This window comes from Streptomyces uncialis, from assembly GCF_001905345.1.
Taxonomy (GTDB): Bacteria; Actinomycetota; Actinomycetes; order Streptomycetales; family Streptomycetaceae; genus Streptomyces; species Streptomyces uncialis.
In genome coordinates this window covers 1-230,686 of the sequence record NZ_LFBV01000008.1, presented here as the reverse complement: position 1 = coordinate 230,686, position 230,686 = coordinate 1, and the positions used below count along the sequence as shown (strand labels likewise).

General features: G+C 71.4%; 201 protein-coding genes, 1 tRNA gene and 3 pseudogenes (1 of these 205 cut by a window edge). 145 read left to right on the top strand and 60 right to left on the bottom strand.

The genetic code is table 11. The features are described from left to right. On the bottom strand, window positions 1-473 hold the 5' portion of the coding sequence (locus AB852_RS27535) for a DUF998 domain-containing protein (protein WP_073792912.1). Its footprint begins 238 nt before the window's first position; the window shows 473 of its 711 coding nt (coding positions 1-473); its start codon is at window positions 471-473; its stop codon lies off the left edge, out of view. A gap of 200 nt (window positions 474-673) precedes the next feature. Here AB852_RS27535 and AB852_RS27530 point away from each other — a divergent pair, with 200 nt between their 5' ends. After that, window positions 674-997 carry a YciI family protein gene (locus AB852_RS27530; protein WP_073792911.1) on the top strand — a complete coding sequence of 108 codons (324 nt, stop codon included), beginning with the start codon at window positions 674-676 and terminating at the stop codon, window positions 995-997. A 13-nt stretch (window positions 998-1,010) separates the two neighbouring features. After that, complete coding sequence (locus tag AB852_RS27520) at window positions 1,011-3,239, top strand: DUF6596 domain-containing protein (protein WP_245876947.1); 2,229 nt, start codon at window positions 1,011-1,013, stop codon at window positions 3,237-3,239. A 12-nt stretch (window positions 3,240-3,251) separates the two neighbouring features. On the opposite strand, the gene AB852_RS27515 is transcribed toward AB852_RS27520, so the two are convergent. Beyond that, window positions 3,252-3,884, bottom strand: a complete 633-nt coding sequence (locus AB852_RS27515; protein WP_073792910.1) for an NAD(P)-dependent oxidoreductase — start codon at window positions 3,882-3,884, stop codon at window positions 3,252-3,254. Window positions 3,885-3,971: 87 nt separating this feature from the next. On the opposite strand from AB852_RS27515, the gene AB852_RS27510 reads away from it, so the two are divergent. Then, a complete protein-coding gene (locus AB852_RS27510; RefSeq protein ID WP_073792909.1) occupies window positions 3,972-4,601 on the top strand; it encodes a TetR/AcrR family transcriptional regulator in 630 nt (209 codons plus the stop codon). Window positions 4,602-5,144: 543 nt separating this feature from the next. Here AB852_RS27510 and AB852_RS27505 read toward each other — a convergent pair. Together AB852_RS27505 and AB852_RS27500 are read right to left on the bottom strand one after the other, a co-directional pair. Further along, a complete protein-coding gene (locus AB852_RS27505; protein WP_073792908.1) occupies window positions 5,145-6,164 on the bottom strand; it encodes an adenosine deaminase in 1,020 nt (339 codons plus the stop codon). A 139-nt stretch (window positions 6,165-6,303) separates the two neighbouring features. Further along, window positions 6,304-7,530, bottom strand: coding sequence for a pyridoxal phosphate-dependent aminotransferase (locus AB852_RS27500; protein ID WP_073793080.1), 1,227 nt, complete (start codon window positions 7,528-7,530; stop codon window positions 6,304-6,306). A 225-nt stretch (window positions 7,531-7,755) separates the two neighbouring features. On the opposite strand from AB852_RS27500, the gene AB852_RS27495 reads away from it, so the two are divergent. From AB852_RS27495 to tuf, 15 genes are all read left to right on the top strand, one after another. Further along, a tRNA-Trp gene (locus AB852_RS27495) sits at window positions 7,756-7,828 on the top strand. Between the two features lie 112 nt (window positions 7,829-7,940). Continuing rightward, window positions 7,941-8,228: a preprotein translocase subunit SecE gene (secE, locus tag AB852_RS27490; RefSeq protein WP_073792907.1), complete on the top strand. Its 288-nt coding sequence runs from the start codon at window positions 7,941-7,943 to the stop codon at window positions 8,226-8,228. Window positions 8,229-8,318: 90 nt separating this feature from the next. Beyond that, complete coding sequence (gene nusG, locus AB852_RS27485) at window positions 8,319-9,275, top strand: transcription termination/antitermination protein NusG (RefSeq protein ID WP_073792906.1); 957 nt, start codon at window positions 8,319-8,321, stop codon at window positions 9,273-9,275. A 202-nt stretch (window positions 9,276-9,477) separates the two neighbouring features. Continuing rightward, window positions 9,478-9,912, top strand: coding sequence for a 50S ribosomal protein L11 (gene rplK / locus AB852_RS27480; RefSeq protein ID WP_073792905.1), 435 nt, complete (start codon window positions 9,478-9,480; stop codon window positions 9,910-9,912). 157 nt (window positions 9,913-10,069) lie between these two features. Continuing rightward, window positions 10,070-10,798, top strand: a complete 729-nt coding sequence (gene rplA, locus AB852_RS27475) for a 50S ribosomal protein L1 (protein ID WP_073792904.1) — start codon at window positions 10,070-10,072, stop codon at window positions 10,796-10,798. A gap of 165 nt (window positions 10,799-10,963) precedes the next feature. Further along, complete coding sequence (locus tag AB852_RS27470; protein ID WP_073792903.1) at window positions 10,964-11,839, top strand: SCO4651 family lipoprotein; 876 nt, start codon at window positions 10,964-10,966, stop codon at window positions 11,837-11,839. A gap of 101 nt (window positions 11,840-11,940) precedes the next feature. Continuing rightward, window positions 11,941-12,849, top strand: coding sequence for an SCO4651 family lipoprotein (locus tag AB852_RS27465; RefSeq protein ID WP_073792902.1), 909 nt, complete (start codon window positions 11,941-11,943; stop codon window positions 12,847-12,849). 790 nt (window positions 12,850-13,639) lie between these two features. Beyond that, entirely contained in the window at window positions 13,640-14,170 is a 531-nt protein-coding gene (gene rplJ / locus AB852_RS27460) for a 50S ribosomal protein L10 (protein ID WP_073792901.1), read from the top strand. Window positions 14,171-14,299: 129 nt separating this feature from the next. Further along, window positions 14,300-14,680 (top strand): 50S ribosomal protein L7/L12, encoded by a 381-nt coding sequence (rplL, locus tag AB852_RS27455; protein ID WP_073792900.1) that lies wholly within the window; start codon window positions 14,300-14,302, stop codon window positions 14,678-14,680. A 619-nt stretch (window positions 14,681-15,299) separates the two neighbouring features. Further along, window positions 15,300-18,785, top strand: coding sequence for a DNA-directed RNA polymerase subunit beta (rpoB, locus tag AB852_RS27445; protein ID WP_073792899.1), 3,486 nt, complete (start codon window positions 15,300-15,302; stop codon window positions 18,783-18,785). Between the two features lie 96 nt (window positions 18,786-18,881). Further along, the gene (locus AB852_RS27440) at window positions 18,882-22,793 is read left to right on the top strand and encodes a DNA-directed RNA polymerase subunit beta' (protein WP_073792898.1); all 3,912 of its coding nucleotides are present in this window, start codon (window positions 18,882-18,884) and stop codon (window positions 22,791-22,793) included. Between the two features lie 506 nt (window positions 22,794-23,299). After that, the gene (gene rpsL, locus AB852_RS27435) at window positions 23,300-23,671 is read left to right on the top strand and encodes a 30S ribosomal protein S12 (RefSeq protein WP_007823146.1); all 372 of its coding nucleotides are present in this window, start codon (window positions 23,300-23,302) and stop codon (window positions 23,669-23,671) included. A gap of 2 nt (window positions 23,672-23,673) precedes the next feature. Continuing rightward, window positions 23,674-24,144 (top strand): 30S ribosomal protein S7, encoded by a 471-nt coding sequence (rpsG, locus tag AB852_RS27430; RefSeq protein ID WP_073792897.1) that lies wholly within the window; start codon window positions 23,674-23,676, stop codon window positions 24,142-24,144. Window positions 24,145-24,183: 39 nt separating this feature from the next. Next, window positions 24,184-26,304 carry an elongation factor G gene (gene fusA, locus AB852_RS27425; RefSeq protein WP_073792896.1) on the top strand — a complete coding sequence of 707 codons (2,121 nt, stop codon included), beginning with the start codon at window positions 24,184-24,186 and terminating at the stop codon, window positions 26,302-26,304. 151 nt (window positions 26,305-26,455) lie between these two features. Then, window positions 26,456-27,649, top strand: coding sequence for an elongation factor Tu (gene tuf / locus AB852_RS27420; RefSeq protein ID WP_073792895.1), 1,194 nt, complete (start codon window positions 26,456-26,458; stop codon window positions 27,647-27,649). Between the two features lie 538 nt (window positions 27,650-28,187). On the opposite strand, the gene AB852_RS27415 is transcribed toward tuf, so the two are convergent. The 6 genes from AB852_RS27415 to AB852_RS27390 form a co-directional block, all read right to left on the bottom strand. Then, window positions 28,188-28,778, bottom strand: a complete 591-nt coding sequence (locus AB852_RS27415; protein ID WP_073792894.1) for a Uma2 family endonuclease — start codon at window positions 28,776-28,778, stop codon at window positions 28,188-28,190. A 124-nt stretch (window positions 28,779-28,902) separates the two neighbouring features. Beyond that, window positions 28,903-29,235: a hypothetical protein gene (locus AB852_RS27410; RefSeq protein WP_073792893.1), complete on the bottom strand. Its 333-nt coding sequence runs from the start codon at window positions 29,233-29,235 to the stop codon at window positions 28,903-28,905. After that, window positions 29,193-29,957: a helix-turn-helix domain-containing protein gene (locus AB852_RS39950; RefSeq protein ID WP_178391129.1), complete on the bottom strand. Its 765-nt coding sequence runs from the start codon at window positions 29,955-29,957 to the stop codon at window positions 29,193-29,195. The genes AB852_RS27410 and AB852_RS39950 overlap by 43 nt, the downstream gene beginning before the upstream one ends. A 451-nt stretch (window positions 29,958-30,408) precedes the next feature. Then, window positions 30,409-31,479, bottom strand: a complete 1,071-nt coding sequence (locus AB852_RS41040; protein WP_245876946.1) for a hypothetical protein — start codon at window positions 31,477-31,479, stop codon at window positions 30,409-30,411. 121 nt (window positions 31,480-31,600) lie between these two features. After that, a complete protein-coding gene (locus AB852_RS27395; protein WP_342748502.1) occupies window positions 31,601-31,951 on the bottom strand; it encodes an ATP-binding protein in 351 nt (116 codons plus the stop codon). Window positions 31,952-32,186: 235 nt separating this feature from the next. Beyond that, window positions 32,187-33,569: an MFS transporter gene (locus AB852_RS27390; protein WP_079184962.1), complete on the bottom strand. Its 1,383-nt coding sequence runs from the start codon at window positions 33,567-33,569 to the stop codon at window positions 32,187-32,189. Between the two features lie 129 nt (window positions 33,570-33,698). Between AB852_RS27390 and AB852_RS27385 the strand changes: the two genes are divergently transcribed. After that, the gene (locus AB852_RS27385) at window positions 33,699-34,262 is read left to right on the top strand and encodes a CGNR zinc finger domain-containing protein (RefSeq protein ID WP_073792890.1); all 564 of its coding nucleotides are present in this window, start codon (window positions 33,699-33,701) and stop codon (window positions 34,260-34,262) included. A gap of 134 nt (window positions 34,263-34,396) precedes the next feature. Here AB852_RS27385 and AB852_RS27380 read toward each other — a convergent pair whose 3' ends face one another. Genes AB852_RS27380 through AB852_RS27370 form a run of 3 tightly spaced genes read right to left on the bottom strand, consistent with a single transcriptional unit; the run spans window position 34,397 to window position 36,883 of the window. Continuing rightward, on the bottom strand, window positions 34,397-35,074 hold the full coding sequence (locus AB852_RS27380; RefSeq protein WP_245876945.1) for a hypothetical protein: 678 nt from the start codon (window positions 35,072-35,074) through the stop codon (window positions 34,397-34,399). Continuing rightward, window positions 35,056-36,384 (bottom strand): histidine--tRNA ligase, encoded by a 1,329-nt coding sequence (hisS, locus tag AB852_RS27375; protein ID WP_073792888.1) that lies wholly within the window; start codon window positions 36,382-36,384, stop codon window positions 35,056-35,058. Before hisS ends, AB852_RS27380 begins: the two co-directional genes overlap by 19 nt. 4 nt (window positions 36,385-36,388) lie before the next feature. Beyond that, window positions 36,389-36,883, bottom strand: a complete 495-nt coding sequence (locus tag AB852_RS27370; protein WP_178391128.1) for a recombinase family protein — start codon at window positions 36,881-36,883, stop codon at window positions 36,389-36,391. Window positions 36,884-37,111: 228 nt separating this feature from the next. On the opposite strand from AB852_RS27370, the gene AB852_RS41035 reads away from it, so the two are divergent. The 41 genes from AB852_RS41035 to truA all read left to right on the top strand — a co-directional run bounded on the left by AB852_RS41035 (window position 37,112) and on the right by truA (window position 62,146). Beyond that, window positions 37,112-37,366, top strand: a complete 255-nt coding sequence (locus tag AB852_RS41035; protein ID WP_073792886.1) for a hypothetical protein — start codon at window positions 37,112-37,114, stop codon at window positions 37,364-37,366. Then, complete coding sequence (locus AB852_RS27360) at window positions 37,338-37,853, top strand: DUF6879 family protein (protein WP_073792885.1); 516 nt, start codon at window positions 37,338-37,340, stop codon at window positions 37,851-37,853. Before AB852_RS41035 ends, AB852_RS27360 begins: the two co-directional genes overlap by 29 nt. Window positions 37,854-37,871: 18 nt before the next feature. Continuing rightward, on the top strand, window positions 37,872-38,726 hold the full coding sequence (locus AB852_RS27355; RefSeq protein WP_073792884.1) for a helix-turn-helix domain-containing protein: 855 nt from the start codon (window positions 37,872-37,874) through the stop codon (window positions 38,724-38,726). Window positions 38,727-38,916: 190 nt separating this feature from the next. Then, window positions 38,917-39,786, top strand: coding sequence for a helix-turn-helix domain-containing protein (locus AB852_RS27350; RefSeq protein WP_073792883.1), 870 nt, complete (start codon window positions 38,917-38,919; stop codon window positions 39,784-39,786). Further along, window positions 39,783-39,992: a DUF397 domain-containing protein gene (locus AB852_RS27345; RefSeq protein WP_073792882.1), complete on the top strand. Its 210-nt coding sequence runs from the start codon at window positions 39,783-39,785 to the stop codon at window positions 39,990-39,992. The genes AB852_RS27350 and AB852_RS27345 overlap by 4 nt, the downstream gene beginning before the upstream one ends. Next, window positions 39,989-40,198, top strand: a complete 210-nt coding sequence (locus tag AB852_RS27340) for a DUF397 domain-containing protein (RefSeq protein WP_073792881.1) — start codon at window positions 39,989-39,991, stop codon at window positions 40,196-40,198. The genes AB852_RS27345 and AB852_RS27340 overlap by 4 nt, the downstream gene beginning before the upstream one ends. 12 nt (window positions 40,199-40,210) lie before the next feature. Next, window positions 40,211-40,468 carry a DUF397 domain-containing protein gene (locus tag AB852_RS27335; protein ID WP_245876944.1) on the top strand — a complete coding sequence of 86 codons (258 nt, stop codon included), beginning with the start codon at window positions 40,211-40,213 and terminating at the stop codon, window positions 40,466-40,468. 264 nt (window positions 40,469-40,732) lie between these two features. After that, a complete protein-coding gene (locus AB852_RS27330; RefSeq protein WP_073792880.1) occupies window positions 40,733-41,191 on the top strand; it encodes a hypothetical protein in 459 nt (152 codons plus the stop codon). 7 nt (window positions 41,192-41,198) lie between these two features. Then, on the top strand, window positions 41,199-42,986 hold the full coding sequence (locus AB852_RS27325; RefSeq protein WP_073792879.1) for an alpha/beta hydrolase: 1,788 nt from the start codon (window positions 41,199-41,201) through the stop codon (window positions 42,984-42,986). Then, window positions 42,976-43,740, top strand: coding sequence for a hypothetical protein (locus tag AB852_RS41030; protein WP_245876943.1), 765 nt, complete (start codon window positions 42,976-42,978; stop codon window positions 43,738-43,740). The genes AB852_RS27325 and AB852_RS41030 overlap by 11 nt, the downstream gene beginning before the upstream one ends. Before the next feature lie 499 nt (window positions 43,741-44,239). Next, a complete protein-coding gene (rpsJ, locus tag AB852_RS27315) occupies window positions 44,240-44,548 on the top strand; it encodes a 30S ribosomal protein S10 (RefSeq protein ID WP_003948644.1) in 309 nt (102 codons plus the stop codon). 17 nt (window positions 44,549-44,565) lie between these two features. After that, window positions 44,566-45,210 carry a 50S ribosomal protein L3 gene (gene rplC, locus AB852_RS27310; RefSeq protein WP_073792878.1) on the top strand — a complete coding sequence of 215 codons (645 nt, stop codon included), beginning with the start codon at window positions 44,566-44,568 and terminating at the stop codon, window positions 45,208-45,210. A 7-nt stretch (window positions 45,211-45,217) separates the two neighbouring features. Continuing rightward, window positions 45,218-45,874: a 50S ribosomal protein L4 gene (gene rplD / locus AB852_RS27305; RefSeq protein WP_073792877.1), complete on the top strand. Its 657-nt coding sequence runs from the start codon at window positions 45,218-45,220 to the stop codon at window positions 45,872-45,874. Continuing rightward, entirely contained in the window at window positions 45,874-46,290 is a 417-nt protein-coding gene (gene rplW, locus AB852_RS27300) for a 50S ribosomal protein L23 (protein WP_073792876.1), read from the top strand. Before rplD ends, rplW begins: the two co-directional genes overlap by 1 nt. A 38-nt stretch (window positions 46,291-46,328) precedes the next feature. Further along, window positions 46,329-47,165 carry a 50S ribosomal protein L2 gene (rplB, locus tag AB852_RS27295; RefSeq protein ID WP_073792875.1) on the top strand — a complete coding sequence of 279 codons (837 nt, stop codon included), beginning with the start codon at window positions 46,329-46,331 and terminating at the stop codon, window positions 47,163-47,165. A gap of 14 nt (window positions 47,166-47,179) precedes the next feature. Next, window positions 47,180-47,461, top strand: coding sequence for a 30S ribosomal protein S19 (rpsS, locus tag AB852_RS27290; RefSeq protein WP_003948639.1), 282 nt, complete (start codon window positions 47,180-47,182; stop codon window positions 47,459-47,461). A 52-nt stretch (window positions 47,462-47,513) separates the two neighbouring features. Next, window positions 47,514-47,861, top strand: coding sequence for a 50S ribosomal protein L22 (gene rplV / locus AB852_RS27285; protein WP_073792874.1), 348 nt, complete (start codon window positions 47,514-47,516; stop codon window positions 47,859-47,861). Beyond that, complete coding sequence (gene rpsC / locus AB852_RS27280) at window positions 47,861-48,706, top strand: 30S ribosomal protein S3 (RefSeq protein WP_073792873.1); 846 nt, start codon at window positions 47,861-47,863, stop codon at window positions 48,704-48,706. Before rplV ends, rpsC begins: the two co-directional genes overlap by 1 nt. Before the next feature lie 3 nt (window positions 48,707-48,709). Further along, window positions 48,710-49,129: a 50S ribosomal protein L16 gene (rplP, locus tag AB852_RS27275; protein WP_033319640.1), complete on the top strand. Its 420-nt coding sequence runs from the start codon at window positions 48,710-48,712 to the stop codon at window positions 49,127-49,129. Next, a complete protein-coding gene (rpmC, locus tag AB852_RS27270; RefSeq protein WP_073792872.1) occupies window positions 49,129-49,353 on the top strand; it encodes a 50S ribosomal protein L29 in 225 nt (74 codons plus the stop codon). Before rplP ends, rpmC begins: the two co-directional genes overlap by 1 nt. Continuing rightward, window positions 49,353-49,637, top strand: a complete 285-nt coding sequence (gene rpsQ, locus AB852_RS27265; protein ID WP_073792871.1) for a 30S ribosomal protein S17 — start codon at window positions 49,353-49,355, stop codon at window positions 49,635-49,637. Before rpmC ends, rpsQ begins: the two co-directional genes overlap by 1 nt. A 106-nt stretch (window positions 49,638-49,743) precedes the next feature. Then, entirely contained in the window at window positions 49,744-50,112 is a 369-nt protein-coding gene (rplN, locus tag AB852_RS27260; RefSeq protein WP_003998823.1) for a 50S ribosomal protein L14, read from the top strand. 2 nt (window positions 50,113-50,114) lie between these two features. Next, window positions 50,115-50,438, top strand: a complete 324-nt coding sequence (gene rplX / locus AB852_RS27255) for a 50S ribosomal protein L24 (RefSeq protein ID WP_073792870.1) — start codon at window positions 50,115-50,117, stop codon at window positions 50,436-50,438. Beyond that, on the top strand, window positions 50,438-50,995 hold the full coding sequence (rplE, locus tag AB852_RS27250) for a 50S ribosomal protein L5 (protein ID WP_073792869.1): 558 nt from the start codon (window positions 50,438-50,440) through the stop codon (window positions 50,993-50,995). Before rplX ends, rplE begins: the two co-directional genes overlap by 1 nt. A 5-nt stretch (window positions 50,996-51,000) precedes the next feature. Continuing rightward, window positions 51,001-51,186: a type Z 30S ribosomal protein S14 gene (locus AB852_RS27245; RefSeq protein ID WP_003956452.1), complete on the top strand. Its 186-nt coding sequence runs from the start codon at window positions 51,001-51,003 to the stop codon at window positions 51,184-51,186. A 236-nt stretch (window positions 51,187-51,422) separates the two neighbouring features. Further along, window positions 51,423-51,821 (top strand): 30S ribosomal protein S8, encoded by a 399-nt coding sequence (gene rpsH / locus AB852_RS27235; RefSeq protein WP_073792868.1) that lies wholly within the window; start codon window positions 51,423-51,425, stop codon window positions 51,819-51,821. A gap of 21 nt (window positions 51,822-51,842) precedes the next feature. Next, entirely contained in the window at window positions 51,843-52,382 is a 540-nt protein-coding gene (rplF, locus tag AB852_RS27230) for a 50S ribosomal protein L6 (RefSeq protein ID WP_073792867.1), read from the top strand. 3 nt (window positions 52,383-52,385) lie between these two features. Next, complete coding sequence (rplR, locus tag AB852_RS27225) at window positions 52,386-52,769, top strand: 50S ribosomal protein L18 (RefSeq protein WP_073792866.1); 384 nt, start codon at window positions 52,386-52,388, stop codon at window positions 52,767-52,769. Between the two features lie 41 nt (window positions 52,770-52,810). Further along, on the top strand, window positions 52,811-53,416 hold the full coding sequence (rpsE, locus tag AB852_RS27220; RefSeq protein ID WP_055564834.1) for a 30S ribosomal protein S5: 606 nt from the start codon (window positions 52,811-52,813) through the stop codon (window positions 53,414-53,416). Continuing rightward, window positions 53,416-53,598, top strand: coding sequence for a 50S ribosomal protein L30 (gene rpmD, locus AB852_RS27215; protein ID WP_073792865.1), 183 nt, complete (start codon window positions 53,416-53,418; stop codon window positions 53,596-53,598). Before rpsE ends, rpmD begins: the two co-directional genes overlap by 1 nt. A gap of 1 nt (window position 53,599) precedes the next feature. Then, window positions 53,600-54,055, top strand: a complete 456-nt coding sequence (rplO, locus tag AB852_RS27210) for a 50S ribosomal protein L15 (protein WP_073792864.1) — start codon at window positions 53,600-53,602, stop codon at window positions 54,053-54,055. Between the two features lie 187 nt (window positions 54,056-54,242). Continuing rightward, window positions 54,243-55,556: a preprotein translocase subunit SecY gene (gene secY / locus AB852_RS27205; RefSeq protein ID WP_073792863.1), complete on the top strand. Its 1,314-nt coding sequence runs from the start codon at window positions 54,243-54,245 to the stop codon at window positions 55,554-55,556. After that, the gene (locus AB852_RS27200) at window positions 55,556-56,215 is read left to right on the top strand and encodes an adenylate kinase (protein ID WP_073792862.1); all 660 of its coding nucleotides are present in this window, start codon (window positions 55,556-55,558) and stop codon (window positions 56,213-56,215) included. Before secY ends, AB852_RS27200 begins: the two co-directional genes overlap by 1 nt. Before the next feature lie 629 nt (window positions 56,216-56,844). After that, window positions 56,845-57,681 (top strand): type I methionyl aminopeptidase, encoded by an 837-nt coding sequence (gene map, locus AB852_RS27195; RefSeq protein WP_073792861.1) that lies wholly within the window; start codon window positions 56,845-56,847, stop codon window positions 57,679-57,681. A gap of 215 nt (window positions 57,682-57,896) precedes the next feature. Beyond that, window positions 57,897-58,118 carry a translation initiation factor IF-1 gene (infA, locus tag AB852_RS27190; protein WP_003948620.1) on the top strand — a complete coding sequence of 74 codons (222 nt, stop codon included), beginning with the start codon at window positions 57,897-57,899 and terminating at the stop codon, window positions 58,116-58,118. A 78-nt stretch (window positions 58,119-58,196) separates the two neighbouring features. After that, a complete protein-coding gene (rpmJ, locus tag AB852_RS27185) occupies window positions 58,197-58,310 on the top strand; it encodes a 50S ribosomal protein L36 (RefSeq protein ID WP_003974245.1) in 114 nt (37 codons plus the stop codon). Between the two features lie 192 nt (window positions 58,311-58,502). Continuing rightward, window positions 58,503-58,883, top strand: coding sequence for a 30S ribosomal protein S13 (rpsM, locus tag AB852_RS27180; protein WP_073792860.1), 381 nt, complete (start codon window positions 58,503-58,505; stop codon window positions 58,881-58,883). Window positions 58,884-58,947: 64 nt separating this feature from the next. Then, window positions 58,948-59,352 (top strand): 30S ribosomal protein S11, encoded by a 405-nt coding sequence (gene rpsK, locus AB852_RS27175; RefSeq protein WP_003948617.1) that lies wholly within the window; start codon window positions 58,948-58,950, stop codon window positions 59,350-59,352. Window positions 59,353-59,501: 149 nt separating this feature from the next. Beyond that, window positions 59,502-60,524 carry a DNA-directed RNA polymerase subunit alpha gene (locus AB852_RS27170; protein WP_073792859.1) on the top strand — a complete coding sequence of 341 codons (1,023 nt, stop codon included), beginning with the start codon at window positions 59,502-59,504 and terminating at the stop codon, window positions 60,522-60,524. A gap of 155 nt (window positions 60,525-60,679) precedes the next feature. Then, window positions 60,680-61,192, top strand: a complete 513-nt coding sequence (gene rplQ / locus AB852_RS27165) for a 50S ribosomal protein L17 (protein WP_073792858.1) — start codon at window positions 60,680-60,682, stop codon at window positions 61,190-61,192. A gap of 96 nt (window positions 61,193-61,288) precedes the next feature. Further along, the gene (gene truA, locus AB852_RS27160) at window positions 61,289-62,146 is read left to right on the top strand and encodes a tRNA pseudouridine(38-40) synthase TruA (RefSeq protein ID WP_073792857.1); all 858 of its coding nucleotides are present in this window, start codon (window positions 61,289-61,291) and stop codon (window positions 62,144-62,146) included. Window positions 62,147-62,204: 58 nt separating this feature from the next. Here the strand turns inward: truA and AB852_RS27155 are convergent, their stop codons facing one another. Next, entirely contained in the window at window positions 62,205-63,146 is a 942-nt protein-coding gene (locus AB852_RS27155; RefSeq protein WP_073793075.1) for a hypothetical protein, read from the bottom strand. A gap of 496 nt (window positions 63,147-63,642) precedes the next feature. Between AB852_RS27155 and rplM the strand changes: the two genes are divergently transcribed. The 3 genes from rplM (at window position 63,643) to glmM (ending at window position 66,299) form a co-directional block, all read left to right on the top strand. Then, the gene (gene rplM / locus AB852_RS27150) at window positions 63,643-64,086 is read left to right on the top strand and encodes a 50S ribosomal protein L13 (RefSeq protein ID WP_073792856.1); all 444 of its coding nucleotides are present in this window, start codon (window positions 63,643-63,645) and stop codon (window positions 64,084-64,086) included. Between the two features lie 41 nt (window positions 64,087-64,127). After that, entirely contained in the window at window positions 64,128-64,655 is a 528-nt protein-coding gene (gene rpsI, locus AB852_RS27145; protein WP_073792855.1) for a 30S ribosomal protein S9, read from the top strand. A gap of 285 nt (window positions 64,656-64,940) precedes the next feature. Continuing rightward, window positions 64,941-66,299, top strand: a complete 1,359-nt coding sequence (gene glmM / locus AB852_RS27140) for a phosphoglucosamine mutase (RefSeq protein ID WP_073792854.1) — start codon at window positions 64,941-64,943, stop codon at window positions 66,297-66,299. Window positions 66,300-66,899: 600 nt separating this feature from the next. Here the strand turns inward: glmM and AB852_RS27135 are convergent. Beyond that, window positions 66,900-67,856 carry a DUF389 domain-containing protein gene (locus tag AB852_RS27135; RefSeq protein ID WP_073792853.1) on the bottom strand — a complete coding sequence of 319 codons (957 nt, stop codon included), beginning with the start codon at window positions 67,854-67,856 and terminating at the stop codon, window positions 66,900-66,902. Window positions 67,857-67,893: 37 nt separating this feature from the next. Beyond that, window positions 67,894-68,880, bottom strand: a complete 987-nt coding sequence (gene coaA / locus AB852_RS27130; protein WP_073792852.1) for a type I pantothenate kinase — start codon at window positions 68,878-68,880, stop codon at window positions 67,894-67,896. Between the two features lie 253 nt (window positions 68,881-69,133). Between coaA and glmS the strand changes: the two genes are divergently transcribed. Beyond that, complete coding sequence (gene glmS, locus AB852_RS27125) at window positions 69,134-70,981, top strand: glutamine--fructose-6-phosphate transaminase (isomerizing) (protein WP_073792851.1); 1,848 nt, start codon at window positions 69,134-69,136, stop codon at window positions 70,979-70,981. 58 nt (window positions 70,982-71,039) lie between these two features. Continuing rightward, the gene (locus AB852_RS27120) at window positions 71,040-71,408 is read left to right on the top strand and encodes a holo-ACP synthase (RefSeq protein ID WP_073792850.1); all 369 of its coding nucleotides are present in this window, start codon (window positions 71,040-71,042) and stop codon (window positions 71,406-71,408) included. A 57-nt stretch (window positions 71,409-71,465) separates the two neighbouring features. On the opposite strand, the gene AB852_RS27115 is transcribed toward AB852_RS27120, so the two are convergent. Next, window positions 71,466-73,727, bottom strand: a complete 2,262-nt coding sequence (locus tag AB852_RS27115; protein WP_178391127.1) for an endoglucanase — start codon at window positions 73,725-73,727, stop codon at window positions 71,466-71,468. A 265-nt stretch (window positions 73,728-73,992) separates the two neighbouring features. Here AB852_RS27115 and AB852_RS27110 point away from each other — a divergent pair, with 265 nt between their 5' ends. From AB852_RS27110 to AB852_RS27090, 5 genes are all read left to right on the top strand, one after another. Next, entirely contained in the window at window positions 73,993-75,435 is a 1,443-nt protein-coding gene (locus AB852_RS27110) for an NAD(P)H-hydrate dehydratase (RefSeq protein WP_073792848.1), read from the top strand. A gap of 1,083 nt (window positions 75,436-76,518) precedes the next feature. Continuing rightward, window positions 76,519-77,739: an alanine racemase gene (gene alr / locus AB852_RS27105; protein ID WP_079184960.1), complete on the top strand. Its 1,221-nt coding sequence runs from the start codon at window positions 76,519-76,521 to the stop codon at window positions 77,737-77,739. Next, window positions 77,736-78,980, top strand: a complete 1,245-nt coding sequence (locus tag AB852_RS27100) for an alpha/beta fold hydrolase (protein ID WP_073792847.1) — start codon at window positions 77,736-77,738, stop codon at window positions 78,978-78,980. Before alr ends, AB852_RS27100 begins: the two co-directional genes overlap by 4 nt. Beyond that, window positions 78,943-79,494, top strand: coding sequence for a tRNA (adenosine(37)-N6)-threonylcarbamoyltransferase complex ATPase subunit type 1 TsaE (gene tsaE, locus AB852_RS27095; RefSeq protein ID WP_073792846.1), 552 nt, complete (start codon window positions 78,943-78,945; stop codon window positions 79,492-79,494). The genes AB852_RS27100 and tsaE overlap by 38 nt, the downstream gene beginning before the upstream one ends. A 120-nt stretch (window positions 79,495-79,614) precedes the next feature. After that, window positions 79,615-79,794, top strand: coding sequence for a hypothetical protein (locus tag AB852_RS27090; protein ID WP_073792845.1), 180 nt, complete (start codon window positions 79,615-79,617; stop codon window positions 79,792-79,794). 568 nt (window positions 79,795-80,362) lie between these two features. Here AB852_RS27090 and AB852_RS27085 read toward each other — a convergent pair. Next, complete coding sequence (locus AB852_RS27085; RefSeq protein ID WP_073792844.1) at window positions 80,363-80,905, bottom strand: hypothetical protein; 543 nt, start codon at window positions 80,903-80,905, stop codon at window positions 80,363-80,365. Window positions 80,906-81,055: 150 nt separating this feature from the next. On the opposite strand from AB852_RS27085, the gene tsaB reads away from it, so the two are divergent. The 4 genes from tsaB to AB852_RS27065 are packed head-to-tail and all read left to right on the top strand — an operon-like array spanning window position 81,056 to window position 83,811. Further along, the gene (gene tsaB, locus AB852_RS27080; protein ID WP_073792843.1) at window positions 81,056-81,709 is read left to right on the top strand and encodes a tRNA (adenosine(37)-N6)-threonylcarbamoyltransferase complex dimerization subunit type 1 TsaB; all 654 of its coding nucleotides are present in this window, start codon (window positions 81,056-81,058) and stop codon (window positions 81,707-81,709) included. Window positions 81,710-81,726: 17 nt separating this feature from the next. Then, a complete protein-coding gene (rimI, locus tag AB852_RS27075; protein ID WP_079184986.1) occupies window positions 81,727-82,380 on the top strand; it encodes a ribosomal protein S18-alanine N-acetyltransferase in 654 nt (217 codons plus the stop codon). After that, window positions 82,373-83,539 carry a tRNA (adenosine(37)-N6)-threonylcarbamoyltransferase complex transferase subunit TsaD gene (gene tsaD / locus AB852_RS27070; RefSeq protein WP_073792841.1) on the top strand — a complete coding sequence of 389 codons (1,167 nt, stop codon included), beginning with the start codon at window positions 82,373-82,375 and terminating at the stop codon, window positions 83,537-83,539. The genes rimI and tsaD overlap by 8 nt, the downstream gene beginning before the upstream one ends. Beyond that, entirely contained in the window at window positions 83,536-83,811 is a 276-nt protein-coding gene (locus tag AB852_RS27065) for a hypothetical protein (RefSeq protein ID WP_073792840.1), read from the top strand. The genes tsaD and AB852_RS27065 overlap by 4 nt, the downstream gene beginning before the upstream one ends. Here AB852_RS27065 and AB852_RS27060 read toward each other — a convergent pair whose 3' ends face one another. Beyond that, complete coding sequence (locus AB852_RS27060) at window positions 83,812-84,591, bottom strand: TetR/AcrR family transcriptional regulator (protein ID WP_245876942.1); 780 nt, start codon at window positions 84,589-84,591, stop codon at window positions 83,812-83,814. It lies immediately after the preceding gene. Between the two features lie 86 nt (window positions 84,592-84,677). Between AB852_RS27060 and AB852_RS27055 the strand changes: the two genes are divergently transcribed. Next, entirely contained in the window at window positions 84,678-86,171 is a 1,494-nt protein-coding gene (locus AB852_RS27055) for an MFS transporter (RefSeq protein ID WP_073792838.1), read from the top strand. 575 nt (window positions 86,172-86,746) lie between these two features. Here the strand turns inward: AB852_RS27055 and AB852_RS27050 are convergent. Beyond that, window positions 86,747-87,964: a THUMP-like domain-containing protein gene (locus tag AB852_RS27050; protein ID WP_073792837.1), complete on the bottom strand. Its 1,218-nt coding sequence runs from the start codon at window positions 87,962-87,964 to the stop codon at window positions 86,747-86,749. 82 nt (window positions 87,965-88,046) lie between these two features. Here AB852_RS27050 and AB852_RS27045 point away from each other — a divergent pair, with 82 nt between their 5' ends. From AB852_RS27045 to groL, 4 genes are all read left to right on the top strand, one after another. Beyond that, window positions 88,047-89,018 (top strand): polysaccharide deacetylase family protein, encoded by a 972-nt coding sequence (locus tag AB852_RS27045; RefSeq protein ID WP_079184959.1) that lies wholly within the window; start codon window positions 88,047-88,049, stop codon window positions 89,016-89,018. Then, window positions 89,015-89,845 carry a polysaccharide deacetylase family protein gene (locus tag AB852_RS27040; protein ID WP_079184958.1) on the top strand — a complete coding sequence of 277 codons (831 nt, stop codon included), beginning with the start codon at window positions 89,015-89,017 and terminating at the stop codon, window positions 89,843-89,845. The genes AB852_RS27045 and AB852_RS27040 overlap by 4 nt, the downstream gene beginning before the upstream one ends. A 1,118-nt stretch (window positions 89,846-90,963) precedes the next feature. Then, window positions 90,964-91,272 (top strand): co-chaperone GroES, encoded by a 309-nt coding sequence (gene groES, locus AB852_RS27035; RefSeq protein WP_073792836.1) that lies wholly within the window; start codon window positions 90,964-90,966, stop codon window positions 91,270-91,272. 135 nt (window positions 91,273-91,407) lie between these two features. Further along, entirely contained in the window at window positions 91,408-93,033 is a 1,626-nt protein-coding gene (gene groL / locus AB852_RS27030) for a chaperonin GroEL (RefSeq protein WP_073792835.1), read from the top strand. A 609-nt stretch (window positions 93,034-93,642) separates the two neighbouring features. On the opposite strand, the gene AB852_RS27025 is transcribed toward groL, so the two are convergent. Together AB852_RS27025 and AB852_RS27020 are read right to left on the bottom strand one after the other, a co-directional pair. Further along, a complete protein-coding gene (locus tag AB852_RS27025; protein WP_073792834.1) occupies window positions 93,643-94,416 on the bottom strand; it encodes an SDR family NAD(P)-dependent oxidoreductase in 774 nt (257 codons plus the stop codon). Window positions 94,417-94,425: 9 nt separating this feature from the next. After that, the gene (locus tag AB852_RS27020) at window positions 94,426-95,949 is read right to left on the bottom strand and encodes a multicopper oxidase family protein (protein ID WP_073792833.1); all 1,524 of its coding nucleotides are present in this window, start codon (window positions 95,947-95,949) and stop codon (window positions 94,426-94,428) included. Window positions 95,950-96,245: 296 nt separating this feature from the next. Between AB852_RS27020 and AB852_RS27015 the strand changes: the two genes are divergently transcribed. Further along, complete coding sequence (locus AB852_RS27015; RefSeq protein WP_073792832.1) at window positions 96,246-97,157, top strand: LysR family transcriptional regulator; 912 nt, start codon at window positions 96,246-96,248, stop codon at window positions 97,155-97,157. Window positions 97,158-97,202: 45 nt separating this feature from the next. On the opposite strand, the gene AB852_RS27010 is transcribed toward AB852_RS27015, so the two are convergent. Then, entirely contained in the window at window positions 97,203-97,538 is a 336-nt protein-coding gene (locus AB852_RS27010) for a WhiB family transcriptional regulator (RefSeq protein WP_073792831.1), read from the bottom strand. A gap of 393 nt (window positions 97,539-97,931) precedes the next feature. Here AB852_RS27010 and AB852_RS27005 point away from each other — a divergent pair, with 393 nt between their 5' ends. The 4 genes from AB852_RS27005 to AB852_RS26990 all read left to right on the top strand — a co-directional run bounded on the left by AB852_RS27005 (window position 97,932) and on the right by AB852_RS26990 (window position 102,473). Then, window positions 97,932-98,543, top strand: a complete 612-nt coding sequence (locus AB852_RS27005) for a response regulator transcription factor (protein WP_003948568.1) — start codon at window positions 97,932-97,934, stop codon at window positions 98,541-98,543. 300 nt (window positions 98,544-98,843) lie between these two features. Beyond that, on the top strand, window positions 98,844-99,419 hold the full coding sequence (locus tag AB852_RS27000; protein WP_073792830.1) for a sigma-70 family RNA polymerase sigma factor: 576 nt from the start codon (window positions 98,844-98,846) through the stop codon (window positions 99,417-99,419). Between the two features lie 282 nt (window positions 99,420-99,701). Further along, a complete protein-coding gene (gene guaB, locus AB852_RS26995) occupies window positions 99,702-101,210 on the top strand; it encodes an IMP dehydrogenase (protein ID WP_073792829.1) in 1,509 nt (502 codons plus the stop codon). Between the two features lie 138 nt (window positions 101,211-101,348). Beyond that, complete coding sequence (locus tag AB852_RS26990) at window positions 101,349-102,473, top strand: GuaB3 family IMP dehydrogenase-related protein (RefSeq protein ID WP_073792828.1); 1,125 nt, start codon at window positions 101,349-101,351, stop codon at window positions 102,471-102,473. A gap of 315 nt (window positions 102,474-102,788) precedes the next feature. Here AB852_RS26990 and AB852_RS26985 read toward each other — a convergent pair whose 3' ends face one another. Further along, window positions 102,789-104,051, bottom strand: coding sequence for a nucleotide sugar dehydrogenase (locus AB852_RS26985; protein WP_073792827.1), 1,263 nt, complete (start codon window positions 104,049-104,051; stop codon window positions 102,789-102,791). A 329-nt stretch (window positions 104,052-104,380) separates the two neighbouring features. Between AB852_RS26985 and AB852_RS26980 the strand changes: the two genes are divergently transcribed. Then, a complete protein-coding gene (locus AB852_RS26980; protein ID WP_073792826.1) occupies window positions 104,381-106,093 on the top strand; it encodes a glycerol-3-phosphate dehydrogenase/oxidase in 1,713 nt (570 codons plus the stop codon). Window positions 106,094-106,149: 56 nt separating this feature from the next. On the opposite strand, the gene AB852_RS26975 is transcribed toward AB852_RS26980, so the two are convergent. After that, window positions 106,150-107,076, bottom strand: coding sequence for a serine hydrolase domain-containing protein (locus tag AB852_RS26975; protein ID WP_245876941.1), 927 nt, complete (start codon window positions 107,074-107,076; stop codon window positions 106,150-106,152). Window positions 107,077-108,483: 1,407 nt separating this feature from the next. Between AB852_RS26975 and AB852_RS26970 the strand changes: the two genes are divergently transcribed. The 6 genes from AB852_RS26970 (at window position 108,484) to AB852_RS26945 (ending at window position 122,106) form a co-directional block, all read left to right on the top strand. Beyond that, window positions 108,484-110,538, top strand: coding sequence for a serine/threonine-protein kinase (locus AB852_RS26970; RefSeq protein WP_107499375.1), 2,055 nt, complete (start codon window positions 108,484-108,486; stop codon window positions 110,536-110,538). Window positions 110,539-110,840: 302 nt separating this feature from the next. Beyond that, on the top strand, window positions 110,841-113,681 hold the full coding sequence (locus AB852_RS26965; RefSeq protein WP_073792825.1) for a protein kinase domain-containing protein: 2,841 nt from the start codon (window positions 110,841-110,843) through the stop codon (window positions 113,679-113,681). A 269-nt stretch (window positions 113,682-113,950) separates the two neighbouring features. After that, entirely contained in the window at window positions 113,951-115,813 is a 1,863-nt protein-coding gene (locus AB852_RS26960; RefSeq protein WP_073792824.1) for a serine/threonine-protein kinase, read from the top strand. A gap of 40 nt (window positions 115,814-115,853) precedes the next feature. After that, window positions 115,854-117,758 (top strand): serine/threonine-protein kinase, encoded by a 1,905-nt coding sequence (locus AB852_RS26955; RefSeq protein ID WP_073792823.1) that lies wholly within the window; start codon window positions 115,854-115,856, stop codon window positions 117,756-117,758. 884 nt (window positions 117,759-118,642) lie between these two features. Then, window positions 118,643-120,265, top strand: a complete 1,623-nt coding sequence (locus tag AB852_RS26950; protein WP_073792822.1) for a succinic semialdehyde dehydrogenase — start codon at window positions 118,643-118,645, stop codon at window positions 120,263-120,265. 38 nt (window positions 120,266-120,303) lie between these two features. Then, window positions 120,304-122,106, top strand: coding sequence for a GMC family oxidoreductase (locus tag AB852_RS26945; protein ID WP_073792821.1), 1,803 nt, complete (start codon window positions 120,304-120,306; stop codon window positions 122,104-122,106). A gap of 73 nt (window positions 122,107-122,179) precedes the next feature. Here the strand turns inward: AB852_RS26945 and AB852_RS26940 are convergent, their stop codons facing one another. Together AB852_RS26940 and AB852_RS26935 are read right to left on the bottom strand one after the other, a co-directional pair. After that, on the bottom strand, window positions 122,180-123,355 hold the full coding sequence (locus tag AB852_RS26940) for a hypothetical protein (protein WP_073792820.1): 1,176 nt from the start codon (window positions 123,353-123,355) through the stop codon (window positions 122,180-122,182). Window positions 123,356-123,943: 588 nt separating this feature from the next. Then, window positions 123,944-124,279: a chorismate mutase gene (locus AB852_RS26935; RefSeq protein WP_073792819.1), complete on the bottom strand. Its 336-nt coding sequence runs from the start codon at window positions 124,277-124,279 to the stop codon at window positions 123,944-123,946. Window positions 124,280-124,718: 439 nt separating this feature from the next. Here AB852_RS26935 and guaA point away from each other — a divergent pair, with 439 nt between their 5' ends. Beyond that, a complete protein-coding gene (gene guaA / locus AB852_RS26930; RefSeq protein ID WP_073792818.1) occupies window positions 124,719-126,302 on the top strand; it encodes a glutamine-hydrolyzing GMP synthase in 1,584 nt (527 codons plus the stop codon). Between the two features lie 95 nt (window positions 126,303-126,397). Here the strand turns inward: guaA and AB852_RS26925 are convergent, their stop codons facing one another. Then, window positions 126,398-126,529, bottom strand: coding sequence for a DUF397 domain-containing protein (locus AB852_RS26925; protein ID WP_245876940.1), 132 nt, complete (start codon window positions 126,527-126,529; stop codon window positions 126,398-126,400). 4 nt (window positions 126,530-126,533) lie between these two features. After that, window positions 126,534-127,448 (bottom strand): helix-turn-helix domain-containing protein, encoded by a 915-nt coding sequence (locus tag AB852_RS26920; RefSeq protein WP_073792816.1) that lies wholly within the window; start codon window positions 127,446-127,448, stop codon window positions 126,534-126,536. 202 nt (window positions 127,449-127,650) lie between these two features. Between AB852_RS26920 and AB852_RS26915 the strand changes: the two genes are divergently transcribed. Together AB852_RS26915 and AB852_RS41415 are read left to right on the top strand one after the other, a co-directional pair. Then, the gene (locus AB852_RS26915) at window positions 127,651-127,947 is read left to right on the top strand and encodes a hypothetical protein (RefSeq protein ID WP_073792815.1); all 297 of its coding nucleotides are present in this window, start codon (window positions 127,651-127,653) and stop codon (window positions 127,945-127,947) included. Further along, window positions 127,944-128,075, top strand: a complete 132-nt coding sequence (locus AB852_RS41415) for a hypothetical protein (RefSeq protein WP_281257839.1) — start codon at window positions 127,944-127,946, stop codon at window positions 128,073-128,075. The genes AB852_RS26915 and AB852_RS41415 overlap by 4 nt, the downstream gene beginning before the upstream one ends. A 56-nt stretch (window positions 128,076-128,131) precedes the next feature. Here AB852_RS41415 and AB852_RS26910 read toward each other — a convergent pair whose 3' ends face one another. Continuing rightward, complete coding sequence (locus AB852_RS26910) at window positions 128,132-128,623, bottom strand: pyridoxamine 5'-phosphate oxidase family protein (RefSeq protein WP_073792814.1); 492 nt, start codon at window positions 128,621-128,623, stop codon at window positions 128,132-128,134. Between the two features lie 493 nt (window positions 128,624-129,116). Between AB852_RS26910 and AB852_RS26905 the strand changes: the two genes are divergently transcribed. Further along, window positions 129,117-130,388: a hypothetical protein gene (locus AB852_RS26905; RefSeq protein ID WP_073793070.1), complete on the top strand. Its 1,272-nt coding sequence runs from the start codon at window positions 129,117-129,119 to the stop codon at window positions 130,386-130,388. A 1,135-nt stretch (window positions 130,389-131,523) separates the two neighbouring features. Here AB852_RS26905 and AB852_RS26895 read toward each other — a convergent pair. Then, the gene (locus tag AB852_RS26895) at window positions 131,524-132,876 is read right to left on the bottom strand and encodes a PspC domain-containing protein (RefSeq protein WP_073792812.1); all 1,353 of its coding nucleotides are present in this window, start codon (window positions 132,874-132,876) and stop codon (window positions 131,524-131,526) included. Window positions 132,877-133,044: 168 nt separating this feature from the next. On the opposite strand from AB852_RS26895, the gene AB852_RS26890 reads away from it, so the two are divergent. Both AB852_RS26890 and AB852_RS26885 read left to right on the top strand, forming a co-directional pair. Beyond that, window positions 133,045-134,346, top strand: a complete 1,302-nt coding sequence (locus AB852_RS26890) for an ATP-binding protein (protein WP_073792811.1) — start codon at window positions 133,045-133,047, stop codon at window positions 134,344-134,346. Continuing rightward, window positions 134,343-135,074, top strand: coding sequence for a LuxR C-terminal-related transcriptional regulator (locus tag AB852_RS26885; RefSeq protein WP_073792810.1), 732 nt, complete (start codon window positions 134,343-134,345; stop codon window positions 135,072-135,074). The genes AB852_RS26890 and AB852_RS26885 overlap by 4 nt, the downstream gene beginning before the upstream one ends. A gap of 21 nt (window positions 135,075-135,095) precedes the next feature. On the opposite strand, the gene AB852_RS26880 is transcribed toward AB852_RS26885, so the two are convergent. Beyond that, window positions 135,096-136,154, bottom strand: coding sequence for a C40 family peptidase (locus AB852_RS26880; protein WP_073792809.1), 1,059 nt, complete (start codon window positions 136,152-136,154; stop codon window positions 135,096-135,098). 293 nt (window positions 136,155-136,447) lie between these two features. On the opposite strand from AB852_RS26880, the gene AB852_RS26875 reads away from it, so the two are divergent. Both AB852_RS26875 and AB852_RS26870 read left to right on the top strand, forming a co-directional pair. Next, window positions 136,448-136,801 carry a hypothetical protein gene (locus tag AB852_RS26875; protein WP_073792808.1) on the top strand — a complete coding sequence of 118 codons (354 nt, stop codon included), beginning with the start codon at window positions 136,448-136,450 and terminating at the stop codon, window positions 136,799-136,801. Between the two features lie 630 nt (window positions 136,802-137,431). Beyond that, complete coding sequence (locus tag AB852_RS26870) at window positions 137,432-140,056, top strand: ATP-dependent DNA helicase (protein ID WP_073792807.1); 2,625 nt, start codon at window positions 137,432-137,434, stop codon at window positions 140,054-140,056. A 139-nt stretch (window positions 140,057-140,195) separates the two neighbouring features. Here AB852_RS26870 and AB852_RS26865 read toward each other — a convergent pair whose 3' ends face one another. Continuing rightward, entirely contained in the window at window positions 140,196-141,881 is a 1,686-nt protein-coding gene (locus AB852_RS26865; protein WP_425444190.1) for a M23 family metallopeptidase, read from the bottom strand. Window positions 141,882-142,312: 431 nt separating this feature from the next. Beyond that, window positions 142,313-143,389 (bottom strand): esterase/lipase family protein, encoded by a 1,077-nt coding sequence (locus AB852_RS26860; RefSeq protein WP_245876956.1) that lies wholly within the window; start codon window positions 143,387-143,389, stop codon window positions 142,313-142,315. Window positions 143,390-143,862: 473 nt separating this feature from the next. On the opposite strand from AB852_RS26860, the gene icmB reads away from it, so the two are divergent. Further along, window positions 143,863-144,297: a coenzyme B12-dependent isobutyryl CoA mutase small subunit gene (gene icmB / locus AB852_RS26855; protein ID WP_073792804.1), complete on the top strand. Its 435-nt coding sequence runs from the start codon at window positions 143,863-143,865 to the stop codon at window positions 144,295-144,297. 576 nt (window positions 144,298-144,873) lie between these two features. Here the strand turns inward: icmB and AB852_RS26850 are convergent. Both AB852_RS26850 and AB852_RS26845 read right to left on the bottom strand, forming a co-directional pair. Continuing rightward, window positions 144,874-146,454 carry a DUF5691 domain-containing protein gene (locus AB852_RS26850; RefSeq protein WP_073792803.1) on the bottom strand — a complete coding sequence of 527 codons (1,581 nt, stop codon included), beginning with the start codon at window positions 146,452-146,454 and terminating at the stop codon, window positions 144,874-144,876. A 531-nt stretch (window positions 146,455-146,985) separates the two neighbouring features. After that, window positions 146,986-148,344, bottom strand: a complete 1,359-nt coding sequence (locus AB852_RS26845) for a hypothetical protein (protein WP_073792802.1) — start codon at window positions 148,342-148,344, stop codon at window positions 146,986-146,988. Window positions 148,345-148,489: 145 nt separating this feature from the next. Here AB852_RS26845 and AB852_RS26840 point away from each other — a divergent pair, with 145 nt between their 5' ends. The 5 genes from AB852_RS26840 to sucD all read left to right on the top strand — a co-directional run bounded on the left by AB852_RS26840 (window position 148,490) and on the right by sucD (window position 156,283). Next, a complete protein-coding gene (locus AB852_RS26840) occupies window positions 148,490-149,626 on the top strand; it encodes an ATP-binding protein (RefSeq protein ID WP_073793069.1) in 1,137 nt (378 codons plus the stop codon). Next, on the top strand, window positions 149,623-152,007 hold the full coding sequence (locus AB852_RS26835) for a DUF5682 family protein (protein ID WP_073792801.1): 2,385 nt from the start codon (window positions 149,623-149,625) through the stop codon (window positions 152,005-152,007). Before AB852_RS26840 ends, AB852_RS26835 begins: the two co-directional genes overlap by 4 nt. Beyond that, window positions 152,004-153,173 carry a VWA domain-containing protein gene (locus AB852_RS26830; protein ID WP_073792800.1) on the top strand — a complete coding sequence of 390 codons (1,170 nt, stop codon included), beginning with the start codon at window positions 152,004-152,006 and terminating at the stop codon, window positions 153,171-153,173. Before AB852_RS26835 ends, AB852_RS26830 begins: the two co-directional genes overlap by 4 nt. 1,027 nt (window positions 153,174-154,200) lie before the next feature. Continuing rightward, complete coding sequence (gene sucC / locus AB852_RS26825) at window positions 154,201-155,379, top strand: ADP-forming succinate--CoA ligase subunit beta (RefSeq protein WP_073792799.1); 1,179 nt, start codon at window positions 154,201-154,203, stop codon at window positions 155,377-155,379. Between the two features lie 22 nt (window positions 155,380-155,401). After that, window positions 155,402-156,283 carry a succinate--CoA ligase subunit alpha gene (gene sucD, locus AB852_RS26820; RefSeq protein WP_073792798.1) on the top strand — a complete coding sequence of 294 codons (882 nt, stop codon included), beginning with the start codon at window positions 155,402-155,404 and terminating at the stop codon, window positions 156,281-156,283. A gap of 86 nt (window positions 156,284-156,369) precedes the next feature. On the opposite strand, the gene AB852_RS26815 is transcribed toward sucD, so the two are convergent. Further along, window positions 156,370-157,701, bottom strand: coding sequence for a helix-turn-helix domain-containing protein (locus tag AB852_RS26815; protein ID WP_073793068.1), 1,332 nt, complete (start codon window positions 157,699-157,701; stop codon window positions 156,370-156,372). Window positions 157,702-157,845: 144 nt separating this feature from the next. On the opposite strand from AB852_RS26815, the gene AB852_RS26810 reads away from it, so the two are divergent. Then, complete coding sequence (locus tag AB852_RS26810) at window positions 157,846-159,147, top strand: cell division protein PerM (RefSeq protein WP_143201289.1); 1,302 nt, start codon at window positions 157,846-157,848, stop codon at window positions 159,145-159,147. Window positions 159,148-160,046: 899 nt separating this feature from the next. Here AB852_RS26810 and AB852_RS26805 read toward each other — a convergent pair. Next, a complete protein-coding gene (locus AB852_RS26805) occupies window positions 160,047-160,970 on the bottom strand; it encodes a hypothetical protein (RefSeq protein ID WP_073793067.1) in 924 nt (307 codons plus the stop codon). A 634-nt stretch (window positions 160,971-161,604) separates the two neighbouring features. Between AB852_RS26805 and purN the strand changes: the two genes are divergently transcribed. Continuing rightward, window positions 161,605-162,222 (top strand): phosphoribosylglycinamide formyltransferase, encoded by a 618-nt coding sequence (gene purN, locus AB852_RS26800; protein ID WP_073792796.1) that lies wholly within the window; start codon window positions 161,605-161,607, stop codon window positions 162,220-162,222. Beyond that, entirely contained in the window at window positions 162,219-163,799 is a 1,581-nt protein-coding gene (gene purH / locus AB852_RS26795; RefSeq protein ID WP_073792795.1) for a bifunctional phosphoribosylaminoimidazolecarboxamide formyltransferase/IMP cyclohydrolase, read from the top strand. The genes purN and purH overlap by 4 nt, the downstream gene beginning before the upstream one ends. Window positions 163,800-163,896: 97 nt before the next feature. Here the strand turns inward: purH and AB852_RS26790 are convergent, their stop codons facing one another. Then, window positions 163,897-164,550 carry a hypothetical protein gene (locus AB852_RS26790; protein ID WP_073792794.1) on the bottom strand — a complete coding sequence of 218 codons (654 nt, stop codon included), beginning with the start codon at window positions 164,548-164,550 and terminating at the stop codon, window positions 163,897-163,899. Between the two features lie 275 nt (window positions 164,551-164,825). Here AB852_RS26790 and AB852_RS26785 point away from each other — a divergent pair, with 275 nt between their 5' ends. The 5 genes and pseudogenes from AB852_RS26785 (at window position 164,826) to AB852_RS26765 (ending at window position 172,175) form a co-directional block, all read left to right on the top strand. Beyond that, complete coding sequence (locus AB852_RS26785; protein ID WP_073792793.1) at window positions 164,826-165,689, top strand: bifunctional methylenetetrahydrofolate dehydrogenase/methenyltetrahydrofolate cyclohydrolase; 864 nt, start codon at window positions 164,826-164,828, stop codon at window positions 165,687-165,689. Next, window positions 165,679-166,407: a DUF3017 domain-containing protein gene (locus AB852_RS38070; RefSeq protein WP_245876938.1), complete on the top strand. Its 729-nt coding sequence runs from the start codon at window positions 165,679-165,681 to the stop codon at window positions 166,405-166,407. Before AB852_RS26785 ends, AB852_RS38070 begins: the two co-directional genes overlap by 11 nt. A gap of 337 nt (window positions 166,408-166,744) precedes the next feature. Then, window positions 166,745-167,965 (top strand): NADP-dependent isocitrate dehydrogenase, encoded by a 1,221-nt coding sequence (locus AB852_RS26775; protein WP_073792792.1) that lies wholly within the window; start codon window positions 166,745-166,747, stop codon window positions 167,963-167,965. Window positions 167,966-168,535: 570 nt separating this feature from the next. Then, window positions 168,536-169,732: an XRE family transcriptional regulator gene (locus AB852_RS26770; RefSeq protein WP_073792791.1), complete on the top strand. Its 1,197-nt coding sequence runs from the start codon at window positions 168,536-168,538 to the stop codon at window positions 169,730-169,732. A gap of 1,451 nt (window positions 169,733-171,183) precedes the next feature. Next, window positions 171,184-172,175: pseudogene (locus AB852_RS26765) on the top strand (malate dehydrogenase). Window positions 172,176-172,249: 74 nt separating this feature from the next. Here AB852_RS26765 and AB852_RS26760 read toward each other — a convergent pair. Then, window positions 172,250-172,864, bottom strand: a complete 615-nt coding sequence (locus AB852_RS26760) for a DUF5753 domain-containing protein (RefSeq protein WP_073792790.1) — start codon at window positions 172,862-172,864, stop codon at window positions 172,250-172,252. Between the two features lie 234 nt (window positions 172,865-173,098). On the opposite strand from AB852_RS26760, the gene AB852_RS39325 reads away from it, so the two are divergent. The 7 genes and pseudogenes from AB852_RS39325 to AB852_RS39945 all read left to right on the top strand — a co-directional run bounded on the left by AB852_RS39325 (window position 173,099) and on the right by AB852_RS39945 (window position 175,974). Further along, window positions 173,099-173,290: a hypothetical protein gene (locus AB852_RS39325; RefSeq protein ID WP_143201288.1), complete on the top strand. Its 192-nt coding sequence runs from the start codon at window positions 173,099-173,101 to the stop codon at window positions 173,288-173,290. 93 nt (window positions 173,291-173,383) lie between these two features. After that, window positions 173,384-173,608 carry a hypothetical protein gene (locus AB852_RS41025; RefSeq protein ID WP_073792788.1) on the top strand — a complete coding sequence of 75 codons (225 nt, stop codon included), beginning with the start codon at window positions 173,384-173,386 and terminating at the stop codon, window positions 173,606-173,608. Beyond that, entirely contained in the window at window positions 173,601-173,921 is a 321-nt protein-coding gene (locus AB852_RS26745) for a hypothetical protein (RefSeq protein ID WP_245876937.1), read from the top strand. Before AB852_RS41025 ends, AB852_RS26745 begins: the two co-directional genes overlap by 8 nt. A 43-nt stretch (window positions 173,922-173,964) precedes the next feature. Next, on the top strand, window positions 173,965-175,107 hold the full coding sequence (gene tgmC / locus AB852_RS26740; protein ID WP_073792786.1) for an ATP-grasp peptide maturase system methyltransferase: 1,143 nt from the start codon (window positions 173,965-173,967) through the stop codon (window positions 175,105-175,107). Window positions 175,108-175,114: 7 nt separating this feature from the next. After that, window positions 175,115-175,342, top strand: a pseudogene (locus tag AB852_RS26735) (hypothetical protein); the annotation flags it as partial. 103 nt (window positions 175,343-175,445) lie between these two features. Continuing rightward, window positions 175,446-175,670, top strand: a complete 225-nt coding sequence (locus AB852_RS41020; RefSeq protein WP_073792785.1) for a hypothetical protein — start codon at window positions 175,446-175,448, stop codon at window positions 175,668-175,670. Beyond that, on the top strand, window positions 175,663-175,974 hold the full coding sequence (locus AB852_RS39945) for a hypothetical protein (RefSeq protein ID WP_178391126.1): 312 nt from the start codon (window positions 175,663-175,665) through the stop codon (window positions 175,972-175,974). Before AB852_RS41020 ends, AB852_RS39945 begins: the two co-directional genes overlap by 8 nt. Before the next feature lie 82 nt (window positions 175,975-176,056). On the opposite strand, the gene AB852_RS26720 is transcribed toward AB852_RS39945, so the two are convergent. From AB852_RS26720 to AB852_RS26710, 3 genes are read right to left on the bottom strand one after another with little or no spacing between them, the layout of a single operon-like run. Further along, on the bottom strand, window positions 176,057-176,257 hold the full coding sequence (locus tag AB852_RS26720; protein ID WP_073792784.1) for a DUF397 domain-containing protein: 201 nt from the start codon (window positions 176,255-176,257) through the stop codon (window positions 176,057-176,059). A gap of 34 nt (window positions 176,258-176,291) precedes the next feature. Next, entirely contained in the window at window positions 176,292-176,504 is a 213-nt protein-coding gene (locus tag AB852_RS26715; RefSeq protein WP_073792783.1) for a DUF397 domain-containing protein, read from the bottom strand. Continuing rightward, entirely contained in the window at window positions 176,501-177,343 is an 843-nt protein-coding gene (locus AB852_RS26710; RefSeq protein ID WP_073792782.1) for a helix-turn-helix domain-containing protein, read from the bottom strand. The genes AB852_RS26715 and AB852_RS26710 overlap by 4 nt, the downstream gene beginning before the upstream one ends. Before the next feature lie 911 nt (window positions 177,344-178,254). Here AB852_RS26710 and AB852_RS26700 point away from each other — a divergent pair. From AB852_RS26700 to AB852_RS26690, 3 genes are read left to right on the top strand one after another with little or no spacing between them, the layout of a single operon-like run. Further along, entirely contained in the window at window positions 178,255-179,478 is a 1,224-nt protein-coding gene (locus AB852_RS26700; RefSeq protein ID WP_245876936.1) for a tyrosine-type recombinase/integrase, read from the top strand. Further along, complete coding sequence (locus AB852_RS41015) at window positions 179,475-182,072, top strand: tyrosine-type recombinase/integrase (RefSeq protein WP_245876935.1); 2,598 nt, start codon at window positions 179,475-179,477, stop codon at window positions 182,070-182,072. Before AB852_RS26700 ends, AB852_RS41015 begins: the two co-directional genes overlap by 4 nt. Continuing rightward, window positions 182,069-182,650 carry a DUF6262 family protein gene (locus AB852_RS26690; protein ID WP_073792779.1) on the top strand — a complete coding sequence of 194 codons (582 nt, stop codon included), beginning with the start codon at window positions 182,069-182,071 and terminating at the stop codon, window positions 182,648-182,650. Before AB852_RS41015 ends, AB852_RS26690 begins: the two co-directional genes overlap by 4 nt. A 123-nt stretch (window positions 182,651-182,773) precedes the next feature. Here the strand turns inward: AB852_RS26690 and AB852_RS41010 are convergent. From AB852_RS41010 to AB852_RS26675, 3 genes and pseudogenes are all read right to left on the bottom strand, one after another. Further along, window positions 182,774-183,066 (bottom strand): annotated as a pseudogene (locus tag AB852_RS41010) (ATP-grasp peptide maturase system methyltransferase); the annotation flags it as partial. Between the two features lie 26 nt (window positions 183,067-183,092). Further along, the gene (locus tag AB852_RS26680) at window positions 183,093-185,402 is read right to left on the bottom strand and encodes an FtsX-like permease family protein (protein WP_073792778.1); all 2,310 of its coding nucleotides are present in this window, start codon (window positions 185,400-185,402) and stop codon (window positions 183,093-183,095) included. Further along, the gene (locus AB852_RS26675) at window positions 185,399-186,109 is read right to left on the bottom strand and encodes an ABC transporter ATP-binding protein (protein WP_073792777.1); all 711 of its coding nucleotides are present in this window, start codon (window positions 186,107-186,109) and stop codon (window positions 185,399-185,401) included. Before AB852_RS26675 ends, AB852_RS26680 begins: the two co-directional genes overlap by 4 nt. Window positions 186,110-186,265: 156 nt before the next feature. On the opposite strand from AB852_RS26675, the gene AB852_RS26670 reads away from it, so the two are divergent. From AB852_RS26670 to AB852_RS26650, 5 genes are all read left to right on the top strand, one after another. Beyond that, window positions 186,266-187,087 carry a sensor histidine kinase gene (locus AB852_RS26670; protein ID WP_073792776.1) on the top strand — a complete coding sequence of 274 codons (822 nt, stop codon included), beginning with the start codon at window positions 186,266-186,268 and terminating at the stop codon, window positions 187,085-187,087. Beyond that, on the top strand, window positions 187,084-187,803 hold the full coding sequence (locus tag AB852_RS26665) for a response regulator (protein WP_073792775.1): 720 nt from the start codon (window positions 187,084-187,086) through the stop codon (window positions 187,801-187,803). The genes AB852_RS26670 and AB852_RS26665 overlap by 4 nt, the downstream gene beginning before the upstream one ends. A 362-nt stretch (window positions 187,804-188,165) precedes the next feature. Further along, window positions 188,166-188,459, top strand: coding sequence for a DUF6087 family protein (locus AB852_RS26660; protein WP_073792774.1), 294 nt, complete (start codon window positions 188,166-188,168; stop codon window positions 188,457-188,459). 224 nt (window positions 188,460-188,683) lie between these two features. Then, window positions 188,684-188,932, top strand: a complete 249-nt coding sequence (locus AB852_RS26655) for a radical SAM protein (protein WP_245876934.1) — start codon at window positions 188,684-188,686, stop codon at window positions 188,930-188,932. A 2-nt stretch (window positions 188,933-188,934) separates the two neighbouring features. Next, window positions 188,935-190,080: a methyltransferase domain-containing protein gene (locus tag AB852_RS26650; RefSeq protein WP_073792773.1), complete on the top strand. Its 1,146-nt coding sequence runs from the start codon at window positions 188,935-188,937 to the stop codon at window positions 190,078-190,080. 80 nt (window positions 190,081-190,160) lie between these two features. On the opposite strand, the gene AB852_RS26645 is transcribed toward AB852_RS26650, so the two are convergent. Further along, complete coding sequence (locus tag AB852_RS26645; protein ID WP_073792772.1) at window positions 190,161-190,430, bottom strand: GntR family transcriptional regulator; 270 nt, start codon at window positions 190,428-190,430, stop codon at window positions 190,161-190,163. Window positions 190,431-190,588: 158 nt separating this feature from the next. Between AB852_RS26645 and AB852_RS39320 the strand changes: the two genes are divergently transcribed. Beyond that, window positions 190,589-190,954, top strand: a complete 366-nt coding sequence (locus AB852_RS39320) for a hypothetical protein (protein ID WP_073792771.1) — start codon at window positions 190,589-190,591, stop codon at window positions 190,952-190,954. A 200-nt stretch (window positions 190,955-191,154) separates the two neighbouring features. Here AB852_RS39320 and AB852_RS26635 read toward each other — a convergent pair whose 3' ends face one another. The 3 genes from AB852_RS26635 to AB852_RS26625 form a co-directional block, all read right to left on the bottom strand. Further along, window positions 191,155-191,568, bottom strand: a complete 414-nt coding sequence (locus AB852_RS26635) for a DUF1428 domain-containing protein (RefSeq protein ID WP_073792770.1) — start codon at window positions 191,566-191,568, stop codon at window positions 191,155-191,157. Between the two features lie 199 nt (window positions 191,569-191,767). Next, window positions 191,768-192,148, bottom strand: coding sequence for a VOC family protein (locus AB852_RS26630; protein ID WP_073792769.1), 381 nt, complete (start codon window positions 192,146-192,148; stop codon window positions 191,768-191,770). A gap of 62 nt (window positions 192,149-192,210) precedes the next feature. Then, the gene (locus AB852_RS26625; protein ID WP_073792768.1) at window positions 192,211-192,777 is read right to left on the bottom strand and encodes an acyl-CoA thioesterase; all 567 of its coding nucleotides are present in this window, start codon (window positions 192,775-192,777) and stop codon (window positions 192,211-192,213) included. A 177-nt stretch (window positions 192,778-192,954) separates the two neighbouring features. Here AB852_RS26625 and AB852_RS26620 point away from each other — a divergent pair, with 177 nt between their 5' ends. Next, window positions 192,955-194,286, top strand: a complete 1,332-nt coding sequence (locus AB852_RS26620; protein ID WP_073792767.1) for an LCP family protein — start codon at window positions 192,955-192,957, stop codon at window positions 194,284-194,286. A 114-nt stretch (window positions 194,287-194,400) separates the two neighbouring features. Here AB852_RS26620 and AB852_RS26615 read toward each other — a convergent pair whose 3' ends face one another. Then, on the bottom strand, window positions 194,401-195,879 hold the full coding sequence (locus AB852_RS26615; protein WP_073792766.1) for an LCP family protein: 1,479 nt from the start codon (window positions 195,877-195,879) through the stop codon (window positions 194,401-194,403). Window positions 195,880-196,053: 174 nt separating this feature from the next. On the opposite strand from AB852_RS26615, the gene AB852_RS26610 reads away from it, so the two are divergent. Beyond that, a complete protein-coding gene (locus AB852_RS26610) occupies window positions 196,054-197,073 on the top strand; it encodes a glycosyltransferase family 2 protein (RefSeq protein ID WP_073792765.1) in 1,020 nt (339 codons plus the stop codon). Between the two features lie 507 nt (window positions 197,074-197,580). On the opposite strand, the gene AB852_RS26605 is transcribed toward AB852_RS26610, so the two are convergent. The 3 genes from AB852_RS26605 to AB852_RS26595 all read right to left on the bottom strand — a co-directional run bounded on the left by AB852_RS26605 (window position 197,581) and on the right by AB852_RS26595 (window position 202,731). Next, window positions 197,581-199,464: an LCP family protein gene (locus AB852_RS26605; protein WP_245876933.1), complete on the bottom strand. Its 1,884-nt coding sequence runs from the start codon at window positions 199,462-199,464 to the stop codon at window positions 197,581-197,583. 70 nt (window positions 199,465-199,534) lie between these two features. Next, window positions 199,535-201,364 carry an LCP family glycopolymer transferase gene (locus AB852_RS26600; RefSeq protein WP_073792764.1) on the bottom strand — a complete coding sequence of 610 codons (1,830 nt, stop codon included), beginning with the start codon at window positions 201,362-201,364 and terminating at the stop codon, window positions 199,535-199,537. Window positions 201,365-201,975: 611 nt separating this feature from the next. Next, window positions 201,976-202,731 (bottom strand): TIGR03089 family protein, encoded by a 756-nt coding sequence (locus tag AB852_RS26595; protein WP_073792763.1) that lies wholly within the window; start codon window positions 202,729-202,731, stop codon window positions 201,976-201,978. Between the two features lie 169 nt (window positions 202,732-202,900). Here AB852_RS26595 and AB852_RS26590 point away from each other — a divergent pair, with 169 nt between their 5' ends. Both AB852_RS26590 and manB read left to right on the top strand, forming a co-directional pair. Then, complete coding sequence (locus AB852_RS26590) at window positions 202,901-204,286, top strand: peptidoglycan recognition protein family protein (protein WP_073792762.1); 1,386 nt, start codon at window positions 202,901-202,903, stop codon at window positions 204,284-204,286. Between the two features lie 109 nt (window positions 204,287-204,395). Next, window positions 204,396-205,478: a mannose-1-phosphate guanylyltransferase gene (gene manB, locus AB852_RS26585; RefSeq protein WP_073792761.1), complete on the top strand. Its 1,083-nt coding sequence runs from the start codon at window positions 204,396-204,398 to the stop codon at window positions 205,476-205,478. A gap of 1,010 nt (window positions 205,479-206,488) precedes the next feature. Here manB and AB852_RS26580 read toward each other — a convergent pair. The 4 genes from AB852_RS26580 to AB852_RS26565 all read right to left on the bottom strand — a co-directional run bounded on the left by AB852_RS26580 (window position 206,489) and on the right by AB852_RS26565 (window position 210,469). Then, a complete protein-coding gene (locus tag AB852_RS26580) occupies window positions 206,489-207,520 on the bottom strand; it encodes a DNA-3-methyladenine glycosylase family protein (RefSeq protein WP_073792760.1) in 1,032 nt (343 codons plus the stop codon). An 87-nt stretch (window positions 207,521-207,607) separates the two neighbouring features. Next, window positions 207,608-208,933 (bottom strand): coenzyme F420-0:L-glutamate ligase, encoded by a 1,326-nt coding sequence (locus tag AB852_RS26575; protein ID WP_073792759.1) that lies wholly within the window; start codon window positions 208,931-208,933, stop codon window positions 207,608-207,610. Then, complete coding sequence (gene cofD / locus AB852_RS26570) at window positions 208,930-209,913, bottom strand: 2-phospho-L-lactate transferase (protein WP_073792758.1); 984 nt, start codon at window positions 209,911-209,913, stop codon at window positions 208,930-208,932. The genes AB852_RS26575 and cofD overlap by 4 nt, the downstream gene beginning before the upstream one ends. Window positions 209,914-209,971: 58 nt before the next feature. Beyond that, window positions 209,972-210,469: a cysteine dioxygenase gene (locus tag AB852_RS26565; protein WP_073792757.1), complete on the bottom strand. Its 498-nt coding sequence runs from the start codon at window positions 210,467-210,469 to the stop codon at window positions 209,972-209,974. Window positions 210,470-211,159: 690 nt separating this feature from the next. On the opposite strand from AB852_RS26565, the gene AB852_RS26560 reads away from it, so the two are divergent. The 3 genes from AB852_RS26560 (at window position 211,160) to AB852_RS26550 (ending at window position 217,216) form a co-directional block, all read left to right on the top strand. Continuing rightward, complete coding sequence (locus AB852_RS26560) at window positions 211,160-211,450, top strand: WhiB family transcriptional regulator (RefSeq protein ID WP_073792756.1); 291 nt, start codon at window positions 211,160-211,162, stop codon at window positions 211,448-211,450. Between the two features lie 448 nt (window positions 211,451-211,898). After that, window positions 211,899-215,735: a glycosyltransferase family 2 protein gene (locus AB852_RS26555; protein WP_079184951.1), complete on the top strand. Its 3,837-nt coding sequence runs from the start codon at window positions 211,899-211,901 to the stop codon at window positions 215,733-215,735. Further along, a complete protein-coding gene (locus AB852_RS26550; RefSeq protein WP_073792755.1) occupies window positions 215,732-217,216 on the top strand; it encodes a DUF5719 family protein in 1,485 nt (494 codons plus the stop codon). Before AB852_RS26555 ends, AB852_RS26550 begins: the two co-directional genes overlap by 4 nt. A 125-nt stretch (window positions 217,217-217,341) precedes the next feature. Here the strand turns inward: AB852_RS26550 and AB852_RS26545 are convergent, their stop codons facing one another. Beyond that, window positions 217,342-217,791, bottom strand: a complete 450-nt coding sequence (locus AB852_RS26545; RefSeq protein WP_073792754.1) for a metallopeptidase family protein — start codon at window positions 217,789-217,791, stop codon at window positions 217,342-217,344. 375 nt (window positions 217,792-218,166) lie between these two features. Between AB852_RS26545 and AB852_RS26540 the strand changes: the two genes are divergently transcribed. The 8 genes from AB852_RS26540 (at window position 218,167) to AB852_RS26505 (ending at window position 228,039) form a co-directional block, all read left to right on the top strand. After that, window positions 218,167-218,598 carry a DUF3499 domain-containing protein gene (locus tag AB852_RS26540; RefSeq protein ID WP_073792753.1) on the top strand — a complete coding sequence of 144 codons (432 nt, stop codon included), beginning with the start codon at window positions 218,167-218,169 and terminating at the stop codon, window positions 218,596-218,598. 704 nt (window positions 218,599-219,302) lie between these two features. Further along, on the top strand, window positions 219,303-220,673 hold the full coding sequence (locus tag AB852_RS26535) for a phosphomannomutase/phosphoglucomutase (RefSeq protein WP_073792752.1): 1,371 nt from the start codon (window positions 219,303-219,305) through the stop codon (window positions 220,671-220,673). Window positions 220,674-220,992: 319 nt separating this feature from the next. Further along, the gene (locus tag AB852_RS26530) at window positions 220,993-221,163 is read left to right on the top strand and encodes a Trm112 family protein (protein ID WP_073792751.1); all 171 of its coding nucleotides are present in this window, start codon (window positions 220,993-220,995) and stop codon (window positions 221,161-221,163) included. Window positions 221,164-221,767: 604 nt separating this feature from the next. Continuing rightward, complete coding sequence (locus AB852_RS26525) at window positions 221,768-222,910, top strand: SIS domain-containing protein (protein ID WP_073792750.1); 1,143 nt, start codon at window positions 221,768-221,770, stop codon at window positions 222,908-222,910. Between the two features lie 118 nt (window positions 222,911-223,028). After that, a complete protein-coding gene (manA, locus tag AB852_RS26520) occupies window positions 223,029-224,273 on the top strand; it encodes a mannose-6-phosphate isomerase, class I (protein WP_073792749.1) in 1,245 nt (414 codons plus the stop codon). A gap of 252 nt (window positions 224,274-224,525) precedes the next feature. Beyond that, the gene (locus AB852_RS26515; protein ID WP_073792748.1) at window positions 224,526-225,506 is read left to right on the top strand and encodes a cation diffusion facilitator family transporter; all 981 of its coding nucleotides are present in this window, start codon (window positions 224,526-224,528) and stop codon (window positions 225,504-225,506) included. Window positions 225,507-225,779: 273 nt separating this feature from the next. Then, window positions 225,780-227,237, top strand: a complete 1,458-nt coding sequence (ahcY, locus tag AB852_RS26510; protein ID WP_073792747.1) for an adenosylhomocysteinase — start codon at window positions 225,780-225,782, stop codon at window positions 227,235-227,237. A gap of 187 nt (window positions 227,238-227,424) precedes the next feature. Further along, window positions 227,425-228,039 carry a hypothetical protein gene (locus AB852_RS26505; RefSeq protein ID WP_073792746.1) on the top strand — a complete coding sequence of 205 codons (615 nt, stop codon included), beginning with the start codon at window positions 227,425-227,427 and terminating at the stop codon, window positions 228,037-228,039. 84 nt (window positions 228,040-228,123) lie between these two features. On the opposite strand, the gene AB852_RS26500 is transcribed toward AB852_RS26505, so the two are convergent. Continuing rightward, window positions 228,124-229,221, bottom strand: a complete 1,098-nt coding sequence (locus AB852_RS26500) for an RDD family protein (RefSeq protein ID WP_073793064.1) — start codon at window positions 229,219-229,221, stop codon at window positions 228,124-228,126. 103 nt (window positions 229,222-229,324) lie between these two features. Between AB852_RS26500 and AB852_RS26495 the strand changes: the two genes are divergently transcribed. Then, window positions 229,325-230,332: a stage II sporulation protein M gene (locus tag AB852_RS26495; protein ID WP_073792745.1), complete on the top strand. Its 1,008-nt coding sequence runs from the start codon at window positions 229,325-229,327 to the stop codon at window positions 230,330-230,332. Window positions 230,333-230,686: the final 354 nt, after the last annotated feature.

Below are 230,686 nucleotides of genomic sequence, written 5' to 3'. Positions count from 1 at the left end.
GCGGCCATGTGCCCGATGCTCGCCCCGGACAGCGACGCGGGCGTTCCCTCCGGGGTGCCGGCCGGGAATCCGTCGGCCGGGTCCATGACGAACACACCCGCCGCGATCATGGCGATCCCGTTGACCAGCAGCAGCCGGGGCACCCATACCCCGCCGGGCGTTCCCCGCAGCGCCCGGCGCATCCCCAGCGCACCCGCCATGGCGAGCACTCCCACGACGACGAACGTCGTGATCTGGAGCCAGCCGAGCGAGCCGTTGCTCAGCACGCTCAGCGGATGACGGGTGATGTCGAAGCCGTCCCGGGTAGCGGCCTGGGTCAGGGCGGAGACCGCCCACAGCGGCGCGGACACCGCCCCCGCCACCAGCAGCCGCCGGGCGACGGAAGCACCGGCGTACCGGCGGGCCGGGGCGGACGGGCCGGACGCGGAGGAAACGGAGCCGGTGGAGGCGGAGGGGATGTGCGTGGCGGTCATGACGTGCCCTTCTCGGTTCTCGGACCCGGGCCGCCGGTCGGTGGACCGGGTTCCGGTGAGCCTGCCGTCGGGGTGGGCTCGCTGACACGTCGAACGCTAATGTGACAGGGAACGCCGCCATTCCCTGTCACATCGACGGAACGACGTGTGGGCAGAGCAACCGGAACAGACTCCGGGGCAAGCAGAGAAGAGAGATCCTCATGCGCTACCTGATGACCACCAAGGCGTCCTCCTCCGTCCCCGACGAGAAGCTGTTCCAGGAGATGGCGGCGTTCGTCGAGGAGCTCACCGCCTCCGGTGCCCTGCTGGCGACCGGCGGCCTCGCCCCCGAGGGCATCCGCCTCGTCTCGTCCGGCGACGAGATCACCGTGACGGACGGCCCCTTCACCGAGGCCAAGGAAGCGGTGGCCGGCTTCGCGCTGGTGGAGGTCCGCACCAAGGAGGAGGCCGTGGAGCTGGGCCGCCGCTTCCGCCGGATCGTCGGCGACGGCGAGAGCGTGATCCAGCAGGTCTTCGGCCAGTGACGGCCGCCCGCCGATGAACACGGACGACGGCGTCCCGTCCAATCCCGACCCGGCCGGCGCGGTCGACGCGGTCTGGAAGCTGGAGTCCGCGCGGATCATCGCCGGTCTGGCGCGGATGACCCGGGACATCGGCCTGGCCGAGGAACTCGCCCAGGACGCGCTCGTGTCGGCGCTCGAACAGTGGCCACGGTCAGGCGTCCCGGACAACCCGGGCGCCTGGCTGATGGCCGTCGCCAAACGCCGGGCCGTCGACCATCTCCGCCGCGAGCAGCGCGCCGCCCGCGGACAGGAACTCCTCGCCCACGACCAGCGGGAACAGCTCCGCACCGCCCGGTTCGAAGCCCCCGACCCGTACGACGAAACCAACCCGTACGACGCCTCCGACCCGTACGACGCCCCCGGCCCCGACCCCCGCAACGACCTCAGAGCCACCCCCGGGACCGACCCGGAGACCGACCAGGGAACCCACCCCGGAACAAGCCACGAAACGGGCCACGCAACAGGCCACGCAACAGGCCCGGAGACCGACGCCCGGGACGACGACAACGTCCTGCGGCTGATGTTCCTGTCCTGCCACCCCGTGCTGCCCACCGAGGAACGGGTCGCGCTCACCCTGCGTCTCCTCGGCGGGCTCACCGCCGAGGAGATCGGGCGGGCGTTCCTCGTCACCGGGACCGTGACCGCCCGCCGGATCGCGGACGCCAAACGCACCCTCGCCGAACGCCGGGTGCCCTTCGAACTGCCCCAGGGCGACGAACTCGCCGCCCGGCTCTCCTCCGTCCTGGAGGTGATCTACCTCATCTTCAACGAGGGCTACTCGGCCACCACCGGCGACGACCTGCTGCGCCCCGGCCTCACCCTCGAAGCACTCCGGCTCGCCCGGCTGCTCGCCGCCCTCGCACCCGACGAACCCGAGGCACACGGACTGGCCGCCCTCCTGGAGATCCAGGAGTCCCGGTCGGCCGCCCGTACCGGCCCCACCGGCGAACCGGTACCGCTCCACGAACAGCAGCGGGGCCGCTGGGACCCGCTGCTGATCCGCCGCGGCTTCGCGTCGATGCTCCGCGCCCGGGACCTCGGCCGCACCCCCGGCCCGTACGTCCTCCAGGCCGCGATCGCCGTCACCCACGCCCAGGCCCGGACCGCCGGGGACACCGACTGGGCCGGGATCGCCGCCCTGTACGAAGCGCTGGTCAGGCTGCTGCCGACACCCGTGGTGCGGCTCAACCGGGCCGTCGCCGTCGGCTTCGCCCGCGGACCGGAGGCCGGACTCGCCCTCGTCGACGAACTGGACGCCGACCCCCGGCTGAAGGACTACCACCTGCTGCCCGGCGTCCGCGGCGACCTGCTGTCCCGGCTCGGACGGCACACCGAGGCCCGGCGCGAGTTCGAACGGGCCGCCTCCCTCACCCGCAACACCGCCGAGCGGGCGTTCCTCCTGCGCCGCGCCGACGCCCTCGCCGCCGCCGTCTCCTGGACCGCCGCCCACCCCGGGCCCCCCGCACCGCCCGACCCGCGCGCACTCGGCCGGGCCGCCGAGGAGTTCCTGGCCCGCGACGACCTCGACCCCGCGACCGTCCGCTCCTACCACCAGACACTGCGCAGACTGCGGCTCGCGCTCGGCGACCGGCTGCCGCTCACCGAACTCACCGCCGAGCGGGCCGAACGCGTCTTCACCACCGCCTGGGGCGACGCGAGCCCGGCGACCTGGAACCGGCACCGCTCCGCCCTGCGCTCCTTCGCCGCCTGGACCGGTCTCGACGACGACCCCGCCGCGGGCCTGACCCGCCGCACCCCCACCGCGTCCCGCACCCCGTCGCTCGACCCGGCCGGACTCGAAGCCCTGTGGGCCCTTCCCGGGGTCCCGCCGCGCGAACGGCTCCTGTGGCGGCTGCTGCACGAATCCGGGGCCCCGGTGAAACGGGTGCTCGCCCTCGACGTCGAGCGGCTGGACCTGGACGACCGCCGCGCCCGCAGCGGCGACACCTGGGTGAGCTGGCGCGCGGGCACCGCCCTGCTGCTCCCCGCCCACCTCAAGGGCCGCACCCGGGGCCCGCTGTTCCTCACCGACCGCAGACCGGGCCCCGCCCGCCGCGCGGCCGGAGCGGACCTCGACCCCGTGACGGGCCTGGCCCGGCTCTCCTACGAACGCGCCGAACACCTCTTCAAGCGGACGACCAGGCCCCTCGACCCGGCGGGCACGGGCTGGACCCTCTCCCGGCTCAGAACCCGCCGGGACTGATCCCCGCCGCACTCAATCGGCGATCCCCACCGGCCGGCGGACCGTCTCCGGGTCGGTGATCGCCGCCAGCATGGCATGGGCCACGTCCGCGCGCCGGATCGCCCGCGCGGAGGGCGGATTCCCGCCGACCGCCCTGCGGTACGCACCCGTCACCGGGCCGTCCAGCAGCCGCGGGGGCCGTACGGCGGTCCAGTCGGCGCCGCTCGCCGCGAGCGCCTTCTCCATCTCCCGGAGATCGTCGTAGTTGGCCTTGAACACCCGGTCCACCACCGCCTTCATCATCCGGTCGAGCCGCGGCTCACCGGGCGGGGGAGTGCCCAGCGGGGTGGCGCTCACCACGAGCAGCCGCCGTACGCCCTCGTCCGCCATCGCGGCGAGGACCGCCGCGGTCAGCGGTGCGGTGATCCCCGCGTCCTTGCGGGTGCGCGGGCCGAGCGCGGAGAGCACGGCGTCCTGCCCCGCGACGGCCGACCGCACTTCACCGGGGACGGTGAGATCGGCGCGGACGACCCGGAGGGCGTCGCCCGTCACCGTCAGCCGTGCCGGGTCCCGTACCACCGCGGTGACCTCGTGGCCCGCCGCCAGTCCCTGCCCCACCAGTTCCCGGCCGACGCCGCCGGTCGCCCCGAACACCGTGATGCGCATGACACCCTCCTAGGGGGTAAGTGTTCACTCACCCCCTAGGGTGGGTAAGCATTCACTCACCCGTCAAGTCCGGTCCGGGAGGTCCCGATGTCCGCAGCCGCAGATACCCCCGCCCGGCCCCCGGCCAGGACCCGCATCCTCGACGCGGCACACGAGCTGATGCTGGGTGTCGGGATGGCCCGGACCACCACCAAGGAGATCGCCCGGGCGGCGGACTGCTCGGAGGCGGCGCTGTACAAGCACTTCACGGGCAAGGAAGACCTCTTCGTGGCCGTCCTCGCGGAGCGGCTGCCCCGGCTCGGACCGCTGATGGCGGAGCTGGCGCGGGAGCCGGGCGTGGGCAGCGTCGAGGACAACCTCACCGGGATCGTGCGGACCGCCGCGCTGTTCTACGAGCAGAGCTTCCCGATCGCGGCGTCGCTGTACGCGGAGACCCACCTGAAGCGGCGGCACGAGAGCGCGTTGCGGGAGGTCGGGGCGGGGCCGCATCTCCCGATCGACGGGCTCGCCGCGTATCTGCTGGCCGAGCAGCGGGGTGGGCGGGTGCGGGCCGACGCGGACCCGTACACCGCGGCGGCGCTGCTGATGGGGGCGTGCTGTCAGCGGGCCTTCGCGTACGACGCGACGGAGTCCGGGGCCTCACCCCAGTCGCTCGACACCTTCGCCCGAACCGCCGCCCGCACCGTCCTCACCGGACTCGCCCCCACACCCGGCTAGCCCGAGGTCTGTCCGGCTGGACGCACTTGTTCCCGCACAGGTCGTCCATGGGGTGCGCAGTTCCCCGCGCCCCTTTGGGGCGCCTTCCGCCGGTCTTCGGGTCGGTGCCGGTCGGGATTCTCCGTCCTCGCTCCAACGCGCTCGGTACGACGTTCCCTTGCCGGACTGAAGAGCATCGGAGTCTGCGGGCAGAGATTCCCGCCCACCCCCTCCCGCAGCCGAGCGAGTCCGCGAGGAGAGGGGTGAAAGACAACCTCAGGGGGCGCCCCCGAAGGGGCGCGGGGAACTGCGCACCCACGCCCGGCCCGCACGGGAACACGTACGTCCAGGTGTGGAACCTCAGGGGCGCGGGGAACTGCGCAAAAACGAGGGCCGACCCGCACCCGGAGAGCGACCGCAAGGGGGCAGCATCCAGGGGCGCGGGGAACTGCGCACCCACGGACGACCCGCACCGGGACAAGTGCGGTCAGGTGGGGAGACCCCGGGGTACGCGGGGAGTACGGGAACCGGAACCGGGGGGCGCAGCCGGGGCTCCACCGGGGCTCAGGACGTGAGCCAGGTGTCGATGTCCGCGAGGAGGGACTCCTTCGTACCCGGCGGCGCGGCGGACGCCCGTACGGACTGCCGTGCCAGCTCCGCCAGCTCCGGATCGGAGAACCCGTGCACGTCCCGCGCGATCACGTACTGCTCGTTCAGCCGCGCCCCGAACAGCAGCGGATCGTCCGCCCCGAGCGCCAACGGCACCCCCGCGTCGAACAGCTTCCGCAGGGGCACGTCCTCCTGCTTGTCGTAGACGCCCAGCGCGACGTTCGACGTCGGACACACCTCGCACGTCACCTGCCGGTCCGCCAGCCGCTTCAGCAGCCGCGGGTCCTCCGCGGCCCGCACCCCGTGCCCGACCCGGTCCGCGTGCAGATCGTCCAGGCAGTCCCGTACCGACGCGGGTCCCGTCAGTTCACCGCCGTGCGGGGCCGACAGCAGCCCGCCGTCCCGCGCGATCGCGAACGCCCGGTCGAAGTCGCGGGCCATCCCGCGCCGCTCGTCGTTGGACAGCCCGAACCCGACGACCCCCCGGTCGGTGTACCGCACCGCGAGCCGCGCCAGGGTCCGCGCGTCCAGCGGATGCTTCATCCGGTTCGCCGCGACCAGTACCCGTATCCCCAGCCCGGTGTCCCGGGACGCCGTCTCCACCGCGTCCAGGATGATCTCCAGCGCGGGGATCAGCCCGCCGAGCCGCGGCGCGTACGAGGTCGGATCCACCTGGATCTCCAGCCACCCGGACCCGTCCCGGATGTCCTCCTCCGCGGCCTCGCGCACCAGCCGCTGGATGTCCTCCGGCTCCCGCAGACAGGACCGGGCCATGTCGTACAGCCGCTGGAAGCGGAACCAGCCGCGTTCGTCGGTGGCCCGCAGGTCCGGCGGCTCACCGCCGGTCAGCGCGGCGGGCAGATGCACCCCGTACTTGTCGGCCAGCTCCAGCAGCGTGCCGGGCCGCATCGAACCCGTGAAGTGCAGATGCAGATGCGCCTTCGGCAGTGCGCCGAGGTCTCGAACGTGCTCCATCCCAGGATCTTGCCGCACCCGGAGGGCGCCCGGTACCGGCTTTCCCCGTTCGGGTCCTTGCCCGAACGAAGAAGCGGGCCCCCACCAGGGTGGGAACCCGCCTCTGTGGCGTACCGCACGCGGCGGTCCGCAGGGTCGGTCAGTCCGTCGCCTCCGCGAGGAGCTTCTGGATACGGGCCACGCCCTCCGCGAGGTCCTCGTCGCCGAGCGCGTACGACAGCCGCAGATAGCCGGGCGTACCGAACGCCTCGCCGGGCACCACCGCGACCTCGACCTCGTCGAGGATCAGCGCGGCCAGCTCCACACTGCTGCTCGGCCGCTTGCCCCGGATCTCCTTGCCGAGCAGCGCCTTCACCGACGGGTACACGTAGAACGCGCCCTCCGGCTCGGGGCAGACGACACCGTCGATCTCGTTCAGCATCCGCACGATGGTCCGCCGGCGCCGGTCGAACGCCTCACGCATCGCGGACACGGCCTCCAGATCACCGGAGACGGCCGCCAGCGCGGCGGCCTGGGCGACGTTGGAGACATTGGACGTGGCGTGCGACTGGAGGTTGGTCGCGGCCTTGACGACGTCCTTCGGGCCGATCATCCAGCCGACCCGCCAGCCGGTCATGGCGTACGTCTTCGCCACCCCGTTGACGACGATGCACTTGTCCCGCAGCTCGGGCAGGACCGCCGGGAGCGAGGTGAAGGCGGTGTCGCCGTAGACCAGGTGCTCGTAGATCTCGTCGGTGAGCACCCACAGCCCGTGCTCGACGGCCCAGCGGCCGATCGCCTCGGTGTCCTCGGCGCTGTAGACGGCCCCGGTCGGGTTGGAGGGGGAGACGAACAGCAGCACCTTCGTCTTCTCGGTACGGGCGGCCTCCAGCTGCTCCACGCTCACGCGGTAGCCGCTGGTCTCGTCGGTGACGACGTCCACCGGGACACCGCCCGCGAGCCGGATCGACTCGGGGTACGTCGTCCAGTAGGGCGCCGGGACGATGACCTCGTCGCCCGGGTCGAGGATCGCGGCGAACGCCTCGTAGATGGCCTGCTTGCCGCCGTTGGTCACCAGGACCTGCGACGCCTCGACCTCGTAGCCGGAGTCGCGGAGCGTCTTCGCGGCGATGGCCGCCTTCAGCTCCGGCAGACCGCCTGCCGGGGTGTAGCGGTGGAACTTCGGGTTCTTGCACGCCTCGATGGCGGCTTGAACGATGTAGTCCGGGGTCGGGAAGTCGGGTTCACCGGCGCCGAAGCCGATCACCGGACGCCCGGCGGCCTTCAGTGCCTTGGCCTTGGCGTCCACGGCGAGAGTGGCGGATTCGGAGATCGCGCCGACTCGGGCGGAGACCCGGCGCTCGGTCGGAGAGGTTGCAGCGCTCATGGAGCCCATGCTTTCAGACCCGAAAGGAGCAGGACACACGGGTTTCACAGTGCGGTCACCGGGCACAGCCCCGGGATGAAGGCGCAGCCATCGCCCGTCCGGACGCGATCTGTTCGACGGCAGCCCCCGGAACACGTACACTCATTCCTCGTTGGCCATCAGCGGACGCGTCCGTCGCACCCACTCCGCGGAGTCGGGTGGATGCGGTACGTTGGGGCGAACCAAAGGGTCGTAGCTCAATTGGTAGAGCACTGGTCTCCAAAACCAGCGGTTGGGGGTTCAAGTCCCTCCGGCCCTGCAAGGCACACTTCCTCCTCCGGATGTGTGGATGCGATTGTACGTACCGCAATGCACCGTCGTGCGGCTCAACCGGGCGCGGCACGGCCGACCCGGGAATCAGGTGAGGACGAGTGACGGACGCCGTGGGCTCCATCGACATGCCTGATGCTCAGGACGAAGCTCCTGAATCCGAGAAGAAGAGCCGCAAGGGCGGCAAGCGCGGCAAGAAGGGCCCGTTCGGTCGGCTCGCGCTCTTCTACCGCCAGATCGTCGCGGAGCTGCGCAAGGTCGTCTGGCCCACGCGCTCCCAGCTGACGACGTACACGACCGTCGTGATCATCTTCGTGGTCATCATGATCGGCATCGTGACCGTGCTTGACTTGGGTCTCGACCGAGTCGCGAAGTACGTCTTCGGCTGATGCCGGAAGCACAGCCGCGAGTGAAGGACGCCGACGCCGGTGTCCTTTTCGCGTGTTCCACCCCTCTGTATCCAGGAAGAAGCAGCCACCGTGTCTGACCCGAACCTGAACGACGCCGTCGAGCCCGCTGAGGTCGATGCGGAGTCCATCGAGGACGAGCTCGACATCGTGGAGGCCGCGGACGCCGAGGACCCGGACCAGGCCGAGGCTGCCGACATCGCCGCGGGTGAGCCGGCCGAGGAAGCCGCGCTCCACGTCGAGGACGAGGACGTCGAGGACACGGACACCGACGAGGCCACCGCCGTCGCCGAAGAGGCCGACGCCGACACCGACGGTGACGACGCCGAGGCCACCGACGCGGACGAGGCCACCGGCGAGGACACGGACGGGACCGAGACCGAGGACGAGGCGGCCGAAGAGGCCGAGCCGGTCGACCCCGCCGCCGCGTTCCGCGAGGAACTGCGCACCCTCCCCGGCGAGTGGTACGTCATCCACACCTACGCGGGCTACGAGAAGCGCGTGAAGGCGAACCTGGAGCAGCGTGCCGTCTCGCTGAACGTCGAGGAGTTCATCTACCAGGCCGAAGTGCCCGAGGAAGAGATCGTCCAGATCAAGAACGGCGAGCGTAAGAACGTCCGCCAGAACAAGCTTCCCGGTTACGTCCTGGTCCGGATGGACCTCACCAACGAGTCCTGGGGTGTTGTCCGCAACACCCCCGGTGTCACCGGCTTCGTCGGCAACGCCTACGACCCGTACCCGCTGACCCTGGACGAGATCGTCAAGATGCTCGCCCCGGAGGCCGAGGCCAAGGCAGCCCGTGAGGCTGCCGACGCCGAGGGCCGTCCTGTGCCGCAGCGCAAGATCGAGGTCCAGGTGCTCGACTTCGAGGTCGGCGACTCGGTCACGGTCACCGATGGTCCGTTCGCGACCCTCCAGGCCACGATCAACGAGATCAACGCCGACTCCAAGAAGGTCAAGGGTCTGGTCGAGATCTTCGGCCGCGAGACCCCGGTCGAGCTGAGCTTCGACCAGATCCAGAAGAACTGAGCCGCCCGGGGCGCCCCAGCGGGCCCCCGGCGCCAGGATCTCCTGGAGCATCCGCTTCCGACCAGGTCGGAACGGTCCTCGTGACCGTTCTGACCTGTCGGTTTTTCACCGTACGGCCATACCCGTTATCGTTGTGCGGTATGCCTCCATCCGGATGACCGGCTGGGGCGCTCACACCTCTCACTAGGACCCGGAGAGAGCAATGCCTCCCAAGAAGAAGAAGGTCACGGGGCTTATCAAGCTCCAGATCCAGGCCGGCGCGGCCAACCCGGCTCCGCCGGTCGGCCCCGCGCTGGGCCAGCACGGCGTCAACATCATGGAGTTCTGCAAGGCCTACAACGCGGCGACCGAGTCGCAGCGTGGCTGGGTCATCCCGGTGGAGATCACGGTCTACGAGGACCGTTCCTTCACCTTCATCACCAAGACCCCGCCGGCCGCGCGGATGATCCTCAAGGCCGCCGGTGTCGAGAAGGGCTCCGGCGAGCCCCACAAGACCAAGGTCGCCAAGATCACCCAGGCGCAGGTCCGTGAGATCGCCACCACCAAGATGGCCGACCTCAACGCCAACGACCTGGACGCCGCCGCGAAGATCATCGCGGGTACCGCCCGGTCCATGGGTGTCACGGTCGAGGGCTGACCCCCTCCCGTACCCGCTCGTACCTCCCGTACGCGCGTGTACGACCCCGTACGACCTTCAGTGATGTGGCAGGGCCAGCGCTGGCCCGTACCACGACTCCATCCCCGTCCGGTGGCTGCTTTGCCGCCAGACGAAAATCTGCAAATCAGGAGCAGAAGTGAAGCGCAGCAAGTCTCTCCGCGCCGCTGACGCCAAGATCGACCGGGACAAGCTCTACGCCCCGCTCGAAGCCGTGCGTCTCGCCAAGGAGACCTCCACGAGCAAGTACGACGGCACCGTCGAGATCGCCTTCCGGCTGGGTGTCGACCCCCGCAAGGCCGACCAGATGGTCCGCGGCACCGTGAACCTCCCGCACGGCACCGGCAAGACCGCCCGGGTCCTGGTCTTCGCGACCGGTGACCGTGCCGAGGCCGCACGTGCCGCCGGCGCCGACATCGTCGGCTCCGACGAGCTCATCGACGAGATCTCCAAGGGCCAGCGCCTGAACGAGTTCGACGCCGTCGTCGCCACCCCGGACCTCATGGGCAAGGTCGGCCGCCTCGGCCGCGTCCTCGGCCCGCGTGGTCTGATGCCGAACCCGAAGACCGGCACGGTGACCCCGGACGTGGTCAAGGCCGTGAACGAGATCAAGGGCGGCAAGATCGAGTTCCGCGTCGACAAGCACTCCAACCTCCACTTCATCATCGGCAAGGTGTCCTTCGACGACACCAAGCTCGTGGAGAACTACGGCGCGGCCCTGGAGGAGATCCTCCGTCTCAAGCCGTCCGCCGCGAAGGGCCGCTACATCAAGAAGGCCGTCATCAGCACGACGGTCGGCCCCGGTGTGCCCGTCGACCCCAACCGCACCCGCAACCTCCTCACCGAGGAAGACCCCGCCGCCGTCTGAGCGAACGGGTCCACGCGCGCGTGACCTCACGGGCCCCGTGCCCTCCGGTTCCCCCGGAGGGCACGGGGCCCGTCCCGTTGCCCGCCGTTCCCCCCTCGGCTCGGCCTGACCTGCGCTAGCGTGCGGGCAGCGCCGCACACGGCGGGGGACGGGGGCTTGCGGGACATGGGCACAGCGCGTACGGGTGTCACCCGCCGGAGCACCCTGCTGTCCCTGTGCGCGCTCGTGCTCGGACCGCTCCTGCTCATCACCGGCTGCGGCTTCCTCGCCCTGACCGCCTGTGAGGCCCCAGGCGACCGCGACGACCCCCGGCCCCGGGCCACCGTCCCCGCCGAGGTGCTGCGCGCCCTGCGCACCGCCTCCACCGTCACCCGCCAGGCGGGCTCCGCACGGGTCACCGCCGTCATGACCATGGGTGACCGGGTCTCCACCCGGACCACCGGCACCCTCGGCTGGCGCGACGGCCTCAACGGCGCCCTGACCATCCGCTACACCGGTGGCACCCTCGTCGGGACGCTGCGCGGCCTGGACATCGGCACCACCGAGGCCCGGTTCGTCGACGGTGTGTACTACGCGCGGATGAGCGACGCGTTCGCCGCGGAGTCCGGCGGCCGGCACTGGGTCCGCCACCCCCACGACTCCTCGGCGAACTTCGCCCCCAACCAGTCCGTGGAACTCCTCCTCGCCGCCCCCGACACCCGCCGCACCGGCCGCGAGACGGTACGCGGCGTCCCCGCCACCCGGTACACCGGCACCCTGCGCCCCGCCGACCTGCCCACCCGGGGCCCCGCCGCCGACGAGTCCGCCGAACTGCGCGACCAGCTCCGGGCCGCCGGGGTCACCGAGGAACGCGTCGACGTATGGATCGACGGGGCCGGCCGCCTCGTCAAGCGCGCCGAACGCAGCGAGACCGCCGCCGGGACGCTGCACAGCACGGCGTATTACCGCCAGTTCGGCGTGCGCGTCGCCCCGGTGACCGCGCCCCCGCCCGCGGACACCGTCGATTACGCGGCGCTTTTGCCCTCCCGAGCCGGGCAATAGCCCTGTTTCCGGTGGTACGTCGTGGGCCGGGCGGTGCCGATGAGCTCCGGTAGGGTCGTTGATCCGCAGTGAGATCGTCATGTTTGTACAGGGGTGGGGCAATGCAGACCAACAAGAAGCCGCGGATCATCGGCGCGGTGCTCACGACGGCACTGCTGTGTACGACGGGGGTCGCGTGCAGCGGCGGCGACTCCGACGCGAAGAGTGACGGTTCGTCGGCGTCTCCGGCCAAGGCGCTGACCGCCGCCTTCAAGAAGACCACCGACGCCAAGTCCGCCAAGGTCGACATGACCATGAGAATGCCGTTCGCCAACGGCGGCGGCGACATGGACATGTCCGGCGTGGTCGGCTGGGAACCGTCCGTCATGGACGTCACCCTCACGGGCTCCTCGCTGGGCGACGAGCCGGGCACCCCGGACAAGTCGCGTACGGTCCAGCGCGACGGCGTCATGTACATGGACATGGGCTCCACCGCTGCCTCGGGGATGGAGGGCAAGCGCTGGCTGAAGATGGACACCAAGGCGGTCGCGGAGTACGCGGAGGAGACGAAGGACCCCACCCCGCGGACCATGCTGGACATCAGCCTGGAGAACACGAACCAGGACCCGGCCCAGCAGCTCGCGCTGCTCCTGGAGTCGCCCAACCTGAAGCACGTCGGTACGCAGAAGATCGACGGCGCCGAGGCCGAGCACTACAAGGGCAAGCTCACGGTCGCCGAGATGCTCAAGACGAACGACGCGCTCGCGGACCTCGACAAGGAGGAGCGGGACGAGCTCCTCAAGAACATGAAGAAGGCCGGGGTCAAGGGGTACGACATCGAGGCCTGGGTCAACGGTGACGACCTCCCGGTGCGGATGGACGTCAAGACCCAGGTCGAGCGGGGTGTCATCGACATCAGCACGAAGTACTCGGACTACGGCACGGAGGTGAAGGCCGAGGTGCCGAAGGCGTCCGAGACCCTCGACCTCCTTGAGACGATCAAGAAGCTCGACAAAGAAGACCCCGCGTAGCGCCTTCGCTTGCGCTTCTGGGTCTGTCCGGCTGGGCGTACTTCGGTCCTGTGCCGTCGTTCGTCGTTTTTGCGCAGTTCCCCGCGCCCCTTTGGGGCGCGTTCTGCTTGTTCTTCGGGTCGGTGCCGGTCGGGATTCTCCGTCCTCGATCCGACACGCTCGGTACGACGCTTCCTTGCCCGACTGAAGAGCATCGGAGTCTGCGAGCAGAGATTCCCGCCCACCCCCTTCGCTGAGTCCTGCGACTGCGCGAGGAAGGGGGTGCCCCTTCAGGGGCGCGGGGAACTGCGCAAAGACGAGGACCGGCCCGCGCCCGAAGAGCGACCGTAAGAGGGCAGCATCCAGGGGCGCGGGGAACTGCGCACCCACCGAGCGACCCGCACAGGGACGAGTACGCCCAGCCGGACGGACCTCGGAAGCGCAAGCGAAGGCGACCCGCGGGGAACTGCGCACCCACCGAGCGACCCGCACAGGGACGAGTACGCCCAGCCGGACGGACCTCGGAAGCGCAAGCGCAGGCGACCCGGTCGATTTGCTCGGCGGCCCCAGCCTCCCGTACTCTCGGCGAGAAGCCAAAGACCGCTGGTCGTTGCCGCGCGCTCGTCCGAGCCGCGGTGGCCGAAGGATTCCGCTGAACGAGCGGACGACCCGCGCAGGTGACCGAGGAACGTTCCCGGACCACGTCCGGTAGAGCCACGCCCCGTGCACCCGTGCCGGGGCGTTTCGTTTTCCCCAGTTTTCCTCCTTCGGGTCCGCGCGGTCCGAATCACCCGGAAGGAGGCCGAGACTCATGGCGAGGCCCGACAAGGCTGACGCGGTTGCCGAGCTGACGGACAAGTTCCGCAGCTCGAACGCCGCCGTGCTGACCGAGTACCGCGGTCTCACCGTGGCACAGCTCAAGCAGCTGCGCCGTTCGCTCGGTGAGAACGCCCAGTACGCCGTGGTGAAGAACACGCTGACCAAGATCGCGGCCAATGAGGCCGGGATCTCGACGCTGGACGACCTTTTCAACGGTCCGACAGCGGTCGCCTTCGTCACCGGTGACCCGGTGGAGTCGGCGAAGGGTCTTCGTGACTTCGCCAAGGACAACCCGAATCTCGTCATCAAGGGCGGAGTCCTTGACGGCAAGACGATGTCCGCCGACGAGTTCAAGAAGCTCGCGGACCTTGAGTCCCGCGAGGTTCTGCTCGCCAAGCTGGCGGGCGCAATGAAGGGCAAGCAGTCGCAGGCTGCCGCGCTCTTCCAGGCGCTCCCGTCGAAGTTCGTCCGCACCGCGGAAGCGCTTCGCGCCAAGAAGGCCGAGCAGGGCGGTGCCGAGTAATTCGGCTCGCACCTTGATCCCCGCGTGACGTGACCCCGGTCGCGTCAGCGGAGGTCGAAGCGGGCCCGACGTACGCCCGCCTGACATATACACCCGGCACCCGCCGAATTAGTGGAAGGATCGCCCGTCATGGCGAAGCTCAGCCAGGATGACCTGCTTGCCCAGTTCGAGGACATGACCCTCCTTGAGCTCTCCGCGTTCGTCTCCGCCTTCGAGGAGAAGTTCGACGTCACGGCCGCCGCCCCGGTCGCCGTCGCCGCCGGTGGCGCTGCCGCTGTCGCCGAGGCCCCCGAGGAGCAGGACGAGTTCGACGTCATCCTCACCGGTGCCGGCGAGAAGAAGATCCAGGTCATCAAGGTCGTGCGTGAGCTGACCTCGCTCGGCCTGAAGGAGGCCAAGGACCTCGTCGACGGCGCCCCGAAGCCCGTCCTGGAGAAGGTCGCCAAGGAGGCCGCCGAGAAGGCTGCCGAGTCCCTCAAGGGCGCCGGCGCCTCCGTCGAGGTCAAGTGACCCGAAGGGGAGCCTGTACGGCTTCCCGGCGAGCCGGGCGCCCTTGTGGCGCCCCTCGCACCCGTTCGCTGTAACGCGGACACCCTGAACGGCGATCACCCAAGTGGGTGGTCGCCGTTCGGCGTTCCGGGGGTCGCCCGAAGGGCTGCTTGCGGTCCGGGCGCTGACGAGTATGGTGATCTTCGTTGTGTCTCCGGCGGCCCCGGTGACGGCGCGCGACGACGGTGATCAGTGACGATCGCGGCACCCGGTTCGGGGGTGGGGGCCTTGACGAACCGCACGCAGCGCGCAATTCTCAGGACGCGTCGTCACAACGATCCGCGATCCGAGGCATGGATCGACGGCGAAGAGGGCAGTATCGATGTGCATTGAGGGCGTGACTGGCAGCAGGTGTTGAGAACACAGAGGGTGTCGCAGAACCCGAGCTGGACATCAGTGAGCCTTGTGGCTACACTGACCCTTTGCGCTGCCTGTTAGCTGCCTCCTGCCCGTCACCAGGGGCATGCCCATGCTTGAGCATCGAGTCGATACCCGGCCCTGACCTGGGTCTTCTGTCTCTGTGTCCAGGCGGGGGACCGGTACGCGCGTAGTGAGTCCGAGCCCTCGGAAGGACCCCCTCTTGGCCGCCTCGCGCACTGCCTCGACCGCGAATACGAACAACGGCGCCAGCACCGCCCCGCTGCGCATCTCCTTTGCAAAGATCAAGGAGCCCCTTGAGGTTCCGAACCTTCTTGCGCTGCAAACCGAGAGCTTTGACTGGCTGCTCGGCAACGACGCGTGGAAGGCTCGTGTCGAGGCGGCTCTGGAAAGCGGACAGGACGTCCCCAGGAAGTCAGGTCTGGAGGAGATCTTCGAGGAGATCTCCCCGATCGAGGACTTCTCCGGGTCGATGTCGCTGACCTTCCGCGACCACCGCTTCGAGCCTCCGAAGAACTCCATCGACGAGTGCAAGGAGCGCGACTTCACGTTCGCCGCGCCGCTCTTCGTCACCGCCGAGTTCACCAACAACGAGACCGGCGAGATCAAGTCCCAGACGGTCTTCATGGGCGATTTCCCGCTCATGACCAACAAGGGCACCTTCGTCATCAACGGCACCGAGCGTGTCGTCGTGTCGCAGCTCGTCCGTTCGCCCGGTGTCTACTTCGACTCCTCCATCGACAAGACGTCCGACAAGGACATCTTCTCCGCCAAGATCATCCCGTCCCGGGGTGCCTGGCTGGAGATGGAGATCGACAAGCGCGACATGGTCGGTGTCCGCATCGACCGCAAGCGCAAGCAGTCCGTCACCGTCCTTCTGAAGGCTCTCGGCTGGACCACCGAGCAGATCCTGGAGGAGTTCGGCGAGTACGAGTCCATGCGCGCCACCCTGGAGAAGGACCACACCCAGGGCCAGGACGACGCGCTGCTCGACATCTACCGCAAGCTGCGTCCGGGCGAGCCGCCCACCCGTGAGGCCGCCCAGACCCTTCTGGAGAACCTCTACTTCAACCCCAAGCGTTACGACCTCGCGAAGGTCGGCCGCTACAAGGTCAACAAGAAGCTCGGCGCGGACGAGCCGCTGGACGCCGGCGTGCTCACCAACGACGACGTCATCGCGACCATCAAGTACCTGGTCAAGCTGCACGCCGGCGAGACCGAGACGATCGGCGAGTCGGGCCGGTCCATCGTCGTCGAGACCGACGACATCGACCACTTCGGCAACCGTCGTCTGCGTAACGTGGGCGAGCTCATCCAGAACCAGGTCCGTACGGGTCTCGCCCGTATGGAGCGTGTCGTGCGTGAGCGCATGACCACCCAGGACGTCGAGGCGATCACGCCGCAGACCCTGATCAACATCCGGCCGGTCGTCGCCTCCATCAAGGAGTTCTTCGGCACCAGCCAGCTGTCGCAGTTCATGGACCAGAACAACCCGCTCTCGGGGCTCACCCACAAGCGCCGTCTGTCGGCGCTCGGCCCGGGTGGTCTCTCGCGTGAGCGGGCCGGCTTCGAGGTCCGTGACGTGCACCCCTCGCACTACGGCCGCATGTGCCCGATCGAGACCCCCGAAGGCCCGAACATCGGTCTGATCGGCTCGCTCGCCTCCTACGGCCGCGTCAACGCGTTCGGTTTCGTCGAGACCCCGTACCGCAAGGTCATCGACGGCCGGGTCAGCGACGACGTCGACTACCTGACCGCCGACGAGGAGGACCGCTTCGTCATCGCGCAGGCCAACGCCGTGCTGACCGACGACATGCTGTTCGCCGAGAACCGCGTCCTGGTCCGCCGCCGTGGCGGAGAGGTCGACTACGTGCCCGGCACGGACGTCGACTACATGGACGTCTCGCCGCGCCAGATGGTGTCCGTCGCGACCGCGATGATCCCCTTCCTGGAGCACGACGACGCCAACCGTGCCCTCATGGGCGCGAACATGATGCGTCAGGCCGTCCCGCTGATCAAGGCGGAGGCCCCGCTCGTCGGTACCGGCATGGAGTACCGCTGTGCCACCGACGCCGGCGACGTCATCAAGGCGGAGAAGGACGGTGTCATCCAGGAGGTCTCGGCCGACTACGTCACCGTCACCAACGACGACGGCACGTACACCACGTACCGCGTCGCCAAGTTCTCCCGCTCCAACCAGGGCACCTCCGTCAACCAGAAGGTGGTCGTCTCCGAGGGTGACCGCGTCATCGAGGGCCAGGTCCTCGCCGACGGTCCCGCCACGGAGAACGGCGAGATGGCGCTGGGCAAGAACCTGCTCGTCGCGTTCATGCCCTGGGAAGGTCACAACTACGAGGACGCGATCATCCTGTCGCAGCGCCTCGTGCAGGACGACGTCCTCTCCTCGATCCACATCGAGGAGCACGAGGTCGACGCCCGTGACACCAAGCTGGGCCCCGAGGAGATCACCCGGGACATCCCGAACGTCTCCGAAGAGGTCCTCGCCGACCTCGACGAGCGCGGCATCATCCGGATCGGTGCCGAGGTCGTCGCCGGCGACATCCTCGTCGGCAAGGTCACGCCCAAGGGCGAGACCGAGCTGACCCCCGAGGAGCGGCTGCTGCGCGCGATCTTCGGTGAGAAGGCCCGTGAGGTCCGTGACACCTCGCTGAAGGTGCCCCACGGCGAGATCGGCAAGGTCATCGGCGTCCGCGTCTTCGACCGTGAGGAAGGCGACGAGCTCCCGCCCGGCGTCAACCAGCTGGTCCGGGTCTACGTCGCCCAGAAGCGGAAGATCACGGACGGCGACAAGCTCGCCGGACGCCACGGCAACAAGGGCGTCATCTCCAAGATCCTCCCGATCGAGGACATGCCGTTCATGGAGGACGGCACCCCGGTCGACATCATCCTCAACCCGCTCGGTGTCCCGTCCCGGATGAACCCCGGACAGGTCCTGGAGATCCATCTCGGCTGGCTCGCCAGCCAGGGCTGGGACGTCTCCGGTCTCGCCGACGACTGGGCGCAGCGCCTCCAGGCCATCGAGGCCGACCAGGTCGCCCCGCGCACCAACGTCGCCACGCCCGTCTTCGACGGCGCCCGCGAGGACGAGCTGGCGGGTCTGCTGGAGCACACCATCCCGAACCGCGACGGCGACCGCATGGTCCAGCCCACCGGCAAGGCGAACCTGTACGACGGCCGCTCCGGCGAGCCGTTCCCGGAGCCGGTCTCGGTCGGCTACATGTACATCCTCAAGCTCCACCACCTGGTCGACGACAAGCTTCACGCCCGGTCGACCGGTCCGTACTCGATGATCACCCAGCAGCCGCTGGGTGGTAAGGCCCAGTTCGGTGGCCAGCGCTTCGGAGAGATGGAGGTGTGGGCGCTGGAGGCATACGGCGCCGCCTACGCCCTCCAGGAGCTGCTCACCATCAAGTCCGACGACGTGACCGGCCGCGTGAAGGTCTACGAGGCGATCGTCAAGGGCGAGAACATCCCCGAGCCCGGCATCCCCGAGTCCTTCAAGGTGCTCATCAAGGAGATGCAGTCCCTGTGCCTCAACGTGGAGGTGCTGTCCTCGGACGGTATGTCCATCGAGATGCGCGACACCGACGAGGACGTCTTCCGCGCAGCGGAAGAGCTCGGCATCGACCTGTCCCGGCGCGAGCCGAGCAGCGTCGAAGAGGTCTGACGGGTCCGGCCGGGATCACCTCCAGGTGATCCCGGCCGCAGCCCCGGACCCCGTACAGACCACGAGAGACACAACCCTGAGAGGGATTGACGCATAGTGCTCGACGTCAACTTCTTCGACGAGCTTCGGATCGGCCTGGCCACCGCTGACGACATTCGGCAGTGGAGCCACGGAGAGGTCAAGAAGCCCGAGACGATCAACTACCGCACGCTCAAGCCCGAGAAGGACGGACTCTTCTGCGAGAAGATCTTCGGTCCGACCCGGGACTGGGAGTGCTACTGCGGTAAGTACAAGCGTGTCCGCTTCAAGGGCATCATCTGTGAGCGCTGTGGCGTCGAGGTCACCCGCGCCAAGGTGCGACGTGAGCGGATGGGCCACATCGAGCTCGCCGCGCCCGTCACCCACATCTGGTACTTCAAGGGCGTTCCCTCACGCCTCGGCTACCTCCTGGACCTCGCGCCGAAGGACCTGGAGAAGGTCATCTACTTCGCCGCGTACATGATCACGTACGTGGACGACGAGCGCCGCACCCGGGACCTGCCCTCGCTGGAGGCGCATGTCTCCGTCGAGCGCCAGCAGATCGAGAACCGCCGCGACTCCGACCTCGAAGCCCGCGCCAAGAAGCTGGAAGGCGACCTGGGCGAGCTGGAGGCCGAGGGCGCCAAGGCCGATGTGCGCCGCAAGGTGCGCGAGGGTGCCGAGCGTGAGATGAAGCAGCTCCGCGACCGCGCCCAGCGCGAGATCGACCGCCTCGACGAGGTGTGGAGCCGCTTCAAGAACCTCAAGGTCCAGGACCTGGAGGGCGACGAGCTGCTCTACCGCGAGCTGCGTGACCGCTTCGGCACGTACTTCGACGGCTCGATGGGCGCCGCCGCGCTCCAGAAGCGCCTGGAGTCCTTCGACCTGGAGGAGGAGGCCGAGCGCCTCCGCGAGATCATCCGCACCGGCAAGGGCCAGAAGAAGACCCGTGCCCTCAAGCGGCTGAAGGTCGTCTCCGCGTTCCTCCAGACCAGCAACAGCCCCAAGGGCATGGTCCTGGACTGCGTCCCGGTCATCCCGCCGGACCTGCGTCCGATGGTGCAGCTGGACGGTGGCCGCTTCGCGACCTCCGACCTGAACGACCTGTACCGCCGTGTCATCAACCGGAACAACCGCCTGAAGCGGCTTCTCGACCTCGGCGCGCCCGAGATCATCGTGAACAACGAGAAGCGGATGCTCCAGGAGGCCGTCGACGCGCTGTTCGACAACGGCCGCCGCGGCCGTCCGGTCACCGGACCGGGCAACCGTCCGCTGAAGTCGCTGTCCGACATGCTCAAGGGCAAGCAGGGCCGATTCCGGCAGAACCTGCTCGGCAAGCGGGTCGACTACTCGGCGCGTTCCGTCATCGTCGTCGGCCCGCAGCTCAAGCTGCACCAGTGCGGTCTGCCCAAGGCCATGGCGCTGGAGCTCTTCAAGCCGTTCGTGATGAAGCGCTTGGTGGACCTGAACCACGCGCAGAACATCAAGTCGGCCAAGCGCATGGTCGAGCGTGGCCGCACCGTCGTGTACGACGTCCTCGAAGAGGTCATCGCCGAGCACCCGGTGCTGCTGAACCGCGCCCCGACCCTGCACCGTCTGGGTATCCAGGCGTTCGAGCCGCAGCTCGTCGAGGGCAAGGCCATCCAGATCCACCCGCTCGTCTGCACCGCGTTCAACGCGGACTTCGACGGTGACCAGATGGCCGTGCACCTTCCGCTGTCCGCGGAGGCGCAGGCCGAGGCCCGCATCCTGATGCTGTCCTCGAACAACATCCTGAAGCCCGCCGACGGCCGCCCGGTCACGATGCCGACCCAGGACATGGTCCTCGGTCTGTTCTTCCTGACCACCGACGGCGAGATGCGCAACGTCAAGGGCGAGGAGCGTTCCTTCGCGTCCGTGGCGGAGGCCATCATGGCCTTCGACGCCGGCGAGCTGTCGCTCCAGTCCCGGGTCGACATCCGCTTCCCGGTGGGCACCATCCCGCCGCGCGGCTGGACCCCGCCCGCCGACGAGGCCGGTCCTGACGGCTTCGGTGGCGAGTGGCAGCCCGGTGACACCTTCCGGCTGCGGACGACCCTGGGCCGCGCGCTCTTCAACGAGCTGCTGCCCGAGGACTACCCGTTCGTCGACTACGAGGTCGGCAAGAAGCAGCTCTCGGAGATCGTCAACGATCTCGCCGAGCGCTACCCCAAGGTCATCGTGGCGGCGACGCTCGACAACCTGAAGGCGTCCGGCTTCTACTGGGCCACCCGCTCCGGTGTCACCGTCGCCATCTCCGACGTGGTCGTTCCCGAGGCCAAGAAGGAGATCGTCAAGGGCTACGAGGCCCAGGACGAGAAGGTCCAGAAGCAGTACGAGCGCGGTCTGATCACCAAGGACGAGCGCACGCAGGAGCTCATCGCGATCTGGACCAAGGCGACCAACGAGGTCGCCGAGGCGATGAACGACAACTTCCCGAAGACGAACCCGATCTTCATGATGGTGAACTCGGGCGCGCGCGGAAACATGATGCAGATGCGTCAGATCGCCGGTATGCGTGGTCTGGTGTCGAACGCCAAGAACGAGACCATCCCGCGGCCCATCAAGGCGTCGTTCCGTGAGGGTCTGTCCGTGCTGGAGTACTTCATCTCCACGCACGGTGCCCGTAAGGGTCTGGCGGACACCGCCCTGCGTACCGCCGACTCGGGTTACCTCACCCGTCGTCTGGTCGACGTCTCGCAGGACGTCATCATCCGCGAGGAGGACTGCGGCACCGACCGCGGCCTGCGCCTCGGTATCGCCGAGCGCGGTGCGGACGGTGTGCTGCGCAAGACGGAGAACGTCGAGACCAGCGTGTACGCGCGCTGCCTCGCCGAGGACATCGTCGTCGACGGCAAGGTGCTCGCCCCGGCGGGTACCGACCTCGGTGACGTCCTCATCGACGAGGTCGTCCGCTACGGCATCGTGGAGGTCAAGACCCGTTCGGTCCTGACCTGCGAGTCCGCCGTCGGCACCTGCGCCATGTGCTACGGCCGCTCCCTGGCCACCGGCAAGCTGGTCGACATCGGTGAGGCGGTCGGCATCATCGCCGCCCAGTCCATCGGTGAGCCCGGCACCCAGCTGACGATGCGTACCTTCCACACCGGTGGTGTGGCCGGTGACGACATCACCCAGGGTCTGCCGCGAGTCGTCGAGCTCTTCGAGGCCCGTACGCCCAAGGGTGTCGCCCCGATCTCGGAGGCGGCCGGCCGCATCCGTATCGAGGAGACCGAGAAGACGAAGAAGATCGTCGTCACCCCGGACGACGGCAGCGAGGAGACGGCGTTCCCGATCTCCAAGCGGTCGCGCGTACTGGTCGGCGAGGGCGATCACGTCGAGGTGGGCCAGAAGCTCATCGTGGGTGCCACCAACCCGCACGACGTGCTGCGCATCCTCGGTCAGCGTGCCGTCCAGATCCACCTGGTCGGAGAGGTCCAGCGGGTGTACAACTCGCAGGGTGTGTCGATCCACGACAAGCACATCGAGATCATCATCCGGCAGATGCTGCGCCGGGTGACGATCATCGAGTCGGGCGACGCGGAGCTGCTGCCCGGCGAGCTGGTCGAGCGTTCGAAGTTCGAGACCGAGAACCGCCGTGTGGTCCAGGAGGGTGGTCACCCGGCGTCCGGGCGTCCGCAGCTCATGGGTATCACCAAGGCGTCGCTCGCGACCGAGTCGTGGCTGTCCGCGGCCTCCTTCCAGGAGACGACCAGGGTTCTGACGGACGCGGCGATCAACGCCAAGTCCGACTCCCTGATCGGCCTCAAGGAGAACGTCATCATCGGTAAGCTCATCCCGGCCGGTACGGGTCTGTCCCGCTACCGCAACATCCGGGTCGAGCCGACCGAGGAGGCGAAGGCCGCGATGTACTCGGCCGTCGGGTACGACGACATCGACTACTCGCCGTTCGGTACGGGGTCCGGCCAGGCCGTTCCCCTGGAGGACTACGACTACGGTCCGTACAACCAGTAGTCCGGCCCGCGTACGCGCTCACGTGTGCGCGTAGGTCGTCGGAGGGCGGTCACCCCCTGGGGTGGCCGCCCTTCCGCCTTTGCCGGGCCCTGGGTGCTTCCCCGGCGGCTGTACCTGTACCTGTGCGGGTGCGGGCCGCTCGTGGGTGCGCGGTTGCCCGTGCGCTTTCGGGGGCCTGTGGCCGTACTCGTTCGGGTGCGGCTGGGCGGGGGGCCCCGGAAGTGGACACAGGGTGGTGCCACGGGGACTCAGGGTGCGAGTACAAGGGGTCCGACCAATATCATTTTGACCGGGCTGTGTACGGTCGGTACGCTCAGACCTTGTGCCTGGGGTGTGCCCTGGCCCTTGTGCGTGTCCTCAACCGTACGAGGTGCCGTGAGCGGCCACCGCAATTCGTGCAGTTCCCGCCACAAGGGCGGGGGCCGCCGCATTCGACACACCCGACCGCGTGGGTCGGCGATGTTCCAGGTTAGCTCCATGATCGGCACACAGAAACCGGAGAAGTAGTGCCTACGATCCAGCAGCTGGTCCGAAAGGGCCGGCAGGACAAGGTCGAGAAGAACAAGACGCCCGCACTGGACGGTTCCCCCCAGCGCCGCGGCGTCTGCACGCGCGTGTTCACGACCACCCCGAAGAAGCCGAACTCGGCCCTGCGTAAGGTCGCGCGTGTGCGTCTGACCTCCGGCATCGAGGTCACGGCCTACATCCCGGGTGAGGGACACAACCTCCAGGAGCACTCCATCGTGCTCGTGCGCGGCGGCCGTGTGAAGGACCTGCCGGGTGTTCGCTACAAGATCATCCGCGGTTCCCTCGACACCCAGGGTGTCAAGAACCGCAAGCAGGCCCGCAGCCGCTACGGCGCCAAGAAGGAGAAGTAAGAATGCCTCGTAAGGGCCCCGCCCCGAAGCGCCCGGTCATCATCGACCCGGTCTACGGTTCTCCTCTGGTGACCTCCCTCATCAACAAGGTGCTGCTGAACGGCAAGCGCTCCACCGCCGAGCGCATCGTGTACGGCGCCATGGAGGGCCTGCGCGACAAGACCGGTAACGACCCGGTCATCACGCTCAAGCGCGCGCTGGAGAACATCAAGCCCACCCTTGAGGTCAAGTCCCGCCGTGTCGGTGGAGCGACCTACCAGGTTCCGATCGAGGTCAAGCCCGGCCGCGCCAACACCCTGGCGCTGCGCTGGCTCGTCGGTTACTCCCGCGCCCGTCGCGAGAAGACGATGACCGAGCGGCTGCTGAACGAGCTCCTCGACGCCTCCAACGGCCTCGGTGCCGCTGTGAAGAAGCGTGAGGACACTCACAAGATGGCCGAGTCCAACAAGGCCTTCGCTCACTACCGCTGGTAGTCACTACCCCATCGAGAGACCGAGAGAAGACTGAGCCTTATGGCTACCACTTCGCTTGACCTGGCCAAGGTGCGCAACATCGGCATCATGGCTCACATCGACGCGGGCAAGACGACGACCACCGAGCGGATCCTGTACTACACCGGCGTCTCGTACAAGATCGGTGAGGTCCACGACGGTGCTGCCACCATGGACTGGATGGAGCAGGAGCAGGAGCGTGGCATCACGATCACCTCTGCTGCCACCACCTGTCACTGGCCGCTTGAGGACGTCGATCACACCATCAACATCATCGACACCCCGGGTCACGTCGACTTCACCGTCGAGGTAGAGCGCTCGCTGCGCGTCCTCGACGGCGCTGTCACCGTGTTCGACGGTGTCGCCGGTGTCGAGCCCCAGTCCGAGACGGTTTGGCGTCAGGCGGACCGCTACGGCGTTCCGCGTATCTGCTTCGTCAACAAGCTGGACCGCACGGGTGCCGAGTTCCACCGCTGCGTCGACATGATCGTGGACCGCCTCGGTGCGGTTCCGATCGTCATGCAGCTCCCCATCGGCGCCGAGGCCGACTTCCAGGGCGTCGTGGACCTGGTCCGCATGAAGGCGCTCGTGTGGTCCGCCGAGACCGCGCTCGGCGAGGCGTACGACGTCGTGGACATCCCGGCCACGCACACCGAGACGGCCGACGAGTGGCGCGGCAAGCTGCTGGAGACCGTTTCCGAGAACGACGACGCCATGATGGAGCTGTACCTGGAGGGCACCGAGCCCACCGAGGAGCAGCTGTACGCGGCGATCCGCCGGATCACGATCGCCTCCGGCAAGGGTGACGGCGCGACCATCACCCCCGTGTTCTGCGGTACCGCGTTCAAGAACAAGGGCGTCCAGCCCCTGCTCGACGCCGTGGTGCGCTACCTCCCGTCCCCGCTCGACATCGAGGCCATCGAAGGCCACTCGGTGAACGACCCGGACGAGATCATCCGCCGCAAGCCGTCGGTCGACGAGCCGCTGGCCGCTCTCGCGTTCAAGATCGCGAGCGACCCGCACCTCGGCAAGCTGACGTTCGTCCGCGTGTACTCCGGGCGTCTGGAGTCGGGTTCTCAGGTGCAGAACTCGGTGAAGGGCCGCAAGGAGCGCATCGGCAAGATCTACCGGATGCACGCCAACAAGCGTGAGGAGATCGAGTCGGTGGGTGCCGGTGACATCGTCGCCGTCATGGGTCTGAAGCAGACCACCACCGGTGAGACCCTCGCCGACCCGGCGAACCCGGTCATCCTTGAGTCCATGGACTTCCCGGCCCCGGTGATCGAGGTCGCCATCGAGCCGAAGTCCAAGGGCGACCAGGAGAAGCTGGGTGTCGCCATCCAGCGCCTGGCCGAGGAGGACCCGTCCTTCCGCGTCAAGACCGACGAGGAGACGGGCCAGACCATCATCGCGGGTATGGGCGAGCTGCACCTCGACGTGCTGGTCGACCGTATGCGCCGTGAGTTCAAGGTCGAGGCCAACGTCGGCAAGCCGCAGGTGGCCTACCGCGAGACGCTCCGCAAGGGTGTCGAGCGGCTGGACTACACCCACAAGAAGCAGACCGGTGGTTCCGGTCAGTTCGCGAAGGTGCAGATCGCGCTGGAGCCGCTTGAGGGTGACGGCTACGAGTTCGTCAACAAGGTCACCGGTGGCCGTATCCCCCGGGAGTACATCCCCTCGGTGGACGCGGGCTGCCAGGAGGCCATGGAGTTCGGCGTGCTCGCCGGCTACCCCCTCACGGGTGTCCGGGTGCTCCTCCTCGACGGTTCCTACCACGAGGTCGACTCCTCCGAGATGGCCTTCAAGATCGCCGGTTCCATGGCCTTCAAGGAGGCCGCCCGCAAGGCCAGCCCGGCCCTGCTGGAGCCGATGATGAAGGTCGAGGTGACGACGCCCGAGGACTACATGGGTGACGTCATCGGTGACATCAACTCCCGTCGCGGTCAGATCCAGTCCATGGAAGACCGTCACGGTGCCAAGCTCGTCACGGGCCTGGTCCCGCTGTCGGAGATGTTCGGCTACGTCGGCGACCTCCGCAGCAAGACATCGGGTCGCGCGAGCTACTCGATGCAGTTCGACTCCTACGCCGAGGTTCCCCGGAACGTCGCCGAGGAGATCATCGCGAAGGCCAAGGGCGAGTAACTCAACCGAGTACACGCTTTAGGCTTGACTCCGGAGCCACCAGGGTGTCCGCCGCAGCCACGGCGGGCGCCCCCGGCCCCGGACTATCCAGCAAAGATCACCTGGCGCCGATGAAGTAAGGCGTACAGAACCACTCCCCAGGAGGACCCCAGTGGCGAAGGCGAAGTTCGAGCGGACTAAGCCGCACGTCAACATCGGCACCATCGGTCACATCGACCACGGTAAGACGACCCTCACGGCCGCCATTACCAAGGTGCTGCACGACGCGTACCCGGACCTGAACGAGGCCTCGGCCTTCGACCAGATCGACAAGGCTCCCGAGGAGCGCCAGCGCGGTATCACGATCTCCATCGCGCACGTCGAGTACCAGACGGAGACGCGCCACTACGCCCACGTCGACTGCCCCGGTCACGCGGACTACATCAAGAACATGATCACCGGTGCCGCGCAGATGGATGGCGCGATCCTCGTGGTCGCCGCCACCGACGGCCCGATGCCGCAGACCAAGGAGCACGTGCTCCTGGCCCGCCAGGTCGGCGTTCCGTACATCGTCGTCGCGCTGAACAAGGCCGACATGGTGGACGACGAGGAGATCCTTGAGCTCGTCGAGCTCGAGGTCCGCGAGCTGCTCTCCGAGTACGAGTTCCCGGGCGACGACCTTCCGGTCGTCAAGGTCTCGGCGCTCAAGGCCCTTGAGGGCGACAAGGAGTGGGGCCAGACCGTCCTCGACCTGATGAAGGCCGTCGACGATTTCATCCCGCAGCCCGAGCGTGACGTCGACAAGCCGTTCCTGATGCCGATCGAGGACGTCTTCACGATCACCGGTCGTGGCACGGTCGTCACCGGCCGTATCGAGCGTGGCGTCCTCAAGGTCAACGAGACCGTCGACATCGTCGGTATCAAGACCGAGAAGACCACCACCACGGTCACCGGCATCGAGATGTTCCGCAAGCTGCTCGATGAGGGCCAGGCCGGTGAGAACGTCGGTCTGCTTCTTCGTGGCATCAAGCGCGAGGACGTCGAGCGCGGCCAGGTCATCATCAAGCCGGGCTCGGTCACCCCGCACACCGAGTTCGAGGCGCAGGCGTACATCCTGTCGAAGGACGAGGGTGGCCGTCACACTCCGTTCTTCAACAACTACCGCCCGCAGTTCTACTTCCGTACGACTGACGTGACCGGCGTCGTGACCCTCCCCGAGGGCACGGAGATGGTCATGCCGGGTGACAACACCCAGATGACGGTGACGCTCATCCAGCCCGTCGCCATGGAAGAGGGCCTGAAGTTCGCCATCCGTGAGGGTGGCCGGACCGTCGGCGCCGGCCAGGTCGTCAAGATCAACAAGTGACCTGACACGCGCGCTGCGGCGCAACGTGGGACCCGTACGACCCAGGTGGTCGTACGGGTCCTTTGTTTTCCCGGGGGTCGGCGGGTCGCCTTCGCTTGCGCTTTTGAGGTCTGTCCGGGTGGGGGTACTTCGTTGCTGTGCCGTCGCTCGTCGTTTTTGCGCAGTTCCCCGCGCCCCTTTGAGGCGCGTTCTGTTTGTTCTTCGGGTCGGTGCCGGTCGGGATTCTCCGTCCTCGCTCCAACGCGCTCGGCCGAACGTCCTGTGACTGTTCCGGGGCGTCGGAGTCTGCGGGCAGAGATTCCCGCCCACCCCCTCCCGTAGCCGGGCGAGTGCACGGGGAGGGGGGCAACCCCGGCCCCGGTTGCTGACAGCCCGCAGTCCGACCCCGCCCGCAGACTGAGAACAGCCCCAGGTGGGCGCCCCTTCAGGGGCGCGGGGAACTGCGCATCCCACGAGCGACCCGCACAGGGGCGAGTGCGCTCAGCCGGACAGACCTCGGAGGCGCAAGCGAAGGCGGCCTGCACAGGGGCGAGTGGGCTCAGGTGGCGTAGAGCGGCAGGTTCTCGGTGGAGATGGTCCAGTCCGCGATCGTCACGTCCTCGCCGTACACGAAGTCCTTGCGGGTCGCGTAGCGCGGGCCCTCCGGGGTCGGGTGGATGTCCGTGAAGACGGCACCGGAGCCCGTACGGGGGTCGAACACCGCGTAGACGGGGACACCGAGCAACGGGTAGTCGCGCAGCTTGCCCACCCAGTCGTTGTCGGGGTTGGAACGGGAGACGACCTCGACGGCGGCGAGGAGGGTGCGGGGGTCGAACGCACCGTCCCCCTCCATATCGGCAAGCGCGATGACGATGACGTCAGGCTGGCGCATGACGCCTTCTGCGGTGTTCTCCACGTCGGATGTCCCGGTATGGGCCAGCAGTGAATCCGGCATCCTTCGTTCGAGACGCCTGCTGACCTGGGCCGCTGTCAGCTCGTGGGGTTTTCCCGGAGCCATCATGTCGTGGACGATTCCTTCCTTGGTGATCTCCAGCTTGCCGGGCACGCTTCCCTGCATCTGGTCGACAACGTCGCGCATCGCCTCGAAGCGAAGAGCGTCACGCTGTGCCTCGTCCGGTGCGACGGTCATGTCTCTTGCTCCTTGTCCGGGCGCGTGGAGGATCGTCGTTCCCATGCTAGGCGTCGACCGTGCCGGGAACGCGGTCCGTGGCGCAGGTCCGTTGTGCCGCACAGTCGCGCTGGCGTTCCCGGCATCAGCTCTCGTACGGCGGGGGCGGCTCGTCGGTGAGCAGATCGGCCTCGCTGGTGGCCGCGCGTGACTTGATGAGCCACCGGCTGAAGGTGTCGGCGCTCATGTCGGATGCGATTCGCGTCCGGGCCTCCGTCGATGTGACGACACCTCGTGCCTCCAGTACGGAGAAGACTGCGGCTGCCAGCCCTTGCTCGTGGCCCGCTCCGTGGATCTCCTTGTATCCGTCCGCGTAGCCCCTCAGGTAGGACTGCTCGACGATCGTTCCCCGGCCGGGGAAGTAGGTGCCCGCGTTCAGCAACGGGCATTCGGGGCGGGGTGCCGGGCGGTCAGCCACGTGGTCGTTCCTTTGTCCGGGTGTGGGGCGATTGTGAGGGCGGGGCGGCAGTCCCCGCAGTGGCCCGGGGTTCGGGAGCGGAAGGCTCGGTCGCAGGTGTCGCAGGTCTGGAGTGGGGGCGGGGGCGGCGGGCCTTGGCGCTGGGTGGGGAGGGGCGGGGGGAGAAGGGTGGTCAGGCGGTAGGCGAGGAACGCGGCGGGGCTGTGCAGGCGGTCCGGGGGGAGGCCCGTGGTCAGGGCCGCGCGGACCGCGTCCGGGTGCGTGCCGCGCTCCAGCCAGGCCGCTACGGCCGGGGCGAGCCGTCGTACGTCGCGTTCCGCGAGGGTCAGACGGGGGTCCGCGGTGCGCAGCGACGCGAGCAGGTCGGCCGCTCTGCTGTGCAGCTCCGGGGCATGGGCCGTGGGGGACGGGAACGGGGGCTGCGGTTTCTTCGGGGGCGGCGGTCCGGTGCTCCGGGGCGCGGTGCTCTGCGGGGTGGTGCTCTGCGGGGTGGCGTGCCGTGGTGCGGGGGGCGGGGCTTCGTGGTCCGGCTGGGTGCGGGACGTTGCCGGGTCCTCGTACGCGTACGTGAGGGTCACCCAGGTGCCGTTCGGGAGGTGCTTGCGTACCCGTTCGATGTAACCGTGCCTCTCCAGTTCCCGCAGGGCTCCCGCGATCCGGTCGCGGCCCTCCGGGAAGCGGCTGGCGAGGCTGCGGATGTCGACGGGGGTGCCGTCCGGCACGGAGAGGATGTACGCGGCGAGGCCGATCGCCGTGCAGGACAGGGCGCGGTGCCTGGTGAGGTGATGACCCAGGTGGGTGTGGTCCGGGTTCGAATTCGCGTTCCGGTGCGGGCCGGTTTCGTCGGCCGGGCGGGGGCCTGTGACCCGGATGACTCCGTGGGGGGTTTCCGGAACGCAGGATGGGCGGGGCGAGGGGGCGTTAAGCTTCGTGTCAGCCATGTGGGAAGGGTTAGCTTCTTTGCTTGGTGAGGCCCTCGTTCGGGATGCCAGTCCCGGCCGGGGGCCGATGCATGTACCGGTGCACATGCGGGAGTTGTCATGCGTTTGCGATGGCACTCTCTCCGAAAATCGGACCGGGAGCGAACTCTCCCTGAAGCAATCACCCGAACGGGCTAACGCTGCGGTGGTTGCTGTCCGGTGGGGTGAGGTGGGGTGGGGTATTCGCCTTCAACTACCGGGAACTACGGGGGGGGTTACCGCCTGTGGTTCCGAAGGTCGGGGACCCGGCCTCCGGTGCGGAACCCCCGGGGACCGGGCGGGTGCGGAGCCAGTACGAGCGGGCGGCGAGGGCCAGCGCCACCCCGTACACGGCGAACGCGGACAGGCCGACCCAGGCGACCAGCAGCGTGTCCTCCGGGGTGGGGAAGTCGCCCCGGCGCATCGTCACCACGTCCGCCGTCGCCAGGGCGCAGTACCCGAGTCCGAGCATCCCGTACGGCAGGAGCGTGGCCGCTCCGATCAGGGCCGGGGCCAGCGGGAGCGGGCGCGGGACGCGGCGGCCGCGCAGGAACGTCGTCCAGCGGGGGAAGACCTGGCCCCAGGGGCGGACCAGCCCCCACAGCAGGAACACTCCCAGGGCGGCGAGCAGCACGGTGGCGTCCAGGCCCCAGGACTCCAGGGTGAGCCAGAGGTCCGGGACGCCGTTGCGTTCGGAGGTGGCGCGCATCTCGGCGCCGGTCATTCCGGCGAAGGTGCCGCCGAGTGCCCAGTTGAGTTTCATCGCGATGTAGGGGAGGAAGGCCACCGTCCCCACGCAGGCGGTGAGTTGGAGCGGGCGTGGTGCGGCGGCGGGGGGCGGTGGGGTGGTCGTCCCGTCGGTCGGAGGCCGTCCGGCCCGTGCGGTGGCGGTGAGCAGGAGTACTCCGGCCGCCGCGAGCGCGTGGTTCGCGGCGGCGGGCCAACTGTCCACGCCCTGGCCGAACATCAGCGTGATCACGTCCATCAGCAGGCTGAACGCCGCGATCGCCGTGAGTCCGGCGAGTGCCCGGAGCGCGGCGCCCAGTGGTCGTCGGGGGCCGAGACGGGTGACGGCCGCGCAGGTCGCTGTCGCCAGGGCGCCCAGCGCGGCGACCGCCCAGCCCAGGGCCGGGGGGCCCGGGTCCGGCCCCAGTTGGAACAGCGGGGTCCCGCTCAGCGCACCGGCCAGCCCGAGGGCGGTGTACGCCACCGCCCAGCACAGCGCCGCCCGGCCGGCCCACTCCGTGGGGCGGGGCACTCTCTTCGTCCTCGCGACATCCGTCATGCTCCGAACGTCCCATCGACCGCGATCGCCGGGCGTCGCCCCGCGGTCCCGATCGCCTCCCCCGGTGGGGTGAGGGCGGGTACGGACCCAGGTATGAGTGGGGTGACTTGGGTGACCTCCCTCAGAGGTCCGCCAGGGGCACCTCCGCCCAGACGGTCTTCCCGGGTGGTGGTCCGGGTGTGACGCCCCAGCGTTCCGCCAGGGCCCCCACGAGCAGCAGTCCGCGTCCCGACTCGGCGTCCGCCGCCGGGAGCCCGGCGCCCGGCATCCGGTCACCGGCGCTGTCGCTCACCTCGATCCGGAGCGCCGTGTCCGTGACGCTGAGCGAGAGCCGGAAGCCCGTACGCCGGTCGCTGCCGTGGAGCGCGGCATTGGCGGCGAGTTCCGCGACGACGAGTGCCGCCGGGTCCAGGGGCAGCCCCCAGGCCCGCAGCCTGCATTCCGCGAGCAGCCGGGCGAGACGGGCGCCCACGCGGGTCGAGGACAGCTCGGTCTCGAACGTGCGGGTGGGGGTGTGGTGGGGGTGGGGGCGGTTGCGGGGGTGGGGAGTTCGGAGAGTTCTTGGTTCACATCACTCAATGTCGCCGTACGCGTTCGGCCTGTTGAGCGACTTGGGGACTACGTACGGTGACTGTCCGGGCTTTGTCCGGGGGTGTCCCGGCTGTCCGGGGCGGGCGGTATGGGGCAGCGAGGCGGTGGCGGTGGCGTCAGGCGGACTTGCGTAGTTCGTCGGTGGTGACGATCCGGAGGAACGGGGGGATGGTGGCGGCGACCGCGGCGGCGAAGACGAGGAAGGCGACCCGGGTCCCGAACGCTTCGGCGAGGACGCCGATCAGGCCCGCTCCTATCGGCATTCCGCCCCAGCCGATGAGCCGGGCGGCGCTGCTGTAGCGGCCCATGAGGGCGTCGGGCACGGTGTTCTGGGCGATGAGGCGTGAGTTGACCGTCCAGAGGGTGCCGCCCATCCCGCCGAGGAACGCCGCGGTGGCGACCGCCCAGACCTGGGTGGTGAGCACGGGGACGGCCATCATCGCCAGGGTTCCGAGCAGGTCGGCGAACATCGCCCAGCGGCGTCCGAGCAGCCGGTTGATCCGGGTGACGGCGAGTGTGCCCGCCAGCCCGCCGACGCCGAGCGCGCTGAGCACGATGCCGTACTGCCGCGCGTCCAGGCCCATCGTCTCCTTCGCGACCAGGGGCATCAGGGCCAGCCACGCGCCCCAGCTCGCGCCGAGGACGGTCAGGATGAGGGTCGTTGTGCGGAGCAGGCGGTGGTGCCAGAGGTAGCGGAGTCCTTCGGTGAACTCCCGGGCCCTGGGTGCTCTGCCGGTCCGCGGTGCTGTCCCGGTCCCGGTGCCTGTCTCGGTCCCCGTCCCCGTCCCCGTCTCGGTCCCGGTCCCCGTCCCGGGTTCCGTGGGCGCCTCGTCCTTGGTGGTGCGCACGGCGCGGAAGCGGCCGGTGAGCAGGAGCAGGAGGAGGGCCGCGGCGAGGTAGGCGACCCAGGTGGAGCCGAGCGCGATACCGGTTCCGGCGGTGAGGAGCAGTCCGCCGATCATCGGTCCGCAGAACTCGTTGGCGGCGGTCTCGACCCCGGCGATCCACGCGTTCGCGCGTTCCCGTTCCGCGCGCGGCACGAGTGCGGGGATCAGCGCGGTCTCCGAGGTCTGGGCGATCACTTCCGCGGTGCCGAGGACCGCGCCGACGGCCGCCAGCGTCCCGATGGTCGTGCTGTCGCTGGTCACGGTCTGTATCAGCCAGCCGATCGCCAGCAGCCGTATCCCGCCTGCGAGCCAGAGCAGCCGGCGGCGGTCCGCGCGGTCGGCGAGGACTCCGGCGGGCAGCGAGACGAGCAGCCAGGGCAGCGTCAGGGCCAGCGCGACCGCCGCGACCTGGCCGGGGGAGTCGGTGATCCCGGTCGCCAGTACCGGCAGCGCGATCTTGATGATCCCGTCCGCGAGGTTGGTGACCGCGGTGAGGGCGAGCAGGACGACGGTGTTCCGTGTGCCGGGTGCGCCGGGTGCGCCGCGCGGATCGGGTGGATCGGATGCGGGGGCGGTTTCGGTCTTTTTGACGGGCCGGGTCCGGGTGCTCATGTCATGTGCCCTAACCGCCTAAGTGGTTTGACTGGTTAATTGTGCGAAGCCTGCCAGCCGGGGTTTCACCAGTCAACCCGTTAGACGGTTACTCTTGGGGAGTCCGGTTCCCCCTCCTGAAGGTCACCCATGCTCGAAGCACCGTCTTCGGCCCAGCTGGTCGAAGCCTTCGTCAACACCGTCGATGTGGAGCTCGGCACCGACGACCTCGCCGTGCCCGACCAGCTCCCCGCCTGGCTGGCGGAGCGGGGACTGCTCCCGTCCGGCACCCCGGTCACCACCGAGGAACACCAGCTCGCCCTGCGGCTGCGGGACGGCATCCGCGAGAACCTCGGCGTCCACACCGGCGACACCCCCGACCCGGGCCTGCTCCGGGACGCCGACGAAGTCCTCCGCCGCCTCCCTCTGGTCGCCACCCTGCGCCCCGGCAGCCGGGCCACGCTGGAACCGGCACCCGGACTCACCCCGGTCCGCCACGCCCTGGCCGCCCTCGCCGTCGCCTGGACCGAGCTCACGGTCACCGGCGAGGCCGCACGCCTCAAGCGCTGCGCCGAACACACCTGCGCCTGGGTCTTCTGGGACTCCTCCAAGAACCGCAGCCGCCGCTGGTGCTCCATGCGCGTCTGCGGCAACCGCACCAAGGCCCGCCGCTACGCGACGAAGCGGACTTCGGCACCTGGAACGGCTGGCTGAGCCGCGGGTACCTGTGCGGGTCCGCCGCCGAACTCCCCGCCGGTACGGGAGAGGCCCCCGTTCCGGTGGGTCCGCCCCTGGACGGGGCGAGTGCCGGGACGGGGGCCTTGGCGGGCCCGCCGGATCAGCTCGGGTTACTCATCGAGGTACAGAAGCGCCGTGATCGTCTTCTTGCACACGTCGCAGTGCATCGGAGCTTCGATGCTGGCCAGGTCGCACTCGATGGACGTGATGCGGTCCACCACGCCGGTCGAGACTTCGCCTCGCCACGCCACATGCCATCGCTCGGTGTTCTCCTGGAGCCGTGAGACATAGATCCGCGTCATCTCGTAGAACGCGCGGACGCCGTGTTCCTTCATGTAGCCCCAGTTGAACTCAAGGCTCCGGAGCACGACAGGGAACGGATGGAGTGCCTGCGTACGACCCCAGGTCTCCAGTACGTCCTGCACGTTGAGCTTGGCGGCCCGCTCGTCCAGCACACCCCACATACCGGACTCGTCGTAGTCGCTGAGTACCTGGTCGAGGATGCCCGCGCAGCGGCGCAGGTTCGCCTTCTTCGCTGTGAAGACCCGGGCGACCTCGCGGCGTGGCCCGTCCGCAGGCTCCTTGCGGGCATTTGTGATGGCTCGGGTCAGTTCTGTGCTGATAGCTGCCTCATCACAGAGGGAGTCTCCGAAGCTGAGCCAGGGGTCCGGGAACCCCCGCTCAGAGGTGACCTCGAAAATGCGATCGCCTTGCGTTCCCATCCGCTCCTCCTCGGAACGAGCCGACAGCGGAATGGGTCCGCTGCGCGTCAACTGGATGGTGTGCACCGCCGCGAAAGCTCCGCAGCGCTCTGATCGAACGGGACCTGGACCTGTTCGCCGCTTTCCATGTCCCGCAGCGTGACCGTTCCGGCTTCGCGCTCTGCGGCGCCGTAGATCACGCAGAAGCGGGCTCCCTGCTCACCGGCCCACTTCATCTGTTTGGCGAACTTCCCGCTCGACCCCAGGTAGACGCCCGTGCGGACCCCGGTGCGGCGGATCTCGGCGGCGAGGCGGAAGCTGTCGGCCGCCTGTTCCTCGCCCATGATCGTGACGGCCACGTCGATCTGCGAGTAGGCGGCTTCGTCGGCCTGTGCGATCAGGGGCAGGATGCGTTCGATGCCCAGGGAGCCGCCGCACGCGGGGGAGTCCTTGCCGCCGAGTCGGCCGATGAGGCCGTCGTACCGGCCGCCGGACGCGATCGACCCGGGCGTGCCCGGTGCGACCACCTCGAAGATGATCCCGGTGTAGTAGTCGAGCCCGCGCACGAGGTTGGGGGCGAAACCGATGCGCTCGGCCGGGATCGCACCCTCGGTGAGCTCCAGCAACCGGTCCACCTCGTCCAGCCCGGCCTGCCCGCCTTCGCTTGCCTTCAGCCGGCCCCGGATACGTGCGACGGAGTCGGCTGCGGTGAGGTCGTCGACCAGGCCCCGCGCCATCTCCGGGGACAGGCCACGGCCTGTCACCAGCTCGGTGACGACCGCTTCGGGGGACAGCTTGTCGAGCTTGTCGAGCGTGATCAGTGCGCCGGGGCCGAGCTCGTCCGGAACCTCGTACGCCTCAAGCAGCCCGAACAGCACGTGGCGGGAGTTCACCAGGAAACGGAACTCGGGAACGCCGAGTGCTTCGAGGGCGTCGTGCAGTGCCAGCACGACCTCGGCGTCCGACAACGGCGACGACGAGCCGACGATGTCCAGGTCGCACTGGACGAACTCGCGGAACCTCCCCTTGCCCGGCCGGTCCGCCCGCCACACGGGAGCGATGGCGTACCGCTTGTACGGGGACGGGAGCTGACTGCCGTACGCCGCTGCCGCGCGGGCCAGGGGAACCGTGAGGTCGTAGCGGAGGGCGAGATCGGCCTCGCCGGTGGCCTCATGCTCGCCGCGCCGCAGGATCTTGAAGACGAGCTTGTCGCCCTCGTCGCCGTACTTGCCGGTCAGGACGTCCAGCCGCTCGAACGCCGGGGTCTGGAGCGGCTGGAAGCCGTAGCGGGAGAAGACGGTGCGGATGGTCGAGAACGCGTGCTCGCGCCGCTCGAACTCGGCGGCGAGGAAATCACGCGTCCCGGACGCGGGCTCGAACTGCTTCGGGGAGGCCATGTGGTCATGCTTCCGGAAGCGGGCGTCCGTCGGCAAAACGCCTGGGGCGGTCGTCGTGACGTGGAACGGCTGCAAGCGGGTCGCTCGGTCCGTGCCCGGCGCCGCGGCCAGATGCGTCGCGGTCTGTCTCGACCGTCACCAACCGCGCTCCGGCGATCATCAGCTCCCGGGCCAGGGCTTGCTGTGTCCGGGGCCGGGTCGCGAGGCGTTGCCAGGAGTGGACGAGGCACAGCAGCCGCACCTCGGGTGCCTCGTAGGCGCAGGCCGCGCGCAGCAGTCGCCCCCAGGCCGGTCGATTGTCGTCAGCAACGGCGTGGTCACCCACGTCCACGAACTCTGCCGCCACCGACCAGCCCTGCCCTTCGGCGTACACCCAGGCATCTTCCAGCCGTGCCCGGCACACCACCGAGGGGGGAGAACTGGTGCTGCGGTCGTAGAGGAACACGGTGGTGGTGGGCAGAGTGCTCCCGGCAACCTCGTCCGAGACGGTGTGCGTCATCGGATAAGCCCTGGGCCCTGCCGACCGGTGGCTCTGCGACGTCACATCAGCCCCGTCCCGCTCGGTCGAGTCGTCATGCAGAAACACTGGAGGATGTGGCTCCCGCGACTCCGCAACCTTGCACCGGTTTGCGCAGCAACTCCGCTGAAAGTAAGTGCTGTTGACACCCTCGGCGCAGGTCAGCAGACTCATGCAAGTCCAAGCAGGAGCCCAAGCCGGGAGGCTGGCATGTCCGTGGAGTTCATTGGAATCGACCCCCAAACCGACCGTGACCACTGCCCGACAGCGTGGGCTGACACAGAGGCGCAGGAGGTCCTGCTCCAAGGCTGGAAGCCCGATTCGGAGACACATGCCCGGTGCGAGGCGACCAGCCCGGCGAACGGGCCGGTGCCGCCCAGCGAAGCGATCATCCGAATTCCGGCCCGGATGATCCCCGTGATCAGGGAGGCATGTGATGCCGTCGAACGCGCCCAGCTTCGGTGAACTGCTCGGTGCGACCCAGCGGTCCGCCGTTCATCTGGAGATGCGTGACTCCTACGCGGCCACCGAGCGGTTCGAGGCGTGGCGACGTGGAGAGCGCATCGACTGGGCGAACCAGGCGTCGTGGTGGCACCCGTACGACCAGTTGATCGCCGACACGGTCGCCCGAGGTGTGACCGTCCGACGTGCCCGGATCGTCTCGGAGCCGGTGAGCGAGTACATCCGATGGGAGCACTACGTCACCCACGCCAACGTGACCGCTGGTGAGCAGGTCCGTTGGCTGCCTCGGAGGGCGGCGACCGGCCTCTCGCTGCCGGGGAACGACTTCTGGCTGTTCGACGGCGCCCTGCTGCGGGTTCACCACTTCTCGGGTGACGGGGCCGTGGTCGAGGACGAGATGATGGATGAGCCCGCCGTCGCACAGCTCTGTGCGACGGCATTCGAGAAGGTGTGGGAACTCGCGACTCCACACGAACAATTCAAGCTCTGACGGAGAACGGCCGGCTCGTTGCCCGAACACCCCTCGTCCAGCGTTCGGCAGGCTCGCGAAGCCCTGGCCGCGCGGCTGCGTGAATTACGGCTGGACGCCGGCATCTCGGGGCGCGAGCTGGCCGCACGGTGCGGCTGGCACGAGTCGAAGACGTCGCGAGTCGAGAACGCCCGAACTGCACCGTCGGACGCCGACATCCGGGCTTGGTGCGCCGCCTGCGGCACGCCCGAACACGGACCCGACCTTGTAGCGGCCAACCGCCAGTCCGCCGGGGCCCACGTCGAGTGGCGACGGCTCCAGCGCACCGGGCTGCGTCGTTTGCAGGAGTCCGGTGCGGCGCTGTACGGACAGACCGTCCTGTTCCGTGTCTACTGTTCCGATGTCGTCCCCGGCTTCTTCCAAACTCCCGGGTACGCCACGGCTCTCCTCTCCTCGATCGCCACGTTCCGGGGTACCCCGGACGACGTGAGCGAGGCGGTTGCTGCCCGCATGGAACGGAACCGGGTCATCAGGGAGGGCAACCACCGCCTCTCGATCGTGCTGGAGGAGTCGGTCCTGCGGCACCGGGTCGCTGACACCGAAACCATGGCCGCCCAGCTCGGCCATCTCCTGACCGTCATGGCTCTACCCAGCGTCGCTCTGGGCATCATCCCGTTCGATGCGGAGCGCACTGTCTGGCCGATGGCCACGTTCACCGTGTTCGACGATGAGCGTGTCCACGTGGACACGCTGGACGCCGCGCACACCCTGACCCAGCCGAGCCAAGCCGAACTCTACGTACGGGCCTTTGGTCGCTTGGCGGGAAGTGCGGTACGGGGAGCTGCTGCCCGTCGTGTCATCGGGAATGCCTTGACCTCCCTCGAACACCGATAGGTCGGCCGTCACCCGCTGCCGGTGCCCGGCGATGAGAATTGCTCGGAGGACAGCGCTTTCTCCGTTCACGCCACCTCGTGTCAGTGGTTGCGTTTAGCCTGTGCGTGACGTTGGCCGCACGCACGGTAACTGGCCTATTGATGTGCTGTGTTGGCTGAGAAGCGGGACCTGTACGGGCGGAGGTGCCTGGGTGGACAGCGGGACAACGGATGCGGCGGAAGCGGCGGGCGACGAGGACGGCTGGGAGGTCGACCCGGAGGACGAGATCGCGCCGGTCGTGGAGATGGCGGGCAACCAGATGAGGGCATGGCGCGAGGGTGCCGGGCTGCGAGCCGCTGACTTCGGTGCCCGGATCGGCTACGGCGAGGACCTGGTACGCAAGGTCGAACGCGGTGCTCGTATCCCCCGGCCCGAGTACCTGGACAAGGCGGATGCCGTTCTTGGAGCCGGTGGCAAGATCTCGGCCCTGAAGAAGGACCTCACGGAGGCTCGATACCCGAAGAAGATCCGCAAGCTCGCCAAGCTGGAGGCGCAAGCTGTCGAGCTTCTGTCCTACGGGAGTCATGGTCTGCACGGAACCTTGCAGACGGAGCAGTATGCGCGGGCTCTCATTGCTATGCGGCAGCCGGCGTATCCCCATGAGGAGGTGGAGCGGGGCGTGGCTGCGCGCTTGGCTCGGCATGCGATCTTCGGACGTTCCCCGGCGCCGACGCTGAGTTTTGTCTTGGAAGAGGTCACGCTCAAGCGGCCGCTCGGGGGCAGACTGGTACTGCGCCAGCAGCTCGAACGCTTGTTGGAAGTTGGCGAGTTGCGGAGCGTATCGATCCAGGTGATGCCGACCGGGACCGAGGAGCATGCAGGAGTCGATGGGAGTATCCAGGTCCTCAAATTTCCGGATGGTTCTGCTGTTGGCCGTTCGGAGGGTGCCTACAGCGGGCGCCCGGTGAGTGATCCGAAGCAGCTCAGAATCCTGGAATTGAGGTATGGCATGATCCGATCCCAGGCTCTCAAGCCTCGGGAGTCCATGGACTACATTCGCGACCTGCTGGGAGTGACATGAGCCGCCAGTCCGTCAACAGGATCTCGTCCGAGGTGACGTGGTTCAAGAGCAGCTACAGCGACAGCAGCGACGGGAGCGAATGCGTCGAGGTCGCTGCCGCCCCCGGGGCCGTTCTGGTTCGTGACTCGAAGAACATAGCCGGGCCCCGGCTGGGTTTCGCTCCCAATGCCTGGGCCGACTTCGTCTCGCACGCCTCCGAGTCATGAGCCGCAGGCGCGTCACCAGGCACGACGTCGAGCTGATGTGGTTCAAGAGCAGCTATAGCGACAGCAGCAACCCTAGTGACTGTGTCGAGGTCGCTGACTTGCCCGGGGGCGTACTGGTCCGGGACTCCAAGAACACTTCCGGCCCGCGCTTGGGCTTCGCGCCGACCACCTGGGCGGACTTCGTCTCGTACACCGCCGAAGGCTGATCGGGAGGGTTCGTGATCCACGGACAGGACGAGCCGGTGTGGTTCAAGTCCAGCTACAGCAGCAGTAGCGACGTCAACGACTGCGTCGAGGTGGGGCTGGACTGGTTCAAGAGCAGCTATAGCGACAGCAGCAACGGCGAGGACTGCATAGAGATCGCAGACACCCCCCACGCCGTACTCGTCCGGGACTCCAAGGACACCTCCGGCCCCCGCCTAGGGTTCACCCGCACCGCCTGGGCCGACTTCGTCCCGTACGCCGCGTCCCGCTGAACGTACCCGCGCCACCCGAACGGCCCCGTCCCCGACGGGGCCTTCCTCGTGCGCGCACCGCACCGCGCCACCCACCGCACCGCGCCACCCACCCCCGAACAAGCCCAGCGCAGCGGCCCCGCATGAGTACCCGTACTCAAGTGAACTAAGTAGCCCATGGGCACCGAGAGTTGACCTCACCGGTAAGGTCCGGGGGCAAGAACCGGCCATGGCGACGTGCTGTCCGAGGGCCGTGGTGCGTTGCCGTGGAGGGGGAGGGCTCGCGTGGCGTGGGACGAGTGGGACCGGATCAAGGCGGGGGTCGCCGAGCGGCAGTCCACGGGGACGCAGCTCAACGGGGTGCCCGTCGAACCCGGTGAGGGGCCCAGCGCCGTCACCGGGGGGCTGAAGTCCAGCAAGAAGGCGTGGATCGCGGCGGGCGACGGGGTCGGGTCGCTGCGGACCAGCGTCAGCACCGCGGTAGGCAAGCTGGAGGACGGGCAGAGCGGGCTGGGGGCGACCGACGGATGTCTCACCGCCGCCGTGCAGAAGGACGTGCACGCCTCGTGGAAGAAGTACGCCGAGGCCGTCGGGGAACGCTGCGCGAGCCTTCAGAAGATCATGGAGCAGGTCGGGCACGACCAGCTCACCACCGACCAGGGCGTGAAGTCCGAGGTCGACGCGCTGAAGCGGGCGCACGCCGACACCGAGGCCGTCGGCGGCGACCCGGCGAAGGGACGGTGACGGGGGAGTGGACCTCCAGACCCTGAAGACGCTGAAGCCCGCCGAGTACGAGGGTGCCGCCGACGGCTACCGGGCCCTCGCGGACATGGCACAGACCTCGAAGGACCACATCGCGAACACCGTCGCCGCCGGGATGCGCAAAGCCCTGGAAGGCGACGCCGCGAAGGCCGCGCAGGGCGAACTCCAGGAAGTCGAGCGGAACTTCCAGTACACGCAGAACCAGTGCGCGGTGATCAGCACCGCGCTGAACGGCTTCGCCTTCGACATGGCCGCCGCCAAGCAGAAGCTGGACGCCGCGCTCGCGGACGCCGGGGCCAACAAGCTCACCGTGAACCCGGACGGGTCCGTGACGTATCCGCCGGGGCCGGACAAGGTCGACGGGAAGACACCCGACGGGGGATCGACCGCAGGGTTCACCTCCCCGCAGGCGCAGGCCCTCGGGCGGCAGGCAGCGAACCTCAGCCGCAACCCGTACGCCGCCCTCGCCCAGGACATCGCCGACCGGATCTCCACCGCGCTCAAGGAGGCGACGGCCGCCGACCAGAAGTGGGCGCCCAAACTGCGCGCGCTCAAGGCCGACGACGATCTGACCGTGTCCGCGCGGGACTGGTCGGACACCGCCTCGGACGCCGGCGGGGTGCGGAGCGCGGCCGATCCGTATCTGGACACGCTGAAGGACCCGCCCAAGGGCGGTTCGCCGGAGGACAACGCGCGCTGGTGGAAGGGGCTGGACGACGAGCAGCGGGACGCCTACCTCGCGATGAACCCGGCGAGCGTGGGCGCGCTGGACGGGCTGCCCGCCGATGTCCGGGACGAGGCGAACCGTACGGTGCTCGCCCAGAAGCACGGGCAGTACCAGGTGGCGTTCGGCGCCATCCCGCCGCCACCGTCCGAGCGGTACACCTGGATCAACGGCGGACGGATGCCGGTCAAGGTGCAGACGGACGAGTACATGGCGTGGGAGAAGAAGTACGGCGACGAGTACGCGCAGCTCAAGCAGTCCATCAAGGGCATGGAGAGCATCGAGGACCGGTTCGCGTCGACCGGGGTGGGCGGACTGCCGGAGGCGTATCTGCTGGGCTTCAGCGCCGAGGAGAACGGCCGGGCGATCGTCGCCAACGGCAACCCCGACACGGCCGACCACACGGCGGTGTTCGTGCCGGGCACCACGTCCAACCTGGGGAGCATCGGCGGGGACATCGGCCGGATGACCAACCTCTGGCAGGACGCCAGCACCGCCGCCCAGGGCGGTTCCGTCTCCACCGTCACCTGGCTCGGGTACGACGCCCCGCAGGACATCGTCAAGGACGCCCCGTTCGGGCACTACGCCGATGACGGGGCACCCGCGTTCAATCAGTTCCTGGACGGCCTCGACGCCTCCCGGACCGCCGACGGACCCGGGCACACCACGGCGATCGGCCACTCGTACGGCACGACGCTGATCGGCTCGGCCGCCCGGCAGGGCGAGCTGAACGCCGACGACGTGGTCTTCGCGGGCAGCCCGGGGGTCCAGGTGGGCTCCGCCGAACGGATGGACGTGCCCGAGGGCCGGGTGTGGAACCAGGAGGCGCCCGGGGACGTGGTGCCGGACATCGGCCGTTACGGTCACGGCGGCAGCGAGTGGCGGCTCGGCGGCGGGGTATGGCTCATCCCCAGCGACGAGGCGTTCGGCGCCAATCAGATGACCACCGACACCGAGGGGCACAGCGACTACTGGAAATCCGGCACCACCAGCCTGTGGAACCAGGCCCAGGTCGTCGCCGGACAACACGGGAACGTGAAGCTTGAGGACTGACAGCCTCCGCCGGGCCGACACCACCCGCCGGGCCGCCAGCATCCGCCGGACCGACAGCCTCCGCCGGGCCGTCGGCGGCACGCGGCCCGGCGGCAGCCCCTGGACCGGCAGCACCCGCCGGCCCGGCAGTGCCGAGCCCGGCAGCGGCCCCCGGTCGGGCGGCACCCCACGGCCCGGCGGCACCCCACGGCCCGGCGGCACCCCGCGGCTCCGCCGGTCCCCGCGGGCGCGAGCACTCGCGCCCGCCCTCGCACTCGCACTCACCACGATCACTGGATGCGGCATGGACGACTCCGGAAAGACCGACGCCCCCGTCCCCTCCGCGGGGACCAGCGGCGTCGAGGACGCCACCCGCGACACCCGGAAGGTCTCCAGCGATCTGCTGGACCTCATCGGGGTGAAGGGCAAGGTCACCGAGCCGGGGCCCCGGGTCGGTGAGTGCGGGGACGGCCAGGACCGGGAGACCCATTTCCAGATGCGGCACCCCTGGAGCCTCACCCCCGCGTCGGGCAAGCAGCTCGACGGGGTCATGGAGCGGCTGCGGGAGCGGCTGCCCGAGCAGGGCTGGAAGATCGTCCAGTACGAGCGGGACACCAGCCGCAACAAGAACCTGAATCTGACCGCCGACCACGACGAGCGGAAGTTCAGCGTGAACGTGGTCCATCTGGCGAGGAACGAGCCGCCCGCGCTCTCCGTCACCGTGGTCTCCGGCTGCTACCGGGTGCCCGATGGGGAGAAGGTCGACCGGTTCTGACCGGAGCGGGCTTCCGGACGGCTCAGGGGCTGGTCAGGGGCCGTCCGTGCGGGTCCGGCGGTGACCCGGTGCGTCCTCGTGCGTAGCCGTCTGTGACCTGGGGTACCCTCTACGGCTCGATTGGCCAGGGCGAGGGCCCGTGTGGCAGACTATCCGGGTTGCTCGGTTGAGTATCGATGCTGCGCGCCTCCCGCCGGGAGGACCGGAAGCGAGTCCCACAGTACTCGTCGCCTTTATCTGCCTTTTCGGGCAGCGCTGGGGCGGACGTACGGGAATCTTTCGGGAAGTGTCAGTGAGGTGCCGGCCAGGCGCCCGGTGGGTGGTTTTCATCCCCGGCCCGCGGTCCGTGACCGCGTGTCTCTCGCAGGGACTCCCTTTTCCAGGGAGATTCATGTTGGTGAGACCGCGACACACCCGACCGCGTGGGTCGGAGAAGAGGACCGCTTCACAGCCCCCCGGGTTCCAGAGCGTTCACTAGAGACAGGACTACCAAGTAGCCATGGCGGGACAGAAGATCCGCATCCGGCTCAAGGCCTACGACCACGAGGTCATCGATTCCTCGGCGAAGAAGATCGTCGAGACGGTGACGCGTACTGGTGCGTCGGTCGCGGGCCCGGTGCCGCTGCCCACTGAGAAGAACGTGTACTGCGTCATCAAGTCGCCGCACAAGTACAAGGATTCTCGCGAGCACTTCGAGATGCGCACGCACAAGCGCCTGATCGACATCCTCGACCCGACGCCCAAGACCGTTGACTCTCTGATGCGACTCGACCTCCCGGCCGGTGTCGACATCGAGATCAAGCTCTGAGGGGTCGGTGTAACGAGATGACCAAGCAGATCAAGGGCATCCTGGGCGAGAAGCTCGGCATGACCCAGGTCTGGGACGAGAACAACCGTGTCGTCCCCGTGACCGTGGTCAAGGCCGGACCCTGCGTTGTCACCCAGGTCCGTAAGAATGACATCGACGGCTACGAGTCGGTCCAGATCGCCTTCGGCGAGATCGACCCTCGCAAGGTGAACAAGCCCCTCAAGGGCCACTTCTCCAAGGCCGACGTCACCCCTCGCCGCCACCTCGTCGAGATCCGTACCGCTGACGCCAGTGAGTACACCCTCGGCCAGGAAGTGACCGCCGAGACCTTCGAGGCCGGCATCAAGGTCGACGTGACCGGCAAGAGCAAGGGCAAGGGCTTCGCCGGTGTCATGAAGCGTCACAACTTCAAGGGCCTCGGCGCCGGACACGGCACCCAGCGCAAGCACCGCTCGCCCGGTTCCATCGGTGGCTGCGCCACCCCCGGCCGGGTCTTCAAGGGCCTGCGCATGGCCGGTCGCATGGGCAACGAGCGGGTCACCACCCAGAACCTGACCGTCCACGCCGTTGACGCGGAGAAGGGTCTGCTGCTCATCAAGGGCGCGGTCCCCGGTCCGAACGGCGGCCTCGTCCTGGTCCGCACAGCGGCCAAGGGGGCCTGAGGTAACGATGAGCACCATTGACATCCTTTCGCCCGCAGGCGACAAGGCCGGGTCCGTCGAACTCCCCGCGGAGATCTTCGACGCCAAGGTCAGCATTCCGCTGATCCACCAGGTCGTTGTCGCCCAGCTGGCCGCTGCCCGCCAGGGCACGCACAAGACCAAGCGACGCGGAGAGGTCCGCGGCGGTGGCCGCAAGCCCTACCGCCAGAAGGGCACCGGCCGCGCCCGTCAGGGCTCGACCCGCGCTCCGCAGTTCGTCGGCGGTGGCGTCGTCCACGGCCCGCAGCCGCGTGACTACTCCCAGCGGACCCCGAAGAAGATGAAGGCCGCCGCCCTGCGCGGTGCCCTCACCGACCGGGCCCGCAACAGCCGTATCCACGTCGTCACCGGCGTGCTTGAGGGCGACAACCCCTCCACGAAGGCCGCGAGGACCCTCTTCGGCAAGATCAGCGAGCGCAAGAACCTGCTCCTGATCGTCGAGCGGGCCGACGAGGCCGCGTGGCTGTCCGCCCGCAACCTGCCCCAGGTGCACATCCTGGAGCCGGGCCAGCTGAACACGTACGACGTGATCCGCTCCGAGGACGTGGTCTTCACGCAGGCCGCCTTCGAGTCCTTCGTGTCTGGCCCCACCACGGCCGATGAGACCGAAGGGAGCGACGCCTGATGGCCACGCGTCACCCGAGCATTGCCTCCAAGGCGGCCAAGGCCGCCAAGGCCGCGCGCCTCGCCAAGGCGAAGCGCCACGCCACGGAGGGCAAGAACACCGTCGAGACCCCGCTGAGCAAGTCCTTCACGGATCCCCGTGACGTGCTCCTCAAGCCGGTCGTCTCGGAGAAGAGCTACGCGCTTCTCGACGAGAACAAGTACACGTTCGTCGTGGACCCGCGTGCCAACAAGACCCAGATCAAGCAGGCCGTCCAGGCGGTCTTCGAGGTCAAGGTCACCGGGGTCAACACGATCAACCGCCAGGGCAAGCGCAAGCGCACCCGCACCGGTTTCGGCAAGCGCGCCGACACCAAGCGCGCCATCGTGACCCTCGCCGAGGGCGACCGTATCGACATCTTCGGCCAGGCCTCCTAACGGAGCGCCTTGGTCCGATATCGGACGAGGACTGAGAAATGGGTATCCGCAAGTACAAGCCGACGACTCCGGGCCGTCGTGGGTCCAGCGTCGCCGACTTCGTCGAGGTCACGCGGTCCACGCCGGAGAAGTCGCTGGTCCGCCCGCTGCACAGCAAGGGCGGCCGTAACAACGCCGGTCGTGTGACCGTTCGCCACCAGGGTGGCGGACACAAGCGCGCCTACCGAGTGATCGACTTCCGTCGGCACGACAAGGACGGCGTGCCGGCGAAGGTCGCGCACATCGAATACGACCCCAACCGCACCGCGCGCATCGCGCTGCTGCACTACGCGGACGGCGAGAAGCGTTACATCCTCGCCCCCCGCAACCTGTCGCAGGGCGACCGCGTCGAGAACGGTCCCGGGGCCGACATCAAGCCGGGCAACAACCTTGCCCTGCGTAACATCCCCGTCGGTACCACGATCCACGCGATCGAGCTCCGTCCGGGCGGCGGCGCCAAGTTCGCCCGCTCCGCCGGTGCCTCCGTGCAGCTGCTGGCGAAGGAGGGCGCGATGGCCCACCTTCGTATGCCTTCCGGTGAGATCCGCCTGGTCGACGTGCGCTGCCGCGCCACCGTCGGCGAGGTCGGCAACGCCGAGCAGTCCAACATCAACTGGGGCAAGGCCGGCCGTAAGCGCTGGCTTGGCGTCCGCCCGACCGTTCGCGGTGTGGCGATGAACCCGGTGGACCACCCGCACGGTGGTGGTGAGGGCAAGACCTCCGGTGGTCGCCACCCGGTCTCCCCGTGGGGTCAGAAGGAAGGCCGTACTCGTTCGCCCAAGAAGGCGTCGAACAAGTACATCGTCCGCCGCCGCAAGACGAACAAGAAGCGCTAGGAGCGGGTTTTCAGATGCCGCGCAGTCTCAAGAAGGGGCCCTTCGTCGACGACCACCTGATCAAGAAGGTGGACGTACAGAACGAAGCCGGCACCAAGAACGTCATCAAGACCTGGTCCCGTCGCTCGATGATCGTCCCGGCCATGCTCGGCCACACGATCGCGGTGCACAACGGCAAGACCCACATCCCGGTGTTCGTCACCGAGTCCATGGTCGGCCACAAGCTCGGCGAGTTCTCGCCGACGCGCACCTTCCGGGGTCACGTGAAGGACGACCGGAAGTCGAAGCGCCGCTAAGCGCGGGGTGCAACGACCTATGACGAACGTGTCAGACACTGAAGGGACAACCATGGAAGCCAGGGCCCAGGCGCGGTACATCCGCGTCACGCCCATGAAGGCCCGCCGCGTGGTGGACCTCATCCGTGGCATGGATGCCACGGAGGCTCAGGCGGTCCTGCGTTTCGCCCCGCAGGCCGCGAGCGTGCCGGTCGGCAAGGTGCTGGACAGCGCCATTGCCAACGCCGCGCACAACTACGACCACACGGACGCCACTTCGCTCGTCGTGAGCGAGGCGTACGTCGATGAGGGCCCGACCCTGAAGCGGTTCCGGCCGCGTGCCCAGGGCCGCGCCTACCGGATCCGTAAGCGGACCAGCCACATCACCGTGGTCGTCAGCAGCAAGGAAGGAACCCGGTAATGGGCCAGAAGGTTAACCCGCATGGGTTCCGGCTCGGTATCACCACGGACTTCAAGTCCCGCTGGTACGCCGACAAGCTGTACAAGGACTACGTCAAGGAAGACGTCGCCATCCGTCGGATGATGACGTCCGGCATGGAGCGCGCCGGTATCTCCAAGGTGGAGATCGAGCGCACCCGTGACCGTGTCCGCGTGGACATCCACACCGCGCGTCCGGGCATCGTGATCGGCCGCCGTGGCGCCGAGGCCGACCGCATCCGCGGTGACCTCGAGAAGCTCACGGGCAAGCAGGTCCAGCTCAACATCCTTGAGGTCAAGAACCCGGAGACGGACGCTCAGCTGGTGGCCCAGGCCGTCGCCGAGCAGCTGTCCTCCCGTGTCTCCTTCCGCCGCGCCATGCGTAAGAGCATGCAGTCGGCGATGAAGGCGGGCGCCAAGGGCATCAAGATCCAGTGCGGTGGCCGTCTCGGCGGCGCCGAGATGTCCCGCTCGGAGTTCTACCGCGAGGGCCGTGTGCCCCTGCACACGCTCCGTGCGAACGTCGACTACGGCTTCTTCGAGGCCAAGACGACCTTCGGCCGTATCGGTGTGAAGGTCTGGATCTACAAGGGCGACGTCAAGAACATCGCCGAGGTCCGCGCCGAGAACGCCGCCGCCCGTGCCGGCAACCGCCCGGCCCGTGGTGGCGCCGACCGCCCGGCCGGCCGTGGTGGCCGCGGTGGCGAGCGGGGCGGCCGTGGCCGTCGGCCGCAGCAGCAGTCCGGTGGGGCTGCCGAGGCTCCCAAGGCCGAGGCTCCCGCCGAGACCGCCGCTCCGGCCGCTGAGAGCACCGGAACGGAGGGCTGACCCATGCTGATCCCCCGTAGGGTCAAGCACCGCAAGCAGCACCACCCCAAGCGGCGTGGTCAGGCCAAGGGCGGCACCACGGTCGCGTTCGGTGAGTACGGCATCCAGGCCCTGACGCCTGCGTACGTCACGAACCGGCAGATCGAGGCCGCTCGTATCGCGATGACCCGTCACATCAAGCGTGGCGGCAAGGTCTGGATCAACATCTACCCGGACCGTCCGCTGACGAAGAAGCCCGCCGAGACCCGCATGGGTTCCGGTAAGGGTTCCCCCGAGTGGTGGGTCGCGAACGTTCACCCCGGTCGGGTGATGTTCGAGCTGTCCTACCCGAACGAGAAGATTGCGCGTGAGGCGCTTACCCGCGCTGCTCACAAGCTTCCGATGAAGTGCCGCATTGTCCGGCGCGAGGCAGGTGAAGCGTGATGTCGGTCGGTACCAAGGCGTCCGAGCTGCGCGAGCTGGGCAACGAGGAGCTCCTCAACAAGCTCCGCGAGGCCAAGGAAGAGCTGTTCAACCTCCGCTTCCAGGCGGCGACGGGCCAGCTGGAGAACCACGGTCGGCTCAAGGCCGTCCGCAAGGACATCGCCCGGATCTACACCCTCATGCGTGAGCGTGAGCTCGGCATCGAGACGGTGGAGAACGCCTGATGAGCGAGAAGAACGTGACTGAAGAGAACGCCGCACGCGGCTTCCGCAAGACCCGCGAGGGCCTTGTCGTCAGCGACAAGATGGACAAGACCGTCGTCGTCGCTGTCGAGGACCGCGTCAAGCACGCGCTGTACGGCAAGGTCATCCGCCGTACCAACAAGCTCAAGGCGCACGACGAGCAGAACGCCGCGGGCGTCGGCGACCGTGTCCTCCTCATGGAGACCCGGCCGCTGTCCGCCACGAAGCGCTGGCGCATCGTCGAAATTCTTGAGAAGGCCAAGTAATCGCTTGAAGGGGTAACCCTTCGAGTCCAGTTCCGCCAGGCTCGGCGAGCTCCGTGAATCGACTTACGGAGCTCGCCGGGAACCGGCAGACAAACAGGAGATAGACGTGATCCAGCAGGAGTCGCGACTGCGCGTCGCCGACAACACGGGGGCGAAGGAGATCCTTTGCATCCGTGTTCTCGGTGGCTCCGGTCGCCGCTACGCGGGCATCGGTGACGTCATCGTCGCCACCGTCAAGGACGCGATCCCCGGTGGCAACGTGAAGAAGGGTGACGTCGTCAAGGCCGTCATCGTTCGCACCGTCAAGGAGCGCCGCCGTCCCGACGGCTCGTACATCCGCTTCGACGAGAACGCCGCCGTCATTCTGAAGAACGACGGCGACCCTCGCGGCACCCGTATCTTCGGCCCGGTCGGCCGTGAGCTGCGCGAGAAGAAGTTCATGAAGATCATCTCCCTCGCGCCGGAGGTGCTGTAAGTATGAAGATCAAGAAGGGCGACCTGGTTCAGGTCATCACCGGTAAGGACAAGGGCAAGCAGGGCAAGGTCATCGCGGCCTTCCCCCGTGAGGACCGTGTTCTCGTCGAGGGTGTCAACCGGGTCAAGAAGCACACCAAGGCCGGTCCCACGGCCCGCGGTTCGCAGGCCGGTGGCATCGTGACCACCGAGGCCCCTGTCCACGTGAGCAATGTTCAGCTCGTGGTGGAGAAGGATGGCCAGAAGGTCGTCACCCGCGTCGGTTACCGCTTCGACGACGAGGGCAACAAGATCCGCGTTGCCAAGCGGACGGGTGAGGACATCTGATGACGACCACCACCATTCCGCGGCTCAAGACGAAGTACCGCGAGGAGATCATCGGCAAGCTGCGTGAGGAGTTCTCGCACGAGAACATCATGCAGGTGCCGGGCCTCGTCAAGATCGTGGTCAACATGGGTGTGGGCGACGCCGCCCGCGACTCCAAGCTGATCGAGGGTGCCATCAAGGACCTCACCACGATCACCGGCCAGAAGCCGGCCGTCACCAAGGCCCGCAAGTCCATCGCGCAGTTCAAGCTGCGTGAGGGCCAGCCCATCGGCGCGCACGTCACGCTGCGCGGCGACCGCATGTGGGAGTTCCTGGACCGCACCCTGTCGCTGGCGCTCCCGCGTATCCGCGACTTCCGCGGCCTGTCCCCCAAGCAGTTCGACGGCCGTGGCAACTACACCTTCGGTCTCACGGAGCAGGTCATGTTCCACGAGATCGACCAGGACAAGATCGACCGCGTCCGGGGTATGGACATCACCGTGGTCACCACGGCGACCAACGACGCTGAGGGCCGTGCGCTCCTTCGTCACCTCGGCTTCCCCTTCAAGGAGGCGTGAGCGAGATGGCGAAGAAGGCTCTCATTGCCAAGGCCGCCCGCAAGCCCAAGTTCGGTGTGCGCGCGTACACCCGCTGCCAGCGCTGTGGTCGTCCGCATTCCGTCTACCGCAAGTTCGGCCTGTGCCGCGTGTGCCTTCGTGAGATGGCCCACCGTGGCGAGCTGCCGGGTGTGACCAAGAGCTCCTGGTAGTTCCTCTCAGGAACCACCGGACGCTCTCGGTAGGCATGGGGCAGGCAGATGCCCCGCTCTCCATGGCTTAGGCTGGGAGGGTTGGGCGTCTGCCGCCCGTACGCATGCGGGTCCCAGTGGCCCGCTGACAACGCTTACTACGCCGTAGGTCCCCGCGCCGCACCCGTCCCGCCCCAGTGTGGGGAGAGGGATGGCGCATACAGGAAACCCCGGCGAGAGAGGCCGAAGGCCAATTCATGACCATGACTGATCCGATCGCAGACATGCTTACCCGTCTGCGGAACGCGAACTCGGCTTACCACGACGACGTGGCCATGCCGCACAGCAAGATCAAGTCGCACATCGCGGAGATCCTCCAGCAGGAGGGCTTCATCACGGGCTGGAAGGTCGAGGACGCCGAGGTCGGCAAGAGCCTCGTCCTGGAGCTGAAGTTCGGCCCCAACCGTGAGCGCTCCATCGCGGGCATCAAGCGGATCTCCAAGCCCGGTCTCCGGGTGTACGCGAAGTCCACCAACCTGCCGAAGGTGCTCGGCGGCCTGGGCGTGGCCATCATCTCCACGTCGCACGGGCTCCTCACCGGCCAGCAGGCAGGCAAGAAGGGCGTAGGTGGGGAAGTCCTCGCCTACGTCTGGTAGTCGGGAACGGAGGAATAGCTAATGTCGCGTATTGGCAAGCTCCCCATCACGGTTCCCGCCGGCGTGGACGTCACCATCGACGGCCGGACGGTCTCGGTTAAGGGTCCCAAGGGCTCCCTTTCCCACACCGTCGTCGCGCCGATCGACATCGCTAAGGGTGAGGACGGCGTTCTGAGCGTCACCCGCCCCAACGACGAGCGTCAGAACAAGGCCCTGCACGGCCTGTCCCGCACGCTGGTGGCGAACATGATCACCGGTGTGACCCAGGGTTACGTGAAGAAGCTCGAAATCAGCGGTGTCGGTTACCGCGTCCACGCGCGTGGCTCCAACCTGGAGTTCGCGCTGGGCTACAGCCACCCGATCATGGTCGAGGCGCCCGAGGGCATCACCTTCAAGGTGGAGTCCCCGACCCGTCTCTCGGTCGAGGGCATCGACAAGCAGAAGGTCGGCGAGGTCGCGGCCAACATCCGCAAGCTTCGCAAGCCCGACCCGTACAAGGCCAAGGGCGTCAAGTACGAGGGCGAAGTCATCCGCCGCAAGGTCGGAAAGGCGGGTAAGTAAGCCATGGCATACGGTACGAAGATCGCCAAGGGTGACGCGTACAAGCGCGCCGCCATCAAGCGCCGCCACATCCGGATCCGCAAGAAGGTCTCCGGTACGGCCGAGCGTCCGCGACTCGTCGTCACGCGTTCGAACCGGCACATCGTGGCCCAGGTCATCGATGACCTCAAGGGCCACACCCTGGCGTCGGCGTCGACCCTGGACACCACCATCCGTGGTGCCGAGGGCGACAAGTCGGCCCAGGCGAAGCAGGTCGGTTCCCTCGTCGCCGAGCGCGCCAAGGCCGCCGGTGTCGAGACCGTCGTGTTCGACCGCGGCGGCAACCAGTACGCCGGGCGCATCGCTGCCCTGGCCGACGCCGCCCGCGAGGCCGGGCTCAAGTTCTAGCCGGCCCTCGTAGCTAGCGGAAACAGAGAGAGGTAATTCCCATGGCTGGACCCCAGCGCCGCGGAGGCGGTGCCGGTGGCGGCGAGCGGCGGGACCGGAAGGGTCGTGACGGTGGCAACGCTGCTGCCGAGAAGACCGCGTACGTTGAGCGCGTCGTCGCGATCAACCGCGTCGCCAAGGTTGTGAAGGGTGGTCGTCGTTTCAGCTTCACCGCGCTGGTCGTGGTGGGCGACGGTGACGGCACCGTAGGTGTCGGTTACGGCAAGGCCAAGGAGGTGCCGGCCGCCATCGCCAAGGGTGTGGAGGAGGCCAAGAAGCACTTCTTCAAGGTCCCCCGTATCCAGGGCACCATCCCCCACCCGATCCAGGGCGAGAAGGCTGCGGGCGTCGTCCTGCTCAAGCCTGCTTCCCCGGGTACGGGTGTGATCGCCGGTGGTCCGGTGCGCGCCGTCCTGGAGTGCGCCGGCGTCCACGACATCCTGTCGAAGTCGCTCGGCTCCGACAACGCGATCAACATCGTGCACGCGACCGTGGCGGCCCTCAAGGGTCTCCAGCGTCCCGAGGAGATCGCGGCCCGCCGCGGTCTGCCCCTTGAGGATGTGGCCCCCGCGGCCCTGCTGCGTGCTCGTGCGGGAGCGGGTGCGTAATGGCTCGCCTCAAGATCACGCAGAAGAAGTCGTACATCGGCAGCAAGCAGAACCACCGTGACACCCTGCGTTCGCTCGGGCTCAAGCGCCTGAACGACGTGGTCGTCAAGGAGGACCGCCCCGAGTTCCGCGGAATGGTTCACACCGTCCGCCACCTCGTGACGGTCGAGGAGGTCGACTGACATGGCGGAGCAGAACCCGCTAAGGGTCCACAACCTCCGTCCCGCCCCCGGCGCCAAGACCGCGAAGACCCGTGTCGGTCGTGGTGAGGCGTCGAAGGGTAAGACGGCCGGTCGTGGTACGAAGGGCACCAAGGCCCGTTACCAGGTCCCGGAGCGCTTCGAGGGTGGCCAGATGCCCCTCCACATGCGTCTCCCGAAGCTCAAGGGCTTCAAGAACCCGTTCAGGACCGAGTACCAGGTCGTCAACCTGGACAAGCTCACCTCCCTCTACCCCGAGGGTGGTGAGGTCACCGTTGCCGACCTGGTCGCCAAGGGTGCCGTTCGCAAGAACAGCCTCGTCAAGGTCCTCGGCCAGGGCGAGATCACCGTGGCGCTGACGGTGACGGTTGACGCCGTCTCCGGCTCCGCCAAGGAGAAGATCGCCGCCGCCGGCGGTACCGTCACCGAGCTCGTCTGAGTCTCGGATGACCTGAACGATCCCACCGGGGATACTCCACAAAAGGGGTATCCCCGGTTGGTCGTTCCTAGGGGAGTGCGGTCGCCGGTAAGGTGGCAAGCGCTGTTGTCTGTCTGATCCTTAGCCATTCGTCGAACCTCAAGACCGTCACCTCTGACGCATGCGCGCGGGGGTCGCAGGAGGCACCGTGCTCAGCGCGTTCTCCCGGGCGTTCAAGACGCCCGACCTGCGCAAGAAGCTGCTCTTCACGCTCGGCATCATCGTGATCTACCGGATCGGCACACATGTCCCGATTCCCGGTGTGAATTATGAGAACGTCCAGTTCTGTGTTGATCAGGCCAAATCGACTTCGGGCCTCTTCGGGCTCGTCAATATGCTCAGCGGCGGCGCGCTGCTCCAGATCACGATCTTCGCGCTCGGCATCATGCCGTACATCACGGCGAGCATCATCCTTCAACTGCTGACCGTGGTCATCCCCCGGCTCGAAGCCCTGAAGAAGGAGGGCCAGTCCGGTACGGCGAAGATCACGCAGTACACCCGTTACCTGACGATCGCGCTCGCCATCCTCCAGGGCACGGGTCTGGTGGCCACCGCCCGCACCGGCACCCTGTTCCAGGGCTGTCAGCGGGCCAACGAGATCGTTCCTGATCCGTCGATCTTCGTGACCATCACCATGGTCATCGTCATGACGACCGGTACGGCCGTCGTCATGTGGCTCGGTGAGCTCATCACCGACCGCGGCATCGGCAACGGTATGTCGATCCTGATGTTCATCTCGATCGCCGCCACCTTCCCGGCCGCCCTGTGGACGATCAAGGAAGAGGGTTCGCTCGCGGACGGGTGGATCGAGTTCGGCACCGTCATCCTGGTCGGCCTCGTCATGGTCGGCCTGGTCGTCTTCGTCGAGCAGGCCCAGCGCCGTATCCCGGTGCAGTACGCGAAGCGGATGATCGGGCGCCGGTCCTACGGCGGTACCTCCACCTACATCCCGCTCAAGGTGAACCAGGCGGGTGTGATCCCCGTCATCTTCGCTTCGTCACTGCTGTACATCCCGGCACTCGTGGCACAGTTCGCCGGCGGGCAGTCGGAGTGGAAGACATGGATCGAACGGAACCTCACCACCGGTGACCACCCGATTTACATGGTCACCTACTTCCTGCTGATCGTCTTCTTCGCCTTCTTCTACGTGGCTATCTCGTTCAACCCCGAGGAAGTCGCGGACAACATGAAGAAGTATGGTGGCTTCATCCCGGGCATCCGGGCTGGCCGACCGACCGCTGAGTACTTGAGCTACGTACTCAACCGGATCACCTGGCCGGGTTCGCTGTACTTGGGGCTGATCGCTCTGGTGCCAACAATGGCGTTGGCAGGCTTCGGTGCAAACGCCAACTTCCCGTTCGGCGGCACCAGCATCCTCATCATCGTCGGCGTGGGCCTTGAGACGGTGAAGCAGATCGAGAGCCAGCTCCAGCAGCGCAATTACGAAGGGTTCCTCCGCTGATGCGAATCGTCCTCGTCGGGCCGCCCGGTGCGGGCAAGGGTACGCAGGCCGCGTTCCTTGCCAAGAACCTCTCGATCCCGCACATCTCCACGGGCGACCTCTTCCGTGCCAACATCAGTCAGGGCACGGAGCTCGGCAAGCAGGCCAAGGCGTTCATGGACGCGGGCAACCTGGTGCCGGACGAAGTAACCATCGGGATGGCCAAGGACCGTATGGAACAGCCGGACGCCGAGCGGGGATTCCTGCTCGACGGTTTCCCCCGGAACGTGTCCCAGGCCGTAGCACTCGACGAGACCCTGAAGGCCGAGTCCATGAAGCTGGACGCGGTCCTGGATCTTGAGGTCCCCGAGGACGAGGTGGTCAAGCGGATCGCCGGCCGCCGTATCTGCCGCAAGGACTCCAGCCACGTCTTCCACGTGACGTACAAGCGACCCGAGAAGGAAGGCGTCTGCGACGTCTGCGGCGGGGAGCTGTACCAGCGGGAGGACGACAGCGAGGCCACCGTGCGCAAGCGGCTGGAGGTCTATCACACGCAGACCGAGCCGATCATCGACTTCTACCGGGAGCAGGGGCTGGTCGTGACCATCTCCGCGCTCGGGAAGGTCGAGGATGTGACGGGGCGGGCGATGGAGGCTCTTCGGAGCCGCGAAGCGGCGTAGTACCTGTCGGTACCCGCCGCCTGTGTTCTGCCTGGGCCTCGGTCCGGTGCACCTGGTTTCCCCCAGTGTGCGTCCGGGCCGGGGCCCGGTTCCGTTTCGCCCCGCGGTTCGCCCTGTGCGGGGCGGCTCGCGTCCCCTGCGGAGTTCCCCGCGCCCCTTCGGGCCCGGTGGTGCCTTGTGTCGGTTTCTCCGCCGGGTGCGGGTCGCTCGTGGTTTTGCGCAGTTCCCCGCGCCCCTTGATCGTGCCTCTTGCTGTGGTCCGTCGGGTGCGGGCCCCTTCAGGGGCACGGGGAACTGCGCACCCCGTTGTACCCGCACGGGAGCGGGTGGGGTCAGGGGTTGCGACCTGGGTACTACGGGCTGCCCGCACGGGGACAAGTGCGCTCAGGGGTCGAGACCTAGGGGCGCGGGGAACTGCGCCCCCCGTCGTACCCGCACGGGGACGGGTGCGCTCAGGGGTCGAGACCTGGTTATTACGGCTGCCCGCACGGGGACGGGTGGGGTCAGGGTTGCGGCCTGGGGGCCGTGGGCTGTCCGCACGGGGGGCGTGGGAGCTGTGTGCGCGGGGCGTGTGGCGGGTCCGTATCGTTGGGGGGAGACCTCGAACCGTTCAGAAAGGCCCCTGCCGCATGGTGCAGATCAAGACCCCCGACCAGATCGCCAAGATGCGGGCGGCGGGACTGGTCGTCGCAGCCGTGCACGCGGCGACCCGCGCCGCCGCCGTCCCGGGGGCCTCCACCAAGGACCTGGACGACGTGGCCCGCAAGGTCATCGCCGAGCACGGCGCCAAGTCGAACTTCCTCGGCTACGGCGGCTTCCCCGCCACCATCTGCACATCCGTCAACGAGGTCGTCGTCCACGGCATCCCGAGCGAGGACGTCGTGCTGAAGGACGGCGACATCATCTCCGTGGACGCGGGCGCCATCGTCGACGGCTGGCACGGCGACGCCGCGTTCACCGCGTTCGTCGGCTCCGGTCACGCCCCGGAGCTGGTCGAGCTCTCCCGGGTGACCGAGGAGTCGATGTGGGCGGGCATCGCCGCGATGCGCAACGGCGCCCGGCTGGTCGACGTGTCCCGCGCCATCGAGACGTACATCCGGCGCCAGCCGCGCTCGGGCGGCGGCAAGTACGGGATCGTCCAGGACTACGGCGGGCACGGCATCGGCACCGAGATGCACATGGAGCCGCATCTGCTGAACTACGTCGAGCGCCGCCGGGGCAAGGGCCCGAAGCTGGTCCCCGGCTTCTGTCTCGCGATCGAGCCGATGGTCTCGCTGGGCACCCCGAAGACCAAGGTCCTGGAGGACGACTGGACCGTCATCACCACCGACGGCACCTGGTCCTCCCACTGGGAGCACTCCGTCGCGCTGACGGAGGAGGGTCCGCTGGTGCTCACGGCCCCCGACTGCGGCCGGGCCAAGCTCGCCGAGTACGGCGTCACGGCCGCTCCCGACCCGCTGGGCTGACCCGCGCGCGGGGCGCGAGCCGCGGGACCCGTCCCGCGCCTGTGGCGCCCCCACGTACCCGCGTGGCGCCGCTTAAGGATCTCCCGGACGGGGCATCATTCCCCGATTCGTCTTTCCTGGGGCGCTGACGTAGACTGACTCGTCGGCTCTCGTGTACCCGCATGTCCGCATGCTCGTACTGAGTCGATCAAGGTAGTCGATTCGAAGGGCGAAGCGTGGCCAAGAAGCAAGGTGCCATCGAGATCGAGGGCACTGTCGTCGAGTCTCTTCCGAACGCCATGTTCAAGGTCGAGCTCCAGAACGGCCACCAGGTCCTGGCACACATCAGCGGCAAGATGCGGATGCACTACATCCGTATTCTCCCTGACGACAGGGTCGTGGTGGAGCTGTCTCCGTACGACCTGACCCGTGGCCGGATCGTCTACCGCTACAAGTAGATCTTGCCCGCACCCCGGCTGCCGGACCGTAAAGGTCCTGGTTCGGGGTGATGGCACTGACCCGGAGAACCTCACCCCATGAAGGTCAAGCCGAGCGTCAAGAAGATCTGCGACAAGTGCAGGGTGATCCGCCGTCACGGCAGGGTCATGGTCATCTGCGACAACCCGCGCCACAAGCAGCGCCAGGGCTGAGCAAGACCGCACCTTCTGCACCCCCGCAGATCTCGCGCGACGCAGCACGATATGTACATACGCAGGGCACGGGCCGGTAACGGTCCGACACCCCCGGTCGGAGGCCGGGGACCCGTGTGCGCCACCCGGTGGGGTCGGCGGACGGGACGGGCCTTGCGGAAGACCTCCGAATACTCAAACTGGAGCCATTGAATGGCACGCGTTTCCGGTGTTGACATCCCGCGTGAAAAGCGTGTGGAGGTCGCCCTCACCTATGTGTTCGGCATCGGCCGGACCCTGTCGCAGCTGACGCTGGCCGAGACCGGTGTTAACCCGAACACCCGCGTTCGTGACCTCTCCGAGGAGGAGCTGGTCAAGATCCGCGAGTACGTGGACAACAACCTCAAGACCGAGGGTGACCTCCGTCGCGAGGTGCAGGCCGACATCCGCCGCAAGGTCGAGATCGGCTGCTACCAGGGTCTGCGCCACCGCCGTGGCCTGCCCGTCCACGGTCAGCGCACCAGCACCAACGCCCGCACCCGCAAGGGCCCGCGTCGCGCCATCGCCGGTAAGAAGAAGCCGGGCAAGAAGTAGTCCGCAGCGGACGCCAGTAAGCGGTCTTCGCTGTAGGACCGACCACCTCCCGTAGGAGATATAGATGCCCCCCAAGGGTCGTCAGGGCGCTGCCAAGAAGGTGCGCCGCAAGGAAAAGAAGAACGTCGCTCATGGCCACGCGCACATCAAGAGCACGTTCAACAACACCATCGTCTCGATCACGGACCCCACGGGCAACGTGATCTCCTGGGCCTCCGCCGGCCACGTCGGCTTCAAGGGCTCGCGCAAGTCGACCCCGTTCGCCGCGCAGATGGCCGCCGAGTCGGCCGCCCGCCGCGCGCAGGAGCACGGCATGCGCAAGGTGGACGTCTTCGTCAAGGGTCCCGGCTCCGGCCGTGAGACCGCGATCCGTTCGCTTCAGGCGACCGGTCTTGAGGTCGGCTCCATCCAGGACGTCACCCCGACTCCGCACAACGGCTGCCGTCCGCCCAAGCGGAGGCGTGTCTGACCTCAGGTGCGTTACGCATCTGTGGTCGATGTGGGACTTCGGGCGACATGCCACCCTTCGCTGGGGCGTGTCGCCCGTACCCTTGTCGTACGCAGTAACCGTCGGACGTCAAATAGCGGGCGTCCACGACAGAAGGATCTGATTTCCTCATGCTGATCGCTCAGCGTCCGTCGTTGACCGAAGAGGTCGTCGACGAGTTCCGTTCCCGGTTCGTGATCGAGCCGCTGGAGCCGGGCTTCGGTTACACCCTCGGCAACTCCCTGCGCCGTACGCTCCTGTCGTCGATCCCGGGTGCGGCGGTCACGTCGATCCGCGTCGACGGGGTCCTGCACGAGTTCACCACCGTGCCGGGTGTCAAGGAGGACGTGACCGACCAGATCCTCAACATCAAGCAGCTCGTCGTCTCCTCGGAGCACGACGAGCCCGTCGTGATGTACCTGCGCAAGCAGGGCCCGGGTCTGGTCACCGCCGCCGACATCGCGCCCCCGGCCGGTGTCGAGGTCCACAACCCCGACCTCGTCCTCGCCACGCTCAACGGCAAGGGCAAGCTGGAGATGGAGCTGACCGTCGAGCGCGGCCGCGGCTATGTCTCCGCCGTGCAGAACAAGCAGGTCGGCCAGGAGATCGGCCGTATCCCGGTCGACTCGATCTACTCGCCGGTCCTCAAGGTCACGTACAAGGTCGAGGCGACCCGCGTCGAGCAGCGCACCGACTTCGACAAGCTCATCGTCGACGTCGAGACCAAGCAGGCCATGCGTCCCCGTGACGCCATGGCGTCGGCCGGCAAGACCCTGGTCGAGCTGTTCGGTCTCGCGCGCGAGCTGAACATCGACGCCGAGGGCATCGACATGGGCCCGTCCCCGACGGACGCCGCCCTCGCCGCCGATCTCGCGCTGCCGATCGAGGAGCTGGAGCTCACGGTCCGGTCCTACAACTGCCTCAAGCGTGAGGGCATCCACTCCGTGGGTGAGCTCGTCGCGCGGTCCGAGGCGGACCTGCTGGACATCCGTAACTTCGGCGCCAAGTCCATCGACGAGGTCAAGGCGAAGCTGGCCGGTATGGGCCTCGCGCTCAAGGACAGCCCGCCCGGATTCGACCCGACCGCCGCCGCCGACGCCTTCGGCGCCGACGACGACGCGGACGCCGGGTTCGTGGAGACCGAGCAGTACTAGTCGCCGTCCGGCGGGGTGCCCGGTTCTCCGGGCGCCCCGCCGGTGCGTGACGCCGGGCCGATCCGTCGGCCCGACGGACTTCCGCGGGGCAGCCGCCCCACGGGAACTGTCACCGGTACCTGACACGGCCGGTGCAGCACACAAGGAGAAACACCATGCCGAAGCCCGCCAAGGGTGCCCGTCTGGGCGGCAGCGCCGCGCACGAGAAGCTGCTGCTGGCGAACCTCGCCAAGGCGCTGTTCGAGCACGGCCGTATCACGACCACCGAGGCCAAGGCCCGCCGTCTGCGGCCCTACGCCGAGCGTCTGGTCACCAAGGCGAAGAAGGGCGACCTTCACAACCGCCGTCAGGTGCTCCAGGTCATCACCGACAAGAGCATCGTGCACACGCTCTTCACGGAGATCGGCCCGCGCTACGAGAACCGCCCGGGTGGCTACACCCGTATCACCAAGATCGGCAACCGTCGGGGCGACAACGCGCCCATGGCGGTCATCGAGCTGGTGGAGGCCCTGACCGTGGCGCAGGAGGCCACCGGTGAGGCCGAGGCGGCCACCAAGCGTGCCGTCAAGGAGGACGCCCTGAAGAAGGACGCCCCCGAGACGAAGTCCGACGAGGCCGTCGAGGACGCCAAGCCCGCCGACGCCGAGGGCGAGTCCAAGGACGCCTGACGCTCGCGCGTGCGAGAAGCGGGTCCGCCCCCTGCGGGGCGGGCCCGCTTTCGGCTGTCATACGTCCGTGACTCTGTGAGCTGGGAGGATGAGGGTGTGAGCGACGAGGTGGAGCCCGGTTTCGTCCGGGTGCGGCTGGACCTGGGCTACGACGGTGCGGACTTCTCCGGCTGGGCCAAGCAGGCCGGGGGCCGGCGGACCGTGCAGGGCGAGATCGAGGACGCGCTGCGGACGGTGACCCGCTCGGGGGACCGCTCGTACGAGCTGACGGTCGCCGGACGGACCGACGCGGGGGTGCACGCGCGCGGCCAGGTCGCGCATGTGGACATCGCCGCCGGGGTGTGGGAGGAGCACCGCGAGAAGCTGCTGAAGCGGCTCGCGGGGCGGCTGCCGAAGGATGTCCGGGTATGGCGGGCCGAGGAGGCCCCCGCCGGGTTCAACGCCCGTTTCTCGGCGATCTGGCGGCGGTACGCGTACCGGGTGACCGACCACCCCGGGGGCGTCGATCCGCTGCTGCGCGGACACGTCCTCTGGCACGACTGGCCGCTCGACGTGGACGCGATGAACGAGGCCGCCCGAGGGCTCGTCGGGGAGCACGACTTCGCCGCGTACTGCAAGCGGCGTGAGGGGGCCACCACCATCCGCACCCTCCAGGAACTCTTCCTGACCCGGGGGAGCGACGGGGTCGTCACCGCGACGGTCCGGGCCGACGCGTTCTGCCACAACATGGTGCGTTCGCTGATCGGCGCGCTGCTGTTCGTGGGCGACGGGCACCGGGGCCCCGAGTGGCCCGCGAAGGTGCTGGCCGCGGGGGTCCGGGACTCCGCCGTGCATGTGGTGCGACCGCACGGACTCACCCTGGAGGAGGTCGCGTACCCCGCCGACGAGCTGCTCGCCGAGCGGAGCCGCGCGGCGCGCAACAAGCGGACGCTGCCCGGGGCCGGGTGCTGCTGACCCGCCGGGGACGGTAACGGGGCCGGGCGGGGGCGGTACGGGAGCCGGGCCGGGCGGGTCAGAGGGGCTGTTCGGCGGCGGCCGACGCCTGGGCCTCGCCCCGGCGGATGATCTGCTGGAACGCGAACTCGGCGACGTCGTCCCCGGTGCGGTAGACCGTGCTGTCCTTCGCGGTGACGTTCTTGCCGCTGGTCCAGCCGGCGACCGTGAAGTAGGCGTACCGGCCGTAGGAGTTCGCGGTGGTGCGGCACACCACGGTGTTGCAGAAGCCGGAGACCCCGGCGCCGCTGAGGGACAGCAGATTGCCCTTGTCCGCCTGCTCCTTGGCCTTGCGGGCCTTGGCCTCCGTGTCGAAGAGCGCGACGCCGATGGTGACGGCGTTCTTGCCCTTGACGTAGGTCGCCCGCATCATCCGGGTGCAGCCGTTGCCGCTGAGGACCTGGCGCAGATCACCGCGGGCGACGCTCGCGCAGTTCGTGGTGGAGCCCGTCGCCCCCTTCTTGTACACCTCCGTGCCCATCGTCAGCTGGGAGCCGGGGAAGAGGCTCCCGGGGCTGATCGGGGCCTTGTCCTTGGCCGCGCTGGAGATGAAGTCCTTGGGGTCCGGCGGGGGCGGCGGGGTGGTCGCCGCGAAGGAGGGGACCGGCTGGGTCGTGTCGCTCGGCAGGTCCGACGCGGTGGGCAGGGCGGTGGGGGAGGCGTCGTCCTTGTCGCCGTTGTCCGTGCTGACGATCGCCACGGCGACGGCCGCGCCGATCGCCAGGGTGGCGAGGACGCTGCCGCCGATCATCAGCAGGCGTTTGCGGCGGGTGCGGGCCGCGGAGGCTTCCGCGAGCGCGGCCCAGTCCGGGGTGGGACCGCTGTCGGGGCCCTGGCCCGGTCCCTGGTGCCCCGGCTGTCCCTGGTGCCCCGGCTGTCCCTGGTTCCCGGGCTGTCCCTGGTTCCACGGTGTGTGCGATCCCCCGGAACCCCATGGGGGTTCCCCCTGCCCAAAGGTCATGCGGGGCATCCTACTTACTCCTGGCGGGGGCGCCTTGGGGGGTGCCGCCCGGCCCTCGCCGGCTCCTCGGGTCCCGCGCGTACCTGTGGTGCTTCGCGGTCCCGGGGTTCCAGTTCCGGACGTGTCCGTCCGGGTGCGGGCCGCTCGTGGGCGCGTGGCTCCCCGCGTCCCTCCGGGGGGCTCCTCCGGGCGTCCCCCGGGTGGCTCGTGGCGGGGTCCGGGGCGGGGCTCGTGGGTGTGGGGCGTGGGCTTTCACCTGGGGTTTTGCGGGTCGGGGGAGGTCATTTTGACCCGTCCGGGTGGCGGCGGGTATTCTGTTGGTTCGTTATGTGTATTGGCTTGCTCATTCTCACGTGAGGGGCCCTTACACCGGTCCACCGGGCCGATGACCAGCGGCAAGCACTCGGTTGCGTCACCGATGTGCGGCAAGGGCTGTCGTGATCGTCTGGGTGGCCTTGTCAGGACCCATTCACTGAAGAAGCGAAGGCTACGAACCGTGCGTACGTTCAGCCCCAAGCCCGGCGATATCACCCGCCAGTGGCACGTCATCGATGCCCGGGACGTCGTCCTGGGCCGCCTGGCGACTACGGCCGCCACCCTCCTGCGGGGCAAGCACAAGCCGATCTATGCCCCCCACGTCGATGCTGGTGACTTCGTCGTCATCATCAACGCGGACAAGGTGCACCTGTCCGGCAACAAGCGGACCCAGAAGATGGCGTACCGCCACTCCGGGTACCCGGGCGGTCTGCGCTCCGTCCGCTACGACGAGCTGCTGGACAAGAACCCCGAGAAGGCCGTCGAGAAGGCCGTCAAGGGCATGCTCCCCAAGAACACCCTGGGCCGTCAGATGCTGTCCAAGCTGAAGGTCTACTCGGGCGACCAGCACCCCCACGCTGCCCAGCAGCCGGTGCCGTTCGAGATCACCCAGGTCGCGCAGTAGTTCCGGCCACCCCTAAGACTGAACAGAATCTGAGGAGAATCGTGGCCGAGACCACTGTTGAGCAGCCTCTCGACGAGACCGAGGTTGTCGACATCGAGCAGTACACCACCGAGTCCGAGGCGCCCGTCGACGGCGAGTACTCGTCCGAGTCGGACGAGCTGGACGGCCGCTTCGGCGACCCCCAGCCCGCCGCGGGCCTGGGCCGTCGCAAGAACGCGATCGCCCGCGTCCGGATCGTCCCGGGCACCGGCAAGTGGAAGATCAACGGTCGCACCCTTGAGGACTACTTCCCCAACAAGGTGCACCAGCAGGAAGTCAACGAGCCCTTCAAGGTTCTTGAGCTCGACGACCGTTACGACGTCGTCGCCCGTATCTCCGGCGGCGGTGTCTCCGGCCAGGCCGGTGCCCTGCGTCTCGGTGTCGCCCGTGCGCTGAACGAGGCCGACGTCGACAGCAACCGCGGCGCCCTCAAGAAGGCCGGCTTCCTTCGCCGCGACGACCGCGCGGTCGAGCGGAAGAAGGCCGGTCTCAAGAAGGCCCGCAAGGCTCCGCAGTACAGCAAGCGCTAGTCCCTGGCGGACCCGCGCCTCGTACCACCCGTTCGCCCCGGCGGCACGCCCTGTGCTGCCGGGGCGTTCGTCTATCACCGCCCGGGGGCGTATACAGGTGTCCTGAACCGTGGGCCGATATACCTAACGGCATACGTGTGTGCTGATATGGCCGGGTAGTCATATGGGTGTACCCGTGGGTTCGCGGCGGGCGGGCGGAGCGGCGGCTCCAGGCGCTCAAGCTTTGTATGTTCGGATGATTTCCGGCGCCCCTTCGGTGCGGGCGCGAAAGTTCGGAGGACACCAGTGGGACGACTCTTCGGCACGGACGGCGTGCGCGGTGTCGCCAACGCGGATCTGACGGCCGAGCTCGCGCTCGGACTCTCCGTGGCGGCGGCGCATGTGCTCGGCGAGGCGGGCAGTTTCGAGGGCCATCGCCCGGTCGCGGTGGTCGGCAGGGACCCGCGCGCGTCCGGGGAGTTCCTGGAGGCGGCCGTCGTCGCGGGCCTCGCCAGCGCCGGTGTCGATGTGCTGAAGGTCGGGGTGCTGCCCACCCCGGCCGTCGCGTACCTGACCGGCGCGCTCGGCGCGGACCTCGGCGTGATGCTGTCCGCCAGCCACAACGCCATGCCCGACAACGGCGTGAAGTTCTTCGCCCGGGGTGGCCACAAGCTCGCCGACGAGCTGGAGGACCGGATCGAGTCCGTCTACGAGGAGCACCGCACCGGCGCTCCCTGGCAGCGGCCCACCGGTTCCGGCGTCGGCCGCGTCAGGACGTACGACGAGGGCTTCGACCAGTACGTCGCCCATCTCATCGGGGTGCTGCCCAACCGGCTCGACGGGCTGAAGATCGTCCTGGACGAGGCGCACGGCGCCGCCGCCCGGGTCTCGCCGGAGGCGTTCGCGCGGGCCGGGGCCGAGGTCATCACCATCGGTGCCGAGCCCGACGGGCTCAACATCAACGACGGCTGCGGCTCCACCTACCTCGGCCTGCTGAAGGAGGCCGTCGTCCAGCACGGCGCCCACCTCGGCATCGCCCACGACGGCGACGCGGACCGCTGCCTCGCCGTGGACCACACCGGCGCCGAGATCGACGGGGACCAGATCCTCGCCGTCCTCGCGCTGGCGCTGCGTGAGCAGGGCGGGCTGCGTTCCGACACCGTCGTCGCGACCGTGATGTCGAACCTCGGCTTCAAGCTCGCCATGGAGCGGGAGGGGCTGGCGATCATCCAGACGGCGGTGGGCGACCGCTACGTCCTGGAGGAGATGAAGCGGCACGGGTACGCGCTCGGCGGCGAGCAGTCCGGGCACGTCATCATCCTCGACCACGCGACGACCGGTGACGGCACGCTGACCGGGCTGATGCTGGCGGCGCGGGTCGCCAGCTCGGGCCGTACGCTCGCGGATCTCGCCTCCGTGATGGAGCGGCTGCCGCAGGTCCTCATCAATGTGCCGGACGTCGACAAGTCCCGGGTCGGGACCTCGGCGGAGCTCGCTTCGGCGGTCGCCGAGGCCGAGCGGGAGCTGGGCAGCACCGGGCGGGTCCTGCTGCGGCCCTCGGGTACGGAGCCGCTGGTGCGGGTGATGGTCGAGGCGGCCGACATCGACCAGGCGCGTGCGGTGGCCGGGCGGCTCGCGGACGCGGTCAAGTCCTCCCTGGGGTGACCTGGGCGGTTCTGCGCGGACCGCCTTCGCTCGCGCTTCCGAGGTCTGTCCGGGTGGGCGCACTTCGTTCCTGTGCCGTCGCTCGGTGGGTGCGCGGTTCCCCGCGCCCCTTTGGGGGCGCTCTTCCCGGTTCGCGTTCGGGTGTGGATGGCTCTTGGTTGCTTGCGCGGTTCCTCGCCTCTGCGCGGACCGCCTTCGCTTGCGCTTGCGGGGTCTGTCCGGGTGGGCGTACTTCGTTGCTGTGCCGTCGCTCGGTGGGTGCGCGGTTCCCCGCGCCCCTTTGGGGGCGTTCCTCCCGGTTCGCGTTCGGGTGCGGATGGCTCTTGGTTGCTCGCGTGGTTCCTCGCCTCTGCGCGGACCGCCTTCGCTTGCGCTTGCGGGGTCTGTCCGGGTGGGCGTACTTCGTTCCTGTGTCGTCGCTCGGTGGGTGCGCGGTTCCCCGCGCCCCTTTGGGGGCGTTCCTCCCGGTTGGCGTTCGGGTGTGGATGGCTCTTGGTTGCTCGCGCGGTTCCTCGCCGTCCCTGGGCTCCTCAGGGGGCGCCCGAAGGGGCGCGGGGAACTGCCCAGGTGTGATGACCTGGGGCGCGCCCGGTGCGGGCTTCAGCGGCGGGGGGCCGGGGAAGCGGTCGGGAGGTTCCTTCTCTGGTGGGACCAGAAGGCTTTCTGGGCGATCAGGGTGAGGGTGCCGGCCAGGACGATGCCGCCGAGGTTGGCGAGCAGCTGGAGTGTCGAACCCGACCACTGGGCGTAGTCGTTGAAGCTGAACGCCACCGCCGCGTTGGCCGCCGCAGGTACCGTCGTCACGGAGATCGCCACCCCGATCAGCGCACCGGACTTCGCCGAGGTCAGGGACAGCGTCCCGGCGATCCCCGCGAGGAGCGCCACCACGAACGACATCCAGTCGGGCTGCCAGATGAACGCCGTCGCGGGCCGTGGCGCCTCGATCATGTCGCGGGTGAACAGTCCGAGCGCGTTCATCAGCAGCGCGAAGCCGACGGTCACGGCCATCGCCAGCACGAAGCCCGCGAGCAGCGCCCACAGCGACCGCCACACCAGCCGGGGCGAGCGCTGGACCAGCGCCGTGGAGATCCCGGCGAGCGGACCGAACTCCGGACCGACGGCCATCGCTCCCACGATCAGGATCGCGTTGTCCAGCATCACCCCGCACGCCGCGAGCATCGTGGCGACCGACAGGAACGCCACATAGGTGACGGTGAGCGTCGACTCCTCGTGGGTCACCTCGGAGAGGTGTTCCCACAGGACCGCGTCCGCGGCCTCGCCGGGGGCGTCCTCCTCGGCCTGGTCGGCGCGTTTCGACAGGGACAGTCCGATGTCGTCGACGGCGATCGACCCGCACTCGTCGATCCCGGCCTCGCGCAGCGCCCCGATCAGGTCGTCCCCGGCCTCCCGGGCGACATCGCACAGCACGACATCGCCCCGGGGGTCGAGGGCGGCCCCCTTGAGCACGGCGAGATGGGTGGTGCCGACCGTGGCCTCGATCAGCTCGACCACGCCGTCCGTGCGGTCCGCCGGGGTGATCAGTCGCAGATGCAGCATGCCCCACGATAACCACGCGTCCGTCGGGGCACACCCGTCACAGTTTGCGCAGGCTGAGCCGCTGCACCTTGTGGTCCGGGCCCTTGCGGACGATGAGGGTGGCGCGGCCCCGGGTGGGGGCGACGTTCTCCACCAGGTTCGGCTTGTTGATGGTCCGCCAGGTCGTCCGCGCGTACTCCATGGCCTCCTCCTCGGAGACCTGGGTGTACTTGCGGAAGTACGACGACGGGTCCTGGAACGCGGTCTCCCGCAGCTTCCGGAACCGGCTGAGGTACCAGCGTTCGACGTCCTCCGTGCGGGCGTCCACGTACACGCTGAAGTCGAAGAAGTCGGCGAGCCCGACCCGGGTGCGGCCGTCGCGGCCGGGCAGGGCGGGCTGGAGGACGTTGAGGCCCTCGACGATGAGGATGTCGGGGCGGCGGACGGTGAGCCGTTCCCCGGGCACGATGTCGTAGATCAGATGGGAGTAGACCGGTGCGGTGACCTCGTCCTTGCCCGCCTTGATGTCCGCGACGAACCGGGTCAGCGCCCGGCGGTCGTACGACTCGGGGAAACCCTTGCGGGACATCAGTCCGCGTGCCTTCAGCTCCCGCATCGGCAGCAGGAAACCGTCGGTGGTGACCCGCTCGACCCGGGGGTGCTCCGGCCAGCGGGCCAGCAGCGCCTGGAGCAGCCGGGCGACCGTCGACTTGCCGACGGCGACCGACCCGGCGACCCCTATGACGAAGGGGGTGCCCGTCTGGGAGCCCTGCTCGCCGAGGAAGGTGTTCAGCGCGCCGCGCAGCCCGTCCGTGGCCCCGACGTACAGGTTCAGCAGCCGGGACAGCGGCAGATAGATGTCACGGACCTCGTCCAGGTCGATGACGTCACCGAGTCCGCGCAGCCCCTCGACCTCGGCGGCGCTGAGCGGCAGCGGGGTCTTGTCGCGCAGCGCGCTCCACTCCGCCCGGGTCAGATCGAGGTACGGGGACGCCTCCGGCCGGGACCGGGGGGCGCTGGGCGGCAGGGAGACCGGGGAGATCACCTGTTCATTGTCAGGGCTGGGCGGCGGGGACGGAGCGTGGGCTATCTCACTGGATGCCCTGTGCACCGGTCCGGGCCTGTCCGCTCTCCTGTCCGCCCTGGTCCGTTTCGGGCCGCCGGGCACCGGCTCCCGCTCCGGCTCCCGCTCCCGCTCCGGCTCCGGCTCCGGCTTCGGTGGGGCGTCTTGCTCCGGGCGCGCGGAGCGGGCGGCGGTACGCCGAGCGGGGCGCCACCCCGCGCGTAGGCTGCCCCCTATGTGCGGAATCGTGGGGTATGTGGGGTCTCAGTCGGCGCTCGACGTGGTGCTCTCGGGGCTGCGGCGGCTGGAGTACCGGGGCTACGACTCGGCGGGCGTCGCCCTCCTCGCGGACGGCGGGCTGGCCGCCGCCCGGCGGGCCGGGAAGCTGGTCAATCTGGAGAAGGCCCTGCTGGAGCGGCCCCTGCCCACCGGGTGCACCGGGATCGGGCACACCCGCTGGGCCACCCATGGGGCGCCCACCGACACCAACGCGCATCCGCATCTGGACAACACGGGCCGGGTCGCCGTCGTCCACAACGGCATCATCGAGAACTTCGCGGCCCTGCGGACGGAACTCGCGGCACGCGGGCACACCCTCGGCTCGGAGACCGACACGGAGGTCGTCGCGCATCTGCTGGCCGAGGAGTACGCGGCGGGCGCGGACCTCGGGGAGGCGCTGCGACGGGTCTGCCGGCGGCTGGAGGGCGCGTTCACGCTGGTCGCGGTGCACGCCGACGAGCCGGACCTGGTGGTGGGCGCGCGGCGCAACTCCCCGCTGGTGGTGGGCGTGGGGGAGGGCGAGGCGTTCCTGGCGTCGGACGTGTCCGCGTTCATCGACCACACCCGGTCCGCGATCGAACTCGGCCAGGACCAGGTGGTGGAGCTCCGCCGGGACGGGGTCACCGTCACCGGCTTCGACGGACGGCCCGCCGAGGTGCGTTCCTACCATGTGGACTGGGACGCGTCGGCCGCCGAGAAGGGCGGCTACCCGTCCTTCATGCTCAAGGAGATCGCCGAGCAGCCCAGGGCGGTCGCGGACACCCTCCTCGGACGGATCGGCCCCGAGGGGACGCTGACCCTGGACGAGATCCGCATCCCGGCCCGGGAGCTGCGGGAGATCGACAAGGTCGTCATCGTGGCGTGCGGGACGGCGTTCCACTCGGGTCTGATCGCCAAGTACGCCATCGAGCACTGGACCCGGCTGCCCTGCGAGGTGGAGCTGGCCAGCGAGTTCCGCTACCGGGACCCGATCCTGGACGCCCGCAGCCTCACCGTCGCGATCTCCCAGTCGGGGGAGACCATGGACACCCTGATGGCCCTGCGGCACGCCCGTGAACAGGGTTCCCGGGTGCTGGCGATCTGCAACACCAACGGTTCGACGATCCCCCGTGAGTCCGACGCGGTGCTGTACACCCACGCCGGGCCGGAGATCGCGGTGGCGTCCACCAAGGCGTTCCTGACCCAGCTCGTCGCCTGCTACCTCGTCGCCCTGTATCTGGCGCAGGCGCGCGGCAACAAGGACCCGGAGGGCATCCGTTCGGTGATCCGGGACCTCGCGGGGGTCCCCGGCGCGATCGAACGGGTCCTCGCCGGGATGGAACCGGTCCGGGAACTGGCCCGGTCCCTCGCGGACCAGGACACGGTGCTGTTCCTGGGACGTCATGTCGGGTACCCGGTGGCGCTCGAAGGGGCGCTGAAACTCAAGGAACTCGCGTACATGCACGCGGAGGGGTTCGCCGCGGGGGAGCTGAAGCACGGGCCGATCGCGCTGGTGGACCGCGGGCTGCCGGTGGTCGTCGTCGTCCCGTCGCCGCAGGGGGAACCGCTGCTGCACGGGAAGATCGTCTCCAACATCCAGGAGATCCGGGCCCGGGGCGCCCGGACCGTGGTGATCGCGCAGGAGGGCGACACGGAGGTCGTCCCGTACGCGGACCATCTGATCAGCGTCCCCGCGACCCCGGCGCTGCTCCAGCCGCTGGTGACGACGGTCCCGCTCCAGGTCTTCGCCTGCGCGCTGGCCACGGCCCGGGGCAACGAGGTCGACCAGCCGCGCAATCTCGCCAAGTCGGTGACGGTGGAATGAGTCCGTCCGTCCCCTGTCCGGGACGCGGCCGGGCGGGCCGGGCCGATACGGTGACGGGGTGATCATCGGGGTGGGCATCGACGTGGCGGAGATCGACCGGTTCACCGCGTCGCTGGAACGGACGCCGGGGCTGGCGGACCGGCTGTTCGTGTCGGCGGAACTGCTGCTGCCGAGCGGCGAACGGCGCGGCGCGGCCTCGCTGGCGGCACGGTTCGCGGCGAAGGAGGCCCTGGCGAAGGCGCTGGGCGCGCCGCCGGGACTGAACTGGACCGACGCGGAGGTGTTCGTGGAGGACAACGGACGGCCGCGGCTGCGGGTGCGCGGGACGGTCGCCGCGCGGGCCCAGTCGCTGGGGGTGCGCTCCTGGCACCTCTCGCTGAGCCATGACGCGGGGATCGCCTCGGCGGTCGTCATCGCGGAGGGGTGACCCACGGGTCCGGCCCGTCGCCGGAACCCGGAACCCGGAGGTCACCCCGTGCGCGCGTCAGGCGCGCGGGGAGCGGCCCATACCGATGGCCTGGGCGAGGCGCCGGCGGGTGGACCCGCGGAGCGTGACGAGGACCGCCGCGGCGCCGAGTCCGGTGAGGGCGAGCGCCCCGCACACGTACGGCAGCGCGCCTGATCCCGTGGCGGCCAGTCCGCCGGTGGTGGAGCTGGTGAGGGACCCGGTGGCCGAGCCGGTGGAACCCGTGGAGCCCGCGGAGCCTGTCGAGCCGCCGGTGGAGCCGCCGACCGTGCCGCCGGAGCCGGACGTACCGCCGGTGCCGCCGGTGCCGTTCGCGCCCTGGGTGGGGTCCGGGCCGGGGTCGGCCGAAGGTTCGGGCTCGGGTTCGGGGCCGGGGTCGGTCGGTTCGGGTTCGGTCGGGGGTTCGGTCGCCGGGTCCGTGGGCGGGGCCGTCGTCGGGGGCTCGGTGGCGGGGGTGGTCACCGTGAGTTCCGCCGTGTCGGTACGGGTGCTGCCGACCGGGTTTGAGAACACCGCGCGGTAGCGGTTGCCGTGGTGCTCGGCGGTGGCCTCGAACGTCAGGGTCGCCTCCGTGGCGCCCGCCACCGTCCGCCAGCTCCTCCCCTGGTCGGAGCTGACCTCCCAGCTCACCGCGGGCTCGGGGTCGGCCGACGCGAGAGCCCGGAACTGCGCCTTCTCCCGGACCGCCACGGAGGTGTCCTGCGGTCGCCCGGTCACGGTGGGGGAGACCTGCCGCTGGATCTGTAGCGCCTTGCTCTCGGCGATCGCGTACAGCGTGTGGTACGAGCCGTCGACGGTCAGCCCGTCCGGGTAGTCACCGGCGGGCAGGCTCTGCACGACCTCCGCACGCCGGAGGTCGATCACGGCGATCGCCTGGGTCAGGCTCTGCGCGGCGTACAGCGTCCGCGTCTCCGGGTCGACGGCGAGCACCCGGGGGTTGCCCTCGACCGCGATCGAGCCGGTGACCTCGTTCTTCCTGAGGTCCACCACCGAGACGGCGTTGGCGCCGATCTGGGCGACGTACGCGGTGGCGGTGGTGGGGTCGACGGTGACCCCGGTGCTGCCGAGTCCGCCGGTGCCCAGGGTGAGGTCGGCGGCCACCTCGCCGGTGGCGCCGTCGACGGTGGTGAGGACGTTCTGGATCGAGACGCTTCCGCCGACCATGGCGCTGCGGATGTATGTCACGTAGCCGCGGTTGGTCACCGGGTCGACGGCGAGACCGCGCGGCGGGGCGGGCAGCGTGACCGTCGTGCCGACCTGCGGCCACTTCCCGGCCCGCTGGGCCGCCTTGACGTCGAAGACCCGTACCGTCCGGTTCTGGGAGGCCACGTGCAGCCGTCTCGCGACCGGGTCCAGGGCGATGTGCTGGATGCCCGTCATGCCCTCGGGCGTGCGGTGGTCCTCCAGCCCGCCGCCCCGGGTGTCGTAGGTGGCGATCCGGTCGGACAGCGCGAGGTACAGGAAGCCGGTCGCCGGGTCGAACTCCATCGTGGTGGCCGCCGAGGGCAGCGGGACCGGGTCCCCGACCATGGCACCGGTCACGGAGTCGTACGTGGTCAGCCGGTACTCGTCCAGGTCGCCGCTGCTGACGTGGATACGCCGCGCGGCGGAGTCGACGGCCACGGCCTGGTTGCCGCCGGAGGGCGCGGTGATCCGGCGGATCTCGCTGTGCCGGACCGTGCCGGGCGCGACCTCGGGACCCGGTCCCGCGCCCGCCCCGAACTCCACCGGGACGATGACGTCCTGCTCGCGGTCCGCCCCGTGCGTGTGATCGGCGCGGGTGACGACCGCGCACGCCTTCTGCGAGCAGTCGGCGCCGCTGTCCTTCGCCCTGACGGTCAGTTCGAGGGTGAACCCGCCGAGACCGCCGGTCACCGTGAAGGGCTTGACGATGTCCTTGGCGTACGCGGGCGGGTTGTTCGATATCCAGTACTGCGAACCGGAGCCGCCCGACATGTCGACACCGCCCAGACACGGGCTCGGCGCCTCACCCCGGCCCTGGATCTCGCATACGGCGAGGTAGACGCCCTTGGCGGGGTCGTAGCCGGTGCCGGTGACGGTCACCTTCTCGCCGTCCGGGTCGACGCCCCGGGTGTTCGAGACGGTCAGCTTCTGCCCGGTGGGCCCGGTGGCCTCGCCCGGGGTGGCGGCCTGCGCGGGGGCGGCGCCGGTGAGGGCGGCCAGCAGGATCAGGGCCCCCGCCCCGAGGACGGCGACCACGGTTCTTGGGGCGCGTGGGGCGCGTGGGGTGGACGGGGCGGTTGGGGCGGTTGGGCTCATGGCGAAGGACATCTTTTCCGGTTCTCCGGGGCGGACACGCCCGGTGGACCGGGGTGCGGACCGCGGAGCCGGGTGCGCACCGCGTGAGCTGCGTACGGACCGCCTGAGCCGGGTGCGGACCGCGGAGCCGTGGGTAAGGTGAACCTAAGTTGACCTTGGTTTTCCGTCAAGTCCCCGTGGCCGGAAACCTGCCCGCGCCCGCCCGTACCGCCGTGCGGCGCAGTTCCCCGGCCCGCCGCGCGCCCGCTGCGGCAGACTCGGCACCATGCGTAGCGCTCATCATGCGGAGACCGTCCGGCACGCCGAGGCCGAACTGATGGCACGGCTCCCCGAAGGGACGCTGATGCGGCGGGCCGCCGCCGGGCTCGCCGCCGTCTGCGCCGATCTGCTCGGCCGGGTCTACGGGGCCCGGGTCGTCCTGCTCGTCGGCAGCGGCGACAACGGCGGCGACGCGCTGTACGCGGGCGCCCTGCTCGCGCGCCGGGGCGCCGGGGTCAGCGCCGTGCCGCTCGCGCCCGGGCGGACCCACGCGGGCGGACTCGCCGCGCTGACCGGGGCGGGCGGCCGGGTCGCGGACGACCCCTTCGCGGTGCTCGCCACCGCCGACCTCGTCCTCGACGGGATCACCGGGATCGGTGGCCGGGGCGGACTGCGGCCCGACGCGGTGCCGCTGGCCCGCGCGGCCCGCGGCTCGGACGCGGTGATCGTCGCCGTCGATCTGCCCAGCGGGACCGAGGCGGACAGCGGGGAGGTCCGCGGCGAGGCGCTGCGCGCCGACGCGACGGTCACCTTCGGTACGTACAAGCCGGGGCTGCTGATCGACCCCGCGCACACCTACGCGGGCACCGTGCGGCTCGTCGACATCGGCCTCGGCCCGTATCTGCCGGACCCGCCGCCGCTGGAGGCCCTTCAGCACCAGGACGTGGCGCGGCTGCTGCCGGAGCCGTCCGGCGAGAGCGACAAGTACCGGCGCGGGGTGGTCGGGATCGTCGCCGGGTCGGCCCGCTATCCCGGCGCGGCCGTGCTCGCCGTCGCGGGCGCGCTGCGGGGCGGCGCCGGGGCCGTCCGGTACGTGGGGCACGCCGCCGACGCGGTGATCGCCCGCTTCCCGGAGGCCCTGGTCCACTCCGGGCCGCCCGCCCGTGCGGGACAGGTGCAGGCGTGGGTGGTGGGGCCGGGCCTCGGGGACGACCCGGACGTGGTCCGTGAGGTGCTGGAGTCCCGTGTCCCCGTCCTCGTCGACGCGGACGGGCTGCGCCCGCTGGACCCGGCGACGGTACGGGACCGGGGGGCGGCCACGCTGCTCACCCCGCACGCGGGGGAGGCCGCCGCGCTGCTCGGGGTGTCGCGGGGGCGGGTGGAGGCGGCGCGGCTGGCCTCCGTGCGGGAGCTCGCGGCGCGGTTCGGGGCGACCGTGCTGCTCAAGGGGTCCACCACGCTGGTGGCCTCCCCCGACGGGTCGGTGCCCGTGCGGGTGAACCCGATGGGGACGCCGTGGCTCGCCACGGCGGGCAGCGGGGACGTGCTGTCGGGGCTCGCGGGGTCGTTGCTGGCGGCGGGGCTGGGGGCGGCCGACGCGGGGGCCGTGGCGGCCTATCTCCATGGGCTGGCGGGGCGGGATGCCGCGGGGCGGGGGGTGCCGGTCACCTCGTTCGAGGTGGCCGACGCGGTGGGGGGTGCGTGGGGGAGGGTCCGGTCCCCCGGCTGAGGCCCGTCCTCGGTCGCGCGTCCGAGGTCCGTCCGGCGGGACGCGCTTCGTTCCCGTGCGGGTCGCCTTTGCTTGCGCTTCCGAGGTCTGTCCGGGTGGGCGCACCTGTTGCCTGTGCCGTCGCCCGGTGGGTGCGCAGTTCCCCGCGCCCCTGGGTGCTGCCCCTTCGGGTTTGTTCGTCGGGTGCGGGTCTGCCCTCGTCTTTTGCGCAGTTCCCCGCGCCCCTTTGGGGCGCGTTCTGTCGGTCCTTTGGGTCGGGGCCGGTCGGGATTCTCCGTCCTCGCTCCAACGCGCTCGGTACGACATCCCTCTTGCCCGACTGAAGAGCATCGGAGTCTGCGGGCAGAGATTCCCGCCCACCCCCTCCCGCAGCCCCGCGACTGCGCGAGGAGGATGGTTCAACCCCGCCCCGGGCTGACACCGGCCCGCAGCCTGACCCCACCCGCAGCCGGAGAACATCCCAAGGTGGGCGCCCCCAAAGGGGCGCGGGGAACTGCGCACCCACGAACGAGCCGCACGGGAACGAAGTACGTGCAGGTGTGGAACCCCAGGGGCGCGGGGAACTGCGCGAGCAACCAAGGACCCCCCGCACCCGAACGGGAACCGCAAGGGGCGCGACCGGAGGGGCGCGGGGAACTGCGCACCCACGAACGCGCCGCACAGGGACAGGTACGTCCAGGTGGGGAACCCCAGGGGCGCGGGGAACTGCGCGAGCGGCCGAGGGGCATCCGCAGCCGGACGGGAACCGAAGGGGGCGCGACCGGAGGGGCGCGGGGAACTGCGCACCCACGAACGCGCCGCACAGGGACAGGTGCGTGCAGGTGGGGAACCCCAGGGGCGCGGGGAACTGCGCGAGCGGCCGAGGGCCACCCGCAGCCGGACGGGAACCGAAGGGGGCGCGACCGGAGGGGCGCGGGGAACTGCGCACCCCGTCCGACCTGAACGGGAACAAGTACGGGCAGGTGGGGAACCCCAGGGGCGAGGGGGAACCGCGCACCCCACGAGCGGCGGCACGGGACAAGTGCGTTCAGCGCAGGGAACCTCGGAAGCGCGAGCGAAGGCGACCTGCGAGAATCGGCGGCGATGAGCCAGACACCGCCCCCCCTGAGCCGAGTCCGCGCCGAGATCGACCTGGACGCCCTGCGCGCGAACGTCCGCACGCTCCGCGCCCGCGCCCCCCGCTCCGCCCTGATGGCGGTCGTCAAGTCGGACGGCTACGGCCACGGCGCCCTCCCCTGCGCCCGCGCGGCGATCGAGGCGGGCGCGACCTGGATCGGCACGGCCACCCCCCACGAGGCCCTGGCCCTGCGCGCCGCGGGCATCCGCGGCCGGCTGATGTGCTGGCTGTGGACCCCGGGCGACCCCTGGCGCGAGGGCATCGAGGCCGACCTCGACATGTCGGTCAGCGGGATGTGGGCCCTGGCCGAGGTGACCGCCGCCGCCCGGGACGCGGGGCGGCCCGCCCGTATCCAGCTCAAGGCCGACACCGGACTCGGCCGCAACGGCTGCGCGCCCGCCGACTGGCCCGAGCTGGTCGCCGCCGCACTCGCCGCCGAGGCCGCCGGGACCGTCCGGATCACCGGCCTGTGGTCGCATCTGGCCTGTGCCGACGAGCCGGGCCACGCCTCGATCCCGGCCCAGCTCGACACGTTCCGGCGGCTCGTCGCGTACGCCGAGGGCGAGGGGGTGCGTCCGGAGGTGCGGCACCTCGCGAACTCCCCGGCCGCGCTGACCCTCCCGGAGACCCACTTCGACCTGATCCGTACCGGTATCGCCATGTACGGTCTGTCGCCCGCGCCGGAACTGGGCACCGCCGCCGAACTGGGACTGCGTCCCGTGATGACGCTCAGCGCCTCGGTGGCCCTGGTCAAGGGCGTGCCGGGCGGTCACGGGGTCAGCTACGGCCATCACTACGTCACCCCGGCGGAGACCACCCTCGCGCTGATCCCCGCCGGTTACGGCGACGGCATCCCCCGGCACGCCTCCGGCCGGGGCCCGGTCCTCGTCGGCGGCGAGTGGCGGCGGGCCGCCGGACGGATCGCGATGGACCAGTTCGTGGTGGACCTGGGCGGGCAGAAGATCCAGGAAGGCGCCGAGGCCGTGCTGTTCGGACCGGGGGACCGGGGCGAACCGACCGCCCAGGACTGGGCCGAGGCGGCGGACACCATCGCGTACGAGATCGTGACCCGGATCGGCGCCAGGGTCCCCCGTGTCCACCACGGCGGCACCCGGGCCACGACCGTGCCGACCGCGCCGGGCGCCGCCGCGGTCACGGCAGGGCGCGGCGAGGGGAGTCGTACATGAGTGACAGCGGTGCGCAGGCCGTCACCGACGCGGTGGCCTCGGTCGCCTCGGCCGGTGAGGTCTGGCGCAAGGGCGCCGGTATCGCGGGGGTGGCGATCGGGGTGGTCGCGGCGGGCGCGGCGGCGGGAGTCGCGATCGAGCGGCTGACCGTCGGCCGGGGCATCCGCCGCAGGGCGCGGCTCGCCCTCGACTCGACCGGACCGTACGGAGCGCTGCGCGGCACGCCCGGTACGGCGTCCGCCGACGACGGCACGGAGCTGTACTACGAGGTCGACGAGGTGGGTGAGCCCGACGCGGACCTCGCGCCGCGCCGCAGACGGCTGTTCGGCCGCCGTGACCCCGCCCCCGTCACCGTCGTCTTCAGCCACGGCTACTGCCTCAGCCAGGACTCCTGGCACTTCCAGCGGGCCGCGCTGCGCGGTGTCGTGCGTACCGTCCACTGGGACCAGCGCAGCCATGGCCGCTCCGCGCGCGGAGCGGCCATGGCGCAGTCCGGCGCCCCGGTCACGATCGACCAGCTCGGCCGGGACCTGAAGGCCGTCATCGACGCGGCGGCGCCCGAGGGCCCGCTCGTCCTCGTCGGGCACTCCATGGGCGGGATGACGATCATGGCCCTGGCCGACCAGTACCCGGAGCTGGTGCGGGAGCGGGTCGCCGGGGTCGCGCTGGTGGGGACGTCGGCGGGACGGCTCGCGGAGGTCAGCTACGGGCTGCCGGTGGCCGGGGTGAACGCGGTGCGGCGGGTGCTGCCCGGGATGCTCAAGGTGCTGGGCCAGCGCGCGGAGCTGGTGGAACGCGGGCGGCGGGCCACCGCGGACCTCTTCGCGGGGATCATCAAGCGGTACTCGTTCGCCTCGCGCGACGTGGACCCCGCGGTCGTCCGGTTCGCGGAGCGGCTCATCGAGAGCACGCCCATCGACGTCGTCGCGGAGTTCTACCCGGCGTTCGCCGAGCACGACAAGAGCGAGGCGCTCGTCCGCTTCGACGGGCTGCCCGTGCTCGTCCTCGCCGGGGACAAGGACCTGATCACCCCCAGCGAGCACAGCGAGGCCGTCGCCGACCGGCTCGGCGACGCGGAACTCGTCCTCGTCCCGGACGGCGGGCACCTGGTGATGCTGGAGCACCCCGAGGTCGTGACCGACCGGCTCGCCGACCTCCTGACCCGCGTGGGAGCCGTCCCGGCAGGTACTACCGTGGACGGTTATGGAGCAACGAGCGGTACCGCGCGACCGGGCAGCTGACCCGGTCGACGCGCGGATCACGGTCACGTCCCCCGAACGCATGCGGGAGCTGGGCGTGCGCCTGGCCGGACTGCTGCGCCCCGGTGATCTGGTGATGCTCACCGGTGAGCTGGGCGCGGGCAAGACGACGCTGACCCGGGGCGTGGGCGAGGGCCTGGGTGTCCGGGGCGCGGTCACGTCCCCCACGTTCGTCATCGCCCGGGTGCATCCGAGTCTGGTCGGCGGCCCCCCGCTCGTGCACGTCGACGCGTACCGCCTGGGCGGCGGGCTGGACGAGATGGAGGACCTGGACCTCGATGTGTCGCTGCCCGAGTCCGTGATCGTCGTGGAGTGGGGCGACGGCAAGGTCGAGGAGCTGTCCGACGACCGGCTGCACATCCTGATCGACCGCGCGGTCGGGGACACCACCGACGAGGTCCGTACGGTCACCCTGCGTGGGTACGGGGACCGGTGGGCCGGGGCCGCGGGGGAGGGCGGGGGGTTCGCCGGACTCGTGGCGCCGTCCGCCGGCTGACATTTTCCGACGCGGTGTCGGGAAGATGTTGCGCCGGGCCGGTCGTCCGTGTTCACATGGGGTGAGACGCAGGTTAGGTGTACCTAACCATTCCTGCCCCCGGAGCACCAGGAGGCGCCCATGCAGGCGAAAGAGCGGGTCGCGCTCACGTCCACGGGGTCCGAGGGGGTGGTGTCGATGAGCGAGCTGCTGGCCGCGGGTGTGGCGGCGAGTGCGGTGTCGACGCCGCCGGTCGTCCCGTCCGCGAGCACCGGGACCCCGTCCCCCGCCCCGTCCGAGGACCACGCGGAAGCCGCATAGCCCCTCCGGGTAGGCCCGAGTTCCCTGTGCGGGTCGCCTTCGCTTGCGCGTCCGAGGTCCGTCCGGCTGGACGCACTTGTCCCTGTGCCGTCGCTCGTGGGGTGCGCAGTTCCCCGCGCCCCTTTGGGGGCGCCCCTTGAGGCTGTCGGTCGGGTGCGGGGCCTTCGCTTGCGGAACCCCCTCCTCGCGCAGTCGCTCGGCTACCGAAGGGGGTGGGCGGGAATCTCTGCCCGCAGACTCCGATGCTCTTCAGTAGCTCCGCTGGACGTCGTACCGAGCGCGTCGGATCGAGGACGGAGAATCCCGACCGGCACCGACCCGAAGGACCGACAGAACGCGCCCCAAAGGGGCGCGGGGAACTGCGCGAAACCACCGAGCGACGGCACAGGAACGAAGTGCGCCCAGCACCGAGTACCCAGGGGCGCGGGGAACTGCGCACCCCACGAGCGACCCGCACAGGAACGAAGTTCGCCCAGCCGGACAGACCTCGAAAGCGCAAGCGAAGGCGACCCGCGTCCACCCGGACAGACCTCGGACGCGCAAGCGGGGGCGTAAGCCGGGGCAACCCCTAAGGGATGACGACAACCTTCGTGCCGATCACCGCGAAGTCCCACATCGCGTCCCCCTGCGCCCGGGTCGACCGGATACCCCCCGTACGCCGCCGCGGATCGGGCGCCCCCCGGGCCCCGTCCACCGCCGCGCTGAACCCGATGCTCACCCCGTCCGCCACCGCGAACCGCACCACATGCTCGATCCCGACCCCGTCGGACCCCGCCGTGCGCCCGGTGCGTGACGTCACGGTGTACGTACCGGGAACCGGGTCGACCGTGCTGGGCGTCACGGTGTACGTCTTGCGTACCCGGGAGCCGTCGGCCAGCCACACCCGGTCGTCCTCCAGCGCGTAGACCACCCGGGCCCCGCCGCCCGTACCCGCGGGCAGCGCCTTCGGGTCACGTTTGTCCCGCACGGGGACGGCCGCGTCGGCCTGGGACGTGACACCGGGGGAGACGCGTACCGGGGCGCTCGCCGACGCCTGGTACGCGAGGAAGCCGACCGTGACCAGGGCCGCCGCGGTGAGCCCGGCCACGATTCCCGAGCTGCTGCTTGCCACCACGCACACCTCTCGTCCGTCCGCGGAACCGCACGGCACCCGCCGGACGGTCACCGTCCGTGAGCGCGCGCGTACCCGCCGACCGTAGCAGCATGTGCCCGCTCCACCGGGGCGGCCTTACGCCGGTCGCCGGAGCCGTACGCTGTTTGTGTGCTGTTGCTCGCTCTCGATACCGCCACCCCCGCCGTCACGGCCGCCCTGCACGACGGGGAGACCGTGGTCGCCTCGTACGCCGAGGTCGACGCCCGACGGCACGGGGAGCTGCTGCTGCCCGCCGTCGACCGGGTCCTCGCCGACGCCGGTACGACGCTCCGTTCCGTCACCGCGATCGTCGTCGGCACCGGACCAGGCCCGTACACCGGGCTGCGGGTCGGGCTGATGACCGCCGACACCTTCGGGCTGGCCCTCGGGCTGCCCGTGCACGGACTGTGCACCCTCGACGGACTCGCGTACGCCTCCGGCCTCGACGGCCCCTTCGCCGTCGCGACGGACGCCCGGCGCAAGGAGGTCTACTGGGCGCGGTACGCCGACCCCCGGACCCGGCTCACCGAGCCGTCCGTCGACCGCCCCGCGGACATCGCCGACGAACTGGCCGGACTGCCGGTCGTCGGCGCGGGCCCGCGGCTGTACCCGGACGCCTTCCCCGACGGACGCGGCCCCGAGCACGCCGACGCGGGGGCCCTCGCCTCGCTCGCCGCCGAGCGGCTGCGCTCCGGCGCGGAGCTCGCGCCCCCCCGGCCGCTGTATCTGCGCAGGCCGGACGCGCAGGTCCCCAAGAACTACAAGGTGGTCACCCCCCAGTGACGGCCGTACTGCGCGAGATGCGCTGGTGGGACATCGACGCGGTCCTCGATCTGGAGCGCGCGCTCTTCCCCGACGACGCCTGGTCACGCGGCATGTTCTGGTCCGAGCTGGCGCACTCCCGGGGGCCCGGCGCCACCCGGTGGTACGTCGTCGCCGAGGACGGGGACCGTCTCGTCGGCTACGCGGGACTCGCCGCCGCCGGTGGCGAGGACACCACGGGCGGCCAGGACACCGAGCCGGGCATGGGGGCCGTCGGGGACGTGCAGACGATCGCCGTCTCCCGGGACCACTGGGGCACCGGTCTCGGCGCGCTGCTCCTCGCGGACCTGCTGAAGCACGCGAGCGCGTTCGAGTGCCAGGAGGTGATGCTGGAGGTGCGCGTGGACAACGTCCGCGCCCAGAAGCTCTACGAGCGCTTCGGCTTCGCCCCCATCGGGCGGCGCCGGGGCTACTACCAGCCGGGCAACATCGACGCGCTGGTGATGCGGATGGCGATGAACGGCGACGGACCGCCCTGCGATCCGGTCGCCCCGCTCGAACCGGCGGACCCCGTCCCCCCGCGAGGCGCGGACGCGCGAGGCGAGAACCCGGACGACCCGGGCGCCCCGGCCGGCGGCGACGGCATCCAGCAAGCAGAGCACGGCGGGGAAGGAACCCGGACCCATGGCTGACGAACCTCTCGTCCTCGGCATCGAGACCTCCTGCGACGAGACCGGGGTCGGTATCGTCCGGGGCACCACCCTCCTCGCGGACGCGGTCGCCTCCAGCGTCGACGAGCACGCCCGCTTCGGCGGTGTCGTCCCCGAGGTCGCCTCCCGCGCCCATCTGGAGGCGATGGTCCCCACCATCGAACGCGCCCTCAAGGACGCCGGGGTCGCCGCCTCCGACCTCGACGGGATCTCCGTCACCGCGGGCCCCGGCCTCGCGGGCGCGCTGCTCGTCGGCGTCACGGCCGCCAAGGCGTACGCGTACGCCCTCGGCAAGCCGCTGTACGGCGTCAACCACCTCGCCTCGCACATCTGCGTCGACCAGCTGGAACACGGTCCGCTGCCCGAGCCGACGATGGCCCTGCTGGTCAGCGGCGGCCACTCCTCGCTGCTGCTGTCCTCCGACATCACCTCCGACGTCCGGCCGATGGGCGCGACGATCGACGACGCGGCGGGCGAGGCGTTCGACAAGATCGCCCGGGTGCTGAACCTCGGCTTCCCCGGCGGCCCGGTCATCGACCGCTACGCCCGCGAGGGCGACCCCACCGCCATAGCGTTCCCGCGCGGGCTGACCGGCCCGCGCGACGCGGCGTACGACTTCTCCTTCTCCGGGCTGAAGACCGCGGTCGCCCGCTGGATCGAGGCGAAGCGGGCCGCCGGTGAGGACGTACCGGTGCGGGACGTCGCCGCGTCCTTCCAGGAGGCGGTCGTCGACGTGCTGACCCGCAAGGCCGTCCGGGCCTGCAAGGACCAGGGCGTGGACCATCTGATGATCGGCGGCGGGGTCGCCGCCAACACCCGGCTGCGGGCGCTGGCCGCCGAGCGCTGCGAGGCCGCCGGTATCCGGCTGCGGGTGCCCCGGCCGGGGCTGTGCACGGACAACGGCGCGATGGTCGCCGCCCTCGGCGCCGAGATGGTCGCCCGGGGCCGCGCCGCCTCCGACTGGGACCTGTCGGCGGACTCCTCGCTGCCGGTGACCGACACCCATGTACCGGGCACGGCCGCCGGGTCCGACGGCGAGGACGCCCCGCACGAGCACGGGCACGGGCACTCGCACGGCCATGGGCACTCCCACTCCCACGACCATGTGCACGAGCTGGCGAAGGACAACCTCTACTCATGACCCGTGCGCTGATGTGGGAGGCCGCGGCGGTGTCCGGCCGGGGCGCCGAGCTGCTGGCCTGGGCCCGGAGCCGTGACCTGGCCGGACAGCCGCTGCGGCGCGAGACCTTCACCGCGCCCGGCGACCGGGTCCTCGTCATCACCTGGTGGGCCGCCGGAGCCGACGGGGACGGCCCGCCCGAACTGCCCGACCCGCCCGCCGAGCTGGTGCGCAGGCCCGTGCACCGCTGGGGGTTCGACTCGGTGGACGTCAGCCAGGGGCCGTCGGCCTGATCAGTTTCCGGTGTCCCGCGCGGGCGGACGGGGGCCCAGCAGACCGTCGATCACCTTCCGGAGCTGCACCGCCAGGTCGTAGGACTCCGACAGCTCGACCCAGCGGTCCGCCAGGGACGTGATCAGCGGGAGCCGCTCCGCGTCCGCCTCGCTGATCAGCGCGTCCGGGAAGTTCCGGACCCGCTGCGGGTCCGCGGCGCGGCGGTCCGCCGCCGCGCGGAAGACCAGTTCCCCGTGGACGCAGTGCCAGAGCGTGCGGTACGCGCGCACCGCGTCGTCCGGCGTCAGCCCGCACGCGACCGCCGACTCCAGGGCCTCCTCGACGATCCACAGCGCGCCCTTGTCCGTGAGGTCGCCGAGGCTCAGCACCTCCACCACCCAGGGCATCTGCCGCAGGGTCCGGTACATGTGCAGGGTGACGGCGAGCAGCCGCTCGCGGGGGTCGTCGGGGAGCTCGGGGCGCGGCACCGACTCCGCCATGCCCGCGAGGGTGAGCATCAGCAGCTCGTCCTTGTCCCGGACGTGGTGGTACAGCGCCATCGGGGTCGTCCCCACCTCCCGGGCGACCCGGCGCATCGACAGTCCGTCGACGCCCTCCTCCTGGAGGATGCGTCGCGCCGTGGCGACGATCCGGGCGGGGTCGATCCGGCGCGGCCGGCCGACCGCCTTCCGCGCCGTCCGCGCGCCGCTCTTCCCGTCGTCCGCCCGGTCGGGGCCCCCGGCTGCCGGTCCGTCGCCGGGTTCCCCCGTACGAGGGGTCCCGGAACTGTCGTTCGTCACCACGGGGACCATTCTCCCGCTCTCGGCCGCACACGGGTCGTACGCGGTCGTACACAGTTTCTATACGCGTATAGTAATGTGCCGGCATGGTGAACCACTCCTCACGGCACGCCCTGTTCCTGCCTGTGGTGCTGACCGTGCAGTTCCTCGTCGCGCTCGACATGTCCGTCGTGAACATCGCGCTGCCCGGCATCCGGACCGGCCTCGGCTTCGCCCCCGAGGACCTCACCTGGGTCGTCAGCGCCTACGCCCTCGCCTTCGGCGGGCTGCTGATGCTCGGCGGACGGCTCGCCGACGTGGTGGGCAGGCGCCGGGTCCTGATCGCCGGATTCACGCTCTTCGGCGCGGCGAGCCTGGCGGGCGGCCTCGCGTCAGAACCCTGGCAGCTGATCGCCGCCCGCGCGGTGCAGGGCGTCGGCGCCGCCGCGCTCGCCCCCGTCGGACTCACCCTGATCACCGTCATGTACCCGGCGGGGAAGGAACGCTCCGGGGCCCTCGCGATGTGGGGCGCGGCCGGGGCCCTCGGCGGCGCCGTCGGCGTCCTGCTGGGCGGAATGCTCACCGACTGGTTCGGCTGGCGCGCGGTCATGCTCGTCAATGTGCCGGTCGTGCTGCTCGCCGCGTTCGCCGCCCGGATCGCCGTACCGCTCGACGACCGGCACGGCGCCCGGCCCCGGCTGGACACCGCCGGCGCGGTGCTCGTCACCGCCGGGACCACCGCCCTCGTACTCGGACTGGTCCGCGCCGAGAGCCTCGGCTGGTCCTCCGCCACCACCCTGCTCACCCTCGCCGCCGCCGCGCTGCTGCTCACCGCGTTCGCCGCCGTCGAGGCCCGGCACCGCCAGCCCCTGCTGCGGCTGGGGATGCTGCGGCTGCGCCCGGTGCTGTCCGCGAACATGTTCTCGCTGCTGCTGGCGGCGGGTCAGTTCGGCGCGTTCTACTTCGTGTCGCTGTACCTCCAGCAGGTCCTCGGCTACGGGCCGACGGCGACCGGCGCGGCCTTCCTGCCGTTCTGCGTGGGGATCGTCGCGGGCTCGGTGTTCGCCGCGAGGACGATCACCCGGTACGGCGTCCGCGCGCTGACCGTGACCGGTGGACTCCTCGCCGCCGGGGGAATGGCCTGGTGGGCGCTGGTCATGACGCCCGAAAGCGGCTTCTGGCTCGCCGTGCTGCCGCCGTCGCTGCTCGGCAGCGTCGGCATAGGGCTGTGCATGGTCCCGCTCGGCACCGCCGCGACCAGCGGGATCTCCGCCCACGAGGCCGGGATGGCCTCCGGACTGCTCAACACCTCCCGGCAGATCGGCGGCTCGGTGGGCCTCGCGCTGCTCGTGACGGTCGCCACCGCCGCCGGGGCCGACGGGGGCGGCGCCGGGACACCGCTCATGGACGGCTTCCCCGCCGCGTTCTGGACGGCGGCGGCGCTTCTCGCGGTCGGCGCGCTGAGCATGGCCGTGCTCTACCGGGAGCCGGACGCCGGTCCTCGGGCCCCGGGGGCGGGTGCGGGCCGTGTAGCGCTTCGCGGCGCGGCCTTGGACGGCCCCGACGACAGCGCCCGCCCCGACCCGGCGGCGGCGCCCTGAGCGCACCCCCGGCGGATCCGCCGAAGAATGTCGCGGGAGGTGTCGATCCGGACGGGTCCCGATCGACACGGGGTCCGGGTGGGCGCGCTTGTTCCGGTGCCGTCGTTCGGTGGTTTCGCGCAGTTCCCCGCGCCCCTTTGGGGCGCGTCCGGTCGGTTCTTCGGGTCGGTGCCGGTCGGGATTCTCCGTCCTCGATCCGACACGCTCGGTACGACGTACCTGTGGTCCTACTGAAGAGCATCGGAGTCTGCGGGCAGAGATTCCCGCCCACCCCCTCCCGCAGCCAGGCGAGTTCGCGAGGAGAGGGGTGCCCCTTCAGGGGCGCGGGGAACTGCGCGAGCAACCAAGGGCCATCCGCAGCCGAACGGGAACCGCAAGGGGCGCGGCCTAAGGGGCGCGGGGAACTGCGCACCCCCGTCCGACCTGCACGGGAAGCAGGTACGTCCAGGTGGGGAACCGCAGAAGCGCAAGCGAAGGCGGCCTGCGGGGAACTGCGCACCCCATGAGCGACCCGCACAGGGACAAGTGCGCCCAGCGCAGGGAACCTCGGGGGCCCGGGCCGGACGGGGCCGGGGTTACTCGGGCCGGGCCGGACGGCCGATCAGCATGGTGGGCGCCCCCGCGACCCTGGTGAGGAAGACCGTCGCCGAGTGGGGCCCCACGGGCTTCACCTTGCGCCGCAACTCCTCCGGCTCCACCGCGGAGCCCCGCTTCTTGACGGTGAGCGTCCCCACCCCCCGCTCCCGCAGCAACGCCTTCAACCGCTTGACGCTGAACGGCAGATGATCGGTGACCTCGTACGCCGTCGCGAACGGCGTCCCGCGCAGTACGTCGGACGTGACGTACGCGATCGTCGCGTCGAGCAGCCCGCCGGAGACCTGCTCCGCGACCGTCGCGACGAGCCGCGCCCGGATCACCGCGGGATCGGGCTCGTACAGATACCGACCCACCGGCCGCACCGCCGGATCGGGCGGCATCCCGTCCAGCGGGCTCCACAGGGACTCCGCCCCGGGCAGCAGCGTCGACCGGCGCGAGTCGGGCGCCCCCGTACCGAACCACAGGACCGCTTCCTTCAGCTCGCCCCGGTCGGAGATCCACTCCGTCTCGACGCCCTCGGGCACCGCCTCGTGCGGCACCCCGGGCGCGATCTTCAGCGCACCGAGCCCGGCGGCCCGCGCGGCGCCCACCGCCCAGGACAGCGGTGGCGAGTACGCCTCCGGGTCGAAGATCCGCCCGCGGCCACCGCGCCGCGCGGGGTCGACGAACACCGCGTCGTACCCGTCCGTGCCGACCTCGGTCACCTCCGCCTGACGGACCTCGATCAGTGTGTCGAGCCCCAGCGCGACCGCGTTGGCGCGGGCCACCGCGCAGGTCAGCGGATCACGGTCGACCGCGAGGACCCGTATCCCGGCGCGGGCCAGCGCGATCGCGTCGCCGCCGATCCCGCAGCACAGGTCCGCCACCGAGCCGATGCCCAGCTCCCGCATCCGTCCGGCCCGGTACTCCGCCACACTCGTGCGGGTCGCCTGCTCGACGCCGTCCGGGGTGAAGAACATCCGTGCCGCGTCCGCGCCGAACTTCACCGCCGCGCGCTGCCGCAGTCTCGCCTGGCCGAGTGCGGCGGACACCAGATCGGCCGGATGCGTACGGCGCAGCCGGGTGGCGACGGCGAGTTCCCGTGCCGGGTCGGTGTCGCGCACCTCGTCCAGCAGGGCCCGGCCCTCCCCGGCGAGGAGGGCGGTGAACCGTGCGACGGCTGCGGAGTCGGGGTCGAGGGTGCTCACCTGGTCCATTGTGGGCCAGTCGGTGGATGGTCCGGTGCCGCTGGCGGTGTCTGCGCGTGGTGCGGGTGAGGCGCTGACAGGATGCGGCCCCATGCGACTAGTAGGACTAAACAGACAAGTTGCGCGAGGTGGCTCCCGTACGCGCGCGCTCGCGCGACTCCTCACCGCCGCACTCGCCCTCGGCGTCACCGCCACCTCCCTGGCCGGCTGCGCGGGCCAGGACCCCACCGCGAAGCCCGCCAAGGCGTCCGCGTCGGCCTCCGGCGGGGCGGAGGGCGCGCCCGGCAAGAAGGCCGAACGGGCGAAGGCCGCCCGCGACGAGGCCGCCACCCGCAAGCGGACCGTCGAGGCCGCCCGGATCGCCACCGCCAAGCGCTGGGGCCTCACCAAGGTGCCGCTCCTCGCGCCCCCGCCCCCCGCGGCCAAGCCGAAGATCCCCACCCGGGACGGCTTCGAGGTCGAGGGCCACGACGAGCTGCCGCCCGTCTTCACGACGATCCCCACCAAGGAGAAGATCGTCTTCCTCACCATCGACGACGGCGACAACAAGGACCCGGCGCTGATCAAGATGCTGGAGGAGCTCAAGGTCCCGTACACCGCGTTCCTCAGCGACTACCTGGTCAAGGAGGACTACGGCTACTTCCGCAAGATGCGCGACGCCGGGGTCACCCTCAACAACCACACCCTGACCCACCCGTACATGCCGGCGCTGTCCTACGAGGCCCAGAAGCGGCAGATCTGCGGGATGCAGGACGTCATCCAGAAGCAGTACGGCACCCGCCCCACCGTCTTCCGGCCGCCCTACGGCAACTACAACCGGACGACCCTGCGGGCCGCCAAGGAGTGCGGGATCACCGCCGTACCGCTGTGGAACGAGGAGGTCTTCGCGGACCGCTGGGAGTACCGCGAGTACGACAAGAGGATCCGGCCCGGGGACATCGTCCTCACCCACTTCCGCGGCAAGAAGGACTGGGACGGCTCCATGCCCGACACCGTCCGCCGCTTCCTGAAGCTCGTCACCGAGCAGGGGTACGCGGTGGCCAAGCTGGAGGACTATCTGTGACCGACGGCGGGCACGCGGGGCGGTCCGGCCGCGGCGGCCGGACCGCGCGGCGGTGGGTGGCGGCGCTGCTCGCCGCCGCCGCGGTCGGTCCGGGGCTCGGCGGCTGCGCGCAGTCCGTCGACCCGATCGAACGGCTCAGCCGCAAGGCCGCGGAGAAGGTGCGGCCGGCGGCGGGGCCGACCGCGGGCGCCGGTACGGAGGCGTACCGGCGCTGGGGGCTGTCCGCGGCGCCCGCCCCCGCGCCCTCCCCGCGCGCCCTCGCGCTGCCGGACGGGGACGGGGGCGGGCCGCCGGTGCTCGACCGGGTGCCCACCCGGGACCCGGTGGTCTTCCTCGTGTTCGGCGACGGCGCGGGGAAGGACCCCCGGTTCGCCGCGCTGGTCGGTGAACTCCGGCTGCCGGTCACGGTGTTCCTCACGGACCGGGTGCTGGGGCCCGGGTACGGGCGGCTGCGGTCCGCCGGTGCGGACGTGGAGAACCACACGCTCGACCATCCGCATCTGCCGGGGCTGCCCGCGGCCGGGCAGCGGGCGGAGATCTGCGGGCAGCGGGACAAACTGAAGGAGCGGTTCGGGGTGCGGTCGTCGATGCTGCGGCCGCCGTACGGCGCGTTCGACGCGGTGACCCTGCGGGTGGCCTCGGAGTGCGGGGTGTCCGTCGTCGTGCGGGGGCGGGGGGTCGGTGGGGGGCCCTTGCGGGCGGGGGACATCGTGGTGGTGGAGCCGGACGCGGGGGGTGTGGCGTCGCCCACGGAGGCGACGGTCGCCCTCCTCCGGGATCTCCACGCCCGGCGGCTCGCCCCGGCCCGCCTCGCGGACTACGTCTGACTCCGCGGGTCGCCTTCGCTTGCGCTTCCGAGGTCCGTCCGGCGGGACGAACTTGTCCCTGTGCGGGTCGCTCGGTGGGTGCGCAGTTCCCCGCGCCCCTGGGTTTCCTGTGCTGGGCGTACTTCGTTGCTGTGCCGTCGCTCGGTGGTTTTGCGCAGTTCCCCGCGCCCCTTTGGGGCGCGTTCTGCCGGTCCTTTGGGTCGGTGCCGGTCGGGATTCTCCGTCCTCGCTCCAACGCGCTCGGTCGGACATCCCCCGTACCCGACTGAAGAGCATCGGAGTCTGCGGGCAGAGATTCCCGCCCACCCCCTCCCGCAGCCGGGCGAGTCCGGGAGGAGGGGGTTGAAAGACAACCTCAGGGGGCGCCCCCAAAGGGGCGCGGGGAACTGCGCAAAAACGAGGGCGGACCCGCGCCCGAAGTGGCGACCGTAATGGGGCACCACCCAGGGGCGCGGGGAACTGCGCACCCCCGTCCGACCCGCACGGGAACAGGTACGCCCAGGTATGGAACCTCAGGGGCGCGGGGAACTGCGCGAAGACGAGGGCGGACCCGCGCCCGAAGTGGCGACCGTAATGGGGCACCACCCAGGGGCGCGGGGAACTGCGCACCCCCGTCCGACCCGCACGGGAACAGGTACGCCCAGGTATGGAACCTCAGGGGCGCGGGGAACTGCGCGAAAGCGAGGGCGACCCGCACCCGAAAAGCGACCGCAAGGGGGCAGCATCCAGGGGCACGGGGAACTGCGCACCCACGAACGACCTGTGCGGGAACAAGTGGGCCCAGCCGGACAGACCTCAGAGACGCAAGCGAAGGCGACCCGCACAGGGACGAAGTGGGCTCGGCGTAAGGGGCCTGGGGGTGGCCTGAGGGGGCGCGGACCGGGGCTGACGGGGGGCGCGAACACCTCGGCGCGACACTTTCGCGTACCGCCCGAGAGGGCGGCGCGTTGGCACTCCGCTTGACCGAGTGCTAATCACAGTCATAGTCTCGGTTCTGGCACTCTCCACAGGTGAGTGCCAACAGCGACGGGCAGATCCGGCACCCGCGACGACGGATCGACCTGGTCGCCACCTCAGACAGTTAACCCCGTGAGATCTCCGAAGGGGGAGGTCGGATCGTGACGACCACCAGCTCCAAGGTTGCCATCAAGCCGCTTGAGGACCGCATTGTGGTCCAGCCGCTCGACGCCGAGCAGACCACGGCCTCGGGCCTGGTCATTCCGGACACTGCCAAGGAGAAGCCCCAGGAGGGCGTCGTCCTGGCCGTGGGCCCGGGCCGTGTCGAGGACGGCAAGCGCGTCGAGCTCGACGTCGCCGTCGGCGACGTGGTGCTCTACAGCAAGTACGGCGGCACCGAGGTGAAGTACAACGGCGAGGAGTACCTCGTCCTCTCGGCCCGCGACGTGCTCGCGATCATCGAGAAGTAATTCACTCAGCGCCGACTCCCCAGAGTCATGTGCTTGTGAGCCGCGCCCCTGGCCGCCCGCGATATGCCGCCGGGTTTCCAGGGGCGCGCCTCGTTCACCGCATTACGCAGTTTCTGAGAGGGCTGAACCGCTCCCATGGCGAAGATCCTGAAGTTCGACGAGGACGCCCGTCGCGCCCTTGAGCGCGGCGTCAACAAGCTTGCCGACACCGTCAAGGTGACGATCGGCCCCCGTGGCCGCAACGTCGTCATCGACAAGAAGTTCGGCGCCCCGACCATCACCAACGACGGCGTCACCATCGCCCGTGAGGTGGAGATCGAGGACCCCTACGAGAACCTGGGCGCCCAGCTCGTGAAGGAGGTGGCCACCAAGACCAACGACATCGCTGGTGACGGCACCACCACCGCCACCGTGCTGGCCCAGGCACTGGTCAAGGAGGGTCTGCGCAACGTTGCCGCGGGCGCCTCCCCGGCCGCCCTGAAGAAGGGCATCGACGCCGCCGTCAAGGCCGTCTCCGACGAGCTCCTCGCGACCGCGCGCCCGATCGACGACAAGTCGGACATCGCCGCCGTCGCCGGGCTGTCCGCGCAGGACCCGCAGGTCGGCGATCTCATCGCCGAAGCCATGGACAAGGTCGGCAAGGACGGTGTCATCACCGTCGAGGAGTCGAACACCTTCGGCCTGGAGCTGGACTTCACCGAGGGCATGGCCTTCGACAAGGGCTACCTGTCGCCGTACTTCGTGACGGACCAGGAGCGGATGGAAGCGGTCCTGGAGGACCCCTACATCCTCATCCACCAGGGCAAGATCGGTTCGATCCAGGACCTGCTGCCGCTGCTGGAGAAGGTCATCCAGGCGGGTGGCTCCAAGCCGCTGCTGATCATCGCCGAGGACGTCGAGGGCGAAGCCCTGTCGACCCTGGTCGTGAACAAGATCCGTGGCACGTTCAACGCCGTCGCCGTGAAGGCTCCCGGCTTCGGTGACCGCCGCAAGGCCATGCTCGGCGACATCGCGACCCTCACGGGCGCGCAGGTCATCGCCGAGGAGGTCGGCCTCAAGCTCGACCAGGTCGGTCTGGACGTACTGGGCAGCGCCCGCCGGATCACCGTCACCAAGGACGACACCACCATCGTCGACGGTGGCGGCGAGTCCGCCGAGGTCACCGGCCGGATCGCGCAGATCAAGGCCGAGATCGAGAACACCGACTCCGACTGGGACCGCGAGAAGCTCCAGGAGCGCCTCGCGAAGCTCGCCGGCGGCGTGTGCGTCATCAAGGTCGGCGCCGCCACCGAGGTGGAGCTGAAGGAGAAGAAGCACCGTCTGGAGGACGCCATCTCCGCGACCCGCGCCGCGGTCGAGGAGGGCATCGTCTCCGGTGGTGGCTCCGCGCTGGTCCACGCCGCGAAGGTGCTGGAGGGCAACCTCGGCAAGGAGGGCGACGAGGCCACCGGTGTCGCCGTCGTCCGCAAGGCCGTGGTCGAGCCGCTGCGCTGGATCGCCGAGAACGCCGGTCTTGAGGGCTACGTCATCGTCTCCAAGGTCGCCGACCTGGAGCCGGGTCACGGCTACAACGCGGCCACCGAGGAGTACGTCGACCTGGTCAAGGCCGGGGTCATCGACCCGGTCAAGGTGACGCGCTCCGCGCTGGAGAACGCCGCGTCCATCGCGTCGCTGCTGCTCACGACCGAGACCCTGGTCGTCGAGAAGCCGGCCGAGGACGAGGGTGACTCCGGTCACGGCGGCCACGGGCACTCCCACTAGTCGCTTCCGCGACCTCAGCAGTACCCAGGCCCCGGGCCCGGACCCCCACACCGGGGGCCCGGGCCCGCAGCCGTTCCCCCCGCCCCCAGGTTTTCCCGGGTTGGCGCACTTGTCCCCGTGCGGGCCGTTCGTGGGTGCGCAGTTCCCCGCGCCCCTGGATGCTGCCCCCTTGCGGTCGCATTTCGGGTGCGGGTCCGCCCTCGTCTTTTGCGCAGTTCCCCGCGCCCCTGAAGGGGCACTCCTCTCCTCCCGCAGTCGCTCGGCTACGGGAGGGGGTGGGCGGGAATCTCTGCTCGCAGACTCCGATGCTCTTCAGTAGGGCAACTGGACGTGTTACCGAGCGTGTCGGATCGAGGACGGAGAATCCCGACCGGCACCGACCCGAAGAACCGGCCGGACGCGCCCCAAAGGGGCGCGGGGAACTGCGCGAAAACGACGAGCGACGGCACAGGAACGAAGTTCGTCCAGCCGGACGGACCTGGGAAGCGCAAGCGAAGGCGACCCGCGGGGAACTGCGCGAAAACGACGAGCGACGGCACAGCAACGAAGTTCGTCCAGCCGGACGGACCTGGGAAGCGCAAGCGAAGGCGACCCGCTGGACGGACCCGGCTAACGGGGACCGTACTTGCGGCCCGTGCGGGACGTGACCCCGCCCAGCAAGGGGCGGGGCGCCAGCTTCGCGAGGCCCATCAGCGCCTTGTAACGGGGATCCGGGACGGACACGACCTTCCCGTGCGCGAGATCGGACAGCGCCGCCGCGACCACCTTGTCCGCGTCCAGCCACATCCACCTGGGGATGTTGTCCGTCCCCATCCCGGCCCGCTGATGGAACTCGGTGCGTACGAACCCGGGGCACAGCGCCATGAGCCGTACCCCCGACCCCGCGAGATCCTTCGCCGCGCCCTGGGTGAACTGGACCACCCACGCCTTCGACGCCCCGTACGTCCCACGAGGAAGGAACGCGGCGACCGAGGCGACATTGACCACGGCCCCCCGGCCCCGCTCCCGCATCGCCCCGCTCGCCGCGGAGGTCAGCCGGAGGACCGCCTCGCAGTGCACCTTCAGCATGGTCAGCTCATCAGCCATCGGGACGTCCAGATAGCGGCCCTTGTTGCCGAAGCCCGCGTTGTTGACCAGCAGGTCGACCGGCCGCCGCTGGTCCGTGAGCCGCTCGGCGACGCCCTCGATCCCGCTGTCCGTCGAGAGGTCGCCCGTCAGTACCTCGGCCTCGATCCCGTGCCGGTCGTGCAGCTCGGTGGCCTGCTCACGCAACCGCTTCGTATCGCGTGCCACCAGCACCAGGTCATGCCCCTGGGCGGCCAGCCGCCGGGCGAACGCGGCACCGATACCCGCGGTGGAACCTGTGATCAGAGCCGTAGTCATGGGGCAAGGTTAGTGTCCGCCGTGGTCCCCGGCCTCCGGCGCGCGTGCCGTACCGCCCGGCTCGACCACCACGAACTGGCCCATCATGCCCCGGTCCTCATGGCTCAGCAGATGACAGTGGAACATGTACGGGGTGTCCTCGTCGGCGGTCCCGTCGAACCGCAGGACCAGCCGCATCCGTGAACCGCTCGGGATCAGCACGGTGTCCTTGCGGCCCCGCAGCGCGGGCGGCGGAGTGCGCCCGTCCACGTCCAGTACCCGGAACTGCACGTCGTGGACATGGAAGTTGTGCGGCATCCCGTTGTCGTTGCGCACCGTCCAGGTCTCGGTGGTGCCCCGGGTGACGACCTCGTCGATCCGGTCCATGTCCATCGGCTTGTCGTTGATCCCGGTCAGCGCGAGATCGAAGTGGCGCTCCTTCACGGAGTCCGCCGCGTCCGGGAGTTCCGGTGCGGTCAGCCGGTCCGGCAGGGCGGGGGAGGGGCGCAGGGTCCGCGCCGCGCGCAGTTGCAGGATGTCGAAGGAGTCGTGGCCGCCGCCGAACCGCCGTTCCAGGGCTCCCGCGTAGCCGTCGCGCAGCGGGAAGCTCCGCAGCACGGTCCGCTCACCGGGGACCATCCGTACGACGATCTCCGCGCGCTCACCGGGCGACAGCCGTATCCGCCGCTGCTCCACGGGCCGCTCCAGCAGTCCGCCGTCCGTCGCGATCTGGTCGAAGGCGCGGTCGTCGGGGAACCCGAAGTCGTAGGTGCGGGCGGTGGAGGCGTTGAGCAGCCGCAGCCGGACCCGCTCGTCGGCGACCTCGCGGTACGGGTCGAGGGTGCCGTTGACCATGACGCGGTTGCCGAGGAAACCGACGCCCTGGAATCTGCGGTGGGCGTGGTCGAACCGGTCGCCGTCGAAGCGGACGTCCTGCACGATCACCGGCAGATCGTCCACGCCGTACCGTTTCGGCAGCGGAAGGCGGCCGGACTCCTCGTCGTCCAGCAGGAACATCCCCGCGAGCCCGCGCTGGACATGCTTCTCCGTCGAACCGTGCAGGTGCGGGTGGTACCAGAGGGTGGCCGCGGGCTGTTCGACCGTCCAGTGCGGGGACCAGCGTCCGCCCGCGCGGACCGTCTGGTGCGGGCCGCCGTCCATCTCGGCGGGCAGCCGCATCCCGTGCCAGTGCACGCTGGACGCCTCGGGGAGGGTGTTGCTCACCTCGACCCGTACCTTCTCACCGCGTGCGGCCCGCAGGGTCGGCCCCAGATGGGCGCCGTTGAACCCCCAGGTCGGGGTGGGCCGGCCGGGCCGGAACTCCGTGGTGCCCTGACGCATCCGCAGGTCGAAGACCCGGGTGCCGTCCCGGTCCACCCGGGAGGCCGCGAGCGGCGGTACGGCCATCTCGTCGCGGAAGACGGTGCCGCCCGCGGTACTCACCTCCACGTCGTGCCACAGCCACAGCGCGGTCGCGCCGACGGCCACGACAAGGACGGAGGTGACGACTCCGAGGACGACGAGAACACGGCGGACACGCGGCCATTTGGACATGACCCGAGCGTTCCGGCGGGACGGGGGACCGGACATCGGGGCGGCCCCTGGCCCGGCCCGGACACCGGGTTCGGGGGCCGCCGGGGTTCTCCCTGAGCCGTCCCGGACGCCCCCGGGGTTCCGGTGGGCGGTCGGGCGCTCGCCGTGCTGGTCGGCGGGGGTCGGTGGGCGGTCAGCCGCCGGACGGGACGGCTCGGGGTCGCCCCCTACGGCGGTCCGTCCCGGCCGTTCAAAGGGTCGGCGCAGGAATCCGTCCGGCATCCAAGGTTGTCTTATGCCCGCGTTATGCTCGAAGGGTGATCGAAGCCCGTCATCTCCGTGTCCTGCGCGCGGTCGCGACCACCGGTTCCTTCTCGGCGGCGGCCCGCGAGCTGGGCTGCACCCAGCCGGCCGTCAGCCAGCAGATGAAGGCCCTGGAGTCCTCGGCCGGCACCCCGCTGCTGATCCGTACCGGCCGCGAGATGCGGCTCACCCAGGCGGGCGAGGCCCTGGTCCGCCATGCCACGGGCATCCTCGCGGGGCTGACCGCCGCCGAGGAGGAGGTCGCCGCGATCGCCGGGCTGCGCGCGGGCCGGGTGCGGCTGGTGTCGTTCCCGAGCGGCAGCTCGACCCTGGTGCCCACCGCCCTCGCCGCCCTGCGCGCCGCCCATCCGGGCACCCGGGTGTCCCTGGTCGACGCGGAGCCGCCCCGTTCGGTGGAGATGCTGCGCGAGGGCGACTGCGATGTGGCGCTGGCCTTCCACTACGGGGGGTCCGCCACCGGACCGGGCGGCCCGGACGGGGAGTGGTCCGATCTGGTGGTGCGGCCCCTGCTGGCCGACCGGCTGGTGGGTCTGGTGCCCGAGGGCCATCCGCTCGCCGGTGAGGACACCGTGGGGATCGGGGAGCTGGCCGACGACCCCTGGATCGCGGGCTGTCCCCGCTGCCGCCGCCAGCTGGTGGAGGTCTGCGAGGACGCCGGTTTCACCCCCCGCATCGACTTCGCCACCGACGACTACCCGGCCGTGATCGGCCTCGTCGGGGCGGGTCTGGGGGTGGCGGTGCTGCCGGAGCTGGCGCTGGAGTCGGTACGGCCGGGGGGCGCGCGGACCGTGGCGGTGGAGCCCGCCGTACGCCGTCAGATCGTCGCCCTGACCCTGCCGGACCTGGCAAGGGTCCCGGCGGTCGCGGCGACCCTGGACCAGCTGGAGCGGGCCGCGGGGCGCTGAACGGTACGCCGCGGGGAGCCGTTCAGGTGACGGGGAAACGTTCCTTCAGTGGTGGCGTACCGTGCCGTGGCCGGAAGCCGTCGCACTCGCCGGGACCAGCCGGTTGCGGGCCCGTCCCATCAGTTCCTCGCGCTCGTCCTCGGTGAGCCCGCCCCACACCCCGTACGGCTCCCGTACCTGGAGGGCGTGCGCCGCGCACTCGGCGCGTACCGGGCAGCGCATGCAGACCTCCTTGGCGGAGTTCTCGCGCGCGCTCCGTGCCGCACCCCGTTCGCCCTCGGGATGGAAGAAGAGCGAACTGTCGACCCCACGGCATGCCGCGAGGAGCTGCCAGTCCCACAGGTCCGCGTTCGGTCCGGGAAGGCGGGAGAAATCTGCCATGGCTTGTCCCCTTCAGCGTGTACAGCTTGCGACCGTTCCGACGCGGACAGTGCCCACGACGCAAAACTACTGTCGAAGAAGATGAAAATATGACTCTTTGCGAATCTAGCCGCAGACACCGGTGAAAGTGAAGAAAAGCCGCTAAATGGGGCATAGGTCTTGACGAAAGCTTTCTGGTCACGCGCGGTGCCTGGGGAGTGTCCGTGCCCTCACGTAGAGTGCCGAAGGCTGCTGAGTGACCCGTAACTCTTTCGGGTGACCATCGTTGAGAAGGCCGGAGGCGGTTGAGGAAACAAGCGCTCGGGCACATGTCCGGGAGCGTCAACCGCACAGGTGACGATTCGTACCAGCCTGGAGGCTCAAGGTGACGCGCATCAGCTCCGGAGGACGGTCATGACTTCCGTCCTCGTCTGCGACGACTCCCCGCTCGCCCGAGAAGCGCTGCGCCGCGCGGTGGCCACCGTGCCCGGTGTCGAGCGGGTCACGACGGCGGCCAACGGCGAGGAAGTCCTCCGCCGCTGGGGTGCCGACCGTTCAGATCTGATTCTGATGGACGTACGTATGCCCGGACTGGGCGGGGTGGAGACGGTCCGCCGGCTGCTCTCCGCCGACCCCGGCGCCCGGATCATCATGCTCACGGTCGCCGAGGACCTGGACGGGGTCGCGCTCGCGGTCGCGGCCGGGGCCCGCGGCTATCTGCACAAGGACGCCTCGCGCGCCGAACTGCGCGCGACCGTCACCCAGGCGCTCGCCGACCCCACCTGGCGGCTCGCCCCGCGCAGGCTGCGGTCGGCCGAGATGGGCGCGGCGCCCACGCTCACCGCGCGGGAGATCCAGGTGCTGGAGGGCATGAGTCATGGCCGCTCCAACGCCGAGATCGGCCGTGAGCTGTTCCTCTCCGAGGACACGGTGAAGACGCACGCCAGGCGGCTCTTCAAGAAGCTCGGCGCCTCGGACCGCGCGCACGCCGTGGCGCTCGGTTTCCGCTGGGGCCTGGTCCGTTAGGAACGCGGGTGCCGCCCCAGGGGTACGGCGATCCCCGCCCGCCACCGGCGGGCGGGGCGGGCCGCGCCGGGCCGCGCGCGGTGGCCGACGCCCGCCCCCCGGGGATGGCCGGTACGGCACCCGGCTCCGGTTTCCCGGCCGATGCCGCATCCTTGAGGTGTGGAGTTCCTCGGGGACGGACCGACCGAGCGGAAGGGGAGGGAGCGGGACATGAGCGCCGGCGCACCTGCTCATAACGCTTCGGTGCACAAGTACGGACGCGGTGCCACGGACGACGAGACGTCAAGGCACCATGGACCGATGCGCGAAGACGAGACCACGGTGATCGGTGCGCTCGTCCACCGTGCGGTCGACGGTGACGCACAGGCCACGCACGATCTGCTCGCGCGGGTGCATCCGCTCGCGCTGCGGTACTGCCGTACGCGGCTGTCCCGGCTGCCCGGGGACGCGCGGCACTTCGTGGAGGACCTCGCGCAGGAGGTCTGTGTCGCGGTGCTGCTCGCGCTGCCGCGCTACAAGGACACCGGCCGGCCGTTCGAGGCGTTCGTCTTCGCGATCGCCGCGCACAAGGTCGCCGATCTCCAGCGGGCCGCGATGCGGCATCCCGGGTCGACGGCCGTGCCGTCCGACGAGATGCCCGAGCGGCCCGACGACTCGCTGGGGCCCGAGGAGCGGGCGCTGCTCAGCAGTGACGCCGAGTGGGCGAAGAAGCTGCTGGCGAATCTTCCCGAGAACCAGCGGGAGCTGCTGCTGCTGCGGATCGCCGTGGGGCTCACGGCGGAGGAGACCGGGCAGATGCTGGGGATGTCGCCGGGAGCGGTGCGGGTCGCGCAGCACCGTGCGCTGAGCCGGCTGCGGGCTCTCGCGGAGCAGTAGCCCCGGCCCCGTCTTTCGGTTCCGCCCCGGGTTTCCCGCGCTGGGCGCCCTTCGCTTGCGCTTCCTGGGTCTGTCCGGTGGGTGTACTTCGTTGCTCTGCCGTCGCTCGTGAGGTGCGCAGTTCCCCGCCCCCCTTCGTGGCGCGTTCCGCTGCCTTTCGGGACGTTGCCCTGCCCTGCTGACGAGCGCACGAGCAGGGGTGGACGCGAACATGGAATGAGAGCGGCCCGCTTCCCGTTAGCATGGACATCCCGCACGGACAAGCCCATCTGGGAAGGTGTCATGACTGCCAACGTCGACGGAGTACCCGAGAAATTCGCGACGCTCGGGCTGACCTACGACGATGTGCTGCTTCTGCCGGGCGCCTCGGAGATGGCCCCGGACCAGATCGACACCTCCTCGTACATCTCCCGCAACGTCCGCGTGAACATCCCGCTGCTCTCCGCGGCGATGGACAAGGTCACCGAGTCCCGGATGGCCATCGCGATGGCCCGCCAGGGCGGCGTGGGCGTCCTGCACCGGAACCTGTCGATCGCCGACCAGGCGAACCAGGTCGACCTGGTCAAGCGCTCCGAGTCGGGCATGGTCACCGACCCGATCACCGTGCACCCGGACGCCACGCTCGGCGAGGCCGACGCGATCTGTGCCAAGTTCCGGATCAGCGGTGTCCCCGTCACCGACGGCAACGGCAAGCTGCTCGGCATCGTCACCAACCGTGACATGGCCTTCGAGACGGACCGCGCCCGGCAGGTCCGCGAGGTCATGACGCCGATGCCGCTGGTCACCGGCAAGGTCGGCATCTCCGGCACCGACGCCATGGAGCTGCTGCGCCGCCACAAGATCGAGAAGCTGCCGCTCGTGGACGACAGCGGCATCCTCAAGGGCCTCATCACCGTCAAGGACTTCGTCAAGGCCGAGAAGTACCCGAACGCCGCCAAGGACGCCGAGGGCCGGCTGCTCGTCGGCGCGGCCGTCGGGGTCGCCGGGGACGCCTTCGAGCGGGCCCAGGCGCTGGTCGAGGCGGGCGTCGACTTCATCGTGGTGGACACCGCGCACGGCCACTCCAAGCTCGTCGGGGACATGGTCGCCAAGATCAAGTCGAACGGGGGCGGCGTCGATGTCATCGGCGGCAACATCGCCACCCGTGACGGCGCGCAGGCCCTCATCGACGCCGGTGTCGACGGGATCAAGGTCGGCGTCGGCCCCGGTTCCATCTGCACCACCCGGGTCGTCGCGGGTATCGGCGTACCGCAGGTCACCGCCATTTACGAGGCCTCGCTGGCCGCCAAGGCCGCGGGCATCCCCGTCATCGGGGACGGTGGCCTCCAGTACTCCGGCGACATCGCGAAGGCCCTGGTCGCCGGTGCCGACACCGTGATGCTGGGCTCCCTGCTCGCCGGGTGCGAGGAGTCCCCCGGTGAGCTGATGTTCATCAACGGCAAGCAGTTCAAGTCGTACCGGGGCATGGGCTCGCTCGGCGCGATGCAGTCCCGGGGCGACCGGCAGTCCTTCTCCAAGGATCGCTACTTCCAGGAGGGCGTGGCGTCCGACGAGAAGCTGGTGCCCGAGGGCATCGAGGGCCAGGTGCCCTACCGGGGTCCGCTCTCGGCGGTCGTCCACCAGCTCGTCGGCGGACTGCGCCAGTCGATGTTCTACGTCGGCGGCCGGACGGTGCCCCAGCTCCAGGACCGGGGCCGGTTCGTCCGGATCACCTCGGCGGGGCTCAAGGAGAGCCACCCGCACGACATCCAGATGACGGTCGAGGCACCGAACTACAGCCGTCACAAGTAGTTCACGCAGGGTTACCCGCGTTCCCAGGCGCGGCACCGCGCGGGCAGGGCGGCTCCGGAGGACTCCGGAGCCGCCCTTCGCATGCGGGTCGGGGATACTGGGAGGCGCTGAAACGCAGCAGAGGGAAAGGCCACACACGTGACTGAGATCGAGATCGGACGCGGCAAGCGCGGCCGCCGGGCGTACGCCTTCGACGACATCGCCGTCGTCCCGAGCCGTCGCACCCGCGACCCGAAGGAGGTCTCGATCGCCTGGCAGATCGACGCCTACCGCTTCGAGCTGCCGTTCCTGGCCGCCCCCATGGACTCGGTCGTCTCCCCGCAGACCGCCATCCGTATCGGGGAGCTGGGCGGCCTCGGCGTGCTCAACCTCGAAGGGCTCTGGACGCGGTACGAGGACCCGCAGCCGCTGCTCGACGAGATCGCGGAGCTGGAGACGGACACCGCGACGCGGCGCCTCCAGGAGATCTACGAGGAGCCGATCAAGGAAGAGCTGATCGGCCTCCGTATCAAGGAGGTGCGCGACGCCGGTGTGGTCACCGCCGCCGCCCTCTCACCGCAGCGGACCGCCGAGTTCTCCAAGGCCGTGGTGGACGCCGGTGTCGACATCTTCGTCATCCGGGGCACGACGGTCTCCGCCGAGCATGTGTCGGGTGCCGCCGAACCGCTGAACCTGAAGCAGTTCATCTACGAGCTGGACGTGCCGGTGATCGTCGGCGGCTGCGCCACGTACACCGCCGCGCTGCATCTGATGCGGACCGGGGCGGCGGGTGTGCTCGTCGGCTTCGGCGGGGGCGCCGCGCACACCACGCGCAATGTGCTGGGCATCCAGGTGCCGATGGCGACCGCGGTCGCGGACGTGGCCGCGGCCCGCCGTGACTACATGGACGAGTCCGGCGGCCGGTACGCGCACGTCATCGCGGACGGCGGGGTGGGCTGGTCCGGCGACCTGCCGAAGGCCATCGCCTGCGGTGCGGACGCCGTGATGATGGGTTCGCCGCTGGCCCGTGCGACGGACGCGCCCGGCCGTGGCCTGCACTGGGGCATGGAGGCGGTCCACGAGGACGTGCCGCGCGGCAAGCGGGTCGACCTCGGGGTCGTCGGGACCACGGAGGAGATCCTCACCGGGCCCTCGCACATCCCCGACGGTTCGATGAACTTCTTCGGCGCGCTGCGGCGGGCCATGGCCACCACCGGGTACAGCGAGCTCAAGGAGTTCCAGCGGGTGGAGGTCACGGTGGCGGACGCTCAGCACAAGCGGTGACGGTGCCCTGGAGCTAGGGCGGTTCGGGGGTGCTTCGGTCGGGGTCGGCCGGGGCGCCCCCGTTTTTTGTGGTCCCGGACCCCGGGTTTCCTGTGCTGGGCGGTCTTGTCCCTGTGCGGGTCGTTCGTGGGTGCGCAGTTCCCCGCGCCCCTGGATGCTGCCCTGGTCGGTTGTTCTTCGGGTACGGGGCCGTCCTCGTGTTTTGCGCAGTTCCCCGCGCCCCTTTGGGGCGCGTTCCTCGCGGTGCCTCTTCGGGTGCGGCCCCGCGCCCCTTTGGGGCGCCCACCTGGGGCTGTTCTTCGGGGGCGGGGGGTGTCAGAGGCGGTGGGCTGAGCCTGTGGGGGTGGTGCCTCTGGTGTCCAGGAGGAGTTGGGCCTTGACCGCGAGGCCCTGGAGGTCGTACGTGCGGTGGTGCTGGAGGAGCAGCGTCAGGTCGGCGTCGGCGGCGGAGTCGTAGAGGGAGTCGGCCCGGGGGACGGGGCGGTCCAGCACGCTCCACGCGGGGACGTACGGGTCGTGGTAGCTGACGGAGGCGCCGAGTTCCATGAGGCGGGTCGCGATCTCCTGCGCGGGGGAGCCCTGCTGGTCGGGCACGTCCGGCTTGTAGGTGACGCCGAGGAGCAGCACCCGGGCGCCCCGCGCGGACTTCCCGTGCTCGTTGAGCAGGGCGGCGGCGCGCTGGATGACGTAGCGGGGCATCTGGCTGTTGACCTGTTGGGCGAGTTCGACCATACGCAGCGGCCGGACCGCGTACTGGGGGCCCGCGAGGTCCTGGGGCACACCGTGGCCGCCGACGCCGGGTCCGGGGCGGAACGCCTGGAAGCCGAACGGTTTGGTCTCGGCGCAGCGGACGACGTCCCACAGGTCGACGCCGAGGTCATGGCACAGGACGGCCATCTCGTTGACGAGGGCGATGTTGACGTGCCGGAAGTTGGTCTCCAGGAGCTGGACCGTCTCGGCTTCCCGGGTGCCGCGCGCGCGGACGACCTTGTCGGTGAGGCGGCCGTAGAACGCGGCGGCGGACTCGGTGCAGGCGGGGGTGAGTCCGCCGATGACCTTGGGGGTGGCGGTGTAGCGGTGGTCGCGGTTGCCGGGGTCGATCCGGCTGGGGGAGTACGCGAGGTGGAAGTCGCGGCCCGCGCGCAGTCCGGAGCCCTCCTCCAGGAGCGGCAGGAGGAAGTCCTCGGTGGTGCCCGGCGGGACGGGTGACTCCAGGATGACGGTGGTGTGCGGGCGCAGCCGGGCGGCGAGGACGCGGGCGGCGTCACCCACCTGGGCGAGATCGGGTGAACCGTCCGCGCCGCGTGGCGCGGGGACGCAGATGACCGCCGTACGGACCCGGCCGAGGCCCTTGGGGTCGGCGGTGGGGGTGAAGCCGGTGGCGAGCATCCGGCGCAGTTCGGCGGTGGACAGGACGCCGGTGTCCAGGGGCGGGGCGGGGTCGCCCCAGGGGGCGGGGGAGCGGTCGGGGGCGGGCCCGGGGTCATGGCCGAGGGTGGCGATTCCGGCGGCCACCGCCGCCTGGGCGAGCGGCAGGCCGAGGTGGCCGAGGCCGATGACGGCGAGGTCTGCGGGCATGACGGCGAGGCGTCCTTCCCTCTAGCCGGAACGGGAGGGTCGCGCAAGCCCTGTGGACAGAATGGGCGAGCGCAATGTCAGACTAGGCGTAAATATGACCGTTATGCGGTATTGGGTGGCGGTGATTCACCGAGTGTTGTCCACAGGTGGACGAGGGGTGGTGGTGGATCTCGGGCCGCCCGGCGAGAATCGGAACGCGGGGGGAGGATGGGCGGGCGGACACGGGAGAGGTGCGGGCGCCGGGACGGGGCAGACGAGCAGGACAGACGCGGCACGACTGGCAGTACGCGACCGGGCGCGAGCGGCCCGGACAAGGACGGGAGGCAGCGGTGAGGACAGCGACACTGGGCCCGGCGGAGCGCGCCGAGGCACTCGCGGGGATGGCCGAGCGTGAGCTGGACATCCTCGTCGTGGGCGCCGGGGTGGTAGGCGCGGGCACCGCGCTGGACTCCGTCACGAGAGGGCTGTCCACCGGGCTGGTGGAGGCGCGTGACTGGGCGTCGGGCACATCGAGCCGTTCCAGCAAGCTGATCCACGGCGGGCTGCGCTATCTGGAGATGCTGGACTTCGCCCTCGTCCGCGAGGCCCTCAAGGAACGCGGACTGCTCCTGGAGCGGCTGGCGCCCCATCTGGTGAAGCCGGTCCCGTTCCTCTACCCCTTGCAGCACAAGGGGTGGGAGCGGTGGTACGCGGGATCGGGCGTCGCCCTGTACGACGCCATGTCGATGGCCAGGGGCCATGGCCGGGGCCTGCCGACGCACCGCCATCTGTCCCGCGGCCACGCCCTGCGGGTCGCCCCCTGTCTGAAGAAGGACGCCCTGACCGGCGCCCTCCAGTACTACGACGCCCAGATGGACGACGCCCGCTATGTCGCCACCCTGGTCCGCACCGCGGCGGCGTACGGGGCGAAGGTCGCCAACCGCGCCCGGGTCACCGGCTTTCTGCGCGAGGGGGAGCGGGTCGTCGGCGCCCGGGTCCAGGACGTCGAGGGCGGCGGCGGTGAGTACGAGATCCGCGCCAAGCAGGTCGTCAACGCCACCGGTGTGTGGACCGACGACACCCAGGCGATGGTCGGTGAGCGCGGCCAGTTCCACGTCCGCGCCTCCAAGGGCATCCACCTCGTCGTCCCCAAGGACCGCATCAACTCCAGCACCGGACTGATCCTCCGTACGGAGAAGAGCGTCCTGTTCGTCATCCCCTGGGGCCGGCACTGGATCGTCGGCACCACCGACACCGACTGGGATCTCGACAAGGCCCACCCCGCCGCCTCCAGCGCCGACATCGACTATCTGCTGGAGCATGTGAACTCGGTCCTCGCGGTCCCCCTCACCCGTGACGACGTCCAGGGCGTCTACGCGGGGCTGCGCCCCCTGCTCGCCGGGGAGTCCGACGCCACCAGCAAGCTGTCCCGTGAACACACGGTCGCCCACCCCGTACCCGGCCTCGTCGTCGTCGCGGGCGGCAAGTACACGACGTACCGGGTGATGGCCAAGGACGCGGTGGACGAGGCGGTCCACGCGCTCGACCAGCGGGTCGCCGAATGCGTCACCGAGGACGTGCCGCTGGTCGGGGCCGAGGGCTACCGCGCCCTGTGGAACGCCCGTGCGCGGACCGCCGCGCGGACGGGTCTCCATGTGGTCCGGGTCGAGCATCTGCTCAACCGCTACGGCTCGCTGAGCGAAGAGGTGCTCGCCCTGATCGCCGACGATCCGGGTCTCGCGGCCCCGCTCCAGGGCGCGGACGACTATCTGCGCGCCGAGGTCGTCTACGCGGCCTCCCACGAGGGCGCCCGCCATCTGGACGACGTCCTCACCCGGCGGACCCGGATCTCCATCGAGACGTTCGACCGGGGCACCCGCTGCGCACGGGAGGCCGCCGAGCTGATGGCACCGGTGCTCGGCTGGGACAAGGAGCGGACCGACCGGGAGGTCCAGCACTACGAGAAGCGGGTGGAGGCGGAGCGCGAGTCCCAGCGGCAGCCCGACGACCTCACGGCCGACGCGGCACGCCTCGGCGCGCCCGACATCGTCCCGCTGGGCTAAGAGCTGTCCCGTAATCCGGGGCGGGGCCGGTGGGGCCGCCGGTCGGCGGGGCGGGTTCAGGAGGGGCCGGGTGGGTCTTCGGGCGGGGTGGGGCGGGTGCCGGGCGGGCAGAACACGGCCGTCAGCAGTGGCAGCTCCCCGCCCGGCCGGGGCGGTGTGTCGGTGTCCGTGCGGTAGGTGACGGCCCGGGTGCCGTCGGCGGCGACCGCGCTGCGGGCCCAGGTGCCGGGAATCCGGCCGGCGTGGCCCCAGACGGTGACCCCGCACGGCAGTTCCGTGGGAAGGACACCCATGCCGTACACACCTCCGGTGGCCCGGGTGTCCAGCATCGTCCGCAGCTGCGGCGGCGCCAGCAGCGCGCCGCTCAGCAGCGCCGTGTGGAAGGCGTTGAGGTCGTCCAGTGTCGACACCAGGTCACCGGACGCGCCCGCCGCCCGGGGGGTGGCCGGGAAGCGGGTGCCCGTCAGCCCCAGCGGGAGGATCAACCGGCGGCGGACCTCCCGCGCGTAGGAGCGGCCGGTCACCCGCTCGACCACCTCGCCGAGGACCACGTAGTTGGTGTTGGAGTAGTGGAACCCGCCTCTCGGGGCGGGCCGCTGTGCCAGCGCGATCGAGAGCGCCCGGGCCACGGACACCCGGCCCGTCCCCCGGGTCCGGGCCGCGAAGTCCCGCAGCCCGGAGGTATGGGTGAGCAGCTGACGGAGGGTGACGGCCCGTCCGTCGTTGCCGTTGCCCCGGATCAGCCCGGGGAGATAGGTGTCCACCGGGGCGTCCAGCGACAGTTCGCGTTCGGCGGCGAGCTGGAGGACGACCGTCGCGACGAAGGTCTTGGTGAGGCTGCCCGCGGGGAAGGGCGCGGCCCGGGTGAGGGCGGGTCCGGTGCGGACGAAGTGGCCGGAGTCACCGGCCGTGGCGAGGGCCGCGACGGTCCGGGCCTTGCCCTCACGGGTCAGGGAGGGGAGGGTGGCTGACAGTGCCGTCACGGTCGGCGCGGTCCACGCCGGAGGCGTGTGCGGCGCGGAACCGGCCGGCACGGGAAACAGCAGGGTCAAGGCCAGCAACAGGGCGAACGGAGCCCGGTACCGTACGGTTGCCGCGCTGAGCCGCCGGAGCGGGGGACGCCGCGACAACGCGGTGCCGGATACGGGCACGACCGTTCCTCCCTTGACCCGGCCATCATCGACGACGGCCGACCCGGGGCGTCGGGCGGTCCCCCGGTGGGGGACAATGAAGGCTCTGTCAGGGCGGGTTGCACGAGGGGACGCATGTCGGACGCGGAGCAGAAGGGCGAGGCCCGGCAGGACCAGAGGGACGCCCGGACCGGGGAGCGGGACGACGAGGAGTCCGGTACGAGGTCGGGCGCCGGTTCCACGGGCGGGGCCGCCCCGGCGGCCCCCCGCAGGCCGGGCGGAGTGATCCTCGGCAAGTCCGGTGCGCGCGGCGGCGATCGGGCCGCCGGGTCCGGAGCGGGGACCGGCGTGCGGGCCGGTCGCTCCGGCGCGGACCAGGACGGTGACGCCGGACGGGACGCCGTGTCGAGCACGAGTGGCGCACCGGGCACGGGCGGTCGACCGGGCACGAGTGGTGGGCCGGCCATGAGTGGTGGGCCGGGCCAGGCGCCCGATCCCCGTGCCCTGCCCCCGGCCGGCCGTGCCGGGAAGTCCGACCGGGGCGGTGCGGCCTCCGGTCTGTCGGGAAGTCAGTCCGACGGGGGATCAGCGGAACCGCCCGCCGCCGCTCCCTCGCCGTCGGCCCCCGTCGCCCCGGCGACGGCGTCACCCTCCGGGGCGGAGCCGTCCGGCCGTCCCGCGGACCGTAAGCCCGCCGAGCCCGCGGACCGTAGGTCTGCCGAGCCCGCGGACCGGGAACCCGTGGGGCCCGCGGCCCGGAAGTCTGCGGACCGCGAAGCCGCCGGGTCTGCCGACCGCGAGCCCGTCGACCGGGAACCCGCGGACCGCAAGCCCGCCGACCGCAAGCCCGTCGACCGGGAACCCACCGACCGTAAGCCCGCCGACCGTAAGCCCGCCGAACCCGTCGACCGCGAATCCCCGGACCGGGAACCCGCCGACCGTGGGCCCGCCGGTGTCCCCGCGCCCCGCGGTACGGAGAAGAACCCGGCCTCGGACCCCGGCAGGGCCAAGGGCACGGAGGGGAACCGGAACCCGGACCCGGACCCGGACCCGGCCAAGGGTGCCGGGAAGTCCTCCCTCGGGGACGGCGGCAAGGACGTCGCGCCCGCGCGGAGCGAACCCGTCAAGCGGGAGGAGCCCGCCCCGAAGTCCGGCCGGACCGCGCCCGCCCCCGCCCGGAACCGCGGCGCCACCCCCGCCGCCCCCGAACGTCTGCTCGCCGGGCGCTACCGGCTCGGTGATGTTCTCGGCCGGGGCGGGATGGGCACCGTATGGCGGGCCCAGGACGAGATCCTGGGCCGGACCGTCGCCGTCAAGGAACTCCGCTTCCCCAACAGCATCGACGAGGAGGAGAAGCGCCGTCTCATCACCCGCACCCTGCGGGAGGCGAAGGCGATCGCGCGTATCCGCAACAACAGCGCGGTGACCGTCTACGACGTGGTGGACGAGGACGACCGGCCGTGGATCGTGATGGAGCTGGTGGAGGGCAAGTCCCTCGCCGAGGCCATCCGCGAGGACGGACTGCTGACACCCCGCCGCGCCGCCGAGGTCGGACTCGCGGTGCTCGACGTGCTGCGCGCCGCCCACAGCGAGGGCATCCTGCACCGCGATGTGAAGCCGTCGAACGTGCTCATCGCCGACGACGGCCGGGTCGTGCTCACGGACTTCGGGATCGCCCAGGTCGAGGGCGACCCGTCCATCACCTCGACGGGCATGCTCGTCGGCGCCCCCTCGTACATCTCGCCGGAGCGGGCCCGTGGCCACCGGCCCGGACCGGCGGCCGACCTGTGGTCGCTCGGCGGACTGCTGTACGCGTCCGTGGAGGGCATCCCCCCGTACGACAAGGGCTCCGCGATCGCGACCCTGACCGCCGTGATGACCGAGCCCCTCGACCCGCCGCAGAACGCGGGTCCGCTGGAGGAGGTCATCTACGGGCTGCTGGCCAAGGACCCCGAGCAGCGGCTCGACGACGCCGGGGCGCGTGCGCTGCTGACCCATGTCGTCAGCGCGCCCGAGGGGACCGTCACCGCGGGCAGCGATCCGACGATGGTCGTCGCCATGCCGGTCGTCCCCCGGTCCGTGGGCGACCGCAAGGGCGAGCGGTGGGGCGAACGCAAGAAGCGGTCCGCCCGCAAGGGCGCGGCGGGCGCGGCCGGTGCCGCGGGCGCGGTCGCGCCCGGAGCGGCCCGCCCGGTGCCGCCGCCGCCCCGCCCGGCGCCCGCCGTCGGGGCGTCCGCGTCCGGCGCACCGGCCACGGACCGGCCCGCGCGGCCGGGCGGCGCCGGATCGGCGCATGACGGCTACGGCCCGCCGACGACCGGTCTCCTCGCCGGATACAACGCCGGGGCTGCCACCGGAGCCCCCGCCGGCCGGTCCGCCGGTACGGGTGCGGCCGGAGGGCCTGGCACCCCCGTACCGTCCGCCTCCGCCTCCGGTCCGGTGGACCGGTCGGCGACGGGGTCCGCCGCGCCCAGGGCGGCGCTGACCGATGTGGTGCCGCGCCGCACCCTGATGGTGATCGCCATGGTCGTGGCGATCGCGGTGATCGCGGGGATCGTCGCGCTGGTGATGCGCGAGGACCCCGGGACCGGGGCCAAGACCAGCGACAAGGTCGCGTCCAGCGGCGCCACCACCGGTGACGACGACAAGGACGGCGGCGAGAAGGACGGCGCCGCGCCCGACGGCCCGACCCCCGGCCCGGACGGCGCCACCAAGGACACCGGCGACGGCAAGGACACCGAGGGCACCGGCACGGGCAGCGACCCGGGCAAGGGCACGACGGCGGACCCGGCGACCACCCCCGGCAAGGACGGCTCCGGCAAGGACCAGGGCAAGGACGACGGCAAGGACAAGGGCAAGAACGACGGCGCGGGCTCCGGGACCGGGGTGGCGTCCACGTACAAGCACGGCCAGGGCTTCTCCGTGGGACTGCCCGAGGGCTGGTCGTTCCGCTCCACGAGCGCCGCCGGAGCGCGGTTCACCGGCCCCGGCGGGCAGCGGCTGCTGATCGGCTGGACGAGCACCCCGAAGAGCGACGCGGCCGCCGACTGGCGCAACCAGGAAGGCTCCATGCGCCGGGCCCAGTACGAGCGGATACGGATAGAGAGCGTCGGCTTCCGCGGCTGGGAGTCGGCGGACTGGGAGTTCACGTATGTCGAGGGCGGCACCAAGTACCGCGTGACCAACCGCGGCTTCGTGGTCGACTCCAGCCAGGGCTACGCCATCATGTACACCGCCAAGGCGGCCGACTGGAGCGGTGACGAACGCCGGGATACCTGGCGGACCTTCACCCGCACCTTCCAGCCACGCTCCTGAAAGGCCGTCCGCCGCACCCGCACGGCGCCCCGTACCGCGCGATGCCTGGTCCGGGCCCCGCCCGGTAAGGGCAGCGGGCATCCCGGACGGCACGGAACGGCCCCGCGGACCACCGGAATCCGCCGTTCCGTACGACCGCCGCCATCGAACGTCGTAGGAGATCCGGCATCCGCGCTGGACGCCTGGCCTCCGGCACGTATCGTGAAGGGTCGCGAACCGTACGCGGCGGCAACGCCGACGCACCACGTACGCCGCCGACCGACCGCAGGAACCACCGGGAACACCCGAACAGGGGGAGCGACGTGGACGACTACGCGGGGCGCGTGCTCGCCGACCGCTACCGCCTGCCGCTCGTGGCGCCCGACGAACACGAAGCGGCGTATCTCCGGGCCTTCGACACCTACAGCGGACAGGAAGTCCTCGTCCGGCAGGTGCCGTTGCCGGAGATCGTCGAGGCCGAGGTGCTCGGCGCGGACGGACTGCCCGAGGGATTCGCCCTCGACGACAGCGCTCGGGCCACCGCCGCCCGCGCCGCCGACCCGGCCGTGCGCCGCGCGATCGAGGCCGCCCAGGCCGCCGCGCAGGTCCCCGACCACCCCCGGCTCGACCAGGTCTTCGACGTGTTCGCCGAGGGCGGCTCGCTGTGGATCGTCAGCGAACTGGTCCCCGCCCGGCCGCTGTCCGCGCTGCTCGCCGAGGAACCGCTGAGCCCGTACCGCGCGGCCGAGGTCGCCGCCGATGTGCTCACCGGGCTGCGCGCCCTGCACGCGCACGGCTGGGTGCACCGCAACATCACCGCGCGCACGGTCATGATCTGCGAGGACGGCCGGGTCATGCTGACCGGACTCGCGGTCGGGGCGGCCGAGGAGGCCCTGTGCGGGTACGACCCCCGCCCGGACGACGGTCCCGGCGCCGGGACCCCGGACACCCCCCGCGGCCATGTCGGTGACGGCGGCGGCTTCGGCGGGGCGCCCGCCGGTGGCCGCGCCACCGTCGCCGGACCCTGGAACGGCGCGACCGGCCCGGAACCCGGCACCGCGTCCGACCCGTACGGCCGCCCGCCGGGCTCCGCCACCGGCGGTACGTCCACCGGCGGTGGACGTACCTGGGCCGAGGCCACCGGAGCCACCCGGCCCCTCCCGGCCGTCGGCGGCACGGACGCCCCCGGCGCCCCGGACGGCCTCGACCTGGGCCCCCGGTTGTCCGACGGGAGCTCCGACGCCCGCGCCGCCCGCGCCGGGGCCATCGCCGCGTACCGTGCCGGAACCCGCGCCGCCGCCCGCGTCGGCGACGAACAGCGCGATGATGAGCAGCGCGGCGACGAACAGCGCGGTGACGAGCAGCGCGGCGACGAGCAGTTCCGCGACGAACTGTTCGGCACGGAACCCGACGGCTGGACCCCGGACCATTCCGGCACCCGGAACCACCCAGGCGCCCCCGACCACTACGGCACCCCGGACCAGTACGGCGAGCCGGACGCCCCCGGCGTCGGGTACCAGCCGCAGCACGGCCGGATCACCGACCCGTACGGCGTCCAGCGCGACCCCGCGCACCAGCCGCAGGGCGACCCCTGGCACGGCGCGCGCCCCCGCGGCACCGGCGCCCCGGAACTGCCGCCCGCCGAACCGCGGTCACCCGCGCCCGACGAGGCCAGGACCAGGCCGCTGCCCGAGTTCCGCACCTCGTTCCGCGACCAGACAGGTCACGGCACCGCCGGGATCACCGGGCCGGGCCGCGTCCCCGTCCAGCCCACCCCCGCCGCCGCACCGGGCACAACCCCCGAGCGGGCCCCCGCACCCCGGGCCCCCGCACCCCGGGCCCCCGCGCCGGAGCCCCGCCAGGACGGCTGGGGCGCCCGCCCCGCCGCACCCCGCCGGGGACCCGCGACCGCCCTCACCGCCGAACGCGCCCGCCAGGCCCGGATGGCCGTCGTCGGCCCGGTCACCGAACGCTGGGCCCCCGAACAGGCCGGGCCCGTCCACGACAACTGGCAGCTCGCCGCGCCCATCGGGCCCGCGACCGATCTGTGGGCCCTCGGCGCGCTGCTCTTCCGCGCCGTACAAGGGCACGCCCCCTACCCCGAGGACAGCACCGCCGAACTCGTCCAGCTGGTGTGCGCGGAACCCCCGGCCTTCGCCGAGGAGTGCGGCCCGCTGCGGCCCGTCGTCGAGTCGCTGCTGCGCCAGGACCCCACCGAGCGGCCCGACTTCGAGGAGCTGCGCGGCTGGCTGCGCTCCCTGGTCCGCTCCGCGCCCGAACCCGACGCGGGCACCTTCGTCATCGCCGCGCCCCCGCCGGACCCCCGGCGGCTCCCGGTGGTCCGCCGCCGCGGCGAACTGCTGCGCAGGCGGCGCAAGCGGCCCGCGTCCGCGTCCTCCCACCGCCGCCGCAAGCCCGCCCCCGCGAAGCCGAGGAACCTCGGCCGTACGCTGTTGGTGGTGGTCATGCTCGGACTCGCCGGAGCGGTCGCCTACGCCATGGTGTTCATGCCGCAGTCGGGCACCGGTACCAATACCGCCGACAAGCAGCGCACCAGCTCCGTCGGCGGCGACGGCGGTGACGCGCCCCGCGCCACCCCCGGCACGGACGGCCGGCCCGTGAACTCCCCGTCGCCCGACGGCAAGGAAACCGGCACCCCGGACGCCACCAGGAAGCCCGCCGAGAGCCCCGGCGCGGGCGGCCCGGCCGCCCCCGAGGGCTTCACCACCGCCAAGGACGCCGAAGGATTCAGCGTCGCCGTCGCCGACGGCTGGGACCGTCAGCCGAAGAACGCCAGCGGCCAGATCGTCTACTCCGGAGGCAGCTTCCAGCTCCTCGTCGTCCCCGGCCGGGACTCCACCGGCGAGTTCGGCGCCGACCCGCTCATCTACATGCGCGAGAGCCAGCGCGAACTCACCCCGTTCCGCGACTCGACCTGGTCCAGCTCCAGCGGGATGCGCCGGATGGAGGTCGGCGGACAGGTCAGCGGCGAGGGCCAGTTCACCTGGACCGACACCGGCGGCGGCGAACTCTACGTACGCAACTACGCCGCGATCATCGACGGGCGTTACCACATCGTCCAGTTGCGCGGACCCGAGGCCGAACGCGACGAGGTCACCCGGCTGTACGAGCAGGCCAAGGCGTCCTACCGCGCGACCGGCTGACCCCCGCGGGTTCCTCGCGCACCCCACCCTCCCCAGCGGTCCGGCCCGAACGGCAGGGCCAAAAGGGCTGTCCCGTGATCCCCGGCGGGCGCGCGACGACAGCTACGGCACCTCGCCGCGTTGTCGGATCACCCGAATACGCCCAGTACGAGGACGATCCTCCGCCTTGCGATGCACCGCATCCGACGCCGCACGCTGAACCATCGGGGATCACGGGACAGCCCTTAGTCTGGTGGTCTGTCACCAGATCGCGGGGGAACGTGAATCAGATGCAGGGTGCGCTGCTCGCCGGACGGTACCGGCTCCATGAATCGATAGGCCGCGGCGGAATGGGCCGGGTGTGGCGCGCGCACGACGAAGTGCTCCACCGGGACATCGCCGTCAAGGAACTGACGGCCGCCCATTACGCCGACGAGGGCGAACGGGCCGTACTGCTCGCCCGGACCCGCGCCGAGGCCCGCGCCGCCGCCCGCATCACCCACCCGGCCGTCGTCACCGTCCATGACGTCTTCGAGCACGACGAACGCCCCTGGATCGTCATGGAACTCGTCGACGGCGGCTCGCTCGCCGGCGCCGTCGCCGAACGGGGCCGCATCGCCCCCGAGGAGGCCGCCCGCACCGGACTGTGGGTCGCCCGCGCGCTGCGCGCCGCGCACACGGCGGGTGTGCTGCACCGCGATGTGAAGCCCGCGAACGTGCTGCTCGCCAGCGATGGCCGGGTACTACTGTCCGACTTCGGGATCGCCCAGGTCGAGGGGGACTCCGGGATGACCCGGACCGGGGAGATCGTCGGCTCCGTCGACTACCTCTCCCCCGAACGCGTCCGGGGCGCCGACCCCGGCCCCGCCGCCGACCTGTGGGCGCTCGGCGCGACCCTGTACACGGCGGTCGAGGGCGTCTCACCCTTCCGCCGCGGCACCGCGCTCGCCACCTTCCAGGCCGTCGTCGACGAGGAACCCGCCGAACCCGCCCACGCCGGACCGCTCACGGCCGTCATCGCCGCGCTGCTCCGCAAGGACCCCGGGGACCGGCCCTCCGCCGAGGAGACCGAACGGCTGCTCGCCGAGGCCGCGGAGGGCCGCGGCCCCACCGTGAGCGGCGCCCCGGCCGGATACACCCCCACCAGCGCGGTCGCCCCGGAGACGCTCGCCGCGCTGCGCGAACCGACGCCGCCGCCCGCGCCGCCGACCCCGGCCGCCGGATTCCCGTCCGCCGTCACCACCACCAGCCCCACCCCGCCCACCGGCTACGCCCCGCACGGCACCCCGCCCCACGGATACGCCGCCCACGGCACCCCGCCCACCGGCTACGCCCCGCACGGCACCCCGCCGGGCGGCTACCCCTACCCCTACCCGGTCGCGCCCCGGCCCGCGCGCCCCGGGTGGCGGACCGTGACCGCCGTGGCCGTCGCCGTGGTCCTCGCGGGCGGCGGCGGGGCCCTCGCCCTGCGCTACCTCGACTGGAACTCCTCGGGTGACCCGTCCGCCGCGTCGAGCGGCACACCCACCGGCGCCACCTCCCCGTCCGGGCCCCCGCCCACCGCCCCCGCCACGGGCGGCACGCCCGCCCCCAGCGCGGACACCGGGACACCCGCCCCCCTCGCCAGCCCCGAGGACACCCCGAAGCCCCGCGAGTCGCAGGACTCCGCCGCGACCCCCGAGCAGGGCTCCGACGCGGTCCCCGAGGGCTGGAACCGCGCCAAGGACCCCGTGGGGTTCAGCCTCGCCGTCCCGGAGGGCTGGGAACGCGAGGTCAACGGCAGTCAGATCGACTACACCGCCGACGGGGGAGAGCACTTCATCCGGATCGGGTACGACCCCGCGACCGACTACGACACCCCGTACACCCACCTCGTCGACCTGGAGAAGCAGCTCAGCCGGCTCCCCGACTACACCCGCCGCGACCTGACGTCCAACACCTTCCGGGACCGGCCCGGCGCGCGCTGGGAGTTCACCTGGACCTCGGAAGGCAAGAGCACCCTCCCCGGTCCGCGCCGCGCGGTCGAGCAGGCGTACGTGACCCGGGACGGCGCCGAATACGTGATCTACATGTCCGGCCCGGCCGCCGACTGGAGCACCACCAGCGCCCAGTTCGAGACGGTGCTCAGGAGCTGGCGCGAGGAGGGATCGTGAACCCGGCCACCCGCCCGCACAGGTGGGGCATGATGGGCGGATGGGCACCGAGGGGGACAGCACGGGCGTCAGTTCCCGTGTGATCGGGGGACGTTACCGGCTGCGCACCCGGCTGGGCCGCGGCGGTATGGGCATCGTGTGGGGCGCGGACGACGAACTGCTCGGCCGCCCCGTCGCCGTCAAGGAACTCCTCTCCGGGGACACCTCGCCCGGCGCCCCCGACCGCTGGCAGCGCGCCCGGACCCTGCGCGAGGCGCGGGCCGTCGCGGGCCTGCGCCACCCCGCGATCGTCGTCGTCCACGATGTCGTCGAGGACGGCGACGGCGCGTACATCGTCATGGAACTGGTCGAGGGCCGCTCGCTGGCCGACCGGATCGACGGCTCCGGCCCGGTGGACCCGGCGGAGGCGGCCCGGATCGGGGTCGCGCTGCTCGGCGCGCTGTCCGCCGCCCACGAGGCGGGTGTGCTGCACCGGGACATCAAGCCCGACAACGTCCTGCTGGAGGCCCGGACGGGCCGGGTCGTGCTCACGGACTTCGGGGTCGCCCGGGTGCCGGGCGCCCGCACCCTCACCGAGGACGGGCTGTTCGTGGGGTCGCCCGAGTACACCGCGCCCGAGCGGATGTCCGGCTCGTCCGGCGGTCCGGAGGCCGATCTGTGGTCCCTGGGAGTGCTGTTGTGCGCGGCGCTGAGCGGGCGGTCGCTGTTCCGGCGGGAATCCATCAGCGGGACGCTGCACGCGGTGGTGGTCGACGAGATCCGGCCGCCCGCGGAGGCGGGGCCGCTGCTGCCCGTGGTGTCCGGTCTCCTGGAACGCGATCCCGGGCGGCGGCTCGACGCCCAGGAGGCGGAACGCTTACTCCACACATACCTCGCCACGTCACCCCCACCGGGGACAGCGCCCCCGGCTTCGCCCCCGTCCTCTTCCTCTGCGGGGCCCGTCGCTTCCGCGTCGTCGGGCGGCGCGGCAGTACCGGCCGGTTCCACGGCGACCGGTTCCACGGCGACCGGGCCCGTGACGGCCGGTTCCGTCGTCGCCGGGTTGCCGGGCCCGCACGCCCCGCTGGGTGAGGACGTGTCGCTGTCCGGGGCGCGGGCGGCGCGCAAGGCGCCCGTTCCGTCCGGTGGGCCGGGGCAGGGTCCACCGGTCTCCGGCGGCGCCGCACCGAAGGTCGTGGTCACCTCCGTCCGGCCGGTGTGGAGCACCTTCCTGCTGATCATCCTGGCCGCTGTCCTCGCCGGTGCCGGGATGTCCGCCGCGGTGCTGCTGTACGAGCGCGGCCGGGAGCGGGACGACCGGCCCGTGAGCGTGGACCCCGGTGCCCCCGAGGTGTCCGCCCCCGGGAAGCCCTCCACCGCGGTGACGGCCCCCACCCGGCCCGCCGCCTCGACATCCGCCCCGGTGGACCCGTCCCCCGGGAGCGGCGGCCCGCCCCCGTACATGCCACCGCCGAGCCCCACGGCGACCGTCACGGTGACTCGTGCGCCCAGCTCCGCGCCGATGGCCGTGCCCTCCGATCCGTCCCCGGTACGGGTGCCCATCGGCTACCGCCGGGTCGACGCGGACGGCGGGCTGTCGCTGGCCGTCCCCCAGACGTACACCCGCAGGAACGCGGGGCACTGGACGTTCTATGTCTCGCCGGACGGGGCGATCCGCGTCGGCGTCCGGGTCGCCGCGGCGGAGCCCGGTGGGCCGGTGGAGTCGCTGCGGCGGGACCATGGCAGGGGCCGCGACCGCAAGGGGGTGGTGACGCCCACCACGCATCGTGGCCATCCGGCCGGGATCTGGGAGTCGGCGTCGAAGAAGGGCGGGGGGCGGTTCGGTGTCGACCTCGCCTGGCAGACCGACGCGCACCTCTTCAACGTGCTGGTGATGGGGCCCGCCGAGCGGGAGGCGGAGGCGCGGACGCAGTTCGACACGGTGCGGGGTTCGACGGCCCAGTGACCTCAGCCGGCCGCCTTCGCTGGCGCTTCCCAGGTCCGTTCGGCTGAACGCACTTGTCCCTGCGCCGTCGCTCGGTGGGTGCGCAGTTCCCCGCGGGTCGCCTTCGCTTGCGCTTCCGAGGTTCGTCCGGCTGAACGCGCTTGTTCCTGTGCCGTCGCTCGTGGGGTGCGCAGTTCCCCGCGCCCCTGAGGTCGCGCCCCTTGCGGTTTCCGTTCGGGTGCGGGTGGTCCTTGGTTGCTCGCGCAGTTCCTCGCGCCCCTGGGGTTCCCCACCTGGACGTACTTGTTCCTGTGCGGGTCGGACGGGGGTGCGCAGTTCCCCGCGCCCCTGGGTCTCCTGTGCTTGGCCCGCGTTTCCCTGTGCGGGTACGCCCGGGGGTGCGCAGTTCCTCGCGCCCCTGGGGTGCTGCCCCGTTGCGGTCGCGCTTCGGGTGCGGGCCGGTTCTCGTTTTTGCGCAGTTCCCCGCGCCCCTTTGGGGGCGGCCCTTCATGTTGTCCGTCGTCTGCGGAACCACCCTCCTCGCGGACTCGCATGGCTACGTAAGGGGGTGGGCGGGAATCTCTGCTCGCAGACTCCGATGCTCTTCAGTCGGGTCACCGGACGACGTACCGAGCGTGTCGGATCGAGGACGGAGAATCCCGACCGGCCCCGACCCGAAGAACAAGCAGATGGCGCCCCAAAGGGGCGCGGGGAACTGCGCAAAACCCACGGACGACGGCACAGCAACGAAGTACGCCCAGCACAAGAAACCCAGGGGCGCGAGGAACTGCGCAAACCCACCGAGCGACGGCACAGGAACGGAGGGCGCAAGGCCGGACAGACCTCGGAAGCGCCAGCGAAGGCGGCCCGTACACAAAACCCGGCGGTACGCCTACGCTCGGGTCATGACGGACTTGCGGCACACCGCCACCCCCCACCACCCCACCACCAACCCCCCCGCCCCCACGCCGGCAGGCGTCCGCGCGGCGGACGACGTGGTCACCCCGGAACTGGTGGCCCAGCTCACCAAGGGAATAGTGGGCACGGGCAGGACCGCGAACCACACCCCGTTCACCGGCCGCGAGCTCGCCGCCCTCCCCGAGTCCACCCCCGACGACGTGGCGACGGCCTTCCAGCGGGCCCGTACCGCCCAGCCGGTCTGGGCGGCGACCCCGGCGAGGACCCGCGCCGCCGTCGCGCTCCGGTTCCACGACCTGCTGCTGGCCCGCCAGGCCGAGGTGCTGGACCTGATCCAGCTGGAGACCGGCAAGGCCCGGCTGCACGCCCATGAGGAGGTGCAGGCGGTCGCCATAGCGGCCCGGCACTACGGCCGCAAGGGGCCGTCGTATCTGCGCCCGAAGCGGCACACGGGCGCGGTCCCCGCCCTGACCAAGGTCACCGAACTGCGCCAGCCCCGTGGGGTGGTCGGCCAGATCGCCCCCTGGAACTACCCGCTGGAACTCTCCGTCGGGGACGCCCTGCCCGCGTTCCTCGCGGGCAACGCGCTGGTGATGAAGCCGGACACCGAGACCGCGCTCACCGCCCTGTGGGCACGCGATCTGCTGGTCGAGGCGGGGCTGCCCGCCGAGGTGTTCCAGGTGGTGCTGGGCGACGGCCCGGTCATCGGCCCGGAGATCGTGCGGCACGCCGACTATGTGTCGTTCACCGGCTCGACCCGTACCGGCCGGGAGGTCGCCCAGGGCGCCGCGGCCCGGCTGATCGGCGCCTCGCTGGAGCTGGGCGGCAAGAACGCGATGCTCGTCCTCGCGGACGCGGACATCGAGAAGGCGGCGGCGGGAGCGGTCCGCGCCTGCTTCTCCTCCGCCGGACAGCTCTGTGTGTCGGTGGAGCGGCTGTACGTCCATGAGTCCGTCGCGGACGTCTTCCTCGACCGGTTCGCCGCCCGCACCAGGGCCATGCGGCTGGGCACCGCCCTGGCGTACGGGGCCGACATGGGTTCGCTCGTCGGGCAGCGGCAGCTCGACACCGTCGTACGGCATGTGGACGAGGCCGTCGCCAAGGGCGCGACCGTCCTCGCGGGCGGGGTCGCGCGCCCCGACATCGGCCCGTACTTCTACGAGCCGACCATCCTCGACGGCGTCGAGGCGCCCATGGCGGTGTGCGCCGAGGAGACGTTCGGCCCGGTGGTCTCCGTCTACCGGTTCACCGACGAGGCGGACGCCGTCGCCCGCGCCAACTCCACCGAGTACGGGCTGAACGCCTCGGTGTGGACGAAGGACGGCCGCCGGGGCCGTGCGATCGCCGCCCGGCTGCGGTCCGGCACGGTCAACGTCAACGAGGGCTACGCGTCGGCGTACGGCAGCGTCCAGTCACCGATGGGCGGGATGAAGGACTCGGGGCTCGGGCGGCGGCACGGCTCCGAGGGCATCCTGAAGTACACGGAGGCCCAGACGGTCGCCCAGCAGCGGATCGTCCCCATGGGCCCGTCGTTCGGGATGACCGACGAGCAGTACACCGTGTTCATGAGCCGGTCCCTGCGGGTGATGAAGGCCCTGCGGCTGCGCTGACCGGCCCCACCTACCGGCACGTACCCACGGAGGCAGCGGTGGCACAGGAGCACGACCAGGACCGGGGGGACGGCCACGCGTACGACTACGACGTGGTCGTCGTCGGGTCGGGGTTCGGGGGAGCCGTCTCCGCGCTGCGGCTCAGCGAGAAGGGGTACCGGGTCGGTGTCCTGGAGGCGGGCCGCCGCTTCACCCGGGACACGCTGCCGCGCGACTCCTGGGACCTGCGCCGCTATCTGTGGGCCCCGGCCCTCGGCCTGTACGGCATCCAGCGCATCCATCTGCTGGGCAAGGTGATGGTCCTCGCCGGGGCGGGCGTCGGCGGCGGCTCCCTCAACTACGCCAACACCCTGTACGTGCCGCCGGACGCCTTCTTCCAGGACCCCCAGTGGCGGGACATCACCGACTGGCGGGCGGAGCTGGCGCCGTACTACGACCAGGCGCGGCGGATGCTCGGCGTACGGCTCAACCCGACGGTGACCCCCTCCGACGTCCATCTGAGGGCCGCGGCCGAGGCGATGGGCGCCGGGGACACCTTCCATATGGCGCCCGTCGGGGTGTTCTTCGGGGACGGCCGGGACGCGGACGGCGCGGCGCGGGCGCGGCCCGGTGACGAGGTCCCCGACCCGTACTTCGGCGGCGCCGGACCCGCGCGCCGCGCCTGCACCGAGTGCGGCGAGTGCATGACCGGCTGCCGGCACGGCGCGAAGAACACCCTGGGCGAGAACTACCTCCATCTCGCGGAGCGGTCCGGCGCGGTGATCCACCCGATGACCACGGCTGTCGCGCTGACCGAGGACGGGCGCGGTGGGTACGCCGTGCGGACGGTCCCCACCGACGCCCGCCGCAAGGGCCCGCCGCGCGTCTTCCGGGCCCGGCGGGTCGTCCTCGCCGCCGGGACGTACGGGACGCAGACCCTGCTGCACCGGATGAAGGCGGACGGGCTGCTGCCGAGGCTGTCCGACCGGCTGGGCACCCTCACCCGCACCAACTCCGAGGCACTGGTGGGCGCCCGGACCCATGACCGCCGCTACCGCGCCCGGCACGGCCACCCGAGGGCCGACTTCACCCGGGGCGTGGCGATCACCTCGTCCGTCCACCCCGACGCCGACACCCATATCGAACCCGTGCGGTACGGCAAGGGGTCCAACGCGATGGGCTGGCTGACGATCCTCCAGGTCCCCTACCGGCCCCGCCGCCGGGTCCGCGGCTGGCTCGGGAACATGGCCCGCCACCCCTGGCTCGCGCTGCGGTCGCTGTCCAACCGGCGGTGGTCGGAGCGGACGATCATCGGGCTGGTGATGCAGTCCCTCGACAACTCCCTGACGACATCCCTCAAAGCGGGCGGCCCCGGCAGGGGACTGCTCACCGCGCGCCAGGGCCACGGGGCGCCCAACCCCGGGCAGATAGCCGCCGCCACCCGGGCCGCGGAACTGCTCGCCGAGGAGATCAACGGCTTCCCCGGCTCCAACGTGGGCGAGCTGCTGGGGATGCCCCTGACCGCGCACTTCCTCGGCGGCTGCCCGGTCGGTGACTCACCGGCGACGGGCGTCATCGACCCCTACCACCGGCTGTACGGGTATCCCGGGGTGTCCGTCGTGGACGGGGCGGCCGTCTCCGCGAACCTCGGGGTCAACCCCTCGCTGACGATCACCGCCCAGGCGGAGCGGGCGATGTCGCTGTGGCCCAACGCGGGCGAGCCCGACCCCCGCCCCGCGCCGGACGCCCCGTACCGCCGGACGGCGCCCGTCGCCCCGCGCCACCCGGCCGTGCCCACCGGCGCGTTCGGCGCCCTGCTGCTCCCCGTCCCGCGCGTCCCGCCCCGGCCCGCGCCGTCCTGATCGCGTCCCCCGGGAAATGTGAAGGACCCGCACCCCCCTCCGAGTGCGGGTCCTTCACGTATGGGGGTGGCCGTTACCGGGCCGTGGGGGCCGACTTGCGCTTGCGGGCGATGAACACGGCGGCGCCGCCCGCGATGACGGTGATCCCGCCGAACAGGCCGATCATCGGCAGCGCGGACGACGATCCGGTCGCGGCCAGGTTGCCGGTGACCGGCTGCTGGTTGACGACGCCCTGCGGCTTCGTCGCGGGGCCGGGCTTGGGCTTGCCGCCCTCACCGTCACCGGGTGTGGCCTCGCCCGGGTCCTTCACGGAGCTGCCGGGCGTCAGCACGGTGAAGTACGCGTCGGTGCCGAAGCTCTCGGCGGCGCACTGCCGGCCGTCGACCGTGTCGAGGTAGCCGCCGGAGCCGAACGCGTAGCCGTCACCGGCGGGCGCGTTCTTCTTGATGTCGAGCCGCAGCTTGCTGGTGACGTAGTCCTGGGGCTTCATCGTGTCGACCCCGGTGAAGTAGGCGCCGGCCCACTCGGACAGCTCGCCGTTCTCACCGACGTAGGTGTCGCGGACCTCGCGCCACTCCTTGTCCTCCACGTCGAAGAACTGGAGCGACACGTACGGGGAGAGGAACCGCGACGGGTCGTCGATCTCGAAGTTCTCCACCTCGGCGTAGAACGCGACCTCGTTGAGGTCGGCCCTGGAGGTGTTGGTGGTCGTGAGCGTGAACTCGTGCCAGCCCGTACCGGCGACGATCTTCCCCGGGAGACCGGAGAGCTTCGTCTCCAGCGCGGTCTCCTCGTAGTCCTCGTCGATCTCGTCGCACCGGGGGTAGTCGCCGGGGTCCTCGGTCGGCTCGGGCTCGCTCGGCTTCCCGGTCCCGGGCTCGTCGGTCCCTCCGGAGGTCTCCGACTCACCGGGGTTCGGGGGCCCGGTGGGACCGGTCGGGCTCTGCGACCCGGGGTCGCTGGTGCCGGACGAGGTGTCCGACGGCGCGGGGCTCGTGCTCTGGGAGTCCGAGGGGTCCGGGGAGGCGGAGGTGCTCGCCGACGACGAGGCCGAGTCGGAGGCGGTCGGGCTCGTGGAGTCCGACGGCTCGCCGGTGGGCGGGGTGGACGCCGGGGACGACGCGGGTGCCGACTCGCTCGGGGTGGCCGACGGCGATCCCGTCGCGTGGGCGAGCGGCGCCGACAGCAGGGCGACCGGGCCGATGACGGCCGTGGCGGCTGCGGCGGCCATGGCACGGCGAAGCTTCATGCAGACCTCGAAATTGTCCGGTGTACCGGGGCGACGGCACGGGTGCGGCGGCCGTCCGCGCTACGCGCGTGGCCCTTGGTTCTCCAGGTGTGACACACGGTCCCGGTGAATGGTTGTCCGGATACTCACACAATTCTTATGTGACGTGGATCACTTGAGGAGGGCCTGTCCGGCGCCGGACACGACGAAGGGCCCCGCGGGGCGGGGGCCGCGGGGCCCTTCGGGCGGCGGTGACGTCAGGGCAGCGTCAGCACCGCGCGGAGCGGCGCCGAAGGGGGGGAGACGGCGCCGTGGGGAAGAACAATGAGGGGGCGGGACGGGATCGTGAGCGGGACGGCGCACCGGAGACGATCGGCCCCGGGCGTCCCCGGAGCCGACCGTTTCACTTGGGTGACCGGGCTGCTGTCCCCTGCCGACCGGTCACGGAAGCCGGAGCGAGGTCCCACGACGTCCGGCACGATCCGTACGTCTCACCGCTCCAGCGAAGCCACGCGTGGTTGTCGCCCGCCCCTGGCTGGCACGGACACCGGGACAACGACGCCCGCCGCGCCCCGGTCACGCGCCGTACGGGTGAGAGCGGGCCCGAACTCAGATACGACCCCGGCACAGTTCGAGCAGCGTCATCGCCAGCGAGGTGCCCGGCCTGCCGAGGGCGTCACGGAAGTGCTCCAGGACCTCCATCTCCCGCGAGAGATTCACCCGCCGCCCGCCGGAGGTGATCCGGGCCTCCTGGATCACCGCGGACACCGCCATCCGCTCCTGGACGAGACCGATGATCCGGTCGTCCAGGGCGTCGATCCGTTCCCGGGCGTCCGCGATGGTCCCGGCCGCCTCCTCGGTACGGGCACCGGTCCGCTCGGTGGCGCTGAGCACGGGGGACGGGCGGCCGGTCGTGCTGGTGCGCTCGGCTTCGGACGTCGTCATGGTGGGGCTCCTCGGTGTCGGTGGTTCGCTGGGCGGGGCAGGGTCTTGCTCGACGGCCAACGGGCGACACGGCCCGGACAGCAGAAACGCCCCGGCCTTGTCGGCCCGGGGCGCCTGGGAGTGCTTGTCAGGTGATCAAGCAGCACGACCATGGCAGCCGGCGGGCCGGTTGCCATAGGTAAAGCGGAAGGTCAGGTGCTTGGTCACCCGGACATTATGCCCCCGGCCCCGTACGCCCGGTCAATCCATGGGCACCGGCCGCCCGGATGCTGAGACGGACCGTCCGGTCACCCTGGGTGCCCGCCCCGGGGCGCCCGACGCGTACCCCGGGGGAAGCGGCTCGCGGCGCCGTTAGAATCGATGGCGGAACCCCTGTGGTACGCGCCGATACCGTCGCCGTACGGCCCCCGTACCCGTAGTCACAGCCGGAAGGCCCCCCGTGCCCTCAGCGACCCCCGCTGCCGCCCCCGACACCGTCCTGGTCGTCGACTTCGGTGCGCAGTACGCCCAGCTCATCGCCCGCCGTGTCCGCGAGGCACGGGTCTACAGCGAGATCGTGCCGAGCTCCATGCCGGTCGAGGAGATGCTCGCCAGGAACCCGGCGGCGATCATCCTCTCCGGCGGCCCGTCCTCGGTGTACGCCGAAGCCGCCCCCACGGTCGACCGTGCCCTGTTCGAAGCCGGTGTCCCGGTCTTCGGCATGTGCTACGGCTTCCAGCTCATGGCGACCACCCTCGGCGGCACCGTCGACAACACCGGCGCCCGCGAGTACGGCCGCACCCCGCTGCACGTCAGCAAGGTCGGCTCCACCCTCTTCGAGGGCACGCCCGCCGAGCAGCCCGTATGGATGTCCCACGGCGACGCGTGCTCCGCCGCGCCCGAGGGCTTCACGGTCACCGCGTCCACCGACGTGGTCCCCGTCGCCGCCTTCGAGAACGACGAGAAGAAGCTGTACGGCGTCCAGTACCACCCGGAGGTCATGCACTCCACGCACGGCCAGCAGGTGCTGGAGCACTTCCTCTACCGGGGCGCGGGCATCAAGCCCTCCTGGACCACGGGCAACGTCATCGAGGAGCAGCTCACCGCGATCCGCGAGCAGGTCGGGGACCGCCGCGCGATCTGCGCGCTCTCCGGCGGGGTCGACTCCGCGGTCGCCGCCGCGCTGGTCCAAAAAGCCATCGGCTCCCGGCTGACCTGCGTGTACGTCGACCACGGCCTGATGCGCAAGGGCGAGACCGAGCAGGTCGAGAAGGACTTCGTCGCCGCGACCGGGGTACAGCTCAAGGTCGTCGACGCCGCCGACCGCTTCCTCGACGCGCTGAAGGGCGTCTCCGACCCCGAGCAGAAGCGCAAGATCATCGGCCGGGAGTTCATCCGGGTCTTCGAGCAGGCCCAGGCGGAGATCATCGCCGAGGCCCCCGGGGACCAGCCCGTCGAGTTCCTCGTCCAGGGCACCCTCTACCCGGACGTCGTGGAGTCCGGCGGCGGCACCGGCACCGCCAACATCAAGTCCCACCACAACGTCGGCGGACTGCCCGAGGACCTTGAGTTCCAGCTGATCGAACCGCTGCGCCAGCTGTTCAAGGACGAGGTCCGGATGGTCGGCTCCGAGCTGGGGCTGCCCGACGAGATCGTCCAGCGCCAGCCGTTCCCCGGCCCCGGCCTCGGTATCCGGATCGTCGGCGAGGTCACCCGCGAACGGCTCGACCTGCTGCGCGACGCCGACGCGATCGCCCGCGAGGAACTGTCCGCCGCCGGACTCGACCGGGATATCTGGCAGTGCCCGGTCGTCCTGCTCGCGGACGTCCGCAGCGTCGGCGTCCAGGGCGACGGCCGCACCTACGGCCACCCGATCGTGCTGCGGCCGGTCTCGTCCGAGGACGCGATGACCGCGGACTGGACACGGATGCCGTACGAGACCCTCGCCCGGATCTCCACCCGCATCACCAACGAGGTCGCCGACGTCAACCGAGTCGTCCTCGACGTCACGAGCAAGCCCCCGGGCACCATCGAGTGGGAGTGACCCGCTGCCCACGCCTGCCCCGCTGAGCCCCTGAGAGCGGCCCCCCGACCGGCACATGACCGGTCGGGGGGCCGCTTTTCGTCGTCCGTGGCCGCTCAGGCGTGGTCGTGCTGGAGTCCGGCCAGGAACGCGGTCCAGCTCGGGGCCGATACCGAAGCGGTTGGCCCCGTTTCGCCGCGCTTGCTGTCCCGGAACGCCACCGCGCCGTTCTGCGTACGTACTTCCACGCAGTTAGCTTCGTGAGTGCTGTGCGTGGATTTGACCCAGCGGTCCATCCTGGTAACTCCTTGCCGTGTCGGCGAGGACCCGGCGAGACGTGTCCTCATCCTGCGCTGTGGACCAGATGCCCTCGAATGCTTCGGTGTACTGCTCCACCTCAGCTTGTTTGTCGTGATAATAGCCGCCGGTGTACGTGTCACCGTAGACAGTGGTGGGCTCCTGAACTCCGCCTAGGGCAGGGGGGAATCGCATGATGACGAACGCACCGGCGAGCGATCCTGGATGTACTGCCGCCGCGAGGGGAATGACCCGGATCGTGATCCTCGGCAGCCCTGCCATGTAGACCAGGTGAGCGAGTTGCACGGCCATCACCCTGCCGTCACCCATGGGGCGTCGTAGCACCGTTTCCGACAGGGCGATCCGCACCACCGGTGGGCGTCGTCCAGTCAGGATCGCCTGCCGAGCCATCCGAAATGCCACCCGGCCTTCGACCTCATCGGAGGGCAGGTCCGGAAATCGGGTCCGAACCACCGCTCGCACATAGTCGCCTGTCTGGAGCAGCCCTGGCATCACGTCACTCTCGTATGAATCGATGTGGCTCGCAGACGACTCCAAGCCTGCGAACACGTCGAACCGGCCAGGAACGGTGCCGGCAAAGTCCTGCCACCAAGAGGGTGTCTTGGCCTCACGCGCCAGCTCCATCAGCGCACTCGTCACGGCCTCGTCCGCCTCGTACGCGCCGCACATCATCTGAACGTCGAGCGCTCGCACGGGGGACCGGCCCGTCTCGATGCGCCACATCTTCGTCTCGGACCACTCGAACCGCTGGGACGCGGCTCGCAGGGTCACCCCGGCGCGCTCGCGCAGCTGACGGAGGCTTCGCCCGAGCTGTCGCCGGGGCACGGTGGACACACTCTTGCCGCTCATGTCTTCCCCATTCCGCGCCGAGTCTTGCACCACAGGTGACAGGGTCTTGCACCGTGCATGACCAGGCACTTTCGTCTTCCCCTCAGGGGGTCATTTCCCTGCGCAGCCTTGCACGGCTTCCGGCCGCGCGGGCAGTTTTGGGGACGGACAACCCCCGCCGAAATATGGGGTGTTGACCGGGATCACCCACACGAGGAGACACATGGAACCCCCTCACCCTCAGCCCCATCCGCCTCACCCGTCACTCGCGGAGATCCGGGCGGGCGAGCACGGAAACCCGCCCCCGCCCGGCGGCGACTGGGCGGCCGACCTCGCCATCGAGCGGCTGACCGCCGCCACACGGCAGACGGGAATCGAACTGCCCGGGCTGTCCGTGCTGGAGGACGGCGCCCGGCCTCCGCTCGTCTACCTGGGGTGGTGCAACGCCAGGGCCGCCGAGATCATCGCCGAGTCACTGATCATGCGGCAGCTCGTGGGCGCCCCGGGGACGGACACGTGAGCCGCGCGCGTCGCCGTCCGCGCTACCGGGTGACCCTGGACGGGACCCTGTGGGGCGGCATCGTCCTGCTGCTGGCGTGGGGGTCCCTGATGGTCGTCGTGGCGCTCGTCGCGACGGAGGGGATGTGAGGCACTGACACAGCGCCGCGCCCGCCCGGGAGCGGCTCCGGGCGGGCACGCCGGGGTCAGGTGCGGCGCCGCCGCCGTACACCGGTCCCCGGTGACCAGAACTCGACCACCAGGTAGCGCTCGTCCTCGATGCTGGTCCGTACGACTTCGGTCACCTCGGTCCGGAACAGGTGGAACGGTCCGGGCGGCGGCCCCGCCTCCGCCGCGTACCGTTGCAGCTCCTCGGGGCCGTGGACCTCCACGGCCCGCCCCGCGACCCGGACGTCACCGCCGCCCATGTCCGTACCGCCCCCCTGATTGGCCTGGAGGGCGAACCGGGGGTCACGGATCAGGTCCCGCGCCTTCATCGACTCCGGCATCATGCCCATCGTCAGCTCCCCCCTTGCGAACTGCACCTCGATCCCGGAGGTGCGGGGCGAGCCGTCCCGGCGCAGGGTCGCGAGCGTGTGATGGGTGAAGGCGGCGAACCGGTTCTGGACGGCGGCGGACAGTTCGGGCGCCTCGGCGGTGAACGCGGCCCAGTTCTGGGACTCGGGGTTCTTCGGCATATGGCCAGTGTTTCCCCGATACCCGACACCTTCTGTCCGGATTCCCCCACCCGGCCGACCGTCCCGCCGTACCGCCGTTCCTGGCTACATTTGCGTTCCGGTTGGAAAACGACCGGGATCATGCGCCGCCACCTCCCGCGACCCGGCCCGCCCGGCCCCGGCAGCACCGCCGCCCACCCGCCGACCGCCCGGAACAAGCCGGACACCTGGGACGATGCGGGCCGGAGCGCCTTCGGGGGCACCGATTCCGTCGTACCGGACGAACCGGCCCGGGGTACGCGCCCGGCGGAAAACGCACCCTCCGGTCAACCCGGACGCGCCCTCGTCGCCGTAACGGGGGGTGCCCGGTCCTGCGCGGTGCGCTCGGGTAGGGCACAATTCCCAGTCATCACAGGGAACTTGCGCAGGCGTCCGGGTCAACACCCGTGCGCCGGGGCGGCGGCGAGCGTACCGGCCCGGGGGCGGGAACGGGCGGGAACACGGAGTGGGCGCGGTGGCACTACCTCAGGCGGCGGGGCGGGAGACGCACGAGGCTGCGTGTGCGCGCGGGGGCTGCACCCACGGGGCACGGGAGGGGCACCGGCGCGCGGTCGCCGCGTTCCTCGCCAAACGGGACGAACTCGCCGCCGGGCAGGGCCTGCCCGCCGCCGTCGCGCACTCGGCCGGGGCCACCCGGCAGTGGGTGTCCGACGAACTCGCCCAGTCCGCCGAGGTGGTGGCTGCCCGGGGGCTGGCCGAGAGCGCGGCCTGGCACGCGTCCCTGTGGCCGAGGACCCTCGCCGTGGTGTGGGGCGGCACGGGCGCGGTGCTCGCCGTCCAGGCACTCACCGCGTACGGCGCCGGGTGGAACACCGCGCGGACCGCCGGGCTGGTCGCCACGGTCGCCGTCGCGGCCCTGCTGACCCTCGCCGCGCGGGTGCACCGCGAGCGGGGCGGGGTGCTCGCCCCGCTGATCGGCGAGGACAACCGGCTCTCCACCTCGCGTGCCGTCGCCGGGCTGTGGGTGCTGTTCGTGGTGTACGCGGTACTGGTCCTGGCCGGACAGCTCGCCGGGGCCTCGGGGCCCGCCGCGCGGGACGCCCTCATCGACGGACTCGGGCTGGCCCGCGGGGCCGCCACCCTGACCGTCGTGGCGGTGCTGTGCGCGGTCGCCGTCCTGGTACGCCGGGTGGTCACCGTACGGGTGCTCGGGCAGCGGCTCCAGAAGGTACGCGCGGTGCGGCCACGCGGCGCGGACCTGCTCACCGACGACTCCGGCCGGGGCAGCTTCACGGATGTCCAGTACGTCCTCGTGACCGCCGCCGCGCTGGTCTTCGCGGCGGTCCGGCTGGGACGGCGGCCCGAGCGGCTGCCCGAACTGCCCTGGGCCCTGGCCGTGCTCGTCCTGGTCTCGGCGGTCACGTACCTCGCGGGCAAGTACGCGGAGGGCGGGCGTCCCGTCATCCACTCCGTGGTCCGGGCCCGGGCCGCCGGTGACCTGGACTCACCGATCCGTACGGGCGACGACATCGAGATCCGGGGCGCGGGGTTCGTCCCGCCCGGGGGGCAGGGGGCCCAGGCGCTGACCCGGCTCGTCGTCCGGATCGGCTCCGTCCACGTCCACGTTCCGCTGGTCCCGGTCCCCGGCGGGTTCACCAACCCGTCCGACCACACGCTGACGGTCCCCGTCCCGGTCGAGGTCGAACCCGGCCGCGTGGACGTCCAGGTCATCACCGCGGCCGGCCTCGAAACCAACCGCACGACGATCGAGGTCACGGCGGATTAGTCCCCGGGCCCGTAGGGTTCCCCACCTGGACGTACCTGTTTCCGTGCAGGTCGGACGGGGGTGCGCAGTTCCCCCGCAGGTCGCCTTCGCTGGCGCTTCTGGGGTTCCCCACCTGGACGTACCTGTTCCCGTGCAGGTCGGACGGGGGTGCGCAGTTCCCCGCGCCCCTAGGTCTCCTGTGCCGGGCGCACTTCGTTCCTGTGCCGTCGCTCGTCGTTTTCGCGCAGTTCCCCGCGCCCCTGGATGCTGCCCCTTCGGGTTTGTTCGTCGGGTGCGGGTCGGCCCTCGTCTTTTGCGCAGTTCCCCGCGCCCCTTGGGTTGCGCCCCTTGCGGTTCCCGTCCGGGTGCGGATGGTTCTTGGTTGCTCGCGCAGTTCCTCGCGCCCCTGGGGTTCCCCACCTGGGCGTACCTGTTCCCCGTGCGGGTAATCCGGGGGTGCGCAGTTCCCCGCGCCCCTTTGGGGCGCCCACCTGGGGCTGTCGATCAGGCTGCGGGCTGTCAGCAAGCGGGGTCGGGGTTCGAACCCCCCTCCTCGCGGACCCGCCCTGCTGGCGAAGGGGGTGGGCGGGAATCTCTGCTCGCAGACTCCGATGCTCTTCAGTCGGGCAAGGTCACGGCTTACCGAGCGTGTCGGATCGAGGACGGAGAATCCCGACCGGCACCGACCCGACGAACAAGCCGGATGCGCCCCAAAGGGGCGCGGGGAACTGCGCAAACCCACCGAGCGACGGCACAGCAACGAAGTACGCCCAGCACAGGAAACCCAGGGGCGCGAGGAACCGCGCACCCCACGAGCGACCCGCACAGCAACGAAGTACGCCCCGCCGGACAGACCTCGAAAGCGCAAGCGAAGGCGACCCGCAGAGGTCAGTCCCGGGGAGGCACATCCCCCCGAGCGCCCCGGGCACCGTGCGCACCCCGGGCCGACGGACCCAGGGACGACGAGGCACGAGCGACCCGGGCGTGCCGCCACAACACCGTGGACATCCCCACCACCGCCGCCACCCCCAACCCCCCGAGCACGATCGGAACCAGCGTCCACCACGGCAGATCACCGTTCCCCGCGACATCCACCGCGTACAGCACACCCGCGACAGACAACGCCGCCCCGGCGATCAGCTTTCCCGGCTGGAACTCATGACGCAGCACGTGCCACCTCCGCCTGACCCAGACCGATGTCGAGGTCCAGTTCGATCGTGCCGGACTTCTTCGGGGTGCCCTTACCGGCCTGCTTGGTCGGCTCGAACGTGTAGGTCCGGTCCCGGCCGGGCGCGATGTTCACGTCCTGGCGGTGCTCACCGGGGAGCTGGATGTCCCCGAGACCCACCTTGACCCGCATGACCACCCGCGCGCCGTCCGGCAGGACGACCTTGAGCTGTCCCGCGCCGAGCCGCACCTCGGAGGCGACCGTACGCCCCGCCGCGGGCGCCGCCCCGGTGAGGTCGAGCGTGCCGACGCCGGTGCCCAGCTCGTACTCGGGCCGCAGCTCGGCCGCGCTCGCCGGGGCCCACGTCGGACTCGTCCAGCGGGTGGTGATCGACTCGGGCAGCGCGGTCGACCCGGCGAGCAGCCCCGCCGTGATCATCGCGACGATCACCGAACCCAGCCCCGTACGCCCGACCAGCGCGCTGACCGCGATACCCAGTCCCAGTACGGCGAGCGCCAGCGCGAGGCCCGTCTGAAGGCTGTCGCCCAGCGCCGAGCCGTCCCAGCTCAGGCCCGTCGCGATGCCACCGGTGACCAGCGCGGCGAGCACCACCCAGCCGCCGATCCAGTGTCCACCGGCGGCCGTCGGGGAGGACGTGCCGTCCCCCTGGTCCTTGCCAGGCCCCGGACCGCGCGGCCCGGGCGGCGGACCGACCGTGCCGCCCAGATCGCGGATCAGCCCCTCGGGCGCCCACAGATACCCCGTGCCGCCGCTCTGCGCGCCGTCCTTCGCGACCGGCTCGCGCCACCATGACGTGGAGTTCGGCGCGGGCGGCGCCTTCGCCTCCGGCGGGGCGTCCGCGACGGCCTGCGCGGCCAGCGGGTCGGGATCGACGGTGTCCCGCTGCCGCGACCAGTACCCCGCGCCGGCCAGCAGCAGCGCGAGGACCGCCCCCGACGACAGCAGATTGCCGTTGTTCAGCATCGACAGGAACAGTCCGCAGCCGACCAGCGCGAAGACCACCGCCGCGAGGGCCGGACCGTCGACCCGGCCCGACAGCATCCGGCGCGCCTCGTACTCGTCCTCGCCGTCCATCGGGACGAACAGCCAGGCGAAGCCGTAGAAGACCAGCCCGATACCGCCCGCGACGGACAGCACCGACAGCACGATCCGGAAGATCACCGGGTCCATGTCGCAATGGCGGCCCAGTCCCGCGCAGACCCCGCCGATCATCTTGTGCTCGCGGTCCCTGCGCAGCCTGGCCGGTGGCCCCGGCGGACCGCCCGCGCCGCTGCCCGGGTCGTCGCCCGGGGCCCGGGTGGCGTGCTGCTGCTCTGTCATACGTCCATGGTGACGGGACCGCGCCCCGACCGGGAGCCGGGACGACCCTGGTCGAACCCTGAGATCCGCCGGGTCCTCCCCGGGGGCGCCCCGGGGGGCGGGGGCTCAGGGACGTATCCGGGTCGGACCCTGATGACCGTACGGCACGGGCCGTGTGACGATCGGTGCATGCCCGAAGCCATGACCGTGAACGCCGACGAGCCGCGCCTGGTGCGCAAGCTGTACCGCAGCAGCGACGGCCGCTGGCTGGGCGGGGTCGCGCGCGGGCTCGCCGGGCATCTGGGGCTCCCGGTGGTGTGGGTGCGGCTGATCTTCGTGGGGCTGCTGTCCGCCGAGGGGCTCGGCGCGCTGCTGTACGCCGCGTTCTGGTTCTTCGTCCCGCTCGGGGTCGGCGGCCTCGGCGCCGAACGGCGCTCGCCGCTGGTCACCGAGGTGGCGCAGGACGGGAAACGGCGCCTGGTGGCCCGCAAGCCCGACAAGGGTGAGATCGTCGCGCTGATCGCGATGGTCGCCGTCGCGATGGCGTTCCTCGGCAGCGTCAAGCTCGACATCACCGCCAAGGCGTATCTGTGGCCCACCCTGCTCGTCGGCGCGGGGGTCGCCCTGGTGTGGCGGCAGGCGGACAACGCCCGGCGCGCCCGCTGGGTCGAGGCGAGCCGCCGCAGACGCAATCTGACCCTCGCGCGGTCCGCCGCCGGGGTCCTCCTCGTCGGTACCGGGGTCACCGGCATCTTCGTCCTCCAGGGTTCCGCCGAGGACCTCGGCGCCATCCTTCAGGCGTCCCTCGCGGTCCTCGTCGGGATCGCGCTGCTCGCCGGTCCCTATCTCGTCCGGATGACCCAGGACCTGTCCGAGGAGCGCACCATGCGCATCCGCGCCCAGGAACGCGCCGAGGTCGCCGCCCATGTCCACGATTCCGTGCTGCACACCCTGACCCTGATCCAGCGCAACGCGGAGAACGCGGGCGAGGTCCGCCGGCTCGCCCGCGCCCAGGAACGCGATCTGCGGGCCTGGCTCTACAAGCCCGACGGCAACGGCAACGGCAAGGACGAGGAGGGCGAGGACGGCCCCGCGAACGTCGCCGACGCGGTCCGCCGCCACGCCGCCGAGGTCGAGGACAAGCACGGGGTGCCCATCGAGGTCGTCGTCGTCGGCGACTGCCCGCTGGACGACCGGCTCACGGCGCAGATGCAGGCCGCGAGGGAGGCGATGGTCAACGCGGCCAAGTACGGTGGCGAGGGCGGCGCGGTGCAGGTCTACGCCGAGGTGGAGGGGCCGACGGTGTTCGTGTCGGTACGGGACCGAGGTCCCGGCTTCGACCTCGACGCGGTACCGGCCGACCGGATGGGGGTACGGGAGTCCATCATCGGCCGGATGCAGCGCAACGGCGGCACGGCACGACTGCGCGCCGTCCCGGACGGCGGGACCGAGGTCGAGCTGACCATGGAGAGGGCGGAGAGGACGTCATGAGCGACGTGACCGGAACGAGCGGGACGACGGGGGCCCCTCGCACGGACCCCGGCACCAGCGGGGACGGACGGCGGGTACGGGTCGTGCTCGTGGACGACCACCGGATGTTCCGCACCGGGGTCCAGGCCGAGATCGGACGCACGGAGACCACCGGTGTCGAGGTCGTCGGGGAGGCCGCCGACGTGGACCAGGCGGTCACCGTCATCACCGCGACCCGGCCGGAGGTCGTGCTCCTCGACGTCCATCTGCCGGGCGGCGGCGGTGTCGAGGTGCTGCGCAGGTGCGCCCCGCTGATGTCCGACGCGACGGCGCCGGTGCGGTTCCTCGCGCTGTCCGTGTCGGACGCCGCGGAGGACGTCATCGGCGTGATCCGCGGCGGTGCGCGCGGCTACGTCACCAAGACGATCACCGGTGACGACCTGATCAACTCCGTGTTCCGGGTCCAGGAGGGCGACGCGGTGTTCTCCCCGCGGCTCGCCGGGTTCGTCCTCGACGCGTTCGCGTCGACCGACGCGCCGCCCGTGGACGAGGACATGGACCGGCTGACCCAGCGCGAACGCGAGGTGCTGCGGCTGATCGCGCGGGGGTACGCGTACAAGGAGATCGCGAAGCAGCTGTTCATCTCCGTCAAGACGGTCGAGTCGCATGTGTCGGCGGTGCTGCGCAAGCTCCAGCTGTCGAACCGGCACGAGCTGACCCGCTGGGCCACCGCACGACGCCTCGTCTGACCGCTCGCGGCCCGACCGGGGTCAGATGACGCGGGTGGCGCCCGCGAAGGGCATCTGGTCGACGGGGTCGAGCCGGACCGTGGAGCTGGGGTTGGGGGCGTGGATCATCTTGCCGTCCCCGACGTACAGCCCCACATGGCTGATGCCCGAGTAGAAGAACACCAGGTCCCCGGGGCGCAGTTCGTCCCGGCCCACCCGCCGCCCCGCGTCGATCTGCCCGTACGTGGTGCGCGGCAGCGACACCCCGGCCGCCCGGTACGCGGCCTGGGTGAGCCCCGAGCAGTCGAAGGCGTTCGGCCCGGTGGCCCCCCAGACGTACGGGCTCCCGACGGCCCGCCGGGCGAACGCGAGGACCGCCCCGGTCCGGGTGCCGGTCGCCTCGGTCCCTCCGGCGGGCGGCTCCGGAGCGGGGGCGGGCGCCGCCGCCGGGGCCATGATCCGCGCGCGCTCCTCGGCCGTGACCCTGGCCAGCAGCCGCCGGGCCTCCTCCAGCTTCCCGGTCACCGTCCGCTTGTGGCGCCGGAGTTCGTCCTGACGGGCCACGAGCCCGGCCCGCTGATCCGCCGCCCGGCCCCGGAGCCTGCCCAGTTCGGCGGCGTCCCGGCGCACCTCCTCGACGGCCTGCGCCTGCCGGTCGCCGACCCGTTCGGCGAGGGCGGTGTCCGCCAGGTACTCGTCCGGCTCGGCCGACAGCGCGAGCCGCACCGCCGGGTCCAGCCCGCCCTCGCGGTACTCGGCCGTCGCGTACGACCCGAGGGCCCGGCGCGCGTCGTTCAGCTTCCCGGTACGGCGGGCGGCCTCGTCCTGGAGCCGCTCGTACGCCTCACCCGCCGCCTTCGTCTTCTCCTTGACCCCGTTGAACCGCTCGGTCGCGACCTCGGCCTCCTGGTACAGCCGGTCGACCTGGTCCCTGACCTGCTCGGGGCTCACCTTGGGCGAGGCCTGGGCGGTGCTGTCCAGCGCCCCGGTGGTGGCCGCGGTGGTCGCGGTGGCGGCCCCGGCGAGCGCGAGCGTCAGGGCCCTGCGCAGGGCCGTGCCCCGCTGGGGTCGCTGTCGCGGTTTCTTGCGGTGCGCTGCCACGGCTCGGCGGGCCCTTCCCTCGGGTGCCCCGGCCGGAGGTCCGCCGGGTACTGGGGATGCACGCTAGAGCGTGGAGTGACGGGTCCGTCACCGATTGTACGGAGGTGTTCGTTCGGTACGGCTCCGCCGACCGGATACGACCGTCCGTACGGGGTTCCCGGACGCTTTCCGGTACGGGTGTGACCGATGTGACGTCAGGGGACGACGGCCGCCGTCCGAGGTGCTAAGGGGCCCCGAAAGTTAGGGTCACCTTCCCGGAATCCGCCCGGAAGGCCACGCATAGAGTCCGCCGTATGGGCGTACTCATTCATGTCTTCGTCGGCCTCCACATCATCGGTATCGCCTCGCTGCTGGGGGGTTTCCTCACCCAGATGAAGGCGATGAGCGCGGGCACGGCCCGGTTCAACCCCGCGATGCTCCACGGCGCGCTGACCATGCTGGTCACCGGCGCGGTCCTGGTCGGCCTCAACCAGGCCGACGGCAACACCGTCGATCACCTCAAGATCGGGGTGAAGATGGCCCTCCTCGTCGTGATCCTCGGGCTCGTCTACGTCAAGCGGGACGAGGAGAAGGCGGAGAAGGGCCCCTTCGCCCTGGTCGGCGCCCTCACCACGGCCAACATCTTCATAGCGGTCCTCTGGACCTGAGCCCCCCGTCCGCGCACGCTTACGAGGTTCCCTGTGCCTGGCGTACTTGTCCCGGTGGGGGTCGCTCGTGGGTGCGCAGTTCCCCGCGCCCCTGGGGTTCCACACCTGGTCCTACCTGTTCCTGTGCGGGTCGGACGGGGGTGCGCAGTTCCCCGCGCCCCTTTGGGGGCGCCCACCTGGGGCTGTTCTCAGTCTGCGGGTGGGATCGGACAGCGGGCCGGCATCAGCCCGGCCGGGGTTCAACCACCCTCCTCGCGGAGTCGCGCTGCTGCGGGAGGGGGTGGGCGGGAATCTCTGCTCGCAGACTCCGATGCTCTTCAGTCGGACCACGGAACGTCTTACCGAGCGTGTCGGATCGAGGACGGAGAATCCCGACCGGCACCGACCCGAAGAACAAACAGAAGGCGCCCCAAAGGGGCGCGGGGAACTGCGCGAAACCACCGAGCGACGGCACAGGAAACAAGCGCGCCCAGCCGGACAGACCCAGAAGCGCAAGCGAAGGCGACCCGCGGGGAACCGCAAAAACGACGAGCGACGGCACAGCAACGGAGCACGTCCAGCCGGACAAGACCTGGGAAGCGCAAGCGAAGGCGCCCCGCTGTCAGTGCCGCGTCATAGACTCGGTAAGCGATGAGCAGCCTTTTCGACGAAAGCTACCTCGCGGGACTCCAGCCCCCGCACCCCGCAGGGGACGAGCACCCCCCGCCCCCCGAGGAGCACACCCCGGAGGAGATCCCCGCCGACCTGTTCGGCGGGAGATTCGACGCGCCCCCGCCCAGGGACGCGTACTACCGCGACGGCGCCCCGCGCCCCGTCGTGGACCCCGCGGCCCTCCTGGAGGGGCTGAACGACCAGCAGAGCGCGGCGGTCGTGCACGCCGGCTCCCCGCTGCTCATCGTCGCGGGCGCGGGCTCCGGCAAGACCCGCGTCCTCACGCACCGCATCGCCTACCTCCTGGCCGAGCGCGGCGCCCACCCCGGCCAGATCCTCGCGATCACCTTCACGAACAAGGCCGCGGGCGAGATGAAGGAGCGCGTCGAGCACCTCGTGGGCCCCCGCGCTCACGCGATGTGGGTCATGACCTTCCACAGCGCGTGCGTCCGCATCCTGCGCCGCGAGTCGAAGAAGCTCGGGTTCACCTCGTCGTTCTCGATCTACGACGCCGCCGACTCCAAGCGGCTGATGGCCCTGGTCTGCCGTGATCTGGACCTCGACCCCAAGCGGTTCCCGCCCAAGTCGTTCAGCGCGAAGGTCTCCAACCTGAAGAACGAGCTGATAGACGAGGAGGACTTCGCCGCCCAGGCGACGGAGGGCTTCGAGCGCACCCTGGCTCAGGCGTACGCGATGTACCAGTCGCGGCTGCGCGAGGCGAACGCCCTGGACTTCGACGACCTGATCATGACGACGGTCCATCTGCTGCGCGCCTTCCCGGACGTGGCCCAGCACTACCGCCGCCGCTTCCGGCACGTCCTGGTCGACGAGTACCAGGACACCAACCACGCCCAGTACGCCCTCGTCCGCGAGCTGGTCGGCTCCGCCGACGCCGGGCGCGCCGAGGACGAGCCGCCCGCCGAGCACGAGCTGCCCCCCGCGGAGCTCTGCGTCGTCGGTGACGCGGACCAGTCGATCTACGCCTTCCGCGGCGCGACCATCCGCAACATCCTCCAGTTCGAGGAGGACTACCCGGACGCGAAGACGATCCTGCTGGAGCAGAACTACCGCTCCACGCAGACCATCCTCAGCGCCGCGAACGCCGTCATCGAGCGCAACGCGAGCCGCCGCCCCAAGAACCTGTGGACGAACGCGGGCGCGGGCGCCACGATCACCGGCTACGTCGCCGACACCGAGCACGACGAGGCGCAGTTCGTCGCCGACGAGATCGACCGGCTCACCGACGCGGGCGACGCCAGGGCGGGCGACGTCGCCGTCTTCTACCGGACCAACGCCCAGTCCCGGGTCTTCGAAGAGATCTTCATCCGGGTCGGTCTGCCGTACAAGGTCGTCGGCGGGGTCCGCTTCTACGAGCGCAAGGAGGTCCGGGACGTCCTCGCGTATCTGCGGGTCCTCGCGAACCCGGAGGACTCCGTACCGCTGCGCCGCATCCTGAACGTCCCCAAGCGGGGCATCGGGGACCGTTCCGAGGCGATGATCGACGCCCTCGCGCAGCGCGAGAAGATCAGCTTCCCGCAGGCCCTGCGCCGGGTGGACGAGGCGTACGGCATGGCGGCGCGGTCCGTCAACGCCGTCAAGCGCTTCAACACCCTGATGGAGGAGCTGCACACCGTCGCCGAGTCCGGTGCCGGACCGGCCACGGTCCTGGAAGCCATACTGGAACGCACCGGTTATCTCGCCGAGTTGCAGTCCTCGACGGACCCGCAGGACGAGACCCGTATCGAGAACCTCCAGGAACTCGCCTCGGTCGCCCTGGAGTTCGAGCAGGAGCGCGCCGCCGCACCGGGCCCGGACGAGACCCCTGACGCGGCGGGGACGAAGGACACCCCTGGCACCCCGGGTACGCCGGGCGCGACCCAGGCCGCGGGCACCCCCGGCGACGCCCTGGAGGACGACACCGAGGACGCGCCGCCGGCCACCGCGCCGGGCGGCACCCTCGCCGAGTTCCTGGAGAAGGTCGCCCTCGTCGCGGACTCCGACCAGATCCCCGACGAGGACGACGGTTCCGGCGTCATCACCCTGATGACCCTGCACACCGCGAAGGGCCTGGAGTTCCCGGTGGTGTTCCTCAGCGGTATGGAGGACGGCGTCTTCCCCCATATGCGGGCCCTCGGGCAGACCAAGGAGCTGGAGGAGGAGCGGCGCCTTGCGTACGTGGGCATCACCCGCGCGCGGGAGCGGCTGTACCTGACCCGTTCCACGCTGCGCAGCGCCTGGGGCCAGCCCTCGTACAACCCGCCGTCACGGTTCCTCGAGGAGATCCCGGAGACCCATCTGCGCTGGAAGCGCAAGGGCGGCGCGGCACCGGCCGTCTCGGGTCCCGCCGCGGGGATCGCGGGTTCGCTGTCGTCGTCGCGCTCCCGGACGTCCGCGTCCGGCGCGTCCGGCTTCGCGACCCGCCGCGCGGGCGAGAAGCCCGTGGTGGCGCTGGCCATCGGTGACCGCGTGACGCACGACCAGTTCGGGCTGGGCACGGTCGTCGGGGTGACGGGCACGGGCCCGAAGGCCGAGGCGACCATCGACTTCGGTGACACCAAGCCGAAGCGGCTGCTGCTGCGCTACGCGCCGGTCGAGAAGCTGTAGCCCCGGCCCCGGTCAGGGCCAGGGTGGGGCCCCCGTCCAGGACAAAGGCGGGGCCCCTGCCCGGATGAGGACCAGGGGCCCGGACGGGACGGGGCCGGAGCAGGACGGGGTACGGACGGGACCGGGACCGGGGGTCCGGTCAGGTCGGTTCGAGGCCGTGGCTGCGGAGCCAGGCGAGCGGGTCGATCGCGGAGCCGCCGCCGGGGCGCACCTCGAAGTGCAGATGCGCGCCCGTGGAGTTGCCGGAGTCACCGGCGTAGGCGATCACGTCGCCCGCCTTCACGGGTCCGTTGAGGATCGAGTACCGCGACAGATGGCAGTACCAGGTCTCCGTGCCGTCCTTGGCCGTCACGATGGCCATGTTCCCGTACGCGGGGTTGATCTGGGTCCGCACGGTGCCGTCGGTCGCGGCCATCACGGGCGCGCCGTACGCGACGGGGAAGTCGATGCCGGTGTGCGAGGACATCCAGTTGATGCCCGCCTGGCCGTAGTAGGCGCTGAGCCCCCGCTGATGCACCGGCAGCGCGAACTTCGGCCGCAACCGCTCCTTGCGGGCGGCCTCCTCGACGGCCTTCTTGCGGTCGACCTCCTGCTGCGCCTTGAGGTCGATGCGTTCCTGCGTCCGGCTGGCGCGGTCCGCGAAGTCACCGGCGTCGGCGGAGAGCCCGGCGATCTGGGTGTCCAGCTTGCTGTTCGCGACGGACGGCTTCACGGGCGTCACCTCGGGGGCGGCCGTGGCGGTGTCCTGGGTGTCGGAGTCACCGGTCATGCCCACGGACGCGGCGGCGATCCCGGCGACGCCCATCACACACGCGGACGGCACCGCGACGGTCAGCAGCGCGGACCGCTTGGCGGGGCGGCGGCGGGACCGGGAGCGCGGGGCGGGCGCGGCGGCGCGGCGGGAGAGGACGACATGCTCGTCGTCGGGGAGGGCGTCGTCGCCCAAGTCGGTGTCCGGTAGCGGGAGTTCAAGGTCCAGCGCGGGGAGTTCACCGGTGTCGTCGGTGACGGTGATCTCGGGGAGGACGCCGGTCGTCCCGGTGCCGGACTCCTCGTACGCGGTTTGGCCGGGGTACTCGGGGTACTCGGTGTGCGACCGCTGTCCGGCGTAGGTGTCGTGCTGGGGGTACTCGGCGGAGTACGGGTCCTGCTCGGCGTAGGGCGTCCGTTCAGGTTCGGCGTACGACTCCTGCTCCGGGTAGCCCGGGGTGTGGTGCGCGGACTCGTCGCCGTCGGTGTTCCACGCGGTGGCGTCGTACGCGCCGGAGTCGAACCGCTGGGCCCCGGTGTCCACGGCGGCGAACCCGCCGGTGTCGTACGCGCCGGTCCCGAACCCGTTCGTCCCGCGGGAGTCGACGGAGAAGCCGTTGGTGTCGAAGCCGTTGGTGTCGAAGGCGCCGGTCCGGAAGCTGCCGGTGTCGAAGCCGCCCGTGTCCAGGTTCTGGGCCTCGAACGACCGGGTGTCGTACGTCGTACCGGTGAACTGCTGGGTCTCCCACTGACCGGTGCCCGTGTCCCCGGCGGGCGGTGACTGCTCCGCGATGCCGCCGGGCTGCTGGTGACCGGAGGTGTCCCAGCCGTCGGTGGTGGCGTAGGCGCCGGTGTCGTACCCGTTGTCCTGCTGGGCGTACGGGTCGGGGGTCAGCGTCCCGTGGGTGCCGGTCGCCCCGGCCACCGCCCACTGCCCGGAGTCGTATCCGCCGCTCGACATGTCCCCGAAGAGCGGGTCCGTCTCGAAGCTGCCGGTGGACGTCGTGGCGAACGAGCCGGTGGAGTAGCCGTCGTATCCCGTGTAACCGCTGTGCGTGCCCTGGTCGTACGACACGAAAGGTACTGAAGCCCCGTCCGGGGACGGTGCGGGAGGAGACGCGGTCCCCGCCGGGTGACGGTCGTTCACCAAGCTTCTCTTTCGCCTCGGAAGCAGGAGCTGGGTCTGGGACCTGACGGCGACGCCGCTGAAGGAGCGGGCCCAGTGGGGGGGCGGAGCAAGTGCGGCGACTGTACCCGGCGGTATGCGGGCGGGACAATCTTCGGCAGGTTCCCTGTGCGCGGGAAAAGGGCATTCGGCCGTCTTTCGGCGGAGGCTCGACGGAGCTTTGGCCCTGTGTTCGAGTGGCGTTCGAACGGGGTTCGCGGCGGCGGCGCGGGACTTCGTACGGGTCGCCCCGGGGGCGCGTGGGAGCAGAACCGGTGCTGGAGGGGTGCGCGGGGGGCGCTCGCGGGTTGCCCGGGGCGGGCGTACGGCCTGCGCGCGGGTCACGCCACGGTCAGCCCACCGTCACGGTTGCCGGAAGCGGGTGTGATCTCGGTTACATCGGCGCCGGGTGTGCTGCCGGGGGAGTCGGCCGCGCCGGAGGCCGCCGTACGGTCCGCTTCCTCATGTTCCTCCCGCTGTCCCGTGCGTCCCTCCTGGCCGTCACCGTCCAGCGCGGCGCGGATACCGGCCGTGACCGCCGGGTGCACGGGCAGGGCGAGATGGCCGATACCGGTGACCGCGATGTTCCGGGCGCGCAGGTCCGGGTGGTCCAGGCAGGCCGTCTCCAGCGGGGCCATCACCTGGTCCAGATCGCTCCAGAAGCTCACGAAGCGGGTCCGGCAGCCGGGCGCGGGAAGCGCCAGCTCCGCGATCACGTCGGACTCGGGCCGCATCTGCCGTACGACCGGATGGACGTCCATCAGGGGCACCGCCCGCGTCCCCGAGTGCGGTGTGCCGAGCGTGACGAGCGTCCGTATCCGGGCGTCACCGCCGAGACGCTGTACGTAGTACCGGCCGATGAGCCCGCCGAGACTGTGCCCGACGAGGTCCACCCGTGGCTGCCCCGAGCGCTCGCACAACTCCTCGACGTACCGGCCCAGCACCTCGGCCGCCGTCCGGATGTCGCAGGTCAGCGGGGAGTGGTTGAGCGCCTCGACCCGTCTCCCGTGCCGCCCGAGCACCCGGCGCAGCAGCACGAACACGGAACGGTTGTCGACGAAGCCGTGCAGGAGCACCACCGGGGGAGCGGTGTCCGGCCGGGACGGCTTCGGCTGGGGGTCGTCGTCGTACGACTGCGGGGGCGCGGGGATCGCCGTGGCCGTGGGCGGGTTCGGGGGCGGGTCCGCGGTCGGGGTGGCCGCCGTACCGGCCGCGACGGCCCGGAGGGTGTGCCGCTCCTGGGTGATGCCCGAGGGGTAGAGCAGCAGATGCCCGGCGAGCACCGCGGCCTCCAGCGCGGTCGCCTTGAGCAGCGCGGTCGACGCCCCGGCGATCCGCCTCGGGGCCAGGCCGTCACGGAGGGTGGTCAGTGGCTCGGGCAGCGGCAGCCGCAGCAACGACAGCGGCAGCAGGGACAGCGGCAGGGAACGGCTCAGCGGCAAGGACCGCGCCACGGACAGCGGGAGCGGCAGCGCCGGCAGCGCCGTCAGGAACGACGGCGGCCAGGGCGGTGACAACGGCAGTGACAGACGCACGGGCAGGGTCAGGGGTCCTACCTTGGTCACCTTCATCGGCCGACCTCCCGTCGGCACACCGGGACCACGTCGTCCTCGGGGCGCCCTAGGGCCTCACGCCCGCTCCTCGGCGGGCCCCTGGCGGGGTCGCCCCGGCGCGGGACGCGGTGAACTGTCCCACGATGTGATTTCCCCCTCGGTCGGCTCCGCGAAACTGCCGGGCCGCGGACGCCCGGGATAACGTTCGTTCACTCACCGGGCCGTCGGGCCGGGACACCTGCCCCGATCGGGCACGGGCTCACCGGCGGCCGTGCGGCGGGTCACCGTGGGTACATGCCCCTCGGGCGGGTTCGTCTTGTGCGTACTTGGAGGCAGTGATGGGTGTGGCAGCCGGGCCGATCCGTGTGGTGGTCGCCAAGCCGGGGCTCGACGGTCATGACCGCGGGGCGAAGGTGATCGCGCGGGCCCTGCGGGACGCCGGTATGGAGGTCATCTACACCGGGCTGCACCAGACCCCGGAACAGGTCGTCGCCACGGCGATCCAGGAGGACGCCGACGCGATCGGGATGTCCATCCTCTCGGGCGCCCACAACACGCTGTTCGCGCGCGTCATCGAGCTGCTCAAGGAACGCGACGCGGAGGACATCAAGGTGTTCGGGGGCGGGATCATCCCCGAGGCGGACATCGCGCCGCTGAAGGAGTTGGGGGTGGCCGAGATCTTCACGCCCGGGGCGACGACCACGGCGATCGTGGACTGGGTCCGGGCGAACGTTCGCGGCCCGGTCGACCGGGCGGAGCCCTCCGGGGCGTGAGGTCCGCCTTTCGCTTGCGCGTTCTGGGTCCGTCCGGCCTGGCGCACTCCGTTGCTGTGCCGTCGCTCGTGGGGTGCGCAGTTCCTCGCGCCCCTGTGGTTTCTTGTGCTGGGCGTACTTCGTTGCTGTGCCGTCGTCCGTGGGTTTTGCGCAGTTCCCCGCGCCCCTTTGGGGCGCGTCCGGTCGGTTCTTCGGGTCGGTGCCGGTCGGGATTCTCCGTCCTCGATCCGACACGCTCGGTACGACGCCCCCTGACCCGACTGAAGAGCATCGGAGTCTGCGAGCAGAGATTCCCGCCCACCCCCTCCCGCAGCCCTGCGACTGCACGAGGAGGATGGCGAAAGGCAACAGCAAGGGGCTGAGGCGCCCCCAAAGGGGCGCGGGGAACTGCGCAAAAACGAGGGCAGACCCGCACCCGAAGAGCGACCGAAATTGGGCAGCATCCAGGGGCGCGGGGAACTGCGCACCCCACGAGCGACCTGTGCGGGAACAAGTGCGACCCGCACAGGGAACCCGGGGGCGCGAGCGAAGGCGACCCGCACAGGTAACCCGGAAGCGCGAGCGAAGGCGACCCGCTCAGGGAGTGAGTTCCTGGAGCATCGCGGCGCGCAGCCGCAACGTACCCAGCAACCGCTGGAACGACTCCGCCCAGTACCCCCCGGCCCCGGGCGCCGCATGCTCGGACTCCACCGGCGTCGCCGTGAGCCCCTCCAGCCGCTCGCCCTCCGCAGGATCAAGGCACCGCTCGGCCAGCCCCATCACCCCGCTGAAGCTCCACGGATAACTCCCCGCGTCCCGCGCGATGTTCAGCGCGTCGACGACGGCCCGCCCCAGCCCCGCCGCCCACGGCACCCCGCACCCCCCGAGCAGCTGGAACGCCTCCGACAGCCCGTGCGCCGCGATGAACCCGGCGACCCAGTCGGCCCGTTCCGCAGGTGGCAGCGCGCCCAGCAGCTTCGCCCGTTCCGCCAGGGACACCGCCCCCGGCCCGCCCGCGTCCGGTGACGCGGGCGCCCCGAGCAGCGCCCGCGACCACTCCGCGTCCCGTTGCCGCACCGCCGCCCGGCACCACGCCGCGTGCAGTTCCCCGCGCCAGTCGTCCACGACCGCGAGCGCGACGGTCTCCCGCGCGTCCGCGACACCGAGGCGCCCCGGCCATACCCCCAGCGGCGCGGCCTCCACCAACTGGCCCAGCCACCAGGACCGTTCGCCCCGGCCCGGCGGAGGATTCGGCGTGACCCCGTCCCGTTCCATCGCCGGGTCGCACTCGTGCGGTGCCTCGACCACGACCGTCGGGACCGGCCGCATCCGGTCCAGCGCCACACAGGCCACCGCGCGGGCCGCCATCCGCCCGGCCAGCGCCGACGACGGCAGGGCCGAGAGGAGTTCGGCGGCGGTGGCCCGGACATTGCGGCTGCGGTCGGCCAGCGCGGCCTCCAGGAACTCCTCGTCGTCCGGCCCCAACCCCGTACGGAACGAGTCGAGGAACATCAGCCGGTCCTCCGCCCGCTCCGTCGGCCAGGTCGCCCCCAGCAGGGCCCGGCCGGCCGCCGGGTCATGGACGCGCACCGCGTCCAGCAACGCCGTCCGCTCCGCGAACAGACCCTCCTGCCAGAGCCGGGCCACCGCCCGCTGATCGTCGGGCGCGGGCAGCGCGCCCCCCGCGCCCGGACCCGCCCGCAGCGCGAACCGCCACTCCGGGTTGAGCCCCGCCAGCCAACGGGCACGGGGTCCCGCGTACACCAGGACGGCCGGACGCAGATCGCTGCGGCCACGGGCCGCGTCCAGCAGGGCGGGGAGTTGCTCCGGCGGCGCCGCGTACCCCCGGGAGTTGGCGGCGGCGAGCCACTGCGGAAGGAGTTCCCGCAGGTCGGGCGTGGTGGCCCGGCGGGATGTCCCGCCGGGTGCCCGTGGCTGCTCCCGGAGCAGCGAGGCCAGCCGGGCCGCCGCGGCGGCCGGGGTGGGGGGCCGGGGGTCCGGCGGCGCGGGCACCGGACGTTCCGGCTCCGGTCCGGGCGTCAGCCCCGCACGGCGCCGCACGGTGTGCCTCGCCGCCATGTCCAGCAGCTCCGACGGACCCTCCCCGCCGGACGGTACGGCCCGCCGCCCCGTACCGAGTAACGCGGCGACGACCAGCTCGTCCCACTCACCACTCATCCCGACCCCGCCTTCCCTTCCCGACCCACCGGACAAAAAACCTGAGCGGCCTCGTATCGCCGCATTCCGTCGGGCATGTGGGCGCACGGGGGTACGGAGACGTACCCGCACCAGAGACGCACCCGCGCCACGGACCGCACCCACGACCGCCCGGCCGTCACACTCACCCGGCCCCGGCCGCCCACGGCGAACCGCCCCGGACACCGAAGAGCCGTACCCGACGCCCCGTCACCGGGCAGGGGGAACCGCCCTCACGGCAACCGGGAACCGAGGCCCGGGACGGTGGCTACCGACGGTCGCTGCCGCTGCCGCTGCCGTCGTCGCGACCGCGCTCCGTACCCGTCCCCGCGTGCCCAGCGGCCGGACCCACCGGGCCTCGGACCAGCCCCGCCGGACCGAGCGCACCCACCAGCCGAACGGACTCACCGGACCCGGTGAACTCACCGGCCCACCAGGCCCACCGAACTCACCAGCCGAACGGAGACTCCCCGAACCCAACAGCTCCCCGGACCCACCCGCCCGCCGCCGCACTCATACGAGGGGGACGAGTCCTCCCTCCGGGGCCCAGACCGCCAGGGGGCGGAAGCCCTCGAAGCCCAGTTCCCCGAAGACCGTGACGTCCGCGCCGCCGGACACCGAGACCAGCCGCCACAGCCCGGGGGACCGCTGGAACGCCGAGGTCAGCGGCAGTGCGCCGCCCCCGGCCGGGCCGAGCAGCGACCAGCCGGCCCCGGAGCCCGCCGGTCTCACCCCCGAGACCGTCACGGGACAGCTCTCCAGCCAGGGATCGACCGCCACCGCGCCCCCGTACCCCGCGACCGCCTCCGCGACCCCGACCCCCGCCGGCCGGACCGGGCACGGCCCCGGGTCGAGGGCGGCGCCGGTCAGCTCCACCCGGGACTGCCCCGCCCCCGGGTACCACACCGCCTCCGCGTCCACCGTGGAGCCGACGGGGAACGACACCTCCGGGGCGCGGCCCGCCGCCCCGTACGACAGCACCAGGCCCGTCCGCCCGGACTCCGTGCCGTGCACCCAGATACGGCGGGTCGTCAGACGGGCGTCCGGGGTGTCGTACGACGCGAGCACCAGCCAGCGGTCCCGCGAGGGCGGGCCCACGGGTGGTGACGGCAGCCCGACCCGGGTGCGTACCGTCGCGGCGAGGGGTGCCGGGAGGGTGTCCCGGTGGAGCCAGCCCCGCGCCAGCAGATGCAGCAGCGCGCACTCCTCCAGCACCCGTACCGGCCACCCCGGACCCGACCCGGTGAGCGCCCCCAGCTCCCGGGCCCGCGCGGCCAGCCCCGGCGCCTGCGCGTCGACCATCCGCGCCGCCGTCTCCTCCCACACCGCCCGCCCCTCCCGTTCCACCGCGGCGAGACCGCCGCGCATCAGATCCGCGAGCCGCCGCTCCAGCTCCAGCGCCCCCGCCGTCACCCGCTCGGCGCGCCGCTCCGCCCGCCGCCGCGCCGCCTCCGGATCGGCGGGCGCACCGGCCGGTGCCAAGGCGGCGCCCGCGGGCCGCCCGGCCCGGCCGCCCAGCCACCGCCCCGCCCAGTCCGGCGGCGCCCCCGGCGCCACCGGGCCCTGGGGCAGCGACCACAGCGTGAGCAGGCCGAGCGCGTGCTTGCAGGGCACCTTGCGGCTCACACAGTCACAGCTGTACGCCGGGCCCGCCGGGTCCCGCAGATCCACCACCGTCCGGTACGGAGCGGCGCCGCCGCCCTTGCACAGCCCCCACAAGGCGGGACCGGCCGCGGCCGGTGCCCCGTCCGAACAGCCCGTGCCCGACCACGGCCCGGCCGTGCCGAGCTCGGCCGCCGCCTTGCGTGACGCCGCGTCAGGCGCCATTGCCAGCACCCGCTCCGACGTCCAGCGCACCCCCTGCTGAGTCATGCCCCGAAGGTAGGCCCTGCCACTGACAACGCGGTCCGACCTGCGCGAACTCCCGCGCCAGGGCCGATTGTCAGTGGTGTGGTGCACCGTGGACACCGGATCAGAACCGGCCCAGCTGGAGGGGGATCGCTCCATGTCCGCGCCCATCACGCCACTCGTCGAACCCGTCGTTCCCGTCCCGTCCACCGCGCCCGCGGCGTCCGCCGAGGTGCTGCGTCCGCACGCGGAGGAGGCCTTCGCCGGGGAACTCGCCGCGCTGGCCGCGCAGGACGACCGCCCGCGTCCCGAGCGCTGGAGGATGTCGCCGTGGGCCGTGGCGACGTACCTGCTCGGCGGCACCCTCCCCGACGGCACCGTCATCACCCCCAAGTACGTGGGCCCGCGCCGGATCGTCGAGGTCGCCGTCACCACCCTCGCCACCGACCGGGCGCTGCTGCTCCTCGGGGTCCCCGGCACGGCGAAGACCTGGGTGTCCGAGCATCTGGCCGCGGCCGTCAGCGGGGACTCGACGCTGCTCGTGCAGGGCACCGCGGGCACCCCGGAGGAAGCCGTCCGCTACGGCTGGAACTACGCGCGGCTGCTCGCCCACGGCCCCAGCCGCGAGGCGCTCGTCCCCAGCCCCGTGATGCGCGCCATGGCCCAGGGCATGACGGCCCGGGTCGAGGAGCTGACGCGGATGCCGGCCGACGTCCAGGACTCCCTGATCACGATCCTCTCGGAGAAGACACTCCCCGTCCCCGAGCTGGGCGAGGAGACCCAGGCCGTCCGGGGGTTCAACCTCATCGCCACGGCCAACGACCGCGACCGCGGGGTGAACGACCTCTCCAGCGCCCTGCGCCGCCGCTTCAACACCGTCGTGCTGCCGCTGCCGGAGAGCGCCGACGCCGAGGTCGGGATCGTCGCGCGCCGGGTCGGCCAGCTCGGCCGCTCGCTCGACCTGCCCGCCGCGCCCGGCGGGATCGAGGAGATCCGCCGGGTCGTCACGGTCTTCCGGGAGCTGCGCGGCGGTGTCACCGCCGACGGCCGTACGAAGGTGAAGTCCCCGAGCGGCACGCTGTCGACCGCCGAGGCGATCTCCGTCGTCACCCAGGGCCTCGCCCTCGCCGCCCACTTCGGGGACGGGGTGCTGCGGCCCGCCGACATCGCCGCGGGCCTCCTCGGCGCCGTCGTCCGCGACCCGGCCGCCGACGGGGTCGTCTGGCAGGAGTACCTGGAGACCGTGGTCCGCGAGCGGGACGGCTGGCAGGACCTCTACCGCGCCTGCCGTGAGGTGGCCGCGTGACCCAGCGGCCCCCGGGACCCCCGGCGCCCGGCCCGGGGCCGCTGCTCCTGGGCGTCAGGCACCACGGGCCCGGTTCCGCCCGGGGAGTGGCGGCGGCGCTCGCGGCGGCCCGCCCGGCCGCCGTGCTCATCGAGGGCCCGCCCGAGGCCGACGCGCTGCTGGCGCTCGCCGCCGATCCGGCGATGCGCCCGCCGGTGGCGCTGCTGGCCCATGTGACGGACGAGCCGGGCCGCTCCGCGTTCTGGCCGCTCGCCGACTTCTCACCGGAGTGGGTCGCCCTGCGCTGGGCCCTGCGGCACGGCGTACCCGTGCGGTTCATCGACCTCCCGGCCGCCCACTCGCTGGCCCGGCCCGTCCCGGCGGAGCCCGAGCACCCGCGCGCGGACACCGCAGGGGACGTACCGGTGCGCACGGACCCGCTGGCGGTGCTCGCGCGGACCGCCGGGTACGACGACGCGGAACGCTGGTGGGAGGACGTCGTCGAGCACCGCCGCGCGGCGGACGCCGACCCGTACGCCCCGTTCGAGGCGCTGGCGGAGGCCATGACGGCCCTGCGGGAGACCGAGGACGAGGCCGCCAGCAGGGAAGGGGACGGGGAGGAGGAGCGGGACCTGACCCGTGAGGCGTACATGCGGCTGGCGGTCCGGGCCGCGCGGCGCGAGTTCGGGGACGGCGTGGCCGTGGTCTGCGGCGCCTGGCACGTACCCGCGTTGCGGCGGCGGGTCACGGTGGCCGCCGACCGTGCCCGGCTGAAGGGCCTGCCGAAGGCCAGGGTGGAGATCACCTGGGTGCCGTGGACGAACCGGCGGCTGGCCCGCGCGGGCGGCTACGGCGCGGGCATCGAGTCCCCCGGCTGGTACGGGCATCTGTTCCGGGCCGCCGACCGCCCCGTCGAGCGCTGGCTGACGAAGGTCGCCGGGCTGCTGCGCGAGGACGGCAGGCTCGTGTCGCCCGCGCATGTCATCGAGGCGGTCCGGCTCGCGGACACCCTCGCCGCGCTGCGCGGCCGTCCGCTGCCCGGCCTCACCGAGACGCAGGACGCGGTCCGCGCGGTGATGTGCGACGGCTCGGAGGTGCCGCTCGCCCTGATCCGGGACCGCCTCGTGGTCGGGGACGCGCTGGGCGAGGTACCGGACACGGCCCCCGCCGTGCCGTTGCAGCGGGACCTCACGCGGCTCCAGCGCGGACTGCGGCTCAAGCCGGAGGCGGCGGAGCGGGAGCGGGAGTTCGATCTGCGCAAGGACACCGACAGCGCGCGCAGCGGACTGCTGCACCGGCTGCGGCTGCTCGGCGTGGACTGGGGCGAGCCGTCGCCCGGCCGGATGGGCACGGGCACCTTCCGGGAGAAGTGGACCCTGCGATGGGACCCGGAGCTGTCGGTACGCGTCGCGGAGGCGGGCGTCTGGGGCACCACCGTGCTCGGCGCGGCCACGGCCAAGGCGTCGGCGGACGCCGTGTCGGCGCGGTCGCTCGCGGAGGTCACCGCGCTGGCCGAGCGGTGTCTGCTCGCCGGTCTCGCGGACGCGCTGCCGGTCGTGATGCGCGTCCTCGCGGACCGGGCCGCCCTCGGCACGGACGTCGGACAGCTCGCCCAGGCACTCCCCGCCCTGGTGCGCTCGGTGCGCTACGGCGACGTACGGGGCACGGACACCGCGGCTCTCACGGAGGTCGCGGCGGGTCTCGCGGCGCGGGTCTTCGTGGGTCTGCCGCCCGCGTGCGGCTCGCTGGACGACGAGGCGGCGGCCGTGATGCGCGGCCGTCTGGACGCGGTGCACGGCGCGGTGGGACTGCTCGCCGAGACCCTGGAGACCTCCGCCGAGGGGCGCGGGAAGGACCTGCGGGCCCGCTGGTACGGGGTCCTCGGCACCCTCGCCGCGCGGGACACCGTCCCCGGCGGCATCCGGGGGCGGGCCGCGCGGATCCTGCTGGACGACGGGGAGCTGCCCGAGGAGCGGGCCGCCCTGCTGATGGGCCTCGCGTTGTCGCCGGGCACCGGGCCCCGCGAGGCGGCGGCCTGGATCGACGGCTTCGTCGGCGGCGGCTCCGGCGGCGGGATGCTCCTCGTCCATGACGAGCGGCTGCTGGCCCTGGTCGACGGCTGGCTCCGGACGGTGCCGCCCGACGCGTTCACGGATGTGCTGCCGCTGCTGCGGCGGACGTTCTCGGTGTTCGACCCCGGGGTCCGGCGCACCCTCGGCGAACTCGTCGGCAGACCCGGTTCCCCGGGCTCCGCGCCCGGCAGGACCGGCGCCCCGCCGACCGGCTTCGGCCCCGGACCGGACCCGGTCCGCGCGGACGCCGCCCTCCCGGTCCTGGCCCTGCTGCTGGGCGCCCCGGCCCCCGCGACCGGCACCCCCCGACCCGAGGAGGCCCCCGTATGACCCCGCGAGCGACAACCCCGACCGCCCCGGCGGACGACGAGCGGCTGCGGCGCTGGCGGCTGGTCCTCGGCGGCGACGCGGCCGACGGCACGGGCCGGGCTCTGACCGGACGGGACGCCGCGATCGACGCGGCCCTCGGCGCGCTGTACGGGCGCCCCGACGGCGATGGACGCGACCGGTCCGGCGGGCTCGGGGCGTCCGCGCCGTCCGTGGCGCGCTGGCTCGGTGACATCCGGACGTACTTCCCGTCCTCGGTGGTCCAGGTGATGCAGCGGGACGCGATCGACCGGCTCGGGCTGTCCGCGCTGCTCCTCGAACCGGAGATGCTCCAGGCCGTCGAGGCGGACATCCATCTGGTGGGCACCCTGCTGTCGCTGAACGAGGCCATGCCCGAGGCCACCCGGGAGACGGCCCGCGCGGTGGTGCGCAAGGTCGTGGACGACCTGGAGCGGCGGCTCGCGTCCCGGACCCGGGCCGTGATCGGCGGCGCCCTGGACCGGAGCGCCCGGGTGCGGCGGCCCCGCCACCAGGACATCGACTGGAACCGCACCATCGCCGCGAACCTCAAGAACTATCTGCCCGAGCACCGCACCGTCGTGCCGGAGCGGCTCGTCGGGTACGGGCGGGGGGCCCGGGCCGCCGGGAAGGACGTGATCCTCTGCGTCGACCAGTCGGGGTCCATGGCGGCGTCCGTGGTGTACGCCTCGGTGTTCGGGGCGGTGCTGGCGTCGATGCGGGCGGTGTCCACCCGGCTCGTCGTCTTCGACACGGCCGTGGTCGACCTGACCGACGCGCTCGACGATCCGGTGGACGTGCTGTTCGGCACGAAGCTGGGCGGGGGGACGGACATCAACCGGGCCCTCGCGTACTGCCGGGGGCGGATCACCCGGCCGGCCGACACGGTCCTCGTACTGATCTCGGATCTGTACGAGGGGGGCATCCGGGACGGGATGCTGAAGCAGGTCGCGGCGATGCGGGGCGCCGGGGTGCAGGTCGTGGTGCTGCTGGCGCTGTCGGACGAGGGGACGCCCGCGTACGACCGTGAGCACGCGGCGGCATTGGCTGCGCTGGGCGTCCCCGCGTTCGCGTGCACCCCCGACCTCTTCCCCGAGGTCATGGCCGCAGCAATAGAACGCCGCCCCGTCCCCACCCCACCCCCCGCCTGACCGGCGCCCGGGGTTCCCTCGGGGTTCCCCACCTGGCCGTACTCGTCCCTGTACGGGTACGTCTGTGGGTGCGCAGTTCCCCGCAGGTCGCCTTCGCTCACGCCCCCGGGGTTCCCCACCTGGCCGTACTCGTCCCTGTACGGGTACGTCCGTGGGTGCGCAGTTCCCCGCGCCCCTGGATGTTGCCCCGTTGCGGTCGCTCTTCGGGTGGGGGCCGGCCCTCGTCTTCGCGCAGTTCCCCGCGCCCCTGAGGTCGCGCCCCTTCCGGCTCCTTTTCGGGTTCGGATGGTCCTTGGTTGCTCGCGCAGTTCCCCGCGCCCCTTTGGGGGCGCCTCTTGGGGCTGTCGGTCGGGTGGGGGGGCTTTGCTTGCGGAAGCCCCCTCCTCGCGCAGTCGCGCTGCTGCGGGAGGGGGTGGGCGGGAATCTCTGCTCGCAGACTCCGATGCTCTTCAGTCGGATCGCTGGACGTCGTACCGAGCGTGTCGGATCGAGGACGGAGAATCCCGACCGGCACCGACCCGAAGAACCGACCGGACGCGCCCCAAAGGGGCGCGGGGAACTGCGCAAAAGACGAGGGCGCACCCGCACTCGAAGAGCGACGGACAGGGGCAGCATCCAGGGGCGCGGGGAACTGCGCACCCACCGAGCGACGGCACAGGAACGGAGTACGTCCCGCCGGACAGACCTACGAAGCGCAAGCGAAGGCGACCCGTACCCACCGGGCCGACGGCACGGGACCAGGCCGGGACCAGGCCGGGAACAGGGCGGGACCAGGCCCGGAACCCCGTGGGCCCGACCGAGGCAGGACCGCCCACGGCCCCCGGGCCCGACGAGCTGTGAGAGTTATCACCGCCCCCACAACCACCCGGATTTAGGGTCCCCCGCCCGGCGGGGATAACCTGCGAGACGGACATGCCGCGTGCCCGGCCACCGTGCGCGCCTCCCTAGTGACAGCGGAGTCACGTTGCCCGTCGCGGCACGCCCACGCAGACAACGAACCGCGAGATCACGATAGGGACGGACGCGCGTGGACCTGTTCGAGTACCAGGCGAGGGACCTCTTCGCCAAGCACGGTGTACCGGTGCTGGCCGGTGAAGTCATCGACACGCCTGAAGCGGCCCGCGCGGCAACGGAGCGTATGGGCGGCAAGTCGGTCGTCAAGGCGCAGGTGAAGGTCGGCGGCCGGGGCAAGGCGGGCGGCGTCAAGCTCGCCGCCACCCCGGACGAGGCCGTCGCCCGCGCGACGGACATCCTCGGGATGGACATCAAGGGCCACACGGTCAACAAGGTGATGATCGCCGAGACCGCGCCCGAGATCGACGAGGAGTACTACGTCTCGTACCTCCTCGACCGCACCAACCGCACCTTCCTCGCGATGGCGTCGGTCCAGGGCGGTATGGACATCGAGGAGGTCGCGGAGAAGACCCCCGAGGCCCTCGCGAAGGTGCCCGTCGACGCCAACCAGGGGGTCACCCTGGAGAAGGCCCGCGAGATCGTCGCCCAGGCGAAGTTCCCGGAGGCCGTCGCCGAGCAGGTCGCCGAGATCCTGGTGACGCTGTGGGACACCTTCAAGGCCGAGGACGCGCTCCTGGTCGAGGTCAACCCGCTGGCCAAGGTCGCCGACGGCCGGGTCATCGCCCTCGACGGCAAGGTCTCCCTCGACGCGAACGCCGAGTTCCGCCAGCCGGAGCACGCCGCGCTGGAGGACAAGGCCGCGGCGGACCCGCTGGAGGCCGCCGCCAAGGCGAAGAACCTCAACTACGTCAAGCTGAACGGCGAGGTCGGCATCATCGGCAACGGCGCGGGGCTCGTCATGAGCACCCTCGACGTCGTCGCGTACGCCGGTGAGAACCACGGGGGCGTCAAGCCTGCGAACTTCCTCGACATCGGCGGCGGCGCCTCCGCCCAGGTCATGGCCAACGGCCTGGAGATCATCCTGGGCGACCCGGACGTCAGGTCCGTCTTCGTCAACGTCTTCGGTGGCATCACCGCGTGCGACGAGGTCGCCAACGGCATCGTGCAGGCCCTTCAGCTCCTGAAGGACAAGGGCGAAGAGGTCACCAAGCCGCTGGTGGTGCGCCTCGACGGCAACAACGCGGAGCTGGGTCGCAAGATCCTGTCGGACGCGAACCACCCGCTCGTGCAGCGCGTGGACACCATGGACGGCGCGGCCGACAAGGCCGCCCAGCTCGCGGCTGCGAAGTAAGGGACGAGGTCACAGACACACCATGGCTATCTTCCTCACCAAGGACAGCAAGGTCATCGTCCAGGGCATGACCGGTGCCACGGGCATGAAGCACACCCGCCTCATGCTCGGCGACGGCACCAACGTCGTCGGCGGGGTGAACCCGCGCAAGGCGGGCACCACGGTCGACTTCGACGGCACCGAGATCCCGGTCTTCGGCTCCGTCCAGGACGCCATCGACAAGACCGGCGCCGACGTCACCGTCATCTTCGTCCCGGAGAAGTTCACCAAGGACGCGGTGGTCGAGGCGATCGACGCCGGGATCCCGCTCGCCGTGGTGATCACCGAGGGCATCGCCGTGCACGACTCGGCGGCGTTCTGGGCCTACGCGGTCGAGAAGGGCAACAAGACCCGGATCATCGGCCCGAACTGCCCCGGCATCATCACCCCGGGCCAGTCGAACGTCGGCATCATCCCCGGTGACATCACCAAGCCGGGCCGGATCGGCCTGGTCTCGAAGTCCGGCACGCTGACGTACCAGATGATGTACGAGCTGCGTGACATCGGCTTCACGACCGCCGTCGGCATCGGTGGCGACCCGATCATCGGGACCACGCACATCGACGCCCTGGCCGCGTTCCAGGACGACCCCGACACCGAGCTGATCGTGATGATCGGCGAGATCGGCGGCGACGCCGAGGAGCGTGCGGCGGACTTCATCAAGGCGAACGTCACGAAGCCGGTCGTCGGCTACGTGGCCGGGTTCACCGCCCCCGAGGGCAAGACGATGGGCCACGCCGGCGCCATCGTCTCCGGCTCCTCCGGGACGGCCCAGGCCAAGAAGGAGGCCCTGGAGGCCGCCGGGGTCAAGGTCGGCAAGACGCCGACCGAGACGGCCACCCTCGCGCGGGAGCTGCTCAAGTAGTCCCCACGCGTCAGCGAACGGCCGGTGGGCCCGTACCCGATCAGGGTGTGGGCCCACCGGCCGTTCGCGCTCCGTCCGGCGCCGGGTCAGCGCAGCTCCGGGTGCGTCCGGTGCGGGCCGGTCCGTGGTGCCTCGCGCAGCAGGTCGCGCAGCGCGAGCCGCTCGTCGGTGAGCGGCCCGGGGCCCATCCGCGGGGGTACGCCCCGTACGGTCTCCGGCGGTGCCTCGGGCGGCTCGTACGCGGTGGGCGCGGTGCGCAGGGTCAGCGCCGTCGCGCCCAGGATCAGGACCGTGAAGGCGATGGCCGTCCGGGTCCAGAACCGGGTCCGCCGCTCGCAGCCGGAGCGGACCTCCGCCACCCGGGGCGGTTGCAGCTTCTCGCCGCGCGCCAGCCGGTCGAGCCCCTGGTGCAGCGCGTCCGGGTCGGCCAGCACCGGGAGCCGCTCGGCCACCGACCGCCGGGCGCGCAGCAGCCGGTACGCCGCCGCCGGGGTGCTCGCCTCCGTCTCCGCCGCGGTCTCCGGCAGATCGAGGCCCACCCCGTCGTACAGCAGCAGGGTGCGCCGGTGCATGGGCGGCAGGCTCATCAGGGTGTCCAGCAGCGCGTGGTCCTCGGGACTCGCCGGGGGCGGGTCGGGCCGGCGCAGCGCGGGCCGGAAGCGGTGCCAGGGCGCCATCGCGTACTCGTACGCGGCGGCCCGGACCCAGCCGGCCGGGTCCCGGTCGACCGCGACCTCCGGCCATCGCTGCCAGGCCTGGTGGAAGGCCCGTTCCACGGACTCCTGGGCGAGGGTGCGTCTGCCGGTGAGCAGATACGTCTGCCGGACGAGCGCGGGGGCGCTGTGGCCGTACAGCCGGTCGAACGCCTGGTCGGCGCTCAGCCCGGCGGCGCGTTCCGCGGTGACGAGGGAACCGTCCGCCGCGTGGCGGCGGCCGAACGGGTTCAGGAGGGCGGCGGGCTGCGCGATGGCGTTCAAAGGGGACGTGCCTCCGGGCGGTGGTGCGTGACTGTGGCGGACCTGACCGGCGAGCGGGGGCTTGGTGGAGCGCTGGGCGGACGCCTTGGGCCCGCGGGCGGGGCGCCCGGCGCCGGGGCGGTGACGGGGCGGGGGACCGGCGCCGTCGCCCCGGGCCGGTCCGGGAGGGCCGGGTGCGGGACGGTCCGGCGCGGCCCCGGGCGGCTCGGGTGCGCCGGATGCCTCGGCCGGCGGTGCCGGCTCCCTCGCGATCGCCACGAGGAACGCCGCGTACGCGTCCCGTTTGCGCCCGCGCGGGTCGGTGCGGCCCGTCTCCCACGAACGGACCGTCTCCCGGGTGACGCCCACCCTCGCGGCCACGTCCTCCTGGCTCAGCGACCGCGCCTCCCGCAGCCGCCGGCGCTCCTTCGGGGGCGGCAGGGGGACGGGCTTCCGGCTCACCGCGGACGCCCCGTGCGACGGAACACCGAACGCGGACAGCCGCCCTCCCACCGAGCAGAAAAGTACATAAGCATATTTTGGGCGACACATCCGGTTATCGCCTGTTACGCGGCGAAAGCGCGTGTCGTTGGGAGCATGGCGGGCGTGAACCGGATCATCCCCCGCGCGCCCGCCCCCGCCGTTCCGCCGCCGTCCCCGCGCAACCCATGGCCGCTCGCCCGGGTACGGGAGCGCACGACGGCCCTCGTCACCTCCCTGCTGGGCGGGGCGACGGCCGCCGGACTGGGCATCGGAGCCTGCGCGGTCCTGGTCATGGGCCTGTGGATCAGCTCGCCCTACCCCGACAGCGGACCGGACGGGGCGCTGCGCACCGCCGCCGCGCTGTGGCTGCTCGCCCACGGCGCCGACCTCGTACGCACCGACGGACTGACAGGCGCGGCCGTACCGGTCGGTGTCACCCCGCTGCTGCTGGTCGCGCTGCCCTGCTGGCTGGTCCACCGGGCCGCGCGGGACGCGGTCGGCCCCGGCCCCGGCGCGGTCCCCCTCGCCTGGTCCGGCGTGGTCACCGGCTACCTCGGCATCGTCGCCGGGACCGTCCTGTACGCCGCCGGGGGTGAGCCCCGCCCCTCGGCGGTGTCCGTCGCCGTGCACGTCCCGCCGCTGGTGGCGCTCGCCGCGGCGGTCGGCGTATGGGCCGCGTACGGGCGCCCCCGGCCCTCTTGGCCCCCGGCCCGGCCGTCCTGGGCCCGCCGGGTCGCGCCCCTGCGCGACCACCCCCGGGACGCGGCCGTACGGGACCGGGTCCGGGTGGCGGTACGGGCCGCCGGGGTCGGCGCGCTGGTCCTCGTGGGCGGTGGGGCGCTGGCCGTCGCGGGCTCCCTGCTGTGGCACGGCGCCGCCGTCCAGGAGTCGTTCCCGCAGCTCACCGGGGGCTGGTCCGGACGGCTCACCGTCCTGCTGCTGTCCCTGGCCCTCGTGCCGAACGCGGCGGTGTGGGGCGCCGCGTACGCCCTCGGCCCCGGCTTCCTGCTGGGCGCCGCCCACCCCGTCACCCCCTTCGTACCGGGGTACGAGGGCCCTTTGCCGTCGTTCCCGCTGCTCGCGGCGGTGCCCGGTGCCGGGGGCGGCTGGGAGTGGGTGTCCTGGGCGACCCTCGCGGTTCCCGTCGGGGCGGGGGTCGCGGTGGCGTGGTTCGTGGTCCGGGGGGACGGGGAGGCGGTGCCCGGGCGGGGGCGGGCGGCGCTGCGGGCGCTGGAGGCGGCGGTGTGGGCCGGGGGGATGGTGGCGGGGCTCGCGGTGGTGGCCGGGGGGCCGCTCGGTGTCGGGGGGCTGGCCCGTTTCGGTCCCGTCTGGTGGCAGACGGGGGCTGCGGCGGTGGCCTGGACGGCGGTCGTCGCGGTGCCGCTTGCGGCGGCCCTGGCGGGTCGCCTTCGCTCGCGCTTCTGAGGTTTCCTGTGCTGGGCGTACTTGTCCCTGTGCGGGTCGTCCGTGGGTGCGCGGTTCCTCGCGCCCCTGGGTTTCTTGTGCTGGGCGCGATTGTTCCTGTGCCGTCGCTCGGTGGTTTCGCGCAGTTCCCTGCGGGTCGCCTTCGCTTGGGCTTCCCAGGTCTGTCCGGGTGGGCGTACTTCGTTCCTGTGCCGTCGCTCGTCGTCTTCGCGCAGTTCCCCGCGCCCCTTTGGGGCGCGTTCTGCCGGTTCTTCGGGTCGGTGCCGGTCGGGATTCTCCGTCCTCGATCCGACACGCTCGGTACGACGTTCCGTGACTCGACTGAAGAGCATCGGAGTCTGCGAGCAGAGATTCCCGCCCACCCCCTCCCGCAGCAGCGCGAGTCCGCGAGGAGGGTGCTTTGAACCCCGCCCCCGGTTGCTGAGAGCCCGCAGCCGGACGACAGCCCCAGCCGGACGCCCCCAAAGGGCCGCGGGGAACCCCAGGGACGCGGGGAACTGCGCGAGCAACCACGGGCTACCCGCAGCCGAACGGGAACCGTAAGGGGCGCGACCGAAGGGGCGCGAGGAACTGCGCAAAACCACCGAGCACCCCAGCTGGATCAAGTGGGCCAGGCACAGGAAACCTAGGGGCGCGGGGAACTGCGCACCCACGGACGACCCGTACAGGGACAAGTACGCCCAGCCGGACAGACCTCAGAAGCGCGAGCGAAGGCGACCTGCGGGGAACTGCGCACCCACGGACGACCCGTACAGGGACAAGTGCGTTCAGCCGGACAGACCTCAGAAGCGCGAGCAAAGGCGACCTGCACAGGGAACCCCCGAACCCCCCGGCAACGGGAAGGCCCCCGTCGGTCCCGGGAGGGGACGGACGGGGGCCTGGGGCGTGGGTGGACGGAACTACTCGTCGACGCCGAGGAGGGGGCGGAGGTCCTTCGGGAGGAGGTCCTCGCAGGACTTCTCCGCAGGAACGGTCAACGCGTCCCGCGCGCACACGTAGTAGTCCTGGTACACCAGCTGCGCGGTGAAGGTCGCCGCGACGATCGCGAGCGCGAGCCCACCCGTCACGATCCCGCTGATCGCCGCGGTGGTCTGAGGCCGCTTCCCACCGGAACCGGAACCGGAAGCGGAGCCGGAGCCGGCGGCCGCAGCGGGCGACTTGCCCGCATCGGAAGTGGAAGCGGAACCGGGACCGAAGACGGAGGCGGTGGCGGGAGCCGTGCGGCCCCCCGCCTCCGCGTCGCCGGAGCCCCGCGCCGGGACGCCCCGTACGGCGGAGATCCCCCAGTAGACGGCGAGCGCCCCCAGCAGCAGCGCCACATAGGGCCAGCTGAACAGGGCGAAGAAGAAGGCCCACATACCCGTGAGCAACGCGTACCGCGCACGCCGCTGCCCGGGGTCCGCGGGGTCCCACCGCATCCCGGACGGCGGCCCGTCCTGCCCGCCGCCCTGCTGCCCGGGCCGCTCCCCGAAGCGTCCGCCCGACCTGCCGGGCTGCTGGTCGCTCCACTGGTTGCCCCACGGGCCCTGGTCGTCCTTGCCGGAGCCGTCACCGGACCCCTCGGGAGGCCGGGGCCGCCACGGCTGGTCCGGGCTGCCCTCGGGCGGCGGAGCGAACGGGTTGTCCTGGTCGGACCCGGAACCGGACCCGTTACCGCTCGGGCCGGACGGCTCCGTACCCCCGGAGGAGTCCCCACCGTGCGGCGCGGATGCCCCCTTCGGGTCGGTCTGGCCGCGGTCCCGCAGCAGGACGGTGCTCCGCGGGGACCCGGGCGCGGCGGGCCACGGATGCTGCGGCAGGAGTCGGAGGCTCGGTTCCGGCATCAGATGTGCGACTTCCCCTCGGTGGATCACGATTCCGTGCAGCTCGGTGAACGTGCTGGACACGGTGGGCACGGCCGACCCGGACGGATCGCCGCCGATCACGGTGGATCTCAGTGATGGTACGGGCCACACGTACATACGCGACCGTACGGCCCCTGTCATCAGGACACACCACGCCGCTGACCCGGCAACGAACGGCATCCGGCCGGTGTTCCGCCCCGGCGGCACCGATCCCGCCGTCCGCGCTCCCGCACCCGCCGTGACCGCCGTGTCGCGCACCGTTCCCGCCGCAGGCCCGCGCCGTCCCCCGGCACGGGGACATGACCGCCGTACGCGCGTCACGCGCCGTCCCCGCCCCAGGGACCACGGAACCACGGCCGTCCCCGCCGCGGGCACCGCACCCGTCCCCCGCCGCCGGGCCCGCCCGGACGCCGCCGTCCGCCCCCGACCCGTCCCCTGGGCCCCGCCCACATGGCGGTATCGTTGCTGGCGGTCGGCCGCTTCGTAGAGTTCCCCGTATCCGGGGACGCCAGGCTTTCGTGCGAACGTACGAAGACGCGGGCGACGGGCGGTCCACCCCCCGGCTCACACCGCGCCGCACCATCGAACGCCCCCGCGAGAAAGGGCCCACACCGTGGCCGCCAAGCGCCTCGTCGTGCTGGTCTCCGGATCAGGAACGAATCTCCAGGCCCTCATCGACGCCATCGGTTCCGCCGGACCGGAGGCGTACGGCGCGGAGATCGTCGCCGTCGGCGCCGACCGGACCGGGATCGCCGGACTGGACCGCGCCGCCCGCGCCGGGCTGCCCACCTTCGTCTGCCAGGTGCGGGACCACGACTCGCGCGCGCAGTGGGACAAGGCGCTCGCCGAGGCCACCGCCGCGTACGAGCCCGACCTGGTGGTCTCGGCCGGGTTCATGAGGATCGTGGGCAAGGAGTTCCTCGCCCGCTTCGGCGGGCGGACCGTCAACACGCATCCCGCCCTGCTGCCGAGCTTCCCCGGGGCCCACGGCGTCCGTGACGCGCTCGCGTACGGCGCCAAGGTCACCGGCTGCACCGTCCACTTCGTCGACGACGGCGTCGACACCGGACCCGTCATCGCCCAGGGCGCGGTCGAGATCCGGGACGAGGACGACGAAGACGCTCTCCACGAGCGCATCAAGGAAGTCGAGCGCGAACTGCTCGTCAAGGTCGTCTCGCGGCTGGCCCGCGACGGCTTCTCGATCGAGGGACGAAAGGTAGTTATCCCGTGACCGCCGAAGGTACGCAGACCCCCGAGGGGGCGCAGGTGGCCATCCGCCGGGCGCTGATCAGCGTCTACGACAAGACCGGCCTGGAGGACCTCGCGCGCGGGCTGCACGGGACGGGCGTCGAACTGGTCTCCACCGGTTCCACCGCCGCCCGGATCGCCGCCGCCGGGGTCCCCGTCACCCGGGTCGAGGACCTGACGGGCTTCCCCGAGTGCCTGGACGGCCGCGTCAAGACACTGCACCCGAAGGTGCACGCCGGCATCCTCGCCGACCTGCGCCTCGACACCCACCGCGCGCAGCTCGCCGAGCTGGGCGTCGAGCCGTTCCAGCTCGTCGTCGTCAACCTCTACCCGTTCCGGGAGACCGTCGCCTCCGGCGCGAGCCCCGACGAGTGCGTCGAGCAGATCGACATCGGCGGGCCCTCCATGGTCCGCGCCGCCGCCAAGAACCACCCCTCCGTCGCGGTCGTCACCAGCCCCGCCCGCTACGCCGACGTGCTCGCGGCCGTACGCGGCGGCGGCTTCGACCTGACGGCCCGCAAGCGGCTGGCCGCCGAGGCGTTCCAGCACACCGCCGCCTACGACGTGGCCGTCGCGTCCTGGTTCGCGAGCGAGTACGCGCCCGTCGACGACACCGCGTTCCCCGACTTCTTCGGCGCCACCTTCGAGCGCCGCAGCACCCTGCGCTACGGCGAGAACCCGCACCAGGGCGCCGCCCTCTACGCCGACGGCACGGGCGGCCTCGCGGACGCCGAGCAGCTGCACGGCAAGGAGATGTCGTACAACAACTACACGGACACCGACGCCGCGCGCCGGGCCGCGTACGACCACGACGAGCCCTGTGTGGCGATCATCAAGCACGCCAACCCGTGCGGGATCGCGATCGGCGGCACCGTCGCGGAGGCGCACCGCAAGGCCCACGCCTGTGACCCGCTGTCCGCGTTCGGCGGGGTCATCGCCGTCAACCGGCCGGTGACCGAGGAGATGGCCAAGCAGGTCGCCGAGGTCTTCACCGAGGTCATCGTCGCCCCCGAGTACGAGGACGGGGCGCTGGACGTCCTGACCCGCAAGAAGAACATCCGGGTGCTGCGCGCCCACCAGGCGCCGGCCGCGCCCGTCGAGGTCAAGCAGATCGACGGCGGCCGGCTCCTCCAGGTCGCGGACCGGCTCCAGGCCGACGGCGACGACCCCGCGAGCTGGACCCTCGCCACGGGCGACGCGCTCTCCCCGGGCGAGCTGGCCGAGCTGGCGTTCGCGTGGCGGGCCTGCCGCGCCGTCAAGTCGAACGCGATCCTGCTGGCCCGCGACGGGGCCTCCGTCGGCGTCGGCATGGGCCAGGTCAACCGCGTCGACTCCGCGAAGCTCGCCGTCGAGCGGGCGGGCGCCGAGCGCGCGCGGGGGGCGTACGCGGCCTCCGACGCGTTCTTCCCCTTCCCGGACGGGCTGGAGATCCTCACCGCGGCCGGGGTCAAGGCCGTGGTCCAGCCAGGCGGTTCCGTCCGCGACGAGCAGGTCGCGGAGGCCGCGCGCAAGGCCGGGGTCACCATGTACTTCACGGGCACCCGCCACTTCTTCCACTGACCGCATCCGGTGGCCGCACCCGGTCACCGGACACGGCGAAGGGCCGCGCATCCCCTGCGGGAGGCGCGGCCCTTCGCCGTGCGGAGCGGCGTCGCGGTCAGTACCGGGGACGGTTGAACCAGGCGGACGCCTGGCTGTTCACCATCGACGCGAGGATGATGCCCGCGATCACCAGGGAGACGATCCCGGCGAAGGTGCCGGAGCCGCCCTGGCCGCCGAGGGTGTTGAAGAGTCCGCCGAGGATCATCAGGGACGCGTACACGATGGTCGTGATGCGGATGCCCGAGCCGCCCTTGGAGAACTTGACGCCCAGGAAGATGGACAGGGCGCCCAGCGCGAGGAACAGGGCGGCGAGCACGAAGCCGAGGCCCGCGAGGACATCGGTCTCCTCACCGGCTCCGACACCGTTCGACACGTCCTGCGCGGCACCGACGGCTATCCCGAAGATCAGACCGGCGAGGATCTGGAAGCCGGACAGGACGAACAGCAGCACCCGGGAGGTCTTCATCAGACCGGGCATCTCCATCGGCATCGCCATGCCGCCCGGGTACGCGCCGGGGTAGACGGGCGGGGCCTGCGGGTAGCCGTAACCGGGCTGGCCCGGCTGCTGCTGGGGCTGCTGCGGCTGCCCGGCCTGGGGATAGCCGTAACCGGGCTGGTCGGGCTGGCCGGGCTGGCCGGGCTGCTGGGGCTGCGGGGGCTGGCCGTATCCGGACTGTCCGTAGGGATTGTTCGGGTCGCCGAAGCTCATGGCGGTTACTTCCTCCGTCGGTGGTGCTGGGGACGACGCGGCGTTGCACGGAGGAAGGAGTTCTTTACAGATGCGGCCGTACCCCCCGACACTGCCCGCGGCACTGTGCGCCCATGCTTCTTTAGCTGTGGCTTATTTGTCCAGCCCGGAGCCCCGCACTGTTGTGCAAGTGCAACACCGGTCACCAAGGTGTGACAGAGAGCTCGCCAGGGCGTCCGCCGGGTGGCGGGGCAGCGGATTGGAACCCGGCCCGTGCCATCCGCGAAGATGAACCCATGACCGCCCAAATTCTCGATGGCAAGGCCACCGCAGCAGCGATCAAGTCCGAACTGGCCGTCCGCGTGGCGGCCCTCAGGGAGCGAGGCGTCACGCCCGGACTGGGCACGGTCCTGGTCGGTGACGACCCGGGCAGCCAGAAGTACGTTGCCGGAAAGCATCGCGACTGCGCACAGGTCGGGATCGCCTCCCTCCAGCGCGAACTGCCCGCCACCGCCACCCAGGAGGAGATCGAGGCGGTCGTCCGCGAGCTCAACGACGACCCGGCGTGCACCGGCTACATCGTCCAGCTCCCGCTGCCGCGCGGGATCGACGAGAACCGCGTCCTGGAGCTCATGGACCCGGACAAGGACGCGGACGGCCTCCACCCGACGAACCTGGGCCGTCTCGTCCTCAACGAACCCGCGCCGCTGCCCTGCACCCCGTACGGCATCGTCCGGCTGCTGCGCGCGCACGGTGTGGAGATCAACGGTGCCGAGGTCGTCGTCGTGGGCCGCGGGGTCACCATCGGCCGCCCGATGCCGCTGCTGCTGACCCGCCGCTCCGAGAACGCCACCGTGACCCAGTGCCACACCGGCACCCGCGACCTCGCCGCGCATCTGCGGCGGGCCGACATCGTCGTGGCGGCGGCGGGTGTGCCGCATCTGATCAAGCCGGAGGACGTGAAGCCGGGCGCCGCGGTCCTGGACGTCGGTGTCTCGCGCGACGAGCACGGCAAGATCGTGGGCGATGTCCACCCCGGGGTCGCCGAGGTCGCGGGCTGGCTGTCGCCGAACCCGGGCGGCGTCGGTCCGATGACCCGCGCCCAGCTCCTGGCCAATGTCGTCGAGGCGGCGGAACGGAACACGAACGGTGCCGGCTGACACCCCCGCCTCCGCCCCCGGCCCGGCTCCCGGCGCCGGTCCTGGCCCCGAGCCGGACGAGAACCCGGCAGCCCCTGAGGCCCCGGCCCCTGAGGTCACGGACCCGGGCACGGGTGCCGACGAGGAAGCCGCCGCCGGTACGGGCACCGATACGGGTACGAGTACGGGTACCGGTACGCGCGCGGACGGCGACTCCGACGACACCGGGGCCGACGGGACCGCAGGGAACACCGACGCCGCAGGGACCGCCGAGGCCACCGGCGACACCGAGCCCTCCGGCGAATCAGGGAACACCGGAACCCCCGGGGTCACCGAGGGGCCGCCGGTCGCGAAGATCCGCAACCGCCGGTTCTCCCTCACCCGGGACACCGCGCGGCCCGAGGGCGGCGGCCGGGCGGCCCCGGGCGACGCCCCGGCCCCGGCCCGTCAGTGGCCGATGCTCACCGTGCTCGGCATGGTCGGCGTGGGACTGCTGCTCACCGGGCTCGATGTGTTCCGGGTCGGCACGGTCCTCATCGGGCTCGGGCTGCTGACCGGCGGGCTGCTGCGCTGGGCGCTGCCGTCCGTGGGGATGCTGGCCGTCCGTTCCCGTTTCACGGACATGATCACGTACGGGGTGCTCGGTGGCGCGATCGTGCTGCTGGCGCTGATGACCCAGCCGGACCCGGTGCTGGTGGTGCCGTTCCTGGAGGACACGCTCCACTTCACGATCCAGTAGCCGTCGGGCCCCAGTGGCCGTCCCGTCCCAGAGGCCGTCCCGTCCCGGTGGGCCGTCGGGTCCCGGTGGCCCACCGGCGACGGGCGGTCACCGGTACGGACGGCCACGGACGGTCACCGGAGTCCGTCGGGGGAGTACGCGGGCGAGCCCTGGCGGGGACTTCCGGACGGCTGGAACGGGCCAGGGGTGGACCGGGCTGTTCTCACCGAGGCGGGGTCGAGTATCTTGATGACGAGATACATAGCCGACCGAGCGACGAGTCCGGACCACCTGCGCGGCGCACAGCGCGCAGCGGACCTCGCCGACCAGCCGAAGCGCGAGAGGGACGTTCCACCTCATGGCCAAGATCAAGGTAGCCAACCCCGTCGTCGAGCTCGACGGCGACGAGATGACCCGCATCATCTGGCAGTTCATCAAGGACAAGCTGATCCTGCCGTACCTCGATGTCGAGCTGAAGTACTTCGACCTGGGCATCGAGCACCGTGACGCCACGGACGACCAGGTCACGGTCGACGCCGCGAACGCCATCAAGGAGTACGGCGTCGGCGTCAAGTGCGCCACGATCACGCCGGACGAGGCGCGGGTCGAGGAGTTCGGCCTGAAGAAGATGTACCGCTCGCCGAACGGCACCATCCGCAACATCCTCGGCGGCGTGATCTTCCGTGAGCCGATCATCATGGAGAACGTGCCCCGGCTGGTCCCGGGCTGGACGAAGCCGGTCGTCGTCGGCCGTCACGCCTTCGGTGACCAGTACCGCGCGACGGACTTCAAGGTCCCCGGCCCCGGCAAGCTCACCATCACCTTCCAGCCCGCGGACGGCTCCGAGCCGATCGAGCGCGAGGTCTACGACTTCCCGGGTTCCGGTGTCGCGCTGTCCATGTACAACCTGGACGACTCGATCCGTGACTTCGCCCGCGCGTCCTTCCGCTACGGCCTGGCCCGGAACTTCCCGGTCTACATGTCGACGAAGAACACGATCCTGAAGGCCTATGACGGCCGCTTCAAGGACCTGTTCCAGGAGATCTTCGACGCGGAGTTCAAGGAGCAGTTCGAGAAGGCCGGGCTCACCTACGAGCACCGCCTGATCGACGACATGGTCGCCGCGGCCCTGAAGTGGGAGGGCGGCTACGTCTGGGCGTGCAAGAACTACGACGGCGACGTCCAGTCCGACATCGTCGCGCAGGGCTTCGGCTCGCTCGGCCTGATGACCTCCGTCCTCATGTCCCCCGACGGCCGGACCGTCGAGGCCGAGGCCGCGCACGGCACGGTGACCCGTCACTACCGCCAGCACCAGCAGGGCAAGGCGACCTCCACCAACCCCATCGCGTCGATCTTCGCGTGGACCCGTGGCCTCGCCCACCGCGGCAAGCTGGACAACACCCCCGAGGTCACCAAGTTCGCGGAGACCCTGGAGCAGGTCTGCATCGAGACCGTCGAGGGCGGTCAGATGACGAAGGACCTGGCGCTGCTGATCTCCAAGGACAGCCCGTGGCTGACCACCGAGCAGTTCCTGGAGGCGCTCGACGCCAACCTCCAGAAGAAGATGGCGTCCGCCTGATCCGGCGCCGGCTTCCGGCCGGGCGGTCCGCCGTCCGGCCACCCGCGGGCCCCGACGCCCGCACCGTGGCCCGCACGCTCCCCGTGAGCGTGCGGGCCACCGCCGTGTCCGGGCGCTTGCGGTGACGGGACGGCCGTCCGCGGCGTGGGACAGCCGTCCGGCGGGGGCGCCCGGCGTACGCGGACGGTCCCCGCGGGCGTACCCCGGCGCGGTACGGTGACCGCCGGTAGGCCACGATGTGGCCTTCCGGTGCTTACAGGTGGGTCCAGGTGTGTCCCTGGGGTGTCCGCCGCGTACGGTGCGTCACCGGGACGGTGCCGGGGTGTCCCGGCCCGGTATCAGAACCCGGGGTTCCGTATCGCGGACGCCCCGGGCGGTGGGACACTGGCGCGCAGGCGGCGGACTTCCCGCGCGCAAGGCGCGCGGCGAAGGAAGTCCGAACGCTTCCGTGCGCCCCCTGGGCGGGAACTGGCATCCCGGCTCCGGGCATCCCTGTGGGTACCAGAACGGGATGAGGCACGGGGTCACGCACAGGGACGTACACGTACGTTCGGGGGATAGGGGGACGCAATGCCTCGTTGGAAGGAACTCCCGGAGGAACTGGACCCACAGGTCAAGGAGTTCACCGGACAGCTCCGCAGGCTGGTCGACCGCAGTGGGCTGGGTATCGCCGCGCTGTCGGACCGCACGGGCTACAGCAAGACGTCCTGGGAGCGGTACCTGAACGGCCGGCTGCTCGCGCCGAAGGGCGCGATCGTGGCACTGGCCGAGGTCACCGGCACCAACCCGGTCCATCTGACGACGATGTGGGAGCTGGCGGAACGCGCCTGGAGCCGTTCCGAGATGCGCCACGACATGACGATGGAGGCCATCCGGATCTCCCAGGCGCGGGCCGCGCTCGGGGAGACCGGCGGCACGCCCACGCGGGAGCGCGGCGGCCGGGCCCACAAGGCGCCCGGGGGCCGTCCCGCGGGTGCCGGCGCCCCCGCCGGACGGCCGGGCCGTCCCGGCGCGCGGGGCGGCGCGCACGCGGCGCCGGGCGCCCGGCGCCCGGACCCGGCCCGTTCCGACGCCTCCGGCAACGACGTCACCTTCGAGAGCGTGCGCTACCAGGGACACTTCGGCGGAGCCGTGCCGAACGGTCCGGGGACCCGTCCCGGAGCCCGTCCCGGTTCCCACCCGGCCGCCGCCAACGGCGCGATACCTCCCGGGGGACACCGGTCCACGGGGCACGGTGGCGCGCCCCAGGGCCCCGCCGGGTCCGGGTCCGGTACCAAGCGGCGGACCACGATGTTCCTCGCCGGGGTCGTCGGCACGCTCGCCGTGATCGCGGTGGCCGTCTGGGCGACGGGTCTCGGCGGCGGTGACGGCGGGGCCCAGGCGAAGCCGTCCCCGTCCGCGAAGCCCAGCAAGCCGGTGCTGCCCGCCGGGGTCGAGTGCAGCGGCAAGGACTGCACCGGTCAGGACCCGGAGACCATGGGGTGCGGCGGCGAACTGGCCCGTACGACCACGACCGCCCGGGTCGGTACGGCCACCGTCGAGGTCCGCTACAGCAAGACGTGCGGGGCCGCGTGGGCGCGGATCACGCAGGCCGCGGGCGGGGACCGGATCGACATCGCGGCCCCCGGCGCGGCCAAGCAGGCCAGTACGGTCGAGGCCACGGCGGACACGGACGCGTATACGCCGATGGTGGCGGTCGGGGCGGCGGGCGACGCGAAGGCGTGTGCGACGGTCCGGGCCACGGCCCGCAAATCCTGCACGGAGTAGCTGTCCAGCTCGGCCGGAGGCTCCCCCCTGTGCGGGTCGCCTTCGCTTGCGCTTCTGGGTCTGTCCGGCTGGGCGTACTTCGTTCCTGTGCCGTCGCTCGGTGGTTCTGCGCAGTTCCCCGCGCCCCTTTGGGGCGCGTCCGGTGGGTTCTTCGGGTCGGTGCCGGTCGGGATTCTCCGTCCTCGATCCGACACGCTCGGTAAGACGTTCCGTGACTCGACTGAAGAGCATCGGAGTCTGCGAGCAGAGATTCCCGCCCACCCCCTCCCGCAGCAGAGCGAGTCCGCGAGGAGGGTGGTTGAACCCCGGCCCCGCTTGCTGACAGCCCGCAGTCTGATCGCCAGCCCCAGTTGGGCGCCCCTGCAGGGGCGCGGGGAACTGCGCAAAAACAAGGACGGCCCGCACCCGAGGAACGACCGCAATGGGGCAGCATCCAGGGGCGCGAGGAACTGCGCACCCCCGAAGTACCCGCACAGGTACAGGTACGCCCAGGTGTGGAACCCCAGGGGCGCGGGGAACTGCGCAAAAACGAGGACGGCCCGCACCCGAGGACCGACCGCAATGGGGCAGCACCCAGGGGCGCGAGGAACTGCGCACCCACGAACTGCCCGCACGGGAACAAGGTACGCCCAGGTGTGGAACCCCAGGGGCGCGAGGAACTGCGCGAAAACGAGGGCGACCCGCACCCGAGGAACAACCGCAATGGGGCAGCATCCAGGGGTGCGGGGAACTGCGCACCCCCGGACAACCCGCACGGGAACAGGTACGCCCAGGTGTGGAACCCCAGGGGCGCGGGGAACTGCGCACCCACGGACGACCCGCACAGGGACAAGTACGCCGGGCACAAGCAACCCAGGGGCGCGGGGAACTGCGCACCCCACGGACGACGGCACAGGGACAAGTGCGCCCAGCACAGGGGACCTCGGAAGCGCGAGCGAAGGCGACCCGTTTTCAGCCGAATCCAAGCCGAAGGCACCCGCACGGACACCCGGCCAGGGACTCCGCGAACCCGCCCCGAACCCCACGGGACCCCGGGCGGCATCCCCGGGAAATTCCCCCGCATGGAACCCCCGGACGGGGGCAAGCGGAGAAGTACCCCCACGGGAGTGGCCACACCCCCCGGGCGGCCGTCCGCCCCGTTCTCCCCCCTCCGGGCCGGACGGCCGCCGTGCCTCGCTCCTGTGGGGGTGATGAGCCCCGCGCGAGGAACCCCACCCCGCCGGACGGCCACAGCAGGGATTCAGCCGCTCCACCGCCCCCGCACCCCGTTGTGGGGTGGGCCACAGGGGCCAGCCCATCCGTGACGGCCGGGGCGCGATAGCCTGACCGACGGATCTCTCTTGACGCCAAGAGATCGATCATCCGCACCGATGATCGATCAGACGCGCGCCGCGTGGGGTCCCGCATCCGGGGCAGGGACGCCCCACCGCCAGCCTCATACGGAGAACGCCATGACCCGCACTCCCGTGAACGTCACCGTCACCGGCGCGGCCGGCCAGATCGGTTACGCCCTGCTCTTCCGCACATCGCGTCAGGCCAGCTGCTCGGCGCGGACGTGCCGGTCAAGCTGCGGCTCCTGGAGATCACCCCGGCGCTGAAGGCCGCCGAGGGCACCGCGATGGAACTCGACGACTGCGCCTTCCCGCTGCTCCAGGGCATCGACATCAGCGACGACCCCAACGTCGCCTTCGCCGGTGCGAACGTAGCCCTCCTCGTCGGCGCCCGCCCCCGTACCAAGGGCATGGAGCGCGGCGACCTGCTGGAGGCCAACGGCGGCATCTTCAAGCCCCAGGGCAAGGCCATCAACGACCACGCGGCCGACGACATCAAGGTCCTCGTCGTGGGCAACCCGGCCAACACCAACGCGCTGATCGCCCAGGCCGCCGCCCCGGACGTCCCGGCCGAGCGCTTCACCGCGATGACCCGCCTGGACCACAACCGCGCGCTGACGCAGCTCGCGAAGCGCACGGGCACGACCGTCGCGGACATCAAGCGCCTCACCATCTGGGGCAACCACTCCGCGACCCAGTACCCGGACATCTTCCACGCGACGGTCGGCGGCAAGAACGCGGCCGAGGTCGTGAACGACGAGAAGTGGCTGGCGGAGGAGTTCATCCCGACCGTCGCGAAGCGCGGTGCCGCGATCATCGAGGCCCGTGGCGCGTCCTCGGCGGCCTCCGCCGCGAACGCCGCGATCGACCACGTCCACACCTGGGTCAACGGCACCGCCGACGGTGACTGGACGTCCATGGGCATCCCGTCGGACGGCTCGTACGGCGTCCCCGAGGGCCTCATCTCCTCCTTCCCGGTCACCGCGAAGGACGGCGCGTACGAGATCGTCCAGGGCCTCGACATCAACGAGTTCTCCCGCGCCCGCATCGACGCGTCGGTGCAGGAGCTCGCGGAGGAGCGCGAAGCGGTCCGCGCCCTCGGTCTCCTCTGACCCGCGCCCGCACGAACCCCCGCCCCCGGCTGCCACAGGCGCCGGGGGCGGTGTCACGCCCGGGGCGGACCGGCTCACCGGAGCGCGGCCAGCTCCTCCCGGATGAGGTCCCGGGCGGCGTCACCGTAGACGGCGGACCGCTGGAGCAGCGCGAACGCCTTCTCGTAGACGGCCAGGTCCGCCTCGTCGGTGATGTCCAGTCCCGAGGCGATGGTCTCCACATGCACGAGCTTGCCGTCGAAGATCCCGAAGCTGTGCCCCGGGAGCCCGGCCAGCTCGGCCCGTGAGGGGATGATCCCCAGCAGCAGCCCCGCACGTTCGGTGGCCGCCAGCAGGTGCGCGAGTTGCCCCCGCATCACCTCCACGCCCCCGAACCTTGCGCGCAGCGCCTGCTCGCCGAGAAGCGTGTGGTACGAGCGTCCGTCCCGCCCGATGAGCGCCGCCCTCGCGGTGCGGGCGGCGACACCGGCCTCGATGTCGTCCGGGACGCCGTGGAAGTTCACGACCCGCTGGAGAACGGCACGGGCGTAGTCGGCGGTCTGGAGGTTCCCCCAGACGAGTTCGGCACAGTAGTGGCGGGAGTCCTTCGTCCGCTGGACCAGCCCGAGGAAGCCGTCCTGCACCGGACCGGTTCCGTTGCGCAGCACCGTGGACCAGGCTTCGTGGACGCGGGCTTGAGGAGTCGTCATGCCTCCACCATGCCCATGGCGGCACCGTCCGCGCACATCAAGTCCTCCGGGCTGCGGGCGTATCCGGCGCCCGGCCGACCGGACGCGCCCCCGTTCACCCGTGCGGTACCGGCGCGGACCGTCCCCGCCTCCCGGCCAGGGGCGTGTGCGCCGGGGCGCGCGCGACCGCGAGGCAACTCCGCGCGCTTCCGCAAGGCTCTTGAGGTGTGGTGGACCTGCGCCGACGCTTTCCTCATGAACCCTCAGTACTGCTGTCGATGCGGAGTCCTGACCGAAGATCCCGTCCTGGTCGAGGCGGTGCACAGCGCGAGCGGCCCGGGCCTCGACATCTACGCGTGCCGCGACCACACCTTCCGGGTACCCGCCGCGCTGACCCCGGCGGCGGCACTGGAGTCCGCCTTGCGCGGGAGCCACGGGAACGGGTGACAGGAGCTCGGCGGAGCGTTGCGCGTAGCTCGTTCGGGCGGTTCGCCTCCTTCCGGGCAGCCTGTCCGGTCCCGGTGCGTGGAGCGTGGTGGCATGGGAATCGGCGACCGGCATCAGAAGAAGGATGTTGAGGCTGCACTGAAGCGCGCGGAGGGGGCGGGCTTGAAGGTGACGCACGACAAGAACCGGCATCGGTGGGGATGGGTGATCTGCTGTCCCTGCAACGACTCCGTGAGAGTGCATGGCACCCCCCAGAGCCAGGGGAACGAGGCGAACAAGATTGACCGATTCACAGAGAGGCACCGGAACTGTGCGTAACTGGTACTTCAACCTCGTACTGGACGCCCCGCTCACCGAGGAACAGTCCAACACCCTGGATCACCTCGACCGCTTCAACGACGGGCGGATCGGCCTGGCGGAACGACCGGGGTACAGCCGGTTCATGTGTTCCTTCGAGGCCGGGACGCTCACGGAGGCCGTGGCGGAAGCGCTGGACTTCTTCGAGGACTTCCCCGGCGTCCTGATCCGAAGCGTTGAGATCGACCATTTCGATCTCCGTCACAACGGCATGGCGACCCCCGCGGTGGTTCCCGCCCCGCCCCCCGCCAAGGCGGCGCCGTCGGCTTCGTGACATCGACGAACAGCCCGCTCCCTTACGGCAAAGGCCCCGGTACATGAGCACATCGGCTCAGCTTCGCAGCGCCCTCGTGGACAGACTCACCGAGGACGGCAGCCTCTCGGACCCCGGGTGGCGCGGCGCCGCCGGAGCGGTTCCCCGCGAGCTGTTCACGGGGACCTACTTCATGTCGGTGGCGGGCAGCGTCCCGACCAGTTACCGCCCGGTCCGGGAGGGCGAGCCCGGATGGCTGGAGGGGGTCTACTCCGACGCGACGCTGATCACTCAACTCGACGGCCGCATCCGGCCCGACGACGTGACCGAGGGCGCCGTGCCCGGCTCCCCTTCGTCGTCGTCCACCCTGCCGTCACTGGTGCTGCGCATGTGGCATCAGCTCGACGCCGAGGACGGGCACCGGGTGCTGGAGATCGGCACCGGAACGGGCTACTCGACCGCGCTCGGCGCGTACTGCCTAGGGGACGCCGGTCTCACCAGCATCGAGTACGACCCGGTGGTCGGCGGGGCCGCGGCCACGGCGCTCAAGGCGGCCGGGTTCGCGCCTCGGCTGATCATCGGTGACGGGCTGCGCGGCGACCCGGACGGCGGCCGGTACGACCGGATCGTCGCCACGTGCTCGGTCCGGTACATCCCGCTCCCGTGGCTGCACCAAGTACGGCCGGGAGGCAAGATCCTGGTCACCCTCTCCGGGTGGAGCTACGCCAACGCCCTCGCGTTGCTCGACGTGACCGGTCCCGGAGAGGCCACGGGCCGGTTCCTGCCCGGATACACCAGCTTCATGATCGCCCGTCCGCACGACCGGCCGCCCCGCCCGGCACTGGCGCTGCTGCCCGGCGACGAGCGTCCGAGCCGGATCGACCCCGCCCAGCTCGACGACTGGACCGGCGGTTGGGTGGCTCAGCTCGCGGCGCCGTCGGCCGAACGCATGGGTGCGGGAGCGGAACAGATCCTCTGGGACGTGTCCACCGGCTCGCAGGCCCGGACAGCACCCGACCGCGATGGCGGGTGGACCGTCGTGCAGCGTGGTCCCATCCGTCTGTGGGACCAGGTCGAGCGGGCGGTACAGCGCTGGCAGGCCGTCGGCGGACCCCACCAGGAGGCATTCGGCATCACGGTCTCGGCCGCAGGCCAGCGCGTATGGCTCGGCACCGAGGACGGCCCCGGCTGGGACCTGCCGATCTGACCTGGAGCGCATCAGTCGTGTGGAGAGTCCGGGGCACACGAGGTTCAGTTGCCTCATCGGGGCCGAGACCCTGACCGAGGCGATCGCGGAGGCGCTGGGACTCTTCGCGGACCTGCCCGGAGTCCTGGTCCGCAGTGTCGAACTGGACGAGACCGCGTTGGACGACAACGGCATGTGGACCCCGGCCGTGATCCCCGCGCCGCCCTCGGTGGAGGCGTCGCGGTCTCCGTCGTGACAGCCGAGGGCAACGACAGCGGAAGAGCCAAGGCGTAGCTCGATCGGGCGGTTTGCCTCCCGCCCGGCGCCCTGTCCGGCCCCGGCGCGTAGAGCATGCTGACATGGGAATCGGTGACCGGCATCAGAAGAAGGATGTGGAGGCGGCACTGAAACGCGCGGAGCGGGCGGGCCTCAAAGTGACGCACAAGAAGAACGGCCACAATTGGGGGTTCGTCCTCTGTTGTCCATGTCAGGCGGATATTGCGGTGTACTGCACCCCCCGGAACACCGGAGACCTGGCCCGGGACATCGATCGATTCACGCGGAGGCACGAGGATTGTGCGTGACTGGCGCTTTACCCTGCATCTTCAGGACTCCCTGACTCCAAGGCAGTTGGACACCCTGTTCGGCTTGGAGAGCTTCAGCGATGGACGGACCAACCTGGTCAGGGGTCCGGACACGGCCGAGTTCTGGTGCACCTTCAAGGCCGAAACTCTGACTGACGCGATCGCGGAGGCGCTGGGCCTCTTCGAGGATCTTCCCGGAGTCCTGATCCGCAGTGTCGAACTGGACGAGATCGCGCTGGACGACAACGGCATGTGGACCCCGGCCGTGGTCCCCGCCCCGCCCCCGGTGGAGGCGGCGCCCTAGTTGCTGTGACGCTCGTCGGCTGACATGCCCGAGCACCGCCGATCCGGAGGAATGGGGTCGGCGGGTCTCGGGCTGCGCGGTTCTACAGCTCGGTGGACCGGGCGAGTGCGACCAGTCCGGCGAACGCGCGGACGGACACCGTCAGGACGGGGCCGTCCGTGCGCTTACTGTCCCGGACGGGAACGATGCCGGTGGTGGTCGCGCTGGCGGGGGACCACTCGATGCAGTCGCCGCCGTTGTTGCTGTACGAAGACTTGATCCAGTTGTGAGGCTCGGAATTCACAAGGTGCCCTTTCGTAGCTGGGGCGCTTGCGGTTCTACAGGTCAGCGGACCGGGCGAGGCTGACCAGCCCGGCGAACGCTTCGGTGGACACCGTCAGGACGGGTCCGTTCGTGTGCTTGCTGTCCCGGACGGGGACTATGCCGGTGGTGGTCGCGCGGGCGGGGGCCCACTCGACGCAGGCTCCACCGTTGTCCGTGCTGTAGGAGGACTTGACCCATTGGAACGGGGGAGAGTTCGTCTTGGTCATCGCAGAGTGCCCTTCCGTAGATCTTCGATCATGGCGATGGAATCCGCCTGAGAGGCAGCCCCGATCTGAAGCTGATGGTAGTTCCTCACCAGCGGGAGTACGGAGGACAGTTCACGGTCAAGATGCCCTTGGGTCTGGGACTCCACGTAGGACATCAGAGACCGGTCAGGCATGGTCAGGAGGTAGACCAGTCGCCTGAATGGCTTCCGTTCCGCCATGGAGTACGGGGCGATTTGGAGAAAGGTACTCGCCTGTCCGGCGAACTCCAGGAGCCGACTTAACTGCCGGTCCATGACCTCGGCCCCGCCGATGGGGTTGCGGATACAGCTCTCGTCCAGGACCGCGAAGATGAGCGGCGGGGGCGTCCGTGCAAGCGTGGCTTGCTGTTCGATCTGCACGTTGACGCGTTCAGTCGCTTGTTCAGGCGTGACGTCCCCTCGCTGTACTGCGGCGTCCGCCAGCACGGATGCGTACTCCCGTGTCTGAAGCAGTCCGGGGATGACTCCCGTTTCAAACAGTCGAATCTCTGCTGCACGGTTCTGGTAGCCGACGTACTCCGGATAGCCCTCCAACAAGCTGCCGTGCTGCATCTCGTGCCACTGGCGTTCGAACGTGGCATCGGTGCCCAGCAGCCCGAAGGCGGAGTCGGCAGCCTTCGCGAAGTGCAAGGACGGTGTTTTGCGAGTTGTTTCAACGCCCGAAATATGACCGCTGGATACGCCCATGCGTTCGGACAGCCCTTCTTGTGTCCAGCGGTGTGCCTCGCGTGAGCTGCGGAGACGTGCGCCGAACGCTGCCTGTGGCGATGCGTCCGGGTTCAAGTCTTTGCGGTTCACCATCCGTCCCCCAACTGATCTGTCTGTACAGCCACGTTGATCCGGTTCTGACCGTAGTCCACTCTGAATCCGCCCGGTAGCGAAGGCGCTACGGAGAGGAGTGGTCGATGTCCGACGGGAATGTAACCGCAGACGGCGAATGGCCCAAAATCCACTTGGGTCAGCTGGTGTTCGACACGTGCAGGCAGGCCCTCGGGGTGGTCATGGACACCGGCGCGGACGCTGTGGACGGGCGCTGCTTCCTCCGTCCGCCCCGGGGTGGCGTCGAGTGGAGCTCTGAGCGTGCTGACGTTCGGCCGGCCACGGTGGCGGACCAGCTCCGGCCCGCCCTGAGCGAGGTGAACGCGCGGAGCCGAGGGGAACCCGGCGGTCACCGGTCCGCCCGGCTCCACTGAGGTCCGGCAGTCGGACGGACCACCCCTGAACCACCGCTCCGTGTTGCGGCGTCCCCCCGGCGTCGCGGAGGAAAGCACGGAGCGGAACCCCCTCGGACCCGTGCGGTCGGCCCCACAGGTCCGAGGGAAGGGGAGCGGACACGCACCGCTCCCGGCCCCGGTCGTCCCGCCCGCCCGCATGGACGACCGGGGCCCCTGCTCGAACGGCAAGCGGTGAACGAAGTCCCCGGCACCTCGCCGGACCGGCCTTCCGCCACGCGTGCCGCTCCGGGCAGCCCGTACCGCAGACGTACGGGTGACGGATCGCCCGGCCCCGTCGTGACGACAAGGGGCGGGAGGACGCATACCCGACCGGCCCGACCCGCAACAGCACTGGAGGGAAAGGGAAATGACCCTGGCCGTCGAACCCGCCGCGGAATCGCTCGCGGGTATCCGGACGCTCGAACTTGAGGTTACCGACCGGCTATCCGAGTGTTCGTGACGTTCGCCGTGACCGTGCCCTAAGTCCTGGCGTACTCGTTGACCGCCTATGTACGCGACGTGGTCAATGTGCGCCAGGAGGCTTGTGTGGATGGGAAGTTGGTCATTGATGATCTACGGGTACAGGAGCTGGAGCTCGCGGACGGCACGTTCGCGTACACGATCCTGTGGCCGGAGGGCGCGACCCACCGGGAAGCGGACGGCTTCCTTCGGACTCGTCAGCCCGGGACGGACCGCACGTACGCCTTCCAGTTGGTGGACCACCTGCGATGGCTGGTGCACGAGGGCCTGACGCTCGCCTCGGTGACGCTCGATGACCTGTACCGGTACATGGGTGCAGTTGGGGCGAAGGTCCCGGGTCCGTACGGACAGCCGTGGCGGACGGGGAAGCGGCCGTACGGACACTCGGCCTTGAAGCTGGCCGCGTCCTGCCTGAAGGGCTTCTACCTGCACGTCTCTGGGCTGGGCATCAACGAGGAGTTGGGCAAGCGGCTGGATCGAAGCCGGCTGCCGACGCGCCAGGACCGCAATCGGGCGCTGCTCGGACATACGCAGAAGCAGCTGCCGAAGAACCCGCTGACTCCGAAGCAGGTACGTCGTCGCCACCCGAAGATGGCCCCCGAGGGCGCGAAGCAGATCCTCATGGAGGCGGTGAACTCCGCGCGAGACCGGATGGTCGTGACGTGGCTGGCGGACGGCGGTTTCCGCATCGGTGAACTGTGCGGCCTGCATCAAGCGGACCTGCATCTTCGGGAGAAGGCGGCCTGCGGCCAGTGCCGCTCTCCGCACGTGCACGTCGTGCACCGGCCCGCGAACCCGAATCGGGCCGCCGCGAAGACGAAGGCAGAGTGGTCCATCGACGAGGGCGTGGTGCGCGATGGGCTGATCCGACGGGTCAGCCCTGCGATGATCCACACCTACTTCGAGTACATGACCTGCGAGTATCCCCGCGACGCCGGGCACGGCATGCTGCTGGTCCAGCAGCATGGCCCACGCCAAGGCCAGCCGTGGAGCACGGACGCCGCACGCGGCATGCTGCGTCGGGCTGGGGACCGGGCCGAGCTCGGCCGAGTCAAGCCCCACGGATTTCGGCACTCGTTCGCCACAGCCGTTCTCGATGCCTCCGGCGGTGACCTGGTGGTCACCCGCGAGGCGGGCGGCTGGGCATCGGCGAGCACGGTCGATGAGATCTACGCACACGCCGACGTCCACGACCCCGACTTCGCCCGGGCCCTGCAGAAGGTCTGGGGTGAGGAGGCGTGACGCATCTTGAACTGGCATCTCGGCAGCCAGATCCGCGCCGGCGCGAGGTTCGAGACCGGCTGGAGCTGTTGACCGCTCTGATCAACGGTCCGGACTGCGATCCGGCCTTCAGCAAGGAGATCATCAGGATCCCGGCTGATCACCCGGTCTACCCGTGGTTCTGCTCGGTGCTCGCCTGCGAACGCCCCCGGCACTCAAGAGCGGATCTATGCCCAGAGCACGGCAAGGAGTGGCGGGTAGCTCGTGAGGAAGGGGCGGACAGAGGCGACTTCGTGCGCACCGCAGAGCCCTTGCAGCCGCGCCCCGCGACGATTGCGTCCGTGGTGTGCCGGATCTGCCGGACGCGCCCCGCATTCAACCGGGAGTTGGCGCTCTGCCAGAGGCACCGCAATCAGTGGGTACGCAGCGCCAACGACATCACCTTCGAGCGGTGGCTGGCCTCGCAGTCTCCCTACGTAAGTTACGGAGAGTGCAAGGTCACGGTCTGCGATGAATTCGCGGAGTCTGCCCTGGGGCTGTGCACCGTCCACGCCGACCGCTATCGCCGCGGGGGCAGCCCGGGTCAGGCGAGACTGCCCGCCGGATCGTTCATCTCCTACGAAAAGGCCGGGCGTGATGTCCCCGTCGAGTACGCCGACCACGCGGTCTTCCTCCGCTGGTGCGCGACGGCCCGAGCCTTGCGGCAATCGGGGCAGGTGAACCTGCGCGGCCTTCGCCCTCTGGCCCGGGCCGAATTCCAATGGAGCCTGCATGCCCACGGATACGTGCGCGGACGGTGGTGGAACCTCGCATGGATTCAAGACCTGGTGGACCTCTGCCGAGAACAGGCCGTCAACTCGCTCCTGGAGGCCGACGTCACGGGGGTGCGTGCGGACCACCGCGCTGTTGTCCACGAGATGGAAACCCACCTGCGTCTGATCTACGTGACTCCGGCGGAGACCAAGGAGGCCGGCTTTATCGAGACGGAGCACTTCGGGCACCGGTTCCCCACGCGCTCCAGCCGCTTCGATCTCACCAGAATCACGCAACGCTGGCTCCGTGACCTCGCGTGGGAGTACCTGGCGGACCGGATGCGCTCCCCTCAATGCCCGCGTACCGGGTTCTTTCTCGACCATGCCCAGCGAGCCTGCGCCGAACTGAGCACCTTCCTGGAACTCGTGGCCACCGGCGGTGGCCACGACCCCGCCCAACTGCAGCCGGACCAGATGCAGCAGTTCGTCGCCGACGTCCGGCGCCGGGAATCAAAGGGTCTGCCCTCCCTCGCCAGGCGCGGAGCTCATGATCGCCCGGTCATCATGTCTGCCTCGGCCCGCCGGGAAGTCTTCAACCACTGCCGCCGAGTGCTCCGCTTCGCCCTCGACTCAGGAGAGGCGGATCTCCTTGGGTTGGATCGGGGCTTCATCACCGCCGTGCCCTACGGGGGAGTCGCACCCAAGCGAAGCCGCCACCCCTTCCCCGACGAGGTGGCACAGGCTGTCGTGGATGAGACGAATCTGGGGCGGCTGGCCGAGGCATACGACCCGCAGGACCGCGGGCTGCGGGATATGTGGGAGACCATCGTCGCAACAGGGCGGCGAGCCAGCGAGGTTATCGAGCTCAAGCTGGAATGCCTCGGCCGATACAACGGGTTGCCCATGCTCTGGCACGACCAGACCAAGGTCGGCAATTATGACGAGGCCATCCGCATCCCCGAGCCGGTCTACGTCATGCTCCAACGCCGCCAGCGCAAGACCCGCGCATGGTTCGCCGAGCGTCACTCCGGCCGCTATCCGGGGGCGGACGAGCGAGCCGCCCTGGCGCTCTTCCCGTCGCCAGTCTGTAACCCCGAGGGACAAACACCCCTGTCCTACACGTGGTTCAACAGCAAGTTCAGACAGTGGATCCAAGACCTCGAACTCGGAAAGTACGTCGCCCACCAGGCCAGACACACCCTGGCCACCCGCCTGCTGCGACACGGAGCCACCCTTTCGCACATCCGCCGCTACCTGGGCCAGGTCTCCGACCGGATGGCCGAGCACTACGCGAAAGTCGCGGTCTCCGAGATCGAAGACGTGCTGCAGCACATCTGGGTCGCCGGCCCCGGGGCACCCAATCCGGGAGAACTCCTCTCCGGCCCGGTCACGCCGCTGGATCGCCGCCAGGCCGAGGCGCTTGCCGTGGACCTCTCCCGACGCAGCACGCCGGCCCAAGGCGGCTTCTGCACCTTCCAGCCCGTAGTCGACGGCGGGGCCTGCCCGTTCAACCTCGACTGCGAGAACTGCGACAAGTTCGTCATGTCCGGCGCCGACCTTCTCTACTGGCGCCGCAAACGCGAGCACTGGGGTTCCGTCGCCGAGCGTGCTCCAGACGACCGCACCGCCGACTACCTGCATGAGCTATTCGCACCGACCGCCAAGGCCATCGACGGGCTGGAGCGGGCCCTGGCCGGACTCGGGTTACTGGAGGACGCCTTGGCGCTCGACCTTCGACGGCCCCAGGACTACTTCGAGCGCCTGTGGAACATCGGCTTCAAGGCCACTGATCTCGCTGCCGCCGCTGACGACACGGCCGAGCACGATGACGAGGGCGACGCCGAGGAGAGGCGGTCGGCATGAGCGCACCGGCCTCCCCGCCGCGCACGGCCGCCGCCCTGGCCGCCCGAGAACGCCGCGTCAAGGACATGCTCCAGCGGATCGAAGCCACCGTCGCCGAGTTGCGGCACCGACACACCGCAGTCACCTTCCAGGCCGTCGCCCGCAAGGCGGGCGTCTCCCGCACCTTCCTCTACGAAAACCCCGAGGCCAGGAGCCTGATCGAGACCGCACGGGAGCGGGGCGAAGGAGCCGGCCGACCAGAGCGGCATCACGGCAGCGAGGCCGAGACGGCCTGGCGTGAACGCGCGCTCAACGCCGAAGACGGGCTCAAGACCGCACACGCGGAGATCAGAAGACAGCGCTCCCGCATGGGCCAGTTGCTCGGTCAGATCCGCGACCTGGAGGCCGGCTGGTCGGACGAGTCGGTGACGCGCCTGGTCGAGCAGAACGCGCAGCTCAAACAGCGGGTTCAGCAACTGTCCCAGGACCAGCGGCAGATGGAGGAGCGACTGCAGGCGGCCCGGACGAACAACAGGTTCCAGGACCGCCGCATCGCCCAACTGGAAGCACAACTGCTGGAACACACCGGCGGCAGCTGAGCGGCCGTGCTCGCCTCGCTAATCGGAGCCGGGCTTCCAGCGCCCGGACGGAGGCCGTCACCGTCCCCGTCCTGGCGCCTGGAGCCACGGCCGGCGTCAGGGCCTGGGCAGCGGCAGGCCGGGCATCTGCGCTTCGGGCACGGCGCTCTGGACGAGGAAGCGCAGGTGGAATGCCTCCTCGGTGGCAACGGTGATCCGCTCCGGACTGTGCCGGGTACTACGGGACTTGTCCGGCAGGCCGGCGGCCCAGTGGGCGGGGTTGCCGAAGACGGGGCGGCGTGGTTCCGCGCGGACATGAAGGAGACCGTGCAGCCCAGCAGCTGGCCTTCGGCGGTGCTGTCGCCCGCGACGGTCAGCAGCACACGGGCGTATCCGTAGAGCCAGCCGGCTGACGTCGTCAGCCGGCCTGGGCTGGTTCCAGAGGCTGGTGCTGACGGGTGGTCTACTCGGTGTGCAGCGCCGAGGCGACGGTCATCCGGGCCGCCGACCGGGCCGGGACCAGGGCACCGAGGACCGCGATCGCCACACCCGCCAGGAGCATCGCGGCCAGCTGCGGCGCGTGCCACACGTCCTTCATATATGCGGGGAAGTCGACCACCCCGACATGGTCCACGACGAGGCGGTGCGCCACGATCCCGAGCGGGATGCCGAGCAGTCCGCCGACCGCGCCCAGCCCGGCGACCGAGGTCACCGTCATCACCACCACCTGCCGGGGTGTCATCCCGATCGACTTGAGCATGCCCAGGTCCCGGCGCCGCTCACGGGTGTTCAGGAGAACGGTGTTGAAGACACCGAGCGACGCGACGAGCGTCAGCAGCACCGTGAACACGGTCGAGAAGGTGATGACGGTGGCGGTGCCGGCGTTGCCGGAGTCCATCACCGACGCGTGCAGGCCCGGGTCGAGCGCCGCGACCGCCTCAGCGTAGGCACGCGCGTCGGCGCCGGAGGCGAGCCGTACCGTGTACTCGGTGGCGTGGGCGTCCGGTGCGAGTTGGGCGAAACTCTCCCAAGTGGCCTCCAAGGCACGGGCGTCACCCTCAATGAGCTGACCCACGACGGTCGCGGTGATCTTCCTACCGTTCAGCTCCAGCGTGACCCGGTCACCGAGCTTCAGCCCGCGCTGGCTCAGGAACGCCGGCCCCGCCACGATCTCGCCCGCCGCGGCCGGCGCCCGGCCCTTGACGATGGTGTGCTCGTACAAGGAATCGTCGCCGCGGTAGAAGTCGGCGAAGACGGGCTGGGTCTGCCCGGTCATGTTCGCCTGGGACAGCGCGCGGGCCCGTACCCCCTCCGCGCCCGGCAGGGACCGCAGCCGTTTCTCGATCTGCGGGTCACTGAGCCGGGGCGGAGTCCGGTCTTTGCCCGACCCCCCGGTCGTCACGTGAATCCTGGCGCCTCCGTCCTCCCGCCCGACATTGGCGTACGCCACCATGGTGCTGGTCAGTCCGGTCGACAGGGTCACCGTGGTGACCCCGAGGACGATGGCCGCCATGGTCAGCAGGGTGCGGCCAGGGCGGGCGAACGGCTGGCCGAGGCCCAGACTGACCGGCCGCGGCAGCCGGGTGGCGCCGAGCAGCCGCTGGACGCGCAGCCCGCGCCCGGCCTGCGGCGCGCCGCCCGCGCTGATCGCCTGTGCGACGGGCAGCCGGTGGGCGCGCAGGGCAGGGACCAGCGCGGCCAGCAGGACGAGGGCGGGCATGCCCACTAGGCAGGCCACGGACACCCACGGACTGATGCCGCCGACCGAGGCCCGGCCCACCTCGATGCCGCTGAACGCGACCTTCAGGATCGGCCCGGCCAGCGCGTTGCCTACCAGAGTGCCCAGCACGCAGCCCACCACCGCCGGTACGGAAAGCATCGTCAGGTAGACGGCGACGACCTGGTTGGGGGTGAAGCCCAGGGCCTTGAGCACCCCGATGTGCCGGTACCCGGAGACGACTGCCCCGCTGACCACGTTGCCGACGATCAGGGTGGAGACGAGCAGGCCGAGGATGCCGAAGAGTGTGATGAACGGGAGGTAGGAGTCGGCCAGCGCGGAGAAGGCCTGCTTGAGGGTGAGGTAGGTCTGAGCGCCGGTCAGCGATTCCTTGGGCAGTCCCGTGGTGGCCCGTGCCAGCGAGGCGCTCAGCTGGGCCTCCGTCGAGGAGTCCGTGAAGCGGTAGAGCATCTGGGCGGAGGTCGGGTGCAGTGCGGCCATCTGCTCGGGCGAGACCCAGGCGCTCCCCGACTTGCTCATGCTGGCGGCGAATCCAACGACGGTCAGCGTCGCTCCGCCGGGGGTTTCCAGCTTGGTGCCGAGCAGCTCGGGGCCTGGGGAGCCCTGGACGGACCAGTTGACGACGATCTCGCCGGGTGCGGTGGCCCAGTGGCCCTCAAGGAGTTCGATCCGGTCCACGGGGCCCGCCGGATCGGCCCGGCCCACCACCGTGAGGGTGCCGCCCGCCATCCAGAGCCAGTCCCTGGGGATGTCGACGACGGCCTGCCCGAACGGCCCGGCCGCAGCCTCCACTCCGGGCTGCCGGGCAGTCCGCGCCAACTGCTCCTGCGAGACCTTGGTGGTGTCGAAGGCCGCCACCGTATGAGCACCGCGCTGTGCGGCGTAGGCCTTGTCGAAGGGGCCCGAGGCGGCGCTCAGCAGCGCCAGCGCGAGCAGGACGGTCGTGGTGGAGCAGAGCACGACGAGCCCGATGACGAAGGTCTGGAGCCGACGGCGCTTCACGGCCGCGCGCGAGGCTCTCCATACGGCGCTCACGCGGTCGCCTCCAGCGTGCTCTCGCGGGCGACCCGGCCGTCGGCCACTTCGATCAGCCGGCTGGCGCAGCGGGTGGCCAGCTGCGGGTCGTGGGTGACGATCAACAGGGTCTGGCCGATCTGGTTGAGGTCGATCAGCAGATCCATCACCTGCTCGCCCGACCGGCTGTCGAGGGCGCCGGTCGGCTCGTCGGCAAGCAACAGGGCCGGGCGGTTCATCAACGCCCGTGCGACGGCGACCCGTTGCCGCTCTCCGCCGCTCAGCGTCGCCGGATAGTTGTTCCGGCGCTTGGCGACACCGAGTTCGTCCAGGAGCTCCAGGGCACGGCGGCGCGCCTGCCGGGCCGAGGTGCCGGTCAGCTGCGCGGCCAGCGCCACATTGTCCAGTACAGGCAGATCGTCGATGAGGTTGAAGAACTGGAAGATCATGCCGACGTTCCGCCGCCGGAACAGCGCCAAGCCGGTCTCGTTCAGTTTCCCGAGGTCATGACCCTGCACCTCGACTGTGCCCGAGGTCGGCCGGTCCAGGCCGGCCACCATGTTGAGCAAGGTGGACTTGCCGCAGCCGGAGGGGCCCATCACGGCAACCGCGTCGCCCGCCCTGATCTCCAGCGACAGGCCGTCCAGGGCCTTCGCGTCGCCGTACTCCTTGTGCACGCCGTCCAGCCGTACCACCACTTGCCGGGCACTGTCGTGATCAGTTGTCATGGCTCGAACCTAGGACGGAGTCCGCGGACGGGGCGTCACTCCCCGGATGTATCCGTCCGGGCACGTCATCCCGGGGATGTACGGAGCTGCATCCGGGGGCTGATGCGGGGCGTGTCGTGCAGCTGCGAAGATGGTCCGGTGTGGGGATCCGGGACGATGTGGCTGGTCATCGCCCTGGCGGCGGCAGTTGGCGCCGCTGGGTGTCTGTGCGTGGCGGTGGTCCGGGCGCGGCGGCTGCACCAGGCGGCCATCGAGGAGCGTGGCTGGCTGCTGGAGCGGGAGCGCGAGAGCGCGGCGCGGACCGCGGTCGACGCCGAGCGGGCCAGGATCGCCACCGAGCTCCACGACATCGTCAGCCACAACGTGAGCCTCATGGTGGTCCAGGCCGGGGCCGCCCGCGAGGTGCTGGCCACGATGCCGGACGAGGCCGCGGCGGCGATGAGCGCCGTCGAGACCGCCGGACGGAACACGATGACCGAGCTGCGGCACCTGCTCGGCCTGCTCGCCCCCGCGCAGAACGGCGACGACGAGCCCTACGGTATGGACCTGTCACCGCAGCCGAGCTTGAGCCGGCTCAGCCCGCTGATCGACCGGATCGCCTTTGCCGGCCTGCCCGTGGAGATGCGCATCTCGGGTGAGCCGCGCCCCCTGCCGACCGGGATCGATGTCACCGCCTACCGGATCATCCAGGAGGCCCTGACCAATGCCCTCAAACACGGGGACGGAGCGAAAGCCGAGGTGACGGTGCGATACGCGGACCACTACCTGCGAGTCGAGGTGCTGAACAGCGGGCCGAGCATCCTGTCGGGCAACCGGCCAGTGCGGAGGGAGCCGGTCCCGGGCCAGGCAGACGGAACGGGACGCGGGCTGCTCGGCCTGCGGGAGCGGGTCGCCGTCTACGGCGGCGACCTTGACGCCCGCCGCCGCCTCGGCGGCGGCTACCGCGTCCGCGCCCGGATCCCGCTGGACCGGCCATGACGACGCGCACCGAATCCGCCCCTCGCGTCGTGATCGCCGACGACCAGGAGCTGGTCCGCACCGGCTTCCGCCTCATCCTGACCGCCCGCGGCATCGACGTGGTGGGCGAAGCCGGCGACGGAGCCGAGGCCGTGGCCGCCGTGCGGAGGCTGCGGCCCGACGTCGTACTGATGGACATCCGGATGCCCGCCATGGACGGCCTGGAAGCCGCCCGCCGCATACTCGCGCAGGCCCCGGACTGCCGAGTGATCATGCTGACCACCTTCGACCTCGACCACTACGTCTACGCCGCCCTCGCCGCCGGAGCCAGCGGATTCCTACTCAAGGACGTCACCCCCGCGCATCTGGCCGCCGCCGTACGCCTGGTCGACACCGGCGACGCCCTACTCGCACCCTCGATCACCCGCCGCCTGGTGGAGCGCTTCGCCCCCAGCGCCTCCAGAACCGGCTCGGATCTCGCAAAGCTGGCCGTCCACCGAGACCTGGCCGCGCTGACGCCGCGCGAGCGCGAGGTACTGACGCTCATGGGCCGAGGTCTTTCCAATTATGAACTGGCGCGGGAACTGACCCTCAGTGAGGCGACAGTGAAGACCCACGTAGCCCGGATCTTCGCCAAGCTGACCCTGCGCGACCGGGCCCAAGCCGTCGTCCTCGCCTACGAGACAGGACTCGTCTCACCGGGCGAGTCTGCTGACACCGCCAACCCCTGCCGATAGCCAGCAATCTGGAGATCAAGCATGGATCAGCCAGTTTGGTGTCACATGAGGTGACGACCTCAGCCCGGCGCTATGTTCGGAAACGGCCGTCTGCGGAACATGATCAACTGTCAATTCCCGAAAGCGCCTGCACAGGTGAGCTAGTGATTCGCTGTCAAGTACAGGGAACTGCGAACGTGCCGGACGGGCCGAACTCGCCTGCATTACAGTCGAGTTGTCCATGATCGTGTACGTGATGGGGGCTTCCGGATGGCAGAGGAACCGGTGGCCGAGCGCGGGGTGCTGGCGCGCCGACCCAACGGACCCGGGCGAAGGAACTCTCCGCCAGGCCGACCATGATCGCGGCCTGAGAGCATCGAGGCGTGGGCAAGCACAGCCGACCCGGACCGTCGAACCAGCCGTCGCGCGCCGTCCCGCGTGTGGACGCCGACAACCCGTTCGCCGCGTACGACAAGCGGCGCCGCCCGCCGATGGACATCTACCGTCGCCACCGGCCGGTGCACGGCGGCGCCGGTCACCTCCGGCCCGACGAGCCGCGCGTCCTGGAGGAGCGGAGCGGGTCCGCGTACGAGCCGGTAGGCACCGCTCCCAACCTCGCGGCCGCCCAGGAATGGGTGAACGAACTCCGGCTCGGCGACGACCCCACAGCGAGATGACCCAGAGCGAAAAGCATCCCGGTCCGCAGCCGGTGCGATGACTCATCGAACGCCAGCCACCGCAGCACCGACCGGACACATGGCGAACATGTCCGGTACGCAAAGATCCTGGTCAAGACAGCTTCTCGCGAGAGGCGGTCGGAAAATTGGAGATCACCGGCACGTGCCAACTGGCCTGCACATACTTTCTGTCCGAGTCGGGTCCCCGGGCCACGCACGGCACGATGACTCCCGCGGACTGGCGGCAGGTCATCACCGACGCCGCCGCACTCGGCATCCCGCGCGTCCAGCTCATCGGCGGTGAACCGACCGTCCACCCGCAGTGGCGCGACTTCACCGAACACGCGCTCGGCCTCGGGCTCGGCGTTCAGGTCTACTCGAACCTGTTCCACGTCGCGTGGTCATGGTGGGACACGTTCGAGCGGGACAGGGTGACCCTGGCGACCAGCTACTACAGCGACGACGAGGCGTGACCATGGAGTGGGAACAGCACGCGGAGCGGCTCGCGCACCAGGTGACCGACCCCGACTCGCGGTGGCTCGGTCCGGTGGCAGCCGTTCCCCGGCATGAACTGGTACCCCGGTGGTGGGAACGCGACCGGAGCGGAGGCTGGGCCCTGCGCGTGGGCGAGGACGACCCGGACGCATGGCTTGCCGCCGCCTACGCGGACCGGTCCCTGATCACCCGCGTCGGCGCGCTGCACGCTGACCACGCGCAGCCCGACGACCACCCCGAGGGGCGTCCCACTTCGTCGGCGACACTGCCGAGCCTGGTCGTGTCGATGCTGCGGCACGGACGGCTCGGGGACGGGCTCGACCTGCTCGATCTCGGCACCGGCGCGGGCGGACTCACCGCCTACGCCGCCGCACGGCTCGGAAGCGAGCGCGTGACCAGTGTGGACGTGGACCCGTACCTGACGGGCGCGGCGGCGGAACGGCTGGCGCGGCTCGGGCTCCGGCCCCGATTCCTCGCCCTGGACGCCACGGCGGAGATCCCGGGGACGTACGACCGGATCATCGCCACCGTAGGAATGCCCGCCGGCCCGGGACTCCGCCCCGTGCTCGGCGCGCTCCGCGAAGGCGGACGGCTGGCCGCCACCCTTGCCCGGACCACCATGATCCTCACCGGGTGGAAGCAGGCCGACGGCGATGTGGTCGGGCGGATCGAACGGGACTGGGCCGGGTTCATGCTCACCCGGTCCGGCGACGACTACCCACCCGAGCTCGCCGAACTGTTCGCCCACGCCCGGGAAGCGGGCGGGGAGAAGACCAGCACCGGCCGCTATCCCGTGGTGAACGTCGACGAGGCATGGGAGGTCCGGTCCATGCTGGAAGTGACGACACCGGGCGTCGAGACCCGTTACGAGACCAGCGGACGGACCCGCACCGCCTACCTGGCGCACGCCGACGGGTCGTGGGCTCGGGCGTCCGCCGAGTGGACCGGCCCGCCCGAGGTGCGTCAGGGCGGACCGCTCCGGCTGTGGGACACGGTGGAACGCATCCGCACCTGGATGCTCGCCGAGGGCGGACTGCCCCTGTACGGCGCCGACGCGCGGGTGACACCGGACGGAGTGGTCCATCTGTCCCGGGGCCGCTGGCAAGGCACCCTCGGCGCACCGTAAGTCCGCCGCCCCGCCCGCCGTCCGGCGTGTGACCCGGTGACGGGCGGGGCTCCCGCCTCTTCGCGACGGGGTTCGACCGTCTACGTGTCGCCCCCGGCCCCGCGAGCCGTGACGAACGCACCACGCCCGGGAACCCTGTAGACGAGCCCGGCGTCCACCAGGGCGTCGATGGCGCGGCGAATGGTCGGGCGGCTGAGTTTGTACTCACCGGACAGGCGCGTCTCCGCGGTGAGCGCCCGATCGGGCTTCCAGTCGCCGCGTGCGATCCGGGCCCGAAGGATCTCGGCAAGTTGCTCGTACGGCGCATCCGGCGCGTCGCGCTCGATCTGATCGTCTGGCCCGTAGCTCATGCCCAAAACGGTAGCGGTCCGGCCGGACCCGTCACTTTGACAGTCATTGCCAGTCCTTTGCAGCCCTTTACAATCTTGGCTAGTCTCAGAAACACAAGAACCCCCGCGACGGCGGCAACCGTCCGGGGGCATGGCCAACGCTTAAGAGGAGCGTCAACGTGCGCAACCCTATCGCCCGAGCTTTTACGCGGCTGCTGAACGTCCTCCCCTGGACCCCCCGCACCCCCCGCACCCGTCCCGGAAGGCACACCGCCAGGTACTTCGCGGATGCGGCCGGGTCCGTCAGGGCCCCGCTGGTCATCTGTGCCGCGCGGACCCCCGTCCCCGTACATGTGCTCGCCCGGAGCGTCCCGTCGCCGTGGGGGCACCGGGTCCCGCCGTATCTGCGGGAGTGGATCGGGGAGCAGGAGGAGCGGGAGCGGCAGTACGAGCGGCGGGTGGCCGCTGCCGCGGCGGCGCTCGGGGTGGACGTGCCGTTCACGTTCGACGGGTCCGACGTGGCGCGGGTCGGGGTGTCCGCGTGACGGACGGCGACCTGTTCCCCCAGGTGCCGCCGGTGTCCGGCGAGTACTGCTGCCTGTGCGGGCGCTGGACCATCGCCCCGGTGGCCATCGGCTACGGAAGCATGAGCGGAAGCGTCAGCGTCACGCACCACGTGTGCGCCGAGCACGTGCACGCCCGGGGTCCGTGCACCGCCGACCACACCCCGCGCGGCCAGGGCCGATCAGCAGGCCTCGTCCGGCAGGCTCATCGCGACCTCGAAGCTCCCGGCGACCAGGCGGCGCCCGTCGAACACAGGGTCCTCGTCGAGCGTGGCGAGGACGCGGGGGTCACTCGTGGCGGCTGCGGTGCCTCGGTCGCGGACATCCTTCGACGGCCACTCCGTGATGGTCACGACGACCGACTCCAGAGCTGACGCGCCCGCCACGCTCGCGAGCCCCCGCAGTTCCCCCGGACCGTAGGAGAGCCCGTCCGCGTGGAAGTCGTCCTGGCTGACCGGATCGCCCGTCTGCCAGTAGTCGACGATCCTGGTCGCCCCGTACTCGCGGTAGATGTCGGCCATCCGCCGCGAGAAGGCCAGGTAGACGGCCTTGCGGTCACTCGGGACGGGAACGATGGTGATGTCGGCGAACGTCATCCGTACCCCTCGCGTAGGGCGCTTCCGCGGTCGGCGCGCGGTCGGCCGTTCTGAGCGCGGTCAGCTTACCGATCAACGTTCCCACAGGAGTTCCACGAAGCCGCGCGATGCCGACCGGCACCGCCGTCATGTGACCGGACCGGTTGTCGGACAGGACCTGGCGCGGGTGGACGGCGGGACGCCGCGTGCGGGGGAGGGCTCAGGCGTCGGCGGCCCGTTCCGCCGCGCTGCGCTCCACGCAGAACTCGTTGCCCTCGGGGTCCGTGAGTGTGGCCCAGCCCTTGCCGTCCGGCCTGCGGTGGTCCCCGGCCAGGGTCGCGCCGAGGGCCAGGAGACGGTCCACCTCTTCCTCGCGGGTGAGGTCCTGCGGCTGGAGGTCGAGGTGGACCCGGTTCTTGACGGTCCTGGCGTCCGGGACGGTCACGAACAGCAGGCTCACCCCGGTGGCGTCGACCGTGGCCTCCGGGTCGCCGGGGTGGTCGTCGTCGGCGAGGCGCCCGCCGAGGGCCGCGGCCCAGAAGGTGGCGAGCGTGTACGGGTCGGAGGAGTCGATGGTCACATGCCGTACGAGAGAGGTCATCCGGGCACCCTAGGACGGGGTCCGGGGCCCGCGCACCGGGATTTTCCGCGCCCTGCGAGGGGCTAGTCCACGATCCCGTCGGCGATGCGCCGGGCGCGCAGCTCGCGGATCGCCTCGCGGCGGGCGAGCCGGTGCGTGCGCCGGATCTGGGCCTCCTGGTAGCGCCGCTTGTCCCGCTCGCTCTCGGGTGCCACCGGCGGTACGACCCGCGGCTTCCCGTCCGCGTCGACGGCCGCGAAGACCAGGTACGCCGAACCGACCTGCGTCGCCGCGGTCGACTCGTTCCACCGCTCGGCGAGCACCCGCACCCCGACCTCCATCGAGGTCCGGCCCGTCCAGTTGACCTGCGCCTTCACATGGACGAGGTCCCCGACCCTGACCGGCTCCAGGAACACCATCTCGTCCATGGACGCGGTCACCGCGGGCCCGCCCGAGTGGCGTCCGGCGACGGCGCCCGCGGCGTCGTCGACCAGCTTCATGATCACGCCGCCGTGCACCGTCCCCAGGAGGTTGGTGTCGTTGTGGGTCATGATGTGGCTGAGCGTGGTCCGGGAAGCGGAGGTGGGCTTGCCGGGGATGTCGGGAGTGCCGGGATCGCCGGACTCCGTCACGTGGGCCTGATCTGTCATGTCCTCCACCTTATGGCGTGCCGAAGGACCCGGCTCACACGTGCCCGTCACCCCCCGTCGCACGGGCGCCACCGCGCGACCCGGCGCCGTCCGGATTGCATCAGCTCTGCAACAGCGGCGCCCCGAAAATTCCCGCGCCCTGTCAGGGCGCCGCCGCGACCCGGCACACTATGGCCCATGAACGAGTGGCCCGAGGGGCGGAGCGACCGGGGCGGCAGAGGCCGCAACGGTGACGGATATGGTCGCGGCAGTGGCAGCGCGCAGCCCGAGGGCGCCCGCGCGATGCCGCACGTCCAACGCGGCCGGGGCCCCGGCCCGCGTCCGTCGGCGCCACCGCAGCCGCAGGGTGTCCCGCAGCAGCACGGATACGGCCACCAGGGCGCGCCGGGCGGCCAGGGGCAGCAGCAGGACGGCTACGACAGCGGTTACAACACCGGCCAGGTCTACGGTTCCCAGGGCGGTGGCGGCGGTGGTGGCCGGCGCGGCGGCGGGGACGACGGCCGTCTGGGCGGCGGCGCGGCCCGTCCCGCGCCCGACTGGAAGCGCCGTATCAAGATCGGCTCGATCGCGCTGGCCGTGACGCTGCTCGCGGTCTCCGTCGGTACGTACTTCTGGGCCGACTCCAAGCTCAACCGCGAGGTCGACCTGTCCAAGGTCATCGAGCGCCCCCGTGACGGCGACGGCACCAACTACCTGATCGTCGGCTCCGACAGCCGCGAGGGCATGTCCGCCGAGGAGAAGAAGAAGCTCCACACCGGCTCCGCCGGCGGCAAGCGCACCGACTCCATGATGATCCTGCACGTCGGCGACAGCGGGAACGCGATGATCTCGCTGCCCCGCGACTCCGACGTCGAGATCCCCTCCTTCGTCGGCTCCGACTCCGGCAAGACGTTCCAGGGCACCGGCCGCCGCGTCAAGCTCAACGCCGCGTACGCCGAGGACGGCCCCGAACTCCTCGTCCGCACCGTCGAGCACAACACCGGGCTGCGCATCGACCACTACGCGGAGATCGGCTTCGGCGGCTTCGCGAAGATCGTCGACGCGGTCGGCGGCGTCGAGATGAAGCTCGACAAGGGCTTCAAGGACAAGTACTCCGGCGCCGACTTCAAGGCCGGCACCCAGACCCTCGACGGCCAGCAGGCCCTCGCCTTCGTCCGTACCCGCTACGCCCTCGCGGGCAGCGACCTCGACCGGACGAAGAACCAGCAGAAGTTCCTGTCCGCGCTCGCGAGCCAGACCGCGACACCGTCCACGGTCCTCAACCCGTTCAAGCTGTACCCGACGATGGGCGCCGGTCTCGACACCCTCATCGTGGACGAGGACATGGGGCTGTTCGACCTCAGCGAGATGTTCTGGGGGATGAAGGGTGTCACCGGCGGCGAAGGCGTCTCCATGAACATCCCGACCTCGGGCTCCCGGGGCAGCAACCTCGTCTGGGACCGGGCGAAGATCAAGACCCTGGTCGACCAGATGAACAACGGCGACAAGATCACCGTCAAGAGCGGCTGACCCGCCACCGTACGCGCGTGAGGGGCGGGCACCCGGCCGGGTGCCCGCCCCTCACGTCATGTCCCGTCATGTCCCGCCCGGCCCGCCCGCACGCGCGCGGGAACCGCTACCTGCCTACCCGCCGCACAGCACCTCGTCGCCGGACACCGCGCCGAACTCCCCGGACTCCGCCGGGACCGCCGCCCGGACCCGGGTGACCCCCTCGTACCCGCTCCCCGCGACCACCCGCATCACCGGCCCGCGCCCGCGCTGCTCCCGCAGCTCGCTGCCCGGCAGGGCCGCCGCCAGGGACTTCGCCGACCGGTCCCAGCGCGGGTCGTGGAAGATCAGCGTGCGGGTGACCGTACGGTCCGCCGCGTTCATGGGGACGCCCGTCGTACGGAAGCCCGTCCCGCGCAGCGCCGCGTCGACCTTCCCGCCGAGCCCCGCGGCGGCCGTGCCGTTCTCCACCTGGACCCGGATCTGGTCGGGGGCCACCGGCACCTCCACCGCCGCCGGGCGCTTCTTGCGGACGGTCAGCGGCTTGTCGTCCCGCAGCGCCTGGAACAGCCGCTTCGCCTTGCGGTCGTCCCACTTCACCGTGGACCCGAGGCCCTTGACCTGATGGCTCGGATTGCCGACCGGCACCGTCGTGAACTCCGACGACGACGGCGAGAACCCCTTCATCGCCCGCCCCAGGGCCAGCATCTCGTCCGTACCGAAGTCCCGGGACGCCCGTACCGACCCCAGCGAGGTCTGCGCCAGCTCACGGAACCGCACCGGGTTCAGCAGCACCCCCGACGAGGTCGCCTTGGCGATCAGCGCGGCCATGAACGTCTGCTGCCGCTGCATCCGCCCCAGGTCGGCGGCGCCGTCGATATGACGCGACCGCACGTACTGGAGCGCCTGGCCGCCGTTCAGATCATGCGGTCCGGCCGCCAGGTCGAGACCCGTGTACGCGTCCTTCATCGGCTTCTCCGTGCAGATCCGGACCCCGCCGACCACGTCCACCGTCCGCATGAAGCTGGTGAAGTCGACCTCCAGATAGTGATCGATCTTCACCCCCGTCATATGCTCCACGGTCCGCACCGTGAGCTGCGGCCCGCCCTCCGCGTACGCCGCGTTCAGCTTCACCGGGTGCGGGGCGTGCTTGCGGCCCGTCGTCCGGTCGGCATGCCCGGGGATCTCCGCGTACGAGTCCCTCGGCAGGCTCACCACACTGGCCCGGCCCCGGTCCGCCGAGATGTGCACGATCATGATGGTGTCCGTGCAGCGGCAGGGCTCGCCGCCCAGCCGGTACTTCGCCCGCTCGGCCGGGGTGATCCGGTCCCGGCCGTCCGTGCCGACGAGCAGCATCGTCGTGCCGTTCCCGGCGCGCGGCCGGTTCTTCATGTCCTTGAACGGGTCGACCCGTTCGATCCCGCTGTCGATGCCCGTCATCAGCGTGTGCCCGATGCCCGCCGCCGCGAGCACCGACACCGACAGGGTCGTCACGATCCGCCGCGCCCAGCGCGGACGCCCGCGTCCCCGGGGCGCCGCGGGCGCGGAACCCCGGCCGTGCGGGGGCCCCGCCGGGCGCCGCGGACGGGAGGACGGACGGGGCGGTGGGGGCACGTGGGGAACACCTTCGCGGTACGGGCGCGGGCTCGACGCTACGGGGCCCGGGGCCGCACCCGCGCGGGAACGGCCGAGGGGCCTGGACGACGGTACGTCCATAGGAAATGCTGCCCGCGTGACCGGCCGGACGGCGCGCGACCGTGTCCCCCGTTCGCGGTAACGTGAGCGGCGATGAACGCGACGCCCGCCCCGAAGCTTCCCCCCGTCTCCGTGATCATGCCGGTCCTCAACGAGGAACGTCATCTGCGCGGTGCCGTCCACGCGATCCTCGCCCAGGAGTACGCGGGCGAGATGGAGGTGGTGATCGCGATCGGCCCGTCCACGGACCGCACCGACGAGATCGCCGCCGAACTGGTCCGCGAGGACCCGCGCGTGCACACCGTGCCGAACCCGACGGGCCGTACCCCCGCCGCGCTGAACGCCGCGATCAAGGCGTCCCGGCATCCGATCGTTGTCCGGGTCGACGGGCACGGGATGCTGTCGCCCGACTACATCGCCACGGCCGTACGGCTGCTGGAGGAGACCGGCGCGCAGAACGTCGGCGGGATCATGCACGCCGAGGGCGAGAACGACTGGGAGCACGCGGTCGCCGCGGCGATGACCTCCCGGATCGGCGTCGGCAACGCGGCGTTCCACACCGGCGGACAGGCCGGGCCCGCCGAGACGGTGTACCTCGGGGTGTTCCGGCGCGAGGCCCTCGAACAACAGGGCGGGTACAACGAGGAGTTCATCCGGGCCCAGGACTGGGAGCTGAACTTCCGTATCCGTGAGGCGGGCGGGCTGATCTGGTTCTCGCCCGAGCTGCGGGTGTCCTACCGGCCGCGGCCCAGTGTCCGTGCGCTGGCCAAGCAGTACAAGGACTACGGGCGTTGGCGGCACGTCGTCGCCCGCTACCACCAGGGCTCCATCAACCCGCGCTACCTCGCGCCGCCGGTCGCGGTCTGCGCGATCGCCGCGGGTCTGGTGCTGGGGGTGGCCGTCACCCCGCTGGCGTTCGTCGTGCCCGGGGGGTACGTCGCGGCGATAGCCGCGGGGTCGCTGCCCGCGGGGCGGGGGATGCCGCTGGGGGCGCGGGTGCGGATTCCTGTGGCGCTGGCGACGATGCACATGTCGTGGGGCTGGGGCTTCCTCACGAGTCCGCGTGCGCTGGCCAAACGGGTCATCGCGAGTCGCCTTCGCTCGCGCCGCTGAGGTTCCTCGGCTGGACGCACTTGTCCCCGCGGGTCGCCTTCGCTCGGGCCTCTGGGGTTCCCCACCTGGGCGTACTTGTTCCCGTGCGGGTCGTTCGTGGGTGCGCAGTTCCCCGCGCCCCTGGATGCTGCCCCCTTGCGGTCGCTCTTCGGGTGCGGGTCCGCCCTCGTCTTTTGCGCAGTTCCCCGCGCCCCTTTGGGGGCGCCCCGTTCCCGTAGTCCTTCGGGTGCGGAAGCCCCCTCCTCGCGCAGACGCAGGGCTGCGGGAGGGGGTGGGCGGGAATCTCTGCCCGCAGACTCCGATGCTCTTCAGTCGGGTAACGACACGTCGTACCGAGCGTGTCGGATCGAGGACGGAGAATCCCGACCGGCACCGACCCGAAGAACCGACAGAACGCGCCCCAAAGGGGCGCGGGGAACTGCGCGAAGCCCACGAGCGACGGCACAGGAACGAAGTGCGTCCCGCCGGACAGACCTGGGAAGCGCAAGCGAAGGCGATGCCCCGAGGTCAGTACGTAAACGCGGGGTTGACCTCCATGCAGGCGTCCTCGTCCGCCCCGTTCAGGAGGTCCGCCGACTCCGGCGTCCCCTCGTCCTCGGGCGAACCCGAACCCCCGCCGTACGCCGCGCCCTCACGCCAGTCCGCCCCGACGACGAGTGTCACCCCGGAGACATCCGTCGACCGCTTCACCGCGGACAGCGGAATCCCCATCAGCTCGGCCACCCGCCGCGCGTCCCCCTCCAGATCCACACTGGGGTACGAGATCACCGTCCGCGCCTCGGTCACCGCGGCCTGGGTGTCGGCCACGGCGTGGGCCAGCCCCTTGCCCACGAGGAGCTGCGCGACGGTGGACGCCCGCCCCCGGGCCGGCGCGAGCACGTCCGTCCGGGTCCCGTTGACGACCTGTACGGGGATCTCCGCGTCGTCCGCCGCCGCGTCCGCGGACTTCTTCGGCGCCGCGGCCCGCTTCTTCTTGTCCTTGCCGTCGAGCGCGACATCGTCCCGTATCAGCCGGAACAACTGCTCCGCGTCCCCCGGCTTGGGCACCACCCGCGCACCGAGGTAGTCGAACGGCATGGTCGTCATGGTGATCCGGTCCGGCGGGACCTTGCGCAGCTCGTTGCCGAGGTCGTACAGCTTCATCACGGTGTCGAGCCCCCGGTCGACGGTGAGCGAACGGGTCGCGGTCTCCGCGAGACCCCGCAGCTTGCCGGGGTTGCTGAGCGTCGCGTTCTCCCGCATCTCCCGCACCATCGAGCTCATGTACATGTGCTGGGCCTTGGCCCGCCCTATGTCGCTGCCGTCCCCGAACCCGTACCGGGTGCGCAGCCACTGGAGGGCCTGTTCGCCCTTGACGGAGTGGGTGCCCTTGGGGAGCTTGAGGCCGGAGCCCTTGTCGTCGTTCGTGTGGGAGTAGATGTCGCGGTCCACGCACACCGGCACCCCGCCGATCGCGTCGGCCATCGAGACCACCCCCGCGAAGTCGACCTGCACGAAGTGGTTGATGTGGACGTCGGTGAGCTTCTCCCAGGTCGCGACGGTGCAGCCCGCGCCACCGCGGCCCAGCGACTGATTGGTCATCAGCCGCCCGCTGCTCGCCGGGTACACCTTGCCGGTGTCGGGGTCGGTGCACTTGGGGATCTCGATGAGCGTGTCACGGGGCATGCTGACCACCGACATGTTGCTGCGGTCCGCCGAGAGGTGGATCAGCATCTGCACATCGGCCAGCGGGGCCGCGCCGACACTGTCGGTGGAGCCGCCGAGCTTCAGGTTCTCCTTGGTGTTCCGGCTGTCCGAGCCGATGACCAGGATGTTCAGCGGGGTCTGGCCCGCCGCGTTCGGGGTGGGCCTGGGCGCCTTGTGCTCACCGATGTTGAGCTCGCCCTTTTTGATGTTGCCGTTCAGATGGCGGTAGTAGAGGTACCCGGCGCCGGCCGTGCCGAGTATGACGAACGCGAGCACCATCGCCGACCAGCGCAGTATCCGCCGTCTGCGGCGCGGGACACGCCCGCCGGGTCCACCGGCCCCGCCGCGTCCGCCGCCGCCGGGACCCCCGCGTCCGGCGGGGGCCGGTCGGGAGCGCTCCCCCGGACGGGTGCGGTCCTTGGTCCTCGTACGGCCCGGGGGAGTGCGGGTGGCCGCGGTGCGGGTCCGGCCGGGCGGGGTCTCCTGCGCCGCGAGCGCGGCGGCGCTGCCGCCGGTGGTCCCGGAGTCCCGGGCGCCCGCCCGCGCCCCGTCCGTAGCGGTGTCCGCCGCCGCGGGGACACCCGTACCGTCGTTCCCGGCGCCGCCGTCCTCCTCGTCCGCGAGGTCCGTGCCGCTCGGGGCGGGCGGGCCGCTACGACGGACGGGTGGCCGGGAATCCTCCCCGCGCATCCCACTTCGCCCCATCAGCAACCCCTCCCAGCACACCGCCGAAGTACTCAAGTTGCCCCGTTAGACGCCCGGGACACGCAAAGGGTTACTCCGAGCAGACCGCCTTGTCCGCTTCGACCTTCTGGATGCCCTCCGGCGCCTTCGTCGGAGCGTTGACCGGTACCCCCGCGCCCTTGAAGTCCTTGCCGAGCGTCAGCACGATCGCGGGCAGGCCCTGCGCGTTCTCCTCGCTCTCGCCCGGCTTCATCGCGGACGCGGGCAGACCCATGACCTCCGCCAGCCTGCGGGCCTGATCGGCCTGGTCAGGGGCGTAGGCGAGCTGGGTCTTGGCGACCTCGGCCGGTGCGTTGCCGAGCTGGGTGGACTTGAGCACGCCCTCATTGTTCTGGAGCCAGGTGAGAGTTTCCTGAGCGGAGCCCGCGGGGGCGCCGCCGTTGTAGACGTTCACCCGGACCTCGGCGGGGTCGGACTTCGGCCCTTCGAGGAGTTTCGCCTGGGCGGCCTTCGCCTTCTTCGCGTCGGCCTTCTCCTGCTGCTTGACCTCGGTCAGCGACACATCGTCGCGGATCATCGCGAACAGCGGTTCGGCCTTGACGGGTTCGACGACGACGGTCGTCGGCACCTCCTCGGCCGGGTTGTCCTCGACGGGGAGCGTGGTGAAGGTGATGTTCTTCGGGTTCACCTTCTTCATCTCCAGCCCCACGTCCTTGAGCTTGTTGATGCTGCCGATCCCCGTGTCGACCTCCAGCGCCTTCGTCGCCGCCTCGGCGAGGTCGAGCATCTTGGTCGGGCTGGACAGCGTCGAGTCGGACTTCAGCTTGCGCATCAGCGAACCGAGGAACTGCTGCTGCACCTGGATGCGGTCGAGGTCGCTGCGGTTGCCGAAGCTGTCGCGGGTGCGGACGAACGCGAGCGCCTGCTCGCCCTCGATGGTGTGCTTGCCCGCGGAGAGCTTCAGATGCGACTTGGGGTCGTCGATGTCCTTGGCGACACAGACCTCGACGCCGCCCACCGCGCTCGTCAGCGTCTTCACCGCGTCGAAGTCGGCCAGCATGAAGTGGTCGACCTGCACCCCGGTCAGCTCCGTGACCGTCCGCATCGCACAGCCCGCGTCCCGGCCGCCCTGGCCGAGGCTGGTGTTGAAACGCACCTGGACCGAACCGGGAACCACCTTGGTGGAGCCGTCCGACTGCTTCGTCGGGCAGTCGGGGATGTCCGTGATGAGGTCCCGGGGGATGCTCATGACCGTCGCGTTCGAGCGGTCCTTGGACACATGCAGCAGCAAGGTCGTGTCGGCGTGACCGGCGCTGTTCTTGTCGCCGTAGCCGCCGTTCCCCTCACCGGTCCGCTTGTCGGTGCCGATCACCAGGATGTTCACGGCCTTGTCCTTGCTGAACCCCTTGGCGCCCGCGCTGCCGACATCGGTGGTCTTGATGTTGCTGTTCAGATGCTCCAGATACAGATACGCGGAGGTGCCCGCGCCGACCAGGACCACGGCGAGCGCGCCACTGCCCCAGATCAGCACCCGCTTGCCCCGGGACTTCTTCGGCGGCCTCTTGCGCGCCGCCTTGCCCCGGCGGCGGTCCGGCGGCTCCGGCGGCGCGGCCCGGCGCCTGCGCTGACCGGGAAGATCACGGGTGCCGGACTCGTCACGGGACGGCGCGGAGGAACGGGAGCGGGACCCCGGCTGCCCGGGGCGCTCGCCCCTGGACGCACGGCGGCCCGCGGGGTCGGAGGGCTGCCGGGGCCCGGGCGCGCGTGCGGCCCCCGGCCGGGGAGCCCGACGCGGGGTCGGCACACTCGACTGCTCCGGGGAACTGTCGAGCCGAAGCTCGTAGTCACCGGTCTCTGGATTCAGTACCCACTGGTCTGCGGGGTCGATGTCGTCCCCCCGCCCATGGCCTTGCGCGTCCACGGTTGTATGCGTCCTCCGTAAGGGCCCAGCGCAGCGCCTTCCCCCCTCGAAGGCACGCAGTGGATCAGTCACTCAGTGCACGACCATGCGACGGCCGCCCGCACCGGGATCGCTCACACTATCCGCCCAGTTGGGCGCACAGCGAGGACGGTGACACATTCCACGTCCATACAACCGGGCAATATGGAGCATTTCTTCGGCCGTTGATCCGGTTCCCGCATGTGTGTTTGCTCCCAGGCTGTCCGGATGTGGCCGTGGCACACTCGCGCTCGCGCGACGGCTGGGACATCTGGGACGGACGGCGCCACGGGTCGGCCGGGCCCGGCCCCGGACCCGGCCGGCCCCTGAGATCCACCCCGCCGCACCCGTCGGCACTCAGTGCCGTGACCGGCTGGTCGTGGCGGTACGGGACGTGGCCGGTGGGGCGGTGGCGGTCGCGGTGGTGCTGGACGGTACGGGGTCGGCGGGGTCGCGGCGGTGCCGGACGGGGCGGCCGGTCGTGGCGCTACCGGACGGGTGCGGCGGGCGTGGCGGGTCGTGGATGTGGCGTGGTCGGGGCGCGGCGCTGCCGGAGGGGCGTGGCGGGTCGTCGTGGTCCGGGCGGTACGGGGTCAGCGGGCCGTGGCCGTCACATGTTCGGTCTCGACGCGCTTCGCCAGCGCGTCGTCGTCGAGATCCCCGGAGTTGCGGCACAGCACCACGGAACCCCCGGCGGCCAGCGGCCCGTACAGTCCCGCCGCGAGCCCGTCCCAGGTGTCGTACCCGAGCAGCGACATCACCCGGGCGCCGGGGCCGACGATCCCGAGCCGCTCCGCGTCCGCCACCGCCCGCGCCACGACCTCCGCGCCGGAGTACTCCGCTCCCGCCACGATCAGCGCCGCCTCGTCCGGGTCGACTGGGGCGAAGGGGGTGAACCGGTCACCCTGTGAGGGCACCTCGACCGCGTAGTCGGCGAACCCCTCGGGGGCCACCGGGAATCTGCCGCCCAGCGGGCGCAGCGCCAGCGCCACCCGTTCGCCGCCGCACGCGCGGGCCGCGTCCAGCGCGTCCGGACCGGCCACCACGGCGTCGGCGCGGCCCGCCGCGCCGCCGACATCGGCGACCGCTCCCACGGACGAGCAGGCCAGCAGCCACACCGCGGTCTGCCAGTGGGCGGGCAGCAGCAGCGCGACCCGGTCGCCGGGCTCCACGTTCAGCTCGCCCTGGAGCAGGTTCGCGGTCTTGGCCACCCAATTGGCGAAGGTGGCCACCGACAATTCGACCCGTTCCCCGGTCGCGTCGTCGTAGAAGGTCACCAGCGGTCGGGACGGGTCCGCGGCAAGCGCGGATCGCAGCAGGTCGGCGGGGGTGCGATCGGAGGCGTTCACGCGCGACAGGCTACGCGCCCCGGAGGGGGGACGCGTCCGCCCGGGGGAGCGGCCACAGGTCCGGGCGGGGGAACGGGCCGACCCGCGCGGGTGGACAAGCGGTCGCGGGCAGACGGTTCGTCAGTTCTCCGATGGACAGATAAGAGTGCTTATGTCAAAGATGAGGCGTATGCGTGGATTCCTAGCTTCCTCGGTCGGCGTCACCTGCGCGATCGCACTGGCCCTCCCGCTCGCCCTGCCCGCCGCGGCGCGGTCCGCGCCGCACCCGGACCCCGCCCCACCGGACACCCCCGCCGCCCCCGCCGCACCGGCCCGTCCCGCGACCCCGGCCCGCCCTGCCGCCCCTTCTCCTCCCGTACCGCCGGGCGGCACCCAGTCCCTCGCGCTCGCTCCCCGCCCCGCCGACCGGGTGCGGCCGCCCGGCACCCCGGAGCAGGGTCTCGCCCCGCGCGGTGTCCGCCCCTTCTCCCTGGTCGGCGTGGTCTGGGAGGACGCCGCGGCGCAGCTCGACGGCCGGGTGCAGGTCCGTACCCGCGCCACCGGCACCGCCGACTGGTCCGGCTGGCAGGACCTCGACGTCCACCAGGGCGACCACGGCGCCGACCCCGGTTCCGACGAGGCCCGTCCCGGCCGCGTCCGGGGCGCCACCGCCCCGCTGTGGGTCGGCGACTCGGACGGGGTGGAGGCCAGGGTCACCGGCCACCCGTCCGGCGACCGCACCCACCCCGGCCGTACGTCCCCCGGCCGCGACCGCGCCGCCGCGCTGCCCCGGGGCCTGCGCCTGGAACTGGTCGACCCGGGCCCCGAACCAGGGTCCGAGTCCGGGTCCGGGGTCGATTCCGAGTCCGACCCCGCGCCCCGGGCCGGTGCCGCATCCAGGGTCGGCGCCGCGACCCGGGCCGTGGCCGCCGAGCCGCCCCGCGCCCGCGTGGCCGCCCCCGCCAAGCGCTACATCGGCCCCCGCCCCGGGATCGTCAGCCGGAAGAAGTGGGGCGCCGACGAGGGCCTGCGGGACCGGGGCTTCGTGTACACCACGTCCGTCAAGGCGGCCTTCGTCCACCACAGCGCCACCGGCAACAACTACCGCTGCTCCCAGTCGCCTTCGGTCATCCGCGGTATCTACCGCTACCACGTGCGGAGCAGCGGCTGGCGGGACCTCGGCTACAACTTCCTCATCGACAAGTGCGGCACCGTCTACGAAGGGCGGGCCGGGGGGGTGACCAAGGCGGTCCTCGGGGCCCACACCCTCGGCTTCAACGCGAAGACCATGGGCATCGCGGTGCTCGGCTCCTACGGACGGACCAAGGTGCCCTCCGCCGCCGTCAAGGCGATCGCCAAGCTCACGGCCTGGAAGCTGGGGCTGTACGGAGCCAATCCGAGGGGCAAGACATATCTGACGTCGGGCGGTGGCAATCTGTACCGAAAGGGAAAGAAGGTTCGGCTCCATGTGATCTCCGGGCACCGTGACGGCTTCAACACGGCGTGCCCGGGAGCCCGCCTCTACAGCAAGCTCGGCACCGCCCGCAGTACCTCGGCCCGACTGCAAGGACGCTGATCACGCAACCGTCAGGCCCCTGACCGCGTCTGCCGGGCGAGCGGTCCGCACACACCGGCCGGCCGGAGACGAGTCCGGCCGGCCCCGGCAGAAGGCAGGGACGAGACAGGTGACAGAAGCGATTCTCCTGGTCGGTGGCAAGGGCACCAGACTCCGTCCGCTCACGGTCAACACCCCCAAGCCGATGGTCCCCGCGGCCGGGGTGCCGTTCCTGACCCACCAGCTGGCCAGGGCGAGGGCCGCGGGCATCGACCACATCGTGCTCGCCACGTCCTACCTCGCGGAGGTCTTCGAGCCGTACTTCGGCGACGGCTCCGCGCTGGGGCTGCGGCTGGAGTACGTCACCGAACGCGAGCCGCTCGGCACCGGCGGGGCCATCCGCAACGCCGCCTCCCGGCTGGCCGCCGGGCCCGACGACCCGGTTGTCGTCTTCAACGGCGACATCCTCACCGGGCTCGACATCCGCGCGCTGATCGCCGCGCACGGGACGAGCGGCGCGGACATCTCCCTGCACCTCACGAAGGTCGCGGACCCGCGGGCGTACGGGCTCGTGCCCACGGACCCGACGGGCCGGGTGACCGCGTTCCTGGAGAAGCCGCAGACCCCCGAGGAGATCGTCACCGACCAGATCAACGCGGGGGCGTACGTCTTCCGCCGGTCGGTCATCGACACCATCCCGGCCGGGCGCCCGGTCTCCGTGGAGCGCGAGACGTTTCCCGGCCTGCTGTCGTCCGGCGCCCATCTCCAGGGCATGGTCGACTCGACGTACTGGCTGGACCTCGGCACCCCGGCGGCGTTCGTACGGGGTTCCGCGGACCTGGTCCTCGGGCGGGTGCCGTCCCCGGCGGTGCCCGGCCGCTGCGGGGACCGGCTGGTGCTGCCCACGGCGCAGGTCGCGTCGGACGCGAAGCTGAGCGGCGGGACAGTGATCGGGCACGGGGCGCGGGTGGGCGCGGGGGCGCGGATCACCGGCAGTACGGTGCTGTCCGGGGCCGTCATCGCGCCGGGGACGGTGATCACCGACTCGATGATCGGGGCGCGGGCGCGGATCGGGGCGCGGACGACGCTGCGGGACACGGTGGTGGGGGACGACGCGCGGGTCGGTGCCGACAACGAGTTGCGGGACGGGGCCCGGGTCTGGTGCGGCGCGGCGCTCCCGGCGGGCGCCCTCCGCTTCTCCCCTGACCGGTAGCCCGTAGCGGTTGCCGCTTGCTGTCGCTCCTCGGGTGCGGGCCTGTTCTCGGTCTGTCCGGGTGGGCGTACTTGTCCCTGTGCGGGTCGCTCGGTGGGTGCGCAGTTCCCCGCGCCCCTTTGGGGCGCGTCCTGTCTGTTCTTCGGGTCGGTGCCGGTCGGGATTCTCCGTCCTCGCTCCAACGCGCTCGGTACGACGTACCCGTACCCGACTGAAGAGCATCGGAGTCTGCGGGCAGAGATTCCCGCCCACCCCCTCCCGTAGCCATGCGACTCCGCGAGGAGGGTGGTTCCGCAGACGACGGACAACATGATGGGGCGCCCCCATAGGGGCGCGGGGAACTGCGCAAAAGACGAGAGCAGACCCGCACCCGAAGAGCGACCGCAATGGGGCACCCCCCAGGGGCGCGGGGAACTGCGCACCCCCGGACGTACCCGCACTGGAAGCAGGTACGTCCAGGTGGGGAACCCCAGAAGCGCCAGTGAAGGCGACCCGCGGGGAACTGCGCGAGCAACCAAGGACCACCCGCACCCGAACGGGAACCGCAAGGGGCGCAACCCAAGGGGCGCGGGGAACTGCGCAATACGAGGACGGCCCCGCACCCGAAGAGCGACCGCAATGGGGCAGCATCCAGGGGCGCGGGGAACTGCGCACCCCCGGACGTACCCGCACAGGAAGCAGGTACGTCCAGGTGGGGAACCCCAGAAGCGCCAGCGAAGGCGACCCGCGGGGAACTGCGCGAGCAACCAAGAACCACCCGCACCCGAACGGGAACCGCAAGGGGCGCGACCTAAGGGGCGCGGGGAACTGCGCAAAACGAGGACGGCCCCGCACCCGACGGACAACGGACCCGGGGGCAGCATCCAGGGGCGCGGGGAACTGCGCACCCCCGGACGTACCCGCACGGGAACAAGTACGTCCAGGTGTGGAACCCCAGAAGCGCCAGCGAAGGCGACCCGCACAGGAAACCTCGGAAGCGCAAGCGAAGGCGACCCGCCGGACCGGAGGGGTCAGAGGAGGCCGATGTCGGTGCGGGGCATCTTCGGGTGGCGCCGGGCCGGGGCCACCCCGGACAGCAGGATCAGCCGACAGGCCCTGTGCCGCTGCCCGGCGTAAGGCGCCAACAGCTCCAGCATGCCGTCGTCGTCCACGTCCCGGTCCCCCGCGAGGGCGTACCCCACGACCCCGGGAAGGTGCAGGTCCCCGACCGTCACACAGTCCGCCGCCCCATGACTGCGCTGCACGACCTCCGCCGAGGTCCAGGGCCCGACCCCCGCGACGAGCTCCAGCCGGGCCCGCGCGGCCTCGGGCGCCAGCCCGGAGGCCTGCTCCAGCCGCCCGGCCACCCGCACGGCCCGCAGCACGGTCGCGGCCCGCTTGTCGTCGACCCCGGCGCGGTGCCACTCCCAGGACGGCACCAGTACCCAGTCCCGCGCGCGGGGCATCACATGCAGCGACGGCACCCGCCGCCCGTCCGCCGCGGGCCCGGGCGCGACCTCCCCGAACCTGCGGACCAGCCGCCGCCACGCCCGGTACGCCTCGTCGGCGGTGACCTTCTGCTCCAGCACGGACGGGATCAGCGACTCCATGACCAGCCCGGTCCGGGTCAGCCGCAGTCCGGGCCGCCGCCGCCAGGTGTGCGCGACGACCCGGTGCCGGGGCACGAACTCGTCGGGCCGGTCCGCCCCGCCCAGCAGCTCCGGCAGCCGGTCCAGCAGCCACTCACCGCCGGGCCCCCACGCGATGCCCTCGACGTCCCCGTCCCGCGGGGCCACCCGCAGGGTGCCCGGTCCGGCGGGCGTCCGGCAGGCCCGCCACACGGACCCGTCGGGCATCGCGCGGAACGTGGGGTCACCGGGCCCGCGCCGCAGCGGCCCGAGCACGAGTCCCGGATCGACCGGTCCGGGCGGCGCCCACACCCGGGTACGTCCCGTGTCGTCCGCGTTCCGGCGGGGGCCCGACCCGGCGACAGGTGCGGGTACGCCGGGGTGCCCGCCGCGCACGGTCGTGCGCGTCGGTCGCGGTGCGTACCGTCCAGCCATGGGGTCAGATCCGTATCCGGGGGTCAGGGGCCGCGGGCCGGCCGGGAGGGGCCCCGCGCGCGTGGGTACGCCGCGGCGCCCGCCCCTTCACCGTACGTCGATGAACGCGTCGGCCTCCCGCGCGGGCCGTGGCCGGGGCTCCTCGGCGGGGTGCCCCACGGCGACCGCGCCCATGGGGTCCCAGTCGGCGGGCAGCCCGAGGACCTCCCGGACGACCTCGCGGCAGAACATCGTGGACGACACCCACGCGGAGCCCAGCCGCTCACCGGCCAGCGCGACGAGGAGGTTCTGCACCCCGGCGCCCATGGCGACGACGAACATCTCCCGCTCGGCCGCGTCCCGCCGGGCGTGCCCGTAGTGGTGCGCGCCGTCGGTCACCAGGCAGGGCACCACCAGATAGGGCGCGTTGCGCAGGACGTCGCCCCGGCGGACCCGTTTGGCGATGGACTCCTCCGGCTTGCCGTCCGCCCGCAGATCCGCGATCCAGGCGTCCCGCATGGCGTCGAGCAGCGCGGTACGGGACGCGGCGCTCTCCAGCAGCACGAACCGCCAGGGCGTGGTGTGGTGCGGCGCGGGCGCGGTGACGGCGGCGGCGACCGCGCGGCGTACCGCTCCGGGGTCGACGGGCTCGTCGGTGAACGCGCGGATGGTGCGCCGCTGGGTGACGGCCTCGCGGACCGCTTCGGAGGTCCCCAGCCGGAACATGTCGTCGTACGCGGGACGGATCAGTTCCCGGGCGTCCGGTCCCGGACCGGTGACGTCGGCGCCGGTCACGGTGTGCGGCAGCCCCCGCACCACGGCGACGGGCAGTCCCGCGGTCTTGCCCTTGACGAGGTCACCGGCGGCGGCGAGTTCGTCGGCGGTGGCGACGACGGTGGCGCTCAGCGGATTGCCGTGGCTGTCGGTGCCGCCCCGCAGATCGTCCAGCACCTGGACGCCCGCCGCGCCGATGGCGATGTCGGTGAGGCCGTTGCGCCAGGGGCGCCCGGCGGTGTCGGTGACGAGGACGCCCACGGTGACCCCGAGGAGGTCCCGCAGCCCGTCCCGGACGGCCCGCGCGGACGCGTCGGAGTCCTCGGGCAGCAGCAGCACCGTCCCGGCGGGGGTGTTCGACGCGTCGACCCCGGCGGCGGCCATCACCAGGCCCTGCCGGTTCTCGACGATCCGCAGCGGGCCGCGGCGCGCGATCACGCGTACGGTCTCCGCGTCTATGGCGCTCTCGCGGTCGGCGGCGTCGAGCACCCGGCCCTCCGCCTTGGAGACGATCTTCGAGGTGACCAGGACGACATCGCCGTCGGCCAACGCGGGCTCGGCGGCGGCGATCAGCTTCGCCAGGTCGTCCCCGGCGGTCACCTCGCCGATGCCGGGCACCGCCCACACCCGGAAGCCGTCCCGCGGCTGTGCGGTGCTCACGCGCGGACCTCTTCCGCCAGTGCCAGCGCCTCGCGCGCCATCCGCGCGGTGGCGTCGATGTCCGTCATCAGCAGGGGGACCGCGCGGCAGCGGATACCGGCGGCCTCCACGCGCGCGACGGAGCCCTCGTCCACGGTGTCGACCAGCCAGCCGTCCAGCAGACCGGAGCCGTAGTGCTCCGCGACCGCCGCGGCGGTGGTCTCGACGCCGACGGCGGTCAGGACCTTGTCGGCCATCCCGCGCACGGGCGCGTCCCCGACGATGGGGGACAGGCCCACCACGGGGACGCCCGCGTCCGCGATGGCCTCGCGGATGCCGGGCACCGCGAGGATCGTGCCGATGCTGACGACCGGGTTCGACGGCGGGAACAGCACGACGTCGGCGCTCGCCAGCGCGTCGAGCACGCCCGGCGCGGGCTTGGCCCGGTCGGCGCCGACCGGGACGACGGCGTGCGCGTCCACGGAGGCGCGCAGCCGCACCCAGTACTCCTGGAAGTGGACCGCCTTGCGCTCACCCGCGCCGGGCTCGCCCTCGGGGACGGTGATCGCGACATGGGTCTCGATACGGTCGTCCGACATGGGGATGAGCCGTACCCCGGGCTGCCACCGCTCGCACAGGGCCTCGGTGACCGCGCTGAGCGGGTACCCCGCGGACAGCATCTGCGTCCGCACGATGTGGGTGGCGAAGTCCCGGTCGCCGAGCCCGAACCAGCCGGGCCCCACGCCGTACGCCGCCAGCTCCTCCTTGACGTGGAACGTCTCCTGCGAGCGCCCCCAGCCCTGCTCCTCGTCGATGCCGTCGCCCAGGGTGTACATCACCGTGTCGAGGTCGGGACAGACCTTCAGCCCGAAGAGGTGGATGTCGTCCCCGGTGTTGCCGATGACGGTGATGTCCGTGACCCCCGTGCCCTGTACGGCCTTCTTCAGACCGCGCAGGAACCGGGCTCCGCCGATACCGCCTGCCAGAACCACAATGCGCATACGGCCAAGTCTGTCAGGCGGGTACGACAACGCGGGGCCCGGCCGTGGGCGGCTCCGCTCAGGCCCGGGCGGGGGCGTTCAGCGCGGCGCACCGGGCGGCGTGCATCGGCATCTCGGTGAGCCCGGGGAAGTACACGTGCAGGCTCACCGCCGGTTCGAGCGCGTCGTTGGCGACCTCGTGGACGTAGCCGGGCGCGAAGACCCGCTGTGCGCCCGGCCGCAGGACGCGTTCGGTGTCGCGGGCGCGTTCGGTCAGTTCGCCGTCGAGGACGGTGAGCACGCCGCTGGAGCCGCCGTGGTCGTGCCGTCCGCTGTCCTGGCCGGGTACCCAGGACAGCAGCCACACCTCGTAGCCGGGGCCGGTGCGCAGGCGGTGGTACCAGCGGCTGGTCGCGTCGTAGCGCACCAGGTGCGCCCACGCGGCGCGGTCGGCGGCGATGGTCCGGGCGAGCCCGGCGAACTCGGCCACGGTGGCGGGGTGCTCGCGGGCGGGCTGGAGGAGGTGAGGCACCTCAAGGATGTCGCCCGCGATCTGGAGGTCGCTGTCGCTGTTCATGGATGCGGTGGGTCCTCGGCGAAGAGTGGGGGGGGCGGGATGTGCGGCGGGGGCGGGGTGTCCGGATCACGGACGGGGGAACGCCCCGGGAAAGGCGTCGCCCGGGTACGGGCGAGGGGAGGGACGGCCGGAGCGCGGTGGGCTCAACAGCCGGAACAGCAACAGCTACAGCGCGAGCGGGCAGCACCGAAGGACCCGGGGCGGGTCACGGAAAGCGCCAAGTTCGCGAGCATGCCCACCAGGCAACCGGCTCACACCTCGGATGTCAACCGCGCCCCCCTCCCGTGGCGGGGTTTCACCTGTTCCGGTCGCTCACCACGTCGGAAGGTTTGTCCACAGCCCCCACGGGATACACGCGGCAACACGGGGTCTGTCCAACGACGTGACGGTCCCGTGATCCGAATGTGATCAGTTTCGCTTCCTCCTTGTCACCGGAACGACACCAATCCGTCGTCCGTCTTTCCCTCATGAGGGACATGGCCCCGAACGGGCGGTTGACGGGTGTCATGGTTTATGCCGATTTGAACACTTACCGTATACCCTTGGTTCCGCAGAGTGAATAAGGGACCCAATAGCAGATCCCGGCTTGACTCGCTCGGATCGGCACACTTGTAATTTCACTCGTGTCGTTTCGACCCGGATAGGTAACGACCACATCACGGGGACGCAAAAACAGACGAGGGGCGCTACATGACCGAGCTGTTCCAGCACCTGCTGGTCGAGGCAGTAGCCGTTGAGGCCGTCGAGGGCGTGGACGAAGAGGAACTCGGCTGGCAGGAGCGCGCGCTGTGCGCCCAGACCGATCCCGAGTCGTTCTTCCCCGAGAAGGGCGGCTCCACACGCGAGGCCAAGAAGGTCTGTCTCGCCTGCGAGGTCCGTTCCGAGTGCCTGGAGTACGCGCTCGCCAACGACGAGCGCTTCGGCATCTGGGGCGGTCTGTCCGAACGCGAGCGCCGCCGCCTCAAGAAGGCGGCGGTCTGACCCGCCACCGGCACCCGCCCGCCACGGCGAGCACCACGCACCACCTTCACCAGCGCACCACTTCACCAGCGCACCACCGGTCATACCGGTAACACCGCACCACCGGGACGCCGGCACCACGGTGCCACCACGCCCGACCGGCCCACCCGGCGAACCACCCCGGCCCGCACCCGGGCGCCCGGAGCCGCCCCGCACGGCCCCCGCCGAGGTCCACGCGGACCCCGGCCGCACCCACAACAGAACAGCCCCACCGCACCCGAGGACGGACGGACACCCTCAGGGGCGAACCCCGTAGCCCGAAGGCCAGGGTTGTCCACAGGCGGCAACCGGCCAGGCGCCCAGCGGTTAGTGTGGTCGCTCGTCCAAGACACCCCACACAGCGCCGAGGCCCAGCGCCCGGGCGATGTGCGTTGTCCACCACGTCCAGCGAACCGGGGCCCGTACCTCGATGTCCGTGCACAGCCATCCGACAGGCCACTACGCCACCACGGCCGCCGCGCACTTCACCGCGCCCGGCGGCACCCCGGCGGCCCACCCGGCGCTGTCAGACCCGACCAGCGCTCCCGAGCACCCGAGGCACATCGTCACCGCGGTCGTCGTCGCCCACGACGGCGCCCGCTGGCTGCCCGACGCCCTCGCCGGACTCCTCGGCCAGGAACGCCCCGTGCAGAACGCCGTCGCCGCCGACACCGGCAGCGCCGACGACTCCGCGCGACTGGTCACCGAAGCCCTCGGCGCCTCCCGCGTCCTGCATCTGGCCCGCCGCACCGGCTTCGGCCAGGCCGTCGACGAAGCCGTCCGCACCGCGCCCGTCCTCACCACGGACGACCTGCCGTACCTCAAGCGCCCCAGCGGCTGGGACCCCGTCAGCCGCACCTGGCGCGACGACGCGTACGACATGCCGGAACTCCCGCACGGCGAGCCCGAACAGTGGCTGTGGCTCCTCCACGACGACTGCGCACCCGAGCCGGACGCCCTCGCCCACCTCCTGCGCGTCGTCGAGAACGAACGCGAACTAGGACACGACGTGGCCGTCGTCGGCCCCAAGCTGCGCGGCTGGTACGACCGCCGCCAGCTCCTGGAGGTCGGCGTCTCCATCGCCAACAGCGGCCGCCGCTGGACCGGCCTGGACCGCCGCGAGCAGGACCAGGGGCAGCACGACCACGTACGCCCCGTGCTCTCCGTCTCCACCGCCGGCATGCTCATCCGCCGCGACGTCTACGAACAGCTCGGCGGCTTCGACCGCCGACTGCCCCTGATGCGCGACGACGTCGACCTCTGCTGGCGCGCCCACAACGCGGGCCACCGCGTCCTGGTCGCCCCCGAGGCCGTCGTCCGGCACGCCGAGGCCGCCTCCCGCGAACGCCGCGCCGTCGACTGCGTCGGCCGTACCGCCACCCCGCCCCACAAGGTCGACAAGGCGGGCGCCGCCTACACCCTCCTCGTCAACTCACGCGGCGCCGCCCTGCCCTGGGTCCTCGTCAGGCTCGTCGTCGGCTCCGTCCTGCGGACCCTCGCCTACCTCGTCGGCAAGGTCCCCGGACAGGCCCTCAACGAGATCACCGGACTCGCCGCGACCCTGCTGCGCCCCGGCCGCGTCCTCGCCGCCCGCCGCACCCGCGGCCGGCCGAAGCCCGACAAGAACGAACTGCGTCCCCTGTTCCCGCCGCCCGGCGCGACCGTCCGCGCCACCGTCGAACAGGTCACCAGCAGCTTCGCCGGCTCCGACGAGGCCGACACCGGCGGCCGGCACGGCGCCGTCGAGACCGGCCCCGGCGACGACGACGCCGAGTTCCTGGAGGTCGAGCAGTTCGCCCGCCTCAAGCGCGTCGGCCGCAAACCCGGCCCCGTCCTCTTCGCGGTCCTGCTGCTGTTCGCCCTCGTCGCCTGCCGCGCCCTGCTCGGCCCCGGCGCCCTCGCGGGCGGCGCGCTGCTGCCCGCGCCCGCCGAGGCGTCCGACCTGTGGGCCCGCTTCACCGACGCCTGGCACCCCGTCAGCACCGGCGGCACCCAGTCCGCCCCGCCCTACCTCGCGCTCGTCGCCATGCTCGCGAGCCTGCTGTTCGGCTCCACCGGACCGGCCGTCACCGTCCTCCTCGTGGGCTCGGTGCCCCTCGCCGGTGTCGCCGCCTACTTCGCGTCCCGGCCGCTCGTCATGTCACGCCTGCTGCGCGCGTGGGGCGCCATCGCCTACGCGTTCCTGCCCGCCGTCACCGGCGCCGTCGCGGGCGGCCGGATCGGCACCGCCGTCCTCGCCGTCCTGCTGCCCCTGATGGCGCGTGCCGCGGTCTCCGCGAGCGGACTCGCCCTCCCGGGCACCTCCACCGCGCGCGGCAGCTGGCGCGCCACCTGGACCCTCGCACTGCTGCTGACCGTCACCACCGCCTTCACCCCGGTCGTCTGGCCCCTCGCCCTGCTCCTGGGCGTCGTCCTGCTCGCCGTCCGCCGCCGCGACCTCGTCGCGTACGGACCGCGCGTCCTGGCCGCCCTCGGCACCCCGGTGCTGGTCCTCGCGCCCTGGTCCCTGACGCTGTTCTCCGACGCGCCCGACGCCTTCTTCCAGGAAGCCGGACTCGACCACCGCGGCGGCCCCGCCGCCACCGCCCTCGACCTGCTCGGCGCCTCCCCGGGCGGCCCCGGCACCGTCGGCGGACTGCTGCTCGGCGGCATCGTCCTCGCCGCGCTGGCCGCCCTGCTGCGCACCGAACGCCGGGTCGCCGTACTCACCGCCTGGACGGCCTCGCTGGCCGCCCTCACCCTCGCCGCGCTCTCCAACGGCTCCGCGTGGGCCGGACCCGCGACCCTCGTCCACGGCATCGCCCTCCTCGCCGCGGCCCTCCTCGGCGCCGACGGCGCCCGGCACCGCGTCGCCGAACAGAGCTTCGGCTGGCGCCAGCCGGTCGCCGCCCTCATCGCCCTCGCCGCCGCCGCGGGCACCGTCCTGTCCGCCGCCGGCTGGATGATCCGCGGCGCCGACGACCCCCTCGCCCGCCGTGACGCCGTCCAGGTCCCCGCGTTCGTCGCCGAGGAGAGCGGCACCCAGGACCAGGCACGCACCCTCGTCCTCGACGGCGAGTCACCCGCGCGCGTGGCCTACACCCTGGTCCGCGGCTCCGGTGTCCGCCTCGGTGACGCCGACGTGGCCGCCGACGGCCCCGCGGGCCCCCGGCTCGACGAGGTCGTCGCGAACCTCGTCGCCGGATCGGGCGCCGACCAGGCCGACGAACTCGGCGGCTTCGCCGTCCGCTACGTCCTCGTCCAGGACGGCACCCCACGCGCGATGAGCCGCGTCCTCGACACCACCCCCGGGCTCACCAGGCTCAGCCAGCAGGACGGCAGCGCCCTGTGGCGCGTCGACCGGCAGGTCGCCCGCGCGGTGATCGTCCCCAGGAGCGGCGACCCCCAGCCGGTCGCCGCCGGACCCGTCGACGTGCGTGCCACGATCCCCGCCGGACCCGAAGGCCGCGTCCTGCGCCTCGCCGACACCGCCGACCCCGGCTGGACCGCCACCCTGGACGGCAAGCCCCTCACCCGCACCACCGTCGACGGCTGGGCCCAGGGCTTCACCCTGCCCGCCACCGGCGGACGCCTCGCCGTCACCTACGAACCCCCGACCACGCACACCGTGTGGAAGTGGACCCAGGGCGCCCTCGCCGTCGTCCTCGTCGTCCTCGCCCTGCCCGGCCGCCGCCGCACCGTCGACGACGACCTGCCCGACGAGGCACAGCCCCCGGCGCCCACCGAGCCGCAGCCCACCGAGGGCCGCCGCGCCCGCCGTCTGCGCGCCCGGCCCGCCGACGGCTCCACCGGCGGCCCCGACGGCACCCCCGGCCCGGACACCCCCGGACACCCGGCCCCCGCGCCCCCGGCCGCCCCCGTCCCCCCGCAGCCCGACCATGGCGGCTGGGACACCCCGGCCACCACCACCGACCCCTACGCCCAGCAGGACCCGGCCGCCTACCCGCACGCCGCCGTCCCCGGCCGGCACACCCCCCAGGACCCCTACCAGGGCGCCTACCCGGACGGCGGCCACGAGCAGTACCAGCAGGACCCCTACCAGGGCACCGCACAGGACGGCGGCTACGCCCCGTACCCGCCCGCCGCGCCCCCCTACGGCGACCCCGGCCACGGCACCCCCCAGGAGCCGCACGGCACCCCGTACCAGGACCCCGGCGGGTACGACGGCGGCCATGCCCCCTACGACCCCGCGTACGGACAGCGGCAGCCCGAGCGGGGCCGGACACACGGCACCGACAGCGAGCACCCCGACGGGAGCCAGCAGTGAACCGCCCCACCCTGTCCCTGATCGCCGTGACGGCCGCGCTCGCCGCCGTCACCGGCCTCGCCATGGTGTCCGCGCCCGACGAGCCGGACGCGGGCCGGGAGACGGCCGCCACCCGCCTGCCCGTGGAACGCTCCAGCGCGCTGTGCCCCGCCCCCAGCAACTCGGAACTCGCCGACACCACCTACACCTCGTACACCCCGCGCTCGACCGGTACGCCCGGCTCCGGCTCGGCACGACTGAGTCCCGCCGCGAAGGAGTCCACCGGCTCCGGCAAGGCCGAACCGGTGGACGCGAAGCCCGTCCTCACGCCCAAGAAGCCCGGCACCCCCGTCACCGGCGAGGACTCCGGGGCCGGCACCCCCGCCTGGATCGGCGCCGCCCGGGGCGACCTCGCCCCCGGCTGGACACTCCAGCAGACCACCACCGTCGCCGCGGGCTCCGGACGCGGCGTCCTCGGGGTGCTCTGCTCCGGCCCCGACACCGACTTCTGGCTGCCCGGCGCCAGCACCGCGAAGAACCGCACCGACTACATCCACCTGACCAACCCGGACGACTCCGCGGCCGTCGTCGACATCGAGCTGTACGGCGAGGACGGCGCCCTGGAGTCGTCCCTCGGCGAGGACATCCAGGTACAGCCGCGCGCGAGCGTGCCCGTGCTGCTGTCCACCCTCACCGACCGGCCGCAGCCCGATCTGACGGCCCATGTGACGGTCCGCAGCGGACGCGTCGCCGCCGCGCTCCAGGCCACCGACACCGCCCGCGGCGCCGACTGGCTGCCGCCCGCCGCCGACCCCGCCGCCTCCCTGGTCCTCCCCGGCATCCCCAAGGACGTCACCGAGGCCCGCCTCATCGCCTTCGCCCCCGGCGACGACGCCGACCTCTCGGTCCGGCTCGCCTCCCCGACCGGCCCCATCACCCCCGTCGGCAACGAGACCCTCCACGTCAAGGCCGGGATGACGGCCGCCGTCGACCTCGGGGACATCACCAAGGGCGAGGCGGGGTCCCTGCTGCTCACCCCCACCCGCGGCTCTTCGCCGGTCGTCGCCGCCCTCCAGGTCGTCCGCGGCAAGGGCGCCGACCGGGAGACCGCGTACATCCCCGCGACCCCCGCGATCGGCGACCGCGCGACGGTCCCCGACAACCGCGCCGAGGGCACCTCGCTGTCCCTCGTCGCACCCGGCGCCTCCGCGAAGGTCAGGGTCACCGCGTCGGCGGGCAGCGAGGGCGGCACACCGGCCACCAAGACGTACACCGTCAGGAAGGGCGCCACCCTCCTCGTCGAACCGCCCGCGCCCAAGGGACTCAAGGGCTCCTACGCGCTCACCGTCGAGACGCTCTCCGGGGGCCCGGTGCACGCCGCGCGCACCCTGGAGATCCCCGACGACGGCATCCCCATGTTCACCGTCCAGACCTTCTCCGACGACCGGGGCACGGTCTCCGTCCCGAAGACCGAGGAAGACCTGTCGGTCCTCCAGGAGTGAGCGCACACGGAGTGAGGGCACACGGAGTGACGGCCCCCGCCCGGTGACCGGCCCACCGGGCGGTCGGCCACCGGTCCGCCGGGGCCGGACGGTCGAGGTCGGTCGGGGTGGGTCCGCCGAGCCGGTCAGTCGTCGTCGTAGTGCGGGTCGACGGCCTCCGGCGTGAGCCCGAGCAGCTCCGCGACCTGCTCCACCACGACCTCGTGCACCAGCGCCGCCCGCTCGTCGCGCCCCTTGCTGCGGATCTCCACCGGCCGCCGGTAGATCACCACCCGCGCGCGGCGCCCCTCCTTCGCCGTGACCACACCGCCCAGCGGTACGGGCTCCTCGTCCGCCGCGCCGTCCGGGGGGTCCAGCCGGGGCACCTCCAGGACCAGGAAGTCGATGTCGGACAGCTGCGGCCAGCGCCGCTCCAGCCGCTCCACCGAGTCCTGCACGAGATCCGTGAACAGTTCCGCCCGGCTGGCCGCCAGCGGCACCTGCGGTGGGGCCACCGGACCGCGCATGCCCCTGCCGTGGCGGTCGCGGCGGCGCGGGCCGCGGGGCGCTGGCGTGGGGGGCACGGGGTTGTCCATCACCGAGGAAGCGTAGTCCCCCGGCGCCCTCCGGGGCCTCCGTCACCGCCGGTGTCCGGACCGGCCCCGTCCACGGGCACCCGCCGCCCGCCTGTCACCGCCCGCGTACCGCCCTCGTACCGCCCGCGCGGAGGCTTGCGCGCACAGGTGTACGCCATGTCACTTGTTGACCATTCCAGCCAAGATTCTGATCAATGATGATCATGTCGCGAGCCGTCGATCATGTGGCACAACAGGGAAATTCCCCCCAGAGGTGGCCGCTCCCGACCCCTCGTGACCTTCCGACCAGGGGGCGGCCAGGGGGACATCCCAGGTCGGGGGGCCAATACCGGAAAGCCGGGGCGTCAGGTTCACGCCACGACACGGTGGAGTGACGTGCGGAGGCGTCGTCGCGGCCCGCTCAAGAGTGCGGTACCGTCCAACATCGTGAGCCCTGTACGTCGCTGTTCGCGCACCGCTTGCGGCCGTCCCGCCGTCGCGACGCTGACGTACGTCTACGCCGACTCGACCGCGGTCCTCGGCCCGCTCGCCACCTACGCCGAACCCCACTGTTACGACTTGTGCGCCGAGCACTCCGAGCGGCTCACGGCGCCCCGTGGGTGGGAGGTCGTCCGCCTCGCGGAGGCCAGTGGGCCGGCGCGGCCCAGTGGGGACGATCTCGAAGCGCTCGCCAATGCCGTGCGGGAGGCGGCGCGGCCGCAGGAGCGGGCGGCGGAGGCGGGGGGCACCGGTTCCCGTACCCCCGGCTACCCCGTGGAGTCGGGCCGCCGCGGCCACCTGCGGGTCCTCCGCTCCCCGGACAACTGACACTTCTCCGTCGCGCGGCGCCTGGGTTCCTTGTGCTGGGCGTACTTCGTTCCTGTGCCGTCGCTCGGTGGTTTCGCGCAGTTCCCCGCGCCCCTTTGGGGCGCGTTCTGTCTGTTCTTCGGGTCGGTGCCGGTCGGGATTCTCCGTCCTCGGTCCGACACGCTCGGTAAGACGTACGTGTGGTCCTACTGAAGAGCATCGGAGTCTGCGGGCAGAGATTCCCGCCCACCCCCTCCCGCAGCCGTGCGACTGCGGGAGGAGGATGGTTCAACCCCGCCCCGGGCCGACGCCGGCCCGCAGCCTGACCCCACCCGCAGCCCGAGAACAGCCTCAGCCGGGCGCCCCCGAAGGGGCGCGGGGAACTGCGCACCCACCGAGCGACGGCCCAGGAACAAGTACGCCCAGCCGGACAGACCCAGGGGCGCGAGGAACTGCGCACCACACGAGCGACGGCGCGGGAACAAGTACGTCCAGCACAGGAAACCTCGGAGGCGCAAGCGAAGGCGACCTGCGGGGAACTGCGCACCCACGAACGACCCGCACGGGAACAAGTACGTCCAGCGCAGGGGACCTCGGGCGCGCCAGCGAGGGCGAGGGGCGACCGGGAAGGGACCGAAAACCCGGTGGCGCAAGCGAAGGCGCCTGGTGGGGGAATCGAAGACGGGTACTTTGGGGGCCCAAGAAGACCTCCAGGAGGGTTGGCCGTGGCTGTAGATCTGTCGCAGATCGTGAAGGCGTACGACGTCCGCGGGGTGGTCCCCGACCAGTGGGACGAATCGCTCGCCGAACTGTTCGGCGCGGCCTTCGCAGAGGTGACCGGCGCCGAGGCGATCGTGACCGGGCACGACATGCGGCCCTCGTCCCCGGGCCTGTCCCGCGCCTTCGCCCGCGGCGCCGCGGCCCGCGGCGTGAACGTCACCGAGATCGGCCTCTGCTCCACCGACCAGCTCTACTACGCGTCAGGCGACTTCGACCTGCCCGGCGCGATGTTCACCGCGTCGCACAACCCGGCCCAGTACAACGGCATCAAGATGTGCCGCGCCGGAGCCGCCCCGGTCGGCCAGGACACCGGCCTGGCCGACATCCGCGCCCTCGTCGAGCGCTGGTCGGCGGCCGGGGGCAGCGTCCCCGAGCCCGCCGGGACCGCGGGAACCATCACTCAGCGTGACACGTTGAACGACTATGCGGCGTACCTGCGTTCCCTGGTCGACCTCGCCACGATCCGCCCCCTCAAGGTCGTGGTCGACGCGGGCAACGGCATGGGCGGTCACACCGTGCCCACCGTTTTCGAGGGCCTGCCCCTCGACCTGGTGCCGATGTACTTCGAGCTGGACGGCACCTTCCCCAACCACGAGGCCAACCCCCTCGACCCGAAGAACATCGTGGATCTCCAGGCCCGCGTCCGCGAGGAGCGCGCCGATCTGGGCATCGCCTTCGACGGTGACGCCGACCGCTGTTTCGTCGTCGACGAGAACGGCGACCCGGTCTCCCCGTCCGCGATCACCGCGCTGGTCGCCTCCCGCGAGCTGGCCAAGCACGGCGGCAAGGGCGTCGTCATCCACAACCTGATCACCTCGTGGTCCGTCCCCGAGGTCGTCCGGGAGAACGGCGGCACCCCCGTCCGTACCCGCGTCGGCCACTCGTTCATCAAGCAGGAGATGGCCACCACCGGGGCGATCTTCGGCGGCGAGCACTCCGCGCACTACTACTTCCGTGACTTCTGGAACGCCGACACGGGCATGCTCGCCGCGCTCCATGTCCTCGCCGCCCTCGGCGGGCAGGACGGCACGCTGTCCGCGCTGGTCGCCCAGTACGACCGCTACGCGGGCTCCGGCGAGATCAACTCCACCGTGGACGACCAGACCGCCCGGCTCGCCGCCGTGAAGTCGGCGTACCAGGGCCGCGAGGGCGTCACCATCGACGAACTCGACGGCCTGACGGTCAGCGCCGCCGACTGGTGGTTCAACGTCCGTCCCTCCAACACCGAACCCCTGCTCCGGCTCAACGCAGAGGCCCGCGAGCAGCCCACGATGGCCAAGGTCCGCGACGAGGTCCTGGAGATCATCCGCGGCTGAGCCGACGAACGCGGGCCCCCGCACCGGACGTACGGCACCGGGTGCCCCGCTCACCTCGCCCCACCCCGCCGGGTACCGGAAGGCCACCACTTCCGGTACCCGGCGGTCCCTGTTCCGCAGCGCGGTACCCGCCGCACCCGCGGTCCGCCCGTCGCCGCCGATCCCGCCCGGCCGAGGGCAAGGGCGAGGACACCGCGCGGGTATCGGGAAACCGCCGCGATCGGGACCCCGCGCGTCCCGCGACGGCCGGGGCACAGCGGTACGCTGACCAGGCCGCGGACCCGACCCCCCGCGCCCGCCACCGGAAGGAACCACCGACATGCCGCTCGAAGCCGGTCTCCTGGAGATCCTGGCCTGCCCGGCCTGCCACGCCCCCCTGGAGGAGACGGAGGCGGAGCTGATCTGCACCGGCGGGGACTGCGGCCTGGCCTACCCCGTCCGCGACGGCATCCCCGTACTCCTCGTCGACGAGGCCCGCCGCCCCGCGTAAGGGCACCCGGCGCGGTACCGGACCCGGCCCGCCCGAGGTCCGGCGACGGCAGGTGGCGACGGCACGGCACACCCCGACCGGCGCCGACGGCGACGCCCGTACCACCGGGCGCCTCCCACCTGGGGCCCACTCCGGCGACCGTCCGGCCGCCGACAGGCGATCCCCGGCACCGCACCCCGGCCGCCCGCACGGTCCCGCGCACCCACCGCCCGCCACCGGGACCACCCGCCGCACGGACCCCGGCCCAGCGCCGACCCGTACCGGACCGGCTCCGGACCGGCGCAGGACCTGTACCCACGCCGACCCGTACCGGACCGGCGCAGGACGGCACCCCGCCGACCGCTACCGGACCCGGCCAAGGAACGGCACCACGCCCCCGCCCGGCCCACCGCCACGCCGCCCACCGCACCGCACGCCACGGCACCCGGGCCGCCGCACCCACACCCGGCACCCGACCGTCCCGCACCACCCCAACCCCCAACCCCGCACCCGCACCGCAGCAGCACCCCGCCAGCCCCGCACCCGCACCGCATCCGCCCCTCGGGGCCCCGCCCGTACCACCGCTCAGCGAACACAACCGCACAGCGAATCGGAGGCCGCTCCCATGCTCGACGAATCGCTGCTGGACGAGCCCGAGGCACTCGCCACGGCCGACCGGCGCGGACTGCTCCGGGGCGCCGCCGAGGCCGGTGCCCGCGTCCGCACCGCCGCCCGGCACGCAGCCGAGGCAGGCGTCAGCGCGCTCACCCCGGACGGCCGCCCCCGCGCCGTCCTCATGGCCGGCCCCGGCGCCGCCGCTACCTGCGCCGCCGACATCCTCGGCACCCTCGCGGGCGCCGCGTGCCCCGTCGTCCCGCTCCGGCCCACCGGGGTCGCCCCCGTCGCCGGAGCCCTGCGCTGGACCCTGCCCGGCTGGGCCGGACCCGTCGACCTGCTGCTGATCGCGACCCCGGACGGCACCGAACCCGGACTCGCGCAGCTCGCCGAACAGGCGTACCGGCGGGGCTGCACGGTCGTCGCCGTCGCCCCCGCCCGGACCCCGGTCGCCGAAGCCGTCGGCGCGGCGCACGGGCTGAGCCTGCCGATGGCCACCGCCCCCTACGAACAGGACGAACCCGAAGCGGCGTCCGCGCCCGGCGCCCTGTGGGCCCTGCTCACCCCGCTGCTGCTGCTCCTCGACCGCACCGGACTCATCGACGCGCCCGCCGCCACCCTCGAACTGGTCGCGGACCGCCTCGACCGCACCGCCGAACGCTGCGGCCCCGCCGTCGCCACCTACACCAACGCCGCCAAGACCCTCGCCTCCGAACTCGCGGAGTCCCTGCCGCTGATCTGGACCGAGGGCCCCGCCGCCGGACCCGTCGGCCGCCGCTTCGCCGCCGCCATCGGCGAACTCGCCGGCCGCCCCGCCCTCCCCGCGGAACTCCCCGAGGCCCTGCCCGCGCACGGCGCCCTCCTCGTCGGCGGACTCGCCGCGGGCGCGAACCCCGACGACTTCTTCCGCGACCGCGTCGAGGAGGCCCAGGCCCTGCGCGCCCGGGTCGTCCTGCTGCGCGACCGCCCCACCGGCGGCCTCAGCGCCGCCCCCGCCGCCCGGGAACTCGCCCTCGGCCACGACACCGCCCTCAGCGAACTCGAACCCGACCCCGGTACGGGCGACCCCGGCGGCCCACTGGAGAACCTCGCCGAACTGATCGCCGTCACGGATTTCGCCGCCGTTTACCTGGCGCTCGCTTCGAGGGCCTGACCTTGACCCCGGGGCCCCGCCCCGGGCCCGCCCCGCGCCGCCGCACCATGCCGGCGGTCCGCATGGAACCCGCGCGCGGGGCACCCACCGCCGTACCCGTACGAAGAAGGAGATCGCCATGGACCGCCTCGACAACACCATCCGCCCCTACGCCTGGGGCTCCGTCACCGCCATCCCGCGACTCCTCGGTACGGAACCCACCGGCGAACCACAGGCCGAGATGTGGATGGGCGCCCACCCCGGCGCCCCCTCCCGCACCGCGCGCGGCACCCTCGCCGACGTCATCGACGCCGACCCCCGGGGCACCCTCGGCACCCCCGCCGTGGAGCGGTTCGGATCCCGGCTGCCGTTCCTCCTCAAGATCCTCGCCGCGGGCGCCCCGGTCTCCCTCCAGGTCCACCCCGACCTGCCCCAGGCCCAGCGGGGCCACGCCCGCGAGGACCGGCTCGGCATCCCCCTCGACGCCCCGCACCGCACCTACAAGGACGCCAACCACAAACCCGAGCTGATCTGCGCGCTCACCCCCTTCGAGGGCCTGTGCGGCTTCCGCGAACCCACCGCCACCGCCGATCTGCTGACCCGCCTCGGCGTGGACTCCCTCAAGCCGTACGCCGACATGCTGCGCGCCCACCCGCCCGAGGCCGCCCTGCGCGAGGCCCTCACCGCGTTCCTCACCGCCGACCGCGCCGAGATCGCGGCCACGGTCGCCGAGGCGGCCCAGGCCTGCGACCGCCTCGCCCGCTACGAGGACCCCGCCACCGGCAACCCCACCGGCAGCGCGACCGGCGGCACGTCCGGCACCCCCGCCCCGGGCCCCGCCTCCGCCTACGCCGCCTACGCGTCCCTCGCCCACCACTACCCCGGCGATCCGGGCGTACTGGCCGCGATGCTCCTGCACCACGTACGGCTCCAGCCCGGCGAAGCGCTGTTCCTCGGCGCGGGCGTCCCGCACACCTACCTCCAGGGCCTCGGCGTCGAGATCATGGCCAACTCCGACAACGTCCTGCGCTGCGGCCTCACCCCCAAGCACATCGACGTCCCCGAACTCCTGCGCGTCGTCCGCTTCGAGGCCGCCGACCCCGGCATCCTGCGCCCCGAGGCGTCCCCCGACGGCGAAGAGGTCTACGACACCCCCATCGACGAGTTCCGGCTCTCCCGCCTCGTCCACCCCGAGGGCGCCGTCCCCGCGACCCTCACCGCCGACACCCCGCAGATCGTCATGTGCACCGCCGGCACCGTCACCCTGCACGGCGAAGGACCCGAAGAGACCCTCGCCCCCGGCGCGTCCGTCTTCGTCCCGGCCGGTGAGAAGACCCGGCTGACCGGCGCCGGAACCGTCTTCCGCGCCACCGTGGTGATCTGACCGAGCCCCACGCCACGCGCACGGCACCCCCCGCCACACCGACCCGTACGGCCACGAACGAGTGATCGGCACGACGCGGGGGGTACGCAACCCGCGTCCGTACCCGTACGATCCCGCCTCTGTGCACGACTCCACCGCAACCCGTACCACCCGCAACACCGGCACCGTCACCCTCAGTACACACACGGGTACCGGCACCCGACAGGCGTCGGCCCCAGAGCGCCGCACCAGGCGAAGGGACACCACGTACACATGAGTGCGTCAGGCGGAACCAAGGCGATCGTGGCGGCCCTCGTCGCCAACCTCGCGATCGCGGTCGCGAAATTCGTCGCGTTCCTCTTCAGCGGCTCCTCGTCCATGCTCGCCGAGAGCGTCCACTCCATGGCCGACTCCGGCAACCAGGGCCTGCTCCTCCTCGGCGGACGCAAGGCCAAACGCGAGGCCACCCCGCAACACCCCTTCGGCTACGGCCGCGAGCGCTACATCTACGCCTTCCTCGTCTCCATCGTGCTCTTCTCCGTCGGCGGCATGTTCGCCATCTACGAGGGCTACGAGAAGATCAAGCACCCCCACGCCATCGAGAACTGGTACTGGCCCGTCGGCGTCCTCGTCTTCGCGATCATCGCCGAGACCATCTCCTTCCGCACCGCCATCCAGGAGTCCAACGCCGTCCGCGGCTCCCTCTCCTGGAAGGAGTTCGTCCGCCGCGCCAAGGCCCCCGAACTCCCCGTCGTCCTCCTGGAGGACCTCGGCGCACTCGTCGGCCTCTTCCTCGCCCTCGCGGGCGTCTCCCTCGCCCTCGCCACCGGCGACGGCCTCTGGGACGGCATCGGCACCCTCTGCATCGGCGTCCTGCTGATCCTCATCGCCCTCGTCCTCGCCGCCGAGACCAAATCCCTCCTCCTCGGCGAAGCCGCCGGCACCGACGACATCAAGAAGATCGAGACCGCCCTCGTCGACGGCGTCACCGTCACCCGCCTCATCCACATGCGGACCCTCCACCTCGGCCCCGAGGAACTCCTCGTCGCCGCCAAGATCGGCGTCCAGCACGACAACACCGCCGCCCAGGTCGCCGCCGCCATCGACGCCGCCGAGACCCGCGTACGCGACGCCTGCTCCATCGCCCGCGTCATCTACCTCGAACCCGACGTCTACAGCGACACCGAAGCGGCCAAGGGAGCCGACCCCGAAGCCACCCCCGGCGGCCCCCTCGCCCCACCCGCCGCCCCCTGACACCGAGCCCCGCCCGACCCGCCACCACAACGGCCGGAACCGGACCGTCCGCACCACGCCCCCTGGGGCCCGGCCACCCACCGGTGTTAGATTCGTCAGCAGAGCCAGACGTCGCTGCTGATGGCGGTCGGGCGGCCCGCACGCCGGGCCCACCGAGGGAGAGAGGGCCTCCGACGGACTGCGCTGCGCACCACGACCGGGCATTCCTGTGCCCGCCCGCCACCGCGCAGACCAGCCGACCCCACCTCGACCCATCACGAGGAGCAGCTCCCTATGACCACTGTCGACAACCGACAGGACTTCAAGGTCGCCGATCTCTCCCTCGCCGCCTTCGGGCGCAAGGAGATCACCCTGGCCGAGCACGAGATGCCTGGCCTCATGGCGATCCGCCGCGAATACGCCGAGCGCCGGCCGCTCGCCGGCGCCCGCGTCACCGGCTCCCTGCACATGACCGTGCAGACCGCCGTCCTCATCGAGACCCTCGTCGCCCTCGGCGCCGAGGTCCGCTGGGCCTCCTGCAACATCTTCTCCACCCAGGACCACGCCGCCGCCGCGATCGCCGTCGGCCCCGACGGCACCCCCGAGGACCCGCGCGGCGTCCCCGTCTTCGCCTGGAAGGGCGAGACGCTCCAGGAGTACTGGTGGTGCACCGAGCAGGCCCTGACCTGGCCGAACAGCCCCACCGGCGGCCCCAACATGATCCTCGACGACGGCGGTGACGCCACCGTCCTCGTCCACAAGGGCGTCGAGTACGAGCGCGACGGCAAGGTCCCCGCCCTCGACACCGCCGAGTCCGACGAGCACCGCGTCACCCTCGAACTCCTCACCCGCACCCTCGCCGAGAGCCCCCAGAAGTGGACGCGGCTCGCCTCCGAGATCCGCGGCGTCACCGAGGAGACCACCACCGGCGTCCACCGCCTGTACGAGATGCACCGCGACGGCAGCCTGATGTTCCCGGCGATCAACGTCAACGACGCCGTCACCAAGTCGAAGTTCGACAACAAGTACGGCTGCCGCCACTCCCTGATCGACGGCATCAACCGCGCCACCGACGTCCTCATCGGCGGCAAGACCGTCGTCGTCTGCGGCTACGGCGACGTCGGCAAGGGCTCCGCCGAATCGCTCCGCGGCCAGGGCGCCCGCGTGATCATCACCGAGATCGACCCGATCTGCGCGCTCCAGGCGGCGATGGACGGCTACCAGGTCACGACGCTCGACGACGTCATCGACAAGGCCGACATCTTCATCACCACCACCGGCAACAAGGACATCATCATGGCCGCCGACATGGCCAAGATGAAGCACCAGGCGATCGTCGGCAACATCGGCCACTTCGACAACGAGATCGACATGGCCGGCCTCGCCAAGATCCCCGGCATCGTCAAGGACGAGGTCAAGCCCCAGGTCCACACCTGGAAGTTCCCCGACGGCAAGGTCCTCATCGTGCTCTCCGAGGGCCGCCTGCTGAACCTCGGCAACGCCACCGGACACCCGTCGTTCGTCATGTCCAACTCGTTCGCGGACCAGACCCTGGCCCAGATCGAGCTGTTCACCAAGCCCGACGAGTACCCCACCGACGTCTACACCCTGCCCAAGCACCTGGACGAGAAGGTCGCCCGGCTCCACCTCGACGCACTCGGCGTGAAGCTCACGACCCTGCGCCCCGAGCAGGCCGCCTACATCGGCGTCGACGTCGCCGGCCCCTACAAGCCGGACCACTACCGCTACTGATCCGCCCCCGCGGAACCAGCAGCACACCGGCAGGACCAAGGCAGGCCCCCGCACCCCCGTGCCGGGGGCCTGCCCCTTGCCCACCGGCCCCGACCACCCGGACCGGCACACCCGCCACACGGCCACCGCGCCCCACCGGAACAGCGGCACACCCCGCGACCGGAGATCAGAACGACCGAGGACCCCGATGCCCCGCGGCCACTACTCGCTCCACGACCCGCACGACCACACCCCCCTCGGCGAAGAACACTTCCACTGCGCCCCCGGCCCCTCCGGCTGGCGCTACGTCTCCCAACGCGTCGACCCCACCGGCGACCACTCCGGCTCCGTCGACCTCGCACTCGACGAACTCGGCCGCCCCATCCGCCTCGAACTCAACGCCGCGAGCTGGCAGGTACGCGGCGCCGCCATCGACGGCGTCACCTGGGTACGCACCGACCCCACCGGAACCCACGCCACCGAAGGCAACGTCCCCGCCCACGCCTTCACCGGCACATCCCCCGCCTTCCTGATCGCCACCGCCCGACTGCTGCGCCTCACCCCGGACGCCACCGCCACCCGGGTACGCCTGGTCGCCTTCACCGACCCGGTCCTCGCACCCCGCACCGTCGACCAGTCCTGGGCCCTGGTGAACAGACAAACACACACCACTGACAACGCCCCCCTGACCGTGGACGAGTACCAGGTCACCGCCCTGGACACCGGCGAACAGCACAGCGTCCACCTCAGCGGCGACGTCGTCCTCTCCGCCCCCGGCATCGAGCTGGAGAACCTGGAGACCCCGCCGTCCGTCTTCGACTGACCGGCCGCCCCCTCACGAACCGGACCACGACCACAGGACCACGGGCACGGCACCACGGGCACGGGAGAGATCACCGGTAAGGCATCACGAAGGCGGCGCGAACCCCGTGGCCCGACGCCCCTCGCCCCCCGGCTCCCGCACCGCACCGGAACCGGCGGAACCCCCCGGAGCGGCGGCAGCGCCCGCACCCGGCCCGCCCGGCACCCCGGACGCGGGCCCCGGCCCCCCAGGCGGCACGAACCCCCCGGGCGCCACGAAAGCCCCGGCCCCGCCGGGCACACCGACCGACGGCTCACCGCCGCCGGGATACCCGGCCCCACCGGGACGGCCAGGCCCACCGGGATACGCGGGCCCGCCCGGATACCCGGACCCCGCGTACCCAGGTCCCGGATACCCGGCAACCGCCCCCGCCCCCCACCCGGCGGCCCCGCCGTCCCCGGCGAACGCACGGCGCGCGTCACGCGTCTGCCGCTCGTGCACCACGGCCGCCAGGAACGCGGCCGGCGGCACCCCCGGCGGCACGTCCGCCCCCGTCCGCCCGGCCAGCTCGCCCGCGAGCCGCCGCGCCATCGCCGCCCCGACCTGCGGATCGAGCTGGGACATCCGCGTCAGGTACTGCCGCACCGCCAGCCACAGCTCGTCCGGCACCCCCGACAGATCCAGCCCCGAGAACCGCCCGGCGAGCCACGGAGGCGGCGCGGGAACGAACCCACCGCGCCCACCCGGCACCCGTTCCCGTACGACGAGGGTCCCCCCGAACACATCCCCGAGCCTGCGCCCCCGCTCGGACACCAGCGACGCGATGCTCGCCACCGTCCCGAACGTCAGCAGGATCTCGATCATCCCCATCCCGCCGCGCACCAGCGCGTGCCGGAACCGGATCGGCCCGCCGTCGTCCCGCACCACCCGCAGCCCGCACGCCAGCTTCCCCAGCGAACGCCCGTGGGTCAGGGTCTCGACGGCTATCGGTATCCCCACCAGCACCAGCAGGAACGTCGCCACGGTGATCGCCGCCAGGGCCGCCTCGTCCAGCGAGGCGGTGGCCGCTATCAGGCCCGTCATAACGAGGAAATAGACCGCGAACGCCGCGGCAAGGTCGATCACCACGGCCAGGGCGCGGCTCGGCAGCTTCGCGGGCCGCAGCTCCAGCGCCACCGCCTCGCCCGTCACCAGATCACTCACGATCGTCATCCCTCCTCCGCCCTGGCCTGCCCCGGGCACAGCCAGTCTGCCAAGCTGAAACGCGTCGCCGCAGTACGGACGAGCCCGAGGAGCAGCCGAACCGATGGACCTCGACGTCTTCGTGTCCGCCCACCGGGCGGAATGGGACCGCCTGGACGCCCTGCTCCGCAGACAGCGCCGGCTCAGCGGCGCCGAGGCCGACGAACTCGTCGCCCTCTACCAGCGCACCGCCACCCATCTCTCCCAGATCCGCTCCACCGCCCCCGACCCGCAGCTGATCGGCCGCCTCACCCAGCTCGTGGCCCGCGCGCGCAGTGCCGTCACCGGCACCCGGAGGGCGTCCTGGCGGGACGTGACCCGCTTCCTCACCCACGGATTCCCGGCCGCCGTCTACCGCAGCCGCCACTGGTGGGTCCCCACCGCCGTGCTCTCCACCCTGGTCGCGGTGCTCCTGGGCTGGTGGATCGGCACCCATCCGGAGGTCCAGGCGGGTATCGGCGCCCCGGCGGAACTGCGTGAGCTGACCCGCCCCGGCGGTGAGTACGAGACGTACTACTCCAGCAACCCGGCGGCGTCCTTCGCGGCCCAGGTCTGGACGAACAACGCCCAGGCCGCGGCGCTCTGTCTGATCCTGGGGGCCTTCCTGTGCCTGCCGGTGGTCTGGATCCTCTTCCAGAACATGCTCAACATCGGCGTCGGTATCGGTCTGATGTCCTCGGCCGACCGGCTCGACGTGTTCCTCGGCCTGATCCTTCCGCACGGCCTCCTGGAACTGACCGCGGTGTTCGTCGCGGCCGGCACGGGACTGCGCCTGGGCTGGACGGTCATCGACCCGGGCCCACGCACCCGCCGCGCCGCCCTCGCGGAGGAGGGCCGCGCGGCCCTGGGAATGGCGATCGGACTGGCGCTGGTGCTGTTCGTCTCCGGCGCCATCGAAGGCTTCGTCACCCCGTCCGGCCTGCCCACCTGGGCCCGCGTCACCATCGGTGTCGTCGCCGAGGCGGCCTTCCTCGCATACGTCTGGGTACTCGGCCGCCGGGCCGTCGCGGAAGGCGAGACGGGAGATGTGGACAGCGCCGAACGCAGCGCTTCCGTGCCCCTGGCCGCCTGATGTGCGTCGGCCCCCGTACACCTGCTAGTGTCCTCTTCGCCCCAGGGAAATCCGTTGACACGGACGAGCTGGGGAGGTAGATTTGAACAGTTGCCTACAAACGGGTTCGATCCCGTAGGGTGACGGTGAACATCTATCCGCTTCAGGGAAGTCGCCCAAGGCGATTCCGAAGAAGCCAATCCGATAAATCAGAACTCACCCGGTGGTTCGAACCGCCGGAAGACCTCTGATAAAGTCGGAACCGCCGGAAAGGAAAAGCGCGGAAGCGGTTTTCCCGGAAAGCACCGAGGAAATCGGATACGGAAACGGTCTGATAGAGTCGGGAACACCGAAGGGAAGCGCCCGGAGGAAAGC

Excerpts from the sequence above, each read along its gene's own strand:
- AB852_RS27530 (WP_073792911.1), top strand. The coding sequence starts at position 674 with ATGCGCTACCTGATGACCACCAAGGCGTCCTCCTCCGTCCCCGACGAG.
- AB852_RS27520 (WP_245876947.1), top strand. The coding sequence starts at position 1,011 with ATGAACACGGACGACGGCGTCCCGTCCAATCCCGACCCGGCCGGCGCG.
- AB852_RS27515 (WP_073792910.1), bottom strand. The coding sequence starts at position 3,884 with ATGCGCATCACGGTGTTCGGGGCGACCGGCGGCGTCGGCCGGGAACTG.
- AB852_RS27510 (WP_073792909.1), top strand. The coding sequence starts at position 3,972 with ATGTCCGCAGCCGCAGATACCCCCGCCCGGCCCCCGGCCAGGACCCGC.
- AB852_RS27505 (WP_073792908.1), bottom strand. The coding sequence starts at position 6,164 with ATGGAGCACGTTCGAGACCTCGGCGCACTGCCGAAGGCGCATCTGCAT.
- AB852_RS27500 (WP_073793080.1), bottom strand. The coding sequence starts at position 7,530 with ATGAGCGCTGCAACCTCTCCGACCGAGCGCCGGGTCTCCGCCCGAGTC.
- rplK (WP_073792905.1), top strand. The coding sequence starts at position 9,478 with ATGCCTCCCAAGAAGAAGAAGGTCACGGGGCTTATCAAGCTCCAGATC.
- AB852_RS27470 (WP_073792903.1), top strand. The coding sequence starts at position 10,964 with ATGGGCACAGCGCGTACGGGTGTCACCCGCCGGAGCACCCTGCTGTCC.
- AB852_RS27465 (WP_073792902.1), top strand. The coding sequence starts at position 11,941 with ATGCAGACCAACAAGAAGCCGCGGATCATCGGCGCGGTGCTCACGACG.
- rplJ (WP_073792901.1), top strand. The coding sequence starts at position 13,640 with ATGGCGAGGCCCGACAAGGCTGACGCGGTTGCCGAGCTGACGGACAAG.
- rplL (WP_073792900.1), top strand. The coding sequence starts at position 14,300 with ATGGCGAAGCTCAGCCAGGATGACCTGCTTGCCCAGTTCGAGGACATG.
- rpsG (WP_073792897.1), top strand. The coding sequence starts at position 23,674 with ATGCCTCGTAAGGGCCCCGCCCCGAAGCGCCCGGTCATCATCGACCCG.
- fusA (WP_073792896.1), top strand. The coding sequence starts at position 24,184 with ATGGCTACCACTTCGCTTGACCTGGCCAAGGTGCGCAACATCGGCATC.
- AB852_RS27415 (WP_073792894.1), bottom strand. The coding sequence starts at position 28,778 with ATGACCGTCGCACCGGACGAGGCACAGCGTGACGCTCTTCGCTTCGAG.
- AB852_RS41040 (WP_245876946.1), bottom strand. The coding sequence starts at position 31,479 with ATGACGGATGTCGCGAGGACGAAGAGAGTGCCCCGCCCCACGGAGTGG.
- AB852_RS27390 (WP_079184962.1), bottom strand. The coding sequence starts at position 33,569 with ATGAGCACCCGGACCCGGCCCGTCAAAAAGACCGAAACCGCCCCCGCA.
- AB852_RS27385 (WP_073792890.1), top strand. The coding sequence starts at position 33,699 with ATGCTCGAAGCACCGTCTTCGGCCCAGCTGGTCGAAGCCTTCGTCAAC.
- hisS (WP_073792888.1), bottom strand. The coding sequence starts at position 36,384 with ATGGCCTCCCCGAAGCAGTTCGAGCCCGCGTCCGGGACGCGTGATTTC.
- AB852_RS27370 (WP_178391128.1), bottom strand. The coding sequence starts at position 36,883 with ATGACGCACACCGTCTCGGACGAGGTTGCCGGGAGCACTCTGCCCACC.
- AB852_RS41035 (WP_073792886.1), top strand. The coding sequence starts at position 37,112 with ATGTCCGTGGAGTTCATTGGAATCGACCCCCAAACCGACCGTGACCAC.
- AB852_RS27360 (WP_073792885.1), top strand. The coding sequence starts at position 37,338 with ATGCCGTCGAACGCGCCCAGCTTCGGTGAACTGCTCGGTGCGACCCAG.
- AB852_RS27345 (WP_073792882.1), top strand. The coding sequence starts at position 39,783 with ATGAGCCGCCAGTCCGTCAACAGGATCTCGTCCGAGGTGACGTGGTTC.
- AB852_RS27340 (WP_073792881.1), top strand. The coding sequence starts at position 39,989 with ATGAGCCGCAGGCGCGTCACCAGGCACGACGTCGAGCTGATGTGGTTC.
- rpsJ (WP_003948644.1), top strand. The coding sequence starts at position 44,240 with ATGGCGGGACAGAAGATCCGCATCCGGCTCAAGGCCTACGACCACGAG.
- rplC (WP_073792878.1), top strand. The coding sequence starts at position 44,566 with ATGACCAAGCAGATCAAGGGCATCCTGGGCGAGAAGCTCGGCATGACC.
- rplD (WP_073792877.1), top strand. The coding sequence starts at position 45,218 with ATGAGCACCATTGACATCCTTTCGCCCGCAGGCGACAAGGCCGGGTCC.
- rplW (WP_073792876.1), top strand. The coding sequence starts at position 45,874 with ATGGCCACGCGTCACCCGAGCATTGCCTCCAAGGCGGCCAAGGCCGCC.
- rplB (WP_073792875.1), top strand. The coding sequence starts at position 46,329 with ATGGGTATCCGCAAGTACAAGCCGACGACTCCGGGCCGTCGTGGGTCC.
- rpsS (WP_003948639.1), top strand. The coding sequence starts at position 47,180 with ATGCCGCGCAGTCTCAAGAAGGGGCCCTTCGTCGACGACCACCTGATC.
- rplV (WP_073792874.1), top strand. The coding sequence starts at position 47,514 with ATGGAAGCCAGGGCCCAGGCGCGGTACATCCGCGTCACGCCCATGAAG.
- rpsC (WP_073792873.1), top strand. The coding sequence starts at position 47,861 with ATGGGCCAGAAGGTTAACCCGCATGGGTTCCGGCTCGGTATCACCACG.
- rplP (WP_033319640.1), top strand. The coding sequence starts at position 48,710 with ATGCTGATCCCCCGTAGGGTCAAGCACCGCAAGCAGCACCACCCCAAG.
- rpmC (WP_073792872.1), top strand. The coding sequence starts at position 49,129 with ATGTCGGTCGGTACCAAGGCGTCCGAGCTGCGCGAGCTGGGCAACGAG.
- rpsQ (WP_073792871.1), top strand. The coding sequence starts at position 49,353 with ATGAGCGAGAAGAACGTGACTGAAGAGAACGCCGCACGCGGCTTCCGC.
- rplX (WP_073792870.1), top strand. The coding sequence starts at position 50,115 with ATGAAGATCAAGAAGGGCGACCTGGTTCAGGTCATCACCGGTAAGGAC.
- rplE (WP_073792869.1), top strand. The coding sequence starts at position 50,438 with ATGACGACCACCACCATTCCGCGGCTCAAGACGAAGTACCGCGAGGAG.
- AB852_RS27245 (WP_003956452.1), top strand. The coding sequence starts at position 51,001 with ATGGCGAAGAAGGCTCTCATTGCCAAGGCCGCCCGCAAGCCCAAGTTC.
- rpsH (WP_073792868.1), top strand. The coding sequence starts at position 51,423 with ATGACCATGACTGATCCGATCGCAGACATGCTTACCCGTCTGCGGAAC.
- rplF (WP_073792867.1), top strand. The coding sequence starts at position 51,843 with ATGTCGCGTATTGGCAAGCTCCCCATCACGGTTCCCGCCGGCGTGGAC.
- rplR (WP_073792866.1), top strand. The coding sequence starts at position 52,386 with ATGGCATACGGTACGAAGATCGCCAAGGGTGACGCGTACAAGCGCGCC.
- rpsE (WP_055564834.1), top strand. The coding sequence starts at position 52,811 with ATGGCTGGACCCCAGCGCCGCGGAGGCGGTGCCGGTGGCGGCGAGCGG.
- rpmD (WP_073792865.1), top strand. The coding sequence starts at position 53,416 with ATGGCTCGCCTCAAGATCACGCAGAAGAAGTCGTACATCGGCAGCAAG.
- rplO (WP_073792864.1), top strand. The coding sequence starts at position 53,600 with ATGGCGGAGCAGAACCCGCTAAGGGTCCACAACCTCCGTCCCGCCCCC.
- AB852_RS27200 (WP_073792862.1), top strand. The coding sequence starts at position 55,556 with ATGCGAATCGTCCTCGTCGGGCCGCCCGGTGCGGGCAAGGGTACGCAG.
- map (WP_073792861.1), top strand. The coding sequence starts at position 56,845 with ATGGTGCAGATCAAGACCCCCGACCAGATCGCCAAGATGCGGGCGGCG.
- rpmJ (WP_003974245.1), top strand. The coding sequence starts at position 58,197 with ATGAAGGTCAAGCCGAGCGTCAAGAAGATCTGCGACAAGTGCAGGGTG.
- rpsM (WP_073792860.1), top strand. The coding sequence starts at position 58,503 with ATGGCACGCGTTTCCGGTGTTGACATCCCGCGTGAAAAGCGTGTGGAG.
- rpsK (WP_003948617.1), top strand. The coding sequence starts at position 58,948 with ATGCCCCCCAAGGGTCGTCAGGGCGCTGCCAAGAAGGTGCGCCGCAAG.
- AB852_RS27170 (WP_073792859.1), top strand. The coding sequence starts at position 59,502 with ATGCTGATCGCTCAGCGTCCGTCGTTGACCGAAGAGGTCGTCGACGAG.
- rplQ (WP_073792858.1), top strand. The coding sequence starts at position 60,680 with ATGCCGAAGCCCGCCAAGGGTGCCCGTCTGGGCGGCAGCGCCGCGCAC.
- AB852_RS27155 (WP_073793075.1), bottom strand. The coding sequence starts at position 63,146 with ATGACCTTTGGGCAGGGGGAACCCCCATGGGGTTCCGGGGGATCGCAC.
- AB852_RS27135 (WP_073792853.1), bottom strand. The coding sequence starts at position 67,856 with ATGCTGCATCTGCGACTGATCACCCCGGCGGACCGCACGGACGGCGTG.
- glmS (WP_073792851.1), top strand. The coding sequence starts at position 69,134 with ATGTGCGGAATCGTGGGGTATGTGGGGTCTCAGTCGGCGCTCGACGTG.
- AB852_RS27115 (WP_178391127.1), bottom strand. The coding sequence starts at position 73,727 with ATGAGCCCAACCGCCCCAACCGCCCCGTCCACCCCACGCGCCCCACGC.
- AB852_RS27110 (WP_073792848.1), top strand. The coding sequence starts at position 73,993 with ATGCGTAGCGCTCATCATGCGGAGACCGTCCGGCACGCCGAGGCCGAA.
- alr (WP_079184960.1), top strand. The coding sequence starts at position 76,519 with ATGAGCCAGACACCGCCCCCCCTGAGCCGAGTCCGCGCCGAGATCGAC.
- AB852_RS27100 (WP_073792847.1), top strand. The coding sequence starts at position 77,736 with ATGAGTGACAGCGGTGCGCAGGCCGTCACCGACGCGGTGGCCTCGGTC.
- tsaE (WP_073792846.1), top strand. The coding sequence starts at position 78,943 with ATGGAGCAACGAGCGGTACCGCGCGACCGGGCAGCTGACCCGGTCGAC.
- AB852_RS27090 (WP_073792845.1), top strand. The coding sequence starts at position 79,615 with ATGCAGGCGAAAGAGCGGGTCGCGCTCACGTCCACGGGGTCCGAGGGG.
- rimI (WP_079184986.1), top strand. The coding sequence starts at position 81,727 with ATGCGCTGGTGGGACATCGACGCGGTCCTCGATCTGGAGCGCGCGCTC.
- tsaD (WP_073792841.1), top strand. The coding sequence starts at position 82,373 with ATGGCTGACGAACCTCTCGTCCTCGGCATCGAGACCTCCTGCGACGAG.
- AB852_RS27065 (WP_073792840.1), top strand. The coding sequence starts at position 83,536 with ATGACCCGTGCGCTGATGTGGGAGGCCGCGGCGGTGTCCGGCCGGGGC.
- AB852_RS27055 (WP_073792838.1), top strand. The coding sequence starts at position 84,678 with ATGGTGAACCACTCCTCACGGCACGCCCTGTTCCTGCCTGTGGTGCTG.
- AB852_RS27050 (WP_073792837.1), bottom strand. The coding sequence starts at position 87,964 with ATGGACCAGGTGAGCACCCTCGACCCCGACTCCGCAGCCGTCGCACGG.
- AB852_RS27045 (WP_079184959.1), top strand. The coding sequence starts at position 88,047 with ATGCGACTAGTAGGACTAAACAGACAAGTTGCGCGAGGTGGCTCCCGT.
- groL (WP_073792835.1), top strand. The coding sequence starts at position 91,408 with ATGGCGAAGATCCTGAAGTTCGACGAGGACGCCCGTCGCGCCCTTGAG.
- AB852_RS27025 (WP_073792834.1), bottom strand. The coding sequence starts at position 94,416 with ATGACTACGGCTCTGATCACAGGTTCCACCGCGGGTATCGGTGCCGCG.
- AB852_RS27020 (WP_073792833.1), bottom strand. The coding sequence starts at position 95,949 with ATGTCCAAATGGCCGCGTGTCCGCCGTGTTCTCGTCGTCCTCGGAGTC.
- AB852_RS27010 (WP_073792831.1), bottom strand. The coding sequence starts at position 97,538 with ATGGCAGATTTCTCCCGCCTTCCCGGACCGAACGCGGACCTGTGGGAC.
- AB852_RS27005 (WP_003948568.1), top strand. The coding sequence starts at position 97,932 with ATGACTTCCGTCCTCGTCTGCGACGACTCCCCGCTCGCCCGAGAAGCG.
- AB852_RS27000 (WP_073792830.1), top strand. The coding sequence starts at position 98,844 with ATGCGCGAAGACGAGACCACGGTGATCGGTGCGCTCGTCCACCGTGCG.
- guaB (WP_073792829.1), top strand. The coding sequence starts at position 99,702 with ATGACTGCCAACGTCGACGGAGTACCCGAGAAATTCGCGACGCTCGGG.
- AB852_RS26985 (WP_073792827.1), bottom strand. The coding sequence starts at position 104,051 with ATGCCCGCAGACCTCGCCGTCATCGGCCTCGGCCACCTCGGCCTGCCG.
- AB852_RS26970 (WP_107499375.1), top strand. The coding sequence starts at position 108,484 with ATGGGCACCGTATGGCGGGCCCAGGACGAGATCCTGGGCCGGACCGTC.
- AB852_RS26960 (WP_073792824.1), top strand. The coding sequence starts at position 113,951 with ATGCAGGGTGCGCTGCTCGCCGGACGGTACCGGCTCCATGAATCGATA.
- AB852_RS26955 (WP_073792823.1), top strand. The coding sequence starts at position 115,854 with ATGGGCACCGAGGGGGACAGCACGGGCGTCAGTTCCCGTGTGATCGGG.
- AB852_RS26950 (WP_073792822.1), top strand. The coding sequence starts at position 118,643 with ATGACGGACTTGCGGCACACCGCCACCCCCCACCACCCCACCACCAAC.
- AB852_RS26940 (WP_073792820.1), bottom strand. The coding sequence starts at position 123,355 with ATGAAGCTTCGCCGTGCCATGGCCGCCGCAGCCGCCACGGCCGTCATC.
- AB852_RS26935 (WP_073792819.1), bottom strand. The coding sequence starts at position 124,279 with ATGACGACGTCCGAAGCCGAGCGCACCAGCACGACCGGCCGCCCGTCC.
- AB852_RS26920 (WP_073792816.1), bottom strand. The coding sequence starts at position 127,448 with ATGAGCGGCAAGAGTGTGTCCACCGTGCCCCGGCGACAGCTCGGGCGA.
- AB852_RS26915 (WP_073792815.1), top strand. The coding sequence starts at position 127,651 with ATGGAACCCCCTCACCCTCAGCCCCATCCGCCTCACCCGTCACTCGCG.
- AB852_RS26910 (WP_073792814.1), bottom strand. The coding sequence starts at position 128,623 with ATGCCGAAGAACCCCGAGTCCCAGAACTGGGCCGCGTTCACCGCCGAG.
- AB852_RS26895 (WP_073792812.1), bottom strand. The coding sequence starts at position 132,876 with ATGACAGAGCAGCAGCACGCCACCCGGGCCCCGGGCGACGACCCGGGC.
- AB852_RS26890 (WP_073792811.1), top strand. The coding sequence starts at position 133,045 with ATGCCCGAAGCCATGACCGTGAACGCCGACGAGCCGCGCCTGGTGCGC.
- AB852_RS26885 (WP_073792810.1), top strand. The coding sequence starts at position 134,343 with ATGAGCGACGTGACCGGAACGAGCGGGACGACGGGGGCCCCTCGCACG.
- AB852_RS26875 (WP_073792808.1), top strand. The coding sequence starts at position 136,448 with ATGGGCGTACTCATTCATGTCTTCGTCGGCCTCCACATCATCGGTATC.
- AB852_RS26870 (WP_073792807.1), top strand. The coding sequence starts at position 137,432 with ATGAGCAGCCTTTTCGACGAAAGCTACCTCGCGGGACTCCAGCCCCCG.
- icmB (WP_073792804.1), top strand. The coding sequence starts at position 143,863 with ATGGGTGTGGCAGCCGGGCCGATCCGTGTGGTGGTCGCCAAGCCGGGG.
- AB852_RS26850 (WP_073792803.1), bottom strand. The coding sequence starts at position 146,454 with ATGAGTGGTGAGTGGGACGAGCTGGTCGTCGCCGCGTTACTCGGTACG.
- AB852_RS26845 (WP_073792802.1), bottom strand. The coding sequence starts at position 148,344 with ATGACTCAGCAGGGGGTGCGCTGGACGTCGGAGCGGGTGCTGGCAATG.
- AB852_RS26830 (WP_073792800.1), top strand. The coding sequence starts at position 152,004 with ATGACCCCGCGAGCGACAACCCCGACCGCCCCGGCGGACGACGAGCGG.
- sucD (WP_073792798.1), top strand. The coding sequence starts at position 155,402 with ATGGCTATCTTCCTCACCAAGGACAGCAAGGTCATCGTCCAGGGCATG.
- AB852_RS26805 (WP_073793067.1), bottom strand. The coding sequence starts at position 160,970 with ATGCCGGAACCGAGCCTCCGACTCCTGCCGCAGCATCCGTGGCCCGCC.
- AB852_RS26790 (WP_073792794.1), bottom strand. The coding sequence starts at position 164,550 with ATGAGCTTCGGCGACCCGAACAATCCCTACGGACAGTCCGGATACGGC.
- AB852_RS26785 (WP_073792793.1), top strand. The coding sequence starts at position 164,826 with ATGACCGCCCAAATTCTCGATGGCAAGGCCACCGCAGCAGCGATCAAG.
- AB852_RS26775 (WP_073792792.1), top strand. The coding sequence starts at position 166,745 with ATGGCCAAGATCAAGGTAGCCAACCCCGTCGTCGAGCTCGACGGCGAC.
- AB852_RS26770 (WP_073792791.1), top strand. The coding sequence starts at position 168,536 with ATGCCTCGTTGGAAGGAACTCCCGGAGGAACTGGACCCACAGGTCAAG.
- AB852_RS26760 (WP_073792790.1), bottom strand. The coding sequence starts at position 172,864 with ATGACGACTCCTCAAGCCCGCGTCCACGAAGCCTGGTCCACGGTGCTG.
- AB852_RS39325 (WP_143201288.1), top strand. The coding sequence starts at position 173,099 with ATGAACCCTCAGTACTGCTGTCGATGCGGAGTCCTGACCGAAGATCCC.
- AB852_RS41025 (WP_073792788.1), top strand. The coding sequence starts at position 173,384 with ATGGGAATCGGCGACCGGCATCAGAAGAAGGATGTTGAGGCTGCACTG.
- tgmC (WP_073792786.1), top strand. The coding sequence starts at position 173,965 with ATGAGCACATCGGCTCAGCTTCGCAGCGCCCTCGTGGACAGACTCACC.
- AB852_RS41020 (WP_073792785.1), top strand. The coding sequence starts at position 175,446 with ATGGGAATCGGTGACCGGCATCAGAAGAAGGATGTGGAGGCGGCACTG.
- AB852_RS26715 (WP_073792783.1), bottom strand. The coding sequence starts at position 176,504 with ATGACCAAGACGAACTCTCCCCCGTTCCAATGGGTCAAGTCCTCCTAC.
- AB852_RS26710 (WP_073792782.1), bottom strand. The coding sequence starts at position 177,343 with ATGGTGAACCGCAAAGACTTGAACCCGGACGCATCGCCACAGGCAGCG.
- AB852_RS26690 (WP_073792779.1), top strand. The coding sequence starts at position 182,069 with ATGAGCGCACCGGCCTCCCCGCCGCGCACGGCCGCCGCCCTGGCCGCC.
- AB852_RS26675 (WP_073792777.1), bottom strand. The coding sequence starts at position 186,109 with ATGACAACTGATCACGACAGTGCCCGGCAAGTGGTGGTACGGCTGGAC.
- AB852_RS26670 (WP_073792776.1), top strand. The coding sequence starts at position 186,266 with ATGTGGCTGGTCATCGCCCTGGCGGCGGCAGTTGGCGCCGCTGGGTGT.
- AB852_RS26665 (WP_073792775.1), top strand. The coding sequence starts at position 187,084 with ATGACGACGCGCACCGAATCCGCCCCTCGCGTCGTGATCGCCGACGAC.
- AB852_RS26655 (WP_245876934.1), top strand. The coding sequence starts at position 188,684 with ATGACTCCCGCGGACTGGCGGCAGGTCATCACCGACGCCGCCGCACTC.
- AB852_RS26650 (WP_073792773.1), top strand. The coding sequence starts at position 188,935 with ATGGAGTGGGAACAGCACGCGGAGCGGCTCGCGCACCAGGTGACCGAC.
- AB852_RS26645 (WP_073792772.1), bottom strand. The coding sequence starts at position 190,430 with ATGAGCTACGGGCCAGACGATCAGATCGAGCGCGACGCGCCGGATGCG.
- AB852_RS26635 (WP_073792770.1), bottom strand. The coding sequence starts at position 191,568 with ATGACGTTCGCCGACATCACCATCGTTCCCGTCCCGAGTGACCGCAAG.
- AB852_RS26630 (WP_073792769.1), bottom strand. The coding sequence starts at position 192,148 with ATGACCTCTCTCGTACGGCATGTGACCATCGACTCCTCCGACCCGTAC.
- AB852_RS26625 (WP_073792768.1), bottom strand. The coding sequence starts at position 192,777 with ATGACAGATCAGGCCCACGTGACGGAGTCCGGCGATCCCGGCACTCCC.
- AB852_RS26620 (WP_073792767.1), top strand. The coding sequence starts at position 192,955 with ATGAACGAGTGGCCCGAGGGGCGGAGCGACCGGGGCGGCAGAGGCCGC.
- AB852_RS26610 (WP_073792765.1), top strand. The coding sequence starts at position 196,054 with ATGAACGCGACGCCCGCCCCGAAGCTTCCCCCCGTCTCCGTGATCATG.
- AB852_RS26605 (WP_245876933.1), bottom strand. The coding sequence starts at position 199,464 with ATGGGGCGAAGTGGGATGCGCGGGGAGGATTCCCGGCCACCCGTCCGT.
- AB852_RS26590 (WP_073792762.1), top strand. The coding sequence starts at position 202,901 with ATGCGTGGATTCCTAGCTTCCTCGGTCGGCGTCACCTGCGCGATCGCA.
- AB852_RS26580 (WP_073792760.1), bottom strand. The coding sequence starts at position 207,520 with ATGGCTGGACGGTACGCACCGCGACCGACGCGCACGACCGTGCGCGGC.
- cofD (WP_073792758.1), bottom strand. The coding sequence starts at position 209,913 with ATGCGCATTGTGGTTCTGGCAGGCGGTATCGGCGGAGCCCGGTTCCTG.
- AB852_RS26565 (WP_073792757.1), bottom strand. The coding sequence starts at position 210,469 with ATGAACAGCGACAGCGACCTCCAGATCGCGGGCGACATCCTTGAGGTG.
- AB852_RS26560 (WP_073792756.1), top strand. The coding sequence starts at position 211,160 with ATGACCGAGCTGTTCCAGCACCTGCTGGTCGAGGCAGTAGCCGTTGAG.
- AB852_RS26555 (WP_079184951.1), top strand. The coding sequence starts at position 211,899 with ATGTCCGTGCACAGCCATCCGACAGGCCACTACGCCACCACGGCCGCC.
- AB852_RS26545 (WP_073792754.1), bottom strand. The coding sequence starts at position 217,791 with ATGGACAACCCCGTGCCCCCCACGCCAGCGCCCCGCGGCCCGCGCCGC.
- AB852_RS26530 (WP_073792751.1), top strand. The coding sequence starts at position 220,993 with ATGCCGCTCGAAGCCGGTCTCCTGGAGATCCTGGCCTGCCCGGCCTGC.
- AB852_RS26525 (WP_073792750.1), top strand. The coding sequence starts at position 221,768 with ATGCTCGACGAATCGCTGCTGGACGAGCCCGAGGCACTCGCCACGGCC.
- manA (WP_073792749.1), top strand. The coding sequence starts at position 223,029 with ATGGACCGCCTCGACAACACCATCCGCCCCTACGCCTGGGGCTCCGTC.
- AB852_RS26515 (WP_073792748.1), top strand. The coding sequence starts at position 224,526 with ATGAGTGCGTCAGGCGGAACCAAGGCGATCGTGGCGGCCCTCGTCGCC.
- ahcY (WP_073792747.1), top strand. The coding sequence starts at position 225,780 with ATGACCACTGTCGACAACCGACAGGACTTCAAGGTCGCCGATCTCTCC.
- AB852_RS26505 (WP_073792746.1), top strand. The coding sequence starts at position 227,425 with ATGCCCCGCGGCCACTACTCGCTCCACGACCCGCACGACCACACCCCC.
- AB852_RS26495 (WP_073792745.1), top strand. The coding sequence starts at position 229,325 with ATGGACCTCGACGTCTTCGTGTCCGCCCACCGGGCGGAATGGGACCGC.